Below are 230686 nucleotides of genomic sequence, written 5' to 3' on the forward strand. Positions count from 1 at the left end.
GTAGATGCTTATAATGGAAGAGTAAAAATTGAATCGACACCGGGTAATGGTGTTACACTAAAAATTATATTTCCGTTTGCAGGGTAAGCTTAGCTTACACCTGCACCCGGATTAATGATATTTTCAGGCTTTACAAAATGTAATTTGCCACTTGTATCTTCTGCCATTAAGATCATTCCATTACTCTCGATGCCTCTCATTTTACGAGGAGCCAAATTAGCAACAACCACTACTTGTTTGTTAATGATATCTTCTGGATTGAAATGTAATGCGATACCGCTGACAATCGTTCTTTTTTCAAAGCCAAGATCAACTTCCAGTTTCAACAACTTATCTGCTTTCTCAACTTTTTCTGCAGAAAGAATTGTTCCTACTTTCAAATCAATTTTTGCAAAATCATCAAATACAATTTCAGATTTCAGATTAGAGATTTCAGATTTGTTTTCTTCCATTTTCGGTGTTTCAGCTTTTACTAATCCTGCTTTTAATTTTTCAATTTGTGCGGTAATTTCTTCATCTTCTATCTTTCTGAATAATAATTGAGGTTCTCTCAAGCTATAGCCCACACTCAATAATTTTATCTTTCCTGCATTTTCCCAATCCAGCATTTTCTCTACCACTTTCATCATGCCTATCATTTTTTTAGCTGTATCCGGTAAAAATGGGTTAATGAAGATGGCAAGATTCGCTGTTAATTGCAAACACAAATGCAAACAATTATCTATCGATTTTTGAGCATCCGGATTTTGAGTTAATTGCTTTGCCACAATCCACGGCTCTTTTTCCTGCATATATTTATTGCCTGTTCTTGCAAGATCTATCACATCAAACAATGCATCTCTGAATTTATATTCTTCGAGATTATTTTGAATTTTTGTTTTTGAATGTTGAATAGCTTCAATTAGTGCTTTATCTTTTTCATCTACAATATCAGCATGTAACGGTGGGACTTTTCCGTTGCATAATTTGTGCATCAATACCCATGTACGATTTACAAAATTTCCGAAGATGCTTACCAGTTCACTATTATTTCTATCCTGAAAATCTTTCCAGGTAAAATCATTGTCTTTTGTTTCAGGAGCATTTGAACACAATACATAACGCAACACATCTTCACAGCTAGGAAAATCTTTGATATACTCATGCACCCACACAGCCCAGTTACGGCTAGTGGAAACCTTCTCTCCTTCGATATTTAAAAATTCATTGGCAGGCACATTATCCGGTAACACAAAACCACCATGCGCTTTCAGCATTGCCGGAAAAATAATGCAATGAAAAACGATATTATCTTTTCCGATAAAATGTACAAGTTTTGTATCTTCTTTACACCAGTAATCTGCCCACTGTTCTGTTAATTCTTTTGTTGCACTGATATAGCCGATAGGCGCATCAAACCAAACGTACAATACTTTTCCTTCTGCATCTGGTAACGGCACTTTAATTCCCCAATTGCTGTCTCTTGTCATGGCACGAGGCTGCAAACCACTATCCAACCAGCTTTTACATTGTCCGTATACGTTATTCTTCCACTCCTTATGCCCGTCGATGATCCATTCTTTTAACCAAGTCTCATAATTCTGCAAAGGAAAGTACCAGTGTTTGGTTTTCTTTTTTACTGGCACTGCATCACTTAATGCACTACGTGGATTGATCAATTGCTCAGGCGATAAAGAACTACCGCATTTTTCACACTGATCGCCATAAGCATTCGGGTTAGCACAAACAGGACATGTACCTGTAATATATCTATCAGCTAAAAATGTTTTAGTAGATTCATCATAATACTGCTCGGTTTCTTTTTCTTCAAACAAACCGGCATCGTACATTTTTTTGAAAAATGCTGATGCGGTTTCGTGATGAACGGGGTTTGATGTACGGGAATAGATATCGAAAGATATGCCCATTTGCTGCATACTTTCTTTGATCAACGCATGATATCTGTCTACTACTTGTTGTGGTGTAATGCCTTCTTTCATGGCACGGATGGTGATAGGCACACCATGCTCATCGCTGCCGCCTATAAATTTTACATCTTTCTTTTGAGAACGCAAATAACGTACATATATATCTGCCGGTAAATAACAGCCTGCAAGGTGCCCGATATGTACGGGGCCATTGGCATAGGGTAACGCCGCTGTAACCAAATATCTTGATGGATTATTCATTGGGTGCAAAATTACTTGAATTAAGCTCTTGTTACTTTTTTTTGCGGAAAAAAAGTAACCCCCGAAATAATCGGGGCAGGCAAAAAAGCCGCCCGAAATCGATTACGCCCCGATTTTGGGTTTGTACCCTGATTTGACTTTTGTGCTACTGTAGACTCAACTTCAGTAATTCTACATCAAGTTATAGTTCACACCTCTATTTTTACAAAAAAAAGCTGCCATAAAAATAGCAGCGATTTGTACTCTAACGTTCCGTTTACTTAGCTTATTGATCTAATTTGCACAATGAGGTTTTCAGGTCGATTGTAGATGTTTTTTCAAACTGTAATCCCGTTACTCCAGCCTCCCCCGTTACAACACTTATAATCGAATATACCGTTTCACCCGACTGGTTAATACCCATGCTGATTATTTTTACAGGTTCGCCAACAGGTATATTTGGGAATGACACTTTGTTTCCACTACAGTTACCCGTCATTATTGAATTGATCTTGTCAAAAACCAACACCGTGTAATAATTTATTGAAGTGTCGCCAAGATCTACATTATACTCAATCTTTTTTCTGCTATCAGCATAATATCTATCACAGTTGATCCATTTTAATTCGGTAATATCAACGTTATATTTATCACGAATATTTTGAACTGCATTACTCGTTTGGAGATTAAGATTGGTAAAAGTATTTGAACGCCTAAACTCCTGACGCAAAGTTTGTCTCGTTGCTGTTCCAACCAATTTGTATCTATCTGCTATGGTTTTATCCATCCAGACAGAATCACCAATACGTCTTGCAAAAGTTTCATCATAATATCTATCCGTCTGAGTGGTAAAGAAAGCCTCTCTGAAATTGGGTCTCAGCTTTACTTTATGGTAACCATATTTTGCTTTCACAATTCGTTTCAACTCTGATCTTGTCATTTTCAAACTATCTCCCAAAAGAAAATATCCGATCTCTCCTTTATTTTTTACTCTTACATGATATGGCTCATCAACAATGTTTAGCACTCTAACTTCGGTAACCCATTGGTTTCTGACAAAACTCTGGCCTCTTGGCAACCAATTGATAGATTGTTGTTTTTTATCGCCATTGAACAATTCCATATTGGTCATATTGATATGACTTGTATCGGGCATAAAAAGTGTTAACGGTTTATTGCCGGCAACCTTCACTTCTTTTCCGTTATGCGTTGCAGTTATATTGATCATGCCTCCGGTCTCTAACTGATTACCATTGCTGGTAGTACTAAGTTGATTCAGTATCATGTCAGATTTTTTGTAATACTCGATCAACCTCAATTCTATACTATCAGCACCGCCAAAGCTATTTGCAGGAATCAAGATCGATGTTCCTTCTGAGGCCGTAATAAGCGTATCTCTTTTATTATTAATAAAAAATTGCTGAGGGCTTTTTGATAGCTGACCAATAAATTGAGTAAGTAAAGTTGATTGATCCAATATTTTTTGAGGAGCAGTGATCTCATTTACGGAATCGATGAAAATATCTTCACCACCATTTCCAACATTTGTGTCATCATGTAAATTGGGTACCGGTGGCAAAACAAATAGTTTGGTATAAGCACCCAACATCGAATTGCCAGCAGTAAGCGTAACGGGTTTAACAGCAGAATCGGTTATAGATGGAGTGTCAACAGCATTGGCAGCATTCACATTATTTTCTACGTAATTAGTTTGTTTTGCTTTTTTAGTAACCGGAGCAAATTTTTGATAAGCTAAAAAACACAAAGTGATGATTGCAACCCCGGCAATTCCACCGCCTAATAATTTTCCTTTAGCATTTACTTTCATGCCGGAAGAAGGCGGCTGCAACATAGCCTGCATCTGTTGCCAATGCTCATCCATGTGGCTGAGATCGGGCAACTGCTGGCTATCCAGTTGTCTTAGCTTATTCTCAATATTGTTATTATCCTGCTGCATTTGTCTTTAGTTGGGGTTGGGATAGGTTTTCTAATTTTTGTTTCAATATTTTTTTTGCTTCACTTACATGCCACTTGCTGGTATTATCGCTGATGGATAATATCTCTCCAATTTGTTTATGTGTGAAACCATCGTACACAAACAAATTAAATACGGTTGAAGTAGTTGGTGGCAATTGAGCGATCATCTGCTGAATTTCTTTTGCCGAAACCCGATCAAAGGCTTCCGGCGACAACATCGGTTCTTCCTGGGAAACATAGGGTACGGATTCTTTGAAAATATTTTTCTTTTTACAAAAATCGATACTGCAATTGATCACAATTGTTTTGATCCATGCTAATAACTTTCCTTCATCAGTATATTTATGAATATTCTTAAACACCCTAAGCATGGCATCATTATATATAGTACCGGCTCCATCAGCATCGGGTGCATACCTGAAGCAAACCTTGATCATGTCGGGATAACAGAGCTTATATAACTCATGTTGGCTCTGCAAATTGTTGTTTTTGCATCCTTCAACCAATATGTCCAGATTATCACTCAAAAATCGTCTTTTAGTTAAAATTGGTTCCATCTGCTATATATAACTGTAGAGCGATGGAAAAGGGTTGGGTAATTTTAAAAATAAATATAACTATTTCATATGGGCTACTTCAGTAGAAAAATAATTATTTTCACTCAATCAAATTATTTGAATGAAACGTAAGTCATTTCTTGCATCTATAATCCCTTTTGGCGCCATATTAACCGATGTGGCCAAGGGAGAAGAAATGCTTGCTCCCGATAAGGTGAAGGCCATTCCTCCCTATTTACAGGAAGGGGATGTAATTGGTATTACATCTCCGGCAGGATATATTACTTTGGAAGATATACAACCGGCCGTTAAAAAATTAGAAGAATGGGGTTACAATGTAAAAGTTGGCAATACGATCGGTAAACGTGATTTCACATTTGGTGGCACAGATGAAGAACGGCTGACCGACCTGCAGGAAATGCTGGACGACCGTGACATTAAAGCAATTTTATGTGCAAGAGGCGGTTATGGGTTGGTAAGGATCATTGATACAATCAATTTTTCCGGTTTTAAAAGATCACCAAAATGGATCATTGGTTTCAGTGATGTAACAATATTACACAGTCATATCAACAGCAGTTTTAAAATTGCATCGATACATAGTAAGATGTGTAATAGTTTTCCTGAAGATTGGAGTAAGGCAGAGCAAACTCAAATAGATTCTATCAATTCTATTCAGGAATGCCTATCGGGAAAGACAATGCATTATCCTTTCACACCTAACTTAAAAAATAAAACGGGTATTGCCGAAGGGATTTTAGTTGGTGGAAATTTAAGAACCCTTGAAACCCTTGCCGGCACTAAGAGCAATCTCATCACAAAAAATAAAATATTATTTATAGAAGATACCGGTGAATATTTATACAGTATTGACAGAATGCTATGGAATTTAAAACGTACCGGTAAACTTTCTAATTTAGCAGGATTAATTATTGGTGGATTTAAAACAAAGAAAGATGATGAAGGAGAAGAGTTTGGAAAAACTTTGGAAGAGATTGTTTTGGAAAAAGTTGAAGAGTACAACTACCCTGTTGGATTTGATTTCCCTGTTGGACATCAAAAAAATAATATGGCTTTAAAATGTGGCGTGATGCATACATTATTAATTGACGCAATTGAATGCAACTTAACGGAGAAAAGATGATCAAAATTCCACCATACTTAAAGAAAGGCGACACTATTGGCATTACCTGCCCTGCCGGTTATATGGCAAAAGAAAAAGCACAAACCTGTATTGATACTTTACAAAGCTGGGGCTATCAGGTAATGGTAGGTAAAACATTAGGCAGTCAATCAAAAAATTATTTTTCGGGAGATGATGAACAACGCCGAAATGAATTACAAGCCATGCTGGATGACGATTCGATCAATGCCATTTTATGCGGACGAGGCGGTTATGGTGTAAGCAGGATCATTGATCAAATTGATCTTACAAAATTTAAAAAGAAACCAAAATGGATCATCGGTTACAGTGATATTACTGTTTTGCATTGTCATTTGAATCAAAAGTTAAAAATAGCATCCATGCATGCTCCAATGGCTGCAGCATTTAATGACGGGCCAAATGAGTTTATTCAATCCTTACAAAAAGCGATTACCGGTAAAAAAGGAAATTACAAATGCGCCGCACACGAGCTCAATAGAAAAGGTAAAGTAAGTGGTGAATTAGTTGGGGGTAATCTTGCTTTGCTGGTAAATATTATCGGAACGGCATCAGATATCAATACAAAAAATAAAATTCTATTTATTGAAGATATTGGCGAATACATTTATAGTGTTGACAGAATGATGTATCAATTAAAACGCAGCGGTAAATTAGATGATCTTGCAGGGCTGATCATCGGTGGGTTTACAGATATAAAAGATACCGAACGGCCATTCGGAAAAACTGTTTATGAAGCCATCAATGATATCGTGAAGAAGTATAATTATCCGATCTGTTTTGGCTTTCCAGTGGGGCATAGCAAAGAGAATTATGCATTGAAAGTTGGGGTTGATTACGAATTAACAATAAGCAATAAGCAGGTCAGGTTATCAGAGATCTAATAAACTATCAATTTTATTTTTAAACAAAGAAAAATTATTTAAGTTATGATGCGTTCCGTCTTCAATGGTTATAAATTCATCGGTCGGTTTTAAAACTGCTTTCAATTTTGCTGCATTCCGATAAGGTATAACTCCGTCATTAGTTCCATGAAAAATAGTAATGGGTTCACTCACTTCCTGCAAATATTCGTAAGTTGGTATTTTATACTTCGACATTCTTGTTGTTGGATAAACAGGTGCATAAGAACCAAACAAAGCCGGAATACTATAATAAGGTGTTTCTAAAATCAGGCGCTTGCATTTTTTCTGTGATGCTACATAAGCTGCAATACCTGTTCCTAAAGACTTTCCAAAGACAATGATACTATCACTTTTATATTTTGACGCAGCCATCTCATAGATAACGGCTGCCTGTTGATACATTTTTTTTTCTGTTCTATCTCCCACACTCTTTCCATAGCCCGGATAATCTTCCATCCATACTTCATAACCATGTTTGGTGAAATTGATGGCGAATTTTGCATAGCGATCAATATTATCTTTATTTCCATGAAAATAAACAACCACTCCTCTCCTAACCGAATCTTTCGGAAAAAATTTTACCATTGAGATCGTATCGGTTTTACTAAATGGAATTTTCACTTCTTCAAACGGCATATTAAATTGAAATTGATAATTACGATCCAATACTGTGGGATGAAACAAAAAATTCTCCTGCAGATAATATAAAGCGATGCCAATGACACAATAAATTATTGTGAGTACTTTCAACCATCTGAAAATTTTTGCCTTGGTCATACCTTTAGAATATCTCTTATAAAATTATGGTATTCGGGGAAAGTTGGAAGATCATTGTGTTTCCCTCCTTGTATTCGTATCAAGGTAATTTTTCTTGGGCTTAACTCTTGCAATCGTTCACTTTGACTGATCGGGATCAACCAATCTTTTGTGCCATGCAAAATATAAGTATGACAATTTACTCTTTTTATCCACTTATCTGTACGCAGATGATAACGCAAAATAAATTTCACCGGAAGTATGGGTAAAAAACGTTGTATGGTATTTTTAAAACTAAAATAGGGTGCATCCAATATCAAATAACGTGGTTTATTATCTGCTGCTATTTTGGCTGCAAAACCGCTGCCAAGGCTTCTTCCATAAACAATAATGTGATTTTCTGCAAAACGTTTTGTGAGTGATTCATATACAAACTGCATATCGTTCAGCATATCCTTCTCTGTACGCTTACCGGTACTTTTTCCGAAGCCACGATAATCAACCAACACTACATCGTATTTGTAACGATAAAAATCTCTTGCGTATTTTGCCCAACCTTTTATACTTCTGGTATTGCCATGAAAGTAAAGTATCAAACCGTGTGGCTGATCTACATAAAAATGCAGTCCGTTAATGCGTACACCGGGTTCAACATCAAAAAATAATTCCTCAAAAGGAGCATCATACTTGTATTGAAAATCCTGTTTTAATTTTTCAGGCTTGAAGATAAATTTGTCTTGCACAAAGTAAGCTATTACAGAAAGTAATACTATGCCTGCTAATATGTAAACAATGATTTGTAGCAAGTTCGTATATATTTAGTTTTTTAGCTTTTCGAAATATTTTCCGGTGAATAAGTAAGTAATAAACTTATTTGTTACTACTCCATTTTCAAGAACAACGGGGATTTTAAAAGTCCTTTTCTTTTTGTCGTAGTAAATTAATTTAACCGGACGTTCGGGCCTATTAGCGACAGAAAAGAAATCAAAAACAAAACCTACTGTATTTTGCAAACCAGTTGTTGTTTTGATGAGTTTTACCTTATCATTAAGTTTTTTCCCCTCAATCGAAAAAACTTTTATTTCATCGTACACTTCCCTGTTAGATAATATACTATGATTGATACCCAAATAATAGGTTTTCTTCCCCGCTTTCAATGTATGCAGTTCTGAATAAAAACCTGCCGGATCATCATTCTCATAAATCATTTCTTTAGCATATATTTTTTCACCATATCTGTACTGAAAAATAGTCGAGAAAAAATGCATTGTACCTCCTTCCCATGTATCCCATGAGTAAATTTTGAGCATACTATCCTCCGAATTGACAATAGTGAGACCTTCCTTTTCTAATTTTTCAAACTTGTATTTAAATGTAGAAGGGGACTCGGTAGTATATTTAAGTAAATCATTAGTAAATAGTGTATTGTATTTCCCTATGGAATCATACGAGTGAATACTATCAGAGTACTCATGATGATCTACCCAATAATTTATCTGTTTGAAATTAGCCAACAACTTCTCTTCAATAACCTCGGGCTTTTGTGCAAAAGTAAATACCGACTGAAGTAGGAATACAATACTAATACAACCTTTCATGTACAAAATTTATCAGTATGAAGCTACTTATTTTTTAAACTGCCAACAAATCGTTTCCTACTCTTCCTCGTCATCCATATATATACGGGTAAGTTTCATTTTGCTTACCGGCGCAACGATCAACGGGAATTTTTCTACCTGCACATTGCTTTGTATCAAACCAAAACCTTTTTCTTCGCTCAAAGAAATTTCTTTTATCCAGAAATATAATTTCATGATAATGCGTTCCATGAATGGTAATTCATTATCCTGCGATAAGAATTTTTCCATCACTATAAATTGGAAATCACCTACAACATTATTTCGCTGCTGACTTTCGTAACGACTCGTAACATTTACTTCTCTGTTAGCTACCAGATCTTCCACTACTTTTTTAAACATCAGGTTCAATCTTGGTGCTACTCTAAAACCTAATCTGAATTCAACACGAATGATATCATTCGGAATGATATGTTCTACATGATATTCGCAGGTATATGGATCGTCCAATGTATCCACATGCACAAACCAATAGATATCTGCTCGTTTCGGTTTACCGCTTAGTATGGAGTAAATAATTTTATGTTCAATTTCTTTTGGATAATTAGCACTGGTCAAATACACCAAATGTGTAGCATATTTCGGAACGGTTGTATCACTGCTCAATTCTTCCAGCTTAGAAATATATTCTTCCAAACGTACAAATTCAACATATCTGTTTTTGATCTTTCTTGCCCGATACCATATATACATTACTGCAAACAAAGCTCCACCAACTAGTAAAGCAATATATCCACCGTGTGGGAATTTATCCAAATTAGCAATTAAAAACCCTACTTCAATAGTTAAGAATACACCTAGGAAAGAATAAATCAATATTGCTGGTACTCTTCTAGATACCATATAGTTTGAAAACAAAATCGTAGTAGCTAGCATACACAATGTTATTGCCAATCCGTATGCTGCTCCCATTGCTCCGGATGTTTGGAAATAGATCACAATAAAACAACAACCGGAAAACAATAATGTATTGATACCGGGAATGTATAACTGCCCTTTTGCTTCACTTGGGTAATTGATTTTCATTTTAGGCCATAGATTTAACCGAATCGCTTCACTGATAAGCGTAAACGAGCCGCTGATCAAAGCTTGGCTGGCAATTATTGCCGCTGAAGTGGCAATAATTATTCCGGGAATTTGAAACCAATCCGGCATTACCCCATAAAAAGTTTTAGCATGAGAAATTTGCCCAGTATGATTTTTAAGTAACCATGCAGCTTGTCCCAGATAAGTAAGTATTAAACAAGATTTTACGAATATCCAGGAAATACGAATATTTCCTTTACCACAATGCCCTAAATCACTGTACAATGCCTCAGCACCTGTTGTACACAAAAAAACCGCTCCTAATAACCAAAAGCCTTTAGGATACTGACTCAATAATTTAACTGCATAATATGGATTGAACGCCTTAAAAACGTCCAAGCTATCTGTTATATGTGATATACCCAAGGCAGCCAGCATTAAAAACCATAAAAGCATAATTGGTCCAAAAAGTTTACCAATAGAAGCCGTGCCAAATTGCTGCATAAAAAACAAGACAACAAGTATTCCTAAAACTATATATATAATGGTGGACTGTTGGATATCAGCAAATGCTGGTCGAATTCTCAATCCCTCAATTGCTGATGCAACAGAAATTGGGGGTGTGATCATTCCATCCGCCAAAAGTGCCGCTCCACCAAGCATAGCAGGAATAACAAGCCACTTTTTTTGTCTTCGTACAAGCGTATATAGAGAGAAAATTCCGCCTTCACCTTTGTTATCAGCTTGTAATGTCAACATTACATATTTTAGAGTAGTCTGTAATGTTAGCGTCCAAATTATACAACTCAAAGAACCAACAATTAAAAGTTCATCAATTATTTTATCATGAATAATTTCGTCGAATACATACAGTGGAGATGTTCCTATATCGCCATAAATAATTCCTAAAGCAACAATTAAGCCGGCGGCTGTTACTTTGTTAACGTGTTTGCTCACTATGCGGTGTTTTTGATAAGATGGCTTTTTGTATCGATAAGTTGCATTGCTTTTACAGATACTGCATTAAGCCAATACAAATGTATATTGAAAAATAGAATGTGGGGAGATTTTTTTATTCAGTCTGATGGGAATCGGCAGACCCTTATAAAAAATGATGCAACTTCAAGTAAACTATTTACGTCTCAAAACTCAGAGACCCGGTCTGACGGTCCCCCGTCTGACCTCAAATTTAATAACCGCTAGAATTATATACATGAATTTTACTTCAGACAACTTATACCACATATACAATCAGGGCAATAACAGGCAACCAATATTTCTTAGGAATGAAGATTACTTACTCTTTTTACGGCTAACAAGAAAGTGCATTTTACCCAATTGTGAAATAATAGCTTATTGTCTTATGCCCAATCATTTTCATTTTCTAATTTATGTTGATGAGAGAGTGAATACATCAATTAAGCAAGGAGGCATTATAATTGATCCATTAACAAATGGAATAAGAAAATTGCTTAGTAGCTATGCAAGAATATTCAACAAACTGTATAACCGATCAGGTTCCTTATTCAGACAAAAAAGCAAATACAAATGCCTCTCTAAATGGGCTGTTGACATAAGTCAGACATTCAGTTTGCAGGATTACTACCGTAACTGCTTTTTCTACATACATCAAAATCCTTTGGAAGCTGCTTTGGTTAAAGATTTAGATGAATGGGACTATTCATCGTATAAAGATTATGCCGGATTAAGAAAGGGTACACTTTGCAACAAAGAGCTGGCTGTAAAATATTGCGGTTATGAATCGAATAGTTTTATCAGGTCATCAAATGAGTTAATTGAAGAAAATATTAAGAAAGAATTTCAAATGTGAATGCCTTATACTTGCGGTCAGACGGGGACCGTCAGACCGGGTTCCCAAAACAAAAAAAGCCCCTCACAATAAAGCAAGGGGCTATACAAACAAATACAAAATAGGAGAACAGATAAATATTTAATCGGGTTTTTTCCCGTCTAAGAATGTATTGATGGTGCTGATCTCAGCTTGATTGTTATCGTTGTTTTTTACGGTATAGTTGCTGTAAAAAGATTCTACGTCTGCAATGGAGTTATGCATTTCCATATTGCGGCGAAGGTAAGCCGGCACGGCCTCAAACTCATTATTCGGATCAGCTGCATTGATGTTGAAAGACAAATTACGCAGCTTCGCAATGCGTTCCATAGCCCGGCGCCTAAGCTCCTCTGTTTCGTCCTGCATTGCAGGCTCCTCAACATTGGACATCATGATGGGCTGAGTTTGTTGTACTAATGGCTGTTCCTCCGCCGCTTGATGGTCATTCTTAACCACCAGTTGCATTTCAATTACAGGTTCGTCTTCCTGTTGGTTGATCTGCAATGGGGCTGGTTGATCGATAGTTTTCTTGGATTCCTGTGTTGGTTGTTCTTCCACATAAATTCTGGAAGGCTTCACCAATCCACCTGTTGACGAAACAGGTGCGCTAGCATCTTCATTTATTTTTAATACAGTTGTTTCCTGTGTATTGACTACAGGTTTTTCGGTAGGAGTTGGTTCAGCCGGTATATCAAACTCAATTACAGGTGTTTGATCTGCGGCCGAAGATATTTCAAAAAACACCGGAGTTTCATCCATATTGTCCACAGGAGTTTTACTTAGTATTTCTACGTTCGGCGTTTCCGGATTTCTTTCTACCAATGTTGGCATGAAAATATCTTCTGCTGTTTTTTCTTCAACAATAGGTGCAATATTTTCTATAACTTTTTCTTCAACTGCTGTGTTCTCTACAACGGGTTCTGATTTTTCTTCTACAAATAATTTTGGTTGCACTGTTTCTTTTACAGGCATTGCCAATTGCATTACTATCTTATCATCTTTCGGCGCCTCTTCTTCCACCTTTGCTTTTGCAAATGGGTCTTTATGCTCAAACCCTGTAGCAATAAGAGTTATACCAATTTCACTTCCTAACGTATTATCGTACCCTAAACCTAAGATCACATCTGTATCTTCACCTGCTTGTCCCATTAAATGATTTTGAATTACTTCAACCTCGTCCATTGTAAACTCATGTTCACCTTCGGCAGAATTGATGTTGATCAATATCCATTTAGCTCCTCTGATATCGTTATCATTCAATAACGGAGAGTTCAATGCATTTTCAATTGCCAGTTGTGCTCTGTTTTCGCCTTCGGCAGATGCACTTCCTAAAATAGCAACACCACCATTGCTCATTACGGTACATACATCGGCAAAGTCAACATTGATCTGACCGGTACTATTAATTACATCTGTGATACATTTTGCAGCAGTTGCTAAAACATTATCTGCTTTTGCAAATGCTTCCTTCATTTTTAAATTGCCGAATTGATGACGCAGTTTGTCGTTGCTGATCACCAATAATGTATCAACACTTTCTTTCAATAAAGAAATACCTGCTTCTGCCTGAGCAATTCTTTTCTTTCCTTCGTATGCAAAAGGAGTAGTAACGATACCTACCGTTAGTATGCCAAGATCTTTACAAATTTTTGCAAGTATCGGGGCTCCACCGGTACCAGTACCACCACCCATACCTGCAGTGATGAAAGCCATTTTGGTATTCACTTCAAGTATGCGTTTTATTTCTTCTAAGCTTTCTTCAGTTGCCTGACGACCTATAGAAGGATTGGCACCTGCACCTAAACCTTGTGTAAGGTGCGGACCTAATTGAATTTTATTGGGCACTTTGCTTTGAGCAATGGCTTGTGCATCTGTATTACAGATGATGAAGTTTACGCCTTCGATGTTTTGCGAAAACATATGGTTTACAGCATTGCTTCCACCGCCGCCAACACCAATTACTTTGATGATGGACGATTGCTCTTTAGGCAGATCAAAATGTATCATGTGGTTAGAATTTATTGAGTTAGTAGTTAGTTAGGTTTAGTAATTATAATTGTGTATCGCCTTCTTCTTTGAACAGATCGATCAATCCTGATTTCATAGAATCCATCAATCCTTTCAAAGATTTACGTTGTTTTACTTTTATTTCTTTGATCGGTTCTGTTTGATTGTCCATTTCAACTTCAACAGTTTCAGTAGTAGCAGTTTGTTGTTTTTGCAAACCTGCAGGCACTTTTACTTCGATGAAATTTGGCTCTAATTGTCTGTTCTTGTTTTCGTAATCATTATATCCTTTCAATATTAAACCAATACAAGTACTGTACATTGGTTTTGCCAATTCATCAATATGGCCTCCTTGCAAATGTTCGTTTGGCAAACCGATACGTGCATTCAATCCCGTTACATATTCTGTTAACTGAATTAAGTGTTTCAATTGAGAACCACCACCGGTAAGGATTACACCGCCATTTAATAATTTAGTATCTAAACCAACTTGTTTTAAATGATAGGTTACAAAATCCATGATCTCACTCATACGAGCCTGAATGATGTTCGCTAAATTTTTAACGCTGATCTCTTTTGGTTGCATACCACGTAAACCCGGAATAGTAATAAATGCATTTGCTTTTGCTTCATCTGCTAAAGCACTACCAAACTGAACTTTCATTTGTTCTGCCTGAGTTTTTAAAACGCCTAAACCGTTTTTAATATCGTTGGTAATATTTTCACCACCGAATGGAATTACTGCAGTATGTTTTAAAATACCTTCATAGAAAACAGCAAGGTCTGTTGTACCACCACCGATATCAACGATCACCACGCCGGCTTCCATATCCTGATCGCACATTACGGCTGATGCTGATGCCAACGGTTGTAATACCAGATCTTTTGTGATCAATCCTGATTTTTCTACGCTGCGATTGATATTTCTGATCGCATTCTTATCTCCGGTGATGATATGAAAATTTGCTCCCACTTTTACACCACTGTAACCGATAGGGTTTGGAATGTTTTGGAAGTTATCAACGGTGAATTCCTGTGGAATAACATCAATGATCTTATCTCCTGCGGGAATGTATGTTCTGTATTGATCTGCAACAAGGCGATCGATCTCGTCCTGACGAATTTCATCTTCAACATTTTGGCGAACAATATCGCCACGAGTTTGTAAACTCTTGATATGATGACCTGCTATACCTACATATACTTCTCCAATTTCCAAATTAGGATTGGATGCATAGCAATTTTCCAAAGCTTGTTGAATGGCTTTGATGGTTTGGTCGATGTTCAACACCATGCCATGTTGTACACCATTGCTATTGGCTCTTCCGAAACCAAGTATTTCTAATTTGCCGTGTTCGTTTTTTCTACCGGCAATTGCTGCAATTTTAGTGGTCCCGATATCGAGCCCTACAATTACAGGGTTTTTGTTAACTGATTCATTGGCAACCGGAGTGCTGTTGTCAGTAGCTGTTTGTGGATTTTGTTCGTTGCTCATAATTGTATGTTTGTATTTTTTGTATGTATTGTTTTATATGTTAAGTTGTTATTTTAATAATCGTTTGCCGGTGTTGTACCAGTTTTTTTAGGAACCGCAGGTTTAACCTGCGGTTTACTAATTGGTTTTACTACGGGTTTAATTACTTTTTTATCGGTTGATTGTTTTACAATTGGTTTCGTTGTTGTTTGTTTTGTTGTTACTGTCGGAACACTCTTATCGGCTGTTGCTTTTTTAACCGGTGCCGATATTGTTGTTGCCGGTTTACCAACTACTGCTTTTAATGGCAATGGTTTTGATAAAGCCGCCGCAGGTGACACCGCATTATTTTCTGCAGCCGCAGCGGCTGCTTCTTCTGCTTCTTCACGTTCTCTCGACTGCAATATCAGATCATCATTAAATGCTCCAGGATCATTATCCGGCAACATCAACTGCATTGAATCAGCTGATTGTTTTTCTGCATTCGCAGCAATCAATTGCATCAATTGTAATGCTCTTGCCGAATCAGCTGCTATATCTTCTGCACCTTTTCTTTTTGCTACAACCTGATCTTTAAACTGCAGATTGATCTCACTGTAATAATCCCATCCTGCTTTTGTCATTGCATCTTTATAGAACAATTTCATTTTTGCCAGCTTCTCTTCTGCATTTGAAGCATCTCCAAATACGATCATTTGCTCTCCGATCTTCGGCACTAATAAAAAGGTACGCTGTACCGTTATATCTACCTGGTCGATCATCGACATAGCAAAAGAATCTTTTTGAATTGCCAGGCTTAAATTCAGTACATCTCTTAATAAGTTGCTATCAGCTTTTGATAATACCGCATTATCCGACGGAAAATTGGTGAATACCGGTAGCCTTGCTGAAAACTTTTCGCTCAATGGCAACATAGCAACAGAGTCATCAATATAAAAAGTTGAACCCGTTGTTGTAAATACTCTCGCCATTGGCTCTCTTTCTACAACATTTACCTGTAATACCTGATTATTATCAAAGAACAATTCGGCTGATTTTACCCAGATATTTTTTTTCAAATAACCTTCCATTGCTCTCAGGTTAAAGAAACTTACAGCTTTACCTTGGGGATCGCCTCCTACAAAAGTTGTGATCATGGTTCTGATATCTTTCTCATCTACAAAAGCATTATTACTTACTCCTTTTATGTAGATGTTTACCTGCGAACAATGTTTAGCATCTTTCTTCTGAATTGCTGCAACCAATAGTATAACAATGCCTATCCCTACAGAAACCCATAGTGTTAGCGTTAACCATTTTACTATTGCTTGTTTATTTATCATTTTACTTCAACCTCTAAAGCGGTTTTAGTGTTTTTAACTTTATTACTTCTTATTTTGTTCCAGTATTGCCTTTATTGGTTGAACCAACGTATCAATATCGCCTGCTCCTGCTGTTATAATCACATGCCCGTTATATCCTTCTTCTACATGAGCGTATTTTTCAAGAGAAAAATGTTTTATTAAATTCCCTTTGCTCATAACCGTTTTGTTCTCACTATGCATTCTTTCTAATATCATTTCGCTGCTCACACCTTCCATTGGTAATTCTCTGGCCGGATAGATCGGTAAAAGAATAACTTCGTCAGCCAGATCCAATACTTCTGCAAATCCATCAGCTTGGTCTTTTGTTCTGCTGTACAAATGCGGTTGAAAAACTACCGTACATTTTTTATCGCTGAACAAAGATTTGGCTCCTGTTATCAATGCCCTCAATTCTTCAGGATGATGAGCATAATCATCGATCATCACCTGCCCTTTTTCTTTTATGATATATTCGAACCTTCTTTTTATTCCTTTAAAATCTGCTACTGCCGCTCTTATTTTATCATCATCAATTTTTAAATGATGAGCTACCGCAATAGCAGCCGTAACATTTTCTATATTATGTCTGCCACCCATGTTCAACACTACACCATTCAATTGCCAGTCTTTCATTATTACATCAAACTGATAACTGCCATGATCCATTTTGATATTGGTAGAATAAACATCAGCTTCCGGGTCATCTACACCATACGTTAAATGAATTGTTCCTTTTAATTCAGCAGTTCTTTTTAAACCAAACCTGCTTAGCAACAACCCACCCGCTTTTATCTTACCCGAAAATTCAATAAATGCTTCTTCTACTTTTTCTGCAGTGCCATATATATCCAAATGATCGGGATCCATTGAACTGATGATCGCAACATCAGGACTTAATTTTAAAAAGCTTCTATCATATTCATCTGCTTCTACAACACATGTATTATTATCACTGCTCTCCGAAACAATCGGAGCAGGCCAGAAATTAGAATTATAATTCACCGCAATGCCACCCAGGAAAGCATTACAACCATAAGCACTATGTCTTAATATATGTGCTACCATTGTACTCGTAGTTGTTTTACCATGCGTACCGGCAATACATATATTAAAAGAACTGTTTGTAATAGCACCCAATACATCACTGCGTTTTACAACAGTGTAATTGTTTTGCTGATAGTAATTCAACTCTGTATGATCTTTAGGAACAGCAGGTGTATATATTACCAGTTTTGCAGTCTTGTCAATGAGCTCTATATTATCTTCGAAGTGAATCTTTATTCCTTCCGCAACTAATTGTTTTGTAAGTACTGTTTCTGTTTTATCGTAACCACTTACTAAAATGCCTTTGCTATTAAAGTATCTTGCCAAAGCACTCATTCCTATACCACCGATACCAAGGAAGTAAACACTTCTCACCCCCTCCGCCCCCTGAAGGGTGGACTGCAAAGACTCTATAATTTTATTCAACTCACTCATTTAATGAAACCGTTTCAACTTTTATTCTCTTAAGTCTCCCTTTAAGGAGATTTAGAAGGTATCCAATATTTCTTTTGCAATTATTTCATCTGCGTTTGTAATTGCCAATTTTTCTATATTATTTTTTAGTTCGTTTTGTTTCGATCCATCATTGATAAGATGGATGATTGTCGGTACTAGTTTTTCAGCCGCTTCATTATCTTTTATTATCAATGCTGCATTTTTGCTTACTAAATTTTGTGCATTCACCGTTTGATGATCTTCTGCTGCAAACGGAAATGGTACAAACACTACCGGCTTTTTCATAACACATAATTCTGTAACTGCCATTGCTCCACTTCTGCTAATCACTGCATCAGCGGCAGCATACGCATACTCCATCTGCGTAATAAAATCGTTTACCCAAATATTTTTTCTTCCTTCACCTCTCTGCTTTCCTTTTACTCCGTAAGGTTTTCCCGTTTGCCAGATTAGTTGCAGATCATTTTTTTCAAATGCTTCAATATCTTTATCCAAGGCTTCGTTGATACTTTTTGCACCAAGACTACCACCAACAGAAAGGATCGTTTTCTTTGCAGGATCCAGTCCAAAGAATTTTATTCCTTCTTCTCTTGTAACAGCACTTTGCGATATGGTCGCTCTCACAGGATTACCGGTTATTTGTATTTTCTGTGAAGGGAAAAACTTTTCCATTCCATCGGTTGCTACAAATATTTTTGTGGCTTTCCTACCCAACATCATATTGCTTTTCCCTGCAAATGAGTTACTCTCATGAATAAAAGTTTTTATTCCCTTTGATTGAGCCAATCTCAATACAGGAAAGCTCGAATAACCACCAACTCCAATAACCGCATCGGGCTTAAAAGTGTTGATGATCTTTTTCACCTGAAAAAAACTTTTGATCAGTTTAAATGGTAAGCCAATATTTTTAATCAAAGAACTTCTGTTGAAACCTGCTATATCTAATCCTTCTATTTTATACCCAGCCTGCGGCACTTTTTCCATTTCCATTTTACCTTTTGCACCTACAAACAAAATTTCTGTTTGTGGTTGCATTTTTTTTATTGCATTTGCAATTGCAATTGCAGGAAAAATATGTCCTCCTGTTCCGCCACCTGCTATGATGATTCTACCCCCTCCGCCCCCTAAAGGGGGAACCATAGCAGTATTTTCGCTTTTTGCATCACTCATTTATTCTACAGTTCAAATTTTTTTGCACAAATCTTCTCCATAATTAGTTCCCCCCTTTAGGGGGCGGAGGGGGTTTGATTTCCTTCTGATTGTTCTACGTTTCTTGCTACACTTAAAATAATTCCTATCGACAAACAGGTGAACAAAAAGCTACTTCCCCCCAAGCTTATTAATGGTAATGTAACCCCGGTATTTGGGAATGCTCCTACATTTACTCCCATGTTAGAAAAAGCCTGTATCGCTATAGTAAAACCTAACGCCAATGCAAGAAAAGCTCCAAAAGCATATGGACACTTTCGATACAAGCGAATACATCGATACAAAAACAAGAGATAAATGAAAATGATGAATAGGCCACCCATAATACCATACTCCTCTAATATTATTGCAAAAACAAAATCACTATAGCTATGTGGTAAAAAATTCCTTTGCTCACTACGCCCTGGACCTCTGCCAAACCAACCACCTTTTGCGATGGCAATTTTTGCCTGGTTGATCTGATACAATTTTTCATTGTCATCTTCTTTATTGCTATACATGAATGTTTGAATACGACCTATCCATGTAGGCACCCTGCCCGTAGCAAAAATTGCCGGAAGATCTTTTGTTTTATGCTCTTCTTTATCATAATATTTTGCGGCTACACTAATTAATATTATTACAGGTATTGCCGCCAGGCCTATCGTTATTAAAATATGTTTTGTATTCACTCGACCAATAAACATCAATAAAAAACTTGTACCTGCGACAAGAACAGCTGTTGATAAATTAGCCGGGGCAATCAACAAACAAATAATAGCAATTGGAACAATAATCTGTAAAAATCCTTTTTTAAAATCTTTTATAACATTTTGTTTCCTGCTCAACTGACGGCTCATATACATGAACAACGCAAGTTTTGCCAGATCAGACGTTTGAAATGTCATATTGATCACAGGTAACATAATCCATCTGCTTCCGCCATTTAGCTCCCTGCCAAATAACAATGTATACAGCAAAAGCGGAATAGATATTAAAAATAATATGAGTGCTATCCTTGAATAAATAGTATAATTTACTCTGTGAGCAAAGTAAATGATCAATACGCCTCCTATTATAAAAACAAACTGTTTGAACAAGAATCTTTCCGGGTAACTATCATGTTTATACGCCAATGAGCTTGTACTGCTGTATACCACTAATAAACTAACAAGCGTTAGAATTACTACTATTGCCCAAATAACACGATCTCCTTTGGTTTTGCTAACCAAATTTCCACCCATGTTACTGATGTTGGGAGTAAAGAATTGTCGTATGTTTATTTCTTCGGCCATGTACCCCAACCCCTAAAGGGGCTGTTAGATTTTTTATGTTTGTTAACTCTTATTGTTATTTATTTTATGCTTCGCTTTATTCTCCTACGTTTCCCCCTTTAGGGGGATAGGGGGTTTTATAAAGCTTTTACTGCTTGTTTGAACTGAGTTCCTCTATCTTCATAATTTTTGAAAAGGTCGAAACTTGCGCAAGCCGGGCTCAACAATACCACATCTCCTTTATTTGCAAAGTGAAATGCTGATTGAACTGCTTCTGTTGCAGTTGATGTATTTACGATAAGAGAAACTACGTCGCCAAAAGCTTCATGTATTTTTCTATTATCAATACCCATGCAAACAATTGCTTTTACTTTTTCTTTAACAAGATCTTTTATTAAAGAGTAGTCGTTTCCTTTATCAACACCACCTAATATCAGGATGGTTGGTTTATCCATACTTTCCAAAGCAAACCAGGTACTGTTTACATTGGTGGCTTTACTGTCATTGATAAATTCTACACCTTTAATGGTGACTACCGGTTCCATTCTGTGTTCAAGACTTTCGAAAGTTTGCAGGGCTTCCCTGATCTTTTCCTTTCTGATGTCTACCGCTGTTGCTGCTAAACTTGCTGCCATACTGTTGTATTGATTGTGTTTTCCTTTTAATGCAAAATCTGAGATGTTCATTTGCATTTCTTCTGTTTTCCATTTCATGTGCATTTGAGCATTGGTCAAATAGGCACCTTGTGGCGGTTGTTTACTCATGGTAATGGGATATAGTGTTGATTTAATGGGGTAGTTATTAATATTTGTTATAGTTATTTCGTCGTCTAAATTGTATATGAACACATCTCCGGGCTGCTGATTTTTTGTTATCCTGAATTTGCTATCGATATAATTTTGAATTTTGTATTCGTACCTGTCTAAATGATCTTCTGTTATGTTTGTAAGTATTGCTACGTCCGGTCTGAATGTTATAATATCATCTAATTGAAACGAGCTGATCTCTGCTATATACAATGGTTTAGGATCTTCCGCTACTTGTTTTGCAAACGAATAACCAATATTTCCTACCAAGGCACAATCAACATCTGCTAGTTTACACATGTGGTAAATAAGTGAAGTTGTTGTTGTTTTACCGTTACTTCCGGTAATTGCAATGATCTTGCTGTTACCTTTATAGCGATAAGCGAATTCTATTTCACTTATTACCGGTATTCCTTTTTCTCTGATCTTTTTTACCAGATCATTTTTTTCGGGAATGCCCGGGCTTTTCATTACTTCGTCAGCATTGAGGATATAGGATTGGGTGTGTTGTGCTTCTTCAAAATCAATTTCATGCAGTGCCAATTCGTTTTTGTAATGCTCAGCTATCTTCCCCCCGTCAGATACAAATACATCGTAGCCTTTTTGTTTGGCTAACAACGCCGTACCTACGCCGCTCTCTCCTGCCCCAAGAATTACGATCCGTTTTTTCATCACTTACAATGAAATAAATTTTGTTACACACATAAGTCTGACCAAATCAAACTTAAAAAAAATGGTTCTTCAACAGCATAGAATTTAATAGGTCGTAGTCCGCATAGGTTTTGGATACGTCTTTCATACATAGGATTTCAATAAAAATTGAAACTTTCGTTACTGTCCTCGGACAACAACGGGTTTTGGTTTCTCAAAAGCATTGACTCTTTTCTTCCTTTAGAGAAGAAAGGATTTTATCTTAGTTTTAGTGTTACAACTGCTAACACCACACATAATATTGTTACAATCCAAAAGCGGACTGCTATTTTACTTTCATGATATCCTAACTTCTGGTAGTGATGATGTAAAGGGCTCATCAGAAAAACCCTTCGCCCCTCACCATACTTTCGTTTAGTATATTTGAAATATGCCACTTGTATCATTACACTCAGATTTTCTACCAAAAACACAAGACAGAAAATCGGTATCAATAATTCTTTTCTTACAATAATTGCCAGTGCAGCGATGATACCACCTAAGGCAAGGCTACCTGTATCTCCCATGAAAACCTGTGCCGGATAAGCATTATACCATAGAAAGCCTATACAAGCTCCAACGAATGCAGCAATGAATATTGACAACTCTCCAAGGTTGGGTATATACATGATATTGAGATACTCTGCGAATTTTATGTTACCACTTACATAAGCAAACAAGCCCAAACAAATTCCAATGATCGCACTCGTACCTGTTGCCAACCCATCCAACCCATCTGTAATATTTGCACCGTTGCTTACTGCTGTTACAATAAAAATGACAATGATGATATACAGTATGTAAGTATAATCTTCCCAACTCTTCGGCAACAACTTTGCGTAATTGAACTCATGTGTTTTTACAAACGGAATTGTTGTGATCGGCGTTTTTACTTTTGCGAAAAAGTGCTCCTTACCATCGATCTTTACCACATGAATAGAATCTGACGCCAATTTTTCGCCTCGTTGTAAAACAGAATCTTTTGCAAAAGCCATACTTGGTATCTCTCTTTCTACTGCAACACTTTTATTAAAAAACAATGTTGCTCCAACAATTATCCCCAACATCACCTGACCGAAAATCTTAAACCTTCCTGCTAAACCATCTGCATCACTCTTTTTATATTCAACTCCTTTTTGTTTAGCAATTCTTTTCGCTCTTATTTTCAAGTAATCGTCTATAAAGCCAATTGTACCCAACCATACAGTACATAAGATCATCAGACGGATATATACTTTATCCAGATTAGCCAGCAATAAGGTTGGAATTAATATTGCTAACAATATGATAATGCCACCCATTGTTGGTGTGCCTACTTTCTGCTTTTCGCCTGCTAAACCAAGGTCACGTACACTTTCACCCAGTTGTTTTTTCTGTAAATACTTGATCAGTTTTTTACCATAAACCGTTGTTATGACCAGACTTAATATAACGGCAAGCAATACACGGAAAGTAATGAACTGAAACAGTCCACTTCCCGGGAATTTAAATCCCTCTTTTGCAAGCCAGTTAAATAAGTGATACAACATAGGTTTCTTAGTTAATTTGGAGATTTGGAGATTTGAGAATTTGGAAATTATCTTTTAAAAATGGGTCACCACATCTTGGCTCCACATCTTCAAATCTCCAAATCATCAAATTTTCAAATCATCTATCGCTCTAATAGTTCAAACATTTCATTCAAAACTTTCTTATCATCAAAATCGTACTTCACGCCTTTTATTTCCTGATAGGTTTCGTGACCTTTTCCGGCCACCAAAACGATATCCGCTTTTGAAGCAAGTGTAACAGCTGTTTTAATTGCCTCTTTTCTATCCATCACTGTAATCACTTTTTTTCTTGCAACCACATTCACACCTGCCTCCATTTCTTTTAATATTTCTAAAGGATCTTCACTCCGTGGATTATCAGAAGTAAAAATCACTTTATCACTGTATTCGCATGCAACCTCTGCCATGATCGGTCTTTTGGTTTTATCTCTATCACCACCGCAACCAACTACCGTGATTATACTTTCGTTTCCCTGACGCAGCTTTTTTATTGTTGCCAATACATTTAATAATGCATCCGGAGTATGAGCATAATCAACAATGCCGATTATCTTATCATTTTTACTCACTGCATAATCAAATCTTCCTTTTGCTGTGTCAAGGTTGCTGAGTAGTTTCAGCACTTCATCTCTATCCTGATCCAAACAAATGGCTGCGCCATATACAGCTAATAAATTGTATGCATTGAATTCACCTATCAAGCGGAAATAGACTTCTTGTTCATTTACCATCATATGCAAACCCGCCAAACTGCTATCTAAAATCTTTCCTTTAAAGTCAGCCAACGTTTTAAGACTGTAGAAATATTTTTTAGCAACTGTATTCTGCAACATCACCGCTCCCCTTTTATCGTCGGCATTGCTGATAGCAAATGCATTAGCGGGTAAGTGATCGAACCATGATTTTTTCACCCGGATGTATTCATCAAAAGTTTTATGATAATCCAGATGATCATGTGTGATATTACTGAACAATGCTCCGGCAAACTGTAATCCTGTAATTCTATGCTGATGAATAGCATGACTGCTGCATTCCATGAACACGTACTTACATCCGGCATCGGCCATTTCTTTCAGCAAAGCATTTACACTAATTGCATCCGGTGTTGTATGTGTTGATGAAATAACCTGATCACCTATTTGATTCTGTACTGTACTGATCAAGCCACATTTATATCCCAATCCGCTGAACAATTTCCATAACAGTGTAGCAATAGTTGTTTTACCATTTGTGCCGGTAACACCTACAAGCTTTAATTTCAATGAAGGTTCTTCATAAAAATTATGAGACATATAACCTGCTGCCATAGCACTATCTTCTACCACTACATAAGTAATATGCTCCTGCATATTTTCGGGTAATGCTTCACAGATGATTGCAATTGCACCATTATTTATAGCTGTTTCAATGAACTGATGCCCATCTGCCGTACTGCCTTTGATAGCAATAAAACAAGAGCCACTACTCACTTTTCTCGAATCTATTTGAAGATCTTTTATCTCAATATTGGTATCACCCTTTACCGATCGAATACTTACTTTATATAAGATATCTTTCAACATTAATTTAATACCAACAATACTTTTTGTCCTTTTGTAAACGGTGTTCCCGCTACCAGTGATTGATTGATCACTTTACCTCTACCCGTTGCCGCTACTTTTAACCCCATATTCTCGATCAGATAAACAGCATCTTTTAAACCCATACCTACAACATTTGGCATCAACCCTTTACCAGTGTTGTTTGCCGGATCAACCAAAGTGGCTGCATTATTTTTCATTCCTACCCCTCTCCAATAACCACCATTCATCGAATCAACATACGGTACACTCAGCGTTGAAAAAATACTTGACAACTCTGTTTTCAACCCATAATATTTATAAAGAGAACTGTCGACTGTTTTAGTAGATACATATTTTTTAGTGCTCAGGTATCTTCCATAAACCTTATCACTTACTTCTTTAAAAACTGTACCCGACACATCAGCCCCGTAGATCAATCTAGATTCATTACTGTTTTGTATCACTACAGCCATGGTATATTTCGGTTGATTCGCCGGGAAATACCCAATGAATGAAGCCTGATAGATCTTATTGCCTTTGTTATATCCTCGGTTATCCAATGCCGTTACTGCTGTTCCTGTTTTACCTGCAATTTTATAAGCACTGTCAAACAAAACCCTATGACCCGTTCCATGTGCACTATCCACCACCGCACCTAAACATTCTTTTACCTGTACCAGTGTTTCATCACTGCATATTTTACCCAACATTACGGGCTGGAAGGTTTTCACATCAACACCATATTCTCTCACCGCATTTACCAGATACGGTTTCATCATCTTACCATTATTGGCAACCGCATTGTATAACATCAACATATGCAGCGGTGTTACCAATTCTTCGTAACCATGCGCCATGAACGGAATAGTTGTATTTGCCCAGCTTCTGTTGGATGGCCTTTTAATTGTAGGCTTACCTGATGTTGCAGTGATATCAATACCTGTTAAAGTATCTAAATGAAACCTGTGTAGGTTATCGATGAACTTATTGGGTTGATTATGATAGAATTGATCTGCCAATTTCGCAAACGCCACATTGCTGCTTCGAAGAAATGCTTCTTTTACTGTAAGATCATGAGCCCCTAAATGCGAATCTTTGATCCTTAACCCGTAAAAATATTTTACACCACCTTCGCAATCAACAATCGTATTCATATCTACATACTTATCATCCAGCAAAGAGATCAATGTTGCCAATTTGAAAATAGAACCGGGCTCTGTTGCTTTACCAACACCATAGTTCAAGTCTTCAGTATAAGTACCATCTATTTGTTTTCCCAAATTTGCAATGGCTTTTATCTTACCCGTTGCAGTTTCCATAACGATTACTGTGCCATGCAACGAGTTATTGCCAACCATCATTTTCATCAAAGCATTTTCTGCTACGTCTTGTATATATGTATCAAGTGTTGTAATAATATCTTTTCCATTTTCCGCATCCACTTCAGCTCCTTCTACCGGCATATAAGCTCCGGCTATATAACGCATCAAACGCTGACCTGTATTGCCTCTCAGCAAACTATCGTAACTTTGTTCGAGCCCTACGTTTAGTTTTGCATTTTCTCTCGACAAACCGATTGTTCTATTCGCAAGCAATACATATGGATTAATTCTTTTGTCACGAGGATCGATAATGAAGCCGCTTTTATTCCTCCCTTGTCTTACCAACGGAAACTCTCTCAACTGAGCGTATTCAACAAATGAAATTTTCTTTTTCAATATGTAGTAGCGATCTTTATTTTTATATCCTAATTGCAATTCCTGTTTATATTCTTCAGCCGTTTTATCGTTGAATAAATTTGCCAACGACAAACTCAATGAATCAATATTGTCTTTAAATCTTTTTCCTTCTTTCTCTCTCAACCCATCAGCTCCAAAATCTATATACACATCAAAAATGGGAACCGAGGTACTCAACATATTTCCATCTTCACTATAAATTGTACCACGCTGACCTTCTAATGGCATATACTTCAAGTGAAGGCTATCTCCCATTCCTTTCCAAAACTTGCCTTCTACTCTTTGTATATAAAATGCCTTCCCTAACACCACAATGCCTAATAAAACAATTCCTAAAAAACAGAGATACACCCTCCACAATATGTCTTTTTTTATTTCCATGTATCTCTAAAAGAAATGGTGGTTATATTTTTTGTTACAAACATTTGTTCTTTGGTCATCTTCACAGGCGTCGCACTCTTGTACTTCACCTCTTTATTCATCTTCTACTTTGCTACTGCTGTCGTATCACCTCCCAGTAAGATCGGCGGAGCAGTGAGTTCTTTTAACCCCAATGGCTCAACTGCTTTTGCTAACTCACTTGCCTTGCTCCTGAATATCACTTCGCTCTTAATCGTTTTGTACTCATGCTCCAATTCGCTAATGTGCTTTTCTGTTGCACTTATCTTTCTCGAAAGCTTATCAGCATAATGACCATTATATATATATAGTACAGCTAAAACACCCAGAAATAAAAAGAACGGAATATTTCTTACAACCCATTTAGGACTTAAGATTGCCTTCCAGTCAAACTTTTGATTGGTTGGTTGTTCCTGTATTTGTTCTTGTTCTTCCACTATATTTTAAAATGTACTTGTATTATTTTTTCTCTACTACTCTCAACTTTGCACTCCTACTTCTTGAATTCCTTTTCATTTCTTCCGCTGTTGCCACAAGCGGTTTTTTGGTAATGATCGTAAAGGGGTTTTCAATTTTACCACCATATAACTCGTCTGCTTCGGTTTCTGAAAATGTACCGGATTTAAAAAACGTTTTAACAATCCTATCTTCCAACGAATGAAATGTAATGATCGCCAACCGTCCACCTGGATTTAATACTGAAGGAGTTTGTTGCAATAATTCTCTTAACGCACCAAATTCATCATTCACCTGAATACGCAACGCTTGAAATACCTGGGCAAAGTATTTTTGAGGATTACCTTTTACGGCTGCTTGAACAGCTTGCTTAAAATCGTTGATCGTTTTGATGGCACCAATGGCTCTTTGCTCTTTAATGATCTTTGCCAGCGTTTTGGAATTTGTTACTTCTCCATATTGCTCAAACATTTTATGCAGTTGCGATTCACTAAATGTTTTTAGTATATCCGCTGCAGTGAGTGTTTGCCGTTGATCCATCCGCATATCCATAGCAGCATCAAACCTAGTAGAGAAGCCTCTTTCAGCCTCATCGAACTGGTGACTGCTTACGCCAAGATCAGCCAAGATGCCATCTACTTTCATTACCTTATGCAAGCGTAAAAAGCGTTGCAGGTGGCGAAAGTTTTGCGGCACAAAAATCACTCGTTCATCATCCGGCAAATTCATCTTTGCATCATTATCCTGATCAAAAGCGAATAGTCTGCCGCTGCCATTCAATTGTTTCAGAATAGCTCTGCTATGGCCACCACCACCAAATGTGCAATCAACATAAACCCCATCGGGTTTAATATTCAAAGCTTCAACAGATTCATTTAGTAGTACAGGTATGTGATACGTGTTTTCCAATTACAATTAATAATTATTCATTATTAAAAGATTTGTTGTTCATCACTTCATTTGCCAGACTACTGAAAGAATCCCGTGAAAAGGTTTCAAAGAACTGTTTATACTTACTTTTATCCCAGATCTCAATTTTATCAACCGCCGAAGCCAACACCACATCTTTATCTAACCCTGCATACTCCATCAAAGTTTTTGGCAACAATAACCTTCCGGCAGAATCCAGCTCTACCTGTGTAGCGCCGTTCAAAAAATACCGTCTAAAATCTCTAACTTTAGGGTCGAAATCATTCAACTTACTGATGTTAGCAAAAATTGGCTCCCAACTTTTAATCGGATATAAACTCAAACATTGCTCTATGCCCCTGTTTATTACAAATAGATTGTTCCCCTCTTCCGGCAACTGCTTTTTAAAGCCGGCCGGTAAAAGGAATCTTCCTTTGGCATCCATCGTCACCTCGTATTCGCCAAGAAAACCAATCATTTACAGGAGTTTAGTGTTTTACTTACAAATATTGACACAAAATAACACTTTTTCCCACTTTATATGCATTTTTAGGTAATACATTTTTATCCACAAGGATTTTTGTGCCTTATAGTGAGTATAGGCATAGCTTTAAGGCCATTTCTAACGAATTGAATATGTGAGTTATATGTGAATTGATGTGGATAGCTTGTGGATAGAGGGAAGCTGAATAAAACAGATGAGGTTTAGGCGGAGGTTCTATTGAAACTATTTATAATGGTCATTTAGAGAATGGCACAACAGACTTTATCCCATTTGCGACAGATCCTGAGGGATGGGATTATAATGTTTCTATCCACTCAAATAGTTATGGAGAAATCTGATTAAATCCATTTGATGATGGAAGTCAAGAATATACTTTTGTCGCAACTTCTTTTGAAGAATTTATTAGTGAGTTAATAACTGAAGAAGAAGCAATAAAAAATGGATATTGATCGTATTTTCAGGCATTGAAAAACTATTTCACCAACGGAAAACTAACAGTAAACGTACTCCCCTTGCCCAATACACTCTCGGCTTTAATTGTTCCCTGATGTGCATCGATCATGGTTTTAATGTAACTCAAGCCAAGGCCAAAGCCTTTTACATTGTGGATATTACCGGTATGTGCCCGGTAGAATTTTTCGAAGATACGATGCAATGTTTCTTTACTCATACCAATACCGTTATCTTCTATCTTTAATTTGAAGTAGTTACCTGCATTTTGTGTACTCATCTTTATCTGAAGATTTTCATCTTTCGAGTACTTGATAGCGTTATCTAATAAATTACTTACAAGGTTTGTAAAATGTACTTCGTCTGCAAAAATAAGATCATCCTTTGCATCCAGCATTAAGTCCAGCTTTCCTTGCTTCTCTGCAATTTGCAATGCAATATTATTTAATGCTCCGGTGATCAGATCATGTGCAGACACTTTCTTTAAGTTGAGTTGAATTTCTTTTTTATCTAACAAGGCTGCCTGCAAAATTGTTTCAACCTGTTTATTCATGCGTTTGTTTTCTTCCTTGATGATGCCGGTAAAATAATTGGTACGTTCAGTATCATTGATCACTTTATCATTCTTTAAAGCATCTACAGCAAGAGAAATAGTTGCCAACGGTGTTTTAAATTCATGCGTCATATTATTGATGAAATCAGATTTGATCTCACTCAATTTTTTTTGTTTCAATAATGCTCTTACAGTTAGAAAGAATGCTGTAATAATAATAACGGTAAAAAGAACAGCACCAACGATCAACCATGTCATAGAACGCCATATGAAACTCTTAACATGTGGTACAATAATGATCAACAATTCCTGCGGAGATATACCTTCAGTTAAACTACCACCAGGCGACTCCAATGGAATAACCTGTTGCATATTATTGATCGAATCAGCGTTGGCTTTAAAAAAATTTTCTGACTGAACAGATTCGCCAATAATAGAATTGGAACTGATGGCAAATTCGAAAGGAATTTTTTGCAAATGTTGTCTGTCAAATGCTCTACGGATGATGGCTTTAATTTCATCCATTGTATAACGCTGCGTTATAGATGGCTTAAAAAACTCCAACTGAAATTTATCATTCGGGAAAAGATTGCCTTTATGCTGTACCAGATCTTCTGATGCTTGATAAGTGGCCATGCTTACATGATCTGTGAATTTTTTTTCCTCTGACTCCAAAGCCCCTTTGATCCATAATATTTGAAAAAAAATGATGCCGAGTAACGAAAACAGTATCAATACAGTAATTATGGGAAAAATTTTTCTCATTAGCGCAAAGGTAAATCACTAAGGTTTAATAAAGTGGCAGTTAATATACAAGATATAAATTTAACGAAGGTTTACAACATAGCATGAATAAAATTTATTTAAAAATATTTTAATTGAAGCAAATAATCAAGTACTTTAGGTACATGATTGAACCAGCAACCGGTACATTGTTGATTGCAGACCCTTTCCTGAAAGACCCCAATTTCATGCGTACAGTTGTGTTGATGTGTGAACACAATGAAGAAGGTAGTTTTGGTTTTGTTCTTAATAAACAATTCGATTATACACTGGATGAATTAATCACTTCTTTTGAAGGTTACCCCATACCCGTATATTGCGGCGGACCAGTAAATATGGATACGGTGCATTTCATACATCAGTACCCGGATCAAATTCCTGATTCACAGGAAATCATAAAAGGTGTTTACTGGGGTGGCGATTTTGAAGTACTTACCACACTTGTAAAAAACAATCAGATAGATTTTAGTAAGATTCGCTTCTTTATAGGTTACAGCGGTTGGGGAAAGGATCAATTAGATGGTGAGCTAAATGAAAAAAGCTGGTTAACCGTGGCTGCTACCCGAAAACTAATTTTTCACAACAACCCCGATGATATTTGGAAAGATAGCCTTAAACACCTCGGTGGTAATTATGAAATAATGGTCAACTTCCCAACAGACCCACAGTTAAATTAGCAACTTAAAACGCACAAACATTGCTCTTCTCAATACTAAAACTTCCTGCTGCTATTGCAATACACTTTTATTGTAAACATATTACGATCAATAAAAAGAAATTTTTAAATGAAGACGGCCCATTACTAATTGCTGCTAATCACCCCAACTCATTTTTAGACGCCATCATTCTTGCAACCATCTTTAAAAAGCCGGTATATTCATTAGCAAGAGGTGATGCATTCGCAAATAATTTTTATACCCGACTGTTGAATGCTATGAACATTCTTCCCGTTTATCGCATTAGTGAAGGAGCAGAAAACCTAGAGCACAATTACAAAACATTTGAAACTTGCAAGGAGATCTTTAAAAAAAATGGTGTTGTATTGATCTTCAGCGAAGGCAGATGCATCAATGAATGGCACTTACGACCATTAAAGAAAGGTACAGCCAGACTAACTTTCAGCAGTTGGGACAATGGCATTCCGTTAAAAATATTACCGTTGGGAATTAATTACAATTCATTTCAAAGATTTGGTAAAACAATAGAATTAAACTTTGGAGAGATCATTAGTACAGAGAATTTTAAATACTCTGCAGAATCATTTGGAAAAGATATTGTCAACTTTAATAGTAGACTTAATGAGCAATTATCAGAACTTGTACTAGAATTTGATATTAATGATACTGTTGGTATTGAAAAACATTTTGCCAGACCGGCTTCACTTACAAAAAAAATATTGCTTTGTTTACCTGCTGCAATTGGTTATTTATTCCATTTGCCATTGTATTTGCCTGTTAAAAGTTTTTCCGCTAAAGCCACAAAAAAAAATGACCACTACGATTCCGTAGTAGTCAGTCTTTTAATGATATTGTATCCGATCTATCTTTTAATTATTTCTATCGCCGTTTCCTTTTTTATTGGATGGTGGTCGTTATTGACCTTTTTGATATTTCCATTTACAGCGTGGGCCTATCTTCAATTAAAAAAATAATTTACACCACCTGCATTTTCTTTCTTTCTCCGATCTGCTGACGCCACATTGCATAATAGAGCCCTTTTTCTTCAACCAGACTTTCGTGTGTGCCCGTTTCAACTACATCTCCTCTTTCCAACACATAAATTCTATCGGCATGCATAATAGTGCTTAATCTATGTGCAATTAAAATAGTGATCTGTTCTTTTAGCGCAGAAATTTGTTTGATCGTATTGGTAATATCTTCTTCAGTTAAAGAATCTAAAGCAGAAGTAGCTTCGTCGAAAATTAGTAAATGCGGTTTACGAATTAACGCACGGGCAATAGACAACCTCTGCTTTTCTCCACCGGATAATTTAAATCCCCCTTCTCCGATCAATGTATCCAATCCTTTTTCAGCTCTTTCTAACAAACCATCGCAAGATGCTTTGGTCAATGCATCATACAGATCAGCATCAGTTGCATTTGGATTCACAAACATTAAATTCTCTCTTATTGTTCCGCTGAAAAGTTGTGTATCCTGCGTTACAAAACCTATTTGATTTCTAAGATCATTAAAGTCCATCGAATTCTCATCAATACCATTGTAAAGTATTTTCCCTTCCTGAGGACGATATAAACCTACCAGCAATTTCATTAATGTAGATTTACCGCTTCCGCTCGGACCAACAAATGCAATTGTCTCACCGATCTTAGCACTAAAACTAATATCATTGATCGCTTTTTGACTGGCTGTTTGATGTTTAAATCCCACGTTATTAAATGCTAATGTTTCTATACCACCCAAATGTTTAGGATTTTGCGGCGTTGCTTCCGGAGCTTTTTGCATCAGGTTATGATAATTGTTTAAAGATGCTTCAGCCTCTCTGTAGCTCAATAAAATATTACCGATTTCCTGCAACGGACCAAAAATAAAGAACGAAAATATTTGCATCGTTACCAGTTCATGTGGCTTCATTACATCTTTAAAAATTAACCACATTAATAAGAATAAAATAAACTGACGTAATGTATTAACGATGGTTCCTTGTAAAAAGCTGATACTACGAACACGTTTAACTTTTGTAAGTTCTAAACCTAAGATCTTATACGTATTGTTATTCAAACGTTTTACCTCTTGATCTGCAAGACCAAGGCTCTTTACCAACTCTATATTACGCAAACTTTCCGTAGTGCTGCCTGCCAGTGAAGTCGTTTTATTAACGATCTCCTTTTGTATGATCTTAATTTTTTTACTTAGAACATTGGTAACCCAGGTCAGTAATGTAACACCGATAATATAAGCAACAGGAACACTCCAGTGTATATTGATTGCAGCATACACAAAAACAAAACCAATACCTACAACGATCGCAAACAATGCATTCAAAAAATAGTTGATGAATTTTTCTGTGTCTGTACGTACCTTAGTAAGAATACTCAGTGTTTCGCCACTGCGTTGATCTTCAAATTCCTGATACGGAAGTCTGATTGCATGTTTCAATCCATCCGTAAAAATAGTTGCCCCGAATTTTTGAATGATCACATTCGCAAAATAGTCCTGAAAGTTCTTCGCAATTCTGCTTACCATAGCAGTACCCATAGATAGCAATAATATTTTCATTACCGCCCAGAAATAAAAATCCCAGGTATAAGCAGTTGCCGTTTTTTCATTCTCAACATACTTCTCAGCCAACTGTATGATTCTTCCAAAGAGAATAGGATCAATTAATGAAAAGATGATATTGATAGCAGCTAATACCAGTGTAAGCACTACCAGCCATTTGTATGGCTTTAAATATTGTAGTAAAAGTTTCATGCTGCAAAATTAGTGGAAATAATCCATTGGCAAATCAATGTCTAAACATTGAAAAAGAAGCGATTACAAATAAATTTACTGTTTATGGAATTTTTCAAGCGCCAGATCAAGGTGTTTTACAAAATCATCGGTTCCCTTTTTTTGGACATCGTCATAACCATAACCTTTATCTATGATCTTTGTTCCATCATGATACAGAAAAACATAATTCGGTTGAGATATGCCTCCGGTTAGTTTAATAGAGAGCTCTTTAAATTTATCACCCACGGTATTAAGCTGTGAACCTAATAAAGAAGAAAATCGTTTTTCACTATCAGGCAACTCCTGATTAAAATCTTCGAACAAAGAAGCTACAACAAACTTATTTTTCATTCTATCCATTACATCGGGCTTTGTCCATACCCGGTTTTCAAATTCTCGGCAATTAGGACAAACTATACCGGTAAAATCTATCATTAAAGGTTTGCCTTGTTCTTTAGCAGCTGCCATAGCCTCATCATAGTCGAAGAAAGTTTCGAGGCCGGCACTTGTAGCAGCTGCCGATTCATTCTTCTTCAGCTCATTCACATATTTTACAGGTTTGATCTTATATTTTGATTGACCTTTCACACCATTGATGGCATACTCTTCAGTTCCGTAAGGAGGCAACAAGCCACTAATGGGATTGAGTGGAGCCCCCCATAATCCGGGAACCAAATAAATGGTAATACCTAAAAATATTAGTGCAAAAATAAATCTCGGGATTGGTACAAATTTTTTGTCTGCGTTTTTAGCGGGTAAAATACTTCCCCCTTTTCTATTGAAAATCCCCAACAAGTAAAGCGTTAAAAAAGCGAATAGCCCAATCAGAATGAGTAAATAAATATTTCTTGTAAGTAAGAAAGTTCCTAGTTGTATATCAACGTTACTTAAAAATTTCAAAGCAAAAGCTAATTCTAAAATACCCAATGAAACTTTTAATCTTTTTTGCCATGCCCCCGGTTTGGATATTTCTTTTACTAATGAAGGAAAGAAAGCAAACACTGCAAATGGTAATGCTAGCCCAAAGCCAAAACCACTCATTCCTGCTATTGCTGCATATTTATTTGTTTTAGAAGCAACACCCAACAAATAAGCAACAAAATTACCGGTACAACTAAATGAAACAACCACCAATGTCAATGCCATGAAGAAAATACCTGAATAAGATTTGAAATTAGATTTACTGTCAACCTTATTTGCCCAGGAAGATGGAAGGTTTATTTCAAATGCGCCTAAAAAAGAAATAGCAAAAACAACAAAGAGCACAAATACAAAGAGGTTGAATTGCCAGCTTGTAGAAATATTGTTCCATACCGTTTGCGGTACAAACAGAACAGATAGAATCCCTACTAAAGCATAAATTGCAGTAATTGAAAAAGAATAAAATAAGGCATTTGTTTTCCCTTGGGCAGGACTTTCACTTCTTTTTAAGAATAAACTAACGGTAATGGGTACAAGTGCATAGACACAAGGTGTAAGAAAAGCAATAAGCCCTGCCAATATTCCTGCCAGTAACCATCCTGTTACAGTTTTGCTATCCGTTGAAACAGCTATTGCTTTTTCTTTAAAAACAAATTCCTTTGAGATAGGATAGGAAAAACTATTCAAGTCTTCTCCTGATAAAACGTAAGCAGTGATCTCTCCTTTTATTCTAAAGCTATCGCCTTTAGCTACATTAATAGCTTGCAACCAAATAGCAGAATCCATAAAGTATTCAATTGTTTGCTCGCCTAAAAGAACTGACTTTTCTTCGGTCGGTTTTGTAAGCAGGATTAAACCGCCGTACATTTTTTTTATTGAAGACGAATCAAAGCTAATCGAAGTCTTTACACCATCGAACCCTTGAATATCTTTTGTAGATAAGAGTTTGGCTCCTTTTGCAATTGTAGCACGAATGACCAGTTGGTGTTTCCCTGCAGAATCTGTTTTTTCAAGGAATTTAAACGCAACGGGTTTCTCTTGTGCAAACAAAAATGTAGTAAGAAAAGATAAAACAACCGTTAGCAGTTTACGCATTGCATTATTTTAAGGCAATATTAAAATTAGTTGTGGTTGGTGGTAAACATTTTGAATCGTTGCAGATCATATAATACACATCTCCGGAAACATTTGTATTAATTTTTCCTTTCAATGTTACTGTCTGTACAAAATCAACTTTAGTAGAATAATATTTTACATCAATGCCAAAATTTTCGTCGTGGCTCTTGATCATTTTACCAACTTCTTTGGGCTTGCCATTGTTTGCTACCAATGCATTTTTTGCAAAAGTAAACTTAGTCGGCTCGGGGCCGCCATCAGCCATATTCTGCGAATAGATATGCCAACCGGCAGGTAAATTGGCCGTCATGTGCAATTCATACTTTGTAGCGGATATCTTTTTTGCGGAAAATTTCCATTTTACCAAGTTGCCGGATTGAGCAATACCTGATAATGAGAGACTTAATAATATGATAGAAAAAAAAGATTTGAGCATTGATTCTATTGTTTTGATTGGAATTTAAAGTATTACAATTCATAAAATTAAGCAAAATACCTACATCATTGGGTTAAGCGGATCGAATTAAGGTTGGCTTAACAAAAATGCACTTACCCTGCCCAACCTTCCCTATCCAGGCTCCTGTACTGTATAGCCTCTGCCAGGTGTTCGGGCTTAATTTCGTCGCTGGCAGCAAGATCGGCTATTGTACGGCTTACCTTCAGAATTCTATCGTAGGCTCTTGCGCTCAAATTCAGTTTTTCCATTGCTGTTTTAAGTAGATTTTGACTCGGCGTATCTATCACACAAATTTCTTTCAGCATCTTACTGCTCATTTGTGCATTGGCATAAACGCCTTCATTGTCCTTATATCGTATTGCCTGAATTTCTCTTGCACCGATGACCCGTTCTCTGATCTTTACACTTTTCTCAAACTGTTGTGCAGACGACAATTCGCTGAAAGCTACGGGTGTTACTTCAACATGCAGATCAATTCTATCGAGTAACGGGCCGGATATTTTGTTGAGATATTTTTGTACTGCACCGGGAGGGCAAGTACATTCTTTTTCCGGATGATTAAAGAATCCGCAGGGGCAAGGATTCATGCTTGCCACCAACATAAAGCTTGCAGGAAAGTCCAATGCGACTTTTGCTCGGCTGATGGTCACTCTTCTTTCTTCCATCGGTTGACGCATTACTTCCAATACGGTTCTTTTAAACTCCGGTAATTCATCTAAAAACAAAACACCATTGTGTGCTAAAGAAATTTCACCAGGTTGCGGATTACCTCCACCTCCGACCAAGGCTACGTCACTGATGGTATGATGTGGTGAACGATATGGTCGTTTAGAAATTAATGTAGCATTTTCAGGAAGCTTACCTGCAACAGAATGTATCTTGGTTGTTTCCAATGCTTCTTGTAAAGAAAGCGGTGGCAAAATGGTCGGCAAACGCTTTGCCAACATGGTCTTTCCTGCACCGGGAGGGCCGATCAGGATTGCATTGTGACCGCCTGCCGCAGCAATCTCTAAAGCCCGTTTAATGTTTTCCTGACCTTTCACATCGCAAAAATCAATTTCAAAATCGCTTTGCGCTTGTGCAAATTCTTCTCTGGTATTAACTATAACAGGTTCTAAAGTATTTTCATCTTTAAAAAAATCGATCACTTCATTTAAATGAGTAACACCGTACACATTTAAATTATTCACCATCGCAGCTTCTCGTGCATTTTGCTGGGGAACGATCAGTCCTTTGAAATTTTCTTTTCTAGCCTGTATGGCAATGGGCAGCGCCCCCTTAATAGGTCTAACGGTACCGTCTAAACTAAGTTCTCCCATAATGACATAGTCGATCAACTTCTCTGCATTATCCAATTGTTCACTTGCTCCTAAAGTACCCAATGCAATCGGCAGATCGAACGCAGTACCGCTTTTACGAACATCGGCAGGGGCAAGATTTACAATGAGCCTTGTACGAGGCATAAAATAGCCGTTGTCTTTTATTGCACTCTCAACTCTCAGCATACTTTCTTTCACAGCACTATCCGGTAACCCGACAATAACCGCTTCGGATTTACCTTGATTATTAATACTAACTTCCACTGCAACTGTAATAGCATCTACACCAAATACAGCACTGCCATATGTTTTAACTAACATCCTTAAAAAATTAAAATAAACTATCGAGGAAGATCAAGGGGAAAGGTGATGTAAGATAAGGATTTTTAAAATGTGCTCTACAGTTTATCCAAGATATCCACTACGCCTTCTCTTTTTAAAATAAGATAACCAAGTCGGTCATTACTGATCCCCTCTTTCAAATGATAGCTAAAATTCAGTTGATTATCCGTGACTGATGTTTCAAAATAGTTGAAACTGATGTTGGGGTATTTTTTCAATCCTTCGCCGATCTCATATAAATGAGTTGACAGAATAAAAAGAGAGTTTTTGATCTTCAGCATTCCTTCGATAACTGTTAATGAACATTTCATAGCATCTTCAACATTCGTACCCTTAAACAATTCATCGATCAGTATTAACCATTTACGCTTATCCGTTATTTTATTAATGGTAGCTTTTATTCGTTGTACCTCGTTGTAAAAATAACTTTCTCCTTTTACAATATTATCTACAACATTGATATTGCTTAACATACCATCAAACAAACTTAATTGCATTTGTTGTGCAGGTACACCCATGCCAATATGTGCCAGAAAAACAGCTGAACCAACTGATTTTATAAAAGTACTTTTTCCGGCCATATTAGCTCCTGTCAAAAAAATAAAATTTGATTGCGGATTCAACTCTATACAATAATCAACGGGCTTTTCTAACAATAGATGGTATAGTCCCTTTGCTTTAACTACAGGCTCATCGCTATGCACAAATTCAGGGAATACAAGACCAAACTGCTTTACAGCCATGGCCATACCATACCATGCATCTAACTGGAAATAAGCATCCAGCAGATCAAACATATTTTGTTTGTAATTATAGCGAATAAAGTGTGCCAAATGCAATTGTTGGCCCAAGGTTAGTGAACTTACTTTCTCATGCTTTTCAATGATCCGAAATTGCTCTTTATCGATGATCTTTTTTACTCTGAGTAAGATATTCTTTAATGCAGCCGGTGTATTATCATTTAAAAAATGTGCAACTGTTAACTGAAGGCCTTTAATAAAATCAAAAGCATGTTGCGCCGAATATTTTACAAGGTGAAAATCAGGACCATGTAATAGTCTGTAACTATACGCTGAAAACGATGAAGGGTTGGCCGGTATTTGATCAATGGTGGTATGATAGAATTTCTGAATGACCATGATTGACCCATTACTGATCTGCGTTGGCCATATATCTGCTTTTGCCATGATACATCTCAATGTATCCTGTATGCTCACTATCTCCTCAATAGTTTTGAGCGGAGTAGTAAAATTTTCAAATAATTTTTCCCTGCCCGGAAGGGTTCTGCAAAAATCAAGTTTGTTGAAGATAGAAAGATCATCTCCTCCATCCATAATAGAAAGGTCGGTAAGCGTTACTTTATCTATCTCCATTAGTATTGAATATGTAAGATTGTATATTTAATATTAACTTATCGGTCGAACGATAGCCTTTTTCCCTTTAGTGATTCATTCCACATATCATTTCCATAAACTAAATGACCGTTTACAAAAGTTTTTTCTATAGTTGCCGGAAATGTAAAGCCTTCGAGAGGGCTCCAGCCGCATTTGTAGAGTATATTTTGTTTACTAACGGTATTGGCTGTATTCATATCCACCATAACCAGATCGGCAAAATAGCCTTCCTGTATGTAGCCTCTATCTTTTATCTGAAAGCAATCGGCCACAGCGTGACTCATTTTCTGCACTATTTTTTCAAGTGATATTTTTCCCTGTTTGTGGTAATGCAACATTAACGGTAAAGAATGCTGCACCAATGGAAGACCTGAATGTGCTTTTTCGTAAGGTGGTTCTTTTTCAGATAAAGCATGCGGAGCATGATCTGTTGCTATCACATCCAATCTGTCATCTAACAATGCTTCCCACAAAGCTGCTTTGTTGTTGGGAGCTTTAATTGCAGGATTACATTTTATCTTATACCCCAATGCCGCATAATCATCTGAAGTAAAATGCAAATGATGTACGCAAACCTCCGCCGTGATGCGTTTTTCTTTCAAAGGCAACATATTGCTGAAAAGCTGTAACTCTTTTTCGGTACTGATATGAAGAATATGTAAACGAGTATCGAATTTCTTCGCCAGTTGTATGGCCGATAAAGAAGATTCAAAACATGCTTCTGCGTCTCTAATCAATGGATGATCTGAAACACTGTAGTAGCCTTTTTCTTTTAGTATTCGGGCTGCATTGGCAGCTATAATTTTTTCATCCTCACAATGTGTTGCTATCAACACTTCACTTTCACTGAATATTTTTTCAAGTGTAGTATATCTGTCTACCAACATATTCCCAGTACTGGAGCCCATAAAAATCTTAATGCCGCAAATTTTATCTTTCAAACCATTTACTCTTAGCGCCTCATCAGCATTATCGTTTGACACACCCATGAAAAAAGAATAATTAGCCAGCGATGTATTGGCCGCAATGGTGTATTTATCTTCCAGCAAATCTATGGTTAAAGCATTGGGAACTGTATTGGGCATTTCCATAAAACTTGTAATACCGCCAGCTACAGCCGCTTTGCTTTCTGTATAAATAGTTGCTTTATGTGTAAGGCCTGGCTCTCTGAAATGCACCTGATCATCAATAACGCCGGGTAATAAAAATTTACCTTCCCCATTGATCTCGATCACATTTTCTTTTATGTTGATGAGCCGAGCAACTTTTTCTATTCTTTCATTGTCTATCAACACATCCAGGGTACTGATTTGCCCTTCATTTACAACCTGAATGTTCTTAAAAAGGTATTTTTGCATATCTTGAATAATAATATATCAGTTAAAACAAACTTATTAGGATGCAAATTATTAAAAGCTTAGCCAAACTTCTTGTTTTTATTTGTCCGTTTTTTGCTACGGCTCAATCAACTTATTTGCCCGAAGGAAATAAGATATATCATTTTATGGATAGAATGGAGATCAAAAATCAGGTAAATACCGAACTGAATTTCTCTACCATCAAACCATACAGCAGAAAAAGCATTGTAGAACAGGCGGCCTTTATCAATAATGGAAAAACACCAAAAAGTAAGGTAGACATATATAACCTGAACAGCATTTACATGAATAACAGCGAATGGTACACCGGCGACAAAGCATCATTCCTCAGCAAAACCCCGGTGCTGGATAATTTTTATAAAACCAAGGCCAATTTATATGAAGTAGATAATAAAAATTTCTATTTGTCGGTAAATCCTGTTATTGGTTTTCAATTTGGAAAAGAACAGAATAATGATGAAAAATTATTTGTAAGTACAAGAGGTGTAACCTTGAGAGGCTTGATCGGAAAAAAGATCGGCTTTTCCTCTACCATTACCGATAACCAGGAACGTGGTCCATCATTTTTTAAAGAAAAAGTAACAACACTAAGAGCTGTTCCCGGCAATGGTTTTTATAAACCCTTTAAAACTACCGGTTACGATTATTTTGATGGAAGAGGCTATTTTACAGTGAACGCAGCCAAATATGTGGACATACAATTTGGTTATGACAAGAATTTTATTGGTGATGGTTACCGTAGTTTGTTTTTGAGTGACTGGGGTAATAGTAATTTATTCCTGAAACTCAATACTAAAATATGGAAGCTGAACTATCAAAACCTTTTCATGGAATTGATGCCCCAATTCAAATCAATAACCGGCGATCAATTGCTTGATAGAAAATACGCTGCCATGCATCACCTAAGCGTTAACGTTAGCAAGTCTATTACGCTTGGATTATTTGAAGGCATTATTTTCGGCAGAAAGAACCATTTTGATTTTCAATACCTGAACCCGATCATTTTCCTTCGTCATATTGAAGGCACCATCGGCAGTCCCGACAATGCTCTTGCAGGATTCAATTTTAAAGCCAATGCCCTGAATCGTTTCCAATTTTACGGACAATTTTTATTGGATGAATTTAAGCTGAGTAAAATAAAAGAAGGTAAAGGCTGGTGGGCAAATAAATGGGGATTACAGTTAGGTGCTAAATATATTGATGCATTCGGTATTTCTAATTTAGATGTACAGATTGAAACCAATAGAGTAAGACCATATACCTACTCTCATACAGATTCAATTTCGAATTATACTCATTACAACCAGCCGCTGGCTCATCCTTTGGGAGCAAACTTTCAGGAGTTTATCGGTATTATAAAATATCAACCGGCACCCAAATGGTACATCACGGCCAGGGCTATCTACTATAATCAGGGGCTTGACAGTACCGGATACAATGCAGGTGTAAACATTTTCAGAAGTAACTCTGAAACAGACAGATACAATATTGATGAAGGCTATGATGTTGCCGGTGGCAAAAAAGTGAACTGCCTGAATGCTATTGCCCAGGTTAGTTATGAATTCAAAGAAAACCTGTTTTTCGACATTACATTTCAGTATAGAAAATATAAACTTGACAATTTATCTACCAACAATTCTGTAATAAGTGCAGGAGTAAGATTAAATATTTTTAAAAGAGAGTACGATTATTAGTCGGTTTTTTATTTAGTTTTGCTGTTGTAAACCTTCCTCTGCACTAACCCGTTATTAATTTTTAATAACCTTAGATGGCTGCTGTTAATTTAACAGCTTAAATTTTATTGAATAATCTTAACCGATTTTGATGAACCGTAAAACGATAATAACCCTTGTCGCTATTCTGTCTATTACCAATTCAGTAGCGCAGCAGAGAGAAAAACTTAAGCTTAACCTTGATGCCATCTGGAGTGGTTATTTTGATGAGCAAAAAAGGCAAGTGCATTTGTTTAACCAAAGTAGCAAATTTGCCTTCATCAAAGCTACCAAGGAAAACAATCAGGAAGTAATTCTATCACTTGATTTTGCTACCGGCAAATTAGTCGATACTGTTTTTTCAAATCAGATTAAACAGGCGGGCGACTCTACCCCTATTACTTTTACTTTCTTTCAGGATTATAAATTTTCACCCGACGATTCGAAAATTTTAATGCAAACACAAATAGATCCTTTGTTTGCACACTCCACCAAAGAGTTCAATTATGTGTGGGATATCAATAAAAAAATTCTGAAAACGGTTTGCGCAGATGGCAAACAGAGTTATGTAACATTCTCTCCCGATAGCAAACGTATTGCTTACATACGTGAAGGGAATTTATACATCAAAGATCTGGAAACAGATATTATACAACAGGTAACGTACGACGGATCTTTAAAAGGAAATATTTATGGTATGGCCGATGGTTTATACGAAAACAATTTTGGAGTAACACAAGCCTATCAGTGGAGCCCCGATGGAGAGAGCATTGCATTGCTTCGCTTCAATGAAAATTCTGTAAAGAGATTTCCAATATCAAGTTTTGAAAGAACCTATGCAGAAGTAGAGAAACAACCCTACCCGGTAGCAGGAGAAATGGTACCCGAAGTAACGGCATACATCTACAATATCAAGAATAAAATAATGCTTCCAATAGATGCAGGCGTTAATCCCAATCAATATTTATTTGGATTGAAATGGCGACCTGATGGTAAAAATGTTTTACTGCAAAGATTGAATCGAAATCAAACTAAATTGGATGTATTGATGGCAGACATCAAAACAGGTAATACCATTACTGTATTCAGCGAGACAAAACCCGATTATGTAAGTGTTGACCCAAATAATATGCATTTCATATCGAGCCGCAATTCATTTTTATGGTTGAGTGAAAGCAATGGGTACAAACATATTTACGAGGTCAATCTTGCAACTGCACAAAAAAATCAGGTAACACAAGGCAACTGGGAAGTGTTTGAAATTAAATCTGTGAACGAAGGAACAGGAGATATTTTTTATACTTCCAATGAATCGAACGTAAGTCAAAAACACTTGTACAAAATAAATGTGAATGGTACAGGCAGTAAGCGTTTAACCGAGGGCAACGGTTATCACAACGTTATGATCACCAGCAACAATCGTTTCTTCATGGATGAGTACAGCGATATAAATACCCCAACATCTTACCAGATGTACAATACAGAAGGGAAAGCATTGTATCAAAAACTGATCGAGAATAAAGAACTAAAGATCAGAATGAGTGAATATAAAATTCCGAGCGTTGGTTTCTTTAATTATACCAATGCTTCGAAAGAAGACATCAAAGGTTGGTTCATTAGTCCGAGTGATCCTCCAAAAACAAAACTACCGGTATTGATCTATGTTTACGGCGGTAATACCAAACAAGAAGTATTAGATCAATGGAGCGATAAGTTTACGTTAACCATGCGTCAGATCGCTAATGAAGGTTATCTGGTTGTATGTATTGACCCGAGAGGAACACCCGGCAGAGGCGAAGCTTTCAGAAAAGCTACTTTCAAAAAACCCGGAGATGTTGAGATAGAAGACCTGATTTCGTTAAAGAAATATTTAAAAACAAATTTCACAATTGATACATCTAACATTACTTTGATGGGCTGGAGTTATGGCGGTTATCTTGCTGCATTGGCCTCTACCAAATATGCAGGTAAATTCAATGCCTCAATTGCTATTGCTCCAATCACCAACTGGAGAAAATATGAAAACATATATACAGAAAGATTATTGACACAGCCGGGAGAAAATGCTGAAGGTTATAACCTTGCATCTCCTGTAAATTATGTAGCGAATTATCAAAAAGGATTATTGTTGATACATGGCACCGCAGATGACAATGTGCATTTTCAAAACAGTATGGAATTGAGTAAAGGGCTGATACAGGAACGTAAACAATTTGAACAACAGTTCTATCCTGATTATTTCCATAACATCAGCGATAATGCACCTAATAATGCAAGGATACATTTATTTACAAAAGTGATCGACTTTTTGAATAGCCAAAAGCCTGTTAAGAAAGGTAAATAATTTTATTCTACGGTTAAAGAGAAAGAGATCATTCTTGAATTGATCTTATCAATATTGCTGGAGTATTTCAACTGTTGGTTGCGACTATGCAAATTACTCAGTCCCCAACTTACTTTTAATTCCGGTGTTAAAACAAAATACGGGAAGTATAAATGAAAGCCCAGACCGGCTTCAACGCCGTAATCAAATTTTTTAAGTTTGATAATATCGTCTGCATTTTTTTTGCCTGCATTAGCTGCCAAATCTAGATCGGCTTTTACTCCTGCAATGGTGTATACTCTGAAATTATCAATACGATCGCTGCTGAATTGCAGTTGCACGGGTAAACTCAAAGAAATAGATTGTACTTTTTTTATGGTAACAGGTGTTTCACCTCCGGGCAGATCAGGATATTTTAAAGAATACTCAAATGCTTTTTCACTGAAAGTAAGATCAAGCGGAAATGTACGTATTGCAAAATGATCGCTAATATTCAGGTGTACCAACCAAGCTAAGTTGATACCTGTATTGTTGATACTCTCAACCACCATCACACTATCCTGATTTAAAAATTGTGGATGATGTGTAAAATTAAAATGCGATTTGTTCCATCCAAGGTTAATACCAAAATGCATTCTTTTCTGGTCGTAGTCGGGCATATTCAATTCTACTTCTGACTGACTGAATCCTTCAGAAGCAAACAATATAAATCCTACGAGTACATAAATTATTTTTCTCCGCAATAAATGCTGCATATTCCTAAACTCAATGGTTTGTAATAAGTATTTTGATATCCAAGGTTGTCTAAGATATTTGTAAAGTTTTTTCGCTCAGGGAATTTTTGAATTGATTCGTTTAAATATTTATAGGCTCCAACATTTTTACTGAACAGTCTACAAATTGCAGGTGTAACAACATTCATGTACAACCTATAAAAAGCACTAACACCAATAACTTTCGGTTTACTGAACTCCAACACCATTAACTTCCCTCCGGGTTTCAGAACTCTTCTTATCTCACTCAATCCCTTTTGCAGATCCTGAAAATTACGTACGCCAAAAGCCACCATTACCGCATCAAACGAATTATCTGGAAAGCTTATTGCTTCGCTATCGCCATTTAACAGCTCAATGGTATTTTGCAAATTTAATGCTGCAATTTTCTCCCTGCCTTTATTTAACATTCCGTTGCTGATATCTATTCCTACAATTTTTGCAGGCTTTAAAATATCAGATGCCATGATGGCAAGATCTGCTGTACCGGTGGCTACGTCTAATATTGTCTGTGGATTTTTTTCAGCCAGTTGTTTAAGTGCCTTTTTACGCCAACGAATATCGATACCGGCACTTAAAAAACGGTTTAAAAAATCGTACCTCCCTGCAATGTCGTCAAACATTTCAGCTACCTGCTCTTTTTTTGTAAGGTCAGATTCTTTAACTGGTACCACTGTGTCGTGTGCAAATTGAGTCATTGCATGCAAAGGTAGGGGTTGAATAATTAAGATGGAAGTTTTAAGACCATAGTTCATGGTCTATGGTCCATAGACTTACAAACACTAAACCTTGTTATCTTTGCAAACATGATCATCAAATCAGCCAAATACCTCATTAGTAGTCCGGATTTTGAGAAATGTCCCAAGCCGGATATGCCCGAATATGCATTTATCGGCCGTAGTAATGTGGGCAAATCTTCCCTGATCAATATGTTGTGTAATAATGAGAAGCTGGCTAAAACTTCTTCAGCACCGGGTAAAACACAAATGATCAATCATTTTATCATTAATCATGAATGGTATCTGGTTGATCTGCCGGGTTATGGTTTTGCAAAAGTGAGTTTAAGCAGCCGAAGAAGATGGGAGCAAATGATCGAAAATTATTTACGTAAGAGAGAAAACCTTACCATGGTTTTTGTGTTGATCGATGCAAGACATACACCTCAAAAAATAGATCTTGAATTCTTAAATCAGTTAGATAAATGGCAAGTGCCTTTTTCGCTTGTTTTTACGAAAGCCGATAAAGAAACCCAAGCCATTGTAGCCAAAAATGTAAAACTGTTTTTGAATACTATGAGAAAGACATGGCAGTTTTTACCTCGACATTTTGTTACTAGTGCAGCGAAGAAAATGGGAAAGGATAAGATACTTGCTTTGATTGGAGAGATGAATAGCGGAGAATAATAACTATACTCTGAAATCATTTTTCAAAAAGACGTAAATACCTTTTTTTTCCGATAGTTGTGTAATAAATTAACAATAAAAACGGCGGGACAAATAAAAAAATAGCGTACCAATATCCTGTTATCTTCTCAATGATTAGATAAATTATAAAAGCAATAATTGATATTGGCATAAGCCAGCTACTATTCTTATATCCCGAAATATAAAAGCTCTTCATTTCTTCATCTTTAATATCAAAAGCTACAACATTACTTGAAGCCCAATCAATTTTGGATATCATTTCATGACTACCTGATTCAATTTCAAACTCTTTATTTTGCCCGTTTGCAATTACTCCAAGTTCTTTTCCATCAAGGTATATACGATAATCCCTAAATCGATTGATTAATTCGTTAGACCTTTGAATTTTAATTTTTGCCATCCCTTTATGTTTCAAGAATCAAAATTAAAAATTACCACCAACTAAATTTGCAAGACATTACTTGAGAAGTTAATCCATATAGTGATGATATAGCTGACTCCAATACTCCGAAAGCTAATGCACCTCCAGGGCCAAAGGCACTTCCGCCCATGGCCCCACCAATCGCACCTGTAATATCTGCCCCACCTAAAGAGCCCCAACCTATACGGCATGGCTTGTTAACTCTGGAAAGCCCCGTAATCCATCGATCTCCATTGGCCTTCCAATATGACATAGATGAGCTAGCAACAATAACAGGTATCCCAACCGCAAATACCTCTTTGGAATCCGGTAATTGCAAAGCAGATTTTAGAAGTCCATCCAATGCCTTGGCGAAATCATAAGAATTAATTGTATTTGAAGCGTATTTCTGAACAGTAGATTGCAAACTTGTCAAAATTGATTTACCTTTTACAGAATAATTCTTTCCATTTAAAGACCAAGATATAGGGCTAGGCTTAAAAGATAAGTTTAGCACATACCCGCTATCAGATATCCCTTTTGATTGAAAAAAAGCTTTAGACTTTACTGCAATAATATTTTTCAAAGAGTTTGTATCCTGTAGATTGATATTATTTATCAATAGATAATTTAGCAATGTATCTTGATAATCATTATGAAGCTTTCCAACATACGCTAAAGCCTGTGAAAAGGTTTTTTTCCTGCAGACTATACTTTGCAAATTCACTTCCGCAAACTCTTAAACTTAAATCCCCTGATGGTTGACTTATTTGTGCTGAAATACAATTTGCTCTCAACAATATCAATGATATTAAAACCAATTTAACTAAACTTCTATTAAACATTCTTTGCATAAAATAAATTTTAAAAAATTAAAATAAAAAATAGGCCAGTATGATTAATAGATGAAGAAGAGTCTAAATCGGTTGCATTGTATTTAATATTTTTTAACAATCCACTATCGAGAAAGCCATAATAGAAAGAAGAAATTCGGAGTTACAATTAAAATATGAATATTTAGAGGAGTCAATCCTACTGTCTGTGATTTTTACACCACAAACTTAATGGCTCAAAAGGGTAATTTTAGTTCACCACTTTGTTGGCACAACTACTGCTGGCAAAGGCTTCCGGTTTGGCTTTAAAGGCAAAGCCCATACCCAGAATGTAGCCCATTGCTTCTCGTAATGCCTCATTGCTTTTGAACTGCGGATTAGTGTTGATGTCGGCATGCACTTCCATATCAACATCAAACTCCGTAAACAGATCACAAAGTTCATACGCAATTTCAATACTCTTGGCTACCTCTACCAGCATCCTTTCTTTGATGCTGTATTTCACCAATGTTTTTTCGTTGTGAATGAACATAAATCCACCGGCATGTTCTCTTAAGAAAACAATCACCGTTGCAAATTCTGTTTCTTTTCCTTTTACCTGGCTGTCGGTTCCAATACAAACCTTAAGGTGATGGCCTGCGTTGGCTTCTCTTTTGATGGCCTGTTCTACCGCATCTTTTATGGGTAGTTGAATGGGGTCGCCATTGAATTTTCTCCATATCATATAAAAAGGGGGTTTTCTAAAGTTACGGAAAAAAACAACACCCCCTAACCCCCTAAAGGGGGAATTTAGATACCAATTATTTAAAGAAGTTTTTAATTTTTGAAAAGAGGCAGCAAGTTATGAAATGCAAAATTCCCCCTTTAGGGGGTTAGGGGGTATAAAAAAAGGGCCAGCCCCTTACGCTGACCCCTTACTTACACATGAATCTACCTTACTATTGTTTAATAATCCGTTCTGTTAGTCTTTGATTATTGCTAATGATTTGAAGGACATATATTCCTTTAGATTGAGCATCCATATTTAATTTATTAAAGCCTTGCATTCCGTTTCCTCTTGCTATCACTCTTCCGTTAAGATCGTTCAGCACATATTGATAATTTGCACCGGCATTAATTGAAATGTTATTTGTTACCAATGTAGATACTGCGAACATTTTACCTGCATTGTCTGTGTTTTTCAACACCACAGTATTTGAATATACTGTTTCGTTGAAAGTAGAGGTTACTTTTAAGCGGTAGTAAATATCTCCTTTATCAAACGGAGTGTAAGCAAATGCTTTTGTTGAAGCTGATGAGAATGTATTTACGTTGCTGAAGTTGATACCGTCAGTTGATTTTTCTACAACTACTGATTTAATTGGTTCATCTGAAATAATGTTCCAGCTTAGATCATGTTTACCATTTACATCTTTTCTACCTGTCAATGCTACATCACGTATTGGCAATAAACCTGCTATACCTCTCATTTGATAAGAACCAAGGCTACCGTAGTTGCTTGTATTGGCATTACCATCTCCGCCTACTACCAGATAATAATCTCCTTGATTTAATACAGTATCGATCACCACTGCCATTGAAGTTGAAGGATCGTATGTACGGATCAATGTTTTTGAAGAGTTGTACAATTGTACTTTAATATCAAGGTTAGCACCGCTGTTATTTGCACCTACACTATATGGTTTAAAATCTACATGGAAATTTGCATTTTTATTAAAGTTGATCTGAAAGGCATCTTTATCTGTTTGTGTGGTAATGATACCATCAACACTAATATTTTTGCTATCTACGATCGCTGCCTTATTGGTAAGGTCGTTTGGAAAATCATCTTCTCTGTAACCAAAACCATTTTGACCAATGATGATAGAAAGATTATCCTGAACATAAGTACATCCATAAGGTGTAGGACCATTGTTCCATCCACTCATATTTCTGTAATAACTGTTTCCCATGATAGGAGCCCATGATGCTTCGCCTGTACCAACGCCATCGTTATAAACAGCAGATAAGTTACAAGATGCATCGTATTTAGATTGATGAGAAAGACCTACTGAGTGGCCACTTTCATGTGAACAACATTCTGCAACCATTTTTGCTGAGTTGCCAAGTAATGTACTGAACACAAATGAAGGTGTATCATCTCCCCAAGTAAATGAGCCAACATAACTAACACCACCAACATTGCCATACCAGGCACTTGTTGGAGTAACAATTACTCTCATTCTTTTTCCTAAAGGAGCTGCAAGATAAACGGCCTCGTCTGTAGTGATATTCATTTCAAACGGACGGTAATCTTCAGATACCCTGTTGAATATTTCTGTGATCTGTGCGTCAGATAAAGTAGCCGCAGTACAAGTGAATGCAATGCCACCATTCCAATATGGGCTGTTAACATATTCACCATCAAAATCAAGATATATCGTTGCAGGAGCTGCAGGATAGCTGCTTAATTTAGGTAAACTGTATCCGCTAAGCGAAATAAACAGCGCCAAGATCAACATAAGGGATGTAACTGGCTTTTTCATAAAATAGATTTTAAGGGCCCGGGTTTAACGGGTGTGTTTGGATATTGTTTGGTATTTCTATGGATATTGGATCTTACGACTGTACTTTATTAATGTGCACAATCCTGTAAAATGTCTTCTAGATTTATTTTTACTAACTGATAATTGTTAGCGTCAATTTTTTTAAGTTCAAAGGCATCCGAATTAGCCGGATTAATTATTCTGCCTGAGTAAACAATGTTTTTATTTTCATCAAGTCTTTTAGACAAGCCGAAAATTGCATTATTAAATTCAGGTAATTTGATTGTAAGTGTTTCCAGATTTTGAAACTTAACTACTTTATTTGCAACAACTCCTTTAGCTTTAAAACTGTTGTCGAAAGAAAGATCAGTAGATTGACCTTGTACAACAGCAAAATATTTGCTTAGTTCTGCAGCAGTGCATTTGATAGTACCGGGCAATTTACCGAACAAGGCCGGCTTTTTTGTTTGCAGGTTTTGTGAAAAACCGGCAACTGTCATAAGGGTGAACAATACCGCACAAAGGCTTTTAGTAAGTAAGTGTTTCATGATATTGGATTTTAAGTTTTTAATGGATATTGGATAAAAAATAAAAACTCGTTCATCAATATAAACGGCACTTATTCCATATTATTTCGTTAAAAATAAAAATGGTCAAAAGTACTCAGCGGTATGGGAAAACTACGATAAGGGAGGGGTATTAATACTGATGTGTACTCAGCAAAACCAGTGTACAAGCCTCTTGCGGCTTAATTCCATGCTCTTTTGCAAGGTCGTATAGCTCATCATTTTCGGTACCCGGATTGAAGACGATACGCTTGGGATGAAGCGAAATTATATAATTATAGTATTCTTTTTGAATCGCTGGGTTGATGTATAATGTAACCGTATCAATATCTTCAAACGGCTTTTTTTCTGTTTCTATCGTTACACCGGCAACAGTTCCTTTCCTTGCTCCTATTGCAACTACAGGATGTTGATTGGCCATAAGTCTACTGATCGCTAAAAAACTATAACGTTCCGGATTGGTAGAAGCTCCTATTACAAGTGTTTTTTTCTTTTCCATGATCAATCTAAAAATCTTGCTCTTACATCAGGCGTTGGTATCATACAGGATTCTCTTTCGCCAAACCACTTGTAACGGTTCTTAGCGATCCAGTTATACAAACCATCTCTGATAAATTTAGGTACAATTAAAAAAACTTTACACAATGGCCATAAACCACTTAGGTAACTGCATACTTTTATTGCGGCGGTTGATTGTGTGTAAGCAGTGTTGTTATCAATAAAAACAAACGAGTCCATTGTTGCTGTGGGTAGATCGTATTGCTTTAGTAATTGCTGACCTGCTGAACTTTGCAGGGGTGCAAATTTTATAATTCTTTTTTTATCACGCTTTATAGCAAAGTTTACAGCTCCATTGCAAAAGTTGCAAACACCATCGAATAGTATGATTGGTTGATTAGTCATTGTATTTATTTTAATTGATCCAACGGCCTTACCATTTTTACATGTAGTTCATTGTAACATATCCATGCATAAAAAACAGCCATGAATGGTGCAACAAATAACAACACATAAAATCCTCCAAGCGGTGCTGTAACCAACGCAACAAGCGTTATTAAATGATAAATAAAACGTACACCCCATTTTTCGGTGAACCATTTATTTACGACATGCATTATCATGCTGATAACCTGCCATCCTCCTACTACAAAATAACCTACCACGAATGTACCATCTCTTCTTATAAGACTTACAATCAAAAAACCAATGATCAATGCAATGCTGATATAGAGATCAGCTGTTTTAAACTTTTTCATTATTTGAAGATTTTAATGATGTTATTCAATACCCAGTTCTCATCTGCTTTTATCATTACATCAAGCATTTTATCTGCCTGATTACCAAATTTTCGAATGCCACTTACGGTGCTTACAAACTGCTTTACATCTTTATCCTTTTTATCCCCGTCGATGTTTTCCAATTGTGCCAACAATTTCATCATTGGATCCAACTCTCTTTTTTTTCTTTCTTTGATGATCTGCGTAGCCACTTTCCAAATATCTTTTTCGGCAGAAAAATATTCTTTTCTTTCTCCGGGAAGAATGACCCTGTCAACCAAACCCCAACTGATGAGGTCACGAATATTCATATTGACATTCCCCCTGCTGATGCCTAGTTCCGCCATCACATCATCTTGTGTAAGCGGATCGGCACTCACCATCAGCAATGCATGTATCTGCGCCATAGTACGATTGATACCCCAATGTGTACCAAAAGCGCCCCAGCTACTAATAAATTGTTGTTTTGCTTCGGAAAGTTTCATGCGGTTTTATTTACAGCATAAAGATAGTAAAGTTTTTGAATTTTCAATAATATTTGAAAATATTATTGTTTTACAAATGTAATGGGTTGTATTCTGTAGGCATTAACAAGTTTGCCGTCCTGCTTTGCAGGGATCCAAGGTGGGGAATATCGGATCACCCTTTTTGCTTCCTCATCTAACACATATTCTACGGACTTACGTAGATAAAGGTCTTTACAAATGCCGGCAGTATCTACCACGAAGGCAACTCTTACCGTACCTCCTTTTTTTGATTTTGAAGCCAGATCTGCATTTAAATTATTCATCAGGTATTTTCCCCAACCCTTAACGCCTGTCGTAAAATCAGCCTCTACTTCAACTTTTTTGAATGGACTTGTTTTTAATGTATCTTTTTTTACCGTATCCATATTAATGGATTTTACAAGAACACCTTCTACATATTTTTCTTCAAGGATAGCTTTTCCTGTATCATTATAATACCACCAGCTTTTTTCTTTTAAATTGTTTTTGTAATAACCACTTACGGATAACTGTCCGTTTGCTGCATATTCAAAATAATTTCCTTCCAATATTTTCAATGAATCATCGGCATAATTTCTTTCTTTCAACAATGGCGCAGCTTTTTTATAATCGAGCCGTTGAAAATGATCGGGGTACTTATATACGATCGAAAAAAAAGCTGCTTTCTTGGCTTTTTCTATAACTGCACCATTATCATCAAAATATACTACGTTGGTAATTTCTTGTGCGTTGATCACGGTAACGGATAAACAAAAAATAAGAAATACAATATTTATTTTCATCTCATAAATGTATAAAAAAAGCCCGATGAACGGGCTTGTATTAAAAATAGTTAATTGTTTATGCTAACATCGTTACCGGATTTTCCAAATACTTCTTCAGTGTTTGTAAGAAGGCAGCACCTACAGCACCGTCAACCACTCTGTGATCGCATGCCAATGTTACTTTCATAATATTACCCGGTACAACCTGGTTGTTTTTTACCACAGGCACTTGTTTAATAGCACCTACCGATAAGATACATGCATCCGGCGTATTAATGATCGATGTAAATTGATCGATACCAAACATACCCAAGTTAGATACGGTAAAAGTGTTACCACTCATATCCGTAGGCGTTAGTTTCTTAGATTTTGCTTTAGCAGAGAAATCTTTAACGTCAGCAGAGATCTGAGACATTGTTTTATTATCTGCAAAACGTACAACCGGTACCACAAGACCATCTTCAACAGCCATTGCAACGCCAATGTGTACATGGTGATTTACAACGATCTTATCGCCTCTCCATGATGCATTACACATCGGGTGTTTTTTAAGTGCAGTAGCACAAGCTTTCACCACCATATCATTGAATGATACTTTTGCCGGAGCAGCAACATCATTGATGCCTGCTCTTGCAGCAATAGCATTATCCATATCGATCTCAATAGTTAAGAAGATATGTAAAGCATTGAATTGACTCTCAGTTAAACGTCTAACGATCGTCTTCCTTATATTCGTAATTTCAATTTCGTCGAAGCTTTCTACGCCGGCAACATAACTTGAACTGCCTGCAGGGCTTGAAGCCGCAGCCGGGGTTGCAGCAGGTGCAGCAGATGGCACAAAACTGTCAATATCTTTTTTAGTGATACGGCCACCATCACCTGTACCACTCACCTGAGTAAGATCGATGCCTTTATCTGCAGCTAATTTTTTAGCAAGCGGAGAAGCGATCACTCTTCCGTTTGAAGCAGTGCTTGCAGCAGGAGCAGCAGTTGCCGCAGCTGCAGGTTGTGACGTGGTCTGTGGTCCGTTGTCTGTTGTTGCAGCAGGAGCAGCAGCGTTAGCACCGGATTTTTCAGCAGCAACAAAAGCGCTTACATCCGTACCCGGCTTACCAACTATAGCAATAATTCCATTAATGGGAGCAGCTTGTCCGGCTTCAACACCTATATATAATAATGTTCCTTCTTCGTAACCTACCACTTCCATAGTAGCTTTATCAGTTTCTACATCGGCTAATACATCATCACTTTTTACAGTATCTCCTACTTTCTTATTCCATGATACAATTTTCCCTTCGGTCATGGTATCGCTCAATAAAGGCATTCTGATAACTTTTGCGCCGGCAGGTAATTCAACTTTAGCAGCACTTGCCGCAGGAGCAGCAGCGGCAACTTCAGCTACGGCAGCAGCAGGACTTGCAACAGCCGCACCTCCTGTTTCTGCATCTAAAAGAGATTTAAAATCTTCTCCGGGCTTACCAACAATGGCAATGATACCATTTACCGGAGCTGCACTACCGGTTTCAACACCGATGTACAATAAAGTTCCTTCTTCGTAACCTACTACCTCCATGGTAGCTTTATCTGTTTCTACATCAGCAAGCACATCGTCGCTTTTAACAGAATCGCCTACTTTTTTGTTCCATGCTACTATTTTCCCTTCGGTCATAGTATCGCTTAAAAGGGGCATTCTTATTACTTTTGCCATAAATATATTAGTTAGCTTATCGTTTGTGTAATTCGAGGCTCGAAATTAATGCAAAAAAGGGAAAAGAAACAAGCTTAGTTCAATAATCTAACTGCAATCGTAGCCGGTCTTTTAATTCTTTTACCAACGGATACTCATCAACAATGCGTTGGTACTGCTCTTTAGTGTTTAACTGGCGTTCTGCAGGCTGTGTATTCTCTTTGTTTTCAACTACTTTAATACTGTACACTAACTGCTTATTATTAAAATGATTTTGCAGATGAGTGATCAGTTCTGCTCTTTCATTATCAATAAATTTTCTTGGCAGTTCGCCGTCGGCAACGATGTCGAAACTATAATCATCTACAATAGACAACTGTGCATTTCTGAAATTGGTGATGGCAGCCGGATTTTTTTTCTCTTTCAGCTTTTCAATAAATGCTTCCCAGCAGGTCGTTAATTCGTCAATGGTCAGTGGTTTTATGCCTCCATCACCTGCCTGAGCTTGTTTGCTGATCTGTTGTCTGAGTTTATTCAATGAAGCCAATGAAGGTGTGCCTCCGTTTGAAGCTGGTTGCTTATTTACAGTTGCAGCAGGCTTTACTTGTGGGGCCGGTTCCTGAATGATAAGTTTTGCTTCTGTTGCAGGTACTTTAGGCTTTGCAACTGCGGCAGGTTGCGGCTCTATGATCTTCGCTTTTGTAACCGGCAGTGCTCTGAATGCGATTGCTTTTGCTCCGTCAGTTATTTTTTTTTTACTCAGACCATCTTCATTGCCCACCAATTCGATTGCTTGCTGCAGATAACTGAGTTTTATGATGGTGAGTTCAACATGCAAACGTTTATTCTTTGCCTGCTTGTACTGAATGCCCGATTCGTTTAAAACATTCAACGCACTTACAATATATGCTGTTGAAACTTTTTGTGCAGCTTGCAAATATTTTTGCTTGAAATCTTCTGCAACTTCTAACAACATGGCTACTTTTGCATCTTTACTTACCAGCACATTTCTGAGGAACTCTGCAAAGCCTTCCAGCACTGTATCTCCTTCAAAACCTTTGCGGTTGATCTCATCATACATCAACAAAGCATCGCTTAAATTTTGATCTTGCAAATATTCCAATAATTTGAAATAATAATCTTCATCTAAAATATTCAGGTGCTCTAGCGTATTGGCATAAGTGAGTGCTCCGTTGGTAAAACTTACTATCTTATCTAAAATAGAAAGTGAATCTCTCATACAGCCTTCGCTCTTTTGAGCAATAACATGTAACGCAGTTTTTTCTGCTTTGATGGATTCTTTATCGCATATTTCCTGCAGATGTTCTACCGTATCATCGTTGGTAATTCTTTTAAAATCGAATATCTGACAACGGCTTAAAATGGTTGGAAGTATCTTATGTTTTTCTGTTGTTGCTAAAATGAAGATGGCATACGGTGGCGGCTCTTCCAATGTTTTTAAAAATGCATTGAATGCGGATGCACTGAGCATGTGAACCTCATCTACAATATATACTTTGTATTTTCCTGCTTGTGGCGCAAACCTTACCTGCTCTACTAAACTTCTGATATCATCTACAGAGTTGTTGCTTGCTGCATCGAGTTCATGTATGTTCAAAGATGTTCCTGCATCGAATGAAACGCAGCTGTTACAAGTGTTACAAGCTTCGCCGTCATTTGTCTGGTTTTCGCAGTTGATGGTTTTTGCTAATATTCTTGCACAGGTTGTTTTACCTACACCACGTGGACCACAAAATAAAAATGCATGTGCCAGTTGATTGTTCTTGATGGCATTTTTCAAGGTGGTGGTGATATGGCTCTGTCCCACAACTGTACTGAAGTTCTGCGGTCTGTATTTTCTGGCTGATACGATGAATTTGTCCATACTACCCTAACCCCTAAAGGGGCTTTTAAATGATTATGACTGAATACACTGCAAGTTAAGAAACAGTTTTGATTGTTTCCCCTTTAGGAGAAAGGGGGTATCAAAGAATAGGGTGTCGTTTAAATTCCTTGGTTCTGTCAAATAAATACCTATAAGTAGTGAGGATACGGCTACGGAAAGTTTCTCCAAGACTCTCGGCAATGTTGATCATTTTGGGGTTAAAGTCACCGATCCACTGCATTTCGTATTGGGTATAAGGACTTTTATCGGTCTGCATATATTTATATGCGGCTTCGCCGATGATATATGCATCAACACCTTTGCCCTGCCATTCGGGAACAATTCCAAATACAAGACCGGTAAATTTTTTATTGGGTTTGAAATTTTTTACCCAGAGAAATTTGAGTTTTTGAAGTAAGCCGAATTTGCCGTTCAGGTGTTTGAACCATTGATTCAGATCCGGCAGGTTCACAAACATGGCAATGGGTTCATTTTTATGATAAGCAAACCAGATAATGCCTTCATCCATCACAGGTTTCATTTGTTTGAATAAAATAACTACTTGTTCTTTGGCCATTTGTTTTAAGCCTCCATGCCCCGCCCATGCTTTATTATACACTGTCGTAAAATCTTCTGCATATTTTTCAAGATTGTTCTTACGAATATGATCAGATGAAAAATCTTTATCTCTAGTAAGAGCGGCATGACGATCATATATCTTTTTCATCAGCGGTTTACGGGGTTCTAATCCAAAACATATCTGATGAAAAAAAGGCTGAAAGCCATAATTCTCAAACAGCGTAACATAATACGGCGGGTTGTAATTCATACAGTACAAAGGCTCATCGAACCCTTTTGTTACCATACCCCACCAACGATCTCTTTCGCCAAAATTAATGGGACCATCCATTGCTTCCATACCATGTTGTATGAGCCAGTGTTTGGCATTATCCAATAAAAGATCAGCCGCATCCTGATTGTTGATGCATTCAAAAAATCCAATGCCACCAACAGGCACATCATCTCCTTTGTTCTTATATTTTTTGTTGATGAATGCGGCTATTCTGCCAATGAGGTTTCCTGCATCGTCTTTTAATATCCAACGCACAATTTCGCCGGTACGAAACGCTTTGTTCTTCTGTTTATCAAATACCTGGTTGATGTCTTTATCAAGAGGGCGAATCCATTTAGGATCGTTCTTATAGAGTTCTACAGCAACTTGCAGAAACTCCTTCGCTCCGTTTGTATCGTTTACCGAAATTAATTGCATTGAGCAAAATTAAGGATAATGGCAAAAACTATTTTTCTTATGTAATTGTCATTAACACTTTGGTTATTCCTTCCAAACAACATCTCCGGAACGGGACGTTGTGACAATTATAAAAGTAATAGTATTAGTTATAGGACGCTACGTCCTCGGCTCAGTTTAAGCTATGAGAGATACGAATGCTGGGAAGGAAAAAATTCCTGCTATTTCTTTTCGTTCGAAGAACGTATAGGTATACAAGCACCATTAACATGGTCGAGCTTAAAGTCGTACTTAATATTACTTTTTTCTCCGGGGAAAAATGCAGCCAATTGAGTTACAAAAAGCCACATCACCAACCTTGCTGTATGGTCTGTTTCTAAATTTAGCTTTCCGGTAAAAAAGAAGTCGTTGTCTTTTTTCTCTAATAAAGAATACGTGTTGTTAATATTGATATATATCTTCTCATCTTTGACCACCGCATAAACATCAGGAATAAAATAATCCATATTATCATCAGCTGAGTAACTCTTCTTTTCAACCTTTACCAATCGGCCCTTTTTAAATTTCGCATCAAAATCTGTATACTCGGGGAATTGATGTTTTAAAGAGAGAAAGGAAGTATAAACCCCATCTACAAGCGTATCATAACTATAAAGAGCAATGTCTTTCTTTTCAATGCTATCAATATTTATCACTTCACTTCGTGAAAAATATTGTCCATTCGAATTACCTGAATTTGTAAGATTTCTACTGATAAAATCAACGATTGCCTTATTAGCTCTCTTATAAGCCCTTTCAAGTCTTTTATATACATTTCCTCCAAACAATTCTATTTCTTTCAGTTTTACAATTGTATCAATATGATCTATTCGGCAATACCCTTTTTCTGTTACACTGTACAAATTGGCTCTAAACAAAAATGACCTGTTAAAATTTTCCATGTTAAGGCTGGTAAATTTAAATCTGCTTAGTTGGAGTAAAAGCTTTCCGGAATCGATTGGAGAAGCATTTAACGAGTCAAACAATTCTTTAAATTGAATACTTAATGGATTTGGAGTTTTGATAAAATATAATTTATCATCTGTTGTCAGTCCTTCATCTTTTGCAATATACCCAAGATCTTCTATACCCTCTTTCCTATTATCTAAAAAGTCAAAACTCTTGTACTTTCCGTTAACTACTTTTTCTGCAGGAATAGCTATTGAGAAAGTATCGGTCGTGAACAGTGAATCTGTTTGAGCAATTGCTCCGAAAAAAATAAAGAGTAAAATAACAAAACAGAACGATTTTATGTACATACGGATATTATTGAGCCGCTAATATAATTGATTTAATGGTTCTAACGTACACCTCTATACCATTTCCCCGGACGAATATATTTGATCCCTTTTCTCGTTTTAAATCTTACTAATATTTCTTTTCCATTTGCATCAATAACTTGAAAATGTAAATGAGGAAATGCAGTATAGCCCGTGTTACCTGAATAGCCGATATCCTGGCCCTGTTTAACGGAGTCTCCAACTTCTACCAGTGATCCATTTAATGATAAATGCCAGTACTGTGCTTCACTGCCATCCCCATGTTTAATAATGATGTGATTGCCTTCAGAAAGATATTCGTCTTTAAGTCCACCTTTATCACTATCTTCTTTTACTTCAATAACCACCCCGGCTCTGGCTGCACATACTTTACTGTATTTTCGCATTTTGAAATCATATGCTAACTCATTCTTATGACTCATTTTACTGTTGGCACCTTGTATAAAAAGAAACCTGCTTCCGCTTCTGTATGGAAGTGAATAAATAAAACTGGTGTCGGGTTTCAGGAGGCCACTCTTTAAATAACGGATCTCTTCATTCGTTAACTGACCAAATACGATCTGACTCAGAAAAAGACCACAAAAGAAAAGAATGAATTTCATATAAATATTTTATGGATAAAAATACCATTTCCCTTACAGTCTAACGTGCATGAATACGTTAAACTATTGTTTATGCTTTTTTACAAAAACATAATTCAACCAGAAAGATACTACCAATGGCACTAAGAGCTGATATAAAAAAAGAGCAACGCCAAACCAGGTTTCTATCTTTTGTCCACCCCGTAGCAATTAAAAACTGGTGTCTTCGCCTTGGTTTGTGGCACACGAAACAATAATATTTAAACTGGTTATTTTTAACAATGTATTTTTTTTGTGCTATAGATCTGCGGTTTCGTGTGCCAGGAGAGTACATACTACTTGGTACAAGATACTAAGGAGGAGTAAAATCCTCCTTATTTTATTTTTAGAATGGCTGAAATTTTTGTACATACAGATACTCTTTCAGATAAACAGAAAGAGGTATTCGATACCACATTAGCGTTAATAAATGGCTTAACCTATAAAGAGGCAGAAACAGTATTATTAGAGCTTTTATCTAAGATTAAGACTACTTCTTTGTTAACTGCTTGATAATGGGATGGTCTGTTATCATTTCTGCTATTCTTAACCTAATCATATCAGGTAGGTGGTCTATTTTGTTGATTAATTGGTGATTTAATAATTTTAACGTCTGATAACTCATATCATTAATTCTTGCGTTATAATACGCAATATAAGTTGACATATTTTCTGAATTGACATCTAAGCCTGTATCTGCCTTAAAGTCATTTTTTAGGTTCTTGAAATTGTTAAAAATTTCTACTGGTTTTTCCATTTTGTATTTTTTTTATGAGTTAATAAATAAGCCGTTTCTTACCCCAAGTAAGGACGGCTTTGTAAATTTAAGCCTTTCTCTTACATACACTAATTTAACGGTAACTATATACTTGTTAGACCAAAATACTTATAAACCCTTGCAATAATCATTAAAATTTCTTTTTTTGTGCTAACTAAAGAATGAAGGAAGAAGAATAAGGCTGTGAAGCCGGTTGCAAAAAATGCGTTTTCAATACTAGTCACTTCTGAATTTTATTGAAATATTTAGGCTTGTTTTTTAAGGTTAACTACTTGCATTACTGATTAAGGCTGAAAGAGGTTTTTAACGTATGGTTAGTGTCATATAATAGTCACAGTTTATGTATTATAGGTATTTTATGGACAAACTAATGTATCAATAAAACCTTCATTCTTTTCATAAACACCAATTATGAAATCTAAACCATTACTATGTGGGATTGATGTTTCCCAATTAACTTTAGATGTTTGTTATAATGATAAGTTTGACAAACTACACACGATTCAGGTAAAAAATAATACAAACGGGCATAATTCACTTATAAAAAAACTCGGTATAAAACGTACTTACGTTATTGAAAGTACTGGAATATACTCTTTGCAATTATGTGTAAAATTAAAAAAAGCAGGAGCAGATGTAAGAGTAGAAAATTCCCTTGTTATTAAGCGGTTTATACAAATGAATATGGAACGGCATAAGTCAGATAAAAGGGACGCAAAATGGATTTACATATATGGTAAGGAAAGGGAGGCGGCAGTATGGCATATGCCACAAAAAGAGCAGTTTTATTGTTCACAATTAATGAGTGGAATTGAGTTATGTACTCGTAATATCACAATAATTAATAACTCTATAAAAAGTTATGAAAAACATCCATTTATCAACAAAGATGTTAGGACAAGCCTTACTCAAATACTACACAAAACTGAAAAAGAACTAAAAAAACTTGATAAAAAATTGGAGATGCAGCTTGATAAATGGAACGGAGATTTAAAGAGAAATTTAGGCACTATCCCGAGTTTAGGTAAACGTGCAATTGCTTTCCTTATAATTTATACTGATGGATTTACTAAAATTACTAATGCCCGAAAATTGATAGCCCTTGCAGGAACTTCTCCAAGAGAATTTACAAGCGGAACTTCTGTATCAAGTCATAAGGGTATTTGTAAGATGGGTTATAGTAAATTGAGAAAAACGCTTTATATGTGTTCTTTAACTGCAATCAAATGTAATCAACCTTGTAAAGAACTATATGAAAGACTTAAAGCCGCAGGGAAACCATCTAAAGTAGCATTAATAGCAGTTTGCAACAAACTATTAAGACAGGCTTTTGCAATTGCAACTAAGGGAACTACTTTTCAGCCTTCTTAATAACAAAACAATAAAATAGAAGTAAGCATTAAAAATACTTTAGGATTAACGGCTAATAGGACGGAGAGGCAGATTGTCCCACGCTATATAAATGGCAAAAAATAGTTGTTAAAATATTAGGCGAACTTGGTACAAAGTGTTATCTTTATGGTCTAAATGAAAAGTTATGGAATTTAGCAACCTAAAACAGTTAATGCAGAAGTTCAAAGATGAAGAAACTTGCAGACAATACTTAATAGATAAGATGCACGGAGGGGTAATGAAATGCCCTAAATGTGCAGGGACAAAGTTGTATAATATTCAAGGAGGGAAAAGATACAAGTGTGCAAACAATCAATGCTATCATAAGTTTAGCGTAACGGTTGGTACGTTCTGCGAAAACACTAACATACCACTATCTACATGGTTTCCTGCTATCTATTTAATTGCTTCCCATAAGCAAGGAATAACAAGTGTACAACTTGCAAAAGATATGGGAATAACACAAAAGTCTGCATGGTTTATGTTACACCGTATTAGAATGGCATTGAAAGAAAATAACTCTCCGTTATTAGGTGGAATAGTTGAAGCAGATGAAAGTTTAGTAGGTGGGTCTGTAAGCAATAAGCACAATAAAAAAAGAGCTGAATGGGTTGCTAACGGTAAGGATAATGCAGAGGGAAAAGAAACAGTTTTTACAATGGTTGAAAGGAACGGCATGGTAGTAACAAAGCACGTTCAGGCAGCAACAAAAGAACAAATCAATCCATTGATAAAAGAAAGATTAAAACCCGATGCAGTATTAGTAACAGATACGTCCCACATCTATAAAAAATTAGGTAGTTTATATTCCCACTTTCAACTTAACCATAGAAACAACGAATATGTAAGAGATAGTTGGTACACCAATACAGTAGAAGGATATTTCAGTCAATTAAAAAGAACATTGTACGGCAACTACATTTGTGTATCTCCCAAACATCTACAAGCCTATTGCGATGAAGTAAGCCTACGTTACAACACAAGAGATTTGAAAGACCCTGAAAGATTTGATAAGGTATTAGGGAACTTAGCAGGTAGATTAAAATACACCGATTTAATTAGCAGGGAATGGCTAAAACAACCTAAGAAAGAAAAGGTAAGTAAAGAACCAAAAGTAAAAGGTTTAAAAAGAAACAGAAAACCTATTGTACAGATGTTGGAAGGTGTAATCATTAATGAGTTTGAATCTATCAAAGATGCAGCAGCAAAAACAGGCTATGCAATATCTTCTATCCATGCAGCAGCCACAGGGAAACAACCACGTTCCCACAATTATCAATGGGTATTTAAAAAAGAAGAATTAAATTTGAATAATGGCAAAGTCAACAAAGAAAGCACCACCGAAAAAAGCTACTCCCAAAAAAGTATCTAAGGCAAGACAGCCTAAAGAACGTGCATCTAAATACGATGAAAAACTACAAGTAAATGCTACATTTGATGAACTAATGGGAGAATTGTTTAAATCTAAAAATAACAGTTAAGTAACTAAACATCAGTACTTTTACTAAGTAAAATTCAATAATTTCAGTATTTTTACTATATAGTTTAACAAAAAATATATTTTGTTATAGTTTTTTTTAAACTAATATTGTGTTACAGTCGTTATTATACTATAAGTGAACTACGCATTATACGATATAAATAATTCAATCCCTCATAAATTTTGGACATTTATTTATTCAGTTATCTCTAAAGGAAGAGCTGTAACTAAATTTTTGTCACGGAGGAAATTAAAGAGTGGATTTGTAGAGAATATTAACCAACGCATATCAAGTTGTTATTTTGCTACCGAGGGAGTATTAAGCGAATTAAAACAAAGCGAAATAAAAAAGGATGATAATTTAATCCATTTTTATAAATCAACAGAAAAGGCTTTGAAGCATTTTACCTTTATTTATACCAACTTCGAAAAGATAGATTTTTTCAATAACTCCCATACTAAAGAATTATGCGAAAAAACTCTAACTAATTTCTATAAGATAGAAGCTCGATTAAGAGTGGAAGTATATTCCGATGCCGAATCTATCCCAGAAGATAAAGAATTAATAGAAATAGCTACTCATTTTTCAATGAGTTCATTATCTTAGTTCAATGGCATCATATAAACAAGCAGATTTAGTAGAATTAGACTTCCCAATTTCATTACCTGACGGCAACGATCTTTACCACCCAGTTTTAATTATATCATGTCATGCCGCAAATAGTCGGGAAAGTCATTATACTGGTATTATGATGACAGCATCCACATATAAAGATATGTTTTCATTTAATGTTTCAAATGATATGTTTGACGCACATCTCAACAAATCAAACTGTCAGTTGCGACTTCAGATAATTGTAACTTTTAAAGAGTCCCAAATAAAAAAACTTCTGAATAAAATGAAAAAAATTCATTTTAAGGCTGCCGTAGAGCAATTAAAAGATTATGTACTTTCAGTAGATTAACCACTTATTTTTTGGGACAAATTGTACATAGGCTCCTGTGCCACGAATCGAGGCGTGGAGAGTTGGGCTGATACCTCCAGAAAGCCTTTTGCAGTTAATTTATCTTTAAAAGGAATCAGTTGCTGATGAAGTTTGTGGAGCAAATTTATAGATTATCACTAAAAACCCCGTTTGTCAATACAAACGGGGAATAAATTTATCATACTAATTCTCGCTATTTAGTTGCAACGCTACTAACTGCCGAATTTGTTCTTTTATCATTAGCATCAATACGATTTTGCAATACTACCATTTGCTCCTGTAATTTATTGATGATAGCCACTTGCTCTTTTAGTGCTGCATTTTCCTCTTTCAAAATTTTCATTTCTGATTTCAACGAAGCATTTTCTTTTTGTTGCAGGCTGGATCTCTTTTCTAATCCTTGAAGCATGATCATCATAATACCATCCATATCTATGGTAGTAAGCACAGTATCACAACCTATTTTACCATACTTATCTCTACCGAATGAAGAAAATATTTCCTGCGCCATAGGGCCATAATGCCTGTTTGCAACATCAGCTTTATAATTCCATGAGCCAAGTCGTAACCCGGACAACTCCTTTAGGAAATACTCCTGATCTGCAGGAATATACCGTTCTTTTTTTGTAGAATCGGAAATTGATCCCCATGCTGTACCATTTGCAGTAAGTGTTACACCTAAAGTCATGGCAGAATTTGTAAGTAATCTATAACCACCGGCATAACGGGATGTAAATTGATTGTTGGCAGAGGATGTAGTGTAAGTAGAAAGTGAGGAGGATGTCCCAGACGCATCAGAGAGTACCAAAGACCCTGTATGTATTGCCCTTCCTCTATAGCCAATAGCTACCGAATAATCTTCTCTGGCATTTACCCGATACCCCAAGGCAACGGTTCCCTGCCCCATTGCAGAATCTGTGTAACCCATTGCTACCCCCGCAAATCCTCCTACTACATTACTTGCGCCTGCACTAAAGCCGGCTGTGCCGTCCACTTTTATTCCTGAACCAAAACCCACACCAACAGTGCTGCTCACAGTTACCTGATCTCCGTAAGCAAATGCTCCATACCCACTTGCTGTTACCTGGTTTCCTCCGGCAAATGTAAAGTCGTCCATATTAGCATCGTCCCAATTGGTTTGACCTATTGGAACCCGTCCGAAACGCAAAGCACCCCTGGCAGCAAACCACATAAAACGGGTACCTGGGCCGGTAGCAGGTATTTGATAAGCAGCACCCGTAGTATTACCTACATCCATTACAAAACCAGTTGCTAAAATATTACCGAATTGATCAAATTTAAATTCTCCTTGTTTAGGCGATCCGCTGGCAAAAAATGTTGTTTTTACGTTTACTCCTCCATTATCTTGCATCTGTATACCAATATTTGCGGCACCATTTTTAGAAATATAATTATCACCGGTAATAAGGTTAGTAGTAAGTGTATGATTTCCCAGATTATCACTGGAGCCGAGTAATGGTGTCCAAACACCACCAGTATAATGATATAAGCCCGGCGTATTATCTGTTTGATAAATAATTAATCCGGCAGCGGGGCTACTAATAAGATCTCTTGACTGCATAGTCATTCGAGGAAGTAGCAAACCTTTATTAGTACTGGTTATATCAAGTATAGCACTGGCATCGGGATTTTGTGTGCCAATACCTACACTACCGGTTGCATCAATGGTTAATTTGGGTGATGCCTGTATTGCTAAATGTAATTTTCCTGAAGTACCGAAGCCTGTACCAAAGTCAATATCTGCATCTGCTCCCGAGTAAGAGCCCCAATAACCACGGTAAATATCATTTTCAAGAATACCCATATACATACTATTCGGTCCGTTAAAGTAAGCCAGATTATTGTAGATGGTAGATTTTACTTCCAATGGTGCATTTGGACTGGTGGTACCAATGCCTACATTTTGTGCATTTCCAAAGGAAGTGATACAGATAGCTGCAAATAACAAAGATAATTTATTCATAACAGTTGTTTTAAAATTAGATAAGATGTTATCTAAGAGGAAGATATTGGATCTGCAACAAAAGAAACACTAATGTAAGTTTTTATTTTCGTTAGAGGCAGAAAAATGAATTAATGTGGTGATTTTGTAACTGCTTATATTGGAAAATCCTACAAAAACCATTCAGATTGTGTCGCTGGTTGGGAGACCAGGTGACGGCAATTCAAAATTTGCGGTGTTGGCTTACGAACGACTTTAGGTTGCTATCTACTCCATAATTAAAGATAAATAGTAGCCAAAATGTTGAGCGGAGCCCTTCGTTTCCTCAGGGTAAACTCTGCCACAGTCGTCAAATCAGGGATCAAAAGCCCATTACAAAAAAATCAGTATTGTATTTCAAAATCCCGATTTCAACCCTTACCTTTGCGGCCTGAAACGAGGCAGCTCAGGCTAAATCGTACATCTCAAATTAAAAATCGTAAATAGAATATGGCTAATACTGGTAAAATCAAGTCAATTATCGGTGCGGTTGTGGACGTTCAGTTCGACAGCGACAGCAAACTTCCCGAAATCTTAAACGCATTGGAATTAAAACGTGAAAACGGTGATACACTGGTGCTTGAAGTTCAACAACACTTAGGAGAAGATAGCGTACGTACCATTGCGATGGACGGTACTGAAGGTCTTGTTCGTGGTACTGTTGTTGTTGATACAGGTAAACCAATTGCAATGCCGATCGGTGAAGGCATCAAAGGTCGTTTGTTCAACGTAACCGGTGATGCTATTGACGGTTTACCACAAGTAAGCAAAGAAGGTGGTCGTCCTATTCATAATAAACCACCTTTATTTGAAGACCTGAGTACAGCTAACGAAATTCTTTTCACAGGTATTAAAGTAATCGATTTGATCGAACCTTATGCAAAAGGTGGTAAGATCGGGTTGTTCGGTGGTGCCGGTGTTGGTAAAACAGTATTGATCCAAGAGCTTATTAATAATATCGCAAAAGCTTACTCCGGTTTATCAGTGTTTGCAGGTGTGGGTGAAAGAACCCGTGAAGGAAATGACTTGATGAGAGAGATGATCGAAGCCGGCATTATGAACTATGGTGATGATTTCAAACATAGCATGGAAGAAGGCGGATGGGATTTGAGTAAAGTAAATGTAAAAGGATTAGAAGATAGTAAAGCAACATTTGTTTTCGGTCAGATGAACGAACCTCCAGGTGCTCGTGCTCGTGTGGCTTTGAGTGGTTTGACCATTGCTGAATATTTCCGTGATGGAGATGGTACTGGTCAAGGTAAGGATATCCTTTTCTTCGTAGATAATATCTTCCGTTTTACACAGGCAGGCTCTGAGGTATCGGCTTTGTTAGGTCGTATGCCATCTGCGGTGGGTTACCAACCAACGTTGGCAACAGAAATGGGATTGATGCAAGAGCGTATTACTTCCACTAAGAACGGTTCAATTACATCTGTACAGGCGGTTTACGTACCTGCGGATGATTTAACGGATCCGGCTCCTGCAACAACATTTGCTCACTTGGATGCTACTACGGTATTGTCTCGTAAGATTGCCGATTTGGGTATCTATCCTGCGGTTGATCCTTTGGATTCTACTTCACGTATCCTTACTCCTGCAATTGTTGGTGACGAACATTACAACACTGCAAACAGAGTAAAATTAATTTTACAACGTTATAAAGAATTACAAGATATCATCGCTATCCTTGGTTTGGATGAATTGAGTGATGATGATAAACTAACGGTAGCACGTGCCCGTAAAGTACAACGTTTCTTATCTCAACCATTCTTTGTAGCTGAACAGTTTACCGGTTTGAAAGGTGTATTGGTACCTATTGAAGATACGATCCGTGGCTTCAATGCTATCATGGATGGTGAAGTAGATGAGTATCCTGAAGCAGCTTTCAACCTTGTTGGTACTTTGGAAGATGCAATTGAAAAAGGTAAAAAATTAATGGCAGCAGCGCAAGCGTAGTTAATTAGCAGATTTGCAAATATGCAGATGTGCAAATGACTGGTCGTTAGTTTTTAATGATTATTGAAAGTGGTTTTAAAATTAAAAAATTGGCATATTTGCACATTTGCATATTTGCACATTCTTAAAAAGCAATGACTCTAGAAATATTAACTCCAGAACGTAAGATTTTCAGCGGCGATGTTTACGGTGTTCAATTGCCGGGCATCAGCGGTTCATTTGAGGTATTGGATAAACATGCTCCGATGGTGAGTGCTTTAAAAGCAGGCAGCCTTAAAATCTTGAATGATAAAACTGCTACTACTTCATACAAAATACAAAGTGGTTTTGTAGAAGTGCTGAATAATAAGACCACTGTGCTTATTGAAGGAGCAGAAGAGAATTAATTATTTATAGATAATAAAAAAGCCCATACAAAATGTATGGGCTTTTTTATTTGTAAAAATTACAAAATCAATTTGTAACTTGGTAGTCCTCGTTCACCAAAAAAAATATTTATATGTTATCTAAAAAAATACTCGAAGCGCTTAATAAACAAGTTTTAATGGAAGCACAGTCTTCACAAGCTTATTTAGGAATGGCTAGCTGGGCCGAGATTCAGCCCGGATTAGATGGTGTTGCCGCATTTTTTTTCAAACATAGTGACGAAGAACGTATGCATATGTTGAAACTGATACACTTCATCAACGAACGTGGTGGTTTTGCTGTTATCCCTGCTCTACAACAACCGGCTCTAACATTCGTTTCATTGAAGAAAGCTTTTGAAGAACTATTAAAGCATGAACTGGCAGTAAGTGAAAGCATCAACGATCTGGTAGATATTTCTTTACAGGAAAAAGACTATGCTACACATAATTTTCTTCAATGGTATGTAATGGAACAAATGGAAGAAGAAAAGTTAGCGATGGATTGCAATGCTAAATTAGAAATGATCGGCGATGATAGAAGTGGCTTGTATTTGTTCGATAGAGATATTATGAGTATGGGTGCCGGTGGTGGAAGAAAATAATCCAAACTGATGTGCTCCGATGTTTTAACTATCTTTGTGTTAGATGAAAAAAGCTCCCAATTATTTTTTAAGCATATTCAAAATGAAATGTCCTCGTTGCCGCCGTGGACCTATGTTTAAAGATGCTAACCCGTATAAAAAACTAAAGCTATCTCACATTTTTGATATGCCTGAAACTTGTCCAACCTGCAATCAAAAATATGATCTTGAAACAGGCTTTTGGTATGGAACCGGATATGTTAGTTATGCTTTGGCTGTGGCTGTATCTGTAACAACCTTTATAGCATCGTTGGTTTTGTTTGGAGTAAATTTTAACGACAATAGTATTTTTTGGTGGCTTACAGCAAATTGTATTTTACTTGTACTTATTCAACCTTGGCTAATGCGTTTAAGTAGAGTAATCTATTTATACTTTTTTGTAAAGTATGATGCAGATTATGAGCATCATAAACCGAAGGAGTTTGATCATCATCAATAAAATTACTCCTGCTGTCTGAAAATATCGGTAAAAATATTTTCCTTTGAAAGTTCTTCAATATCACTTAACTCAAGATCAATAGCACGGGTACTTTTATTTATTTCTATCAATGAAAGTGAAATAGATATAAATAGCAAAATGAGGCTTGTTGCAAAAATAAAATGTGCTGCTTCTATCCAGTTTCTGAAAATAGTATACATACACAACACACACAATAAAAAGCTGATCACACTCAACATCTGCATGTAACGGATCAAATTTAATCGGCTTCTTAAATTTTTTATTTGCCCTAAGATATTTCTTTCATTAGGTTTACCACTTACATATTCTTCATGGAGTTTTCTTACCCTACCGGCCACAGCCAAAAAACGATTGGTATATGCCAGCATCAACAAAGTAATTGCCGGAAAAAGTAAAGCTGGAGTATTAATTGAAATTTCTAACATGTTTTAAAGTTATTAAGAAAAACTTACAAGCTAACTGTTTGATGAGATGATTTATTTCTCTTAGCAACTTTTCTATCGTGCCATTTTTGTATTTTATAACTTAAAAAGGCACTACCTGCCCCTACTAATGCTCCGGCTAAAACATCGCTTGGATAATGTACTCCCTGATACATACGAGCCCAGCCAACGCTTACTGCATAAAGACAAGAAGGTGCTATTACATACCATTCCGGATAACGAAAACATAATGAGGCCGCAGTATTGAATGCCGCAGACGTATGACCCGATGGAAATGACATACCTCCACTCTCATCATCCCGTTTTATAATAAAAGAATATTCCTCAAAGGGCCTGTTTCTATCTAAAACCTTTTTTGTGCCTTGCGTAATAATGGCGGAGGTAAGATATCCACCAAACATATATAACGCATCTTTCTGTAGTTTTTTATCATGCCTTATCAAACCTATTGCTAAAGTTGTGACCGGCGTTCCAACACTCATTACTGTAACCGACGAAGCACAGAGTTCAAGATATTTATTCTTAAATGTAGTTTCCTTTTTATTGATTGTCTTTAATATATCAACATCCAGATTTTGAGCCTTTATATTAACTGAAAAAAAGAAAGGTCCAAAGATCATTAAGCCGATTCGTAAATTCATAAGAATATTTTTATGTTAGATGCACCATTATACTTTTTAGTTGGGTCAACGACCTGCGTTTAACGAAAAATTCAATGGTACATTTAATTTGATAGTGAAATTTCTACCCATATTAAAAACCCCTGTTCTTCCTGTACTCATATTTTCAGCAGCATATTTTAATCTGCTTAAATGATTTTGATAGGCTACATCTGTTATATTCGTAGCTATAAGATGTACACTAAAAAATGTATTCCCCTTTTTAGATACTATATCAGCCCCTAACCCTGCATTCAGTAACGTATATCCTGATGTTGCGGTTTCTGTATTATATGCTTTAAAAATGTTGTGTTGTTTAAACGTATTATCTATTTCAAATTTTACATATCCATTACTGATATGATTTCTTATTTTTTTAATATTCCCTCTAAATTCTGTTATTAATCTTGGAGCAGGAATAAACGGTAGAAATTTATTACCTTCTATTGACTGTTTCAATCTCCCTGTAACAAACGAGAATGTATTTTCAATATGCAGCCAATCCAAAGGATGAGGATGAAAATCAACAGTTGCTTCAATACCAGTTAAGGAGGCTTTAGTTTGTTCAAATTGAAATGCTGTCAGATCCTGCCCGTCCACATTAATGAGTGAATCAGTTCCACCCGTATTCTGTAGTTTTCTATATAGAATAAAATTACTGAAATTATTATAGAAGACAGACAAATCAAAAGACACATGTTCTGTATTGAAATCAAACCCAGCATCAATTTGCGTACTGACTTCGCTCTTTAAATCTGAATTACCATATTCATATCTGGTTGTTCCTTCATGTGCACCATTAGAAGCAAGTTCCGGAATGCTCGGTGCTCTGAAGCCTCTTGCAATATTCAATTTAACATTCAGGTTATGGCTTATTTGAGCAGCTATACCAAGGCTTCCTGAAAAATTAGCAAATGATCTTTTTATTGCAGGGCCTTTCACATCCAAACCATTCATCAGATCGCTTGTATGAATATTACGGGTATCATACCTTGCACCACCGCTCAATGTTATTTTTTTGATCGTTTTCCTAGTGTACACATATCCGCCAACATCAAACAGGTCGTAATCAGGAATCAGCTGTTCCAACCCTTTATTGGTATTTGTTTGATGCATTCCGTTAATACCAATAGAAGTTTTCCAACCTTTCATTTCTTGTAAATGAAGTTGTGCAGCATAAGTGATCGTTTTCAGATCAAAGAACAACTCTCTTTCATTCAAATCATCTACGTTGCCAAACTCTTTCCGCTGGTTATGCTGGTATCCAACGTTAATGGATAGACGTTGTTTTCCCAACTTAAAACTATTGTCTGTTGCAATTTTAAAATGCTGAATGTTTTGATAAGGCACCAAAGGAATCCGACTTTTAAAATCTGCTTCCGTTGCTCTCTCTTCCCCTCCACCTGCAACAGGCTTTATAAAATAGCCATCATTATCCCTGTCTCCTTCTATCAGGCCGGCCTTTAAGTTAAACTTACTCAACAACAAATGACTATAGCCCCAGTTTCCATTATAGCCAACATAACCGCCAAAATTTTTCTGAGAAAACTTTGAATTAAAAACGCTTCCGTCATATTTATTTTTATAATCTTCAGCACTTACTACAGAGGTATACACATTCCAGTTCAAGTTGTTTCTATTTCCTGCCAAACTAATATTGTTCGTTGTGGATCTGTTGTTGGTTTGATATCCGGAAAAGATATTTCCTTTTAAGGTATTGTTTGCAACCGGTACATTGGTGATGATATTGATAACTCCGGCAGTTGCATCACTACCGTAGATCAAAGATGCAGGGCCTTTAAGAATCTCTACTTTATTTACACTTGCTTCATCTATTTCAATACCATGCTCATCACCCCATTGCTGCCCTTCCTGCCTCACTCCATCATTGATCGTTAAAACCCTATTGTAACCAAGTCCACGAATAACAGGTTTTGAAATTGCCGGCCCTGTTGATAAAGTTGACACTCCCGGTTTTTTTGCCAATGCATCAATAATGTTTGTAGCATTGTTTTGCAATAATTCTTCTTTATTTAAAACAGCTACCTGAAAAGGCACTTTTTTTAATTGTGTTGCACCTGTGGTTCCGGTAACAATTACCGTATTACTTTCTACAACAGTATGACTTAAAACATATTCCTTTTTTGTTTCACCAATTATGTCAACATACTCCGAAATCGTGTTATATCCAACATGTGTTATTTCTATCAAATGTTTTCCCTCCGGTATATTATTTATAACAATCTCTCCATTAGCATTTGTAATGCCTCCAACTTTTACATCAGAAAAATATACAGACACCCCTTCAATAGGATTACCTGTCAACGCATCTTTGATCGTTGCAATAAAAGAGCCTTTTAAAATATTACCGGCCGATGCGGTAATAGTTAAAATCATACATAACGCTATTGCAGCAGCAACTTTAAATAATTTCATAAAATATCATAATTTGAAACAATGTTGCAAATATATAAATATTCAACAATGTTGCAAATATCTTTCTTAAAATAAAAAAACTCCACAGTAAAATGGAGTTTAACCAGTCGTTAAGTATCCTATTCAATATTTTCAATGATTCCGGCAATTCCTTGTCCACCACCAACACAGGCCGTAACAATTCCGTATTTCTTTTTCAATCGTTTCATGTCATTCAATAACTGTATAGTGAGTTTTGTACCGGTGCAACCAAGTGGATGCCCCAGTGCAATTGCTCCGCCATTTATATTTACAATATCAGTATTCAAATTTAATTCACGAATCACAGCTAATGCTTGCGATGCAAACGCCTCGTTCAATTCTATCAGATCTATATCTGCTAAATTCATTGCTGCTTGTTTTAAAACTTTTGGTACTGCTTCTATAGGCCCCACCCCCATGATACGTGGATGGACACCAGCACTTGCACAATTCACCAAACGACCGATCGGTTTTAACCCTAGTGTTTTTATCATTCTTTCACTCATTACTATAACAAAAGCTGCGCCATCACTTGTTTGCGAAGAATTTCCTGCAGTTATACTTCCTCCCATTGCAAAAGCAGGTTTTAATTTTGCTAACCCATCAATACTGGTATCTGCTCTTACGCCCTCATCTGTATCGACTGTAAAATTTCTTTTTTGTTTTTTCCCTTTTTCATCCAAATAAACTTCTTCTACATTAATCGGCATAATACCACTCTTGAAATATCCCTCCTTAATTGCATGGCCTGCTTTTGAATGGCTATTATAACTAAACAGATCCTGATCCTCCCTACTAACGTTGAATTCTTTTGCTACTGCTTCGGCAGTTAAGCCCATGCTTAAATAAAAATCAGGTTCATCTTTTGCAATAGAATAAGATGGCGAAGTTTTCCAACCCGCTGTTGGCACCATACTCATACTTTCCACTCCGCCTGCAATGATACATTCAGCCATACCCGTTCTGATCTTAGCTGTTGCCATTGCAATGCTTTCTAATCCGCTGGCACAATATCTGTTGATGGTAATTCCAGGAGCATGAATGCCTACTGCTTTCGCAGAGATCATTCTACCCACTTGTAAGCCTTGCTCTGCTTCAGGTACAGCATTACCAACGATCACATCATCTACCAATTTCACATCTAATTGCGGCACACTTGCCAACAAACCTTTTATTACATCAATGGCGAGATCATCAGGTCGTGTAAATCTGAAACCACCTTTCTTGCTTTTTGTTACAGCTGTTCTATAACCTGCTACTATGTATGCTTCTTGCATGGGAAAATAGTTCATTGTTAATGGTTCATAGTTGGCCGGTATTAGCAAAAAATAATTATTATCAACTATGAACCATTTGCTAATTACCAATAGTTGTTTATGCAACTTTCTATATCAAAGTTATAATTTCTACTTGAAAACAAAAAACTGAAAACTGTGACTTAATTTTGCGCCACCATGTACAATCTAATACGTTCTTTCTTATTCCTGTTTGACGCCGAAAAGGTGCATTATTTTTCGATGAACAGCTTGAAAGTTTTATGTAAAGTTCCTTTTATAAAAAAATGGATAGCCGCAAGCTACAGGCCGAAAAGAAGAGAACAATATTCAATATTCAATATTAAATTTTCCAATAAAGTAGGCCTAGGGGCCGGGTTTGATAAAAATGCAAAATACCTGAATGAACTGGAAGCATTAGGTTTTGGTTTTGTAGAGATTGGTACAGTTACGCCACTGCCACAGGATGGCAATCCTAAACCAAGATTATTCCGTTTACCGAAAGATAAAGCGATCATTAACAGAATGGGATTCAATAATGATGGAATGGATGTTGTGGCGGATAGATTGAAAAGTTGGAAAGATCGACCACAGACCGAAGACCACGGAAGACTGATCATTGGCGGAAATATTGGTAAAAATAAAATCACACCAAATGAAGATGCATGGCTTGATTATGAAAAGTGTTTTTTAACGCTATATAATTATGTAGATTATTTTGTGGTGAATGTTAGCAGTCCGAATACGCCGGGCTTAAGAGAATTACAAGATAAAGATTCACTAAGAAAAATCCTTACAAATCTCCAAAACCTAAACTTTAAACTCCTAAACCCTAAGCCCATTCTCTTAAAAATAGCTCCGGATCTTACTTTAACACAGATCGATGATGTAATTGATCTTGCAATGGAAATTAAATTAGATGGACTGGTAGCAACAAATACAACCATTAGTAGAGATGGGCTTAGTAGCGAATCAAACGATGTGAGTAAAGAAGCAGGCGGGTTAAGCGGAGCTCCATTAAAACAAAGAAGTACAGAAATCGTAAAATATATCTCCGATAAAACAAATGGCAAATTGCCTGTTATAGCCAGTGGCGGTATCCTCACCGGAACCGATGCCAAAGAAAAAATAGATGCAGGTGCCTCGTTAATACAAGTCTGGACGGGATTCATTTACCAAGGCCCTGCCATAGTAAAAAATATTTGCTCAAAAATTTAATTGAACACTTGCAACCCTATAGATAAAAATTTTATCTATTTAGTGCAAACATTTTGTAACACTAAATTAAATTTTTATGAGTGAAGAAATTAAAAATGAAAATGCTCCACAAGAAAAAGGATTTTTCGATAAAATGAAGGATACTTTTGAAGACCTGAAAGACAAAGCAGAAGAAGTTTACGAAAAAATAGAAGATAAGGTTGAAGATGCCTGGGATGCTACAAAAGAAAAAGCCGGCGAATTGAAAGAAAAGATCGCTGATAAGATAGATGATATTACAGGCGAAGTTGGCACGGAGGGAGCAGTAAAAAAATAATCTTCATATGCTGTTTAATACCATATGATGTATTCCGCTAAAACATCCGTAGTTGAATCAATTATTATCTCAAAAAACCAATTCATTGGCACATTATAGTGCAAATAAAGCTAATGTAGGCGTGTTTTGCAGAAGAATTTGAATTCCGTTGCTTTTTTAGGATATTTTTCGCTTGCAAGAAATATGTTAAAGTTCTGATTTTATTTGCAACAATTGGTTTGATTATTGCGTCTTATGAATAGACGATTAATTTTTAATCAAAATTTTATACGATGAGTGAGAGTATAAAATATGAAATTGTTTTAGAACAACTAAAACACAGATTAGAAGTATTAAAGGATAAAACTGAAGAAGCTTTAAAGAAAATGGGAGGCAATACCGGAGGAATATATTACAGAATTGAAGGTAAGATTCAAGGCTCCCAAAGTACAGCAAAACAAAAATCAGTCAGTCTAAAAGAAAAGATCAGTAATAAAATAGATGATCTAAAAAAAAGGGCGACCAAAAAATAGTCAGTGATATCCTCAAAAGCTTAAAGCGATAGGTAACCCTATCGCTTTTTTCTTAGAGTTGCTGACTACAATATATATTTGCATCAAATTATTATCTTCACAATGGAACATTTATTTACTTCCGAATCTATCATTAGTTTTTTTATCCTAGTAATTCTCGAAGTTGTTTTGGGTATTGACAATGTGATTTTTGTAAGCATCATCATAAACCGACTACCAAAAGAAAGCGAAAAAGCTGCCCGAAGAGTTTGGATGATAACCGGCATTATTGTTCGTTCATTATTATTGATGGCATTAGGCTGGTTATTGAAACAAAAAGACAATCCTGTTTTCACTATATCAGGCAAGGGGTTCGACCTTGCAAGCTTAGTAATGCTTGGTGGAGGTTTGTTTTTGATCTATAAAACAGTAAGAGAGATTCATCAAAAACTGGAAGGAGAACTTGAAGAACATGCCGGCAACAAACCAAAGATATCTTTCACACAAGCTGTAACACAGATCATTGCCATTGATATGGTGTTTTCATTTGATAGCATCATTACCGCCGGTGGTACAGCAGAGCATGTAGAGATCATGATAGCTGCCGTCGTTATTGCCATGATCATTATGTTTTTATTCAGTCCTAAGATCTCTTCATTTATACATAAACATCCATCTTTAAAAATGCTGGCACTTTCATTTCTGGTAATGATAGGTGTTAGTTTGGTTGTGGAAGGATGGGACAGCAAGCAAGCCCATGAGCTTCACTTGAAGAATTATATCTACTTTGCAATGGCATTTTCTTTTGCTGTAGAAATTCTTAATATGACAATAATGAAGCGGCAAAAAAAGCAAAGGGTTGTAGAATTGAACGAGCCTGTTTTGGAAGAAGAAAAATCAGAATAAGCAATTACCTGTTAACCAATAAAGTGGCAGCAACAATACCGGCTGTTTCGGTTCGTAATCTTGTATTACCTAAAGCAACTGGGATATATTTATTTTGCAAAGCAACGTCAATTTCGTCTTGTGTAAAATCTCCTTCCGGGCCGATACAAATTTGCTGGTTCATTAATTTCGGAATTTGAAGATGACTTAATTGTTGTTTATCATCTTCTATACAATGCGCTATAAATCTTTGCTGAGTTGAAGGCTGTTGAACGTACTGAACAAACTTTGTTGGTTCATGGAGTAATGGCAACCAAACTTGTTGTGATTGTAGCATGGCACTTACCAAGATCGTTTTCATTCTGTCAAAACGGAAATGTTGTTTTTCAGTTCGGGTACAAAGCAGAGGAACAATTGCTGTTACACCTATTTCTGTTGCTTTTTCTAAGAACCATTCAAACCGACTTGTATTTTTCACCAATGAAATAGCAATAGTAACTTTTCTTGGGGCCGGCGGTCTGTGGTCTGTCGTTAATACCCTGACGCTACAGGCTTTCTTATTATTGTCGACAATCTCTGCAGTAAATAAATTTCCTTTCCCATCAGTTAATTGCAACTGTTCTCCATTTTGCATACGCAAAACCTGTACAATATGTTTAGACGTTTCTTCATTCAGGGCAATCGAATTTTGACCTGCTATAATATTTTCAGAATAAAAAAAAGGTAAAGCCATAAATAAAAAGAAGAATGAAAAATCAAATTTAATTCTTCATTCTTCATAAAACAATTATCAATTATTTAGAAAGGACTTTCTTCATCAAAAGCGCCATCATTCATCCTACTGCCCTTTTGTATGTATAGTTTTGCTCCGGGATCACCTCCTTCATCAGGTCTTACCGGTCTAAAACCACCACCCGGACTACCGCCACCAAAATCACCGCCATCCTCTTCATCTTCAATAAATTTCTGAATGTGCAACAAGGCTTTTAGTTTAACTGTATCCAAACTACCATTACGATGTTTTGCGATCTTTACATACGTCTCACCTTTTGTGCTCTCTCCCATTGCATCCTGAGTAATTTCATAATATTCCGGACGGTAGAGAAACATTACCATATCGGCATCCTGTTCAATCGCACCTGATTCTCTCAGATCACTCAATTGTGGAATTTTTGCACCTTCTTTACGTTTTTCAACTTCCCTGCTCAACTGTGATAACGCAATGATCGGAACCTGTAGCTCTTTCGCCAATCCTTTCAAGTCTCTTGATATACGGCTGATCTCTTGTTCACGGTTACCGTTTCTGTTCTCTCCTGCTCCACTCATCAATTGCAAATAGTCGATAATGATGATGCCTACATTGTGTTTGTTTTTTAAACGACGACATTTCGCTCTCAATTCAAAAATATTCAAAGCAGCGGTATCATCAATAAATATAGGTGCATTACTTAAACGTTCAATTCCTTTTTTATAGAGTTGCTTCATTTCGTGTTCTTCCAATTGACCACGATTGATCTTCTCTAACCATATTTCACTTTCGGCACTTAAAATACGTGTAACCAATTGTCCGGCACTCATCTCAAGACTGAAAAAGCCTACCGCTGTAGGTTTTGTAGGATGTAAGGCAGCACTACGGGCAAGATTCAATGCAAAGGCTGTTTTACCTACTGAAGGTCGTGCCGCAAGAATAATAAGATCTGTAGGCTGCCAACCATAAGTCAATTTATCTAATTTAGGAAAACCACTTGGCACACCTGTGATATCTTCATCACGGTTACGCATATCTTCAATTTTCTGAATGGTTTTAACCAATACAGTATTGATATCATCGAAATTTTTACGAAGGTGATTGTTAGTGATCTCAAACAACTTACTTTCTGCATCATCCAACAGATCAAAAACATCCGTTGCATCTTCGTAAGCGTCGCCGATTATTTCTCCGCTGATCCTTATCAATTCTCTTTGAATGAATTTCTGTAGAATGATTCTTGAGTGAGCATCAATATTAGCAGATGAAACTACAGCATTGGTTAATTTGGAAACATAGTATGGACCACCAACCAGATCAAGTTCTTCCTTGATCTTTAATTCTTCAACAACTGTCAACAGATCTATCGGCAAACTCTTTTGAGCCAAAGAAGTAAATGCTCTGAAAATGCGCTGATGCGCCTCAGTATAAAAACATTCAGCTTTTAAAATTTCGATTACAGTATCAAAGGCACTTTTTTCTAGCATGATGGCTCCAAGTACAGCTTCTTCCAACTCCTTTGCCTGAGGCGGTACTTTGCCAAATACCATGTTTCCTAGATCGAGTGAGGGTTTTCTTCTTGTCTTTCTATCTTTGTTAAGGTTAGTAAAATCCATGTTCGGTGTAAGGTTATAAAGTTAAAAGTTAATGGTAGTAAGCCTCTGCAGTTCAACTGATTTCTTCGTTTAACGGGCAATGTTAGCATCGTTTAAAACCAAAAAAATGGTCATTTGAGTATTGCAGAAAGACTAAGATAAATTCAAAAAAGTTCAGGTTTATGCACATGCCTTTGTACCCAACTTTTTATAATGATTTTCCACTGTTCATTCACATGTAAAAGTAGGTTATCCACGGCTTATAAACATGGTAATTAACAAGCATTATTCAGGCAAATGGGCATTCGCATTCATTTATTAACAGTATAGCAACCAAATCTTTTTTTTTCTTCACTAAGCAAGCTTTTTTTTCACTTGTTTATGTGAAAATGAATTCATATTTGGCAACGAATTCGGGTAAATTTTACCGCTTGTATTGCAATAGTTATCTTTGCCGACACAAATAATAATATTACAGTAAATGACAATAAGTTACAACTGGCTAAGTGAATATCTTCCCGAAAAAGTTGACCCTGAAAAACTGAGCAAAATCTTAACTGCTATTGGTTTGGAAGTTGAGAGTATGGAAAAATACGAAGAGTTGAAAGGCGGCCTCGAAGGACTTGTAATTGGTGAAGTGCTGGAATGCGAAAAACATCCTGATGCTGATAAACTTAGTCTTACAAGAGTGGATATTGGTGCTGCTGAAAATCTGCAAATTGTATGTGGTGCTCCGAATGTAGCTGTGGGGCAGAAAGTAGTAGTGGCAACAATCGGCGCAACGATCTATCCTTCTACCGGAGAACCATTGACAATGAAGAAAGCAAAGATCAGAGGCGTTGAAAGCTTTGGGATGATCTGTGCAGAAGATGAGATAGGATTAAATGATAATCATGCAGGTATAATGGTATTGCCAGCCGATACAAAAGTTGGTACAGCTGCTGCAGATTATTTTAAGCCATACAACGATGTTATTTTTGAAATCGGTCTCACACCAAACAGAATGGACGCCATGAGCCATTTAGGTGTGGCAAGAGATGTTTGTGCGTATCTATGGCATCATAACAAAAAAGAAGTATCGGTAAAATCGCCATACAAAAATGGCATTAAAGCTGAGAATAAGACTTTACAAATTGCCGTAAACATTGAAAATGCAACTGCCTGCGAAAGATATGCCGGCATCAGCATTAAAAATGTTACCGTTGCAGAAAGCCCGAAGTGGCTACAACAAAAATTAAAAGCGATTGGGTTAAGACCTATCAATAATATAGTTGACATCACCAATTTCATATTGCATGAAACTGGACAACCTTTACATGCGTTTGATGCGGCTGCGATAAAAGGCAATACAATCATTGTAAAAAACCTGCCCGAAGGAACCCCTTTTATTACTTTGGATGAAAAAGAAAGAAAACTAAATGCAGAAGATCTGATGATCTGTAATGCAGAAGAACCAATGTGCATTGGCGGTGTGTATGGTGGTTTACACAGCGGCGTAACAAATACAACAACAAGTATTTTTTTAGAAAGCGCATGGTTCAATCCAATTTCAATTCGTAAAACATCGTTCAGACATGGATTGCGTACAGATGCAGCCACGAGATTTGAAAAAGGTGTTGACATTGGCAACACCGTAAATGTTTTAAAACGTGCTGCCCTGTTGATCAAAGAAATTGCCGGCGGAGAATTTGCAAGTGATATAATTGATGTTTATCCTAACCCGAAGCAAAAAACAGAGGTTGCTATTAAATATCACTACCTGAAAAAATTAAGTGGTAAAAATTATCATGGCGATACAGTTAAAAATATTTTAACCGGACTAGGGTTTGAAATTCTTAAAGAAGGTATTGACGATCTTCGTATATCCGTTCCGTTTAGTAAGCCCGATATCAGCATACCTGCAGACATTGTTGAAGAAATTATGCGTATTGATGGGCTTGATAATGTAGATATCCCATCTGTCATAAGTATCTCTCCTTCAGTTGAAACCCTTGCTCATGAAGCAACATACAAGGAAAAGACAGCTAACTACCTGATAGGACTTGGATTCAATGAGATATTTACAAATAGCATTACCAATGCTGCTTATTATACTGAGGAAGAATTACAGACAACCGTAAAAATGATCAACAGTTTGAGTGCAGAGTTGAATGTAATGCGACCAAGTATGATGGAAACCGGATTAGAAAGTGTTGCGTACAATTTGAACAGAAAAAACAGCGACCTCCAATTTTTTGAATTCGGAAAAACCTACAACATTGTTGGCGAAAACAAATATTCAGAAAAACAACACCTGAGCATTTACATTACCGGTAAAAAAACAATGGATAGCTGGAAAGGAAAAGGAGACAAAGCTGACATTTATTTTGCTAAAGCAGTTGCTGAAAAGATCATTCAATTACTCGGTTTGAAGATCGGCTCTTTAGAAACAGTAACGAATAAAAATCTTGACAACTGTCTTGAACTAAAGATCAAGAATGATGTTGTTGCAACCGTTGGTACTATTAACAAAAAAACAGCTGATCGTTTTGATATAAAACAACCTGTTTTATATGCAGACATTGAATGGGAAAGATTGATCACCTTAAGTAAAAAAGTAAAGATCGAATTTGCCGGCATTCCGAAGTTTCCTGCAGTACAAAGAGATCTAGCTATTGTGGTAAATAAATCTGTTAAGTATGATGATGTGCATAAAGCTACCAATGGTGCTAAAATAAGCAAATTGCAATCTGTTAATTTGTTTGATATTTTTGAAAGCGATAAATTAGGTGCCGACAGAAAATCACTTGCCATTAGCTTTACCTTTTTAGACGAAGAAAAAACTTTAACCGACAAGGAAATTGATGCAATGATGAGTAAAATAATTGTATCTTACGAAAAGGAACTAAATGCAGAAATAAGAAAATAGATTGACGCCAATAGAGGAAAATATCACCCGGATCAACAACAAGCTTCAGCAATTGCTGAAGAATTATGCCGCTCTCAAAAAAGAGAACGAGCAGTTGAACACAATGTTGTCCAACCATCGATCGCAGAAAGAAAACGATTTGGAAAAGATCACCCAATTAGAACAACAGGTAGCTATCTTAAAATCTGCTGCCGGGCAAATGTCAGAATCAGAAAAAAAAGCTTTCGAAAAAAACATCAACCAATATATTAAAGAAATAGACAAGTGCATTGGCTTGCTGAGCGAATAAAATTATGGCAGAATTAATTCCTGTAAATATTGTTATCGGCGACAGAACCTATCGCATTAAAACCAATCCGGAAGATGAGGAGATCATCAGGCGTACGCTAAAAACAATCAATGATAAGATCATTGAATTTAAAACACAGTTCTCAGGAAAAGATATGCAGGATTACATTGCAATGGTAATGATCTGGTATGCTACCCAGGCCACCACCGACACAAATAATCCTGCAATTGAAAAAGAGATATTAAGTGGGCTCCTTAAATTGGAAACGCAGATCGATTCTAATCTGTAATTACTTTTTCTTCTCCAACAATAACTTTTTCTCTGTAAATTCAGAAGCTGCATCCATCACCTGCAATAATTTACTCCAGTTACTTACCGGTTCATAATTACTGTTATAGGTACGTGATGCAGTTATTGTAACGATGTTACCTGATTGTTTTGCGGTAGATGTGAAAGAAGCAACATCATTTTCTGTTTTCTTATTGATCTCATCCAATCCCTTAACAGTATACCCCTCAGGTATCGTAATGTCAAATGTATAAGACAAAGTACGGGCGGCAGACATATATATATCTACAGTTCTTGTACGATCTTTCTCTTCTACTTTTGAGAAAGTACCCATTAATTTACCGGCATCTAAAATGTAATTGTTACCTGCTTTCTTAACAAAATTCTCCATAGTAAACTTCTGCTTGAATTCAAACACGGGTTTTTGTACAGCAAAGCCATTGTTCACAATTTGATAGCTGATCAACTCTTTTGGATACTGATCATATTGTGCGTTGATCTCATCTTTAAAATAATCTTTTTGATTTATTTTTTCTTTGTCAATAGCCGTTTGTAATTCGGCAGCTTTTGCTTTAGTTTTTTTATCATCGAGCAAATATTCTACTGCACTCATTTTACCAATCAATGCTGCAAAGCCATCATTTACTTCCTGTGCGGTTAACAATTTTTTTTGATCAGATTGCTTCATCTCTCCCGATTCGGTAACACTGCGATCAATAGTAAGCAATTGCATATTCTCTTTTCCAAATTCAACCTTAATGGTTTCAGCTATAACATTCTCTGTGCTTTTGCTAACGGGTAATTTGATCGGCAATTCCGTGTCAGAAAACTTTGGCTTTCTGTCTCTCCCTTCACGAGTGATCACCAATGCATTTTCTCCCTGATAAGCAGAAGGCAATTGACCTGTATTATGGAAGAAATCATTAAAAGCGATCCACTTGTATTTTCCTTCGTGATTGATCTTTACAAAGGTTTCAATATCACCCAATCCAAAAATTTCATTCAATCTTCCTGAAAAACGATTACAAACCAATACAATATCATTTTCAATATCATAATCTCTCAAGACCTCACTGAACGTAATGGCCATATCGTACCAATCCATATTGCCATTGTTCTTTTCGTTACTTACGTTCATGTTGGTCAACGATGGATATTTGGACCAATGATAATAGTTATACAAATAATTAATGATACTATCTGAGGGCAATTCCTTCATCGCTTTCTTCCCACCAAAATATTCTTCCATTGGTTTCTCAACGGAAAAATCAACCAAACGAAATCTGATCTTATCTGTATAATAATTTTTCAATTTTGTTTTATACAACTCTGTAAACGGACCTCTTTTTACATTACCCGGACTTGCAACAATACTTGCTCCAAGAAATCCATAGCGAATAACATGATAAGGGAACTGTCTTGCAAAACAAGACCACATCGGTGTTTTTGCTTTAGGTAGATTTTTTTCTGTGAACTCCAATACTATATCATTGTCATCATTTTCCGATTGCGCAATTGGTTTAGCGCCATTCATACTCATTACATCTGCACCGCATTTTTTATCGAGTGTGTACTTAACGTTATAGTATAATATCGGGTATTCACCACCGAGAGGAAAAACATTCGGGCCTCTTGTATCAGCTCCATTTTCGGTTACTTCTTCAATACGGATATAGTAATCTAAAATATCCCCAACCTGTAAATTAGGGATAGCCAATTTACCTTCTTTGTCTTTTGCTTCATTTTTAGTTAATACTTCTTCATCAGCATTTACAATAAATTGTTTGCCATCGGTTTTAATAACCTTAGCCCCTACATAGGTTTTATATGTTTCAACAATTTTTGTGATGAAGATCGAAGAGGTATTGTTCAGGTTTTTCTTATACTCCAGCGTTGAAAACTCATCTAATGCCGCTTTATCATTGATCTTTACCCTCTCTCTTAACGTAGTGTAATACTTTAACCTCGTGGCAAATCCGGGACCGAACAAACTGATCTTTAATTTTTTCTTCGATGAGTTGGTAACCTCCAGCATTTTTGCCAACACCACCGCACTTTCATTTTTATATTCGCTTGGTACCTCTATTACATCAAATGGTTTGCCACCACTGCTCCATATTTCTTCCTGCACTTCTGCAGCTCTTTCTTTATACTTTTTTTCGTCTTTTGCTCCACCTTGTGCCAAAAGAGTTGATACACAGATAAAACTTAAAATGATAGTTCCGGTTATTTGCTTCATGTGTTATAGGTTGCTTATTTTTTGATTAGTACGATCTGTTCTCCGTAAAAACTTTTCAATTTTTCTACATCTTTATTCCACTGCTCAAATTTGCTTTTCTTCAGCTTAATATTTTTAATTATGATATTCTTGGTGTATAATAATTTATTGTCCTTTTTGGTAAGCGTTGCAGTAAATTCATAATCATCATTTTTTACCGAAACATTCGTTGGCATTGAAGAAACGGTATAACCCGCCGGAATGGTTAATTGCACATCTAACACGGTGTTGGTTTTATAAGAGAACCAATAATCATTTGATCTTTCTTTAAGATCAAAAATAAAAGCGTTCAAATTCTTTCTGTAATCAATATCAACATACAATTCGTTGCCGAATGAAGTAATAGCATTAACGTGTTGTAAATTATATTTTACACTCAACGGTTTATCATAATTCGTTAGGTCTGAGGTAACAAAATCAGTGATCAAATAATCTTTGGATCCGTCGCTCAGGTATTTGGTAAATGCCTCAGAACTTTTTTCTTTTTTAATAGCATTCAATTGTGAGAAAATGCTTTCTTTTTCTTCTCCTTTCCATTCTCTTGATACTGTACCTTCGAGGTTATTACCATTGATCGACAAAACACATTTTTCAGCATCAAGATTTTGGTGGTAAGTAGTTGCAGGAACTTTAGAATAAATGTATTTGTCACCATCTTCGATCAGTATCTCTCTTCCCTGAATGCGCTCTGCATATTCATTGAAGCCAATGTAATTTTCTGTAGCATCTAAAAAATATGTCTTTCCCTGATAGATCAGTGCACAGATCATATGATTATCTACCGCCATCGATGGCGTTGCATATGTGTAAGCAATATGGTTTGTACCGATCCAACAAAGCCTTGCATCAAAGCCAAGTGCTTTTAATAATTCTTTGGTAAGATGTGCCATACCTTTACAATCGCCGTATTTTTTTCTTAAAACCTCATCAGCCTTTTCCGGTTTGAATCCTGCGATACCATCTTCAAAAGCCACATATCTGATATTATCATGCATCCAGTAAAATGCTTTTTTGACCTTTTCAAGGTCATCGGCAATTCCGCTGGTAATTTCAAGTGCTTTCGCTTTTATTACTGCTTCATTATTACCCGGACTTTTTGTTAGGGTACGATACCATGCATACTGATCATTCAACGTATTAAAATAATTGATCTTACCATCAGGTGTATCCGCATATTTACTCAACACCATTAAATGCGGCTCTGTATATGATATACCCGGGCTATGCCCTTCATTTTCTTTTGTAGGAACATTTTTAATGGTATAAGTAATTTCATCGGCATCTATTTTACTGTTGTAAACCGACGTCTTTGTTATATCATATCCTTCAAAATTCATTTCCTTTAGTTCTACTTTCATCCATTTTGGCACTGTGATCGTTACTATCTTTTTCTGAATATCATATTCTCCGCTGAAATAAATAGATGTGAAGTAACGTGGATCTGTAACTGTTTTCTCAAAATAGGTTTCACTGTTACTGCCTTTTTTCTCTAATGGCATATTGAAATAACAAATATGTGCATCGGAGTAAAAAATGTTCTCCACAGAATAATATTCATACCTCGGGGTAATGTATTTGGCTTTGCTACCATCTACATAGACCCTTACATCATCAATAGTAGATTTGTCATCATAAAACTCAACAATAGGAATTGAGGTACGAAAGTTCTGACACAAATAGGTAGTGGTTAATTGTTGTTTGATCTTAACCTCTTTATCCTTTTTGCTGTAGTCAAAAGTGTAGGTTTCGTAAGCAGACGAGATAACTACGTTGCTGTCTTTTTCAATTGCAAATGCTGGTAAAAAAAAGGCGATGCTCATCGCCAGGGTTGAAACAAGTTTGATCATAAATGATGTAAGGGTGGTAATTCCGATAAAAATAAGCGTATTTGCTAACCTGCAAAATTTTAAACTGTTATTTTTTACAATAAATATCAGATTCCTCTACAGGATATTTTTTTTCCAGATCGATATTATTGAAACTGTCCTTGCTTCCCCAGAAAAAATATTTTTCAAAAAAAGGAAGTAGTTTGTTTCCTTTTATTTTCTCCAGAAAATAGATCTCATGCTCCTTTTCCTTCATTCCCATATCGTACAAAAGCCGATCGTGCTCTTTAATACCCAAACTATTAAAATATTGTTTCATCCTGAAGTACTCACATACGTTGCCGCTTTCAAGTCTGCCGGCAAAATAAAACGGCATGAACCATCCTATCACATAACAACCGGCAGCAATCATTTTACCGATGACCCAAAATCTGACCTCATAATATTTTGAAACGGGTACTTCGTATTGTTTCATTATCTGCAATACTTCCGCCCTATGGTCCCATTCATCCAATTCAATTTGCCGGATAGCTGCTTTTTCTTCTTTGTTTTTAACGGAGCCTGCATGCCCCTGATACGCAAACGATGCCGCTCTTTCAGCTGAGTAAGCCCTTTGTAATAAATCGATTAGCTCGGGGTGGTTAAGTGTCATTTTATATTAATGTTTGCAAACTTACTCCAAACAAATTGCTTATCTTCGCCAACTAACTATTTTCCCCCATTTTTTATGGTTATAGTGAGAAAATTTAAGATTGTGAACCGTTTAAAAACAAAAAATCTCAATGGAACCGAATATAATTTCGATCATCGTAGGTGCAATTGCCCTAATCGTAGGGATTGTACTGGGTAAATTCATTTTTGCCAAAAACACCCAAAAACAAGTCGAGGAAGCTGAAAAGCAGTCACAGATTATCATCAGAGAAGCCGAATTAAGAGCCGAAAATCTTAAAAAAGAAAAAGAATTAGAGGCTAAAGAAAAGTTCGTACAAATGAAAGCCTCACATGATAAAGATGTGATGCAACGTAACCAGAAGCTTGTTGAAGGAGAGAATAGAATTAAACAAAAAGAACAAAGTCTAAATCAGAAAGAAGCGAACGTCGATAAGCAGGTAAAAGAAAACGAAGCCATAAAGGAAACCCTTAATAGGCAGATAGAAGTGGTGAATCTGAAGCGTACTGAGTTAGAAAAACACCAGGAAGAGCATATCCGTCGTCTGGAGAAAGTAGCTAATTTAAGTGCTGAAGATGCCCGTAACCAACTGATCGAAAGCCTTAGACAAGAAGCTCAGACCAAAGCGATCGGTATTCAACAGGAAATCATTGAAGAAGCCAAACAAAAGGCAGGTAAAGAGGCCCGTAAAATTGTTATTCAAACCATACAACGTACTGCAGCAGAACAGGCTATTGAAAACTCTATCACTGTTTTCAATCTTGAAAGTGATGAAATCAAAGGATCTATCATCGGTAGAGAAGGCCGTAATATCCGTGCCATTGAAGCTGCTACAGGTGTAGACCTCGTGGTAGATGACACTCCAGAGGCGATCGTTCTTTCTTCATTCGATCCTTTGCGTAGAGAAGTTGCCCGTTTATCCTTACAACGTTTAGTGGCCGATGGACGTATCCACCCAGCCCGTATTGAGGAGGTAGTGGAGAAAACAAAACGCCAACTGGACGATCAGGTAATGGAGATCGGTGAACGTACAGCAATGGAATTAGGTGTTCATGGACTTCATAAAGAATTGATCAGAATGGTTGGGCGTATGCGTTTCCGTTCTTCTTATGGTCAAAACTTATTGATGCACAGTCGTGAAACTGCTAATCTTTGTGCTATTATGGCCGCCGAATTAGGTATGAACCCTAAATTGGCTAAACGTGCCGGTCTATTACACGATATTGGTAAAGTGCCTGATGAAGAAACTGAATTAAGCCATGCATTATTGGGTGCTAAACTGGCTGAAAAATATGGTGAAAACCCGGCAGTAGTGAATGCCATCGGTGCTCACCATGATGAAATGGAAATGCAATACGTGATCTCTCCCATTATTCAGGCTTGCGATGCCATCAGTGGTGCAAGACCGGGTGCAAGACGTGAGATCATGCAGCAATACATTCAACGTATCAAAGACCTTGAAAGCATGGCTCAAGCCTATCAAGGGGTTGAAAAAGCATACGCAATTCAGGCAGGTAGAGAGTTAAGGGTAATAGTAGAAGCTGAAAAAGTAAGCGATGCAGATAGCGACAAATTAAGCTTTGAAATAGCTCAAAAAATACAGACCGAAATGACCTTCCCGGGCCAGATCAAGGTTACGGTTATTAGGGAGAAAAGAGCGGTGAATATTGCCAGATAGAAGCCTCAAGCTGCAAGCCACAAGGAACAAAGCCTGAGATTTAGATACATTTTAAAAAGCCACAAACCAATAATTTGTGGCTTTTTGTTTACTTGTCCCTTGTGGCTTGCAGCTTGAGGCTCGAATTTTAAAAAAAAACTAATAACTAAAAACCAATAACTAAAAAACTTTCCCTACCTTTGCCGTCCGTTAAAAATAAAGATCATGAACGCAGTAGCTTTTGTACACGAACAATTAACAGCAAAACCAGCACTTCCTAGCTTTAAAGCAGGTGATAATGTGACTGTTAACTATAAAATTGTTGAAGGAAATAAAGAACGTATCCAAAGTTTTAAAGGAGACGTTATCAAACGTCAGGGTACCGGCGCTACCGCTACTTTTACAGTGCGTAAAGTAAGCGATGGTGTAGGTGTTGAACGTTTGTTCCCTTTCTATTCTCCTAATATTGAGAGCATTGTGTTGAATAAAGTAGGTAAAGTACGTAGAGCTAAATTGTTCTACCTTCGTGAAAGAAGCGGTAAAAGTGCTCGTATTCAGGAAAAAAGAATGGCTGTTGCCCTTAAAAAATAATATAGTTTTAAAATTATATAAAAGCGTTCCGACAATATCGGAACGCTTTTTTCGTTTTGTTAAAAATAGCCCAAAACCAATACTGGCCTAACAAAAGGCATAAAAATTAAGCTATCTTTACCGCATTATTTTCCAATACCTCTGATAACATATTGATTAATTCGTTTTACCCTAAAAATTAAAACAAATATGAAAAAGGTATTGTTATTATCCCTCTTTGTTTCTGTTGTGCTTGTGTTCATGTCGTGTGCCAGAGGCATTACACCCTATGAAGCTGCTAACGGTAAGGCCAAATGTGGCAGATATGTACGTTAGTATTTCCCTTGATTATTAACAAGTAAAAAACCTGCAAAGACAATATTTAGATTATCTTTGCGGTATAAAATTCTTATCATGTTAAATACAATTTTTTTAATTGGAATGCCGGGTGGTTCTGAGTGGATATTCATTCTTATTGCGGTTATTTTATTGTTTGGAGGAAAGAAAATTCCTGAATTAATGAAAGGCATCGGTAAAGGTGTTCGTGAATTTAAAGATGCAAAAGACAATGTAAAAAGTGAATTTGAAGCCGGAATGAACGAAAAAGATAAAGACGAAGAGATCAAAAGGCTCAGAGAGCAATTGCAACAAAAGCAATAACCAATAATATTTCAGATTAATAACGGCTGTAGTGAAAGACATTTATTTTTGTCCTCCACTCCAGCCGATTTTATAAATACCAATCAAACTTTTCGATAATTGTCCAGTTCAATACAACAATACCATCAACAACTTTCTAACGGCACTACTACTTGTGTTGATACCGTAAACGTATTTCTAAAAAAGATAGAAGAGCAAAAAAAGCTGAACGCTTTTACACAGGTATTTGCCGAAGAGGCTTTGGCAAAAGCTGCAGCGTTGGATGAAAAAAGGAAGTCGGGTGCCACAATCAGAAAATTACATGGTGTTGTTATTGCCATCAAAGATGTGCTTTGTTATAAGGATCATGTGGTAACTGCTGCATCAAAAATTCTGGAAGGATACACGGCGGTTTATAATGCTACTGCAGTTCAAAGATTATTAGATGAAGAAGCTATCATCATTGGTACCTGTAATTGCGATGAGTTTGCAATGGGCAGTAGCAATGAGAACTCTGCCTACGGCAATGTATTAAATGCATTGGATGAAACGAAAGTACCGGGTGGCTCAAGCGGTGGTAGTGCAGTAGCAGTACAAGCTGGTATGTGTATGATCAGCTTGGGTACTGATACAGGCGGCTCGGTAAGACAACCGGCTGATTTTTGTGGCATTGTTGGAATAAAACCTACCTATGGTCGTATATCGAGATATGGATTGATCGCTTATGCTTCATCATTTGATCAGATAGGAATCTTTGGAAATAATATAGCAGACATTGCCATTGCTTTAGAAGTAATGAGCGGACCGGATGATTTTGACAGTACTGCATTGGATCATGGATCATGGACCATGGACTATACTCAACCAACCAAGAAATACAAAATCGCTTATTTGAAAGAAGCGCTATTTCATGAATCATTGGATACAGAAATTAAAAACAGCATCTTAACTCTCATAGAAAAATTGAAAGCAGACGGACATACTGTTGAAGCAGTTGAATTTGATCTGATCGATTATATTGTTCCGGCGTATTATGTTTTAACCACTGCCGAAGCAAGCAGCAACCTCAGTCGTTTTGATGGGGTGAGATACGGACATAGAACCAAAGAACCTATTACAGGCCTTGATGATTTTTATAAAAAAACAAGAACTGAAGGTTTCGGAAAAGAAGTACAGCATCGCATCATGCTGGGTACATTTGTTTTAAGTGCAGGTTATTACGATGCTTATTTCAGCAAGGCACAACAGGTAAGAAGATTATTGGTTGATAAAACAGTCGACATCTTCAAAAATTTTGATACCATCATCTTACCTACATCACCTGTTACAGCATTTACAATCGGTGAAAAGAAAGATGATCCCATTGCAATGTATTTAGCAGATATATATACGGTTTTTGCAAACCTTACAGGACTTCCGGGCATATCGGTTCCTTTGTTCAAACACAGTAATGGTATGCCTTTTGGCTTACAAGCATTAACAAATAAATTTGATGAGGCTACGCTTTTATCATTTTCTGAATTATTGATGCAACAATATAAACCTGTTTAGTATCTTACTAAGATGAAAATATTATTATCCATAGCAACTTTTTTATTGATGTTGAATTTTTCAGCAGTAGGTAAAATATTTTCGATGCCTGAGAAAAATATTCATCAACAAGATACCATTGTAGAAGATATTGTAAAGGAAGATGCAACAATAGATGAGATCATTAAATCGAGAGAGAGCGAAAAAGTTAAGAAAGAAAAAATAGCCTACATCAGCCAGGTTACGAAGTACGGATTTAAAAACCTTTTTTCTAACTATGGTTATAATGAATCGATGCCATATAATGCTCAGATCAATCCGAATGCAATTGCATTTACGAGAGATTATATGAAAGCTCATGGCAAATATCTTCGTCAAATGAAAGGATGGGGCCAACCCTATTTTAACTTGATAGAAGGCATTTTACAACAATACGGTTTACCTAAAGAACTTAAATACATTGCCGTAATTGAATCTAATTTAAGTACTGCCGCTACAAGCAGTGTTGGAGCCGGTGGCCCATGGCAGTTCATGCCCTATACTGCAAGAGAATATGGTTTGATAGTAACCAATTCATTTGATGAACGTAGGGATTATTATAAAAGTACACATGCTGCTTCTAAATACTTATTGACTCTTTACAAAGATTTTCATGATTGGTTATTGGTGATGGCTGCTTATAATGGAGGGCCGGGCAGAGTAAACAATGCCATCAAAAAAAGTGGCAGTAGAAATTTCTGGCAATTGCAATATCATTTACCTGAAGAATCAAGAACTTATGTAAAACGTTTTATTGCTACGCAGTATATCATGGAAGGCAGCAATACCATGAGTGCAGACAGCAACCTCACCATTTTTGATGAAGCGTTTACCCGTACTACCTATGGACCTAACGGTACAGGTAAATCGATTAACCCATACGATAAAAAACCTGCATTGACTGAAGAAGAATTAGTTGATGTTGAAGTGTTGAGTATTTCCGGCAAATACAATTCACTGGTGATCGCAAAAAATCTGTCGATGGATATAACATTGTTCAATCATTATAACCCCGGTTTTGATAATGCCATGTCAACCACAGGTAATTTTGATCTGCGTTTACCTCCGGAAAAAATGCAATTGTTTACTACAAACAAATATCAGATACTGAATGAATGTGTACAGGTATTGTATAACAGTACTACTGTTCCTACTCCTACAAAAACGCTTTATAAGAAGCCTTCGAAGAAGAAAAAAGCCTAATTTATTTCTTAGTCTGTCTCGATTTTTTTAAGATTGTAACTGCTAATGAATCCTATTTCAAAGAAAAAAAAACAAGAAAATACTTCTTTTTTTTGAAACTGTTTATTATGTTGCGGTACCTTAATACCTACGTCAGACTAGATTCTACCCTTCGGAAAAAATTTACTTCTTTTATTTTAATAGATCGTGGGAACACAAACAAAATAAATATTGATCATTTTTTGTTTGACTGAATATCCTACATCACCCTAAACTATCTTACAATGAGAAAAGGTATTGCGACACTGTGTTTAAACACATTGATTATTTTGATGACCCCCTCTGCACCAACACTTGCACAAAGCATAGGTATCGGTACTACTACTCCTGATCAAAGTGCGAAATTAGATATATATGCTAATAATAAAGGTTTGTTGATTCCACAGATTTCATTAACAAGTCTTACTGATGCCAGTACTATTATTACACCTGCCACCAGTTTATTGATCTTTAATACCAATACAACAATTGGAAGAGGTTTTTATTATAATAGTGGCACGCCTGGTTCTCCGACATGGACAAAATTTTTAACCGCACTTGGTATTTCGGCTAATTGGTCATTGGCAGGAAATGCAGGCACCAATACATCAACTAATTTTATCGGTACTACAGATAATGTGCCCTTAGTATTTAAAGTCTTTAATAAACGCTCGGGTTTTATTGACCCTAATAAAAGCAATATGTTTTTCGGACCGCTGTCAGGCACAAATAATACTACCGGTACAAATAATACAGGCTTGGGGACAGCCACCCTTTTTAAAAATACAACAGGCTCAAAAATGATGGCTATCGGAGACTCTGCATTATTTAATCAAGGAGTTAACGGAAATGGGTATTATGATAATGTAGCTGTTGGATACAAAGCTATGTACTCTAATACAAGTGGTTTTTCAAATGAGGCCGTTGGTAATTCTGCTTTATATAGCAATACCACGGGTTATTCAAATACAGCTAATGGTAATTATTCTTTATATTATAATACAACTGGTTTTGGGAATACTGCTTCCGGAAGAAATGCACTTATTTTTAATACGACAGGTGCAGTCAATAGCGCATTTGGTGCTTTTGCTCTTGCAGCAAATACAACGGGCTACGACAATACAGCTATAGGTGAGCAGGCTCTTGAAAAAAATACAACCGGGTATTTCAATACAGCTATAGGAAGAAATTCTCTTTGGCAAAATACTACTGGTCCAGGTAATACTGCAATCGGGTATCAAGTACTTCAATTTAATTCTACGGGAGGAAGCAATACTGGGATCGGATTTAACGTACTATTCGGCAATTCCACCGGAAATGGAAATACGGCAATTGGTTCGGGTGCCTCATTTAATGTAAATGGCAGCAGTAATACCTCCATCGGCACATCGGCATTATCAGGAACCATTAGCGGGCATAGTAATGTAGCTATTGGTACAAGGGCACTAAATTTTAACGTAACAGGATCAAGTATTGTAGCTATTGGTGATTCTTCATTATACAATTACGAGTCTATACATGTAAATGGTGATGGAGAATTTGAGAATGTAGCAGTTGGAAATAAGGCCATGTTTTCAAATTTAACCGGCCTTTCCAATACTGTTTTAGGCACTGAGGCATTAAAAAATAACTCAAGTGGCGATGCAAATACTGCCGTAGGTGCAGGCTCATTAATTGCGAATGTCAGCGGAGAAAAAAATACAGCCGTAGGATATGAATCGCTCGGTGCTTCTAACGGCAACAACAATACTGCTATTGGTGTAAGTGCGCTTGACAAAAATATCAGCGGCTCAAATAATACTGCTATTGGTGGTTTTACACTTTTTTCAACTACTACCGGTTCAAACAATTCTGCTTTAGGCAATAATGCCGGAGGACCAGTTTTAGGACCGGGTAATTTGAGTGGTGCTACCGCCATTGGCTACAATGCCACCTACAATGCCAATGATAAAATAGTGATCGGCACTTCATCAAATAATAACCTCACAGGAGGATATGGTGCATGGCAATCTTTTTCTGACGGTAGGTTTAAAGAAAATATACAGGAAAACGTACCAGGATTAAATTTCATTACTAAACTGAACCCTGTTACGTATAACCTGGATGCAAAAAAAATAGATGAGTTTCTTGGTATAACACAAAAAGTAGACAATGAGAAAAATGCAAAGAACAAAGCAACTTATTTAGCAAGATTAAAAACCGTATCCGATCAATTACAAACAGGTTTTATTGCACAGGAAGTAGAAGCAACTGCTAAAAGCATCGGCTATAACTTCGACGGTGTTCATCATCCCGAAACTGATGCAGATAATTATACCATCGGCTATTCAACTTTTGTTGTTCCGCTGGTTAAGGCAGTGCAGGAACAACAAAAGATCATTGAAGAACAACAACAGTTAATCGATGAAATAAAAAAAGAACTGGAACGAATGAAAAAGAAACAGCTTATTAAAAACCCCGGAACAATAAAATAAGTAATTCAATTTTTTAGCTTTTATAAAATCGTCTTTCAACTATATTAACTCAATAAGCAATTATGAGGACAATTATTAAATATAAGAAACAAGGTATATTGTTCATTTGTTTATTGATTTCAAGTCAGTATATCTTTTCGCAAATTGCCGGCATTGGTACCACTACACCGAACAGCAGTACCGCATTAGAAATAATTGCACCTAACCGTGGCTTACTTATTCCAAGAGTTAACCTTTTAGATTATACTGATGGGTCTACCATTTCCGCCCCGGCATCGAGTCTGCTGGTTTATAACACCAATGCAACATTCGGAGTGGGTTATTATTTTAACAGCAGCACTCCGGCATCTCCGGTATGGACTAAACTTTTAACAGTGGGTACTATCCCCGACTGGTCACTTACAGGAAATGCAGGTACAGATACCAGCATTCATTTTATCGGTACTACCGATGATCAGGCATTGGTGTTTAAAGTATCTGATGTACAGGCAGGCAAAATAGATCATAATAACAATAACGTTTTCTGGGGTATCCGTTCGGGTTATAATAATTTAACCGGCGCTCATAATATTGGTTTTGGCGCAGCAACCCTTTTTAACAATACACAAGGCTCCGGCATTATCGCCATCGGTGATTCTGCTTTATTAAATCAGGGAATAAACAATCTGGGTAAGTATGATAATATTGCACTTGGTTATAAAGCTTTATACAGCAATACCAGCGGGTATGATAATGTAGCAATAGGAAACTCTACACTGCTTTCAAACACTACCGGTTATTCGAATACAGCCAGTGGCGAATATGCCATGCTTTTAAATACCACTGGTTTTGAAAATACTGCATCGGGCAGAGATGCCATGCATGCAAATACTGAAGGTGCTTATAATAGTGCCTTCGGGAATGCAGCACTTTTTTCTAACACCACCGGCAATAGCAATACAGCGGCAGGAGATCATGCACTGTACATTAATACAACTACATCAAACATTACTGCAATTGGCGCTGAAGCGCTTTACAGTAATACGATTGGAAGCGATAATATAGCCGTTGGTTACCAGGCTATGCGAAAGAATACCACCGGTTCATTCAATTGTGCCATTGGAACAGGTGCACTGTATAATAATATTGCCGGTGATGGAAATGTTGCAGCAGGAGATTCTGCTTTATATTCTAATGTGGGATCGTATAATATTGCAGTAGGATCAAAGGCACTTTATTCCAACGGTTTCGGTATCCACAATATTGCTATAGGTACATATTCACTTTACAAAAACTTTTATGACAGCTACCTCATTGCCATTGGTGATTCTGCTTTATATAATCATACAGGTGATGTCAATACCAATACAATAAATATTGCCATTGGCTACCAAGCATTGTTTAGTAATACACTTGGCGGGGTAAATACTGCAATGGGTACTTACACATTAGGTGGTAATACAACAGGGTTTAATAATACCGCAATTGGAGCTTCCGCATTACATGGAGCCACAGGAGGTTCCAATACTGCGATAGGAAGGCAAGCATTGGAATTCATTCATGCCGGGTCAGTAAACACCGCTGCTGGCACGGAAGCTCTCAAGTTTGCGAGCGCCGGTGGTTATAATACAGCAATGGGTATTCGTGCTCTTTATGGCAATGGAGGTTCTGGCTCATATAATACCGGTTTAGGAGCATATACATCACCATCTTTTTTAGGATCGGGTCTTTTAACTGGGCTAACTGCTATTGGATATAATGCAGCACCAGCTCTCGATTATCGAATTGTATTTGGCACTGCATCCAACAATAATCTTACCGGTGGGTATGGAGCATGGCAAAATTTTTCCGACGGAAGATTTAAGAAGAATGTAAAAACTAATGTACCGGGCCTTGCATTTATAACCAAACTGCGTCCGGTAACTTATTACTTGAATGCAAAAAAAATAGATCAATTTCTTGGCATAAAACAAAGAATGGATAGCTGCAAAAATGCTATTGAAAAAACAAGATATTTTGAAAGATTAAAAATTGTTTCATCACAATTGCAAACAGGGTTTATTGCACAGGAAGTAGAAGCTGCTGCAAAAAGCATTGGTTATAACTTTGATGGCGTACATCATCCGAAAAGCGACGCTGATCATTACACTATTGGTTATTCGACCTTTGTAGTGCCTTTAGTTAAAGCAGTGCAAGAACAACAAGCAATGCTAAAAGAACATCAAAAGAGTCTGCAAGAAATTAAAGCAACATTGGAAGAAATAAAAAAAGAACGCCAATAACTAAACTAGCAGAATGCCATCCAAGTAACTGCTAAATAAAAAGTGGGAAAAAACTACTCCAACACCTTCACAATCGCCTCAACCTTCAACAAACATTCTTCATATTCTTTCTCAGCATCGCTGTAGTAAGTGATAGCACTACCAACCTGGAAAGAAAGGTATTGTGCAGTAGCATTGTATAGAATGCTGCGGATGACAACATTAAAATCAAAATCGCCGTTAGGTTTGATGTAACCTACAGCTCCGGAGAAAAGGCCACGTTTTGTTTTTTCGAACTCCTCAATAAGCTGCATTACTTTTTTCTTTGGGGCACCGGTCATACTGCCCATAGGGAAAGTAGCTTTGATGATGTCGATCCAGTTGGTATCGGGTGTTACTTCACCGCTTACCGTACTGATCATTTGGTGCACCTGCGGAAAACTGTAGATGCCAAAAAGCTCTTCTACTTTTACAGAATCTTCAATGCATATTTTGCTAAGGTCGTTACGCACCAAGTCAACTACCATCACATTCTCAGATTTTTCTTTACTACTGTTGATGAGGTATTGTTTGTTGGCTTCATCTGCTTCTGCATCTTTCAAGTCTCTTTTTGCAGTGCCTTTAATGGGTTGAGAAATTATTTTATTGCCGCTACGTTTTAAATACCTTTCGGGACTGGCGCAGATGCAAAATTTATCATCCAATTTATACAAAGCAGAAAAAGGATTGGGCGAAAAATCTACCAGGTGATGATAGACCGACAAAGGATCGATGGCAATATTGTCTGCATAAAACTCCTGACAGAAATTGAGTTCGTAACAATCGCCTCGTAAAATATGTTGGCGTATCGTATTTACAGAATCTAAATATTCCGGTCGCCTGAAACGACTATTGATATCAGTTGGTTTTACAGGCAGCGCATTGATGATCGGTGAAGTGCTTTTTATGGCGTCGATGATCGCTTCAGCCGTGCCTTCTTCATACAAAACAGTTACTTCTTTATTGTTTAATTGCAGAATGATCTCGGGTACAAAAAAACAAGCATCTGGAAATTTAATGCCGTCGAAATTTTCGGAGCTGAGCTGTTCTACTTCGTTCTTAATATCGTAACCAATATGGCCAAAGAGCCAATCGTTTTGATTGCTGTAAAAATTAGTGAGTTGTACAAAGGCATTGCCTGTATTAAGTTCTATCTTTTCTTTACAGCCTACGGCAAGTAAACACTCAAAAGCAGGTTTATCAAAATTGTACTGTTGATTATCGAGTAAACAAAAAATGTTGAACCGGTTTGCCCAGTTCAACATTTGTATTTTGAATTCGGTGAAGTTTGTTATGGGGAATGATGTTCTTTTCTTCATTACACTAATTAAAAGAATTTCACTAATTACACTAATTAAGCACTTTTGTTATAGAATCAATTCGTGTAATTCGTGTTTTAAATTCGTGTAATAAAAAATTAGAAATCATCATCATCATCAAAGCCGCCGCCAAGGTCATCGTCAAAGCCTAAACCAAGATCATCATCTATCTTGAAATCATCTTCATCTTCGTCTTTCCCTTTTTTACCCGGAGCTTTTTTGTTTTTTGATTTAGGTACATCAAATTCTTCGAAGTCGGGATCCCAATCATCATCATCATCGGTTTTTTCCCAATCATCTTTTTCGTCTATATCATCGTCGTCATCTTCATCTTCATCTTTCTTAGACTTAGATGCTTTACCTTTTTTTACAGGCTTCTCATCAAAGTCATCATCATCCAAATCATCATCATCGTCATCATTCTTAGATTTAGATGCTTTGGATGCTGTTACTTTTTTATCATCTGCAGCTTTTGCAACAGGGGTCTTTTTTACCTTATCAGATTTGATTGCCATATGTTAACCGATTAGTACTGTAAAATTTCTTATAGATTTTTAATTAGCCAAAAAAAAAGGCAACTTTTTTAATATTATTTTTTTCTTACGCTTCAATTATCTGGTCACGTCCGGGACCATTACTTATGTATTTTACCGGTACCTGTAAAAACTCATTGATATAAGTAATATATTCCTTCATTTTTTGTGGTAACGCCGAAAAATTATCAACTGCACTGATATTTGTTAACCAACCACCAAAGCTTTTATACACCGGTTCAATATTCACATTGTTCATCTGAAACGGAACCTGATCTTTTTGTTCGCCGTTTACTTTATAGCTGTTACATACCTGCAGATCTGCAATATTGTCCAAAATGTCGGTTTTGGTCATGATGATTTGTGTAACACCATTGATCATACAGGCAAATTGTAACGCAACAAGATCTATCCATCCGCAACGACGTGGTCTTCCCGTAGTGCTACCGAATTCGTTACCCGTTTTACGCAACAATTCTCCCATATCATCATGTAACTCTGTTGGGAACGGACCACTACCTACTCTTGTACAATACGCTTTAGTGATACCAAAAACTTCTTTGATATGTTGTGGTGCAATACCCAATCCTGTACAAACACCTGCTGAAATAGTGTTGCTGCTGGTTACAAACGGGAATGTACCAAAATCAACGTCCAACATACTTCCTTGTGCCCCTTCAGCTAATATTCTTTTACCTTCTTTAATTTTTTGGTTGATGAAATATTCACCACTAACAATTTTAAAGCCACGTAAAAATTCTATTGCTTCGAAGAAATCGTTTTCCCATTGCGTAATGTCTTCATCAAATCCGTAATTGTCCAGCATTTGCTGATGCTTTGCTTTCAGCTTGTCGTATTCAACTTTAAAATTATTATTGATATCGCCAACTCTTAAACCATTACGGCCTGTTTTGTCCATATAAGTTGGGCCAATACCTTTTAAGGTAGATCCGATCTTATCATTGCCTTTTGAAATTTCACTTGCTTTATCCAATGCTCTGTGCGTTGGAATGATCAGGTGTGTACGTTCGCTGATGTACAAATTCTTTTTATAATCAACTCCCATTGCAGCAACTGTTTCACATTCTTTTTTGAATGTTACTACATCTAATACCACGCCATTACCGATAAGGTTGATTTTATCCGGATGAAAAATACCGCTTGGTATTTGGTGCAGTACAACTTTTTTATCATTTACGTATAAAGTGTGTCCTGCGTTTGGTCCGCCCTGGAAACGGGCAATCACATCATAATTAGGAGCAAAATAATCTACAATTTTTCCTTTTCCTTCATCGCCCCACTGGAGCCCGAGAATTACATCTACCATTTTTTTATTTAGTTAGTGCTTTTTAAAAGTGAAAAGTCAAAAGTGAAAAATCAAAAGGAGAACTCGTTGGTTTTTGAATTTTGATTTTTTAATTTTTACTTGTTTTCAAATACGGGCAAAAATAAATTGAAAAAAAGCAATTACCTAAAATGATATTGAGTTGTGTGGAATTATTTTTTGTTAGCGTATTTATGTTACTTTTTGGGGAGGATGGAATAAAATAAAAGCAGTTTTGCTGTGGGATTTTTAAAAAATCTTTAGCAAAACTGCGGCGGGTAATTAAATAAATATTTTTTATGCCACTTTGAGCATACTCATTTTGCTTGTGTTGAACTTACGTTGAGCATATTCAAGTGTTACATCAAACACTTTTACTTTTTGAGATGGTAGTTCGTACATGGCATCAGTTAGGATACTTTCGCAGATACTACGTAAACCACGAGCCCCTAATTTGTATTCCAATGCTTTTTCAACCATAAAGTCATATACTTCAGGTTCGAACTTCAATTCAATGCCTTCTATATCAAATAAACGGGTAAACTGTTTTATCAATGCATTCTTTGGCTCGGTTAAGATGCTGCGTAATGTAGGTGCATCTAACGGATTCAAATAAGTGATCACAGGTAAACGACCCAATAACTCAGGTATTAAACCAAAGGCTTTCATATCCTGTGCATTTACAAATTGTAAAATATTTTCTTCCTGATATTGCTGTGCAGCTTTATTTACATTAAACCCGATAGCATGAGTATTTACTCTACGTGCAATCAATTTATCAATACCTGCAAATGCACCACCGCAGATGAATAGAATATTTTGTGTGTTAACTTTTACAAGTTTTTGTTCAGGGTGTTTGCGGCCTCCTTGTGGTGGCACCAATACTTCTGTACCTTCCAGTAATTTCAACAGGCCTTGTTGTACACCTTCTCCGCTTACATCTCTTGTAATAGACGGGTTATCGCTCTTACGACCGATCTTATCTATTTCATCAATAAATACAATTCCTTTTTCTGCTGCGGCTACATCATAATTACATGCTTGTAACAAACGACTCAACATACTTTCAACATCTTCTCCTACATAACCTGCTTCGGTAAATACCGTTGCATCAACAATAGCAAAAGGTACATTCAACATACGGGCAATTGATTTTGCCAGTAAGGTTTTACCTGTTCCTGTTTCACCAACCATAATGATGTTACTTTTTTCTATTTCAACATCATTCTCTACTTTTTGATTTAATCTCTTGTAGTGATTATAAACGGCTACTGCCAATATTTTTTTTGCATCATCCTGACCGATCACATAATCATCGAGGAATTGTTTGATCTCCTGAGGTTTTCTTACGGTTAATTTATTGGTGCTGCCGGAAACATTTTTCGAATCGGGATAAACCATCAATTCCTGACCAATGATCTCCTGAGCATGTTCAACGCAATTTTCACAGATATGCCCTTCCTGACCTGCAATTAATATCTTTACTTCATCCCGGCTACGGCCGCAGAAAGAACAATGTAATGTTTGATTTTTTGCCATTTTAACGAATTATTGCTCGATAGTAACACCAAAGCAGAGTACAAATATACTAAATCATATATAGAACGCTATTTTCAAGACAATATTATCAATGAAAATGTTGCTTTTATATTTGCAGGAGAAATTGCTAAATGCTTCATTATTATTACAATTCGACCAAATTTTTAAAAAATATTTTTTGAGTGATAAATATTCGGGAACATATTGCCTTCCATCTTAGCAATAGCGACAATAAAGAGCGATTGATCGAGCAACTCAGCAATGACCATTTTGCAGGACTAAAAGGCGAACTATATTCCGAAATTGCCCTTATTCATTTTATTGATGAGGAAATAAAGCATGAACATTTTGAAGTGATTGATGGGCCTAAAAAAAGTTTGCAACAATACTCGGATGGTGAGAAGAAAAAAGCATTGTTATCCTACATCGTTTCTAAAGCTCCCGATTACATTATTGTAGATAATATTTTCGATAATCTTGATGCAAGGTCGCAAATAGAAATTGCTACTACACTTACAGGTTTAAGCCAGGATGCCGTTATCATTCAATTTGCAAATAGAAAGAATGACATCCTGCCATTTATAAAAAATATTTATTGCATTAAAGGCAATGAAATGATTCCGGAAGAAATAAATAATACAATTGCTATTACACCCTACTTTGTAAATGAAATCCCTCCTCCATATAATTCATTAAAGATCGAACAAGATCCGTTGATCAAATTCAGCAATGTAACTATCAAATACGAGAACCGGACAGTTGTAAAAAATATCAACTGGGAAATAAAAAGTGGAGAGTTCTGGCAATTAACAGGACCTAACGGTTCCGGGAAAACGACATTGCTTACATTGATTACAGGAGATAATACCAAGGCATACGGACAAGACCTGATCTTATTTGGCATGAAAAAAGGTAGCGGTGAAAGTGTTTGGGATATTAAAGAAAAAATCGGCTACCTCACTTCCACCTTATCTCAACAATTTTCAAGATTAGACTCGATTGAAAAAATGATCATTGGCGGTTTCTTTGATTCTGTTGGCCTGTATATCATTCCTACCGACAGGCAAATTGATCTGGCAAGGCAATGGCTGAAACTGATCGGCTTATATGAGCAAAGAAAAAAATCTTTTATATCATTTTCACTCGGACATCAAAGATTGATATTGATTGTAAGAGCAATGGTAAAACATCCGCCGCTACTCATTTTAGACGAACCAACTGTTGGGTTAGACGATCATGATGCCGCATTATTTATTGCATTGGTCAATAAAATTGCAGAAGAAAGTACAACAGCAATTTTATATGTATCGCATAGAAAAGAAACGGGATTAACACCCCAATTTATTTATGAGTTGATGCCGGATGAAAACGGTTCTATCGGAATAAAAAAGAGATTTAGTTTGTTCAACTAAATCTCTTTTTATTTTAAAACATGATCTATTTAAAAATCTCCATCTATGGCAGTTATTTTACCATGCTGCACATCACCATCAATCGGTGCCGATGAGGAGCCTATCAATATCTGCCTTGCAGAATTAATAAATACTGCCCTGCCAAAATCATAACCGGTATTGCCGTCTATATCAATATATTTTTGTTTGAGTGTCCAAACCGCCCCATTTCGATAATAATAATTTGCAACACCAAAAGGGGTGGTAATACTACCACCTGCCAGGCCTTTGCTATGGCCGGTTAGCAGATAAGGCACACTGCCATCATATACAACAGAAACCGATTCGCCTCCGTTATTGTAGTTGCTGGGGTTAATGGTGGCAGAGGACACCCATAAATTAGCAGTAGTATCAAAGCTATAAATATGTACCTGACTAAATGAAGAACCGCCGGGGCTACCGCCGGGAATAAATGTTTCTCCGGGTTGGCCAATGGCTAATACCTGTCTTGTACCCGATTTTGCATGACTAAGCGAATAACCGAATCTTCCGCCGTCTTCCGTCCCTAAAAGACTTTGATGTAAAGTCCAGATATTAGTTGTGACATTACGTTTATAGATGTACACTTTACCTCTTTTTGAAGTTGCTGCTCCTGCTGCATTAGCAAACGGAGCACCTACAAAAAGCCAGGCATTTTCATCATTGTCCATTGTAACATCAACAGCATGTCCAAAATTTTCTATAGAAATACTAGCACCATCAATTAACCTTGTTTCATACGCATAAGCTCCGGCCGATGGTTTGAACCATGTATGCACAGCTCCATACCCCCCATCGTCATTAGATGCTCCGCCAACCACAATTGCTCCTGCACTTGATGTGGCAAGTGCCACACTTTTTCCTAGCAGATCATTATTCTCAAGTACAGTTGGAGCAGGTAATATCGAAAAAGTTGGAGGGTTATTGGTTGTGTTAACAGCATAAACCGCACCTCTATCTACACCCCCCATATCTCTGTATGGAGCACCAACTGCAAAATCATATCCCGACGCAGCAACACTAGTACCAAAACCGTCACCTGCCAATGGAGCCACGGCCGCAGAAATTCCTGCTTTGTTCCATACAAGCCGGTTGGTATTTTCAAGAAAAAAAGCAGTGTACACTGCACCTGCTTTAACCGCAGCACCATGCTCAGCACCAGGAGCCCCAACTATAAAATAGTTGTTACCCGATGCAATGCTTACTCCCAGAGAATCATTTGCATCAACCGTTGTAGGATAATTATCCTTTGGACTCAAGTATTGAATAGCAGCTTCACTTTTTTCTCCGACAGGCAGCCACTCTGTGCCATTGTAATAGTAGAACTTATTTAAATAATATACTAGTAAACCTGTTGCAGGATTCAAAGGCAAACTGGATACCCTTGGTATCAAGACTCCTTTGTTAGTACTAGTTACATCCAGTATAGCACTGGCATGCGGTGTAGTAGTTCCGATACCTACATTTTGTGCTTGGGTAATAAAGAAGCTAATTGAAAAAATAAGCAGGTAGAAAATATACTTCATTGTATTTTTTTTATGAAGATAAAAAAAATACAATATTTGTAGCAATCATTAACGAGTGAAACGATCAAAAGAAAACAACACACTTCAAAACTGCTTATAAATTGAACCCAAATGAAAATGCTTCAATGTGCACACTAAAAGAATGATCTACTCTCCTCTTTGTATAAGTCTCTCATTAAATCTATGTAAATATTCTCTTTTAATTGCTGTAAGGTTTATATATGGATCAATCTCTCCCGGTGGTGCTATAGCATTTTTATACCCTTCTTGAATATCTTGTTCAGATTCAAACAGATCTATCATTTCATTGCTTATACTGATCTTGAAATTTTCTTTTTCGCCAAGAAGAAAAACCTCAAAAGATTTGCTGAGTGCACTTGCTGCAACACCCAATAATGGTGTCGGCTTGTAAGCTCTTATAAAAAAAGGATGCGGCCCTAAACAGTCCAATTTCCAGTATTTCTTTTCAAGTCCAAAATTATTGTCACTTACATATACGAACTCTCCATCGCAAAACCCCCAAACACTTTCGTCATCAATCGTTTGGCCTGAAGGCAATTTATAATCTACTCTGAGCACTCCAGCCTTTTGTCTTTTCTTAGAGTCACTTTTTTTTACCACTTTAAAATCTATTATTATAGAAGGAGCATTATTAAAAAATTCTGTGCGGTTTTTATAGAACCCTTTCTTAAGTGTTTTTGCTTTATAAATTTTTACTGTACTATCACTTTTAGAAATTACAGAATCTTGCATTTCTACTTGCTGAGAATAGGAAATATTGAAAAAAGTTTGCGAAAATAATATTAGAAATATGTGCTTCATAAAAACTCATTTATAAAATAGATGCCATCTTTTTAAGATGGCATCTATTTTATTTTTAGAGATAAAAGAATTAAAGCTTATCTAACACTCCATCAACAATTCCAAAAGCAACACTCTCTTGTGCATCCATCCAAAAATCACGGTCACTGTTTTTTACAATAGTTTCGTAAGATTGGTTACAATTCTTTGCAAGAATTTCGTTGAGTTGTTTTTTTGTCTTTAAAATTTGATCGGCCATAATTTCAAGATCGGCACTAACACCTTGTCCGCCGCCGCTTGGTTGATGGATCATTACTTCGCCACTAGGAAAAATAAAACGTCGACCTTTTGTACCACCACTTAATAAGATGCTGCCCATGCTTGCTGCCATACCCATACATACTGTGCTTACAGGGCTACTGATCATTTGCATGGTATCGTACACCACCAATCCACTGGTTACTACACCACCCGGGCTGTTGATATAAAAAGTGATTTCTTTTCCAGGGTCGATCGCTTCAAGATATAACAAACGGGCAGTAAGGTCTTTGCAAGATTTATCATCTACAACACCCCATAAAAATATTTTACGTTGTTCAATAAATTTTTTGTCGAACTGCCAGCCACTCATCATTTTCTCCATTGGGTTCTCTCCTTCTTTAGGAGTATCTTCTTCTTCGTTGAAACGTATGTTTTTGTTGTATGTGTTCATTGGTTATTTGTTTAGAATGTTTAGGAAATTTAGGGCTTAGAAGTTTAATAACATCGTACATCCCAAATCGTACATCGTAAATATTTAATCTTTCTTTGCTTTACGAGGATTGATAGTCAAAACTTCATCTACCAAACCATAGTCTTTTGCTTCGGTTGATGTAAGCCAATAATCTCTTTTACAGTCTTCAGCAACTTTATCAACCGGCTGACCGGTGTGATTAGCAATTACCTCGTACAATTCATTCTTTAATTTTTTTATTTCTGCAACTGTGATTTCAATATCAGAAGCTTGTCCTCCTGCACCACCACTTGGCTGATGCAACATGATACGACTATGTTTTAATGCTGTACGTTTCCCTTTTGCACCTGCACACATCAATACGGCTGCCATACTTGCTGCCATACCTGTACAAATGGTAGACACATCGGGTGTTACAAACTGCATCGTATCATACATACCCAAACCAGCATATACACTACCTCCAGGGCTATTGATGTACATCTGAATATCTTTGGTACGATCGGTACTTTCTAAAAATAAAAATTGTGCGGTGATGATGTTGGCTACTTCATCAGTTACAGGGTAACCCATAAAAATGATACGATCCATCATCAATCGACTGTACACATCCATTACTGCAACGTTCATCGGACGTTCTTCAATAATGTTTGGGGTTAGATTGGTTACGTTGTGTTTGATATAACTATCTAATGTGTTGCTGCTGATATTGCGGTGCTTTACAGCGTATTTTTCAAATTCTTTTCCAAAATTCATTTGTATATGGTTTAGAGTAACAAATATAGTTGATTGATTAAACCAAATATTGTGCTGGAAAAAAAATATGTCTTTTTGTCCGTAATGTTCTTTTTTGCTTGTCCAAAAAAGAACCAAAAAAAGACCCCGACAAACGATTACGGCCCGTTTGTCGGTAACAGCTCTGTGCATCTTTAGTACTACTGTGGTTTCAGCATTTAATCTTTATTGTACGTTCAATTCGAAAGAGCTTCATGAAAATAAAAATTTACACAACTTGAAAAATTCTGTTCATTCTATATTTCTGTGAATTCTGATTCTGACAAATAAAAAAGCCGAAACAAATGTGCTTCGGCTTTAATTATGGTGGAGTTATCTATTAATGATGATGATTGTGTTGCATTGCATTCAACTCTTCCGGTGTTACAGTTTTTTCTGCCGGTTTTACCTGATCTTGTGCCCAGTTAAATAGTTTATCAGTAACTAATCTTCTATAGCTGGCATCAACTTGTTTTTCGTCTTTCAGCATTTGATCAACATAACTATCTAACCAACTCGTATCATCGCCTAAATTCATGGTGCCGAAATAACGCATTACTTCAGTTTTCATATAAGCTTTCAAATCTTCAGCACTTACTTCCAATTTGTTGTCTTGTATAATTTTATCGCTGATCAAAGTCCATTTTAATTGGTTACTGAAAACAGGAAATTCCTTTTCTGCTTCTTCTGCTGTTTTGCGTTGTTCTGCATTACCGTTTTGCAACCAACGTTTTAAGAATCCTTCAGGAAATTCAATCTTCGTTTCATCTAATAAGAAATGATAGATCTGGTCGTGTAATTGGTTACGGCTTTGTCCGTCCCAATATTGCTCGATCTCTTCTTTTAATTTTTTTCTGAACTCTTCTTCTGTTGCAATTGATGCTCCGGGAAATACTTCATTAAAGAATTCTTCGTTCAATTCTCTTTTTTCTACTAAACCGATCTTAGCAATAGATAGCTTGAAATACTTGCTTGCAGCGTCTTTATCGTCTTTTGCAAAACCAAGATCCTGCAACATCATTTCTAATTTATCTGCGTCGAAAGCTTTAGATAATTGGATAACAACTGTATCATCTTTCTTTTTTCCTTTGAATTGTTTTTGAGCTGCAGCAGTTAAATATTTTAAGATAACCGAGTTTTCTTTTGATACACCACCTTCAACTGCATTGCCATCTTTATCGCTTTCAGTGAACAGAACGTTCAATACGTTCTCATCATTATCGATCGTTTCAGGCTCAGTCATTTTACCACCTTTGATCTGCATACGGGTAACTTCTTCCTGCACCTGTTCGTCAGTAGCCTTTACTTTATGTAAAGTCAATTTTGCCTTACCAAGATTAGCAATTTCAAAAGAAGGTTTCAAACCAATTTCAAAACCGAATTCATATTCATCGGGGTTATTGAAATCCATTTTACGGATATCAGCATCTAACGCCAATGGTTGAGCGAAAATTTCAGGTTTTTCTTTGTCAAGATAAGTGTACAATTCTTTTTCAACGGTTCTTAAAACTTCGTCGGTATAAATAGCCGGACCGTACATTTTTTTAACCATTCCGGTTGGAACCATTCCTTTTCTAAACCCCGGAATATTTGCAGTTTTGCTGTATTCTTTTATTTTTTTCTCGAATGTAGGTAAGTAATCTTCCTTGCTAACTTTTACTACGATCTTGTCGTTTAGTAAGCCAATGTTCTCTCTTGCAACTGTTGCCATGATTTGTGTGATGCCCCCATCCCCTAAAGGGGAGTTGAGAACCTTTTAAATTGATGAATAATACTTTTAATAAAATACCCCCTCATATCGAGAGGGTATTTTTTGTCCGGATGATAGGGGTCGAACCTACATGGATTGCTCCGCCAGATCCTAAGTCTGGTGCGTCTGCCAATTTCGCCACATCCGGTTTTGGGAGTGCAAAAGTAGGGAATTTTGGTAAAAGTGGAAAGAGTTTTGTTTTCTTTTTGAAGTAGCCTTAAGCTGCAAGCCGCAAGGTATAAGTCTGCTATTTTCGGGGTGTCCCTTTGTAACTTGTGGCTTGAAGCTTGCACCTTAACGTTTGTTCTTTCCCATTTTTCAAGTAAATTCGTACCTATTACAATGGAAACAACAACAGCCATACCCAAGTACACTTTAAACGAGGAAGAAGAAAAAAAAGAGATTCTCCGGCATTACCGTGGTTTATTGAAAGAATTGAAGCCTAAACTCAAAACAGGTGACAAAGAATTATTACGTACAGCCTTTGAAATGGCTGCCGAAGCACACAAAACCATGCGTCGTAAAAGTGGAGAGCCTTATATTTTGCACCCTCTCGCTGTTGCAAGAATATGTGTGGAAGAGATCGGCCTTGGGGTAAGAAGTACCATTTGCGCCCTTTTGCATGATACTGTGGAAGATACAGATATTACATTGGATGATGTGAAACGTGAGTTTGGCGACGAAATTGCCAAAATTGTTGATGGATTAACCAAGATCAGTTCGGTAATGGATGCCAATACCAGTCAACAAGCAGAAAATTTTAAAAAGATCTTACTCACACTGACAGATGACCCTCGTGTAATACTTATTAAACTTGCAGACCGGCTTCATAATATGCGAACGATGGACAGTATGAAGCGGGAGAAGCAACTGAAGGTATCCAGCGAAACAGTATATGTATATGCTCCGCTTGCCCATCGTATGGGTTTATATGCCATTAAAACGGAATTGGAAGATCTTTCCATGAAATACCTGGAGCAGGAGCATTATAAAATGATTGCTCAGAAATTACAGGAAACAAAAAGAGAACGTACTAGATATATCAATGATTTCATCAGACCGATAAAAGATAAGCTTGAAAAGAGCGATATCAATTTTGAAATTTTTGGCCGACCAAAAAGCATTCACTCTATCTGGAATAAGATGAAAAAGAAGGGTGTGAGTTTTGAAGAAGTGTATGATCTTTTCGCTATCAGAATTATTGTGGATGCTCCGCCGGAAAAGGAAAAAGAAGATTGCTGGAAAGTGTATAGTATGATTACGGATGAATATAACCCATCGCCTGAAAGATTGAGAGATTGGTTGAGCAATCCAAAGAGCAACGGTTACGAAGCGCTGCATACAACTGTAATGGGACCGCAGGGCAAGTGGGTTGAAATTCAGATCAGAACAAAACGTACCAATGAAATTGCAGAAAAAGGTTTAGCTGCTCACTGGAAATATAAAGAAGGTACGAACGATGAAAGTCGCTTTGACAAATGGTTTGGGCAAATAAGAGAAGTATTGAGTAACAACGATGCTAATTCACTCGACTTCTTACAAGATTTTAAGACTTCCTTTTTAGCCGAAGAAATTTATGTGTACACACCAAAAGGGGATGTAAAAATGTTGCCCGTTGGTGCTACTGCATTAGATTTTGCTTTTGGGGTACACAGTGCCGTTGGGAGTAAAACGATCGGTGCTAAGGTGAATCATAAGCTTGTGCCGTTGGGACACAAACTACGCAGTGGAGATCAGATAGAAATTATTACCAGTGCCAAACAAAAACCCAACCAGGAATGGTTGAATTTTGTTGTAACAAGTAAGGCCAAGCAAAAAATAAAAGATACGCTTAAAGAAGAAAAAAGAAAAGTTGCGGAAGATGGCAAATACATCTTACAAAAAAAATTAGATGCCATTGGTGGTATGGCTACGCAACACAATATGGAAGAACTGGCTTCTTTCTATAAAGTAAATTCTTCGCTTGATCTGCTGTATGATATTGCCACTAAGAAAATTGATCTTAAAGAATTAAAAGATTTTACCGCATCGGGTGACAGATTGTTTTTTCCAAAGCCTGTGAAACCGGAAATTGATGAAAAACATGACCATGATTTTGACACAAAACCATTCGATAAAAAGGATGCGGAACTGATCATCTTCGGAGAAAGCAGCGATAAGATCATGTACACGCTGGCTAATTGTTGTAAGCCAATACCGGGTGATGATGTGTTTGGCTTTGTTACCACAGGTGAAGGGTTGAAAATTCACAGAACCAATTGTCCGAATGCGGCAAGACTCATGGCCAACCACGGACATAGAGTTATAAAAACCAAGTGGGCTAAAAATAAAGAGATATCTTTCCTTACAGGTTTAAAAATTGTTGGAGTAGATGATGTGGGTGTGATTCATAAAATAACCAACCTCATCAGCGGCGAAATGAAATTCAATATTTCGGCTATGTCTATTGAAGCGAAAGAAGGTATTTTTATGGGTAACCTGAAAATATTTGTTCATGATAAAGAAGAGTTGGACGAACTATGCAATCGTTTATTAGCTTTACATGGCATTGAAAAAGTAGAACGTTACGACACTGAAGACACAGAAGCTGCAGTTAAAAATAAAAATCATTAAAAAAATTATACCATGCAAGAATTAATTACAAAAATTACAGAGAATACAGGCATTACTCCTGAACAAGCTGCTAAAGCAGTTGAGACCATTAAAGATTTTGTAAAAGAAAAATTTCCGATGATGGCCGGTGCAGTTGACAATTTATTTGGATCGGCGGATAGCTAAAACCCTCTCAACACTTCCCTGCTAATAACAATTTTTTGTATTTCGCTGGTGCCTTCTCCGATGGTACACAGTTTACTATCTCTATAAAATTTTTCAACAGGGAAGTCTTTGGTATAACCATACCCACCGAAAATTTGTACTGCATCATTGCTGACTCTTACTGCTACTTCACTGGCATAATATTTTGCCATGGCAGCTTCCTTGGTCATTTGTTTACCACGTATCTTCAAATCGCAGGCCTGATTAATTAATAATTCGGCAGCTTCAATTTCTGTTGCCATATCTGCCAGCTTAAAACTTATTCCCTGAAAATTTGAAATGGGTTGATCAAATTGATAACGTTCTTTTGAATACTGTAATGCTGCTTCATAAGCACCTTTTGAAATACCAAGTGCAAGTGCTGCAATAGATATTCTACCACCATCCAATACCTTCATAGCCTGATGAAAACCATCTCCTACTGCTCCCATTCTACAAGTATCAGGTATGCGACAATTATCAAAGATCATTTCAGCCGTTTCGCTGGCCCTCATTCCCAATTTATTTTCTTTCTTACCTGCATTAAAACCGGGTGTACCACGGTCAACAATAAACGCAGTTGAATTTTCTTTTGTACGTGGCTCTCCGGTTCTGCAAATAACAACCGCCACATCTCCGCTTTTTCCATGAGTGATCCAACATTTAGTGCCATTCAATATCCAGTGATCTCCATCTTTTACAGCAGTTGTTTTCATGTTGCCTGCGTCGCTACCGGTGTTAGGTTCTGTTAAACCCCATGCACCAATGAATTCTGCAGAAGCTAATTTGGGTAGATATTTTTGCTTTTGCTCTTCGCTTGCAAAGTGTAAAATATGCCCGGTGCATAATGAATTGTGTGCAGCTAATGACAAACCAATTGAACCACAAACTTTTGCTATTTCCTGTATCACCACATTGTATTCAAAATAACTGAGACCAGAGCCACCATACTGTTCAGGTACCAATACGCCCATCAAACCCAACTTCCCCATTTCTTTAAAAATGTGTACGGGAAATTCCTGTGACTCATCCCATTCCATTACATGCGGTCTTATATATTGATTGGCAAAGTCTTTGGCAGTTTGTGCCACTTGCAGGGTAATTTCATCAGGGGCAAAATTCATATCGTTCAGTTATATCAGCAATTTAATTAATTGTCAGATAAAAAACGACTTTATTAAAAACTTCGTCTGTAATGGTCATTATTTTTTTTATGTCGTTTACAGAAGCATAATTACCATGTTGTAACCGGTAGTTAACAATTGCATTAGCAGTAGCATAACGTAGGTAGGGATGAGCCTTCATTTCATCCAGCGTAGCTGTATTGATATTTATTTTTTTGATGACAGGATTATTCAATACTAATCGTGGTTTTATTTTTTGAAAAGTAGAATCCGGCAAACCAAATGTTTCAGCTACCTGCTCTATTTTATAAAACCCTCCGAGTTTATCTCTGAATGTTACAATACGCTGTGCCAATTTTCCTCCAATACCCGGCAAAGCAATCCATGCAGTTGTATCTGATGCATTAATGTCTACAATTGATGGCGTATATTTTGGATAAGTCTTTGGCTCATACTCTTTTTTCTCATAATTATTTTGAGCAAAGCTGTTTTGAATTTGTATGTAGGGGGTTAATCTTTGAATTTCATCTTCATGCAAACCCCAAATCTTACTAATATCTTCGGGTTTATAAAATTTACCGCCTTTAGAAGTAAAGTTTTTGATGGTAGCAATTGTTTTATCTCTAAGTCCCAAACGTTTCCAACCTGCTTCATCCAACGTATTCGGATCAAAATAAAAAAGGTCTCCTTTTGTTTGACCAGCATAATAATTTCTTTCCGATGGTTGATAGAAATTTTGATAATTGTTCTCATCAAAATCACGATTGGTAAAACTTTTACCACTATCCAAACTCTTAATTTGCAACGCCGCTATTTCATTTGCAAATGCAGTGCTGTTTTGCTGTTTGTCTTTAATAAATAACGGAAAAAGCAATGGAAGAAAAACAAAGAATAATATCAGGATAAGTAAAGTGATAATACCTGCCCGTTCTTTTTTTGTGAAATTAAAATAGTCTGAAATGAATTGTTTCATTGTAAAGTAATTGAGTCATTACTTTACAGTCGAAATCAATCGAAAAAAAGTTGCAAACCATCATAAGCAAGTTCCATGCCTGATGGCAGATCTTTATTAATATCTTCATACAATCCAAGCTGATGGCTGATATGTGTAAAATAGCCCTTAGGTACTTTTAATTCCTTAACTAAGGCAATAGCTTCATCAATAGTATAGTGAGATAAGTGTTCTTTGTGTCGTAATGCATTTACTACCATTGCTTCGCTGCCTTTAATTTTTTCCTTTTCGCTTTCATCAATTTTATTGGCATCTGTGATATAAGTAAACTTACCTATACGAAAAGCCATAACCGGCATTTTATAATGCCACACCATGACTGGTATCACAGGAATATCTCCAATCATAAATGGCGTTTCATCGATGGTATTCAAGTTGATCTCAGGAATGCCGGGATATTTCTTATCTGCAAAAGCATAGGCAAACTCTCTTTTCAAGGCCTCTTCCGTTAAAGCATTTGCAAAGACTTCCATTGCTTTACCACTAAAATAACTAAAGGCTTTTACATCATCCAAACCGGCAACATGATCCTTATGCGGATGTGTAAATAAGACAGCATCTAACTTTTTAACCCTTTCTCTTAACATCTGCGTACGAAAGTCGGGTGTGGTATCAATTACAAAACTTGTGGCGCTGCTTTCAACCAAAATACTGCTGCGTAAACGCTGATCTTTGGAATTTGATGAAGCACAAACAATACAGTCACATGCAATCATCGGTACTCCGGTGCTGGTGCCGGTACCTAAGAATGTTATTTTAATTGGAGGACAATTCATAATAATGAGAAATGCAAAAGTAAGAAATAAGAAATGAGAAAGTTAAGGACTTCAAAAACTGAAGACTCCCTTACTTTCTCATTTCTTATTTTATGTTTCTAATTTCTTATTTATGTGCTTCCGCACTCATCACTTCGTCATACATTTTCTGACTTTCATGTGTAAGTGCATCAAAGTTGATCTCTAATTGTGGCATCAGATCTATAAGTGTATTAATTCTTCCCTCGGTTTGAAAAAACTTATTCAGTACAATTACTTTCTTTGCCTGCAAAATGCAATATCCGCTCTGAAAATTTCCTCTTTCATAACGAATTACATAACCGGCTTCTTCCGCAATTCTTTCTATCTTATCTAAATTGTTTTGTGTGTATTTCATATTTACCTCCATTCGCCACCAAACCCCTAAAATGGTTTTTCAGCTTCATTTATACATGCAACTTCTACTATATTCAGATTAATAAAAAAAAAGATTCTCCACAAATTGTGGATTAAAATAGTCCAAGAAATGTGCCGATTCCGCTAGGAGCCGCTAATAAGAAGTTATTTATTTGTCATTCTTACAATAGGAACGATCATTTCTTCCAAACTTACGCCACCATGCTGAAAGGTATTCTTGTAGTAGTTGACAAAGTGGTTGTAATTATTAGGGTAACAAAGAAACATATCACTCTTGCCGAAAATATAAGATGAATTCACATTGGGTACAGGTAAGCCCCCTTCTCTGGGATCTCTGAAAACCAGTACATCTCGGGCTTCATAATTCAAATTACGGCCATGCTTATAACGCAGATTGGCTGTTGTCTGTTTATCGCCGATTACTTTAGTGGGTGTTTTTACCCTTACGCTTCCATGATCTGTACCAACGATCAAGGTAATTTTTTTATCTGCAATTTTTTTCAATGCCTGATGTAGCGGACTATGTTCGAACCAACTCTGCGTAATGCTTCTATAACTTGTTTCATCGCCTGCCAATTCTTTGAGCACTTCCATTTCTGTACGAGCATGACTAAGCATATCTACAAAATTGTAAACGATGATATTAATGTCATTCTGCAAAAAGTTATGCATATTGTCCACCAACTTTTGCCCATCATGATTGTTGGTGATCTTTGTATAAGAATATTTCAGATCAGCTTTTCCTAAACGCTTTAATTGTGCCTTAAAAAATTCTTCTTCAAATAAATTCTTTCCCCCTTCCTCATCATCGTTTTTCCATTGTACCGGAAATTGCTTTTCAATATCGATAGGCAACAAACCGGCAAAAATGGCATTACGGGCATATTGAGTAGCTGTAGGTAATATAGAATAGAAAGTTTCTTCTTCATGTATCCTGAAACTTTCTGCAAATATTGGCTGAATGGTTTTCCATTGATCAAAACGCAAATTATCGATCAGTACAAAAAACAATGGTGTACCTTTTTCAAGATGTGGCAAAACTTTATACTTTAATAAAGTATGACTCATGATCGGAGCATCATTGCCTTTGGGGTTTACCCATCCCACATAATTTTTAGAAATAAATTTAAAAAACTCTGTATTGGCCTCAGATTTTTGTGTTTGAAAAACTTCCTGCATTTCGGGGCTATCGCTTTTTTTCATCTCCAGTTCCCAGTAAACTAATTTTTTATAAATATCCATCCATTGATTGTAATCAGGGTTATCACTCAATGCCATGAATAAACTTCTGAATTCTTGTTGGTAAGCAGAAGTTGTTTTTTCAGCCACCAATCTTTTATTATCGATCAATTTTTTTAAACTCAACCAAACCTGATTTGGGTTTACAGGTTTAATTAAATAATCGCTTATTTGAGAGCCGATCGCCTCATCCATTAAATTCTCCGCCTCATTTTTTGTAATTAAAACAACCGGCAAATTATTGTTCGCTTCTTTTATCTGTTGCAGCGTCTGCAAGCCGGTGATTCCCGGCATGGTTTCATCGAGCAACACCACATCAACGATATTTTCTTTTACAAATTCAACCGCATCAAAACCATTTGATTTTGTTGCTACCTCATATCCCTTACTTTCTAAAAACATAATTTGAGAAGTCAGGCTGTCGATCTCATCATCTACCCATAGAATTTTGATATTGCTCATAGTGTGTTTTATTATTTTGTGAACCGGCTGTGGTATTTCATGGCAACATCGTTGTGTCACTCACTTGTACTGAAAATCTTTACTCAGCAATTTAAATCCGGTAGTGTAAAATTATTCTATACGCAGTAATAAGTATTAGAAGAAATAGTGTGTAGCAAATATAATGGTTTCATCATTCAGAATTGTAGCTTTGTAGCAATCGTAAAAAAAGTTTTAACAAAATACTATTAACTTACAGAATGCCTTTCAGAAAAATAATCAACGATCCGGTTTATGGCTTTATTACCATTGACGATGAACTGATCTTCAAAATAATTGCTCATCCTTATTATCAGCGGCTTCGTCGTGTACATCAAATGGCCATGGCTCATTTGGTTTATCCCGGGGCAGTACATACAAGATTGCACCACTCCTTAGGAGCTTATCATTTAATGGGCAATGCCTTGTATGAATTAAAAAGTAAAGGGGTTGATATCACAAAGGAAGAAGAGCAAGGTGCAAAAATTGCCATCTTACTACACGATATAGGCCACGGACCATTCAGTCATGCGTTGGAGAATGTTTTGATAGAAGGCATGCATCACGAAGCTATTTCTTTACTGTTGATGAAAGAATTGAATAAACAATTCAATGGTAAGTTAGAATTAGCCATTAAGATTTTCACCAATAAATATCCAAAGAAATATTTGTACCAACTCATCAGCGGACAATTAGATGTTGACAGAATGGATTACCTCACCCGTGATAGTTTTTTCAGCGGTGTAAGCGAAGGCACTATTGGTTATGATAGAATTTTAAAAATGCTTGTTGTACACAAAGGCACACTTATGGTTGAAGAAAAAGGCATTTACTCTATTGAAAAATTTTTGGTATCCCGCCGATTGATGTATTGGCAGGTTTATCTGCATAAAACTGTGCTCTGTGCCGAGCAAATGTTGCAAAGAATTATTAAAAGGGCTAAGTACATTAAAGCAACTTCATCTACCTTATTAAATAAATTTGTTACCCAATCGGTTGACAAAGTAACATTGGAAGAGTTTTGTAATATTGATGATAATGATGTGCTTACAGCCATTAAAGAATGGAGCCATCATCCGGATAAAATCTTATCACTTTTATGCAAAGGAATCATTAACAGAGACCTTTTAAAAGTAAAGTATTTTGCCAAGCCTGTAAGTAAAAGTCTGCTAAAAGAAAAAACCGAAGCAGCAATCAGCCAATTACAACTGTCTGAGGAAGAAGCAAATTGGTTGGTATTTACAGGAGAAGCTGCAAGCAGCACCTATAATTTTGAGGATGAACATATTTACATATTATTTAAAGATGGTAATGTAAAAGATATTTCAGAAGTTGATAATGCGCTTATCAACCAAAACCTCAGGGGCAAGATGAAAAAATATTACATTTGCTACACAAGATAGTCGCAAGCTATAAGCCACAAAGGACGAGTCTACAAGCTATATGCTTTTCCCTTGAAACTTTTAGCTTGTAGCTTAAAAATTAATTATGCAATTCACTGCAGCACAAATAGCCATGATCATTGGCGGAAAAGTAGAAGGCGATGCAAATGCATCTGTTGCTTCATTTGGTAAAATTGAGGAAGCTCAAGAAGGTCAGCTTGCTTTTTTAGCCAACCCGAAATATGAAGAATATCTTTACAGTACAAAAGCTACAGTAATTATAGTAAGTGAAAATCAGGAATTAAAACAAAACATAACTGCTACGCTTATACGAGTGCCGGATGCTTATAGCGCATTTGCGATATTACTCGATAAATATCAACAATTAAAAACACAACAATTGGTTGGTATTCAGCAACCTGCTTATATCGACGCTACTTCAAAAATTGGTGAAGAAGTATTTATTGGTGCATTTGCATACATCGGTGAAAAAGCTATTGTAGGTAAAGCCTCAAAAATCTTTCCAAATGTTTATATAGGCAACGATGTGGTAATTGGAGAAAACTCTATCATTCATCCCGGTGTAAAAATTTATCATGATTGTGTTATTGGAAACAATGTAACCATACATGCAGGTACTATTATAGGTGGCGATGGTTTTGGGTTTGCTCCTCAGGCCGATGGTAGTTTTAAAAAAGTACCACAGATCGGGAATGTGATCATTGAAGATAATGTTGAGATCGGATCTAATACAACCATTGACAGAGCAACGATTGGAAGTACCATCATAAGATCGGGTGCTAAACTGGATAATCTTTTGCAAATTGCCCATAATGTTGAAGTAGGCAGTAACTCTGTGATTGCAGCACAAAGCGGCATCAGCGGCAGTACTAAAATTGGTAAAAATGTAATGATCGGTGGGCAGGTTGGTATTGTTGGTCATTTGCAAATAGCCGATGGTAGCAAAATAAATGCACAAAGTGGCGTAAGTAAATCTATTAAAACTCCCAATACTGCTGTAACCGGCTCCCCGGCATACGATTATACAGCAGCACTCCGCAGTCAGGCGGTAGCAAGAAAATTACCAGATCTGGAAAAAAGAATAAAAGAACTTGAGTTGATGATAAAAGAGTTGATGGTAAAGAATGATTAGCTACAAGCTGCAAGCCACAAGGGATAAAGTTCCAGCTTGTTGGTTTATTCCGATAAACAAGTACTTACCAACTATTATACACGAATAAAAAAGAGAGAAACATAAAATCAGCTGACTTGTCGCTTGCGGCTTGAGGCTTGGGGCTTGTTCCGCAGGCTTACAAAAAAATAAATACCTTTGTCCCTCTTTTATAAAAACAAGTAGCATGGACGCAAATTTCAATCCCGATAAACAACATACATTGGCTTCGGCTATCAGCATTTCAGGCACAGGGCTTCATACCGGTATCAATGTCGATATGACGCTTAAACCGGCCAATGTTGGCTTTGGTTATCAGTTTCAAAGAATCGATCTTCCGGGTATGCCAATCATTAAAGCCGATTGTGATCTTGTAACAGATACATCAAGAGGTACTACATTGGAAGTGAATGAGGTAAAAGTGAGCACGGTTGAACATATCCTTGCCGCATTGGTTGGTATGGGAGTTGATAATTGTTTGATTGAGTTAAATGGCCCTGAAGTGCCGATCATTGATGGCAGCAGCAATCCATTTGTTGAGATAATTGATGAAGCCGGCGTAATAGAACAGGACGCAGCTAAAATATGGTACACTATTGATACTAATTTTTCTTATTACGATGAAACCAAAAGAGTTGAGATCACAGCTTTACCTTCAACAGATTTTAAAGTAACCACTTTGATAGATTTCAATTCTCCTGTATTAGGCACACAACACGCCGGTTTAAAAACAATCAGAGAATTTAAATCAGAGATCGCTCCTTGTCGTACTTTTTGTTTTTTACATGAACTGGAATTATTGCTGGAACATAACCTCATCAAAGGCGGCGACATCAACAATGCTATTGTGGTAGTTGACAAACCTGTTACTGATGAAGAAATGAGTCGCTTAGCAAAAGCTTTTGGTAGAGATAAAGTAGAGGTAAAAAGTGAAGGTTATTTAAATAATTTGGAATTGCGTTTCCCGAACGAACCGGCTCGTCATAAATTGCTGGATGTGATCGGTGACTTAGCTCTGATAGGCTACCCTATTAAAGCACATATCATCGCCAACAGACCAGGACATTCAAGCAATGTTGCTTTTGCAAAGCAGATAAAACAATACATAAAAAAGAACAAGCATACCAAAGATGTTCCTATTTATGATCCCAATCAACCTGCAATTTATAACCTGCAGCAAATAGAACAAACACTACCACATCGTTACCCATTTTTATTGGTAGACAAAATAATTGAACTCACCGAAAAGCAGATTGTGGGTATCAAAAACGTGACCTTCAATGAATTCTTCTTTCAAGGACACTTTCCCGGAAACCCTGTAATGCCGGGTGTTTTGCAAATTGAAGCATTGGCACAAACAGGTGGTATTCTATGTATTAACGCAATGCCTGAAGGAAAATATGATACCTATTTCATCAAGATAGACAACTGTAAATTCAAACAAAAAGTTGTTCCCGGAGATACCATGCTACTTAAAATGGAATTACTTGAACCCATCCGCAGAGGTATTTGTATCATGAGAGGTAGTGTGTATGTAGGTAATAAGCTTTGCACAGAAGCTGATTTAACCGCACAATTGGTAAAAAGAGTATGATTTTAGTCATGTAATAACGATTATGACATTTACATGATAAAACTTTTTTACACCTGAGGGAACTTTGCAGCAGTAATGCTACAAACACCAAAACTATATTGTTTTCTGATCACTTTTTGTTTTACATCACCCCTGTTTGCACAAAAAAAAATTTCAGACACTGCCGTATTAGGAGAAGTTGTTGTTACGGCTACCCGTACAGAAAAAAGCATCGGTGATATTCCTGTTCCAATTCAGGTTATCTCTAAAAAATTCATAAAGCAAACAGGCGCTCAAAAGCTGATCGATATTTTACAACAACAAACCGGACTTGTTATTTCTGATAATCCGCTCGGCCAGGCACTACAGGGGTACCCTAATCCGTTAGGTACAGGCATACAAATGCAAGGACTTGATCCGGGATACACTTTAATATTATTAGACGGCGAACCGTTGACCGGTAGAAATGCAGGCATCTTAAACTTAGGAAGAATAGCTGTTGGCAATATTCAACAAATTGAGATCATCAAAGGGCCTGCCACGAGTTTGTATGGCAGTGATGCTTTGGCCGGTGTGATCAATATCATCTCAGAAAAAATAAAAGAAACAAAAACAGCGTTGCAAATACATCATGCAACTAACAACACTTGGGGGCTTACTGCCGACCAAACAATCAAAACAAAAAAAGCGGGGATTCAGCTTTTTGCAAATAGGTACAGTAGCAGTGGCTACGATCTTGATAAGAACATCTATGGAAAAACCTCAGACCCTTATCATAATTACACCTTTGCCGCAAAAGCATTTTTTGATATCAATAGCAATAACCAGATCATAAGTTCTGCAAGAGTATTTACACAAAAACAATTCAACAATTACCTCATCTATGTAAATGCGTCTCCCGATACTGTAAAGGGTAATACCACCGAACTTGATTGGAGTTTCAATAACCAATGGACACATACGTTCAATAAAAAAACAAAACTCTTTACTCGCTTTTTTAGCAATGGATATAAAAATGAAGCGAATGTATATATGCAAAAAACAAATTCACTGTTTGATCGGTACTTTCTTAATCAGTTTTTATACAAACCTGAAATACAGATAGAGATCGGCGACAAACAAAATCAAAAATTCATTGCGGGTGTGGGTTGCAATTTCGAAACAGTTCAGTCAAGCAGATACACTTCTACAAAACATCTTACCACATCATATCTTTTTGCTCAGAAAGAATGGTTATTAAAAAACATATTGAATATCACAGCAGGAGCCAGATACACCAAGAATAATTTATTCGATGCACAGATCAATCCTAAATTATCTTTTGCATATAAACCAACACACAAATTAAAATTGATCCTATCAGTTGGCACAGGATATAAAACGCCTGACTTCAGACAACAGTTCTTGTATTTCAACAATGCATTAATAGGATATACATTATTGGGAGCGCAGGAATTAGCAAGCGGTTTAAAGCAGCTTAAACAAAACGGCGAAATTGCACAAGATGTTGACATCACTCCTTATTTATGGAAAAAAAGTTTATCTCCTGAAAAATCGATCGGAACTAACATTGGGGCTACTTATAATTTAAACAATACCACAATTTTTGTTGCCAATATTTTTAGAAATGATATCACTCATTTGATAGAAAGATACAATCTGCCCTTTGTAAAAACCAACGGCCAGTCTATTTTCTGTTACCAAAATATCAGCAAAGTTTTTACGCAGGGATTAGATATAAACATCCAGCACAATATCAACGAAACATGGACATTCAACGCAGGCTACCAATACCTGGATGCAAAAGATAAAGACGCTGTTAAGAATATTAAAAACAGAAAAGTTATACAACGAGATCCTGTTACTTATATCAGCACTTATACAACCATGAGTCAATACGGTGGGTTATTCAATCGTAGTAAACACTCTGCAAATATTCAGGTGATCTATACCGATAAAAAAACAAACATATCAGGTAGTATCAGAGCAACTTACCGTGGCCGATTCGGTTATGCCGATATCAACGGTTCACAAATACTCGATGATGACAGAGAATATGTAAAAGGTTATACAATGCTTAATCTAAGTATTAATAAAACATTTGTCAAAGGATTTGAGTTACAGATTGGCAGCGATAATATTTTAAACCATACAGACAGGGTTAAAATGCCCAATCTTTTCGGACGTACATATTTTGTTAACTGCAACATCAATCTAAAACAACTACTAAAAAATAAAACACAATTAAAATGAAAAAAACAACAACCCTTTTTGTAAGCATGATCTGTGCAGCGACAATTATATCATTGGCTTCATGCAAAAAAGATGCAACTACTCCCGGCGCTTCAGAAAGCACTACATCATTAACCGTAAGCTTTTCTAATGCTGCTCCTTATACATTTTTCAGTTTAAAGAACGGGTCTGTAATTCCGAATATTGATAGCTCAACAAACAAATGGGATTTTGGCTTACGTCGTACCTCATTTATATTCAATAGCCATGCATTTGGTTTGGGGAATGCAGGCGTAATTGTTGCTGATGGTATATATGCAGATATTACCGAGGCTCCAACAACAGGTTATGCATACGACACCACTACATCCAAACTAGCCGTTCCAAGTTATAAATTATGGGCCGATTACAATCCTGCTACTTATTCATTCGTACCAAAAGCCGGTAAAACCTTTATTATTCGTACAGCAGAAGGTATGTATGCAAAAATGGAGTTATTGCAAACTATATATGAGCCATTTGTAGGACCGGTTCCGAGTTTGATCACTTACAAACTTCGTTATACAATACAAGCCAATGGATCAACAAAATTCTAAGCAAAACACAACTAAACGTAAAAGCCCACTGTTAAACAGTGGGCTTTTTTAATTTCAAAGGAATTGAAACCTAATAAACTTTACAAGCATTTTCCGTAGATATTCATGTGGGTTTTTAATAGGTATAAGACGTTGGATTTTAAAACGAAACTGTACAAAGTTTTTAATTCAGAGTTATAAAAAATGACGGGAGCAAGACTACCCCCGTCTTTACCTTAATAAAACCCTAAACTAGCAAAATCTTATTCTCTCTCCTCAAGCCAATCTATAATGAGTTTATAATACCATTTTAAAGAACCATTCTAACCTCTAATTAATAAGCCAATACTATGCCAAAACAATATTCTGTGGAAAACTTGGGGAAGATAAATTGTGAGTCCGCAATTCAATTGCAATTTCCGGGAAACAACCAAGGCTTTTGATTATCATAAACAAGCCTATTTCACTACCTTTGCAGCCATTTTAAACGGTCAAACCAAAGGTTAGACTAGATGCCCGGAATAATATATGAGTACCAAATACAAAGAATATCAGCAACTTAGCTTACCTACCATAGGAGAAGAGATTCTAAAAAAATGGAATGATGCCAATGCATTTCAAAAAAGCGTTGACCTGAGAGAGGGCAAAACACCATTTGTTTTCTATGAAGGTCCGCCAAGTGCCAATGGTATGCCCGGTATTCACCATGTTATTTCCAGAACACTAAAAGACCTGGTTTGCCGATACAAAACCATGCAGGGTTTTCAGGTAAAACGTAAAGGTGGATGGGACACCCATGGTTTGCCGGTGGAATTAGGTGTTGAAAAGTTGTTGGGCATTACTAAAGAAGATATCGGTAAAAAAATATCGGTAGAAGAATACAATGCTACTTGTCGTAGGGAAGTATTGAAATTTAAAGACAAGTGGGATGATATTACTAAAAAGATGGGTTACTGGGTTGATCTGAACAACCCGTATGTAACTTTTGAAAATAATTACGTTGAAACACTATGGTGGTGTTTATCTGAATTATATAAGAAAGGTTATTTATATGAAAGTGTAAGTATCCAACCCTACTCTCCTGCTGCCGGCACGGGTTTATCATCTCATGAGTTAAATCAGCCTGGTACATATAAAGATGTGAAGGATACGAGTGCAACGGTGATGTTCAAGGCGATCAGGAATGAAAAGAGTGAGTTTTTATTTAAAGCAATCGAGAACATGGGTGAGATTGACTTCACACAGATGTTAGACCTCAAACAGATGCTCGACGCCAGACCCCAGACTTCCGACACCTTTTTCTTAGCATGGACGACAACACCATGGACACTTCCTTCTAATCTTGGCTTAACGGTTGGCTCGAACATCGATTATGTTCTTGTAGAAACTTACAATCCATACCTGAACGTTCCGGTCAATGTTATTCTTGCCAAACAATTATTGAACAAATACTTTGATTTAACTGGTATCGATATCAATTCCATAAAAACCGGATTTAAATTAGTTAGCCACTCAGACACGAAGAAAATATCAGCGTGGAAAATATTGGCTGAATTTAAAGGATCACAAATTGAAGGCTGCGAATACGAACAACTCCTTCCTTACGAAGCCAACTCACCCAAAGTAATTGAAGAAATCACACCTGGTGCAAAACCGTTCAGAGTATTAGTAGATTCATTTGTTACTACAGAAGATGGTACCGGTATTGTGCACACTGCTCCTGCTTTTGGCGCAGATGATTTTAAAGTTGGAAAGAAAAACAACCTGGGCATTTTAACCCTTGTTGACAGAGAAGGAAAATTCGTGGACGATGTTGGAGAATTCAGCGGTCGTTATGTAAAAAATTACAAAGACGAAAAAGAATATGTTGATGTAAATGTAGACATAGCCGTAAAATTAAAACTAGAGAACAGAGCTTTTAAAGTAGAAAAATACGAGCATAACTATCCTCATTGCTGGCGTACAGATAAGCCGATCATTTATTATCCGTTAGATGCATGGTTCATTAAAACCACTGCAGCAAAAGATAAAATGGTGGAGCTCAATAAAACCATCAATTGGAAACCTGCGGCAACAGGCACCGGTCGCTTTGGCAACTGGTTAGAGAATATGGTTGATTGGAACCTGAGCCGTAGCCGTTATTGGGGAACTCCTCTACCGATCTGGCGTACGGAAGATGGTAGTGAAGAAAAATGTATCGGTTCGATAGCAGAATTAAACGAAGAAATTAAAAAGGCAGCAGAGGCATTAGGCGGTGAAACGAATAAGCATTACTTACATGAAGGCATACTCGATCTGCATAAACCATATGTAGATGACATTACATTGGTATCAACCGACGGCAAGCCGATGAAACGTGTACCAGACTTGGTAGACGTTTGGTTCGATAGTGGAGCTATGCCTTATGCCCAATGGCATTTTCCTTTTGAAAATAAAGAAACATTTAAACAAAATTTTCCGGCAGATTTTATTGCCGAAGGTGTGGATCAAACACGTGGATGGTTTTATACACTGCATGTATTAGGTGTTTTGTTATTTGATTCTGTTGCATACAAAGCTGTAGTGAGTAATGGTTTGGTGTTGGATAAGAGTGGTAACAAAATGAGCAAACGCTTAGGCAATGTTGTTGACCCGTTTGAAACCATCAATAGTTATGGTGCTGATGCAACAAGATGGTATCTTATCACCAATGCATCTCCATGGGATAGTTTGAAATTTGATACAGAAGGTATCAAAGAGGTACAAAGAAAATTCTTCGGAACACTTTATAATACGTACCAGTTTTTTGCATTGTATGCAAATGTTGATGGCTTTACTTTTAAAGAAAATTATATCCCTGTAAAAGACAGACCGGAGATAGATCAATGGATCTTATCCTGTTTAAATTCATTAATAAAAAATACACAACAAAGTTTTGATGATTACGAACCAACCCAAGCAGGTCGTGCTATTGAAGAGTTTGTAGATTCTTTATTGAGTAACTGGTATGTTCGTTTATGCCGTCGTCGTTTCTGGAAAGGTGAATACGAACACGATAAAATTTGTGCTTATCAAACCCTATATGAATGTTTGGAAACTTTATGCAAATTGATGGCACCGATCGCTCCATTCTTTGCAGATTGGTTGTTCAGTAATTTAAATGATGTATCGAAAAGATTTACAAATGAATCGGTGCATCATACAGACTTTCCAAAAGCTAATGATGCGGTCATTGATTCCAATCTTGAAAAAAGAATGTTGCTAGCTCAAGATGCTTCGTCTTTAATATTATCGCTTCGTAAAAATAAAAAAGTAAATATTAAAGTTCGGCAGCCGCTCCAAAAAGTTTTTATCCCTGCCTTGGATAATGAAATGGCTGCAAGAATAAAACAAGTGGAAGAGATCATCAAAGCAGAAACCAATATCAAAGAAGTTGAAGTTTTGTCCGTCGATAATGATTTTATTAGAAAAAAAACAAAAGCGAATTTTAAAACCCTTGGAAAAAAACTTGGTGCCAAGATGAAATGGGCTGCGGATGAAATTGCAAAATTCGACAACGCTACTATCGATAAAATACAGGAAGGCCCTTATCTGCTGAATCCCAATTATGAAGCCGAAGGCGTTGAACCAATTTATATCGGCAGCGAAGATCTGGAAATAACTACGGATGAAATTCCGGGATATGAAGTAGCGAATAAAGGAAGTTTAACCGTAGCTTTGGACATAACCATCACCCCTGCCCTAAAAAGCGAAGGAGATGCCAGAGAGTTTGTAAACAAGGTTCAAAACATCCGTAAAGACAGTGGTTTTGAACTAACAGATAAAATAAATGTGGAAGTATTGGAAAATCAAGGGCTGCAAGCTTCTTTAATTGAATTTAAAGATTATATTTGCGGCGAAATTTTGGCAGATTCGCTTGTCTTTTTGCCCTCTTTAAAGGGCGGCACAGAAGTTGAGGTGAACGAAGCCATATTAAAAGTCAACGTTTATAAAAAAGGAGAGTAGTATGGCAACAAAAAAGAAAGTGGCTAAACCTGCTGCTAAAAAACCAGCTAAACCCATTAAAAAAGCTGTGCCTGTAAAAAAAGTAGCCCCTAAAAAGGCCGCTGCAAAGCCTGCCCCTAAAAAGGTCGCTAAGCCTGCTCCAAAATCCTCAAAACCTGCGGCAAAAAAGGTTGTAGTTGCTAAAAAAGCAGCTCCTGCAAAAAAAGTCGCTAAACCTGCTCCCAAAAAAGCAGAAGTTAAAAAAAGCCCTGCCAAAGCTATTATTAAGCCGGCAGCAAAACCTATGACAAAAAACATTGAAACAAAAAAAGCAGTAGAAGTTAAGTCTGCTCCGGTAAAACCATCGGTTCCGGTAAAAGCAAAAGACATTAAAGTCCCTGCTCCAAAACCAGTAGTCATTCCAAAAATCTCAACTAAAACCGTGCGTAAGTATCAACCTGATTTTACTAAGTCTGTATTAGACAAAACCCCAACCGATCCGGGAGCTCCATCTCAACGTTACAGCGATGGCGAATTAGCCGAATTCAAAGAACTGATTCAACGCAAGTTAGAAGCAGCTAAAAAAGAATTGGCTTATTTACATGGCCTTATTACCCGTAAGGATGAAATGGGTGGTGACGATACAGACAATCGTTACATGACAATGGAAGACGGAAGTCTGAGCATGGAAAGAGAACAATTAAGTCAGATGGCAAGCCGCCAGATCACTTTTATTGATCATCTTGAAAAAGCTTTAATGCGTATCGAGAACAAAACCTATGGTATTTGCAGGGTAACCGGCAAATTAATAGACAAAGCCCGTTTACGTGCTGTACCCCATGCTACACTTAGCATTGAAGCTAAGATGGGAGCGGTGAAATAATTAAAACTTAATAATTAAAAATGGAGAATTACTTCGGTGGTTCTCCATTTTCTATTTACGCAATTAAATGCCCCAAACAGTTTAACTTTACAAGCACAACTATAATACAATGCAAGCAGAAACCAAACGTCAGAAACAAGTGGCCGGATTGATCAACGAAGAATTGAATGATATTTTTCGTCGTATGGGTTTAAACATGATGGATGGCGGTATGATATCCATCGCTTCCGTAAAAATCACTCCTGATCTTTTTGAAGCAAAAGTTTACCTGAGCATGTTTCAAATAAAAGATACGCAGGCCACTCTTCATACCATAGAAGAAAAAAACAAAGAGATCCGTAAGGAGTTAGGCACCAGGGTTCGACATCAATTACGTAGTGTTCCTATGCTCAAATTTTTTATTGACGATACACTGGATTATGTTTTTAAAATGGAAGAGTTGTTTGATAAAATAAAGAAAGACGAAAATAATAAATAGACCATGGTCCATGGATCATGGACTATCTAGAGATGTACCTACGTTTTGCCTGGAGATATTTTAAAGCAAAAAAAAGTGCCAATGCCATCAATATTATTGCATGGGTTACAGTTGGTGTAATTGCCTTTGCTACAGCCTGTCAAATTTTAGTATTAAGTGTTTTTAATGGTTTTGAAGATCTTGTAAAATCTTTGTACGCATCTTTTTATACCGATCTGAAAGTTGTTCCTTCTAAAGGAAAAACTTTTACCATCACTCCTGAACAATTAACCTCCGTAAAAAAACAACAGGGCATTGAAGCCGTTTCACTAATAGCTGAAGAAAAAGCACTTTTAAAAAATGATGATGGTCAAACCGCTGTTTATTTAAAAGGAGTTGACAATAATTTTTTAAAAGTAAGTGGTGTACCCGGAAAAATCGTTCAAGGGAAATTTAATATAGGTACTATAGACGATCCCGGACTTATTGTTGGCTATGGCGTACAAAATGCGGCTTTCATAAATACGGAAGGCGCTTTCCCTGCATCTAAACCGGTGGTAATTCTGGCAAAAAAAGGAAATGCTGCTTTCTCCGATCCGTTGCAAGCGCTTAGTGAGGGTGTTACAACAGCCACTGGTGTATTTGCTATCCAACAAGACTTCGATTCTAAATATGCCATTACTAACATCGATTTTGTAAAACAGCAAATGGCTTTTGAGAAAGATGAGTACAGTGCACTTGAGATCAAATCTCTGAATGGTGTCAACCCAAAACTTATTCAACAAAATCTGTCAAAACTGCTGGGAGCTAACTATAAGGTTCAAACGAAATATGAACAGAATACAAGTCTTTATACAACTTTACGATTAGAAAAATGGTTCATTTATGCGCTGCTTACTTTGATACTGCTGATAGCTGCTTTTAATATGCTGAGTGCATTGACCATGCTGGTTTTAGAAAAACAAAAAGACATTAATATCTTACAAAGTATGGGTGCCGATAAAAAAATGATCTATAAGATCTTTCTCAGCGAAGGATTATTATTGGGTATCATTGGAGCTGCTACTGGAATTGTATTAGCTGTGATCATTTGCGCTTTGCAGATGAAATATAAATTAATCTCCTTGCAGGGCAGTTCTTTTCTAATAGATTATTTCCCGGTGAAACTACAGATAACGGATTTTGCCCTAGTAACGCTCACTGTTTTATTCATTACCTTCTTAGCATCCTTTTTACCTGCACGTAAAGCAGCCAATCAGGCAATCGAACTCAGATAAAAAAGGGCCTTCACAAAGTGAAAGCCCTTTCATAAAAATCGTATTGATCTTAGAAATCTCTATTTTAATAATCACCTAATGTTTCAGGCAGTTGAGCCAATGCCTTGGCCAATTGTTCATCATTCGGTGCAATTCCATGCCATTCGTGACTACCTTCCATAAAATCTATACCATGTCCCATGCCTGTTTTCATCAAAATAACGATCGGTTTACCTTTCCCCGTCAATGTTTTGGCTTTTTCTAGAGTAGCTACTACTTCATCCACATCATTTCCTTTTTCAAGATGTACTACTTCCCAGCCAAAAGCTTCAAATTTAGCTGCCAAGTTACCAAGCGCCATCACCTTATCGGTTGGGCCATCAATTTGCTGACCATTCCAATCCACCGTAGCAATTAAATTATCTACTTTATGATGAGCAGCAAACATTGCAGCTTCCCAATTCTGACCTTCATCCAGTTCTCCATCACCATGCAATGAAAAAACCAAATTTGTGTCGTTATTCAGTTTTTTCGCCAAAGCTGCTCCGGCTGCTACACTTAAACCCTGTCCTAATGAACCACTAGCCATACGTACTCCCGGTAAGTGCTCATGTGTAGTAGGATGCCCCTGCAAACGACTGTTGATCTTTCTGAAAGTGCTTAATTCCTGAGTTGGGAAATAGCCGCTACGAGCCAATACACTGTAGAATACCGGTGAAATGTGCCCATTACTTAAGAAAAAAACATCTTCACCTACTCCATCCATGTTAAAAGATGGATTATGTTTCATTACTTTAAAGTATAAAGCAGTTAAAAAATCTGTACACCCCAATGATCCACCCGGGTGTCCGCTTTGAACCGCATGTACCATTCTTACTATATCGCGGCGAATCTGGGTAGCTGTATCTTGTAATTTGCTCATTTTTCTTTTATTGTGGGTGCAAACCTACTTTAAATAGCCGCATTAACCAAAGTAAAAACTACATTTTTTGGCAAATAAAGGGCGATTCTCAACATTCTCCTCATTTTCAAGAATAAGTGGTGATATCTGGCGGTTTTCTAAAAAATTCGAGTTTAAAATTTTTTTTCCCCATCAATTTTTGCTAAGTTGTGGCTCCAAAACTAACTGTACAAATACCCCTTTCGCAACACGGAAGCTGTATTTGAATTTTTGATTACGTTTACAATACCCTTTGGCATGGATCATATTTTGCTTAGTGCTGCATTGGCTTTTTTGATTACATTTTTTGCAATCCCGATAATCATTCAGGTTGCCCGAGATAAAAAACTTTTTGATGAGCCAGATGAAAGAAAGGTACACAAGGTCGTTATCCCGACTTTAGGTGGCTTGGGTATTTTTGCCGGATTTATATTAGCTACTTTAATCGGTGTTCCATCTGCCAGCGGCAGAGAGCTCCAGTTTTTTGCAGCAGCCGCTATTGTTATTTTTTTCCTTGGTATTAAAGATGATATCCTTGTATTATCAGCAGCAAAAAAGTTTCTCGGACAGGTAATTGCCTGTGGCATTATTATTTGGTTCGGCAGATTACAGATAAACGATATGCATGGTCTATTTGGAATCAATGAAATTCCTCAAACTGCCAGCCTTGCACTTACATTTTTTACTGCTTTAGTAATTACCAATTCGTTTAACCTAATAGACGGGGTAGATGGTTTGGCAGGAAGCCTGGGACTTTTAACAACACTCGTTTTCGGAACATATTTCTTTTATGTCGGTCAAGGCATGTACGCTGTTATGGCATTTGCATTATCCGGAAGTTTGATCGCTTTCTTGATTTATAATTTCTCTCCTGCAAAAATATTCATGGGTGATACCGGTTCACTGCTGATCGGATTAGTGAATTCGGTGTTGGTGATCAAATTTATTAATGTTGCCGGCAATCCTGCTACAACACTTCACTTCGAAGCTGCTCCTGCAATAGGGTTTGCAATTTTGATTGTGCCTTTGTTTGATACACTTCGTGTTTTTGGGCTACGTATTTTGGACAGACGCTCTCCTTTTAGTCCGGATAGAACACATGTACACCACTTCTTATTGGATCTTGGCTTGAATCACAAAAAAATAACTTTTGTTTGCCTAAGTGTAAATATTGGTTTTATAGCAATGGCATTTTTATTGAGAGATCTAGGTACTACTATTGTATTAAGCATTGTACTGGCAACAGCTGTAGCAATTATCGGGCTGATCTATTACATTCGCAGAAAGCATCTCTCCGGTGCTAATCAGAAAATAAAAAGAGAAGAAGCTGTTTTAAAACCACGTAAGATCTTTACGCTTGCTTCGGAAGCTGTAGAAGCAGACTAGCTTTATGTACGATGTTGGATGTACGATTTTCGATTTTTCAAACTTTGAAAAGAAAATGAAAATTGTAACACCATTAAGTATAATAAAATCGTAAATCCCAAATCGTACATCGCACATTTATTATACCTCTCTTCAGAAATTTCCTCCCTCATTGCATCATTCTTTTCTTTAGCTTTGCAACTAAGTAATTTTAATTGTATGTCAGAAGAATTAGATTTAATAAAGATGGATGCCGAATCAACCATGAGAAAGGCAATCAATCACTTAGAGGCTGAACTGGTAAAAATTCGTGCCGGAAAAGCCAACCCCAACATGCTTGATGGAATTGTAGCAGAATATTATGGCTCACCTACTCCTTTGGCTCAGATTGCCAATATATCTGTATTAGATGCCCGTACCATTTCGGTACAACCTTGGGAAAAAAATATGCTTCAACCAATCGAGAGAGCGATCATCGCAGCAAACATTGGCATCAATCCTCAAAACGATGGAAATTTTATACGTCTTTATTTACCACCGTTAACCGAAGAGAGAAGAAAAGAGCTGGTAAAAAAATGTAACGGTGAAGGTGAGAATGCAAAAGTTTCTATCAGGAATATTCGCAGAGATGCAATTGAGCAAGTAAAAAAACTTCAAAAAGACGGACTAAGTGAAGATGCTGCAAAAGATGCAGAGGCAGAAATACAGGAACTTACCAATAAATTTATCAGCTTGGTTGAAAAACACCTCGAAGCGAAGGATAAAGAGATCATGGCGGTGTAAACAATTATGAATGATGAATGATAAGTTATGAATGTCTTTAATTTATCATTCATCATTCATAACTCATAATTTTCAATATGCCTTTTAAGTTTGATGAAACAACATTAATCCTTCTCACCACTCCTTTATACATTATTGTTATAGGAGCTGAAATGTTGTTTAGCCATCTCCATGTAAAAAAATATTATAGTCTCAAAGGGGTAATTCAAAACATTTATTTGTCTTTGATCAATGCCGGAATAGACCTTCTTTTCAGGGCTGTATATCTCTTCATCATTCTTCAATGGTTTTATACCCATGCTATCTATTCGTTTAAACCATTCGGTTGGATATACTGGTTAGTACTGTTTATTTTAGAAGATCTGGCATTTTATATTGAGCACAGGGTAGATCATTACTGTCGGGTTTTTTGGGCAGTACATGTTACCCATCATTCATCCGAAGAATTCAATTTAACTACCGGTTTCCGGTCATCGGTATTTCAACCATTGTATCGTTTCGTGTATTTTATACCGTTAGCATTGCTTGGTTTCAACCCCGTAGATATTGTTTTCATGTATTCGATTACACAGATATACGGAATACTGGTGCATACACAAGCAATCAAAAAAATGCCGAAATGGTTTGAGATACTTTTTGTAAGCCCAAGTCATCACAGAGTTCATCATGCCAGCAACATATTGTATCTTGACAAGAACATGGGCATGTGCCTGATCATTTGGGATAAAATGTTTGGCACTTTTCAGGAAGAAATTCCTGAAGAACCGGTAAAATACGGATTAACAAAATCATTAGACAATCCCTATCACCCATTGAAAATAATTTTCCATGAATGGCAAAGTATTGGAAAAGACCTGCAAAAGAAAACATCCTTCTTTACAAAATTGAAATATCTTTTTATGCCACCGGGCTGGAGCCATGATGGAAGCAGTAAAACTGCGAAGGAGCTGAGAGAAGAACTAAAAGCTTAATTTTTTTTTCTGTTGGTAATATACACACCAATCAACATGACCAATAAACATCCAACCTGCTTTAGTCCGAATTTTTCGCCTGCAATTATTCCCCAAAAAATTGCAACGAAGGGCATACCATATGTGACCATACTAGCAAAAATACCACCGGCTCTTTTTACCAATACATAGAACAAAGCTGTTGCAATAGCAGTTCCAACAACACCCAATATTATTCCTGCTCCTGATGAAATTAGTAGATCATGATTACTAAGCGGTAAAGAAAAATAACCGGTACAAGCCAGTACGATCAAGGCTACGATACCATTTGAAGCCAATGCTATTGATGCAATTCTCAATGAGCCAATTTCATGTAACTTTTTACCAACAAGGTTCACATTATAACCATACAATACTGTTGCCAATACTACAAACAATGCAAAACCTATTTGCTTGTATTGCTGTTGTAAACTTTTATCATCGCTCAGCATTAATAAAACACTTCCCAAAAAAGCAATGCAGATACCAATTACTTTATCGGTGGTGGTTTTTGTATTAAAGAACATTACCCCGGTGATCATTACAAATATTGGTGTAAGTGAATTCAGCATCCCGGTTAAAGCACTACCTATGCCTTCTTCGGCCAAACAAAATAATAATGCAGGAATAAGGTTGCCGATCGTACCACTTATGCAAACGAGGAACAATTTATTACGAGGAACATCTTTTATATATTTAATAGCAAGTGGTAGAAAGAATAGCCCTCCCGATGCTATACGCAATGCAGATACCTGAAATGAATTAAGCGTTTGTAATCCGATCTTCATCAGAATGAAACTGCTGCCCCATACAAAGGACAGAAAAATAAATATCAGCCAGTTAAGAAGGTTTTTACTCACACAAAAAGATTAGTCAGCAAAGATGCATTTTATCTTCAAAATAATTTTCCTTTTGTGCCGGAGAATTAATTATTTAATTCAAGTAAAAAACATATTTTTATTAACTTTATTTAAAACCAAAACATACTAATATGGGACTAGTAAAAGAATTTAAAGAGTTTGTTACAAAGGGCAATGTAGTTGACCTTGCTGTAGCTGTTGTTATCGGCGGGGCCTTCGGTGCCATTGTATCATCACTTGTTGACGATGTTATCACTCCGTTGTTGCTTAATCCAGCTTTGAAAGCTGCCAATGCAGAAAATATTGCCCAACTTTCGTGGGGTGCTGTCAAATATGGAAATTTTCTTGCGGCAATAATTAAATTTCTCGTAATCGCTTTCGTGCTTTTCATTATTGTTAAAGCTATAAACGCAACAAAGAAAAAAGAAGAAGCTGCACCACCTGCCGGCCCTTCATCTACCGATGCATTATTAATGGAAATCAGAGATGCTTTAAAGAAATAAAATATATAATTACTTTTGCAGCGGTCTTGCTTTTAGCAAGACCGTTTTTTTATAACAATTATTAAGATGAAGAAAAATTATTTACTAGCGCTAAGCCTCTTAACGGCAACAATTGCCAATGCACAAACAAGTACCGATCAAGCAAAAAAAATTGCTGAAGACGGTGTTGCTAATCTTACCAAAACAAAAGCTGATCTAAAAGATGGCTGGACCAAAGGTGGCACCATTAATATTGCAATAAATGAATCGGGCAGAAATGATTACTGGATAAAGGGTGGAGAAAAATTTGCTTTAGGCATAAAAGGAATTCTTGATTATAATTTCGATAAAAAGAAAGGAAAAACAAATTGGTTGAACTCTTTTCGAGCAAGATACGGCGTTACAAGGGCTACTTCTACGGGCTCTAAATTCTTAAAAAATGACGATTACCTGAACTTCAGTTCTATTTACGCCTCATCATTCAGTAAACAATGGAGCTATGCCGGCTTCTTTAGTTTAGAAAGTCAGTTTGAACAATACCTGATGACACCCGGCTACATTAAATTAGGACCGGGTGTTTTATATAAGCCCAGCGAAGCATTCAACTTATTGATCTCGCCTGCAATGGTGAACCTTACAACGAAATTTGCATCCTCCTTTAAAAATATTAATGCATTTGGAGTTGACTCAGGCAAAACCACCGACCTCGGTGTGGGTTTCTTTACACAGGCTAAATACAATAAAGACATTGCAAAAGGTATTAACTATAAATCGGTAGCAACCGTTTATTCGAACTACTTAAATAAACCGGGCAATCTTGTGTTGGACTGGTCTAATTTATTTACCCTCACCGTAAACAAATACATTGGCACTACAGTAAGTTTTAATGCCCGTTATAACGATTTTGAGGTGGGTCGTTTTCAAACCCAACACAGTATCGGCGTGGGTTTAAGCTATAAACTATAGGCTAATTTCAGGTTATAGAGGGATTTATACACATTGGTGTTATTTCGAGGTTTTTGAGCCTGAATTTTATTAACTAATTGATACATTTGCCCCCAACCTGTTGGGGGCTTTTACATTAAAAATTTACATGTGGCGAATACAACTTCTTATCAAATAAAACTCGATCAATTTGAAGGTCCTTTCGATCTGTTACTTTTCTTCATAGAAAGAGATGAATTGGATATTTATAATATTCCTATTACCAAGATCACCAACGACTTTTTGGATTTTATTCATCAAACAGAAAAATTGAATATTGAACTGAGCAGTGAGTTCATTTTATTCATCAGTACTTTGATGCGTATCAAAGCTAAAATGCTGATACCACGTAAAGAACTGGATGAGCAAGGAAATGAGATAGATCCAAGACAAGAACTGATCAACAAAATTCTTGAATATAAGAAATTTAAAGAGGCTTCTGCAAGAATGGCTGAAATGGAAGCTGAAAGAATGCTGATGATCAAAAGAGGTAATCTGCAAAAAGAACTGGCACAGATCGGCGAAGAAGCAGGCGAAGGAACAGAAATACAAACTGTTACTTTATTTAAATTGATGAAGGCTTTTGAAAAGGTCATTCAAAAATTACATGAAAGAAATAATAAACCTGTGCATACAGTGGTGCAATACAATTACACCATGGAAGCCAGTAGGGAATTTATGCTAGATACTTGCAGAAAAGAAAAGACCGTAACTTTTGAAAAGATATTTGATATCTGCGAAGACAGGATACACGCTATCTTCTTGTTCCTTTCTTTGCTGGAACTGGTACAAATGAAATATATGACATTGGCTGTAGGGGAAGGCAGAAATAATTTTATCATTGAATGGAATGATGCTCGTGAGGAAGACATTGTTGGACTCTTACCAGGCGAAGAATCACTGAATTAAAATATGATCCTCCTTCGGGAGGATTTTTTTTGCTATTTTGGCAGTCTGATTCAATGGCATTAAATTTGATGTTTAAACATTGAATTTTAAATTTACAATTATGAAAGCAACAATATTTAAAGCAAGCGACAGAGGCTCTGCTGATTATGGATGGTTAAAGCCCAACTATTATTTTAGTTTTAGTCAGTATCACAATCCTGAAAAAGTACACTTTGGTTTATTAAGGGTATTGAATGATGATTTCATTGCAGGTGGCGGTGTATTTCATACGCATCCGCACGACAATATGGAAATTGTTACAATACCGTTCACAGGTGCTATTCAGCATAAAGACAGTACTGGCGGACAAGGTGTGATCAAAGCAGGTGATGTGCAAATAATGAGCGCCGGTAGCGGTATACAACATAGTGAGGCCAATGCTTCTGCCACAGACCCTGTTACATTGTTTCAAATTTGGGTATATCCAAAAGTTGAAAATATTAAACCTAGATACGATCAAAGAACATTTGACGCTAATGACAGACAAAATAAATGGCAGGTTGTTGTTAGTCCGAATGAAGCAGATAATGCATTATGGATCAACCAGGATGCCCGTTTTGCATTAACCAACTTAACTGCTGGGAAACAAATAGAATATACAAACGCATTTAAAGGAAATGGTGTGTTTCTGGTAGTGATCAATGGCGGTGTAACTGTTGGTGATGTACAATTAGGCAAAAGAGATGCTGTTGGTATAGAAGCGGATAGTTTTACTATTACTGCAAGTGAAGATGCAGAGTTATTGGCTATTGAAGTACCGATGGATTTTCAATCGTAAGTATTATAAAAGGGTTGACAGTTGTGCCAACCCTTTTATTGATAGATATACAGTAATATTGGGTCGGTACTTTTATTGATATATTGACTTAAGGTTTGTAAGAAATTCGGTGCTACTGTAGGGCAACCCCAGCTTTCACATATAGGAACCGGAGCGGTTTCTTCATTTGGAATACAGGAATGTGAATGCAACACTACAAAGCGATTGAATGCATTGCTGTTTGTTTTATCCAGTCCGTAAAGTTTATAAGCCAATCCGAATTTACCATCATACGGTTTACCGATTTTATACTTTCCAAGTGAACTGCACAAACTACCGGGTTCATTTGAAAATTTGATCTCATCTGTATTATCTTTTCCGCTACCATGTGCAACCAATCCGGCTAATTCAATTGTATCATTATCAAGATCATAAACAAAAAATCTTTTTTTGCCGGATTCGATCTTCATGTCTATCATAAAACAATACTGCTCATTGTAATGATTTGCCTTTGCATAAGCAGCAATATTTTCTGCTTTACTTTTTAATCTTGCAAGTATTGGTTTATCGATCTCATTTTTTTTGATTACAAATGCGCCTTTATCTGCATGTTTACTGAACTTTGGTTTATACCAAAAAAAATATGCCACCGCAGAAATGCTGATGATAAGCAAGAGAAATGTTGCTGTAAGTTTAAGGAAAAATTTCATTGAAGGATTTTAACAGGTTTGATATAACAAAACCTATTTTCCATACAATTTTAGCAGAGATAATTTGCAAGAAAAAGTTAATTGAGAAATCTTAACAATTTGAATAATAATCTGATTGAGGAGTTATTGCAGAACTTTTACGCCAACCATTGACCTTAACGCATCGGCAATATGATTGGCATCCATACCAATCTCATCGTATAACTGTTTAGGAGTGCCGTGTTCAACCAATCTGTCGGGTATACCCATGATCTTTACATCAGCTTTATAGCCGTGTTCGCTCATGAATTCTAAAACAGCTGAGCCGAAGCCACCAACGACAGTACCATCTTCAATGGTAATAATTTTATTGTATTGACTGAACACTTCGTGTAACAGTTCTTCATCTAAAGGTTTGGCAAAACGCATATCATAATGAGCCGGGGTAATGCCGTCATTCTTTACATCACGTATTGCAGCAGCAGCGAAGTTTCCGGGATGGCCGAAAGAGAGAATAGCAATTTCTTTACCATCTTTTATTTTTCGTCCTTTACCTATTTGTATTACTTCGAAAGGATATTTTTCAGCCATATTATCAGGCTGGCAATCAGCTATAACTCCTTCCCCACGTGGATAACGAATAACGATCGGATGTTTTGTACTTGCTAACTGTGCTGTGTACATGAGGTTACGCAATTCCTTTTCGTTCATCGGTGCACTAACGATCATGTTGGGAATACAACGCATATAAGCTATATCATAACAGCCATGATGTGTAGGGCCATCTTCTCCAACAAGCCCTGCCCTATCTAAACAAAATATTACAGGAAGGTTTTGTATGGCTACATCATGCACCACCATATCATAGGCTCTTTGCATGAACGAAGAATAAATATTACAGAACACTTTCATGCCCTGTGTTGCTAAACCGGCACTTAATGTAACGGCATGTTGTTCGCAAATACCAACATCAAATGCCCTGTGTGGCATTTTCGCCATCATATATTTTAATGAAGAACCACTTGGCATAGCCGGTGTAATGCCCATCACTTTTTCGTTCGACTCTGCCAACTCAATCATGGTTCGTCCAAACACATCCTGATACTTTTGCGGTTGAGGCAGATCGAATGTTTTCTTCTGTATCTCGCCGGTAACTTTATCAAACAAACCGGGGGCGTGCCATTTTGTTTGATCTTTTTCTGCAAGTGAATATCCTTTACCCTTTACCGTTACTATGTGTAAAATTTTCGGACCGGGTATTTTTTTAAGATCTTGTAATGTATCAACAAGTTTACTGATATTATGCCCGTCAATAGGACCGAAATAACGCAGTTTCAACGCTTCAAATAAATTCGCATGACCGTTGACCATCCCTTTCAATCCATCGGTAAGTTTTTGTCCCATCGCACGGGTAAACTGTTTACCAACAGGTAATTTGCCGAGCAAATTCCACACATCATCTTTTACTTTATTATAAGTAGGCGAAGTGGTGATATCCGTCAAATATTCTTTGAGTGCCCCAACATTGGGGTCGATACCAATGCCATTATCATTCAACACGATCAGCATATCGGCATCAGCAACACCGGCATGGTTCATTGCTTCAAACGCAATACCTGCTGTCATAGAACCATCGCCGATCACTGCCACACTTTTCCTGTCCTCTCCTTTTAATTTGGAAGCTATAGCCATACCCAAAGCTGCACTGATAGAAGTAGAAGAATGTCCTACACCAAATGTATCGTACACACTTTCGCTGCGTTTTGGAAAACCGCTGAGTCCCTGGTATTTTCTGTTAGTATAAAAATTATCTCTACGGCCTGTGAGTATTTTATGACCATATGCCTGATGGCCCACATCCCATACCAATTGATCGTATGGCGTGTTGTAGATATAATGCAATGCAACTGTTAATTCAACCACACCTAAAGATGCAGCAAAATGCCCACCGTGCACACTCACTACATCAATGATGTACTGACGCAGTTCATCGCACACTTTATGCAAATCCTCTCTACTGATCTTTTTAAGATCGTCAGGTGAGTTAATTTTACTAAGAAGTTCGCCGGGCTTACTGTTCATGCAATTATTTAACCGGTCAAAGGTACTATTTTTCGACACCAACGCCACGGTTTAAACATTTTTTAACTATAAAAGGTTCAGAAGGAAGTATTTTTAGTATAACAAGTCAACCTAAACTATATGGCAATTCTTCTTTTGATTCCTCTTGCACTGTTAATTTCATCTGCAATTATGCTGATTATTGGTGGCATTCAATTCTTTAGCTCTTCTGAAGAGAAAAAAAGAAAGGGTAAAAAAAATTTGCTTATTGGGCTGATCTTATTGACCGTACTGATTGCGATCGTCATCTATATTAGCAGTATTGATTTTGGCAGGTAGTTCTTTTTGTTAACCGCCGTCAGGGTTTTCAACCGCTGACGGGGTTGGCCAGAGACTATATCACCACATTCACCATTTTATTCTTTACGTAAATGATCTTTTTGGGAGATTTACCTTCCAGCCATTTTTGTACCACTTCGTTGGCCAAAACAATTTTTTCTGCATCTTCCTGAGTGATATCCAAAGCCATATCAATAGTAGTACGCATTTTACCATTGATAGATACAGGATATTCTTTAGAAGATTCTATTAAATATTTCTCTTCAACAGCAGGATATTCAGCATCTAAGATCGTAGTTGTATTTCCAACAGCATGCCATAATTCTTCTGCAATATGCGGAGCATAAGGCGCAAGAATGATCAAGACTTTTTCTAGAATTTCTTTCTTATTACATTTCAATTCTCCCAATTCATTTACACAAACCATGAATGCACTTACGGCTGTATTGTAACTGAAGTTGGCAGTATCTCCATCTATCTTCTTAATAGTTTTATGCAACACTTTTAATTCAGCATCGGTAGCTTTTTCATCTGTCCATACTTTGCCTTTGATATCATCAAAGAACAAACGCCATAGTTTACGTAAAAAACGGTGAACACCTTCAATGCCCTTGGTATCCCATGGTTTGCTTTGCTCTACCGGGCCAAGGAACATTTCGTACATGCGAAAAGTATCAGCTCCAAACTTATTACACAACTCATCAGGATTAACAGTGTTGTATTTCGATTTGGACATTTTTTCTACTTCTGCTCCGCAGATGTATGCATCCCCATGTTCTACAATAAACTTGGCATCGGCAAATTCTCCATTTTTCCATTTTTTGAATTCTTCTTCATTTAATTCAACACCATCAACAATATTTACATCAACGTGTAATTGTGTATATTGAATGTTAGAATAAGTAAATTCATGGTTTCCAGGGTATTTTTCCTTTAGTATATTTATTAACTGTAATTGAACGTCATTAATAACATTTGTTAGCCCAACATTAATTTCATCTATGATAGGCTTTGATAAAAAAACAATAGGTAGATTATCAAGTTTTAAATTAATATCAGACCCCGTCCCTAATCTATTCCAAGAAACTCTATACACAAACCTACTACTCCCTTGTATCATCCCTTGATTCACCAATTTCTTAAACGGTTCATCAAAGCTGATATAACCCAGGTCGAATAACACTTTCGTCCACATACGGCTATACAATAAATGTCCTACCGCATGTTCTGTACCACCTACATATACATCCACCTGATTCCAGTAATCACTTGCTTTTTTATCGCAAAAAACTTCAGCATTATTCGGATCCATGTAACGTAAAAAATACCAACTACTGCCTGCATAACCAGGCATGGTAGAAGTTTCCCTTCTTCCTTCGGGTGTGTTCACCCAATCTTCCAAATTACCGAGAGGACCTTCACCCTCTCTACCCGGACCATATTTATCTACATGGGGTAATTCCAATGGCAGGTCTTTTTCTTCCAATGCAATAGCAGTTTCATCTTGCCAAACAATTGGAAATGGTTCTCCCCAATAACGCTGGCGACTAAAGCCTGCATCTCTCATTTTATAGTTGATCTTCTTAATCCCAATTCCCATCTCTTCTATCTTACTAACGGCAACGCTTATCGCATCTTTCATCAACAAGCCATTTAAGAAACCACTGTTTTGTAAAGTTGCTTCTTTGGTAGGGTTGGCTTCTTCTCCATTAAAAAATTCTCCGATGATATTAGTGATCGGAATATTAAAATGTTTTGCAAATTTAAAATCTCTTTCATCGCCGCAAGGCACCGCCATGATAGCACCTGTACCATAACCGGCCAATACATACTCACTGATGTAAATAGGAATTTCTTTTCCATCGAATGGATTGATGGCATATGCCCCGGTAAAACAACCTGTGATCTTTTTCTCCGCCATTCTATCTACGTCACTTCTACTTTTTACATAAGCAACATATTCATCAACAGCAGTTGCTTGTTCAGCAGATTTTATTTCATTTACCAGATCATGCTCCGGCGCTACTACCATAAAATCTACTCCGAATATTGTATCAGGCCTTGTGGTATATACACGTAAGTTTTTATCAGTTCCTTTAATAGCGAAATCCATTTCCGCACCTTCACTTCTGCCGATCCAGTTGCGTTGCATTTCTTTCATGCTTTCGCTGAAATCTACTGTTTCCAGGCCTTCCAGTAATCTATCGGCATAAGCCGTAATACGCAAATACCATTGACGCATTTTCTTTTTCACTACAGGGTGTCCACCACGTTCACTCACACCATTCACTACTTCATCATTTGCCAACACTGTTCCCAACGCCTCACACCAATTCACTTCACCATATTTACTGAATGCCAAACGGCGGTTCATTAAAATATCTTCCTGCTCTTTTTTGCTAAATGCTTTCCATTGCTCTGCAGTGAAGTCGACGGACAATGGACCATAGACCATGGACTTAGACCCTTCCGTTTCAAAAACTTTCACTAACTCAGCAATAGGTTTCGCTTTGTTTTCTTTTATATCAAAATAACTATTGAATAATTCTAAGAATATTTTTTGTGTCCACTTATAATAATTCGGATTGCTTGTTTGGATCTCTCTATCCCAATCATAACAAAAACCAATCTTATCTAACTGACTTTTAAATGTTGCAATATTTTTCTTGGTTGTTTCTGCCGGATGCTGACCTGTTTCCAATGCATATTGTTCTGCCGGCAAGCCAAAACTATCAAATCCCATTGGATGCAATACATTAAAGCCTTTTAGCCTTTTATAACGAGCATAAATATCCGAAGCAATATATCCTAATGGGTGGCCTACATGCAAACCGGCACCGCTTGGGTAAGGAAACATATCAAGCACATAATATTTTGGCTTGGTAGAATTATTGTCTACTTTATAGACATTTTTGTCTTTCCATTCTTTTTGCCATTTTTCTTCGATCTCGTTAAACTTATATTCCATTTTGTATTTACTATTGTCTATTGAATATTTAATATTTTGAACCAGATGGTAGCTTCTTACTTCAGATAAAGAGTAATTTTAACAGTCCCTTATTGCTCATCTATCAATCAATAAAAATATATTTGCAAAGGAGCCATTTTTACAGGTGGCAAAAGTACATTAAAGCAGGTAAAAACCATTATTTTTGCCCGTTGCCAAAGAGCACTATAAATTGAATTCCTAACCCAAAACCGGTATTATTATGTCTCAATTCGGAAAAGCAAGCAGCAAAAAAGGTCAACCCACTTATGCCTATGCCATTATTGGTGTAGCATTGGTATTATTTTTATTTGGTCTGCTGGGTTGGTTCTTCCTGAATGTTCGTAAATCGGGTGATTACTTTAAAGAAAGGATTCAGGTGCAGGCATTTCTTAATCCGGAGGCTGGTGCTAAAAGAATTGACAGTTTGACCAATTATATCAAATCGTTCCCATACGCAAGAGATGTTCGTCATATTACAAAAGAAATGGCGGCAGAAATATGGAATAAAGACAATGACAGCAGCTGGAAAAAAATGCTGGATTATAACCCTCTGCCACCAAGTGTAGATTTTTATGTGCAGGCGAATTATGTACAAAAAGACAGTCTGACAGCTATATCGGATAACCTGCAAACGGTTTTTCCGGGTATTATCAAAGAATTCAAATTTCCTACGGAAACAGTACAAAAAGTAAGTACTTACGTAAAAACAGTAGCAGCTATATTCCTGATTGCAGCTATCATATTGACCATACTGGTTGTATTCTCTATTGATAACACCATCAGGCTGGCCATGTACAGCAACCGGTTTTTAATTAAAACCATGCAAATGGTGGGTGCAACAAGAGGCTTTATAACCAGGCCCATCAATATAAGAGCCATTATTAATGGCCTGATTGCATCGATCATAGCCATTGTTGCCATTTGGGGCACTATTCTATTAATTGAAAATTTTGCTGAAGACCTGAAACAATTACATGACAATAAAAACCTATTCTTATTATTCGGGTTGATCATTGTTCTGGGCATTACAATTTCGTTGGGAAGCACACACCGTGCGGTATTGAAATACCTTAAAATGAAGTTGGATGATCTGTATTAATTGATTTACTTTGTAACAATTTTTCAAATATGAGTACAATAAAAAAACAACAGCCGGCTACTTCTACTCCCGATCTTTTCGGTAAAGAAAATTATTTATATATGCTTGCCGGATTAATAGTATTGGCAATTGGTTTTTTTTTAATGGCCGGCGGCAAAAGTCAGGATCCTACTAAATTCAATGATGCAGAAATATACAGTGCAACAAGAATTACCATTGCTCCGGTACTAATCATTGTTGGCTTTTTGATAGAGATCGTTGCTATCATGAAAAAACCGAAGAACAATTAAAAAATAAAAAATAATAATTAAAAATTTGCGGAGTATTATGCTTCGCAATTTTTATTTTGTTCAACACATACTTATGAGTACGATTGAATCCATCATCATTGCTATAGTAGAAGGGCTAACCGAATTCCTACCTATATCGTCTACCGGCCACATGATCATTACCGAAAAATTATTGGGTATTACAGAAACCGAATTCATCAAAGTATTTACGGTTGCAATACAGTTAGGGGCAATACTGGCAGTAGTTGTTCTATACTGGAAAAAGTTTTTCAATTTCAAACAATGGCAGTTTTATGTAAAACTTGCTGCAGCTGTTATTCCAGCTTTGGTTTTTGGTTTTATTTTTTCAAAGAAGATCGATGCCTTGTTAGATAGTGCTCTTACTGTAGCTATTACACTGTTACTTGGAGGAGTTATTTTATTATTCATTGATAAGCTGTTTAAACATCCAACCATCGAATCTGAAGAAAAAATATCATTACCCAAGGCTGTTGCAATAGGTTTTTGGCAATGTATTGCAATGGTGCCGGGAGTGAGTCGTAGTGCGGCCTCTATCATTGGTGGTATGCAACAAAATTTAACTCGTAGTGCTGCAGCAGAATTCTCATTCTTTTTAGCTGTACCAACAATGTTGGCAGCTACAACTTATAAGTTGTACAAATATTATAAAGATTTTGGCGGCTTTACATCGGTAGAAATAAAACAATTGGCAATTGGTAATGTAGCAGCATTTATTGTTGCTATTTTAGCAATTAAATTCTTTATTGGTTTTGTAAAGAAGTACGGATTTAAAGTTTGGGGAGTATATAGAATCATTGTAGGTGTTGTTTTGTTGTTATTGATCTGGAAAGGAGTGATAAGTTGATTGTTGTCTTCCCAAAAAAACTTTTGAAATTGTTATTAAATTTCTTACATTCGGTTTAGCAAAAATAATTCAGCTTTTTTCCGACTCCCATACATTCCTTTTTTTGCATTTTTCATAAACCTTATTTTATCACAAGTATATCAGCAATGATATTACATTATTATACCAATAGACGTATTGGTTTAATCGTGATCATTTTTGCATAAACTTCGAGATATACCTATGTCTGATATGTTTGGGATAAGTTAAAGGGTAGTTTTATGAAAAATTCTAGACAATTCGTTCAACTATCGTTGTTTATTGCTGACGGACTATTCTGAAACAGCGTCTAATTCTGAAAGTAGGAACTATTAAATAAATTTAATAAAATGAAATTGAGTTCCAAAATATGTATCGTTATACTTGTAAGTGTAATGATAACAACAATAATTTATTCATGTAATAAAAATGACAATTTTCAAAATTTAAACAGTCAAACTACCGGAAAAGAATTCACAAAATACGGCTTAGAAGGGATTTCATTTTCAAGCGCATTGGATAGTGCAGGAAAATGGCACAATGATTACCAAGAATTAATATTAACTGAAATCTTAAACACAAAAACATCATTTCTTGATACTACTACATTTAAAAATTTAGTACTGCAAAAATCAAAATCTTTTTTTGACGAAAAAGGAATGAAATTTACCAATCAAGTTTCAGCACTAAAGCTTGGGAAAGCCACTAACCTTACTTTTCAATATGATAAAAAGAATTTGTCAGAGGGGGCTAACAGTATTTTAAACGATTTTCAAAATGCTATTAGGAAATTTACTACCTATGATATAAAATTTCAAAACAAACTAATTACCTTGAAACAACGTGCCTTAAAATTGAATGTTCATACTGAAATTTTTGAGGTAGGAGTTCCTATATCCATAGCTATATATTCTTATAAATATTGGAATGAAAATGGTAACAAATGGGTAACCCTACTTAATCCAATTCAAGTAAACCCTAAAATAAAGAGTAGACCAGTAGAAAATAGTTCAATCGCCGCCAACACTGTAGCGAAACCTATAGAAGCAGATATAGATGTGGATAGGGTAAAAAAACCTTGCGGCATATCTATATGGAAACTTGGAGGGGCTGATGCAATAGGTGCTGTTGAAGGAGCTATGGGAGGTAGTGCATTAGGACTAGGCGGAGCTCTTGCCGGAGGAATTCTTACTTCAGCTGTTGCCTCCTTAGGCAATCTTTCAAATCAGGTAATATCCTGTAATGTATCTTGGTGGCCATTCTAATCATAGTTTTAAATTAAGGCAAATGAATATATTTCAAAATTTTATTAAAAAAAGATACCGCTGGTTTATGATTTCTCTCATTGCTATCATTTTATATATGATACTATTGGACAAAATTAAAATCAAAGAAAATGCAATAAACTTTATTCTATTTTTTATTTTAATTCCTGTAGTTGTTTCAGGTATAGCTATAGTCATTGAAAAAAGAGTCAATAATCGCCGAAAAAAATAATCTTAATAATATAACCTGTGGATCAAATAATATGAAGCCACAGGTTATTAATTTCTTACATATTGAGCTACTAAAACGCAATGCAGGTCTAAGCATTTGTGAAACAATTTGCCTTTTTAATTAATTAAGAATTTATCTGTACTTTCATTTCTTAATTATTACAAATGCAAACTGCTTCCAAGAAAGTAATTAACGGGTGGGCAATGTATGACTGGGCAAATTCAGTGTACAATCTTGTTATTACTACTACCTTTTTCCCTGCATATTATGCCGCTGTTACAGGACTTCACAATTTTCCTGACGGCATCACTTTCTTAGGCAGACGATTTGTAAACACTGAATTAAAAGATTATGTATTAGCATTTGGGTTTTTAGTAATCGCCTTGCTGTCGCCTATCTTATCTTCTATTGCAGATTATAAAGGCAATAAGAAAAATTTCATGCGATTCTTTTGTTACATGGGTGCGGTGAGCTGCTCGTTACTTTTTTTCTTCGATAAAAACCATGTTACACTCGGGCTGATGTGCTTTATGTTCGCCGGCATTGGGTTCTATGGCAGCCAGGTATTTTACAACTCTTATTTACCCGAAATAGCTGCAGAAAAAGATATGGATCGTGTAAGTGCTAAAGGCTATACCATGGGGTATATCGGTAGCGTGTTAATGCAGATGGTTGGCTTTGCACTGGTTATGACAATGGAAGATAAAGGTCTGGCATTGACCATAACTTTTTTATTGGTTGGAATATGGTGGGTGAGTTTTGCTCAAATTACTTTTAACAGACTTCCAATAAGTTCGGCAAGTGAAAGAAAGGCAAAAAAACATGTGCTTGTAAACGGCTTCCATGAATTGAAGTTGGTTTTACATCAAGTAAAACAAATGCCTGTATTGAAAAGATTTTTATCCGCTTTTTTCTTTTACAGCATGGGAGTGCAAACGGTTATGCTGGTTGCCATTGATTTTGGCATTAAAGAATTGAAATTGCCCGATGATAAACTGATCATTACGGCTGTAATTATTCAATTGGTTGCTATTGTTGGAGCAATGGTGATGTCGAAACTCTCTGAAAAATACGGCAACATCAATGTGCTATTGTTTACTGTTCTATTATGGATTGGTATTTGTATTACCGGATATTTTATAACCAGCGAACTGCATTTTTATATCATTGCATCTCTTGTTGGATTAGTGATGGGGGGCATTCAATCACTTAGTCGTTCTACCTATTCTAAGTTAATGCCCGAAACAAAAGACACCGCTTCGTTCTTCAGCTTTTACGACGTAACCGAAAAAATTGCAATAGTAGTCGGCCTTTTTACTTTCGGTTTAATAGAAGGGATCAGCAGTATTCGTCAATCAATCTTATCATTGGTTGTATTTTTTGTGCTTGGTTTTATTATGTTGTTATTAACTGCTCGTAAGCAAAAAGCAGTGAAAGAATTCTAAATTTTCTTTATGTCTAAAAAAATATTACAGGCTCTTTTCGCCCTGTTTATTTCTCAATCAACCACGGCGCAACAAAACAACACTTTTCTTTGGCGAATCAACAATCCTTTAAACGAAAATCACTCTTATCTTTTCGGTACCATACATCTACCCCAAAAAAGATTCATGATGCAGAGTGATTCGCTATACCAGGCAATCAAGTACTGTGATCTTTTTTACAATGAGGTCGATTACAAAGGAATGTTTAAAGAGATGCGAAAGGCTGATAGTTTTTTGTTGGCGAAAAAGAATTATTTAGATTCGGCAAAAAAAACACCTGCCTGGAAAAAGCTGATAGGCAATATCAATAAAGCTTACAATGCAAATATCGATCCCGATCATTATGAACAACTGAATAAATTTCAGGAAAAAATATTAGCAGATTATATAAAGTCTGACCCCGGAGTTAAAGCATTGGATATGGCACTTGCTGATTATGCTACAGCCATAGGTAAACCTACAAAAGGACTGGAAACATTTGTGCTACAAATAGACATGATCTACAAGATCATTGACGCTAGATTAACAGATACCACATTGTTATTTAATGACGACATTGCGCTTGCTGCCAATATGAAACAGTTTTATGAAAAGCAGCTATTTGATTCACTGACATATCTGATTGAAGGTTTGAATAACACTTATAAAAAAATATTATTCGATGATAGAAATATAAGCATGGCTGATTCAATCCAACAGATATCGGAAAACAACAGTGCTTTTTTTGCCGTAGGTTGTGGCCATTTATTGGGAAAAACGGGTATAATTAATTTATTAAAAGCAAAAGGACTTACACTTACTCCGGTATTCTCAGATAACAAGTTTTCTGTAATTTTATTGCAAAGTATTATTGATGCAGCACAGGAGAAAACGGTGAAAGAAGAATTGATATCAAAGGCTCCGATAGAGTATTTGCAGCCAGAAGAAATATCTGCAGATGCAAAAATGGAAGAGTTGCCTCCGCCGCCACCTCCGCCCCCGCTTTTATTACCCCAAAAAACAACTAAGGTTAAACAATATTGATCATGAAACTCTACTCCATCAACGCAGGATATTTTAAATTAGATGGTGGCGCCATGTTTGGTGTGGTTCCAAAAAAAATTTGGAACAAGTTAGCTCCTGCTGATGAAAACAATATGTGCAGTTGGGCGCTACGTTGTTTATTGATTGAAAATAATGACAGATTAATATTGGTTGATACAGGCATGGGTGATAAGCAAGATGCAAAATTTTTCGGGTATTATTATTTGCATGGAGATGATACACTTGATAAATCATTGGCACAACATGGTTTCACAAGAGAAGATATTACCGATGTAATACTGACTCATTTACACTTCGACCATTGCGGCGGATGCATCATCAGAGATGGAGAAAAATTAATTCCGGCTTTCAAAAATGCTTTATTCTGGAGCAATGAAAGGCACTGGAAATGGGCAACACATCCAAATGAAAGAGAAAAGGCAAGTTTTTTAAAAGAAAATATTTTACCGATAGAGGAAAGTGGACGGCTGAAATTTATACCCTTGGCAACGGACGACGAACAATGGACAACAGATGAACGACTACCTCAACTTTCATTTTTTATTGCAAACGGACATACAGATGCTATGATGTTGCCCATGATCAATTACAAGGGCAAAACAATTGTATATATGGCAGACCTGTTGCCATCTATTGCACATATGCCGCTACCTTATGTTATGGGTTACGATATGTTTCCGATGAAAACACTGGAAGAAAAAAAGAGATTTTTATCTGAAGCTCTAGAAAAAAATTACATTCTATTTTTTGAACACGACCCTGTAAATGAATGCTGCACTTTACAAATGACCGAAAGAGGCATTCGTCCGAAAGACATATTTAAACTAACTGATCTTTAAAGCCCTTTTACACTTATCAACGACGTTAAAGGATAACGAAGGTTCTTATACTTCAACATATCTATTTTAACAGAACCAACTGAGATCGGACTTTCAATTCTCAACAACAAACGATTAGGGTCATCACTTACCCAGGCTGTCATTTTTTCTCCACCACTAAACATGGTTCCTTTTATCAGTAAAGGTTTAAACTTGATTGCTTTAAATTTTCCGTATTGTGTTTTGATCTTTACCTTTCCCATATACTTTATATAAAGATGATTGACCTCATCATCTATAAACATATCAAAAGGAATTTTATCACCAACTTTATATTTATCAAAATTGATGTTACGGGCATAATAGATGGAACTCATTACATCCTGAATACAATCGGGTGTTTTGAAAACTCCATTCGTAGTAACAGCTGTGCCGGCACTATGATTAAAAGTTACGTTGTTATAGATCTTATGCCCTCCTTCATTTACATTTCTGATAAATTTTAAAGGCAACATGGTTGCTGTATCAATGTATGTTTCGTATCTGTCTCTTACTTTAAAAAAATTATCGAAAAAGGGATACGACTTACCATCTCCTATACAATGATAAACGGGTTTACCGTTGAATTTTTCAAGTGCAGTTGTAAAAGTTGCTTCGCCTGCTCCAATGTATGCACCCATCGCATTATAAAAAACTTTGAGTGTAACACTTTCCCCTGCCTGAAATGCAGTATTCTTTATACCACAAAACTCACCTCCGGTTTGATGAGGTGTGAAAGCAGACAAACTTATGATCAAGAAAAAGGCTTTAATTGTTCTGTTCATTTTTCTCCTTTACAATTTTAATACTAAAAATTAATAAACTTCCTATAATGGCAGGTATCACTAAATTGATCAGCCAAATACCCAATGCCGCTGCCCCAACACCTAATTCGTTATTCGTATAAAACTTCAATATCTCCCAACTGGCTTTTGCTCTAACCGGCAATTCAATAAAACCTAACGTAGGTGCTACGGCCATTACAAGATAAAAAACCGTCATCAACCAAAAACATAACCAACCTTGAATACCGACATGCATTACCTGTAATAATAGAACGTATTGCAAAACAAAGACCAAAAACCGCAAAAATGACAAAAACAAAACATGCAAGAGTTCTTTGCTGTCAAATTCGTCTAATACACTAATATGTTTAACAACTCTTTGTAATGCCGGTACTTTCTCCATCATCCTCACCAACCATCCTAGTCTTAAATAGAATAGCAACAGAAAAACAGTAAACGCCACACTTAAATAAATAAGTACGTTACTCCAAAAGTCAGGTAAAACGTTTAAAGCGTTGCTATTGCTTTGTGAAAAAAATCTTAAAAAGATCAAACCGAAGCAACCCATGATCATTGTTACGAGCAGTTGACTAATGCTTCCCACAATGGTCAAAGATATCGCCTTAAGCCTATGCTCATTTTCAACATACAGTATTCTACCACCGTACTCACCCACACGATTAGGCGTTAGCATAGTTACGCTGCAACCTGACAAAACAGATTTAAATGCTTTAAGAAAAGAAAATTTTTGAATATTACCGATCAAAAGCTGCCATTTTCTCGATTCGATTCCCCAGTTCACAAACATTAATCCAATCACTACCCAAAACTTCCAGTTCAACCAGCTGTCTTTAATTTCATTCCACCGATTTTCCAGATCGGGTTGATTGACGATCTGCCTGTATAAACTCCACGACAGTATGATAAATAACAACGGCCCTAAAAAATAGTTGATAAATATTTTGATGTATCGGTTCAAATTGATTTGACTAATTTTATACTACAAGTATAGTTTAAAAAATTCGGCTATTCATTAATCTCAAAACAAAATTTCTCTTGCAAAAGGCGTCGAAAATTATTTTAGGTATAGATCCGGGAACGGTGGTAATGGGTTATGGATTGATCTCCATCAATGGCAGCACAATAAAACTACTTGAAATGGATGTTTTGAAACCGGGAAAGGTTGATGATCCGTATAAGAAATTACAATTAATATATAACACTGTTAGCGGCCTTATTATCAAATATAAACCTCATGTATTTGCCATTGAAGCACCCTTTTTTGGTAAGAATGTACAAAGTATGTTGAAACTTGGAAGAGCTCAGGGTGTTGCAATTGCAGCGGCTATGCGGCATGGTTTAGATGTGACGGAATATTCCCCTAAAAAAATCAAACAATCAATAACCGGCAATGGCAATGCAAATAAAGAACAGGTTTTAAAAATGCTGCAGCGGTTATTAAATTTTAAAGAAGATCCGAAATACTTAGACGCATCTGATGCACTGGCCGTAGCGGTTTGTCATTATTTTCAGGAAAACGCTTTGCTTGGTGGTCAAACAAGCAAAGCAAAGGGATGGGAAGACTTTTTGAAAAAGAATCCGGATAGGATAAAAGTAGTAACTAAATTAAAATAAAGCTGTTGTTGATGTTAACTTCCGATTAACATTGCCAACCTTCATTTATGCAAAAACTTTGCAGAGAATCTCATTATGACAATTCGCTCTAAAACACTTCGGTTAGTATTATTAATAAGCACCATACTCGTTGCCGTTATCATTGCTGTACAATTATTCTGGCTACAAAAAGTATATAAATATGAAGAAAAGCAATTCAATATCAATGTAACCAAAAGTATCAGAGGTGTATATAAGGATATGGAGCTGGTAAATGATGTATCCGATACCCGTCAAACGATCATTGAAAATCCACATCCGGATGTGTATCTATTCAGGGTAGATTGTGTTCCCAGCTTAGATACTTTATGGTTGAGTATGAAGTCGGAGTTTACAGATTTTGATGTTTATACCGATTGTAAAATGGGGGTTTATCATACATCCACCCACTCGTATGTCTTAGAAAAATACATTGATCTTCCGGACGCAAATCAATCGAAAGACAACGATAGCCCTTTACCTATCTATAAAAAAGAATACGATTATATTCTTTTATTCTTCCCCCACAGAGATCAATACATTATTAAACAAATGTTCTTTTGGATTGTGTCCAGCGGTATATTATTACTTGTGCTAATTGGTTTTGGTGTGAGTATTTTTTACTTGTACCGTCAAAAATTCTTGAATGAAACGCAAAAAGATTTCGTCAATAATTTTACGCATGAGTTTAAAACACCTTTAGCAGTGATGAAAATTGCTGCCGAAGTTTTAAAGCAACCGGATATTTATACCAAACCGGAGCGACTAAAAACATATGCAAATATTATTAATGACCAAACGGCACATTTACAGTCGCAAGTTCAACGTTTATTAGAAATTGCTTATAACGACCGAAGTCAGTTACCATTGCAAAAAGAAAAGATCAATATCAGCGAAATTATAAATCAGGCCATCAACGACTTACAGCCGTTGGCAGAGCAAAAAAATGCTACTATAACTACAACATTTTCAGCTCCTGAGTGTTTTATTAGTGCAGATAAATCCTATTTGCTGCTAACTTTCGTAAATCTTATAGAAAACGGTCTTAAATTTTCTCAACAACCTGTTATACAGATAAAAACTGCTGTAGAAGATGGATTTGCCCTGGTAACGGTAACCGATAACGGCATTGGCATCAAAGAAGAAAACAAGAAGAAAATATTTGATCGTTTTTACAGGGTACTTGATGGAGAACTGCACACAACAAAAGGATTTGGTCTTGGCTTGAATTTTGTTAAGAAAGTTGTGGATGCACATAATGGAAAGATTATTGTGAACAGTGAGCCGGGAAAAGGTAGTAGCTTTATAGTGAAAATTCCGCTGACATAAATTTTATAACCATGAGCAAAGGAAAAGTACTTTTAGCAGAAGATGACTTGGCATTGAGCTTTGTAATAAAAGACAATTTGCAGGATGCAGGTTATGATGTTACGCATTGTCCGGATGGTGAAGTTGCGTGGCAACAATTTCAAAAAAGAGCATTTGATATTTGTTTACTGGATATTAATATGCCTGTAAGAGATGGTTTTTCGCTTACGAAAAAAATAAGACAGCAAAGTGACGTGGTTCCAATACTTTTTATCACAGCAAAAAGTATGGAAAGTGATAAGATAACAGGCTTTAAAGCCGGTGCAGACGATTACATCACCAAACCATTCAGCATGCAGGAATTGCTGATGCGAATGGATGTATTTCTCAGGAGATCTAAAAAACTTTCTTCAGATACACAATTGGAATATAATCTCGGAAAATTAAAATTTGTTACCACCGAATTAAAAATTTATGCCCCCGATGAAATTGTATCACTCACACAAAAGGAGGCCGACCTACTTAAGTTTTTTGCTCAGCACACCAACAAAATTTTAAAAAGAGAAGAAGTGTTGTTGAATGTATGGGGTAAAGACGATTATTTTTTAGGAAGAAGCATGGATGTATTCATTACCAAACTTCGCAAGCACCTTAAAGCAGATCCGTCTGTGGTTTTAGAAACCATACATGGCGTTGGGTTTAGACTAAATGTGCCTTAATAGCATTTTGTATCTCCTTCAATTCTTCTGCGGATAATTTCAATTTATCATTTGTAAAGTTCAGATCATCGGCTGAATTGATGGGCATTAAATGTAAATGAGCATGTGGCACTTCCAGCCCTACTACACTGATGCCACAGCGGTTACAGTCAAATGCTTTTTCAATAGCATGGGCAATTGGTTTTGCAAATACCAGCATCTTACTTAAATAATCATCCGAGAGATCAAAAAATTTATCTGTTTCAACTTTCGGCACAACCAATACATGACCCTGCACCAAAGGAAAAATATCTAAGAAAGCAAAGAAGTTTTCATCTTCTGCAATTTTATAGGAAGGGATTTCACCGGCTATTATTTTTGAAAAGATGGTCATTTCGTTTTTTTATAAAAATACTAATAAAAAAAATCCCATCCGTTGCTACAGATGGGATTATTAAAAAAAAATTAGCAGTTAAATTGTAATATCCTCAATTTTAAATTTCAATTGTCCCGCCGGCACCTGCACTTCTGCAACTTCTCCAATTGTTTTACCCAATAAACCTTTTCCTATCGGAGAAGTAACAGATATTTTACCCAATTTCAAATCCGCTTCTTTTTCAGATACGATCTGATAGGTAACTTGTTTTTTAGTACCAAGGTTAGTAACCGTTACTTTAGTAAGAATTGAAACTTTACTTGTATCGATATTCGTTTCATCTAAAATACGTGCGGTAGCAATTACACCTTCCAGGTATTTAATTTTTGCTTCCAACATACCTTGTGCTTCTTTTGCTGCATCGTATTCAGCATTCTCTTTCAGATCACCTTTTTCTCTGGCTTCCGCAATAGCTTTACTTGCAGCTGGTCTCTCCACTCCTTTCATGTGTTGCAATTCTTCCTTCATTTTTTCGAAGGTGTCTTTCTTTACATAATTAGTATCACTCATAAAAAAACCTTTTGAGGTAAATAGAAAAAAAATACAACGCCTCAGGAATGCCCAAGGCGTTGTATATAATGCAAATATAAACATTTTTTTAAATTCCCAATTTCTCAAGAATAACAGCACTCATCTTATAAAATGCTTCATGGCTATAACCCGCTATATGCGGCGTTACTATTACATCTTTATGATTTGTTAAAAAAAGTAGCTCTTCTTTTTGTATGGTTGTAAGATCATCAATCTTCTCATTTTCAAGCACATCCAATGCAACACCGGATAATTTACCCTGCTTGATGGCATTGATCAGTGCTGCTGTATCGGTTACTTTACCACGGCAGGCATTAATGAAGTATGGTTTTTTTTGCAAAGCGTTAAAGAAAGACTCATTAGCCATATGAAAAGTTTCATCGGTTAGCGGTACATGTAAACTAATAAAATCTGCGTACTTCGTTATTTGCTCTAAGTTTGCCTCTTTAATATACCCATCTGCAAAATCAAATTTATATTTATCGTATGCAAGTACAGTAACATTAAAAGGTGCCAACAATTTTGCTAAAGAACTACCGGTATTTCCGTAACCGATAATGCCAAAAGTTTTTCCGGTTATCTCGGCACCTCTATTAGCATCACGTTTCCATTCAAAGTTTTTTACTTCATTAAAACTTCTGGATATATGATTGGTAAGATTTAATACCAAACCCAACACATGTTCAGCAACCGCATTTCTATTTCCTTCGGGGCTACTCACACATAGAATATTTTTTGATGTTGCATATTCAGTATCTATCAATTCCATACCACTGCCCAGCCTGCCGATCCATTTCAATGTCGGTGCATTATCTAAAATATTTTTATCTATTATTAACCTTGTTGTTACAATCAACCCTTCAACATCGTTGATCAACATAAACAGCTCTTCATAACTGATAGATGGAAGATATAAAACTTTATAACCTTTCTGTTGCAACGTATCAATAAGGTACTGATGCGCCTTTGCTGTAATAATTACTTTCGGATTACTATTTGTCATATCTACTTAGCGGCGATCATACTGATTTCTAAATTGGCATTTTTGGGCAAGGCTTTAACTGCATATGTTTCTCTTGCAGGAAAATTTCCTGTAAAATACCTTGCGTAAATTTCATTCACTGTTGCAAACAAAGCCATGTCGCTCAGCAAAATGGTAGTTTTAACTACATGGCTAAAATCCATTTCGGCAGCAGCTAAAACATTCTTTAAATTTTGCATTACCTGATGCGTTTCTTCAGATATGTCTTTATTTGCTAACTCGGTTGTACCCGGTATCAAAGCAACCTGGCCAGATAAAAACAAAAACCCTCCTGCTTTAACTGCTTGATTATATGGACCTATTGGTTCGGGTGCCCCATTGGTATTTATTATTTCCTTATTCATTTTATTTTAATTGAAATACAAATATATCTTTTTACAACAACGTATTTTTGTGAAAATATACATTTCATTTATGGCCTATATTTTAAGTATTGACACTGCAATGCAATCAGCCTCGGTTAGTCTGTCAAAAAATGGTGTTTTGTTGCATGAGCTAAACAATCGTGACGCAAAAGATCATGGAAGTTTTTTGCAACCTGCTATTTTAAAAGTTGTGGAAATTGCAGGAATTACTTTGCAACAGATTGATGCTGTGGCTGTAACAGAAGGCCCCGGCTCCTATACCGGATTAAGGGTGGGTATGGCAGCAGCAAAAGGGTTATGTTTTGCTTTAAATAAACCACTTATTACAATCAATACTTTAGAGGCATTAGCAGCGACAGCTTTAGGCGAGGTTAACGTTGACGCATCAACGATAATTTGTCCGATGATTGATGCCAGACGAATGGAAGTATATACCGCTTTATATAAAAACGATCTCACTAACTTGTTAGAACCCCACGCTTTAGTGTTAAATACAGGCTCATTCGAAAAATATTTTTCAACATACAAAATTCTATTTGTTGGTTCGGGTGCAAGCAAATGGAGCAACATTTGTGAAAGTGCCCGTGCTGTTGATTTTCAGAATATTGAAATCAAAGCAGAAATTCTGAATAATTTATCATACAAAAAATACAATTCTAACAATTTTGCAGATATCGCATATGCAGAGCCTTTCTACTTAAAAGAGTTTTTTAGCGAAACTCCTAAGTAATTTTACTATGTAGCTGAAAGTAATTTTACTATATGCACAAAAAAAATATTATCTGTGCAATAAAAAGTCTTTCAACTATTAAATCATGTAATATATTTGCCTAACCTTTTCCTGTAACCAATATCTTCCTTACGGAAGTGTTTAAAAACACCCTTACATGATTGCGAACAAAATCGACTACTACAATGTTAAGAAGGCAGCTTTAACATTGAGAGCATTGAACCACAAATTGCGTCAGCAATTAATTAAATTGATTGACGAGGAACAAAAACTTACCGTTACTGAAATCTATGTGCGTCTGCGATTAGAACAGTCTGTTGCATCACAGCACTTGGCTATCTTACGTAAGGCCGGCATAGTATCTACACAAAGAGACGGTAAATTTATCCATTACATTATCAATCACAAACGTATTGAAGAGATTAACAAATTTGTGAATGAATTAGTAGCTTAATGCTTTAACAAAAAAGAAAAAAGCGTCCCGATAGTAATTGGGACGCTTTTGTTTTTTTACCTTTGTATAATAAAAAAAATAGGTATGTATATACAACAACTTTACACAGGGTGTATCAGTGAGGCGGCATATTATATTGAAAGTGAAGGAGAAGCTGCTATCATAGATCCGCTTAGAGACACAGAACAATACATACAATTAGCTAAAGAGAGAAAAGCTAAGATCAAATATATTTTCGAAACGCATTTTCATGCGGATTTTGTAAGTGGTCATCTTGATCTTCATAAAAAAACCGGCGCCCCTATTATTTACGGTCCAAAAACTGAAACAAATCTTCCTGTGCATATTGCATCAGATGGAGAAATTTTTCAATTAGGAAAAATTTCTTTTGAAGTATTGCATACTCCGGGTCATACAATTGAAAGTTGTTGTTATTTATTAAAAAATGAATCAAACAAACCACATGCAATTTTTACAGGCGATACTTTATTTGTGGGAGATGTAGGCAGACCCGACCTAAGTAGCGGAGATCTTAGTAAAGAAGAACTTGCTTCTATAATGTATGATACTATACAAAATAAAATACTTCCATTAGCAGATGATATATTGGTATACCCGGCACATGGTGCAGGTAGTAGTTGCGGTAAAAATTTAGGGCCTGAAAGCTTTAGTACAATTGCAGAAGAAAAGCAAAATAATTATGCGCTGCAAAAACAATCAAAAGAAGATTTTATAAAAAAGGTAACCGAAGATCTGGAAGAAGCACCTAAATATTTTTCGATCAATGCACAGATCAACAAAGATGGTTATGACAGTTTGGAAAAGCTGAAAAAAAATGCACTGGTTCCTTTAAACATCAAAACTTTCAAAGATAAAATTGATCAGGATGCAATGATCCTCGATACTAGACCCGGCAATATTTTTACAGCAGGATTTGTTCCTGGTAGTATTTTCATTGGTTTAGAAGGGAGGTTTGCAGAATGGGCCGGCAGCATCTTGCCATTCAACAAATCCATTATTCTTGTTACTGAAATAGGCAAAGAAGAAGAGACTGTTGTAAGATTGGCAAGAGTAGGATTTGATAAGATTGAAGGATATCTTGATGGTAGTTTTGAAGCTTGGCAAAATGCGGGAGAGCCTATTGATATGATCATCGATATTGAAGTGGATGAATTAGCGATGGATATCAAACATGATAAAAATTTACAAGTAGTAGACGTAAGAAGAGAAACTGAATTTGCAGAAGGCCATGTTAAGGATGCTATCAATTTACCATTGAGCGATATGACTGATGTAATGACCCTGGCTGCATTTGAGGAAGATCAAAATCTTTATTTATACTGTGGTAGTGGTTACAGAAGCATCATAGCAAGCTCATTATTCAAAAAGCAAGGCATTCATAATATCAGAACTGTGATTGGGGGATGGAATGCGATCAAAGAAGAGAAAAAAATAAAGACACTAAAAGATGTAAGCGCCTTGAACTAACCTTCAATACGATTTTTTCCTATGTCTGCGGCCATTGCCCTTCTCCATCTCCGATGGCTCCATAAATAATTTTCGGGTTGGCGGGAAATGATATTCTCCAGGAAATTTCTGTATAGAATTGTTAGTTGCTGCGGTGTATACTCTTTTGTATTTTCTACTACCTGCTCTGCTTCAAAACTATAATAACCTCTTTTTGTTTTTTTAAAATTTACAAAGATGATAGTGGTATTATTTTTTGCTGCTGCTTTATGTGGACCTATGATAAATGGTGCCGGCTTGCCGAAGAAATCTACCCAATAAGCATTGGTCATTTTCCCTGCATTCTGATCTGCTAATAAATACATTGAATGCTGATGCTGCATCAATTCATGCATTTGTCTTTTAAATTTTCCTGTTGGAACCAATATCGTTTTATACTTTGAGCGGATCTTTAAAAACAATTTATCAAACATTTGATTTTCTATCTGACTATAAACGCCGATCAAAGGAATAGTTAAATATTTGCCCAATGCAAGGTTTGCATATTCCCAATTAAACATATGTGCTCCCAGCAATTGAATATTGTGACCTTTTGCAGCTGCTTCATTGATCAATGTAAAATTGTGAGCACATCTTTTATCAAAAGTTGTGTCACTCATTGATAAAGTCTTAATCGTTTCAACAAAAGTATCAGTAAAATTTCGATAAAATTTTTTTGCAATTGCTACACGCTCTTCTTCATTTTTATTCGGAAATGCGATCAATAGATTTTCAAGAATAACCTTACGCCTATATCGAAACACATCTCGTAGCAGAAAGGCAACAAAACTGCTAATCCCGTACAACACAAAAAAAGGCAGCAGGGAAAATAAGTAAAGAAAAAAATAAACGATATAATACATCAGCTGTTATACTTGATAATTGAACAAGGATCTATAAAACAATGTTCTGAATTTTTTCACTCTTGAAAGGATAATCAGTATTATAATGCAGCCCTCTGCTTTCTTGACGGAATTCAGCACACTTTACGATCAGATAAGCCACCGTGATCATATTCCGTAATTCACAAAGCTGTGGTGATACTGCAGTTTTTTCATACAATGCCTCAGTTTCTTCATGCAATAGATCGAGTCGACGGTTTGCTCTTTTCAAACGTTCATTATTGCGAACGATACCAACGTAGTCACTCATCAGCAATTTCATTTCTTTTAAACTCTGCGTAATGAGGATCATTTCTTTAGGGGCATTTGTACCGTCCGCTTTCCAGTCCGGCACGGCATTTTCTCCGCCCGAATGCGAAAGTGAAAGGTGATTAATTTCTTTCACCGCATCTTTATATGCTCTGTGTGCAAATACCATTGCTTCCAGCAAACTATTACTTGCTAAACGATTAGCACCATGCAGCCCTGTACTGGCACATTCGCCTGCTGCATACAAATTTTTGATCGATGTTCGTCCGTGTTCATCTGTTTTAATTCCGCCGCAACTGTAATGTGCAGCAGGGGAAACAGGGATCATATCTTTTGTAATGTCGATACCAATACTCAAACACTTTTTATAAATATTAGGAAAATGCTCTGTGAATTTTTCTTTAGAAAAATGTCTGCAATCTAAATATACATGTTCAGTACCATTGATCTTCATTTCATTATCGATAGCTCTTGCCACAATATCTCTTGGAGCCAGATCTTTACGTTCATCGTATTTCTCCATAAATGCCTCTCCTGCATGGTTGCGTAAAATGCCTCCATCGCCACGTACAGCTTCTGTGATCAAAAAATTTTGTCCACGTACACCCGGTTCATACAATGCCGTAGGGTGAAACTGAATGAACTCCATATTTTCAATTCGTCCTTTTGCCCTGTAAACCATCGCCACACCATCTCCTGTTGCAATTGACGGATTAGTAGTTGTACGGTACACCTGACCGTTACCTCCTGTTGCCAGTAACGTAATATCGGCTACGATCTTTTCAATTTTATTGGTAGATAGGTTCAATACATACACACCGTAACATTCAATATCCAATGTAGATTTGGTAATTAAGTATCCCAAGTGATGCTGTGTAATTATGTCAAGCACAAAGCAATGGCTTATTAGTTCTATGTTTGATCGCTTTGCAATAGCAGTAAGCAAAGCTCTTTCCATTTCCTTACCAGTTACATCTTTATGATGCAAAATTCTAAATTCACTATGTCCACCTTCCTTCCCTAATTTAAAATCCCCGTCTGGTTCTTTATCAAATCTTGCTCCCCATTCTATGATCTCTTTGATTCTGTCAACGCCTTCTCTCACTACTATCTCAACTACTTCCTTGTTACACAACCCATCTCCTGCTATTAGCGTATCTTCAATATGCTTTTCAAAACTATCATTGTCGGAATCCATCACACCGGCTATACCTCCCTGAGCATACTTCGTATTTGTTTCGTCGCTTTGTGCTTTGGTAAGAATGGTCACTTTTTTATCCGGGCAATCCTCTGCTACTTTCAAAGCATAGGTAAGCCCTGCAATGCCACTTCCAATTACTAAAAAGTCTGTCTTCATATTTTTTTGTTATCAGGCTTCTATCCAAACTCCACTCTCCTTCAATAAATTAATCAACTCATCAACAGCAATTGCGCTATCAATATTTCTCTTTACAACTTCTTTACCTCTGTATAATGTTATTTTCCCAACTCCACTACCTACATAGCCAAAATCGGCATCAGCCATTTCCCCGGGGCCATTTACAATACAACCCATGATCGCAATTTTCAAACCTTTTAAGTGATTGGTAACGGCTCGGATCTTTGCTGTAGTTTCCTGCAATTCAAATAATGTTCTTCCGCAACTCGGACAACTAATATATTCTGTTTTAGAAATTCTTGTCCGTACCGCTTGTAAAATAGAGAAAGATGTATTGTTAATGAATTGATGATTATTCTTTGTTTCAAGATAAGTTCTGCCTGAAACTTTTTGATTCGTCAATTTTGATGGGTCATTGATAAGCCAGATCCCATCTCCCATTCCATCTAAAAATAAAGCTCCGCTTTGCGAAGAAAAATGGATCAACTGTTCATCTATTGTTGTATGATGGCTTTCTACTGATATGATTACCGGGCATTTAATCACTTCTTTCATCAACCGAATAATAAAACTTCTTACAGACTGCATATGATTTTCAGCAGAAGAATAAATACACAAAACAACCGATGAGTCATTTTTAATTTTTTGCACAAATGCATCTGAAACTTTTATCGCATCTACAGCAATAAAATTCATTATTGCCTTTTCATTATCGGCCATATATTCATCGGACTGAAAAAGCGGGAAATATTTTTCTTTATCGGCTACATTCACCCAAACTTTATGATCACAAATAACTTTTAAAGTACCCGGTAAGGCAAAGTCAACTAATTTGTTTGCTGTGTAAATATAATCTGCAGCTGCATCACCAATATTCCATTTATCAGTTATTTCATTGTACGTATAACCAATAGCCTGCAGATCTGTGTGAACAATTGATTGGGCCTGCATGAAATCAGCAACTACTACAGGAACATGTTTTCCTCCAATATTGGAAATAGAAAATGTTTCTCTTTTTTTATATTCAAAAGGAGAATAAGGTAACGTACCATTGAATACTAAACTATGATCCATGGTCGATGGTGCATAGGCGGTGTATTCCTTTACCAGATCCAAACAAACAGGTATTTCAAACTCAGGATCTTCTGTTAATGAAACTCTTATTGTATCTCCTATTCCATCATCCAACAAAGTACCAATACCAATAGCACTTTTGATTCTTCCATCTTCACCATCTCCGGCTTCAGTTACACCTAAATGCAACGGATAACATTCACCAAATTCTTCCATCATATGATTAATGAGTAAGCGATAAGCCTGCACCATCACCAATGGGTTGCTGCTTTTCATACTCAAAATAATATTGTGATAATCCTCTCCACGTGCAATACGTAAAAATTCCATCGCACTCTCTACCATGCCAATGGCTGTATCTCCATAACGGCTCATGATCCTGTCACTCAACGACCCATGATTGGTTCCGATACGCATGGCCGTTCCATGTTCTTTACAGATCTTCACCAATGGTGTAAAACGTTCTTTTATTCGTTCTATTTCTTCCACATATTCTGCATCGGTATATTCGATCTGCTCAAATTTTTTCTTATCAACATAGTTGCCTGGATTTACTCTCACCTTTTCTACAATAGCCGCAGCAATTTCTGCCGCATTAGGTGTAAAATGAATATCTGCAACTAACGGTGTAGAATAACCTCTTTTACGAATTTCATTTTTTATATTCAATAGGTTTTCTGCCTCCTTCTTTGATGGTGCTGTAATACGTACCAACTCTGCTCCGGCTTCAATACAACGAATGGCCTGTTCAACCGTAGCAAGGGTATCCATTGTATCTGTAGTGGTCATTGTTTGAACACGTACAGGATGACCATTACCCAATAGCAAATTTCCAATCTTAACCTCTCTCGTTTTAAGACGCTTGTATTCCGTTAATGATTCACAATAGAATTGCATAAATATTTATTCAGTACAAGGAATTATTTTTTTCCTTCAAAAAAGCCGTATTGTTTTAATATCGATTTTAAAATATTGATCCTAATGGTTTTGATATCAGCATTTGCATCTGCCGTTTTCACCAATAATGTAAAAAAGTAAGGATGTTTATTCTCTTCGATCCAACCGGTTACCCAACCAATGCCGTTGTTCTTTTCATCAAAACCCCAGCCAGTTTTATAACTTAATGTATATAAAGTGTTTTCTTCTTGCTTCATAACGTCACGAACAATTTGCTGTGTGCGTTTTTGAAAAGGCAATTGATCGAAGTATAAACGTTTAACCATACCCAATTGTTCATCGGGTGATATCTTCAATGTGTTATCAAGCCAAAAACTATCGATTGTTGAATTAATAGTTTTTGTTCCGTAATTCAAAGTATCAAGCCAGTGTTGCATTGTATCTTTTCCAATCTTTCTGGCAATTTCCTGATAATATGGCACACAACTGACTTTAAATGCTTCAACCATATTCATATCCTTATTCCAATCATCATTCCAGCGTTTTACGCCATCCCATTTAATAACCATTTTTTCATCAGCAATAACGCCTGTTTCCAAACCTATCAAGGAATTCACTATTTTAAAAGTTGATGCAGGCAAGAAACGTGTAGTATCTAATTGCATATTGTACACCGTTACCTTACCGCTACTGTTACTAAGCATAGTAAAACAGCCTTCTACCTTATTTTGATCGAAATATTTTTTTAAGCTGTTATCTATCTCTGCCCTGTTTCCTGAACAAGATGCAATTAGAAATACGGAATAAGAAATAAGGGATAAGAAAGTAAGTCGTTTCATTTCGGAAATATTAAGGCTTCTTTGAGTTTATATGATTTGCCGTTGCATCTAATGTTTCGTAAAATTCTGTTCCGTATTTTCGGATGATAGCATCTTTTAAAAAAACGTAAACAGGCACTTTTAATTTTTTACCCAAGCTACATCCTCCACTACAAAGATCTTCTCTGGGTTCGTAGTTTACGTATTCGGTTTTTTTATTTTTACTTTGTTTGATCCTGATGGGATAAAGATGACAACTGATCGGTTTTTTCCAATTTACTTTACCATCGTTATAAGCTTGTTCAATTCCGCATTTTACAATACCCTTTTCGTCGGTTATTCCATACACACAAATACTTCCATTGATGGTAGGTGTTACCCAACCAAACTCTTTGTCATACACATATTTACCCTGTCTTGCCAGTTCATTTTTGGCTTCCTCAGTCAAATATGGGAACACTGCATCAAACACTTCATCTATTTTTGCCAGTTCATCTTTATGAAGTGGTGCGCCGGCATCACCATCTACACAGCATCCGCCTTTACATTTACTCAAATCGCAGACGAATTGTTCTTCTACAACTTCATCGCTGATCAATATATTATCTATTGCAATCATTAATGCAAAGTTAAAACATTCAAAGTTTACATGGTTATAACATTGAATAAACCTGTTTAACAATTTTGTAACGTTGTTTTTTGTGAAATTCATTCTGTCTTTACCTCATTACCTACAAACCAGCCTTTATGCCCAACAGCCGCCAATTGACTCTTCAAAATAGCATCCGCTATTTTTTTGCCGCCATTTTCTGGATCCCTGTTGTTTTTTTTAGTTTATTACTGGTTCGAAATACCTTACCCTATTTTTCTTTCAATCAACAGTTTTCATTTATTGAAGAAAGGGCTGTTCTTTTTCTTAAGCCTGCGTATAAAGCAAGTTTCTATATCCACATTTTTGCAGGCATGTTCTGTATTATTGCAGCACTGACACAATTCTCATCATACATTCTGAAAAAACGTAAGGCTATACACATTTGGATGGGGAAGATCTATGTTGTAGTAGTAATAGTTTTAGGTGCTCCAACAGGTTTGTACATGAGCTTTTTTGCAAAAGGCAGTTTTTGGGAAAGAGCATTATTCATGTTTATGGCGCTGTATTGGTTATATACCACTATCAAAGGTTTACAAAGTATCAAACAAAAAAATATACTTGCTCATAAAAATTGGATGATAAGAAGTTACAGTATGGCTATGACCGCAGTTACTTTCAGGGTTTACCATATTATTTTCTATTACTACGGAGCAGATCATTTGTTCAATTATGAAATATCTCTTTGGATAAGTGTATTAGGTAACATGCTAATTGCTGAATATTTCATTTTCAGAAAAAGTAAAAAATATTTGAACACATTTAACCATCTTAAAATAATACGATCATGAAAGCAATCATTTATGCAGGCATAGGCCTGTTCGCTGTTGCATCTGTATATGGCGTAGCAGATTATTATCAAAGTAAAAAGCAAGGCTTATTCTTAAATCTATATAAAGAACCTGTAAACCCCATTGCAGAAGAAGATGAAAGAACGATCAATGCAGATGACTATTCAAGAGGAGAAATATCTGAACCATCACTTGCAAAAAAATTAGTTGTAACCACAAATAGCAAAACTGCAGCTAATACAAAAGCAGTGAAAAAAAAGAAAGCAATAAAAACATCAAAGGCTATTAAGAAAAGAAATATATCTTTTGATAAATTTTCAAGAGCTAAATTACCCGTAGAAAGAGACATGAATATAGACACCCTGTCTGCAACAGAAACCGCCTTGTTTGATTTTTAGTTTGAACGCCATTTAAAAGTATTGATCAAATGTTCAAGATCTTTTTGTAAAAAGTCCTGAACCGGCCTTAAGGAATCAACATTGGGTGTTACTTCAAAATAAAGTGCCCCACGTATAAAATTCTTGGTAGTATCACTTAAGAAGAATTGTTTTGCCGTTGCTGCATTTCCCCCAACTTTAAAAAACACGCCATGCACACCATTGGCAGTATGTATGGCGCTGTCACGTATAGAAGTAGCAATCACATCATTTTTATTAGTAAGGTTAAATGCATCGTTTACCATTCTGTCGAACTTGTTAATACCCATGGAATCCTTGTACATTCCTTTGCTGTCTTTGATCTTATAAGGTGCGGCACCACCTACTATTTTATAACTTAAAAAAACCCGTCCATTGAACTGAGGAAAATCAATATTAACCCAATACGGGTTTTCCGGACTTGCATCAAAATAAGTGCTGTCTCTTACAATATTTGCATAAGTTGGATATTCAAAAGTGTAAGGGAATCCTTCTTTATCAAATTTTTGATAGCTGCGTTGTGGTAGAGTGATATTGAAGTAACCTCTCTTTTTTGAAACGTACGGAGAATTACAAGAGGAAAGCAGTAGGCAAAAAACGAAAAATGAAAAATGAAAAATGAAAAATTTAGTGAGCATTTTTTTGTGGTGTAAAATCATGACTGGTTTTCGTATATAGAATAATAAAAATTATTTTTCATTTCTTGGCCTGATGGTGATCTGTATTTTATCGATCCTGTTCTTGTTAATTTCCAACGGTATAAAAATAAAATCTCCACTAATTACCTCTTCGTTTATTTGAGGAAACTCTCCGGCTATTTCAAGCACCAACCCGGCAAGGGAATCACTATCGCCTTTAACCACATCAAATGTATCCATCGGTAAATTCATGGCTTTACAAACATCGTTGGTCATTGTCTTTCCTTCAAAGATATAATTGAACTCATCAATTTTTTTGTTCACACTTTCCTCATCATCAAACTCATCTTTAATATCACCGATGATCTCTTCCATGATGTCTTCCAATGTAACTATACCGGATGTCCCGCCAAATTCATCTACCACAACCGCAAAGTGTATGCGTTTGTTTCTGAATTCCTGTAAGAGATCCTCAATAAGTTTGTGCTCATGTACAAAAAAAGGATGACGCATAAGACTATGCCAATCGTAGTTTTCAGGCTTCGATGCATTTACAAAAGGCAACAGGTCTTTTGTATGTAAAACACCCAATATTTCATCCAGATTATTTTTATATACAGGCAAACGGGAGTAATGCAATTCTTCAACTCTTGCAATCACATCTTCAAAACTGCTACTGTGTTCAATGCCACTAACGTCAAGACGTGTACGCATAATTTGTTTTACAGTAGTGTCGCCAAATTTTCTAATCCCTTTCAGAATTTGTTTTTCTTCTATAGTAGCTTCATGTTCCGGCAATAGATCTATTGCATAATCAAGATGGCTGTTATCCAACATAGAAGAATTTGTTGAAGTGAATTTCTTTTCAATATTGTCACTATAGCCAACCATTTTTTTACTCAGTCGATAAAATAGGCTGTTGAATATCTCTATGATCAAAGAGGCAGTTGATGCAAACCACACTTTATGATGTGTTGCCCATACCTTAGGCAATACTTCACCAAACAAAATAATGAGTGAAGTAACAGCCAGTACTTTTATCAAAAAAGCTACCCAGAGGCCAAGATGAAAAGGCGCCAGCCAGCTATCCAACAAAATATTTGAGATAAGAATGATACCGATGTTCACAAAGCTATTGGCAATTAGCATGGATGCCAGCAATGTTTTGGGTTGATCGAGCAAAGTGACGATACGCTTAAACGAAGGCTGTTGCTTTGTTTTAAGCATATTGATGTCTTTATATGTCAATGAAAAAAAAGCTACTTCTGAACCGGCTATCAAAAACGAAATGATGAATAAAATAAATGCCAGAAAAATAAGCACTACACTTGCGGCAGGCGTTATTGCTAAAAATGTAAAAGGCTGTGTAAAATTAATGACCGAATGGTAATCCAAAACTATAGATGTTAGTGAGCAATATTAGTTGATTTTAAAATGGTAATCTTTCCGGAGCGTCGTCGGCCGGAGGTAAATCTCCACCAAGACCTTCAATTCCTTCATGACCCGGAATAGAGCCGTCTGTTCGTTTATCTAACATAATTAAATTATCTCCAACTACTTCGGTAGCAAATTTCTTATTCCCGTCTTTATCTTCCCAACTCCGTGTTTTCAAACGCCCCTCTATATAAACCAAACTACCTTTATGTAAATATTTCTGAGCCAGTTCTGCCAATCCTCGCCACAAAACTACTGTATGCCATTCTGTTTGCGAAACTAATTTTCCGCTTCTGTCTTTGTAAGTTTCGGTGGTGGCCAACGAAAATTTAGCCACACCAATATTACCTTCCAAAAACTGCATATCAGGGTCTTTACCCAAGTTGCCAATCAACATTACTCTATTTACACCTCTCATAGTGTTTAATTTTATATTGTCTGATTATGCTATATCACGAATTTAAAGATACGTTTTTATCTTCTAAAAATAAAGTGATAAATTTCGGGAATGGTAGTTTGCTCATTTCTTTTATTGTTATAGCTTTAAAGCCTTTGGCTGAAAAGGGTTTCGGCATATCTATCTGTATAAAACGCCCTTTGATTATTTGATGAGTAAGCAGTTGTTTATATTCATCTGAAATATATTTAATACGAGCACCACTGAATGATTCTTCCTTAAAAATATCTAATACCTTGATTCCTTTCATTGTCAATTCCTCTTTCATTTCAATCGGGAAAAATTCATACAGGTTCTCCCAAATGTCATTTCCACCTCTTTTTTGCACATACACCAGATCGTTGTGTTTGATGACCAAATAATATAACCAACGTGTTTTTTTAGTAATTGATTTTTCTTTTACGGGTAATTTATCAACCCAGCCTTTTGAAAAAGCAAGGCAAGTTTTATTCAGTGGGCAGTCTGAACAATTTGGCGATTGCGGTTTGCAGACCGTAGCACCAAAGTCCATCAGAGCCTGATTATACAGGCCGGGTTTTTCCTTATCCAACAACTCTTCTGCTAATAATGTGAATTGCTTTTTCCCTTCAGTACTATCAATAGCTGTATCAATATTGAAATATCTTGACAAAACCCTGAAAACGTTGCCATCAACCACTGCGTAGGGCAGATTGAATGCAAAGGAAGCAATGGCTGCAGCGGTATATGGTCCAATACCTTTTAATGAAAGTATATCTTCATATTTATCCGGAAATTTTCCATTCAATTCTTTTGCAATAAATTTTGCAGTTGCTATTAAGTTTTTGCAGCGTGTATAATAGCCAAGTCCTTCCCACAATTTGAAAACCTTTGTTTCCGGAGCTACTGCAAGTTTTTCTACTGTCGGGAAAGTTTTTATAAATCGATTATAATACTCCAAGCCCTGATCCACCCTGGTTTGTTGCAAAATGATCTCACTTAACCATATTTTGTAAGGATCTTTCTCTCCTTTCCATGGCATAGCCCTTCTGTTAAATTTATCATTCCACATTAAAAGTTGTACAGTGAAAAATTGTTTGTTTTTTATAATAAAGGTCATTGAGGTTTAAACATTAATTTGATAATAGTACTGATCTTCATAGTTAAAATAACCCAAGCCATGTAAAAATCCGTGTAATATGCTTCTCAATCAAATCTTTTTTAAATAAAAAATCATATTTGAAATTACATAAATAATTGATAATCAAATAATTAAATGTTTTTAAATTGTGGATTTTTAAAAAAAAGCTTCTTATACCCTGATTATCAATGTTTAGTGTTGCATTTTTCATTTATTTGTTTTACTTTTCGTGTATCAATACACATAAAAACTTTAAGCCATGAGAAAAGCAGACCTTATCAATCAAATTTCAGATAAAACCGGCATCCCGAAAGTGGATGTATTAGTTAGTCTTGAAACCATGTTTAAAGAGATAAAACAGTCTCTTATAAATGGTGAAAATATTTATATCCGTGGTTTTGGTAGTTTTATTACCAAAAAAAGAGCCGCAAAAATTGGCAGAAATATCAAAAAAAACATCGCAGTAGAGATTCCTGAGCATTATATCCCTGCCTTTAAACCTGCTAAAGAATTTGTGCAGGAAGTAAAAAACAAGAAGTTTGACGAAAATGTGAAGTTCGACGATTAAAAATTTACCTGAAGTGGTTATTTAGTTTTTTTATAACCCTATTTTATAGACCTTTGCACTTCAATTCTTGAAGTGAAAAAACAACAAATTATACTTGCTGCAGGCGGTTTGTGCCTTTTAACGCTTTTACTTTTTTTTGGCAGGACCGTTGCAAAAAAAGAACCTAGTACGGCTGAACATATCGCTCATGCCGATCCAAAGTTTTCTGTCTCCGCCCTTATCAAGGCTTCTAAACAGTCATTAGCACCCTATCGTGTTGATTATCTGAACTTATTAGAAAAAAAATCGATCGAAAGCAACTCAACTGATGATAAAATCAAGTCTTTAGAAACCTTAGCTGTGTTTTGGGAAGATTCTGTCCATAACCACGACCTGCATCTTTTTTACACTTCGGAAGCAGCAAAGTTGGTAAATTCTGAAAAAAACCTCACCTTTGCAGCCCGTCTGATTTTAGCAAACCTGCGTAACGAGCAAGATATAGCTAAAAGAGGCTGGAAAGCAGAACAGGCAATAGAGTTATTTGATAAGGCAATAGAACTAAATCCAACCAATGATAGTTTAAAAATTGGTAAAGGAAGTTGTTATGTGTTTGGTAAAGGTATGGCCGGCAATGCTGAAGAAACAATGAAAGGAATTCAGTTGTTATTAGGCGTGGTGAGAAAAGACAGTACCAATATGCAGGCACAATTAGTTCTTGGAATCGGAGGCGTAATATCTACGCAATTCGATAAAGCAATTGTTCGTTTACAAACGGTTGTAAATAACCAACCAAATAATTTGGAAGCGATATCATGGTTAGCAGATGCATATGCAGGTAAAGGCGATAAGCAGAATGCAATAAAATGGTATCAAAGAAGTAAAGAAATGGTGAATGATCCTGAATATAGTAAAGAGGTAGATGAAAGGATCAAAGAAATAAAGTAGAATCAATTAAACTGATTATAAAAAATTATTTTTCATTAAAAAAAGACTAAGGTATGCCTTGTGGTAAAAAAAGAAAACGTCATAAAATTGCTACACACAAGCGTAAAAAGCGTTTAAGAAAGAACCGTCATAAAAAGAAATAATTAGTTTCTTTTTATAGCAGGTGTCCCGATTCTCCCATCGGGACACACATTTATCAGCATACATGATTGTTTGCCATTTTTTGGTAGGCGTATTTATTATGCTGTATGTTATCCTTCCATGATGTTTAAGTCTGCTTAAAAGTTTACGCATTGACAAAGGAATTGATCATAAATGCTGCACCACAGGGCGTGGAAATTGCCTTGATGGAAGACAAAAAATTAGTGGAGTTGCACAACGAAAAAGCTGATGCCAACTTCGCCGTGGGAGACCTATATCTTGGAAAAGTTAAAAAGCTGATCCCTGGCCTGAATGCCGCCTTCATAGATGTTGGTTTTGAAAAAGATGCTTTTCTACACTACACAGATCTAAGCCCATACGTAAGGTCGATATTAAAATTCACCAACATTGCCATTAATGATAAAACAGAAGGTGGTTTTGATTTTGGTAAATTCTCTGTTGAACCCGAAATTGTAAAAACAGGTAAGATTGCTGAAGTACTAAGTGGCAAGCCTAATATTTTAGTTCAGATATTAAAAGAACCGATCGCAGCTAAAGGTCCACGCCTTAGTTGTGAATTATCACTTCCGGGAAGATTTGTAGTTATTACTCCATTCAATGACATCATTGCGGTTTCCCGTAAAATACACAGTGCAGAAGAAAGAAAAAGATTACACAAAATTATTGAAGCCATTAAGCCTAAAAATTTCGGTGTAATTGTTCGTACAGCTGCCGAGGGTAAAAACACAGCGGAGCTACATGATGATCTGTTATCACTTGTAAATACATGGAAAACGATTCAAGTGAATTTGCAAAATGCAACACCACCGGCAAAGATCTTAAGTGAACAAGCGAAAGCAACCAGTATGCTTCGTGATTTGTTGAACGAAGATTTTAACCGCATTGTGGTGAATGACAAAAATATCTACACCGATACAAAAAATTATATTCAACGTATTGCTCCGGAAAAAGCAGATATTGTTGCATACTATAATAATGGCTCTCCAATTTTCGACAGTTTTGGTGTTACCAAACAAGTGAAATCATCTTTTGGTAAAACAGTAAATCTGCCAAGCGGGGCTTATTTGATTATTGAACATACAGAAGCCTTACACGTAATTGATGTAAACAGCGGATACAAAAGTGTAAGCAATAATCAGGAGCAAAATGCTTTAGAAACAAATCTTGAAGCTGCTGAAGAAATTGCAAGACAATTGAGACTTAGAGATCTTGGTGGTATCATTGTTATTGATTTCATTGATATGAAATTAATGGACAATCGCAAGCGATTGGCTGATGCAATGGAAGAGTTCATGCGTACCGACAGAGCGAAACATGCGGTATTACCGATCAGCAAATTTGGTTTGATGCAGGTTACACGTCAACGCATGAAGCCTGAAATGAATATCAACACAAGTGAAGTTTGTCCAAGTTGTAATGGTACAGGAAAAATTTCTTCGACACTTGTTTTGGAAGATGAGATAGAAAAAAATCTAAGTTATTTGGTAATGCAAAAGCACACCGGATTAACTATTGAAGTACATCCAATCTTATTTGCATATTTAACCAAAGGGTTTATCAGTAAACGTCGTAAATGGAGTTGGAAATACAAACAAAAAATAAAGTTAGTTGCCAATTCAAATTATCATCTTACAGAGTTTCATTTTTTTGATGATAAATATGATGAGATAAAACTATAACATTTTTGCCGCGAAGGCGATATAAGGTATAAAAGTAAAAGCCGACAATTTATTTTGTCGGCTTTTACTTTTATACAAACTCCTATTTCTTTCCGATAAAAAATTAATCTCTGCTCCTGCTGTTGTAAACCATAATATAATAGGCCAACATAGCAATAGATGAAAGTGCTGCAACCACATAAGTTAAGGCAGCCCATTTTAATGCATCTTTAGCTTTTGCATCTTCGTCGCTGGTAGTAATATTGGCAGTGTTCAACCAGTTTAGTGCTCTCGCCGATGCATCAAATTCTACCGGTAATGTTACTACCGTAAACAAAGTAGAAACTGCAAACAAAACTATACCGATTAGAAGTATGGTCTGATTTCCTCCTCCCAATCCCATAAAACCAATACCTGCCAAAATTACCCATTGAGATAAATTTGTACTGATCTGCGTTACGGGCACTAATTTACTTCTTAGTTGCAGCATTGAATAAGCTGTTGCATGTTGCACCGCATGACCACATTCGTGAGCTGCAACAGCTGCCGCTGCAACATTTCTTCCTTCAAATACATCCGGACTAAGATTGACCGTTTTTTTTGTTGGATCGTAGTGATCGGATAAAAAGCCCGGAACAGAAACTACTTCAACATCATAAATACCATTATCCTTCAACATTTTTTGTGCTACTTCCTTTCCACTCAAACGAGATGATGTAGGCACCGCTGAATATTGTTTGAATTTACTTTTCAATCTGAATTGAACCAGCATTCCTAAAATCATAAACACAAAAGAGATAACCATTATTCCCATTGTCATAATTGTAGATTTATTTTATAATAAAATTACAAACAATACGCCAAATTAAAAGTCTGTCAAAAAGGCAATAAAAAAGCCTTCCATTTTCAAGAAGGCTTTAAATATTTGTATAAAAACTAATTAAGCTACTGCTTCTGCTTTAGCTTTTCCATTTACCGGAATAGAAACTGGCGCAGTCTTTACAGTTTTGATAATACGTGCAGCTACTTTATAAGGATCTGCAGCACTATTTGGACGACGATCTTCTAACCAGCCTTTCCAACCTCTTTCAACAGCACCAATTGGAATTCTGATAGAAGCACCTCTGTCTGATATACCGTATTTAAATTCATCGATAGCAGCTGTTTCGTGTTTACCTGTCAAACGTAAATGATTGTCCGGTCCGTAAACAGCGATATGTTCTTTAACAAAAGGTCTGAAAGATTCGCAAATTTGTTCAAACACTTCACGGCTTCCGCTAGTTCTCAAAGCAGTATTAGAGAAGTTAGCATGCATACCACTACCATTCCAATCAAGTGCGCCTAATGGCTTACATTCCCAGTTGATTGAGATACCATATTTTTCACCGATTCTTTCTAATAAATAACGAGCCACCCATATCTGATCACCAGCTTCTTTTGCACCTTTAGCAAATATTTGAAATTCCCATTGGCCTGCAGCTACTTCTGCATTGATACCTTCCACATTCAATCCGGCTTCCAAACAAACATCTAAATGTTCTTCAACCATATCACGGCCGTATGCATTTGCTGCACCTACTGAACAGTAGTAAGGACCTTGCGGACGAGGGAAACCACCTTCAGGGAAACCAACCGGTCTGTGTGTTTCAGGGTTCCATAAGAAATATTCCTGTTCAAAACCAAACCAGAAATCATTATCATCATCATCGATCAATGCTCTACCATTACTTACATGTGGAGTACCATCGGAATTCAATACTTCACACATCACTAAATAAGCATTTTTACGTTGAGGATCTTTACAAATGAATACTGGTTTTAATAAACAATCTGATGAACCACCTGGCGCCTGTTCTGTAGAAGAACCGTCAAAAGACCACATTGAGCAGTCTTCTAATTTGCCCGAAAAGTCATTTTCAATTTTTGTTTTGCTACGTAAACTTTGGATTGGTTGATAACCGTCCAACCAGATGTACTCCAATTTTGAGGATGCCATAGTGATTATTTTAAGTTAAAAAATGTTTCGTTTTCGCTTTATCAAAGTCTTTAAAAAGGCATTACCCTCCACCGGGAAGGTTTCCGGCAATACCTTTACGTTTTAAAGCTCGACGCTGCGAAAATAATAAACTTTATTAAATAATCTTTAAAAAAACATGATTTTTCTTCGTCATCGATGCAAAAAATGACCAATAATCGCAAAAAATAACAAATATTTTAACGAATTAGTTGAATTTTATAAATAATAATCAATATTTATACATATTAAATATTAATACATATGAAAAAGACGACAATTTAATGAGCAATAAAAAGCCCCGACCTAATGGTCGGGGCTTTTTATTAAAGAGGTTTAAACTCTTAATTATTTGTACTGAGCAGCAAGCCCGCTCGCCAACTCTGTCATTTTTTTCAAACTCTCATCATTCAATACACCTTTTTTAAACTCAGCTAAAATTTCAGGGTGTTTGTTAGACATTTCCAATAAGAAATGATCTTCGAAAGCCTTTACATTTTTAACCGCAACCTCTTTCAACAAACCTTGAGTACCCAGGTAAATGATAGCAACTTGTTTTTCTACGCTGAATGGCGTGTACTGTGGTTGTTTCAAAATTTCCACGTTACGGGCACCTTTATCAATTACGTTTTTAGTAGCAGCATCCAAATCACCACCAAATTTAGAGAAGGCTTCCAACTCACGGTAAAGAGCCTGATCTAACTTTAAAGTACCAGCTACTTTTTTCATTGATTTGATCTGAGCATTACCACCCACACGGCTAACCGAGATACCTACGTTGATAGCAGGACGGATACCGGCGTTGAACAAGTTACCTTCCAAGAAGATCTGTCCGTCGGTAATAGAGATCACGTTTGTAGGAATGTATGCAGATACGTCACCTGCTTGTGTTTCAATAACAGGCAAGGCTGTTAATGAACCACCGCCTTTTACTAAATGCTTGATAGATGCAGGAAGATCGTTCATTTGAGCAGCAATATCATCTTTAGCGATAACTTTTGCAGCTCTTTCCAATAAACGACTATGCAAATAGAATACATCACCAGGATAAGCCTCACGGCCCGGCGGACGACGTAATAGAAGAGATACCTCACGGTAAGCCACAGCCTGTTTAGAAAGATCATCATAGATGATCAAAGCAGGACGACCGGTATCTCGGAAGAATTCGCCAATTGCAGCACCTGCAAACGGAGCATAGAACTGTAATGGAGCAGGATCAGATGCAGAAGCAGCAACAATGGTAGTATAAGCCATTGCGCCATTTTCTTCCAAAGTCTTCATGATACCTGCAATGGTAGAAGCTTTTTGTCCGATTGCTACATATATACAATAAACAGGTTTCCCTGCATCGTAAAATTCTTTTTGGTTGATGATGGTATCAACACAGATGGCAGTTTTACCTGTTTGACGGTCTCCAATTACCAACTCACGTTGACCACGACCGATTGGAATCATCGCATCAATCGCTTTAATACCGGTTTGTAATGGTTCTTTAACCGGCTCACGATAAATTACCCCCGGTGCTTTACGCTCCAATGGCATTTCGTATGTTTCGCCAACGATCGGACCTTTACCATCGATAGGTTCACCCAAAGTATTGATAACCCGTCCACACATACCATCGCCTACTTTAATAGATGCAATTTTGTTGGTACGCTTTACTTTATCGCCTTCTTTAATTTCGCTACTATCACCCATTAATACCACACCCACATTATCTTCCTCAAGGTTCAATGCAATAGCTTTTACACCATTTTCAAACTCTACAAGCTCACCACTACTAACATTGTTCAAACCATATACACGGGCAATACCATCACCCACCTGTAATACGGTTCCTACTTCTTCCAAACTAGCACCTGCGTTGAAGTTGCTAAGTTGTTGGCGGAGGATCGCTGAAATTTCATCCGGTTTAATTTCTACCATAACTGTTTATTTTAAAAAGTTGTTTTTATCTGATCTTATGGATGTATTGATTATCCATAAATTGTTTTTTAATGTCTTTAAGATCTCTTTGAATGCTAGCATCAACTAAGTTGCCTTCCATTTCTAAAACAAAGCCACCGATCAATTCTTCTTGTACAGCTGTTTCTAATTCTACATTTTTTAATGATGTAGAAGATTTTACTTTATCAAGAATAGAATTTTTCAATTCATCACTCATTGCAACGGCAGTAGTAATTTTTACCTGATGGATGTCACGAATTTTATTGAACTGTTCAACAAATGCGCTGACTATCTCGGGTAAATTAATTTCCCTTCCTTTACGAACCAGTAAAGAAATAAATGCTGCTGTCAATTTGCTAACCTGTGTACTTAGAACAGAATCGATTATTTTACCTTTTACATTTGGTTTAATAACCGGGCTCTGTAATACACCTACAAAATCAGGATTACTTTTACAAATACGTTGTATCAGTTTTATATCTGCACAAATAGCATCTAATTGATTTTGCTCTGTAGCTAAATCAATCAAACTTTTTGCGTACCTGCCTGCTAAACGTGGATTATTCATACCCCTATCCCCTAAAGGGGGATTAATTTAATTATTGTTAATAATTGTAGCCTTACCATACTCCCCTTTAGGGGATGGGGGCTTAATTTAATTTCGCTTCTTCAGCTAATTGTTTAATGTAACTTTCTTGCTCTGCTTTATTGCTTAATTCTTTACGCAATACTTTTTCACTTACTTCTATCACTAAATTTCCTACCTGATTTTTAATTTCAGTCAATGCTGCCATTTTTTGATGGTTGATTGAAGCCTGTGCATCAGCAATGATTTTAGCTGCTGCCGCTTTTGCTTCTTCTTTAGCATCATTGATCATTTTGTCTTTCGTTTCTTTCGCCTCTTTCAACAAAGCTGCTCTTTCTTCACGTGCTTTAACCAATAAAGCTTCGTTATCATTTTTCAACTGAGCCATTTCAAGCTTTACTTTTTCGGCAGTGGCCAAAGAAGTTGCAATACCTTCTTCTCTTTCATTCAACCCTTTTATAATAGCCGGCCATGCAAATTTTTTCAAAAGAAAAAATACAACTAAGAAAGCTACAAGCGTCCAAACTAATAAACCTAAATCAGGTGATAATAATTGCATATATAAAAAATTAAAAACTAAAAATTAAAACTAAAATACTGCATCCTCCGTCCTGTACTTCGGATGCAGTAAAGACTTGTGGTTGGTCTTACAATACCATTGCAAGGAACCCTACGATGATCGCAAATAGTGCAGCACCTTCTACAAGAGCGGCAGTAAGGATCATGTTACCACGAATGTCATTAGAGGCTTCCGGTTGACGTGCAATTGCTTCAACAGCACCTTTACCGATAGAACCGATACCAATACCAGCACCGATTGCAGCTAAGCCAGCGCCAACAGCACCACCTGCAGCAGCAAGAGGAGCAGTAGCTAAAAACACAGTTAATAAACTCATACTTCTGTTTTATGTTGATTAAAAAATAAACTATTAATGATGTGCAGCCGCACCCTCTTCGCCATGATGTTCTCCTTCAAAAGCCTGGCCAATGAATACCGCCGTTAACATTGTGAAAATGAACGCTTGTAAAAATGCTACCAACACTTCGATGAAATAAATAAATATTGTAAAAGCAAGCGATACCGGAGATACTCCCCAGCCGGCTCCGCCATTTATCTTTTCTGCAAAAATGAAGATCATCGAGATCAAACAAATAATGATAATGTGACCTGCCACCATGTTTGCAAACAACCTTATGATCAATGCAAATGGTTTAATGAATACACTTAAAAATTCTACAGGAACCAGAATGAATTTTACTCCAAGAGGTACACCCGGAGGATTGAATATATGCCCCCAGTAATGACCGTTTGAACTTGCCATTATTACAACAAATGATATTACCCCTAAAATAGCAGTGAAAGCAATATTTCCTGTAACATTCGCCGTTCCTGGTATTAAACCAATTACGTTATTAATAAGAATGAAAAAGAACACTGTTAATAGATAAGGCAAATATTTATTGACTTTATGACCAAGATTTGGCTTAGCGACTTCGTCTCTTACAAACGCTACTAAAACCTCTACTAAGTTTTGCTTGCCTTTTGGTGCAGAAGTTACACCTTGTCCTTTACCGTAAGCTTTTGCAACGCTGATCATTAACCAACAAAGAAGCGTTAATGCAAGTAGCATTTGAACAACGTTACGTGTTAAAGAGAAATCGTACACAACAACAGAAGGATCTACTGAAATCACCTTCCCGTCTTCATTTAACTTATATCCTTCCACTTCATTTTCGCCATGATGACCAAATTTTGAAGCATTAAAAGTAGTAAGGCCTTTTTGTGGAGAGTATAAAATTACAGGAAGCGGAATTGATATTGCATGATGTTCACCATCACTTCCTTTATAAGATAAGAAGTGAAATTCATGAGCATCCATGATATGACCAAATATTACTTTTTTGGCATTAAACCCTTCTTCTTTTGCTTCGTGATGTGCTTCTGCAGTTTTATGCTCTTCGTGCTGTGCTTTAACATTAGCCGAAAAAAGCACTAAAAACGTACTTAAAACCGCTACCAGTAATGATTTGATGCTCTTTGCCGACATATATTCCCTGAAATTTGCCGCAAAGATAGGGGTTTAATGGATAATTTTTTAAAGGATAATTGACAATTTGGAGAGTTTTTTAAGGCTATTTTTCAATTTTTGACGCTGTTTGTTGTTTTTTTGTCATTTTCAGAGTGTGACCGGTAAAACTATAGCACTGTTTCCCTTTTCTCATACTGCATATGATAGAGTTTACTGTAAAAACCTTCTGAGGCCAGCAATGCTTCGTGGGAGCCACTTTCCTTGATCTCTCCTTTGTCGAGCACAATTATTTTATTGGCTTTTCGGATAGTACTTAAACGATGTGCAATAACAATAGAGGTTCTACCGGCAATAAGGGTATCAATAGCGTGTTGGATCAATTGTTCACTTTCCGTATCAACAGACGAAGTAGCTTCATCCAAAATAAGTATGGACGGATTATACAGCAAAGCTCTTACAAAAGAAAGCAATTGCCGCTGCCCCAGTGAAAGGGTAGCTCCTCTTTCCATTACATTATAATTATATCCTCCGGGTAGTTTTAAAATAAAATCGTGGATGCCGATCAGTTTCGCTGCTTCAATAACCTGCTCTTTGGTTATATCGGGATTTCTTAGTGTTACATTATCGTAAACAGAGCCGCTGAATAAAAACACATCCTGCAAAACAACGGCTATTTTACTCCGCAGATAATACAGATCAATCGCTTCTATATTATTTCCATCGATATTAATCTCTCCACTATTTATTTTATATAGACGATTGAGTAAACTAATGATCGATGTTTTGCCACTACCTGTGTTACCTACAATTGCAAGTGTTTCGCCTGCTTTGATATCGAAAGAAATATTTTTTAATACATAGTTATTGTCGATATAAGCAAATGAAACATTCTTAAATGAAACACTTCCATTGATCACCGGCTTTACGTTTACTCCTTCGTTGATAGTACTATCAGGATTATCCAAAACTTTAAATACCCTCTCGCCTGCTATCATTCCCATTTGCAATACATTGAACTTATCGGCCAATACTCTTAAGGGACGAAACAATAAATTCAAACAAAGAATGAACGCCGTAATGGTTCCGGCAGCATCAGGGTGTTGATCACCAGCTGCTCTCCACACCAACAAACCCAACGATATTGCCAACACCAATTCTACTACCGGAAAGAAAACAGAATACGCCATGATAGACTTTACATTGGCATTACGGTGCTCCTTATTGATCTCGTCAAATTTCCTAAACTCTCTTTTCTCTGCGGCAAAAGCCTGTACAATTGCCATTCCTGTAATGTGTTCCTGTACAAATGCATTTAAATTAGCTACTGCATTACGTACACGGGTAAATGATTTATTAACTGCTTCTTTAAAAATAAAAGTTGCAAAGATCAATATAGGAAATGGAGCCAAACAGATCAATGTCAGTTTCCAATCTACGATGAACATATAGATCAATACAGAGATGATCGACAGCAGATCAGCAATGATCGGTATTAATCCATCACTGAAAATATCATTGATAGATTCAATATCATTGATCGTCCTTGTAGTGAGTGTGCCAATAGGAGTTTTATCAAACTGAGATAAATTCAGATGCAGCACTTTATTATACGTAGCATTACGCATATCATTTACAACACTCTGACCCAGGGATGCAGTAAAAAAAGTAAAAACAAACCTGGCGACGGATTCAATCAACAGTAATCCAAACTGTATCAGCGTAATACCAATAATGACCTGCATTGCTCCATGTAAAAAAGCTATGTTAGCATTGGGATGTAAGCCTTTGTTGATAGTGAGTTGTATTAGCCATGGCCGTATGGGAGATAGTACTGCTAATAGGATAGCAAGAAAAACAGAGAAATAAAACTTGCGTTTATAAGGAGCAGCAAATGTGAACACACGCCGAAGCAGTGAAAAATTGAAAACCCTTTTTTTCTTTGTCTGCTCACTCATGCTACAAAGATACAGTGTGGTTACTAAATAATTAATGGACAATGATTTGTCAAAAATGTTATTTGCATTAACAAAATACTACGTTGATTTTAAGATTTTGTTGAGCCTGTAAAGTTTTGTTGGCACGATATTTTCAATATTTGAATAAAATATACGATTATGAAAACTTTAAAGCATTTTATCCCGCTTTTAGCGGCAGCTATGACTATTGTCGGAGTTTCATCCTGCACAAAAGACAATGAAGAAACCACAAGATTTTCTGTACGTATGACCGACAACCCATACAATGCAACTGCAGTAAATGTTGAGATCAAAGAGGTAAAGGCGAATTATACAAATGACTCTACCAAATGGGTAAGTTTCATGACACATGCCGGTGTATATAATTTATTAGAACTTCAAAATGGTGTGGACACATTATTGGCAGAAGCAGTAATACCAACCGGCACAATAAAAGAAATTCGTTTTGTGTTAGGTACAGATAACAGTATTGTTATTGGTGGTGTAACCTACCCACTGACAATTCCGAGTGGTTCGGAATCTGGATTAAAAATTAAATTGAATAAAAAACTGAATGCTTCCATAGATAGTGTTCTGATTGATTTTGATGCAGGTTTATCAATACACTTGGAAGGTACAGGTGATTACAAATTAAAACCGGTATTAAAAGTTAAACCGTAGGTTTCTTGGTTATAGTGTGATTTTCAAAAGAGAAGGGCTCCGTTTAAAGCGGAGCCCTTCTCTTTTGAATTATTTTATCGGATGATCATTTATTCTCCATCCATTTTTTTGTTGTAAGCTTTGATAAAAATTGCGCCTAAATTTTTATATGGCGGGATATAATCTTCCCAACTTTCTCTTACTTCCGCACTTGGATCTTTTGAGAATAGTTTCGTTAAATCAGTCCACATATCTTTCCACATTAAAGTTTTACCAGATACAAATGTTGTGTTTAAATAATTCAATATCGGACGATTAATATCTCCCTTGCCTATTTCTTTTGTAGAAACTATGTGTGCATCAGGACAAAGGGACAGTATCTTATTCAGATTTTTAAACCCGCCGCAGGAACCCAGGATAATGATCTTTGCATCACCGGGCATACGCTTTATAGTACCAGGCAACCAGTAACTATGCCCTCGGTGAATTACCACGGATGGATAAATTTCATTTTTACTAAGATAATTATTCAAATGCACCTGGGCAGAATCATCCAGATTTGCATCGCTATCCAAAGGCCTATTAGCGTATATCCATACACGTTTGCCTTTAAGAGATTTTATTTCTACCCATTCTGCATTTTGAGTAACTTTCCACTCTTTTGGAGAAAAGCTGTTAATAAACCCATTATAGTTTCCTTTACCATCATCATCTCCATAGAAAAAAACTTGTTGCACAATTCTACCGGTATCATCTGATAAATACTTTGAATCAACAGAATACACCGGCGGAATACCGATTTCTTTTGTAAGATCGATACCATTAACAGGATCTAAAGAAAGAAAGATCGTTTTAAGTAACCCGTAAATAATTTTTCCACGATTATTATCTTCTTCTATACTTTGCTGTTCATTCTCTTTTACATCATCCAAAATCGTTTTCAACAAAGCTTTATCATTGATGCTACTGTAACTGTCGGCAACATCCACTGCATCTTCCAGATTATTTCCATTATCCAGCTTAGCAACAAATGCCTTCATTAGCGTAGATGAGCTTTGCTTAGGCATCAATTTTAAAAATGTATCTAACTGATTAAAGTTTGCTGCCATTTTTATGAACTTCTTGAAATAATCCATATTCACACTAAGCAGCAGATCATCTGTTCTCGGTTTTGGACCGAGCTTTTGTAATAATCTTGAAAAGCTATGTTTGTAACTTGATGTATAAATATCATTCTCTCCCATGACCATCATGAAATAAATATCTTGTGGTGTTAAAGGATTAATGGCCTTCATTCTTACATTCAGATTACTTTGATCGTGCAATTCGTTGATCGGTGTAATGAAATGTTGTATGGCTTTTCGTTGCAATACATCTCTTAAGCCGTTTGTACCAAACATAGCAATAGGCGTATCCAGTGCTACCAATCTTGAATAATAACGTATCTCTGTTTTTACCAGCAATTGATAATACCCCACGCTATCGTAGCCAACCACACCATCACCAACAAATTTCCTGATATCTTCTATGGTTTGTTTACCACTTAAGATATCATCTAAAAAAGGAAAATAAAATAATGCATTGGGGGTTTGGCTCAATTTTGCAACAGCCATAACCAATGGATCTGTATTACGATGAATCAATTTACCAACCTGCGATTTTGTTGCCTGTGCAAATGAATATAACTGAACAGGATCTTTCTTACAAGCTACAACAATGAGACTATCAGCAAAAGAAGTATTCACATATGGGCCAATATCTGTGAGAATCTTATCGGGATTCTGATCAACATATTTTAAAAACAAAATCTCCTTAGCTCTTGCGTAACCTGCGTTCTTTTTGAAGATAGATGTAATGATATTTCCTACTTCCCAGGAAGTTTCTTCAATTATAGGAGCTATGCTTTGGCTGTCGATATCTGCTTTTAATGCCTTATCAAATACATTGATCAATTCAGGTGTTGAAGCAGCATTGAGTACTTTAGCCTTCCATGCATTCCTAAACCCTTTTACAACATCTTCTACATAATTAAGGTTTCGGATCTTTTCGTTATTCCCAATAATCTTTGAGGAATTCTCTACAAAACATTGCAGCGCATCTATTTTTCTGAAAATAACATCAGTTACCTGCAAATTAATTTCTTCATTTTTTGACGCTCGGATCTGACCGTCAGGTTTACCATCGGCCTTATCGCATTTTTTTTGCTCTTCATTTATCCGGTCGTGAAAACGAAGTCGTTGAAAAGGGACGGTACAAGTATCAGTCGATGCAAACGAGCTGAAAGCTGAAAACAGTAAAACAAAATACAGTATAAGTCGCTTCATAAATAAATTTCTAATGCAAAGATGCCAAAAATTATACCAAGGGTAAATATGACAAATTCACGGGCTCAATTTAGTTATTTATGCCGTTATAGCGGGTTAACAATTTGATAATACATAAATAGCCTTTAATTAAAGGTATAGACTACTTTTGTATAGCAAAGAGCGTATGAATATTGTTAAAAAAATTTTAATTGCTGATGATGAGCCGGATATTCTGGAGATCATTCAGTTCAATTTACAAACCGAGGGTTACGAAGTTATTACTGCAAAAAATGGCAATGAAGCTATTGACCAAGCTAAAAAACACTTACCCGACCTGATTATTTTAGATGTTATGATGCCGGGTAAAAACGGCATTGAAGTTTGTAATATCTTACGTTTACAACCAAGTTTTAAGGAAACACTCATCATCTTCCTATCCGCATTAAGTGACGAGGCAACAGAAGTAAAAGGTTTAGAAACGGGTGCTGATGATTACCTTACTAAACCTATCAGTCCAAAGATCTTACTTACCAAAGTAAATGCTCTTTTCAGAAGATTGAATAAGGAAGACAGCAGTTTGTTACAAGTAGGCGACCTAAAAATTGATAGAGAAAAATATATTATCAATTATCTGGGACAAGAGATCATACTGGCCAGAAAAGAATTTGAACTACTGGCACTTTTAGCTTCCAAACCAGGAAAGGTTTTTTTAAGAAATGAAATTCTTAGTCAAGTATGGGGTACCGAAGTAATTGTTGGCGACAGAACCATTGATGTTCACATAAGAAAGATCCGCCAAAAATTAAACCTCGATTGCATTACTACTGTAAAAGGCGTTGGGTATAAGTTTGAGCTTTAGTTCATAGTTTTTAGTTCATAGTTCTTAGCCAAAGCAAAAACCTAATAAATAGTTATTACTTTAGCAACGAAATATAGTTTAACTAAAAACCAGGAACTAAGAACTGACCAATGTTTTCAGGAAAAAATTTCTCCCCTCAACAATTATCTGCCCTTACGGCAATTGCTCTGGCTATTCCAATAGCATTGGGTATTTATTTTTTCTACCCTGTTTGGTGGGTTGCACTCACTTCATTAGCAGTTATTTTTTTGAGTAGTTATGGGCTGATACTTTTCATGGTACAAAAGTTTGTTTACAGGAAGATAAAACTCATTTACAAACTCATTTATCAAACTAAAGCCAGTAAAAGAGAAGAATTTTATTACAAGAGTATCTTACCGCAAAAGAGTATTGATGATGTAAGAGAAGATGTGGAAGAATGGGCCATACAACGCAAAGAGGAAATTGAGTTGTTGAAAAAGAATGAAGCCTACAGAAAAGAATTTTTACAAAACCTCAGCCACGAATTTAAAACTCCCATTTTTGCCATTCAGGGATACGTTGATATTTTATTAAACGGTGCTTTAGATAACGCTGAAGTGAATAAAAAATTTTTAACAAATGCATCCCGTAATGTTGACAGATTGGTTAACCTGGTTGATGATCTTGATGAAATATCAAAACTGGAGATGGGCCAGTTAAAATTAAGCAAAAGCAATTTCGTTATTCAGGATCTCATAAAAGATGTATTTGAATCTTTGTCTATTAAAGCAGAACAAAAGCAACTCAGACTTGTCATAAAAAAAGGTTGTGAATTTCCATTATCTGTTTTTGCAGATAAAGAAAAAATACGACAAGTACTCATTAACCTAATCGATAACGCTATAAAATACGGCAAACAAAATGGTGAGATTGAAGCGAGTGCTTATAAAATAGATGGAAAACAAATGCTGATAGAGATCAGCGATGATGGCGAAGGTATCGGCGAAGAACATCTTGACAGAATATTTGAACGCTTTTACAGGACCGATCTTGCAAGAAGCAGGAAGGTTGGTGGTAGTGGGCTTGGGCTTGCTATATGTAAACATATCATCGAGGCTCATAACCAAACCATTCATGTAAGAAGCACTATAGATGTTGGAACTACTTTTGGGTTTACCTTAGAAAACAAAAAGGATTAAACTCATTATTTTCTCACACTTTCCAGTAGCTGTTTAGCTTCGGGCTTTAATGAACTTGCTCTTATTTTTCCATCCTGTATAAATGAGAATTGCATACAGTTTACATCATTCATTCTAAAATCGATATCCTGTATAACCTGATTCATTTTAAAGAAGTGCAGTGAACCATCATAACCACATTTATTGACTTCATTCATTGCATCAGCCCCAACCATTACGGCCAATTGTTCAATAATTTTCTTGTCGGAAATAATTTTAACAGCAACAACATTATCCATCTTCCCATCTCCTGTGTAATATTTAATTGCCACACTATCGGAACCGGATATATACTCCGTGATCTTTTTGTTTCTGTTATCGCATGCTGAAAGAAAAAATGAAAAGAGTACAATCAGTAATAATAAATGCTTCATCTTACAATTTTTCTTAAAGGTACAAAATGAAACCACCCGATAAGACTATCGGGTGGTACAAGCATGAGAAAAATTTGCTATTGCTTAAGGAACTTGTTTTATGATTACGATTGCTGCATTAAAATTTAGTCCATCCTTTCCACCATGTATCACCTATTGCACAAGCACCTTTATATGTTACAGATGTAAATCCTGTAGCCAATTTCGAATTCAGGAAGCTTGCACCTGTTACTGCAACAGAGCTTACAGTTGGGTTAAAATCAGGCGTTGCATAATTGAACGGGGCTGTAATTCCTGCATCTGCATTGTTGGTTAAAATACTATTACCAAAAGCGGTAGTATTGTACCAGTCTGTAATAGTCGCCGAGGTATTTACAGTTAAGGGAACATTAGCATTACCTGTAATGCTGTATAAAACAGGTGTAGGGCATCCTGCAATAATATTATTTTGTACCATTAGAGAACCCGGAATATTATTGTCTGTTGGAACTCCTTTAGTTGCATCTATGTACAAACCTTTAGGGTAACCGAGTATTACAGAATTAAAAAGCGACATGCTTGAATTTCTTCTGATCTGTGCACCCCATACAAATCTTGAATGACCTGTGTTTGCTAAAGTTTCTTTAGGGCCCATTACTGTCATGTTACTGAAAACAGGAGCAGTTTGTGGCAATAAAGAACTACCTGCTGCATCATTATCACTTTCAAAAGCTTCGCTGTTAGAAACGTCTGCAACAGCTGAATCTCTTAAAGAAATTCCAAATTGTACTTTACCGTTATATCCGTTATCAGTATCAAAATCATCATCCAATGGTCTGATAGAAATAAGGTGTTTACAATTTACCGTACCGCCAAACCATTCAAAAGAATCATCGGCAGAGTAAGCAACTTCAACAAAATCAACTACAGTTTGATTACCAACACCACCAAATGTTAAACCATTGATCTCTTTATCCGGTAAGAATGCATAGCCTGCATATTCAATACGAACATACCTTAAGATACCACTGTTATCTGCCGGATTTTGTCCTTGTGTTGAAGGAGTGCCATACAAACCTAAACCATCACTATTATTGATACCTCCTTCAATTTCACCAACACCTTGTACTCCGTTAAATGATGCATTTGTAGGAGCATTTCCGAGAATTACTAACCCTGCCCAATCTCCACGTTGAGGTGTAGGGGCTTCAGATGTAAATACAATTGGCTTATCTGCCGTACCATCTGCAATGATCTTGCAACTACGTGTAATAATCAACCCGCCATTTTTTCCAAACTCCCCTACGATCTTTGTACCCGGTTCAATAGTAAGAATTGCTCCATTAGTAACGTATACCAATCCACGAAGCTTATAGGTATTACCTGCTTTTAAAGTACGATTGGCTGTTATTCTTCCTTCCAATATTGTATTTTCAGGTGTTTCTGTTATAATCGATGGAGTTCCATCTACTTCAATTTTTCTACAGCTTGTATTTACCAAAGAAGTAAGTAGCGCAGCTGCAATTAGAATTTTTTTCATGATTTATGATTCTGGTTTAAAAATTTATTTTATGTTTTATAGAATTAAAAATTATAGCCGAATGAAACACCAATGCTTGTTCCCAATTTTTTCTTAATGGCAAAGGGTGTTTTATCTCCATCGTACTTTTTTAAATTGTTGGGATCGTGATAGTAGATCGCTACATTGTTTAAAATATCAGCCACATTTAATTTCACTTCTCCTTTTTGTTTTAATACTTTTTTTGCTAACTGAAAATCAAGCACCGGACGTGGATTTTCCCAGATCGGGGGCTGTCCCGAACCACCTACGTAAGATATTCTTCTACCGATCTGATTAAATAATAAGGTTGTATTGATGCCGTATTTTGCAATATCATATTGAACCGAAGCATTTAGCAAATAAGGACTTTGTCCTTGCATTGGTCTGTCGGTAGCAGAATTATGATCGATCACTCTATTATAGATATAAGAGAAATTTCCTTGCACCGTAAAGTTTTTTAAAGACGGATTGAAGTCCAATTTTTTTCTGAATTCAAACTCTGCCCCAAAGCTGTTAGCCTTATCTGCGTTGATAAAATTATAAGTACTTGCACCACCGGATTGTGGATTAAAAACGGACTCTATCGGGCTTCTGAAATATTTGTAGAAGACACCAATTGTGAAGAGCTCGCCACCTCTTGGATATAGTTCATAACGAAGGTCGATATTGCTTACTTTGGTTCTTACCAATTTCGTATATCCTGCAACGGTAGCCCCAAGATCAAAATCGTAGAATTGGAATGTGCTCAACTCCCTGAATTCCGGACGAATAACAGTTTGCGACCCTGCAAAACGGAAATTAGTTTTGTCATTGATCTTATAAGTAACATTTAAGCCGGGTAAAAAATCGGTCACTTTACTGTACACATGACGTGGATCTGCTTTTCTCATGCTACCTATAACCTGATCGAAATCCTCAATACGCAAACCCCACACGGTTCTTATTTTTTCTGTAATCTGATTGTCGAATTGCAAGAAGCCTGCATTTAAAATTGAGTTGGCAACATATCTGTATCGGTCTCCCGACAATTCATTAAAAGCAAATTTATTATCAGTGCCGTTACCAAAGTTTTCCGGAGCAAACACTTTATCAGCAGTCATTATAGTTAGTGCCCTGTTATCTGAAGGCAGATAAATAGAGAACGGTCTTGAATCAAACAATCTGTCTTTTATCTGCAGGAAATAACCGGCTTTAATAGTTTGTGATAAATTTTTAATCTTGAAATTTTTAGCAATATCAGTTCCGGCTGTATAGATATAATCATTTAAGAAGCCATAGTATCTGCTGCCGAATTTTTGTGATGTAGGAGATGCTCCGATCTGTAAGAGATAAGCAGAATTGTTATCGTTAGCATCTTCCTGATTATATTGAATACGTCTTTGATCAGGAATATATTGATCCAAGATATTGAAACTGCCATACCAATGAAATTTGGTATTGTACTTTTTAAAATTATGATCACCGGCCAATTGCGTATTAAAGAAAGTATTTGCTTTAAATGCAAGCTCTGTTGCTTTAATGTTTTCTCCTCTTGAATCATAATCTCTACCCGTTCTTAATGTTGTGTAATTAGTTGTATTTACATTCAACATATTTTTAAAAGTGATCTTGTGATTACTACCCAATTGAAGTGTAATATTTCCCAATGCACCTGCTAACACATCTTGACTATATTTTTTGTTGAAGTAATCAAAACTTAAGTTCGGAGTATTGTTTTCGAATGTATTTATCTGATTAGCGAAATCAGTTCTTTTATTTGATTTACTATAGTTTGCTGCAAGTATCACAGCCACTTTGTTGTTGCTTCCGAATTTTTTTGCAAACCCTCCATTGATCAAAAAACTTGCGTTTAACTGAGTGCCAGTACTTTTATCTGTCGACCAAATATTTTCAAATTGCTTACCCCAGGTAATTTTTTCTTCATTATTCAATTGAGCAAAATTTGCTTTTGTAGGAATGTTTGCAGGCAAGGATCTTGCTCCATTATCAAAACCTAAAAAATCTGTATTGCTTCCTTTGTAACTATAAAAATCTTTTCCGACAGTTTGAGTGTTGAACCCTGTACCTACTTGAATGTTAAAGAAATTTTTCGATGGAACATCTTTTGTATTTACCTGTATCAAACCTCCTGCCCATTCTCCCGGCAATTCAGGTATAAATGCTTTATTGATTATAATGTTATCGATCATTGCAGATGGAAGGATGTCAAAACTGAATGTTTTTCTATCCGGTTCCGTACTACTCAGCAATATACCATTCAACATCGATTGATTATAACGATCTGCCAAACCACGAATGACTAAATATCTACCTTCCTGCACCGATGCCCCCGGAACTCTTTTCAAAACTTCACCTGTATTTTTATCCGGACTTCTTTTGATCGTTTCGGCACTAATTACCTGTGCTACAACAGTCGTATTTTTTTGATAAGAAATCAGCGCACCTGCTGTTTCTTTACGAGATGAGGATGATTGCACTACTACTTCGTTCCCTACTTTTGAAGTAGCCTCTAAAACAATTTCAATATTTGTTACTTGATTAGCGACAACCTCTACATCTGCTATCTCTTTAGTACGATAGCCGATAGAAGATAATTTGATCATATATTTTTTTCCTGCTTCCAAAGTGATAACAAAGCCTCCATCTACATTTGTAGCAACTATAGTTTTGTCGCCTATTGAAACCGAAACCCCGGATATTTTATTGCCGGATTTAGCATCTGTTACTTTTCCTTCAAGCTTCCCCTTTTGTGCTGCCAGATTAAGCGATGTGGCAATCAGAATAATAATCAATGATAAAAATCTCATGCAGTAATAATTTAGTGCAAAGAGAATATTTGTATGTTATGACAAGATGAATGGAAGGTTACGGCTATGTTATGCTAATGTTACGCTAATGTTACCAAGTCAAATAACAAAACACTTTATATTTGCTCATTGAAATTGATTAATACCATATTTACATTCTATGTTTTATTGTTACCCTTATTGCCGTGCAGCGATATAGTAGCATGCTATAACAGCCAATTGACTGAAATTTGCCGGACAACTGAGCAAGATCATCAGCACAACAGAGAACATTGTACTCCATTTTGCAGTTGTTCATGTTGTGGAAGCATTTATGCTACAGCTTTGTATTCAGCAAAAAACATTTCGACAAAACTCTGTGTAGACAAAAGAAAATGGAACGCTTATAGCAACGCTAATCTGCCTTCTAAATTTTACGATAGCATTTGGCAACCTCCCAAGGTAGTTTAAGTAACTACGGCATTTTTGTATTTCTATAAAATACAAAACCATATTATTTAATCCTACAAATTTTATCAATGCAAATAATAATAATAATAATGCTATTGGCATTACTCTTTGTAAATAATACCAATGCACAAAACCCTACTCGTGCCATATTCGCAGACAGTTCAGAAAAAAAGGATATGAATGAGATTGTTGTACAAAGTACAAGAACTAGTCGTACAATAAAAAATACCCCTACAAGAATAGAGACAATTGATGGAGAAGAACTGGATGAAAAAAACAACATGAGACCTTCGAATGTTTCTATGTTATTACATGAAAGCACTGGACTACAGGTACAACAAACATCTGCCACTAGTGGTAATGCAAGTATTCGCATGCAGGGCCTGGATGGGAAATACACGCAACTATTAAAAGACGGCTATCCGAATTTTGGGAATTTCGCAAGTGGTTTAAGTATTTTAGAAATTCCACCACTTGATCTTAAACAAGTAGAAATAATCAAAGGACCAGCATCAACTTTATACGGAGGTGGTGCAATTGCCGGAATAGTAAATTTTATTAGCAAAATGCCAAAGGAAAAACTTGAGGGAGATTTTATTTTAAATCAATCAAACGTTGGTCAGACGAATATCGGGGCATACATTTCCAAAAAGAATAAAAAGATCGGTTATTCCATTTTAGGTGCCGCTAATTTTCAAAAAGCCTATGATGTAGATAAGGATGATTTTTCTGAACTTCCTAAGAGCAACAGTTTTACCATTAACCCTAGATTTTTTTATTATATCAATCCATCAACTACAATGATGCTGGGCAACAGTTTTACAACAAGCACAAATACAGGTGGAGATATGGAAGTGATCAACAATAAAGTCACATCCGAACATACCTACTTTGAAAAAAATAAGACTTTAAGAAATACTACAATCTTTGAACTTGAAAAAAAGTTTACAAACAAGAATAGCATAAAATTAAAACAAAGTCTGAGTTTTTTTGACAGACATATAACTATCCCTGATTATAATTTTTCCGGCTTAAACACCAATAGTTATACAGATGTTTCATACATTTTCTCGAGGAGAAAACACATGTTCATCAGTGGTGCCAATATCATTTTTGATAAATTTAAACAGGAAAATATAAACACTCATAATGCTCAATCATTTACAGTAGGCGTCTATTTTCAAGACACATGGGATGTTGCCGATAAAATAACAATTGAAAGTGGCATGAGGATAGACAACATTACTTACCAAAGTATCATTTTTAAAAACAATCAAACATTTGCATTACCACGATTATCAGCGTTGTTTAAACTTAGTAATAAGTTGAGTTCGAGAATATCCGGAGGACTAGGCTATAAAGCTCCAACTGTTTTTACAGAACAAACAGAAAGTATGCAGTATAGGGGCATTACAGCGTTAAGTAATGTTACTGCTGAGAAAAGTATTGGTGCAACTGTTGATGTGAATTATAAAACAAACATTTCAGCCGATCTGGATTTTAGTGTCAATCAATTGTTCTTTTATACACAGATCAACAATCCGTTAATATTGGAATCAGATATTATTGTCAACGACTTTTTCGTAAATGCATCAAAACCTATTAACAGTAAGGGTTTTGAAACCAATCTGAAATTCATTTACAAAGAAGACCTAAAGCTATTTGTTGGCTACACATTCATTGATGCAAGAGCAAATTATTTAACAACAAATCAATTTTTGCCCTTGTTACCAAAAAACAAATTGAACCTTACTATGATGTATGAAAAGGAAGATAACTTTAAATTGGGCATAGAGGGTTATTATACAGACAAGCAGTATTTATACAATGGCAATCGAACCCCATCTTTCTGGGAATTTGGTTTTATGGCTCAAAAAACTTTCCGAAAGGTTTCAGCCTTTATAAATTTTGAAAATTTTACCGACCAAAGACAAAGCAAATATAAAACGGTAGTGAATCTTCCTCATGATAACCCAAGCTTTGATGCAATTTGGAATCACACAGAGGGATTTATTGTGAATGGAGGATTAAAACTTAAGCTATAATTTCATTGTCCGCTAGGCATTTATACATTTTGCTTTGCGGACCTTTTAAAACCTGAATTGCAGCCTGCAAGTGAATACATTGTCTTTTACATCTGACGTAAATCCATGTAGCGCTGTTTTTTCATTCCACACTCTATCATAGTATAAAATAAGTTTTGCATTATCTGTTAGATAATTAATATAGCCAAAACCCAACGTAGTATACTTAATATTAGCAGCCGTAAAATTTGTACCTATAGCTCCTATCTCGTTTTTTTCTACTTTACTATTCGGATCATACCAATCATATTTTACAAGCAACTGATGTTGTGCAGAAAAAATATTTTGTAAAAAATAAAAGTAAGCTCCGTTAAAGTTTCTTACATGAAAACCATCAATACCCGAAAGCAAAGCAGTTGGAGTTTCAGAGTTATTCAATGTACCGGTTTGTTTACCTACAATGAACTCGGCCCTTAATTCGGAAATAAGTCCTCGTTTGTTTTTATATTTAAGTTGCAAGTCTGCTCCGAAATATTGTCTTGCAGATACAGTACCAATATTGGTTACAGCAGAATCAGTTACCACTTTTTTTATTCCGGCTACAGTTTCAGTTGTATTAATGTATTTCGTATTGTTCTGCAGCCCTCCTGATAAAAAAGAAGTTCCTGCAGAAAACATAACTGCCTTAGAAAGATGAACAGGTTTTAAAGAAATCCTTGAGATGATATCTTTTGTATTATCAAATTCACCGGTTGCATTGATTCCTTGTCCGTTGAAAACTCCAATATCTATCTTCAAATTTTTCAGGGCATGCTTTTTTCGTCTTACATCAAAACTTACCATTGCTCCAAGATCTCTTTCACTCTTCATCAGTATTTGATTCATTCTTCCTCTTTCTGGACTTTCTCTATCACTGCTGCTCAAATTCGTTTCAAAACCAAATGGGCGGGCAAACATCCCTGTGGTAAAAGAAAACAGTTTAAGATTGTTTTCAAATACTCTTCCCCAAATATCTCTTACAGTAAATGTTCTTTCGTTGGCATCGAACTGAAAAACGATCTGTACACCAGGGCGGCTTCCATTCTCAAAGTGAGCATAATCTATCCTGATACGACTACGCCTTAACATAAACCTGTTACTTACCTGAGCAGCAAAATCGCCTCCGGCAAAACTCTTTTCGCCTTTTGAAGAAGCTACTTGAAACTGAGGCTGAATGTAGCCTCCTATACGCAGGTGGTCGAATTTTTTATAGATAGCAAGCATACCCTTCCCTTTTTCGGTCGTGGTATCGATCATATCCATAAGAAACTGGGCATTACAATAGCTACAAACCACTGTAAACAGTAGCAAAAAGGAGATTTTTTTACTCACAATAGCAAATTTTCGGCAAAGGAATAATAAATTCACATTACTTCAATGTTAACTAATTATTATCAATTTTAAAGTGCTTTGTTGCAAAGCCAATAAAGCTACTTTTGCTCAAAATTTACAAAACATGGCAGGATTAAATTCTATCTTAAAGATCTTTTTACCAAAGGACAGAGTATTTTTTCAACTATTTGAAAGTGTAGCAGAAGAACTGGTGAAAATGGGTGAAAAATTAAAAGAGGTGGTGAATGAACCGGACTTCGATAAAAGAGCACAACTGATTCAGGAAATTGAAGATATGGAGCATGTAAATGATGACTATACGCATCAGATATTTACTGAATTGGGTAAAAACTTTATCACTCCTTTCGATAGAGAAGATGTGCATTATCTGGCATCTGCCCTTGATGATATTGCAGACTTCATGTATGCATCTGCCAAAAAAATTAATTTCTATCGAGTAAATCCGAATGACATTGGTATTCAAAAATTAGCAGATCTTATTGCTACAGGTTGTGTGCATGTTCATAAAGCAGTGGTAGAATTGCGAAATATGAAAAACATGCGTCAAATAACAGATGCATTGGTTGCGATTAATAGCATAGAAAACCAAGGCGATGATATTTTCGATATGAGTATTGAAAGACTGTTTGCTACAGAGCCCGATGCAAAAGAAGTGATCAAGAAAAGAGAGATCTATCAGGTAATGGAAATTGTAACCGATAAATGTGAAGATGCTGCGAATGTAATTGAGAGCATCATTGTTAAATACGCTTAATCAATTTGAACATTTGAAAATTTGAAGATGTAACGATGATAAAACATTTTCAAATCTTCAAATCTCCAAATCTCCAAATCTTCAAATTAAAGAAATGACCTTAGTAGTAGTAATAATCATTCTTGCCTTAATTTTTGATTACATTAACGGATTTCACGATGCTGCCAACTCAATAGCAACGGTAGTTTCAACAAAAGTACTTACTCCTTTTCAAGCTGTATTATGGGCAGCCATCTTTAACTGTGTAGCCTATTTTATTTTTCAGGATCATGCAGTGGCAAATACGATCAGCAAAACGGTACACAAAGAATTCATTACACTACCGGTAATTTTATCGGGATTAATAGCTGCTATATTCTGGAATTTACTTACCTGGTGGTATGGAATTCCTTCATCCTCTTCACACACCCTTATTGGAGGATTAGCAGGCGCTGCAATCGCACACGCAATCGCAATGAAAGGCATCGGAGTAAACTGGGGAACAATCATTGAATCGGATACAATTATCAAAACAATTTTGTTCATTTTCTTAGCACCGCTTATTGGAATGTTCATCTCCATATTCATAACCATTGTAACCATCATGAGAAATGTATGGTTACGGATAGGGATAATTGCACTAACAACGTTCCTTACTTTTCTTTTGTTTGATAATTTTGAGAGCAGCAAAATAAATGAGACTTCCCTAAAATTCTTAAAAATCGACAAATACAAAACAGAAATAAAAGATACAAAAGAAAAGCTGGCATTAAACCCAACCGATTCTTCATTGATCAAAACACTGGCTACCGCTGAGGATAAATTAAATAAAGCCAATGCAAACTTTGAAAAACTTCAGCCACTATTAAATGATTACGATAAAATAGGGGCAACAGCAATTGCTAAAGAAGCGTACAATAAAGGTTTACTTAAAGATATTGAAGCTAGTCGTTTAAAAGACGATGTACGCAATGCTAACGGTTTTTTAATTCTTGAAGCAAGAGCCGTTGATTCTAAAGAAGCAACTGAAGCATATAAAAAAGCCAAAGAGCTTACTGAAAAATATAAAGGTCCATTAGCATTGTACTGTAACAAAACCATTTCTTTAGACAGTACAATGATTGCCCTCAACAATATCTATCCGATAGAGGGTTATAATAAACAAAAAGTGCAATCTAAAATCTCAAACTTCAATATTGAAAATGCACTTAAAAAAGATATTGAAAAGTCAGACAACAGAGTTATTGCCTGGGGTATCGTATTCACGTCGATATTATTTTGTTTGATCTATTTATATGTAGAAAAATACAGAACGCCAACTGCCTATAAAGTGGCAAACATGTTCAAAAAATTACAACTGTTCAGTTCCGCTGCTTTCAGTATTGGTCATGGAGGTAATGATGCACAAAAAGTAATGGGAATCATTGGTGTAGCATTGATCAGCAGCGGACAAATTCAAAACTTTTCGGACCTCCCATCGTGGGTACCAATTTCATGCTATCTGGCCATTGGTTTAGGAACTATGAGTGGAGGATGGAAAATTGTAAAAACGATGGGTACCAAGATAACCAAAGTAACTCCGCTCGAAGGGGTGGCTGCAGAAACAGCTGGTGCATTTACCTTGTTTTTTACGGGCCAGATGGGCATCCCGGTTTCTACCACTCATACCATTACCGGCTCTATTATGGGTGTAGGGGCTACAAAAAGATTGAGTGCAGTACGCTGGGGCGTAACCATCAATCTTTTATGGGCATGGATTTTAACCATTCCTGTTAGCGGTTTACTGGCGGCATTGGTATACTACATTGTTTCTCTTTTTTAATGCTGAAACTATTTAGCGCCTTATCGGCTTTTTTACTTTCTTTGTAGGATGAATAAGATTTTAGTAACCGGAGGCTGTGGTTATATAGGCTCACACACAATTGTAGATTTGATACAAAGTGGTTTTGATGTTATTTCTATTGATAATAACTCAAGAAGCAATGTTGATATTCTCAACGGTATTGAAGCCATCACCGGTAAAAAGGTTACCAACTATTCCATTGATCTTTGTAACTATGAAGACACAAAAAATGTTTTCAGAGAAAACAGAGATATTGTTGGCATCATACATTTTGCAGCGTATAAAGCTGTTGGCGAATCTGTGAGTAATCCATTAATGTACTTTGAAAATAATCTCGGATCGCTGATCAATATTTTAAAATGCGCCGAAGAATTCAATGTTTCTAATTTTGTATTTTCTTCATCTTGCACCGTGTACGGTAATCCCGATGAGATTCCTGTAACGGAAACATCTCCTCAAAAACCGGGTGAGTCACCTTATGGCATTACCAAACAAATGGGAGAACAGATCATTTTAGAAACGATCAAAACCAATAATATTCAAAGTATTCTTTTAAGATATTTTAATCCTGTAGGTGCACATCCTTCCATTTTGATCGGCGAAATTCCCTTTGGAAAACCCGCAAATCTGGTACCGGCCATTACGCAAACTGCTATCGGCAAACTACCCTCGATGCTGGTGCATGGCAGCGATTACCCGACAAGAGATGGTAGTTGCCTCAGAGATTATATTCATATATGTGATATTGCACATGCTCATACCTTGGCACTCAATTATTTGATAGAAAGAAAGAATAAAGTAAATCCGGAAATATTTAATCTTGGTACAGGAGATGGCTATACGGTACTTGAAGTGATTGCCGCTTTTGAAAAAGTAAGCGGCACTAAACTCAACTATACTTTAGGACCCAGAAGGCCCGGAGACGTTATTGCCATTTATGCCAATAACGATAAAGCTAAAACTGAATTAGGCTGGATTCCGCAATATAACCTAGAAAATATGATGGATACCGCTTGGCAGTGGGAATTAAAGCTAAAAAATACGGCAATTTAAAAACAAGCAAGTATCTTGCAGCCCATTTCATAATTATACAGATATTAATATGCTAAACGAAATAGTTGTAACAGGAAATAAGGATACCCGTAGTGGCTTTGGAGATGGTATTGTAGAAGCAGCGAAGAAAAATGAAAATGTCATTGCATTGACCGCAGATCTTTTGGGTTCGATGAAATTGAACACTTTTATTAAAGAATTTCCTGAAAGATTCATACAATGTGGTATTGCAGAAGCGAATATGATCGGTGTTGCTGCAGGGTTAACCATCGGTGGTAAAATTCCTTTTACAACAACATTTGCAAATTTCAGTACAGGCCGTGTGTATGATCAAATACGCCAGTCAGTTGCATATAGCGGTAAAAATGTAAAAATTTGTGCCAGCCATGCCGGTTTAACTTTGGGAGAAGACGGTGCTACTCACCAGATACTGGAAGATATTGGATTGATGAAAATGTTGCCGGGGATGACAGTGATTGTTCCGGCAGATTACAATCAAACAAAAGCAGCCACTAAAGCAATAGCTGAGTATAACGGTCCGGTGTACCTGCGTTTTGGCCGACCGGTTTGGCCGATCTTTACAAAAGAAGAAGATTTTGTAATTGGCAAAGCACAAAAATTATCAGATGGCAAAGATGTTACCATTTTTGCCTGTGGTCACCTGGTTTGGAAAGCTGTTGAAGCAGGAAGAATTTTAGAAGAAAAAGGTATCAGCGTGGAAGTAATCAATATTCACACCATTAAACCATTGGATGAAGCAGCCGTATTAGCGTCTATCAAAAAAACAAAATGTGCAGTAACCTGCGAAGAACATAATATTATTGGCGGATTAGGAGATAGTATTGCACAAGTTGCATCTAAACATCTTCCAATACCTATTGAATATATTGGCACAAAAGATACTTTCGGTGAAAGTGGTAAACCTGCTGAGTTATTAACGAAATATGGTTTGGATGCACCGAATATTGTTGATGCTGCATTAAAAGTATTGTCAAGAAAAAATACTGAGATCGTAGGAAATTAATCCTTTCTAATAAATTTTGAAAAAACCAATCGTACGATTGGTTTTTTCTTTTTACTACTTAATTCAATTTTACTAACTGCATGTGATCGATCATTGCCTGATTAACATCTCCGTTCATATTTCCATTAGCAGATCGAAAGGCAAGCGTAATAGTATGTTTACCTTTTTTCATTTTCACTTTTACAGAATTACTGTACCCCCAGTTACTCCACTCCTCATTTCCTCTTTGAGGAAAAACAACAGTACCTACAAATTTTTTATCTAACTCAAGAGTTCGGATAGCACATTTATTATCCGTATTGACAGGGCCGTTACCATTTGCATAACGAAAGTTGATCGCATACTCACCATCTTCAGCAATAGCTACAGGAATATTAATAACCTTGTTAACCGTTTTACTGATCTCTACAAACCCCTTCCCGGTAGCACCCTTATAGTTTAATGTAGATGGTATAGCATACATAGCTATATCATACTCACCAATATTAGCACAATCTTTTAAAATAAACGGTTCACTTGCAAAAGAAGCTCTATTTAAAGCATCTATTGCCAGTACCTGATACTCGGCACAGGTTTCAGTAATAATGAACTTCGTTTCACGAGTAAGTTCCAGCGGCGACCCATTTTTAAAAATAAGATATTTTTTTGCCCGGTGTATTGACTGCCACTGCATTGTATCATTCTGAACGTTAACAATAGGTGTGGCAAGTGTGGTATAATTTGCTACTTTGTTTATCTTATTATCTGTAATCGCATTATCAGTCAACATAATTTTTACTATATGCTTACCTTTAAGCATAGACGAAATTTGAGCAACTGCCATTTTTTTGCCATCGACAATAAATGATCTTATTTTATTGCCGTGCCCTTCCATTGAAATATCTAAAACCGCATTTTGATATTTAAAATTATTCAATGATCTTTTTCCTTCTAAAGCCTTGGGAACAAAAGGATGAAACACTAATTTGTCAGCCTGAAATTCTATTCCAAAAATGATCTTATGTATCAAACTGATATTGCCCGACAAACTCCACAACATATTACTTGAGTTAATAACCGTTCCGGCAAAATCCCCATTGTCTGCAACAAAATTTTCTTTATTAGTTACAAATAATGCGGCCGGCCTGTATATAGCCGCTATCGATTCCATCACAGATGTTTCATTGCCAACTTTTGCAGAAGCTAAGCCCCAATAAGATTGCACAAAAGGCCAGACTGCATTATTATGATAGGCAGCAATCCCTGGTATTTGTGGATAAATGCATGGAATACCATAATCAGTTACAGGTGTGCTCTCTATAATTCTTTTTTGAGTTGGCTCATCCGCAATTCCAAATAACACACAAAGTGCTTCTCCTAATGCTTCTGATCTTGGGGAAACGATCTTGTTGTTTCTTCCATATAAATATTGAGCATAGTAGCCTTTATCCTTCAACCATAAATATTTATTGATACCTGTTTTAATTTTTGCTGCATTCGCTTTGTATTTTAAAACATCTGATTGTTTGTTTAAAATTTTACCTATTTCTGCTAACACTATATTTGCCTGGTAGTGTACCGCATTGGTTCCTAAATTTTCTGATTCGAAAATATCTGCCGGTTGCATCCATTTAGGATAAGTTTGTTCACGCCAGTCTAAAAAAGAAGATTCACCACGAACCAAGCCGGTACTTGCATCGTACGCATTACTCATATCATCATCAACTGAATTCTTAATTATTTCATAAGCTTGTTGCAGCCAATCTTTATCACCTGTTGCTTTGTATATTTCCCATGCGGCAGTGGCCCAAATCATTCGGTCGGTAGAGCATGGATAAGCACCACCGGTACCGGTATCCTGTATAATTCTCTTTTTCTTATTTACTTTTCTTAGCAAACTTTTTTTAGCAACTTCCGGTTGCAAATATGCCATTGATAAAATAATACTGTAGCTGATGTCTCTCGTCCAAACCCCCGCCCATTCTTTACCTGTCCGAAAAGTACTATCGGGCTCTACTGCTTTTATCATTTCTTCAATCGACATATTATAAATTGCGTCAGCAATAGCATGAGGTGATTTGTATTGAGGAAAGGCACTGATATCTTTCGACATCAACCATTGCGAAGCTGTTTCTTTTTCTTTCTTTAGAGGATTCAGGGTGATCGTTGTTTCATAGATACCGTCTCCATCATCATCTTTCAATGTCAATTCAGGTTTGTTATGCAGATTATCAAAATCCCACATCATTGGTGCTGCTCCTCCTGCCAGATACAAACCCTTAAAATCTTCTTTGAAAATTTTATCACCATTGAGTGTTGTGTAATACCCCTGTGTATTCAAATCTTTTAAAACGCTATTCATATCCAAGCGAATAGTAAGTTTTGTGTTGGGTTCCATAAATGTATTTGTCTCGCCGGTGTTATCTTTTAATTGCTCTCCAAATTTTATAATGGGAGTTTCGGTAACACCTTTCAATACATTAAAATTATGGTTGATGGCAAATTTCAATTCATTGTCTTTACCATTAATACTAAACTTGAATTCAATTTTTGTGCTCTGATATTCATTTAACGGACTTTGATAGTTGGATGTGATCTCGTTAGCCGATATTGCCTTTGCTTTATACTTGTTTTGAACAACACTATCGGCATAGAGCGTATATTCCTTTGTTTGCCACAATACATTTGTGTTCTTCTGTGCCATTAGCGAATTTGTTAGCAGTAATACTGTAGTAAATAAAGTGCAAGCTGATTTCATCGTGTATGTTTTGTTCATCAAAATCTTATGTGAATTTACACTATTAAATTACTTGCCGGGTAAGATCAGAAAAAAACCGGCTTGGTATTAAACCTTGGGCAATTATATCTATCTTACTAAAGGTTTATTAATTTTATGCTGCTCAAACGCTTATGGCTGATAGACATTTAGAAGACAAAGAACTTTTGTTCCAGTTCAACCAAGCCGAAACCAAAGAAAGAGGCTTTACCGGTATCATCAAAAAATACCAGGAGAAATTGTATTGGCATATCCGCCGTATGGTGGTAGAGCATGAGGATGCGAATGATGTGCTGCAGAACATGTTCATAAAAGTATGGAAAGGATTAGAGAATTTTAGAGAGGATAGTCAATTATACACTTGGTTATATCGTATCGCCACCAATGAAAGTTTGACTTTTATTGAACAAAAAAAGAAAAGAACCTCGGTTTCATTGAGTGATGTAGAAAACGGGTTAAGTAATAGTTTGAAGGCCGATAAGAATTTTGACAGCAATAAAATTGAATGGAAGCTTCAATTGGCCATGCAACAATTGCCTGAAAAGCAAAGGGTTGTATTTAACCTGCGTTATTATGATGAAATGCCTTACGAAGAAATGAGTCGTGTATTGGAAACAAGTGAAGGTGCATTAAAGGCAAGTTATCATCATGCAGTTAAAAAAATAGAGGATTTTATATTAAATAATTAAACTTTTTGTTAAAAAACAGGTCTTACAGCCGGATGGAAACAAGAACCGACATATTGAATGAATTGAAAGCAATTAGCCCTACATTGGCAGCAATGGAGAAGGTGAATGTTTTTGAAGTGCCGCAAAGATATTTCGATCAGTTGAGCGAATCTGTTTTAGCTTCTTTGAATAAAGAGTTAGGCGATGTTCCGGAAAAGTATTTTGATCATTTAGCTGATAATATTCTTGCTAAAATAAAATTACAGGAAGCAGCGGAAACAGATTTATCGCCGGCGTTACAAAGCATTCGTGGCATTAATGTTTTTGAAGTACCGCAAGGTTATTTTGAAAACCTATCAACCGAGATCGTTGATAAAACAGTTACAATACAACCTGCCAAAGTAATTTCATTCGGCAGCCGTATAGTTAAGTATGCAGTTGCTGCAGCATTAACAGGGGTGGTAGCATTAGGCGTTTACAAATACACCAATAACAATCCAACCCAACCAAATGATATTGTTTCTGTTGCAAAACTTGATGCATCTATTGAAAAAGGGAAAGACATGAATGATAAACAATTCAATGAAACATTGGAAAATTTATCGGCAGATGATATTGCAAAATATTTAGAAACCAACTTTAATGAAAAAGAGATAGAGAGTTTAGCATCTAATATAGAAGAAAATAGTTTGCCAAGTCAGGATGATTATTTTACCGATGAAAAAACACTTGAAAATTATTTAGAAGAACTTGATGCAGTACAAACTAGTAACTAAGAAAAATACATCATGAAAAAAATTTACTTTATACTAACATTTATTTTATTTACAGGGATTGTAAACGCTCAAGATGATCCTGCTGTTGATTCAAAAAAGCAACAGGATATAGAAGCGCTAAAAGTAGCTTTTATTAGCAAGGAACTGGACCTAACCCCTGATGAAGCTCAAAAATTCTGGCCTATTTATAATCAATACTCCAAAGAATATCACAAAGCTGTAAAAGACAATCATGATGTTTTAGATAGAGATGAAAAAGTGTTGAATATCAGAAAGAAATACAAGGATCAGTTTGTAAAATTGCTCGGCCTAGACAGAACCAATAAGATGTATAGTGCAGAAGGCAGGTTTCACAAACTACTAATCAAGGCAATGAAAAAGAGAAATGAATTTCGAGAAAAGAAAGGAAAAGGGAATCGTCCTATGTTAAGAAAAGGGGATTAACGAACAATAATAAAAAAGCACAGTTAAGCTGTGCTTTTTTATTACAATAGAATCAATCTCTATATATTAAATGAATACCTCTATATTTGGTTTCGGATACAAATTTTTTGAATGAACAATGCATCTCTTTTTCTAACGTTGTTATTTTCACTTTGTGGTTTTACTGTTTTAACTGCACAGGACAGTGCTCAATCCTGCAAGGTAGTTGATCAAAAACTTGTGGGTAGCTATAAAGGAGAGTGCAAAAAAGGATTTGCACATGGCAATGGCGAAGCGATCGGCATTGATCGTTATAAAGGAGAATTTAAATTCGGATTTCCGGAAGGAAAAGGGCTTTACTACTATGGTGATAGCATTTATCATTCTGGAATGTTTCAAGAGGGTATTAAAGAAGGAAAAGGTGAAATGCATTATTTACGCTCCGGGATGCCCGACAGTATAGTAAAAGGCTATTGGAGTGGAGATATATACAGAGGCAAGAGATACATTACATATACTTTTGACGGGATTGCAAAATTTGACAGATATGAAATTACGCCATCCGACAGAAGTGGTAATTCAGTGACAATCTATCTTTCATCTACTACCGGTTCTCCAAATGGCATTGGTAAAGCCGGATTTGGAGGTGGTCCTAACGGATATGTATTAAGGATCAGAGATGTGGTTGCATTGGATGGAAGTTTCATCAGAAAAACAGGAGAAATGAATGGCACAAATAAATACTTTATTAGCTATGAGCTGAATAAATTCCCAGTCACATTACTTTGTACACTTTCCAACAACCAGTCTTTTAAATTAGAGTTTTACAGGTCTGCTAATTGGACTGTGAATCTCTATACAAACAAATAGCTGTTCTGTTACTTTTTGAATACGGGTGTTTTAATATCATGATAAAATAAAAAACTCCAGCCTTCCTCCTGCCCTTGCTGCCACCATTGCTGACGAAGCTCCATACATTTTCTTCCATCATAATCGTATTTAGCAATAAATTTATTTTTCATTTGTTGTAACTGCGGTGCTACATCTCCACCAAAGAAAACAATTTCGTTATCTTCTTTTATCCAAAAAACCCCATGGCATTTTGAGTGACCACCCGTTACTTTAAAATCTATATATCCGTCTATTGTTTCTTCATCTTCCATTAAATGCACTTTATCAGAAGCTTCTAACAATTTTATTTTATCAACTACATAAGTGGGCTCTCCTTTTTCTAACGCTTCTTTCAACTCGTTTTTGTTTGCATAATAAGTAGCGTTGGGGAAACTAAAAAAGTATTGATTCAATTGTTCATCTTTTATGGTCATTCCACTAATATGATCTTTATGCAGATGGCTCAATAAAACTTTGGTTACCTCTAAAGCTCCTATCCCATGATCCATCAGGTTCTTATGTATCTGTAAAACACCATCCTGTGTAAATCCTAATCCTGCATCAATTACAATAATATCTTTTGAGGTAACTACACAAAACGGCTGTACTTCTACCAATAAACTACCGACCGGTCTTTTTTGCAGGTCATCTTTTTCTTTATTGAACGGGATGAATTGCTTGGTTCTATCTACGGTGAATGCACCTTCGCTGAGGGGAATAATTTTCATTGGTGCAAATTTCGGGAATTATCCCATCAAAAAATCTCTCCACCAATAACCCGAATTTTTAATTGTGCGGAGTTGTGTTCGAAAGTCAACATGCACAATACCAAACCTGGCTTTATATCCTTCTGCCCATTCAAAATTATCCATCAATGTCCAGGCAAAATATCCTTTAACAGGAACACCTTCATCAATCGCCACTTTCATGGCATGAATGTATTGCTGATAATACCCTATTCTTTCATTATCAGCAACCACCCCACCAATTAATTTATCTTTAAAGTACGCTCCGTTTTCTGCTACAATAATATCCCCGGTTGGATTATATGATGAGAATCGCTTGATCATTCTGCAAAAACTTTCGGGATCTATTTCCCAACCCATATCAGTATGAGCAAGCCTTCTTTTACGAGCGTTTATTTCAGATGCCTGAACAAAGGGTACTATCGAATTATGTTTTACGGTTAGAGAGAAATAGTTTTGCATTCCAATAAAGTCAAAATCAAAACTGAATTTCTTTTTATTTTTCCAGGCCTTTGTGTGAAAGTGTATCTTCTCCATTAAAGAAAAATAATCTTCGGGTAAACCCAATCCCAAAGCAGGTTCTATGAATAATCGATTTAGTAATACATCCATTCTATTGGCTGCGTCAATATCTTTTTGATTTTGCGAAAATGGTTTTACTTCACTGCATGAAAAAGTTGTTCCAATATAAGCATTCGTTACAAAATGCCTGAGCAACCTTCCTCCCTCTGCCTGAGCAAGCATTGCATTATGTATTGCAGGTAAAAAGTTATCTAAGCCCATTTTACCCGGCGCATGTTTGCCTAGCATGTAACCCAGTGAAGTGAAACCCATCGGTTCATTGAGCACTATCCAATGTTTCACTTTACTTCCATATTCTTTTGCACAAAAACTTACATATTGCTTAAACCACTGAATGAATAATACGGATGTCCAGCCGCCTTCTTTTTCAAGAGATTGCGGAAGATCCCAGTGGTAAAGCGTTACAAAAGGAATAAGATCAAGCTTTAAGCATTCATCAATAATTTTATGATAGAACTCAACGCCTTCTTTATTTATTTTACCAATGCCTTCGGGGAAAATTCTACTCCAGGAAATAGAGAAACGAAAGACTTTAAAACCAAGCGCTTTTACTAATAGCAAATCATCTTTATATCGATAATAAAAATCGCAAGCCTGACGGGGCGTATCGCCATTTTTTATTTTACCTCTACGGTTTGAAAAAACATCCCAAATGGAAAGACCTCTTCCGTCAATATTATAAGCTCCCTCAATTTGGGCTGCAGCGGTTGCTACGCCCCATAGAAATTCTTTTTCAAAAGAATTGGCGTTTAACTGATTTAGGTTTTTAGTCAAGTAACAAACGGCTTAATGATGGGTGAATATCTAAGCATGTTGACAAATGCCAGCCTTTTTCCTGTTTTATTTCACAAGCAGTTCGAATCACTTTTGAAACGATCGACTCTGTACAGTAAGCCAGTGATAATTTTTTCTGTTCACTACTCATCCATGATCGAACATTATTTGTAAAGTCGATGTCTATTTCCTCCAAAACAGGTACATCAAAATTCTTCAATGCTGAGGCATTACACAGTTGTTCATACTGTCCTTTGATTGGCAATACCATCAATTTTTTTCCCATGTACAGTGCTTCTGCCGGCGTTTCAAAACCTGCGCCGGTGATAATACCAGAAGCATGTATCATACTTTGATTGAATCCATTATTATCAATAGGCATAAAGGTTATATTCTTATTTTCTTCTTTTTTTGAAACCCGTTTACTAAACACTTCGAATTTTAGATCATGCAAAGCTTTTAGTTTTTTAATAAGTTGTAAGTCGCTGTAGTGAGGAAGATACACTGTGATATGACCATTATCAGTTGTTTCAGCATTCAATATTATTTTCTTTATGATCGGAGGTAAAATAAAATCATCATATTGTTCAAAATGTAAGCCAATATATTTTTTTGCTGTTGCATACTTTTTCAGAATGAACTCTCCTGCAAGATCCATTTTTTTCGGACGAGGCACTTTACTGCTCATAAAACTTGCTTGATGACCAAAATTAATTGAGGCTATATTTTTCATTTTACAAGCCAATGAAGTAATACTCTCAAAATCATTGATAACAATATCATATTTTTCAACTGGTAAGTCTCTTGCTTCTCTGTATGATCTAACAGGGGAAAAATTTTTGATCATTTTAAAATAATCCAATCCGCCTTTGTTAGAATAGAAAAGACTAATTCCCTTGCTTTGGTATTTTACCGGCAATGCCGTAGCCGTTTTTAGACTACTGTTACTGCCGCTTAAGAACACATCTACCTCACCATACTGTTGTAAGTATGGCAATAGTTCTATTGCCCTTGCTATGTGGCCATTACCTGTTGCCTGAACTGCGTAAAATATTTTCATTATTGAACAAATAAGGAATTAAAAAATAGAGAAACCTCGTCGGTCATTACATTCAATTCAGGAAGCTTGTTGTCTTTGGTTATGATACGGGTATGCATTTGTGAAAACTTTTTTTCATCATATTGATAAATGTTCCATTCATCATTTACAAATTCGAGTGCAGTTAAATTTTCGACCCAATCACCACTATTCAAATAAACAACACTTCCTTCTTTGCCGGTAATAACTCTTTTTTGAGGTTGATGAATGTGGCCACATGCTACATAATCATATCCCTTATTAATGGCCAATTCTGCGGCGGTTTGTTCAAAATCTCCGATCCACGAAACTGCTTTTTTTACACTGTTTTTCACTTTCTTACTAAAACTCATTTTTTCTCTTCCAAATAATTTCAATGTTGCATTAATAAATCGATTAAGTAATATGAGCATATCGTAACCATGCCCGCCAAGTTTTGCTAATATTTTTGCACTGCCTCTTGTTGTTGCATCAAACACATCTCCATGAAAGAACCAGGTTGTTTTACCGTTCATTTCAATTACAAACTTATCTGTGAGAAGAAAATTACCCATTTGCAGATCGCTGTATCTGCGTAACATTTCATCGTGATTGCCGGTGATATATACGATTCTTGTGCCTTTGCTCAACATGCTCATTATTTCTTTAATAACCTGCATGTGGCTAACGGGGAAATATCTTTTACTGAATTGCCAGCCATCAATAATATCACCATTTAGAATTAAAATTTGCGGAGAGATACTCTTAAGATAATCTACTACTTCTTCGGCATGACATCCATAAGTACCTAAATGTATATCGCTTAATACTGCAATATCAACAATGCGTTTTTCCATTGTAAAATATGGTTTTACAAAAGAACACAATGCATATTAACACAGCATTAGGGAATGATTAAGAAATTGTGATGTGGTAGATAGAATTATCTTAACACCATTTGCCTGTCGGCATCCAATTTTACTAAAATAAAAATGAGAATGGTAAAAGTAAGTAAAGAAGAGCCGCCGTAGCTTAACAACGGTAAGGTGATACCAATCACCGGTGCAAGACCAACGGTTACACATATATTTACAGCTACGTGAAAGAAAATTATTCCGGCTACACAATAAGCGTACACACGACTAAATGTACTTCGTTGCCGCTCAGCAATGGTTACTATTCGAAGCAATAGCCCCATATAAAGTAACATTAATAAAGTGCTGCCCCAGAAGCCAAAGTTTTCTCCTACGGATGTAAAAATAAAGTCGGTATGTTGCTCGGGTACAAAGTCTCCTTGTGTTTGTGTGCCTTTTAAAAATCCTTTTCCTAAAAATCCTCCTGAGCCTATTGCTATCTTCGATTGTTTTACATTATAGTTTTGTTGATCACTCTTTTTTTGTTTTGCTTTTTCATCTTCAGAATTGAGTGCTGCGGTTTTACCATCGCTAAAAGGATTATCAACGCCAACCATACTGAAAATTCTATCTGCCTGATATTTCTTAAACACATGTTTAAAAACAAAAGGCACTGCTACACCAACAAACAGAGAACAAAATCCCCAGACAACTGCTACCATTAATAATATCTTACTGTTACGTCTGATACGCCTGCGGTTTGCATAACAAAACAAAAGTGCGGCAGCGGCAAAAGCAATCAATAATGTTTTGGTTGGGAATAAGAGTGAAACAATTAACAAGATGGCCATTGCAAATCCTGCGATCAAATATCCCGGAGGCAACCCTTCTCGATACATTGGAATAAGCAGAGAGAAATAAACCAATGCCAGCCCGGTTTCTCCCTGAGCAATAGATAATAATGCCGGTGTAAAAGATAATGCTGCACCGATCATTTGCGATCGGGGTTTACTAAAATCTGTTTCTTGCATTGACAGATATTTTGCAAGCACCAGTGACGTAAAAACCTTACAAAGTTCTACGGGTTGTAAATTCATGAAACCTAATGGTATCCAGCTTTTCGAACCTTTGATCTCTTTCCCTACTACAAAAGTTGCCAGTATTAGCAGTATTCCAACTAGATAAGAAAGATTAGCTGTAGCAGTAAAAAATTTACTATCGGTTAATAGAATAAAAGTTGCCAATATTATGCAAGCTCCAAAATAAAATAATTGTTTGCTGTAATTTTTTTTGAATCCTAAAAAGCTTTGTATCACTCCATCTCCTGATCTGTACTCAACTGAAAATATGCACAGTAATCCTATACAAACCAATGCTGCATACAGCCAGATTATTGGCCAATCTATTCCTTTTCCTATTGCAGGGTTGCGTTGATTCACTTTATTATTTTAATACTTTGATCCTAATGCATACAATTGCATTTAGTTACTTACAGTGTCTTTTTCCTCTTGTTGTTTCTTTTTCTTATCCGGTAAAATTGCTTGTGGCTTTATTTTATTATCGCCGCTATCTTTTACCGGTTTTTTATTTGTCAGATCTTTATTGTTTTTTAGATCAGCCAATGCATCTTCCTCGTCATCCTGATCTACTCCCATGGTATCTTTCATGATCTGGATATACCCTTTTGCCAAAAGATAAGCAGAATCTTTTGAATGCATTAGAGAATCTTGCCGACGCATTTCAATATAAATTCTTTTCGGAATTAAATTTAAATTAGATAGCTGATCAATTCTTGCTAGCCTTGCTTTATCGGTAATTGAATCTTTCAAATATTTTTCGATCATCAACCCAACTATCGGTGCCGCATAAGTGCCTCCAAAGCGGCCGCTATTTTCCACCACACACATGATGGCTATTTTGGGATTTTCTCTTGGTGCAAATCCACAGAAGAATGCATGGTTCGGTTGTTTTACCCCACGATAATAGTTTTCCACTGTACCCGTTTTACCGCAAACAACAACATCTTTTACTTTTGCAGCAACACCAGTACCATTGTCAACCACACCCTGCATACCATCAAACACTGCTTCAAAAACACTATCGGGAATTGCTGTGGTGTTATGCTTTTCTTTAAATTTTGTAAGCATCCCGAATTGATCTCCGCCTTCAATCGAATCTACCAAATGAGGAATTTTATACCAGCCCTTGTTAGCTATGTACGCCATTTCATTGGCCACCTGTATTGGCGTAACATCTACCTCTCCCTGGCCGATACTTACAGAACGAAAACTGCAATAGTTCCATTTCCCGGCTCCGTGCACTTTATCGTAATAAGCCGGCGTAGGAATATTGCCTCTTTTTTCTGAAGGCACATCAACACCTAATTTATGACCCAGTCCGAATTCATACATATATCTGTCCCATGCAGCCAAACTACTATCGAGGTTAGGATATTTCGGATTATTAATTACCCGTTGCATTACGGTAGCAAAGTATGTATTATCTGAAATTCTTATCGCATTACGCAGATCAAAAGTTCCGTAATCTAAACAACGCATTGGCTTTCCACTACCACAACCATAAAAGGCTCCACCGCAAGACACTCTAAAATCTGTTGTGATCACTCCTTCATGCAAGCCGATCAAAGCCTGTAGTGTTTTAAAAGTTGAACCCGGAGAGTAAGTTGCGCCAACAGTTCTGTTCAATAATGGCAAAGCCGGATTGAGTAATAATTCCGCAATGTGTTTTTTTCTTTCTGCACCGGTCAATAATCTTGGTTTAAAAGTAGGACTGCTTACCATACACAAAATGCCTCCTGTTTTAGGATCGATTGCTACAATGGAGCCTAATTTATTTTCCATTAATTTTTCTCCCAACTCTTGCAATTCAATATCTAAAGAAGTATAAACATTTTGTCCGGCTACAGCAGTTGTATCGTAGCGGCCATTTTCCAGCCTTTCGGTCAATCGATTTTTATTATCTCGTTTCCAATATTGAATACCACGTTGCCCCATCAATACTTTTTCGTAGGTGCGTTCCATTCCGGTCTTTCCGGCATAGTCTCCTATCTGATACCCATCATCGGGATGCGACTTTAAAAAATTAGTATCTACTTCTGACAAATAGCCCAGCACATTACCAGCCGCATCGTATGGGTAACTTCTTACCGAACGTTCCTGCAAATAAAAACCCGGAGTAAACTTATACATGGCCTCATTCAGTTTGGCCATTTTTTCGTCGGTCAATAATCCGTCGAAAATAGATGGACGACTGCGACCATTTTTGATGATCACTTCTACTATTCGCTTGTTGAATTGAGCCGTGTCTAAACCCAAAATATTACACAATGCAGCAGTATCTATGCCTTTTAGTTTATTGGGGATGATCATCAGATCGTAGATGGTAGTATTTTGTAAGATCGCTTTACCATTCCTGTCGAACACAATACCCCTATCGGGATAAATCACTTTTCTGAATTTTCCCTGATCATCAGCCAGTATCTTATATTTTGAAGTGATAACCTGTAATGTAAACAGACGTGCAATGATGATGATAAACATTGCAACAAAGATCAACCGTATGATATTTTTTCTTGATTGATTAAACGCTGGCACTTGACTTTTAATTTACAATTTGAGATATACGATTTACGCTTTTATTAAATCTGATAATGCAATCATTTCTTATTTACACCGTATTTGTTCTGAACTGTTGCTTTCTGCTGAATAATAATTCCGTAATTATGATCAGTAATAAACTTATTGCCGTTGATGTAAGCGTTTTGATTATAAAATACCAGACATTACCGATCTGCCATGCTTCCAGCATAAACAACCAGCCATGATGAATGAGGGTTAACATACCAGCATAGATCATATATGGCAGAAATCCCCCCATACTTTTTACCGAAGGTTCTTCGTAATTGGCATCTGCTCCTTCCTGGGGAATAAGTATATTAATAAAGAAGGGACGAAAATAAGCAATCAATACACAGGCTGAAGCATGGAAGCCGGGATTGTGTCGGAAACTATCCAATGTAAATCCCAGTACAAATGCCAATATCATTTGCCAGCCACGAGATAATTTGAATGGCATCCAGATGATGAAAAGCATATATATATATGGAGTCACCATCTGATGTAGATGGATCTTATCCAACACATATACCTGAAATAATATCAGCAAAATAAACCGAACAATATTTTTTACCAGTGTACTCATTCGCTTTTTTGTGAACTATTAGTTTTGCTTTTTTACTTTATCTAGCAGTTTTTGCATTTCCTCTTTCTGCAAATTATCTATTGCATATACATACTGCAAATTGTAAAAGTCTGCCGCTGTTCTGAAATCGATAATATAATTGTTTGTGCTTTTATCGGGCACTACTGAATTTACAAATCCTATAATGAGACCTCCAGGGAATCCCGTGCTGTAACCGCTTGTAATGATAGTATCTCCCTTTGCAACTTTTGCACTTTTAGGAATACCAACCAACGAAATGATATTTGGCGTTTTTCCATCCCAGTTCAATGTTCCTATTTGTCCTCCTTTTAATAGCTTACCGCTGATATGACTGTCTTTGTGCAACAAACTCATTACAACAGAAAAGTTTTCACTTACATCTGTTACAATTCCAACAACACCATTACTGGCATCTACAACCCCCATATCTTTTTTTACTTGTTGATTAGCACCTCTGCTCAATTCAATATAATTTTCCTGAGTGGTAACAGTGTTGGCAACAACTTTTGCCATTTTATATAACCACTTTCTACGTGTACCCAATGTATCGAAAGGGATTGAATCAGTAACAACTTTATTGATAGTATCTGGTGCTTCAAAATTTTGTTTTAGTAAATTTCTCAAGCGTTCGTTATCAGCCCAAAGCCGATCATTTTCTTTTTTCAATCCGAAATATGAAGTGATCTTACTGTGCTCAGTATTTATCTTGCCCGTAATTTCTGTCATGTATGATGTAGTAACCGCATTTTGGTATTGATTGTAATGAGCAATGAGATACAAACAGAATACCTGCAGTAACAGGAAGAAAATAAAATTTGAATACCTGCGGATGAAGAGAAATATATTACGCACTTGGAGGAAGTTTGTAGTTTTTAGTTCTTTGTTTATAGTTCAAAAGCTTCATGCTTTTTGTAAAAAAGAATACTTCAATGCTTAGCTCGTCAACTAAAAACTATAAACTAAGAACTAAATATAAAAGCATCAAGTTATTGGCACACCATTACCTCATCACAAACGGATACCTGTCATAATTTTTCAAAGCAATACCCGTACCTCTTACCACACTTTTAAGTGGATCGTCAGCAACATGTACCGGTAATTTTATCTTAGCCGCAATTCTTTTATCAAGCCCACGTAACAAAGCACCGCCACCTGTTAAATAAAGACCTCTGCGATAAATATCTGCTGCTAATTCCGGAGGAGTAGTTTCCAAAGCTTTTAAAATTGCTTCTTCAATTTTGAAAACACTTTTATCTAAAGCTTCTGCAACTTCTTGATAGCTCACCATTACTTGTTTTGGAATACCCGTTACAAGGTCACGACCGTTTACAGGAATATCATCAGGAGGATTATCAAGATCTTTCATTGCTGCACCTACCTGAATTTTAATTTGTTCGGCAGTTCGTTCGCCGATCAATAAACTATGGTAACGACGTAAGGCTTCCATAATATCCGCAGTGAATTCGTCGCCGGCAATACGGATACTTTGATCACAAACAATACCTGCCAATGCAATTACGGTAATACCTGTTGTACCACCGCCGATATCGATGATCATATTACCAACCGGTTCTTCAACATCTATACCAATACCCAAGGCTGCCGCCATTGGTTCATGAATTAAGTAAACCTCTTTTGCTCCGGCTTGTTCAGCACTATCTCTTACAGCACGTTTTTCAACTTCGGTAATTGAAGAAGGTATGCAGATCATCATTCTCCAACTTGGCGCAAACAGCGGTTTTTTAGGGTAGATCATTTTGATCATTTCCCTGATCATCAATTCGGCCGCATTAAAATCCGCAATTACACCATCTTTCAACGGGCGGACGGTTCGGATGCTTTCATGGGTTTTTTCATGCATCATCAATGCTTTTTTACCCACCGCCAAAATATTTTTAGGATTATTTCTGTCTAATGCTACAATCGAAGGTTCGTTTACCACCACTTCATCGTTAAAAATGATCAGGGTATTTGCAGTTCCCAGATCCATCGCTATCTCTTGTGTGAAAAAATTAAAAAGGCCCATATATTTTTAAAAAAATAAGATTTTATTCAATGTGAGCAAAGGTGGTGGAAATTATTTGAATTAACAATGGCAAACCCTTTATTTTTAAACATTTGGGGCAAATTTGTGAATTAGTCAGAAACAGGATTTTTAAGGGTAAAATTCTATTAAAAGGGTTCAGGTCGCAAAAGCGTCCTGGTCCAAAGCAAACCAATCCTATTTAAACTCAAAACCAATGTCGTCTCTAAAATAAATATCATCGAAATAAATCTGTTCCAGCATATAAACCGACTGTTCGGCAGCATCAATAATTGTATCCCCAAAAGAGGTTACGGCCAATACTCTTCCTCCATTTGTAACCACATCTTTTCCTTCATTTTTCGTTCCTGAATGAAAGATCATTGTTCCTTCAAAGCTTGTATCGTCCAAACCTTTAATGATCTTACCCGTTTCGTAAGTTCCGGGGTAACCTCCGCTTACTGCAACAACTGTTGCGGCAGCATCTTTACTTATTTTAATTTTCAATTCGTTCACTTTTTGCAAAGCAACGGCTGAAAAAATTTCTACCAGGTCTGTTTCTACTCTTGGTAAGATGCACTCCGTTTCCGGATCACCAAGGCGACAATTGTATTCAATCACAAACGGATCGTCGCCTACTTTTATAATTCCGATAAAAACGATTCCTTTATAATCTAAATTTTCATTTTTCAACCCGGTAATAGTTGGCTCTACAATACGGGTAATTATTTTATTCAGAAACACATCATCAGCAAATGGTACAGGGCTTACAGCTCCCATTCCGCCTGTGTTTAATCCACTATCGCCTACGCCTATACGCTTATAATCTTTTGCTTCAGGAAGTAATACATAATTGACCCCGTCTGTTACTGCAAACACACTCATTTCGATACCCGACAAAAACTCTTCTACCACAACTCTTTTACTTGCATCGCCAAATTTAGATTGTCGGATCATCAACTCAAATTCAGCCAATGCCTCAATCGGATTATTGCAGATCAACACCCCCTTGCCTGCAGCCAAACCGTCGGCTTTTAAAACTATCGGCAACGCATGATTGCGAATATACTCTACACCTTCTTCGTAATTAGTATGATCAAACTCTCTGTAAGCGGCTGTTGGAATTTTATTTCGATCCATGAAAGCTTTTGCAAAAGCTTTACTGCCTTCTAATTGAGCGGCTTCTTGTGAAGGGCCAATTACATGGATATTTGATGTTTTGGGATTGCTTTTAAAAAAATCATATATCCCTTTTACCAAGGGCTCTTCAGGGCCAACTATGATCATATCAACCTTATTAGACAAACAAAAAGTTGCTAATCTCTCAAAATCGGTTGTTTTAATATCTACATTTTCTGCTGTGGTGGCGGTGCCGGCATTACCCGGAGCCACATATAATTTTTTACACAGCTTGCTTTGTTTCACTTTCCATGCCAGTGCATGCTCTCTTCCTCCGTTACCAATGATGAGAATATTCATTTAATTAGTCAAGTTTTTTTTATCAGGATATGTTTCAGGCGCAAAAATAAACATGGTTGCATAGGAAACCATAATAATTTTATAAACGGTCGGATTTATTTTTTGCCACTTATGGACTATATCTTTAAAATTTACCATATTAAAAAGAAATTCGCTACTTTGAGTGATAAATTTCTTAACTAATACAAATATTTTATGGCGCCGAATACAACTGATGTATTAACAGATATCGAAGAAAAGAAAGGAAAATTTCCTAAAGCCGTACCGTATATTATAGGAAACGAAGCGGCAGAGAGGTTTAGTTATTACGGGATGAGGGCTATACTCAGCACATTCTTAGTTGCACAGTTCTTCAACGCAACAAAAGATCCCGCCCTTACCGCTGCCGCAGAAGCCAGAAGCAATGAGCTGGTTCACTATTTTGTAGCGCTTGCTTATTTTATGCCTTTGGTTGGCGGTATCTTGGCAGACTCTTTTTTCGGTAAATACAAAGTGATATTTTATGTTTCTATACTTTATACGATCGGGCATTTGATATTATCTCTTGCAACAAATAATCTTAGTTTATTTACGGTGGGTTTAATTGTGATCGCTATCAGTGCCGGTGGTATTAAATCTTCCGTATCAGCAAATGTTGGAGATCAGTTTGATAAAAGCAACAAACATTTAATGAGTAAGGTTTATGGTTGGTTTTATTTCAGCATCAATGCCGGATCGGTTTTCAGTACAATTTTAATTCCTTACCTGTATAAAGAATATGGCGCAGATATCGCCTTTGGTGTTCCGGGCATACTGATGGCTATAGCCACCTTTACCTTTTGGTTGGGAAGAAAAAAATATGTTCGTGTGCCACCATCAGGTTTAAAAAAGGAAAATTTCTTTTTCATTGTAATTGAATATTTCAAACAACTTTTCAGCAACAGAAACGGAAAAACTGTATGGCAAGCCGTTGCACAAAAATATTCTGCAAAATCTGCTGATGGAGTAAAAGCAGTATTCAGAGTTTTAGCAGTGTTTGCATTTATTCCTATTTTCTGGGCTATGTGGGATATGTGTTTGGCAGAATGGGTAATACAGGCAGAAAAAATGGATTTAACCGTATTTGGACATAAATACATAGCCGAACAGATCCAAACTGTTAATCCGATCTTTGTATTGAGTTGTATTCCACTGTTCACTTATTTTGTTTATCCTTTTTTCGATAGGGTCGGACTAAAAACAACCCCTTTAAGAAGAATTGGTGCCGGCTTAATTCTTACTGCATTGTCTTTTGTGATCATTGCACTTATTCAGGAAAAAATTGATGCTGGCGGACATCCTTCTATCTGGTGGCAAATATTAGCATACTTTGTTTTAAGTGTGGGTGAGATATTGGTTTCTATTACAGGGTTAGAATACGCTTACACACAAGCACCAAAATCAATGAAAAGCACCATGAATGCTATCTGGTTGTTGACCGTAAGCGTTGGTAATCTGTTTGTTGCTGCAATGAACGGAAACATTGCAAGTGGCGGTTATTTTTCAAAATTCACCGGGGCCAGTTATTACTGGTTGTATGTTGGTATATTAAGTGGGTTTATTATAGTGTATCTGCTCGTTTCTTCCAGATTAAAAGAAAAGAGTTATATCGTTGGAGAAGATGAAGACGCTGCCTTATTAGCAGAATCTAAAGAGCCTTGAAAGGCTTAAAATCTCTAAAATAAAAAATAGCGGCTAAAAATTAGCCGCTATTTTTATCTAACTACTTTAAATAAATTTCAGATGATCGTACTGTTTACCCAAGATGGTTTTATCATCTGCTCCTAACCACTTGTTCAACACAGTAGCATACACATTTTTAAAATCAACTTTGTGTTTCAGGTCTCCATCGCTTAGATCAGAAAGGTCGGGCATTTCATTGAGTATCCCTTTTTCTTTTAACCCGCCGCTTATGAAAAACATATTATTTGCTGTACCATGATCGGTTCCACCACTTGCATTCTGCGAAACCCTTCTTCCAAATTCGCTGAACGTCATCATCAACACATCACTAAAGCGATTGTTCTTTTTCAGATCGTTTGTAAATGCTTTTAATGCATCATTCAATTCAGTGAACAATCTTTTCTGTTTATCATTTTGATTCACATGCGTATCAAAACTTCCTAACGAAACATAATAGACTTTTGTGTTAATATCCGAAAAAATTAAAGAGGCAATTGTTTTCAAATTTTTTCCAAGTTCAGTGTTAGGATACGTTTCTCCGGTTGGATGCAATTTGCTTTGCTGAAAAATGTAATCGGCACTGCTCAATGTTTCACTCATTGTTTTGTAGAGATAATCAACTGTTGCTTCCTCATGATGATGAGCAGCATTGATATCTTTAAAGAATTTTTCATTGCTACTGCTGTATAATCTGCGTGGGTCTTTTACAGCAAGTCCTTTATTATTTTCTCCTTTCAGGGCAAGACTTAAAACATCATCTACTTCCAAAGCCTGGGTAGGCTTATCACAACCATTACACTGAGCATCTAAATAACGGCCAAGCCATCCTGTATTGATGTATTCATTACTGTTACTTGCACTGTGCCAGATATCCATGCTTCTAAAATGAGATCTATCGGGATTCGGATAGCCAACATTATTAAGGATGCCTACATTACCTCCATCAAACAAATCCTTAATCGATGATAATGCAGGATTTAACCCAACCTCATCGGTTAGTTGCAATGCATCTGCTTTTGCAATACCAAGCTTCGGACGTTCTTTATAATAAATATCATTTCTTATGGGGATGATCGTATTCAATCCATCATTACCTCCGCTGAACTGAATGACAACCACAACTTTATTCCCTGGCGGAACCATCATCGGTTGCTGAAATGCTGACAAGAATTTTGGCATCATCAGCGAAGCGGTTGCTAATGAACCAAGTTGTATGAATTCTCTGCGTTTAATGACCATGATATTAAATTTATTACAGACTATTATTGGGGTTATGTACGATGTTTGATATACGATTTACGATGTCATTAAATTTAAAGATGCGACTATTTTCACTTGCACCTCAAAGCTTGAAAAATCGCAAATCGTACATCGTAATTCGTAAATTCATTCTAGCACAGTTGATACTCCGGCGTGCTCATCAAATTAATGATGGAACTCTTCACGTAATTCTCCCTGCTTTCTTTATTCAGGTATTTCTCTAACACATCATTATTGATCCTGCTCTTTGTTTGTAAAACCGTATCGCTGATCTTTTTAAGTAATTCTTCTTTTGAAACTTTCTCGAATATCTTCACAACCATTACCCAGTCAACAATTGCCGACCCGCCTTTGGATGCATATTCTTTATTTTGCTTTTTAATTATCTTCTCTTCCATCATTTGTCCCATCATTGTATCATCATCGCCTTTAGGTTTGATATTGATGGTTTCATTGGCAGTAATGATCTGCGGTATGCGTAGACGTAACATCAAAGTACTGCTGTCTATCCAGGTTTTACCTCCCGGCCAACCAGCAACATTCGGCGGATAAAACAACACTTGCCCTAATGCTCTTTGAAACAATAATTGTGCGGCATCATTTTGAAATTGCAACGGCAACAAACGCCTTAACCCAACTAATAATTCTATCGGCGACTTGATTTTTGTTCCGATATTTTTTCCATCGTAAAACCAATCGCTTGTAAAAATATCTTCCATCAATTTTTTGATATCGTATCCATTTGTATAGAACCTTTTAGACAACCAATCTACTTTTGCATCATCCACGGCATCGTTCACAAAATATTTGTATATCTTTTTTGTAATGTAGGTGGCTGTTTGTTTTTGTTCAAGTAAGATATTGATCACATCATCTCCATTAAAATTTCCTGTTTTGCCTAGAATGGTTTTAACTCCTTTATCATGTTGCTTTTCACGAAAAATAAAATTTCCTTTTACATCAAAACTCCATCCTGTAAAGGCTCTTGCAGCTTCTTTGATATCTGTTTCGGTATAATTGCCCCTACCCATTGTAAATAATTCCATTACTTCACGGGCAAAATTTTCATTGGGATGTTGTTTTTTATTTTGCTGATTGTTTAGGAACTGAAGCATAGAAGGACTCTTACTTACCTGCCTTAAAAGTTCTCCGAAATTCCCTAACGCATTTGCACGGATGATATGTAGCAGATCCTGCTGATTAAAAATATGTATCACTCTACAGGCAAAATGTCCATGCCAGAACAAACTCATTTTTTCTCTGAATTGAGCTTCACTATTGATCATCTCCCCCATCCAGGTAACATTCAGCAATTTCAAATCGTCTTTTGATTGATCTTGCAATGCCTTGCGTTGATCTTTAGTAAGCTTATTTGTATCTCCCCCCATCAGGATCATATCATTCAGATAATCATCGTATGCTTTAGATGCAATATTTAGTTTTACCGGCTCTTTTTTAGACGTCGATAACAACAACTCCCACAATTTTTTTTGAGACATTGTATCCAGATCGGAAGCCATTTCGGCCATGGGACCAAATGCTGCCCGCCACAATAAGTGCTGATTTTTTAAACGATTGGAAATGGCCATGCAATAAATTTATTACTCAATTTAGGAAATCAAGTGTAAGACTCAATTATTATGCAAGAGTTTAATTACCGGCAGAAAATGTCTGATACTACAGTATTACGCTACTACGACATAATTACCAACAGCTCCTCTCTACCTAATTTCCATTGAGGTAGTTCTAAAAAATGAAAAAGTGCCGAAAAAATTAATTGTTATTGTTTTGCATTTGCCTGAACATAAGCCAGTGTATTTGCCTTTTCAATGTCAGTCAATTTTGCTTTAGGAGCCATCCAACCCATGATACCTACCCATCTTACAGCAGTAAAATCTGTTGTTACCGGTAACGCATGGCATCTGCCACACTTAGCTTCATAAACTGTTTTACCTGCTGCGATATCTATTGCTACGGGTGCAGATGGAGCTTCTTTATTTTCAACTTGTGCAGGAGATTTTTCTTCTGTTGTAGAAGGCGTTGCTTTTTTACTGCAACTGTAAACAGCTATTGCCAATATGGATAAGACGATCAACTTTTTCATTGAATAATTTTTAGATATTGAAAATACAATTTCTTACTTATAAAAAGTAAGATTTAGTAAATATCAGACAATTTGTTCAGCCCCAAAATACTTTTGCAATACTTTAGGAATTTGAATGCCGGTATCTGTTTGATTGTTTTCCAATAAACATGCCACAATACGTGGTAGTGCCAGAGAAGAGCCATTCAATGAATGCAAAAGCTGCGTTTTGCCGGTTGCATCTTTAAACCTGATCTTCATTCTGTTTGTTTGATAGGTTTCGAAATTGCTCACACTGCTACACTCCAACCATTTTTGTTGTGCCGCACTATATACTTCAAAGTCGTAAGTAAGTGCAGATGTGAAACTCATATCGCCGCCGCATAAACGAAGAATTCTATAAGGCAATTCCAAAGCCTGCAATAACTTTTCTACGTGGGCTACCATTTCTTCAAGTACTTCATAGCTTTTATCGGGATGTACCAGTTGTACTACTTCTACTTTATCAAATTGATGAACTCTATTCAATCCACGAACATCGCTACCAAAGCTACCTGCCTCTCTTCTAAAGCATGGTGTATAAGCGGTCATCTTGATCGGCAAATCAGTTTCTTTTACAATTTCATCTCTGTAAATATTAGTAACCGGTACCTCTGCCGTCGGTATCAAATAGAAACCATCTGCGGTTACATGATACATTTGTCCTTCTTTATCGGGCAACTGACCTGTACCATAAGCCGTTGCCTCATTTACCATATGTGGAGGTAAATATTCGGTATAACCGGCATCAATATTATAATCCAGAAAATACTGGATCAAGGCTCTTTGCAATTTTGCTCCTTTACCTTTATATAATGGGAAACCGCTACCGGTTAATTTTGCACCGGTTTCAAAATCTACCAGATCATATTTTTTAATAAGATCCCAATGAGGTACTGCTCCTGCGTATAACTGTGGCTTTGCTCCTTCCTCTTTGATATTCACATTTTCTTCGGGTGTTTTTCCCTTTGGTACAGATGTGTGAGGAAGATTAGGCAGTTTCAATATTTCATCGTTCAATTCCTTTTCGGCAGTAGTTAACGCATCATTCAATTCTTGAATGGTATCTTTTTGAGCAGCTACTTCCTGCTTTTTTTGTTCTGCCGCTACTTTATCGCCTTTTCCCATCAACATCCCGATCTCTTTACTGGCAGCATTTAAAGATGCCTGTATGGCTTCGCTTTCTGCTTTTAGCTTACGAACCTGTGCATCTAATTCCACTACTTTATCTACCAACGATAGATCGCCAAAGTTCTTAACAATCAACCTTTCTTTAACTACATCTACGTTCTGGCGTATAAAACTGATCTGTAACATGCTCTGATAAAATTTTGGCAAAGGTAAGGAAGTGTGCTACAAGCTGCAAGGGGTCAATCTTTTTTTGAGGGATTGTTCTATATGAAAAGGCAGCTCCCTTATAGCTAGCCGCTTTCATTTATATTTGCAGGATGCAACACCTACAGGAAGATTTACAGATACGCTGGTTAAAGCTTAGGATCAAACTAAAAGAGAATTTTGGGATCAAACCTGATATGGATGGAGTTTTGTTCTTGATAGGTGTACAGGAACTGGGTGCCGGCAAACAAACGTTTACTAAAGAGCAAAAGCAAGACCTGATGCATATTGCGGTATGCACCTTACTTGCTCAAAGCGGATATTACATAAATGAGGGAAGAGATGAAGACGGATGGCCTCATTTTAGACAACTTAAGCCTTTACCTACTTTTAATATGATAGAACAGGAGAATTTTTTAAAAGACCATGCGTTGCTCTATTTTGCGGAGCAGGGAATCATTTAATTTTTTGTAAACCGGATTGTTGCAATCGGCGCCAAAGTGGTATTACCATTGGCTAAAACTGTTGCCATAGAAGGGGTAAGCAATTGAATATTTTGCTGTGGCACTGTTGCAGGATTTGAATAACCAAACACATCTCCATCCTCTGTCCCGGCATCATACACAAACATATTTACGACCGTATCAGCAATCCATGCATTATTTTTTCGCAGATCAAGATCATGTATACCCATAAACCAATCCGGTGAAGGAGCGATCATTGATGCAAGACTAACACGAGTGTAGTCTGTATTAACATTCAATGCAGTTTGTGCCGACCCCGTTGCGCCTGGAGGTTCAAGCATCACAAATTTATAAAAGGCTTTTTGTTTGCTTACAATTTCATCTAGTTCTGTGAAAATTGTATTGATTGCTCCAACTTCGGCCACAGCTTCTAAACCCGGCGAAGCTTTTGTACCCGGTTGCCACATGATGGTATCAGCATTATGAACCATGCCGGCAATCAGTGTTACATGGGCATTTGAAGGCACAGTAAATTCAGGTGTTTTCCAATTGAGTTGTATGGCTACGTTGTAGGAGGCTTCACTGTATGAAGATGACTGAACCATTTCCTTCTTACAGGAGAAAAGCAACAAGGAGGCCGAAAGAATAAAAAAGTAGTTAATTGATTTCATATTTTTGAATGCGTATTTCATTCTTGTTACATTTGCCTTGCAAAAAATTTGGTTAAGCATTTAAAATACGTTTAAAATGATCAAAAGGTTTTATGGATTTGCAATTTTATTATTTGCTTTAATAGTTTCAACCGGAAACATTAGCTACGGACAAACTACAAAAAAGGTTGTAAAAAAAACAGCTCCTGTAAAAAGAGGGGCAACAAAAAAGGTAACAGTAAAGAAAGTGGTACCCGGCATTAGAGTAAAGATAACTACTGATTCGGGAATTATTATAGTACGATTATATGACAGCACTCCTTTGCACAGAGATAATTTTGTAAAACTTGTAAAGGAAGGTTTTTATGACAGTACGCTATTTCACAGAGTTATTAAAGAATTCATGATACAGGGTGGTGATCCGTTGAGCAAAAATGCACAGCCTGGTCAGCCATTGGGTATGGGTGGCAGCGATATGATGAGAATCCCTGCTGAGTTCAAACCTTATCTTATTCACAAAAGAGGTGCGTTGGCAGCAGCAAGAGATGAGAACCCGGAAAAAGCCAGTAGTGCCTGTCAGTTTTATCTTGTACAGGGCAAGAAATACAACGATGTCGATCTTACTAATATAGAAAATTATATCGGTGCTAAATATACTCCTGCTCAGAGGAAGATATACAAAACAGTTGGTGGTGTTCCATTTCTCGATAGAAATTATACTGTTTTCGGTGAAGTAGAAAGTGGCTTGAAAGTAATAGACAAAATTGTTGCAGCGGCAA

Annotated in this window: 206 protein-coding genes and 1 tRNA gene (2 of these 207 cut by a window edge); 88 read left to right on the top strand and 119 right to left on the bottom strand. The window is 36.5% G+C overall.

The genetic code is table 11. The annotated features are described in order from the left end of the window. On the top strand, positions 1-87 hold the final stretch of the coding sequence (locus ACQ33O_RS00975; RefSeq protein WP_430993673.1) for a PAS domain S-box protein. Its footprint begins 1764 nt before the window's first position; only the last 87 of its 1851 coding nucleotides appear in the window; the start codon falls outside the window, past its left edge; it ends in the stop codon at positions 85-87. 2 nt (positions 88-89) lie between these two features. Here ACQ33O_RS00975 and metG read toward each other — a convergent pair whose 3' ends face one another. The 3 genes from metG to ACQ33O_RS00990 all read right to left on the bottom strand — a co-directional run bounded on the left by metG (position 90) and on the right by ACQ33O_RS00990 (position 4681). Then, a complete protein-coding gene (gene metG, locus ACQ33O_RS00980; RefSeq protein WP_430993674.1) occupies positions 90-2168 on the bottom strand; it encodes a methionine--tRNA ligase in 2079 nt (692 codons plus the stop codon). Positions 2169-2433: 265 nt separating this feature from the next. Next, a complete protein-coding gene (locus ACQ33O_RS00985; RefSeq protein WP_430993675.1) occupies positions 2434-4104 on the bottom strand; it encodes a hypothetical protein in 1671 nt (556 codons plus the stop codon). Further along, entirely contained in the window at positions 4091-4681 is a 591-nt protein-coding gene (locus tag ACQ33O_RS00990) for an RNA polymerase sigma factor (protein ID WP_430993676.1), read from the bottom strand. Before ACQ33O_RS00990 ends, ACQ33O_RS00985 begins: the two co-directional genes overlap by 14 nt. A 121-nt stretch (positions 4682-4802) precedes the next feature. Between ACQ33O_RS00990 and ACQ33O_RS00995 the strand changes: the two genes are divergently transcribed. Next, positions 4803-5825: a S66 peptidase family protein gene (locus ACQ33O_RS00995; protein ID WP_430993677.1), complete on the top strand. Its 1023-nt coding sequence runs from the start codon at positions 4803-4805 to the stop codon at positions 5823-5825. Next, positions 5822-6727, top strand: a complete 906-nt coding sequence (locus ACQ33O_RS01000) for a S66 peptidase family protein (protein WP_430993678.1) — start codon at positions 5822-5824, stop codon at positions 6725-6727. The genes ACQ33O_RS00995 and ACQ33O_RS01000 overlap by 4 nt, the downstream gene beginning before the upstream one ends. Here the strand turns inward: ACQ33O_RS01000 and ACQ33O_RS01005 are convergent. From ACQ33O_RS01005 to ACQ33O_RS01020, 4 genes are all read right to left on the bottom strand, one after another. Next, positions 6716-7525, bottom strand: a complete 810-nt coding sequence (locus ACQ33O_RS01005; protein ID WP_430993679.1) for an alpha/beta hydrolase — start codon at positions 7523-7525, stop codon at positions 6716-6718. The genes ACQ33O_RS01000 and ACQ33O_RS01005 overlap by 12 nt on opposite strands. Further along, positions 7522-8247 (bottom strand): alpha/beta hydrolase, encoded by a 726-nt coding sequence (locus ACQ33O_RS01010; protein ID WP_430993680.1) that lies wholly within the window; start codon positions 8245-8247, stop codon positions 7522-7524. The genes ACQ33O_RS01005 and ACQ33O_RS01010 overlap by 4 nt, the downstream gene beginning before the upstream one ends. 75 nt (positions 8248-8322) lie before the next feature. Then, the gene (locus tag ACQ33O_RS01015) at positions 8323-9102 is read right to left on the bottom strand and encodes a hypothetical protein (protein WP_430993681.1); all 780 of its coding nucleotides are present in this window, start codon (positions 9100-9102) and stop codon (positions 8323-8325) included. A 57-nt stretch (positions 9103-9159) separates the two neighbouring features. After that, complete coding sequence (locus tag ACQ33O_RS01020) at positions 9160-11124, bottom strand: KUP/HAK/KT family potassium transporter (protein WP_430993682.1); 1965 nt, start codon at positions 11122-11124, stop codon at positions 9160-9162. A gap of 406 nt (positions 11125-11530) precedes the next feature. Between ACQ33O_RS01020 and ACQ33O_RS01025 the strand changes: the two genes are divergently transcribed. Continuing rightward, positions 11531-11998, top strand: coding sequence for a transposase (locus ACQ33O_RS01025; RefSeq protein WP_430993683.1), 468 nt, complete (start codon positions 11531-11533; stop codon positions 11996-11998). Positions 11999-12118: 120 nt separating this feature from the next. Here ACQ33O_RS01025 and ftsZ read toward each other — a convergent pair whose 3' ends face one another. The 14 genes from ftsZ to ACQ33O_RS01095 form a co-directional block, all read right to left on the bottom strand. Continuing rightward, complete coding sequence (gene ftsZ, locus ACQ33O_RS01030) at positions 12119-14023, bottom strand: cell division protein FtsZ (RefSeq protein WP_430993684.1); 1905 nt, start codon at positions 14021-14023, stop codon at positions 12119-12121. Positions 14024-14066: 43 nt separating this feature from the next. Beyond that, complete coding sequence (ftsA, locus tag ACQ33O_RS01035) at positions 14067-15518, bottom strand: cell division protein FtsA (protein ID WP_430993685.1); 1452 nt, start codon at positions 15516-15518, stop codon at positions 14067-14069. Positions 15519-15571: 53 nt separating this feature from the next. Beyond that, positions 15572-16819: a cell division protein FtsQ/DivIB gene (locus tag ACQ33O_RS01040; RefSeq protein ID WP_430993686.1), complete on the bottom strand. Its 1248-nt coding sequence runs from the start codon at positions 16817-16819 to the stop codon at positions 15572-15574. A gap of 42 nt (positions 16820-16861) precedes the next feature. Beyond that, the gene (gene murC / locus ACQ33O_RS01045; protein WP_430993687.1) at positions 16862-18319 is read right to left on the bottom strand and encodes a UDP-N-acetylmuramate--L-alanine ligase; all 1458 of its coding nucleotides are present in this window, start codon (positions 18317-18319) and stop codon (positions 16862-16864) included. Positions 18320-18370: 51 nt separating this feature from the next. After that, on the bottom strand, positions 18371-19510 hold the full coding sequence (gene murG / locus ACQ33O_RS01050; RefSeq protein WP_430993688.1) for an undecaprenyldiphospho-muramoylpentapeptide beta-N-acetylglucosaminyltransferase: 1140 nt from the start codon (positions 19508-19510) through the stop codon (positions 18371-18373). Between the two features lie 56 nt (positions 19511-19566). Further along, positions 19567-20772, bottom strand: a complete 1206-nt coding sequence (locus ACQ33O_RS01055; RefSeq protein WP_430993689.1) for an FtsW/RodA/SpoVE family cell cycle protein — start codon at positions 20770-20772, stop codon at positions 19567-19569. 167 nt (positions 20773-20939) lie between these two features. Next, positions 20940-22280: a UDP-N-acetylmuramoyl-L-alanine--D-glutamate ligase gene (gene murD / locus ACQ33O_RS01060; protein ID WP_430993690.1), complete on the bottom strand. Its 1341-nt coding sequence runs from the start codon at positions 22278-22280 to the stop codon at positions 20940-20942. 236 nt (positions 22281-22516) lie between these two features. Then, on the bottom strand, positions 22517-23827 hold the full coding sequence (gene mraY / locus ACQ33O_RS01065; RefSeq protein WP_430993691.1) for a phospho-N-acetylmuramoyl-pentapeptide-transferase: 1311 nt from the start codon (positions 23825-23827) through the stop codon (positions 22517-22519). Between the two features lie 122 nt (positions 23828-23949). Further along, positions 23950-25410 carry a UDP-N-acetylmuramoyl-L-alanyl-D-glutamate--2,6-diaminopimelate ligase gene (locus ACQ33O_RS01070; RefSeq protein WP_430993692.1) on the bottom strand — a complete coding sequence of 487 codons (1461 nt, stop codon included), beginning with the start codon at positions 25408-25410 and terminating at the stop codon, positions 23950-23952. After that, entirely contained in the window at positions 25410-27530 is a 2121-nt protein-coding gene (locus ACQ33O_RS01075; protein ID WP_430993693.1) for a penicillin-binding protein, read from the bottom strand. The genes ACQ33O_RS01070 and ACQ33O_RS01075 overlap by 1 nt, the downstream gene beginning before the upstream one ends. Before the next feature lie 104 nt (positions 27531-27634). After that, a complete protein-coding gene (locus ACQ33O_RS01080) occupies positions 27635-27985 on the bottom strand; it encodes an FtsL-like putative cell division protein (protein WP_430993694.1) in 351 nt (116 codons plus the stop codon). 22 nt (positions 27986-28007) lie between these two features. Continuing rightward, positions 28008-28913, bottom strand: a complete 906-nt coding sequence (rsmH, locus tag ACQ33O_RS01085) for a 16S rRNA (cytosine(1402)-N(4))-methyltransferase RsmH (RefSeq protein WP_430993695.1) — start codon at positions 28911-28913, stop codon at positions 28008-28010. Between the two features lie 13 nt (positions 28914-28926). Further along, positions 28927-29391, bottom strand: a complete 465-nt coding sequence (gene mraZ, locus ACQ33O_RS01090) for a division/cell wall cluster transcriptional repressor MraZ (RefSeq protein ID WP_430993696.1) — start codon at positions 29389-29391, stop codon at positions 28927-28929. Positions 29392-29890: 499 nt separating this feature from the next. Beyond that, positions 29891-31186, bottom strand: coding sequence for a sensor histidine kinase (locus ACQ33O_RS01095; RefSeq protein ID WP_430993697.1), 1296 nt, complete (start codon positions 31184-31186; stop codon positions 29891-29893). A gap of 143 nt (positions 31187-31329) precedes the next feature. Here ACQ33O_RS01095 and ACQ33O_RS01100 point away from each other — a divergent pair, with 143 nt between their 5' ends. Together ACQ33O_RS01100 and ACQ33O_RS01105 are read left to right on the top strand one after the other, a co-directional pair. Further along, the gene (locus ACQ33O_RS01100) at positions 31330-31881 is read left to right on the top strand and encodes a YqgE/AlgH family protein (RefSeq protein WP_430993698.1); all 552 of its coding nucleotides are present in this window, start codon (positions 31330-31332) and stop codon (positions 31879-31881) included. 20 nt (positions 31882-31901) lie between these two features. After that, entirely contained in the window at positions 31902-32855 is a 954-nt protein-coding gene (locus ACQ33O_RS01105) for a 1-acyl-sn-glycerol-3-phosphate acyltransferase (RefSeq protein ID WP_430993699.1), read from the top strand. A gap of 1 nt (position 32856) precedes the next feature. Here ACQ33O_RS01105 and ACQ33O_RS01110 read toward each other — a convergent pair whose 3' ends face one another. From ACQ33O_RS01110 to ACQ33O_RS01135, 6 genes are all read right to left on the bottom strand, one after another. Beyond that, the gene (locus ACQ33O_RS01110) at positions 32857-34635 is read right to left on the bottom strand and encodes an ABC transporter ATP-binding protein (RefSeq protein WP_430993700.1); all 1779 of its coding nucleotides are present in this window, start codon (positions 34633-34635) and stop codon (positions 32857-32859) included. A gap of 75 nt (positions 34636-34710) precedes the next feature. Further along, positions 34711-36672, bottom strand: a complete 1962-nt coding sequence (locus ACQ33O_RS01115) for a thioredoxin family protein (protein WP_430993701.1) — start codon at positions 36670-36672, stop codon at positions 34711-34713. A gap of 4 nt (positions 36673-36676) precedes the next feature. Next, positions 36677-37129 carry a protein-disulfide reductase DsbD domain-containing protein gene (locus tag ACQ33O_RS01120; protein ID WP_430993702.1) on the bottom strand — a complete coding sequence of 151 codons (453 nt, stop codon included), beginning with the start codon at positions 37127-37129 and terminating at the stop codon, positions 36677-36679. A gap of 113 nt (positions 37130-37242) precedes the next feature. Further along, complete coding sequence (locus ACQ33O_RS01125; RefSeq protein ID WP_430993703.1) at positions 37243-38790, bottom strand: YifB family Mg chelatase-like AAA ATPase; 1548 nt, start codon at positions 38788-38790, stop codon at positions 37243-37245. Between the two features lie 77 nt (positions 38791-38867). Further along, positions 38868-40184: a MutS-related protein gene (locus ACQ33O_RS01130; RefSeq protein WP_430993704.1), complete on the bottom strand. Its 1317-nt coding sequence runs from the start codon at positions 40182-40184 to the stop codon at positions 38868-38870. 38 nt (positions 40185-40222) lie between these two features. After that, positions 40223-41563 carry a dihydroorotase gene (locus ACQ33O_RS01135; RefSeq protein WP_430993705.1) on the bottom strand — a complete coding sequence of 447 codons (1341 nt, stop codon included), beginning with the start codon at positions 41561-41563 and terminating at the stop codon, positions 40223-40225. Positions 41564-41604: 41 nt separating this feature from the next. On the opposite strand from ACQ33O_RS01135, the gene ACQ33O_RS01140 reads away from it, so the two are divergent. Together ACQ33O_RS01140 and ACQ33O_RS01145 are read left to right on the top strand one after the other, a co-directional pair. Next, on the top strand, positions 41605-43278 hold the full coding sequence (locus tag ACQ33O_RS01140; RefSeq protein ID WP_430993706.1) for a hypothetical protein: 1674 nt from the start codon (positions 41605-41607) through the stop codon (positions 43276-43278). Positions 43279-43408: 130 nt separating this feature from the next. Continuing rightward, positions 43409-45640, top strand: coding sequence for a DPP IV N-terminal domain-containing protein (locus ACQ33O_RS01145; RefSeq protein WP_430993707.1), 2232 nt, complete (start codon positions 43409-43411; stop codon positions 45638-45640). A 2-nt stretch (positions 45641-45642) separates the two neighbouring features. Here ACQ33O_RS01145 and ACQ33O_RS01150 read toward each other — a convergent pair whose 3' ends face one another. Next, the gene (locus tag ACQ33O_RS01150; RefSeq protein WP_430993708.1) at positions 45643-46374 is read right to left on the bottom strand and encodes an outer membrane beta-barrel protein; all 732 of its coding nucleotides are present in this window, start codon (positions 46372-46374) and stop codon (positions 45643-45645) included. Continuing rightward, on the bottom strand, positions 46347-47090 hold the full coding sequence (gene ubiE, locus ACQ33O_RS01155; RefSeq protein WP_430993709.1) for a bifunctional demethylmenaquinone methyltransferase/2-methoxy-6-polyprenyl-1,4-benzoquinol methylase UbiE: 744 nt from the start codon (positions 47088-47090) through the stop codon (positions 46347-46349). Before ubiE ends, ACQ33O_RS01150 begins: the two co-directional genes overlap by 28 nt. Positions 47091-47198: 108 nt before the next feature. Here ubiE and yihA point away from each other — a divergent pair, with 108 nt between their 5' ends. Beyond that, entirely contained in the window at positions 47199-47795 is a 597-nt protein-coding gene (yihA, locus tag ACQ33O_RS01160; protein WP_430993710.1) for a ribosome biogenesis GTP-binding protein YihA/YsxC, read from the top strand. Positions 47796-47811: 16 nt separating this feature from the next. Here the strand turns inward: yihA and ACQ33O_RS01165 are convergent, their stop codons facing one another. The 16 genes from ACQ33O_RS01165 to ACQ33O_RS01240 form a co-directional block, all read right to left on the bottom strand. After that, on the bottom strand, positions 47812-48216 hold the full coding sequence (locus ACQ33O_RS01165; protein WP_430993711.1) for a hypothetical protein: 405 nt from the start codon (positions 48214-48216) through the stop codon (positions 47812-47814). Between the two features lie 31 nt (positions 48217-48247). Next, positions 48248-48943 carry a hypothetical protein gene (locus tag ACQ33O_RS01170; protein WP_430993712.1) on the bottom strand — a complete coding sequence of 232 codons (696 nt, stop codon included), beginning with the start codon at positions 48941-48943 and terminating at the stop codon, positions 48248-48250. Between the two features lie 356 nt (positions 48944-49299). Beyond that, positions 49300-49773 (bottom strand): ribonuclease H-like YkuK family protein, encoded by a 474-nt coding sequence (locus ACQ33O_RS01175; RefSeq protein ID WP_430993713.1) that lies wholly within the window; start codon positions 49771-49773, stop codon positions 49300-49302. 214 nt (positions 49774-49987) lie between these two features. Further along, entirely contained in the window at positions 49988-51574 is a 1587-nt protein-coding gene (locus ACQ33O_RS01180; RefSeq protein ID WP_430993714.1) for a T9SS type A sorting domain-containing protein, read from the bottom strand. Between the two features lie 89 nt (positions 51575-51663). Beyond that, positions 51664-52122, bottom strand: coding sequence for a hypothetical protein (locus ACQ33O_RS01185; protein ID WP_430993715.1), 459 nt, complete (start codon positions 52120-52122; stop codon positions 51664-51666). 151 nt (positions 52123-52273) lie between these two features. Continuing rightward, positions 52274-52639 (bottom strand): CoA-binding protein, encoded by a 366-nt coding sequence (locus ACQ33O_RS01190; RefSeq protein ID WP_430993716.1) that lies wholly within the window; start codon positions 52637-52639, stop codon positions 52274-52276. Between the two features lie 2 nt (positions 52640-52641). Continuing rightward, positions 52642-53043, bottom strand: a complete 402-nt coding sequence (locus ACQ33O_RS01195) for a thiol-disulfide oxidoreductase DCC family protein (RefSeq protein WP_430993717.1) — start codon at positions 53041-53043, stop codon at positions 52642-52644. 5 nt (positions 53044-53048) lie between these two features. Beyond that, complete coding sequence (locus ACQ33O_RS01200; RefSeq protein ID WP_430993718.1) at positions 53049-53396, bottom strand: hypothetical protein; 348 nt, start codon at positions 53394-53396, stop codon at positions 53049-53051. Then, positions 53396-53902: a GbsR/MarR family transcriptional regulator gene (locus ACQ33O_RS01205; RefSeq protein WP_430993719.1), complete on the bottom strand. Its 507-nt coding sequence runs from the start codon at positions 53900-53902 to the stop codon at positions 53396-53398. The genes ACQ33O_RS01200 and ACQ33O_RS01205 overlap by 1 nt, the downstream gene beginning before the upstream one ends. Before the next feature lie 62 nt (positions 53903-53964). Next, entirely contained in the window at positions 53965-54705 is a 741-nt protein-coding gene (locus ACQ33O_RS01210; protein ID WP_430993720.1) for an energy transducer TonB, read from the bottom strand. Positions 54706-54763: 58 nt separating this feature from the next. Beyond that, positions 54764-56395, bottom strand: coding sequence for a 2-oxo acid dehydrogenase subunit E2 (locus ACQ33O_RS01215; protein ID WP_430993721.1), 1632 nt, complete (start codon positions 56393-56395; stop codon positions 54764-54766). 79 nt (positions 56396-56474) lie between these two features. Then, positions 56475-58259 carry a DNA polymerase III subunit gamma/tau gene (gene dnaX, locus ACQ33O_RS01220; RefSeq protein ID WP_430993722.1) on the bottom strand — a complete coding sequence of 595 codons (1785 nt, stop codon included), beginning with the start codon at positions 58257-58259 and terminating at the stop codon, positions 56475-56477. A gap of 100 nt (positions 58260-58359) precedes the next feature. Beyond that, a complete protein-coding gene (locus ACQ33O_RS01225) occupies positions 58360-59529 on the bottom strand; it encodes a hypothetical protein (protein ID WP_430993723.1) in 1170 nt (389 codons plus the stop codon). 200 nt (positions 59530-59729) lie between these two features. Continuing rightward, positions 59730-60806: a hypothetical protein gene (locus ACQ33O_RS01230; RefSeq protein WP_430993724.1), complete on the bottom strand. Its 1077-nt coding sequence runs from the start codon at positions 60804-60806 to the stop codon at positions 59730-59732. Between the two features lie 41 nt (positions 60807-60847). Continuing rightward, on the bottom strand, positions 60848-61429 hold the full coding sequence (locus ACQ33O_RS01235) for a M23 family metallopeptidase (protein WP_430993725.1): 582 nt from the start codon (positions 61427-61429) through the stop codon (positions 60848-60850). Between the two features lie 508 nt (positions 61430-61937). Then, positions 61938-62204: a hypothetical protein gene (locus ACQ33O_RS01240; protein ID WP_430993726.1), complete on the bottom strand. Its 267-nt coding sequence runs from the start codon at positions 62202-62204 to the stop codon at positions 61938-61940. A gap of 432 nt (positions 62205-62636) precedes the next feature. Here ACQ33O_RS01240 and ACQ33O_RS01245 point away from each other — a divergent pair, with 432 nt between their 5' ends. The 5 genes from ACQ33O_RS01245 (at position 62637) to ACQ33O_RS01265 (ending at position 66062) form a co-directional block, all read left to right on the top strand. Then, a complete protein-coding gene (locus tag ACQ33O_RS01245) occupies positions 62637-63596 on the top strand; it encodes an IS110 family transposase (RefSeq protein ID WP_430993727.1) in 960 nt (319 codons plus the stop codon). Positions 63597-63789: 193 nt separating this feature from the next. Further along, complete coding sequence (locus tag ACQ33O_RS01250; RefSeq protein ID WP_430993728.1) at positions 63790-64989, top strand: IS1595 family transposase; 1200 nt, start codon at positions 63790-63792, stop codon at positions 64987-64989. Further along, positions 64931-65098 (top strand): hypothetical protein, encoded by a 168-nt coding sequence (locus tag ACQ33O_RS01255; protein ID WP_430993729.1) that lies wholly within the window; start codon positions 64931-64933, stop codon positions 65096-65098. Before ACQ33O_RS01250 ends, ACQ33O_RS01255 begins: the two co-directional genes overlap by 59 nt. 135 nt (positions 65099-65233) lie before the next feature. Beyond that, a complete protein-coding gene (locus tag ACQ33O_RS01260; protein WP_430993730.1) occupies positions 65234-65704 on the top strand; it encodes a hypothetical protein in 471 nt (156 codons plus the stop codon). Positions 65705-65708: 4 nt separating this feature from the next. Next, the gene (locus tag ACQ33O_RS01265; protein ID WP_430993731.1) at positions 65709-66062 is read left to right on the top strand and encodes a type II toxin-antitoxin system PemK/MazF family toxin; all 354 of its coding nucleotides are present in this window, start codon (positions 65709-65711) and stop codon (positions 66060-66062) included. A gap of 214 nt (positions 66063-66276) precedes the next feature. Here ACQ33O_RS01265 and ACQ33O_RS01270 read toward each other — a convergent pair whose 3' ends face one another. Beyond that, a complete protein-coding gene (locus ACQ33O_RS01270) occupies positions 66277-68067 on the bottom strand; it encodes a tail fiber domain-containing protein (protein WP_430993732.1) in 1791 nt (596 codons plus the stop codon). Positions 68068-68535: 468 nt separating this feature from the next. Here ACQ33O_RS01270 and atpD point away from each other — a divergent pair, with 468 nt between their 5' ends. The 4 genes from atpD (at position 68536) to ACQ33O_RS01290 (ending at position 71528) form a co-directional block, all read left to right on the top strand. Continuing rightward, positions 68536-70041, top strand: coding sequence for a F0F1 ATP synthase subunit beta (atpD, locus tag ACQ33O_RS01275; RefSeq protein ID WP_430993733.1), 1506 nt, complete (start codon positions 68536-68538; stop codon positions 70039-70041). A 134-nt stretch (positions 70042-70175) separates the two neighbouring features. After that, a complete protein-coding gene (gene atpC / locus ACQ33O_RS01280; RefSeq protein ID WP_430993734.1) occupies positions 70176-70427 on the top strand; it encodes an ATP synthase F1 subunit epsilon in 252 nt (83 codons plus the stop codon). 113 nt (positions 70428-70540) lie between these two features. Then, complete coding sequence (locus tag ACQ33O_RS01285; protein ID WP_430993735.1) at positions 70541-71050, top strand: ferritin; 510 nt, start codon at positions 70541-70543, stop codon at positions 71048-71050. A gap of 43 nt (positions 71051-71093) precedes the next feature. After that, the gene (locus ACQ33O_RS01290) at positions 71094-71528 is read left to right on the top strand and encodes a DUF983 domain-containing protein (RefSeq protein WP_430993736.1); all 435 of its coding nucleotides are present in this window, start codon (positions 71094-71096) and stop codon (positions 71526-71528) included. 2 nt (positions 71529-71530) lie between these two features. Here ACQ33O_RS01290 and ACQ33O_RS01295 read toward each other — a convergent pair whose 3' ends face one another. The 4 genes from ACQ33O_RS01295 to ACQ33O_RS01310 all read right to left on the bottom strand — a co-directional run bounded on the left by ACQ33O_RS01295 (position 71531) and on the right by ACQ33O_RS01310 (position 76400). Continuing rightward, a complete protein-coding gene (locus tag ACQ33O_RS01295; RefSeq protein WP_430993737.1) occupies positions 71531-71974 on the bottom strand; it encodes a DUF2721 domain-containing protein in 444 nt (147 codons plus the stop codon). 23 nt (positions 71975-71997) lie between these two features. Next, positions 71998-72633 carry a phosphatase PAP2 family protein gene (locus ACQ33O_RS01300; RefSeq protein ID WP_430993738.1) on the bottom strand — a complete coding sequence of 212 codons (636 nt, stop codon included), beginning with the start codon at positions 72631-72633 and terminating at the stop codon, positions 71998-72000. A gap of 45 nt (positions 72634-72678) precedes the next feature. Further along, on the bottom strand, positions 72679-75087 hold the full coding sequence (locus ACQ33O_RS01305) for a TonB-dependent receptor (RefSeq protein ID WP_430993739.1): 2409 nt from the start codon (positions 75085-75087) through the stop codon (positions 72679-72681). Positions 75088-75206: 119 nt separating this feature from the next. Continuing rightward, positions 75207-76400: a thiolase family protein gene (locus tag ACQ33O_RS01310; RefSeq protein ID WP_430993740.1), complete on the bottom strand. Its 1194-nt coding sequence runs from the start codon at positions 76398-76400 to the stop codon at positions 75207-75209. A 162-nt stretch (positions 76401-76562) separates the two neighbouring features. Between ACQ33O_RS01310 and ACQ33O_RS01315 the strand changes: the two genes are divergently transcribed. The 4 genes from ACQ33O_RS01315 (at position 76563) to ACQ33O_RS01330 (ending at position 79313) form a co-directional block, all read left to right on the top strand. After that, on the top strand, positions 76563-77600 hold the full coding sequence (locus tag ACQ33O_RS01315) for a quinone-dependent dihydroorotate dehydrogenase (protein WP_430993741.1): 1038 nt from the start codon (positions 76563-76565) through the stop codon (positions 77598-77600). A 76-nt stretch (positions 77601-77676) separates the two neighbouring features. Further along, positions 77677-77916 carry a hypothetical protein gene (locus ACQ33O_RS01320; protein ID WP_430993742.1) on the top strand — a complete coding sequence of 80 codons (240 nt, stop codon included), beginning with the start codon at positions 77677-77679 and terminating at the stop codon, positions 77914-77916. A gap of 272 nt (positions 77917-78188) precedes the next feature. Next, positions 78189-78428 carry a hypothetical protein gene (locus tag ACQ33O_RS01325; protein ID WP_430993743.1) on the top strand — a complete coding sequence of 80 codons (240 nt, stop codon included), beginning with the start codon at positions 78189-78191 and terminating at the stop codon, positions 78426-78428. 102 nt (positions 78429-78530) lie between these two features. Then, a complete protein-coding gene (locus tag ACQ33O_RS01330; RefSeq protein ID WP_430993744.1) occupies positions 78531-79313 on the top strand; it encodes a TerC family protein in 783 nt (260 codons plus the stop codon). 4 nt (positions 79314-79317) lie between these two features. Here the strand turns inward: ACQ33O_RS01330 and ACQ33O_RS01335 are convergent, their stop codons facing one another. Both ACQ33O_RS01335 and dnaB read right to left on the bottom strand, forming a co-directional pair. Continuing rightward, positions 79318-80025 (bottom strand): RsmE family RNA methyltransferase, encoded by a 708-nt coding sequence (locus tag ACQ33O_RS01335; RefSeq protein WP_430993745.1) that lies wholly within the window; start codon positions 80023-80025, stop codon positions 79318-79320. Positions 80026-80090: 65 nt separating this feature from the next. Then, positions 80091-81656 carry a replicative DNA helicase gene (gene dnaB / locus ACQ33O_RS01340; RefSeq protein WP_430993746.1) on the bottom strand — a complete coding sequence of 522 codons (1566 nt, stop codon included), beginning with the start codon at positions 81654-81656 and terminating at the stop codon, positions 80091-80093. Positions 81657-82116: 460 nt separating this feature from the next. On the opposite strand from dnaB, the gene pheT reads away from it, so the two are divergent. The 3 genes from pheT to ACQ33O_RS01355 are packed head-to-tail and all read left to right on the top strand — an operon-like array spanning position 82117 to position 85121. Further along, on the top strand, positions 82117-84543 hold the full coding sequence (gene pheT, locus ACQ33O_RS01345) for a phenylalanine--tRNA ligase subunit beta (protein WP_430993747.1): 2427 nt from the start codon (positions 82117-82119) through the stop codon (positions 84541-84543). Between the two features lie 52 nt (positions 84544-84595). Beyond that, the gene (locus ACQ33O_RS01350; RefSeq protein WP_430993748.1) at positions 84596-84832 is read left to right on the top strand and encodes a hypothetical protein; all 237 of its coding nucleotides are present in this window, start codon (positions 84596-84598) and stop codon (positions 84830-84832) included. 4 nt (positions 84833-84836) lie between these two features. Then, entirely contained in the window at positions 84837-85121 is a 285-nt protein-coding gene (locus ACQ33O_RS01355) for a cell division protein ZapA (protein WP_430993749.1), read from the top strand. Here ACQ33O_RS01355 and ACQ33O_RS01360 read toward each other — a convergent pair whose 3' ends face one another. The 3 genes from ACQ33O_RS01360 to ACQ33O_RS01370 all read right to left on the bottom strand — a co-directional run bounded on the left by ACQ33O_RS01360 (position 85122) and on the right by ACQ33O_RS01370 (position 89876). Further along, a complete protein-coding gene (locus ACQ33O_RS01360; RefSeq protein WP_430993750.1) occupies positions 85122-87359 on the bottom strand; it encodes a hypothetical protein in 2238 nt (745 codons plus the stop codon). 14 nt (positions 87360-87373) lie between these two features. After that, entirely contained in the window at positions 87374-89218 is a 1845-nt protein-coding gene (locus ACQ33O_RS01365) for a transglutaminase-like domain-containing protein (protein ID WP_430993751.1), read from the bottom strand. 94 nt (positions 89219-89312) lie between these two features. Then, positions 89313-89876, bottom strand: coding sequence for a ferritin-like domain-containing protein (locus ACQ33O_RS01370; RefSeq protein ID WP_430993752.1), 564 nt, complete (start codon positions 89874-89876; stop codon positions 89313-89315). Between the two features lie 130 nt (positions 89877-90006). Between ACQ33O_RS01370 and rny the strand changes: the two genes are divergently transcribed. The 8 genes from rny (at position 90007) to ACQ33O_RS01410 (ending at position 100285) form a co-directional block, all read left to right on the top strand. Next, positions 90007-91572, top strand: coding sequence for a ribonuclease Y (gene rny / locus ACQ33O_RS01375; protein WP_430993753.1), 1566 nt, complete (start codon positions 90007-90009; stop codon positions 91570-91572). Positions 91573-91776: 204 nt separating this feature from the next. After that, on the top strand, positions 91777-92142 hold the full coding sequence (gene rplS / locus ACQ33O_RS01380) for a 50S ribosomal protein L19 (RefSeq protein ID WP_430993754.1): 366 nt from the start codon (positions 91777-91779) through the stop codon (positions 92140-92142). Between the two features lie 189 nt (positions 92143-92331). After that, positions 92332-92457, top strand: a complete 126-nt coding sequence (locus tag ACQ33O_RS01385; RefSeq protein ID WP_430993755.1) for a hypothetical protein — start codon at positions 92332-92334, stop codon at positions 92455-92457. A gap of 78 nt (positions 92458-92535) precedes the next feature. Then, positions 92536-92781 (top strand): Sec-independent protein translocase subunit TatA/TatB, encoded by a 246-nt coding sequence (locus ACQ33O_RS01390; RefSeq protein WP_430993756.1) that lies wholly within the window; start codon positions 92536-92538, stop codon positions 92779-92781. A 99-nt stretch (positions 92782-92880) separates the two neighbouring features. Further along, complete coding sequence (gatA, locus tag ACQ33O_RS01395) at positions 92881-94311, top strand: Asp-tRNA(Asn)/Glu-tRNA(Gln) amidotransferase subunit GatA (RefSeq protein ID WP_430993757.1); 1431 nt, start codon at positions 92881-92883, stop codon at positions 94309-94311. 12 nt (positions 94312-94323) lie between these two features. Further along, entirely contained in the window at positions 94324-95532 is a 1209-nt protein-coding gene (locus ACQ33O_RS01400) for a lytic transglycosylase domain-containing protein (RefSeq protein ID WP_430993758.1), read from the top strand. Positions 95533-95795: 263 nt separating this feature from the next. Further along, a complete protein-coding gene (locus ACQ33O_RS01405; RefSeq protein ID WP_430993759.1) occupies positions 95796-98024 on the top strand; it encodes a tail fiber domain-containing protein in 2229 nt (742 codons plus the stop codon). A 62-nt stretch (positions 98025-98086) separates the two neighbouring features. Next, on the top strand, positions 98087-100285 hold the full coding sequence (locus tag ACQ33O_RS01410) for a tail fiber domain-containing protein (protein ID WP_430993760.1): 2199 nt from the start codon (positions 98087-98089) through the stop codon (positions 100283-100285). 53 nt (positions 100286-100338) lie between these two features. Here the strand turns inward: ACQ33O_RS01410 and ACQ33O_RS01415 are convergent, their stop codons facing one another. From ACQ33O_RS01415 to clpX, 4 genes are all read right to left on the bottom strand, one after another. Beyond that, positions 100339-101622 carry an anthranilate synthase component I family protein gene (locus ACQ33O_RS01415; RefSeq protein WP_430993761.1) on the bottom strand — a complete coding sequence of 428 codons (1284 nt, stop codon included), beginning with the start codon at positions 101620-101622 and terminating at the stop codon, positions 100339-100341. A gap of 98 nt (positions 101623-101720) precedes the next feature. Then, the gene (locus ACQ33O_RS01420) at positions 101721-102137 is read right to left on the bottom strand and encodes a hypothetical protein (protein ID WP_430993762.1); all 417 of its coding nucleotides are present in this window, start codon (positions 102135-102137) and stop codon (positions 101721-101723) included. Between the two features lie 85 nt (positions 102138-102222). Continuing rightward, on the bottom strand, positions 102223-103482 hold the full coding sequence (locus ACQ33O_RS01425) for an adenylosuccinate synthase (RefSeq protein WP_430993763.1): 1260 nt from the start codon (positions 103480-103482) through the stop codon (positions 102223-102225). Positions 103483-103776: 294 nt separating this feature from the next. Further along, on the bottom strand, positions 103777-105018 hold the full coding sequence (clpX, locus tag ACQ33O_RS01430) for an ATP-dependent Clp protease ATP-binding subunit ClpX (protein WP_430993764.1): 1242 nt from the start codon (positions 105016-105018) through the stop codon (positions 103777-103779). 182 nt (positions 105019-105200) lie between these two features. Between clpX and ACQ33O_RS01435 the strand changes: the two genes are divergently transcribed. Further along, the gene (locus ACQ33O_RS01435; RefSeq protein ID WP_430993765.1) at positions 105201-106430 is read left to right on the top strand and encodes an ATP-binding cassette domain-containing protein; all 1230 of its coding nucleotides are present in this window, start codon (positions 105201-105203) and stop codon (positions 106428-106430) included. 29 nt (positions 106431-106459) lie between these two features. Here ACQ33O_RS01435 and ACQ33O_RS01440 read toward each other — a convergent pair whose 3' ends face one another. The 6 genes from ACQ33O_RS01440 to ACQ33O_RS01465 all read right to left on the bottom strand — a co-directional run bounded on the left by ACQ33O_RS01440 (position 106460) and on the right by ACQ33O_RS01465 (position 112180). Continuing rightward, the gene (locus tag ACQ33O_RS01440; protein WP_430993766.1) at positions 106460-107974 is read right to left on the bottom strand and encodes an FG-GAP repeat protein; all 1515 of its coding nucleotides are present in this window, start codon (positions 107972-107974) and stop codon (positions 106460-106462) included. A gap of 147 nt (positions 107975-108121) precedes the next feature. Next, positions 108122-108796 carry a hypothetical protein gene (locus tag ACQ33O_RS01445; RefSeq protein ID WP_430993767.1) on the bottom strand — a complete coding sequence of 225 codons (675 nt, stop codon included), beginning with the start codon at positions 108794-108796 and terminating at the stop codon, positions 108122-108124. Positions 108797-108866: 70 nt separating this feature from the next. Continuing rightward, positions 108867-109487, bottom strand: coding sequence for a ClpP family protease (locus ACQ33O_RS01450; RefSeq protein ID WP_430993768.1), 621 nt, complete (start codon positions 109485-109487; stop codon positions 108867-108869). Between the two features lie 84 nt (positions 109488-109571). Continuing rightward, complete coding sequence (locus ACQ33O_RS01455) at positions 109572-110264, bottom strand: ClpP family protease (protein ID WP_430993769.1); 693 nt, start codon at positions 110262-110264, stop codon at positions 109572-109574. 358 nt (positions 110265-110622) lie between these two features. Next, positions 110623-111993 (bottom strand): trigger factor, encoded by a 1371-nt coding sequence (gene tig / locus ACQ33O_RS01460; RefSeq protein ID WP_430993770.1) that lies wholly within the window; start codon positions 111991-111993, stop codon positions 110623-110625. Between the two features lie 105 nt (positions 111994-112098). Continuing rightward, a tRNA-Leu gene (locus tag ACQ33O_RS01465) sits at positions 112099-112180 on the bottom strand. Positions 112181-112374: 194 nt separating this feature from the next. Here ACQ33O_RS01465 and ACQ33O_RS01470 point away from each other — a divergent pair. After that, complete coding sequence (locus ACQ33O_RS01470; protein WP_430993771.1) at positions 112375-114645, top strand: RelA/SpoT family protein; 2271 nt, start codon at positions 112375-112377, stop codon at positions 114643-114645. A gap of 12 nt (positions 114646-114657) precedes the next feature. Next, positions 114658-114810, top strand: coding sequence for a hypothetical protein (locus ACQ33O_RS01475; protein ID WP_430993772.1), 153 nt, complete (start codon positions 114658-114660; stop codon positions 114808-114810). Here ACQ33O_RS01475 and ACQ33O_RS01480 read toward each other — a convergent pair. The 5 genes from ACQ33O_RS01480 to ACQ33O_RS01500 form a co-directional block, all read right to left on the bottom strand. After that, positions 114807-115952, bottom strand: a complete 1146-nt coding sequence (locus ACQ33O_RS01480) for an acyl-CoA dehydrogenase family protein (protein ID WP_430993773.1) — start codon at positions 115950-115952, stop codon at positions 114807-114809. The genes ACQ33O_RS01475 and ACQ33O_RS01480 overlap by 4 nt on opposite strands. Positions 115953-115974: 22 nt before the next feature. Next, on the bottom strand, positions 115975-116925 hold the full coding sequence (locus tag ACQ33O_RS01485; protein WP_430993774.1) for a helix-hairpin-helix domain-containing protein: 951 nt from the start codon (positions 116923-116925) through the stop codon (positions 115975-115977). A gap of 35 nt (positions 116926-116960) precedes the next feature. Beyond that, positions 116961-117740, bottom strand: a complete 780-nt coding sequence (locus ACQ33O_RS01490; protein ID WP_430993775.1) for an MBL fold metallo-hydrolase — start codon at positions 117738-117740, stop codon at positions 116961-116963. A 106-nt stretch (positions 117741-117846) separates the two neighbouring features. Further along, complete coding sequence (locus ACQ33O_RS01495; protein ID WP_430993776.1) at positions 117847-118116, bottom strand: hypothetical protein; 270 nt, start codon at positions 118114-118116, stop codon at positions 117847-117849. Between the two features lie 164 nt (positions 118117-118280). Continuing rightward, on the bottom strand, positions 118281-119837 hold the full coding sequence (locus ACQ33O_RS01500; RefSeq protein WP_430993777.1) for a response regulator: 1557 nt from the start codon (positions 119835-119837) through the stop codon (positions 118281-118283). A 239-nt stretch (positions 119838-120076) separates the two neighbouring features. Between ACQ33O_RS01500 and ACQ33O_RS01505 the strand changes: the two genes are divergently transcribed. From ACQ33O_RS01505 to ACQ33O_RS01545, 9 genes are all read left to right on the top strand, one after another. Continuing rightward, on the top strand, positions 120077-121258 hold the full coding sequence (locus tag ACQ33O_RS01505) for an HD domain-containing protein (RefSeq protein ID WP_430993778.1): 1182 nt from the start codon (positions 120077-120079) through the stop codon (positions 121256-121258). Between the two features lie 85 nt (positions 121259-121343). Next, the gene (gene lpxD / locus ACQ33O_RS01510; protein WP_430993779.1) at positions 121344-122390 is read left to right on the top strand and encodes a UDP-3-O-(3-hydroxymyristoyl)glucosamine N-acyltransferase; all 1047 of its coding nucleotides are present in this window, start codon (positions 121344-121346) and stop codon (positions 122388-122390) included. Between the two features lie 205 nt (positions 122391-122595). Beyond that, the gene (locus ACQ33O_RS01515) at positions 122596-124002 is read left to right on the top strand and encodes a bifunctional UDP-3-O-[3-hydroxymyristoyl] N-acetylglucosamine deacetylase/3-hydroxyacyl-ACP dehydratase (RefSeq protein ID WP_430993780.1); all 1407 of its coding nucleotides are present in this window, start codon (positions 122596-122598) and stop codon (positions 124000-124002) included. A 75-nt stretch (positions 124003-124077) separates the two neighbouring features. Continuing rightward, positions 124078-126234, top strand: coding sequence for a TonB-dependent receptor plug domain-containing protein (locus ACQ33O_RS01520; RefSeq protein ID WP_430993781.1), 2157 nt, complete (start codon positions 124078-124080; stop codon positions 126232-126234). Continuing rightward, positions 126231-126809, top strand: a complete 579-nt coding sequence (locus ACQ33O_RS01525; RefSeq protein ID WP_430993782.1) for an HmuY family protein — start codon at positions 126231-126233, stop codon at positions 126807-126809. Before ACQ33O_RS01520 ends, ACQ33O_RS01525 begins: the two co-directional genes overlap by 4 nt. Positions 126810-127316: 507 nt before the next feature. Next, complete coding sequence (gene ileS, locus ACQ33O_RS01530; protein WP_430993783.1) at positions 127317-130772, top strand: isoleucine--tRNA ligase; 3456 nt, start codon at positions 127317-127319, stop codon at positions 130770-130772. A gap of 1 nt (position 130773) precedes the next feature. Beyond that, positions 130774-131634, top strand: a complete 861-nt coding sequence (locus ACQ33O_RS01535) for a TraR/DksA family transcriptional regulator (RefSeq protein WP_430993784.1) — start codon at positions 130774-130776, stop codon at positions 131632-131634. Between the two features lie 109 nt (positions 131635-131743). Next, positions 131744-132112 carry a 30S ribosome-binding factor RbfA gene (gene rbfA, locus ACQ33O_RS01540; protein WP_430993785.1) on the top strand — a complete coding sequence of 123 codons (369 nt, stop codon included), beginning with the start codon at positions 131744-131746 and terminating at the stop codon, positions 132110-132112. Positions 132113-132129: 17 nt separating this feature from the next. Further along, on the top strand, positions 132130-133368 hold the full coding sequence (locus ACQ33O_RS01545) for an FtsX-like permease family protein (protein ID WP_430993786.1): 1239 nt from the start codon (positions 132130-132132) through the stop codon (positions 133366-133368). Between the two features lie 64 nt (positions 133369-133432). Here ACQ33O_RS01545 and ACQ33O_RS01550 read toward each other — a convergent pair whose 3' ends face one another. Beyond that, positions 133433-134269 carry a transketolase gene (locus ACQ33O_RS01550; RefSeq protein ID WP_430993787.1) on the bottom strand — a complete coding sequence of 279 codons (837 nt, stop codon included), beginning with the start codon at positions 134267-134269 and terminating at the stop codon, positions 133433-133435. Positions 134270-134545: 276 nt separating this feature from the next. Between ACQ33O_RS01550 and ACQ33O_RS01555 the strand changes: the two genes are divergently transcribed. The 3 genes from ACQ33O_RS01555 to ACQ33O_RS01565 all read left to right on the top strand — a co-directional run bounded on the left by ACQ33O_RS01555 (position 134546) and on the right by ACQ33O_RS01565 (position 137406). Beyond that, a complete protein-coding gene (locus ACQ33O_RS01555) occupies positions 134546-135673 on the top strand; it encodes a glycosyltransferase family 4 protein (protein WP_430993788.1) in 1128 nt (375 codons plus the stop codon). A gap of 198 nt (positions 135674-135871) precedes the next feature. Next, on the top strand, positions 135872-136435 hold the full coding sequence (frr, locus tag ACQ33O_RS01560) for a ribosome recycling factor (RefSeq protein ID WP_430993789.1): 564 nt from the start codon (positions 135872-135874) through the stop codon (positions 136433-136435). A gap of 77 nt (positions 136436-136512) precedes the next feature. Further along, complete coding sequence (locus tag ACQ33O_RS01565) at positions 136513-137406, top strand: sterol desaturase family protein (protein WP_430993790.1); 894 nt, start codon at positions 136513-136515, stop codon at positions 137404-137406. Here the strand turns inward: ACQ33O_RS01565 and ACQ33O_RS01570 are convergent. Continuing rightward, entirely contained in the window at positions 137403-138284 is an 882-nt protein-coding gene (locus tag ACQ33O_RS01570) for a DMT family transporter (protein WP_430993791.1), read from the bottom strand. The genes ACQ33O_RS01565 and ACQ33O_RS01570 overlap by 4 nt on opposite strands. A 131-nt stretch (positions 138285-138415) precedes the next feature. Between ACQ33O_RS01570 and mscL the strand changes: the two genes are divergently transcribed. The 4 genes from mscL to ACQ33O_RS01590 all read left to right on the top strand — a co-directional run bounded on the left by mscL (position 138416) and on the right by ACQ33O_RS01590 (position 141476). Next, entirely contained in the window at positions 138416-138787 is a 372-nt protein-coding gene (gene mscL, locus ACQ33O_RS01575) for a large conductance mechanosensitive channel protein MscL (protein ID WP_430993792.1), read from the top strand. Positions 138788-138853: 66 nt separating this feature from the next. Further along, positions 138854-139732 (top strand): DUF3078 domain-containing protein, encoded by an 879-nt coding sequence (locus ACQ33O_RS01580; protein WP_430993793.1) that lies wholly within the window; start codon positions 138854-138856, stop codon positions 139730-139732. A gap of 129 nt (positions 139733-139861) precedes the next feature. Next, a complete protein-coding gene (locus ACQ33O_RS01585) occupies positions 139862-140659 on the top strand; it encodes a segregation and condensation protein A (RefSeq protein WP_430993794.1) in 798 nt (265 codons plus the stop codon). A gap of 100 nt (positions 140660-140759) precedes the next feature. Next, the gene (locus ACQ33O_RS01590) at positions 140760-141476 is read left to right on the top strand and encodes a pirin family protein (protein ID WP_430993795.1); all 717 of its coding nucleotides are present in this window, start codon (positions 140760-140762) and stop codon (positions 141474-141476) included. 35 nt (positions 141477-141511) lie between these two features. On the opposite strand, the gene ACQ33O_RS01595 is transcribed toward ACQ33O_RS01590, so the two are convergent. Both ACQ33O_RS01595 and dxs read right to left on the bottom strand, forming a co-directional pair. After that, on the bottom strand, positions 141512-142165 hold the full coding sequence (locus ACQ33O_RS01595) for a murein L,D-transpeptidase catalytic domain-containing protein (RefSeq protein ID WP_430993796.1): 654 nt from the start codon (positions 142163-142165) through the stop codon (positions 141512-141514). A gap of 123 nt (positions 142166-142288) precedes the next feature. Beyond that, a complete protein-coding gene (gene dxs, locus ACQ33O_RS01600) occupies positions 142289-144226 on the bottom strand; it encodes a 1-deoxy-D-xylulose-5-phosphate synthase (RefSeq protein WP_430993797.1) in 1938 nt (645 codons plus the stop codon). 120 nt (positions 144227-144346) lie between these two features. Here dxs and ACQ33O_RS01605 point away from each other — a divergent pair, with 120 nt between their 5' ends. Next, entirely contained in the window at positions 144347-144544 is a 198-nt protein-coding gene (locus ACQ33O_RS01605; protein ID WP_430993798.1) for a hypothetical protein, read from the top strand. Positions 144545-144599: 55 nt separating this feature from the next. On the opposite strand, the gene ACQ33O_RS01610 is transcribed toward ACQ33O_RS01605, so the two are convergent. After that, positions 144600-147512 (bottom strand): class I tRNA ligase family protein, encoded by a 2913-nt coding sequence (locus ACQ33O_RS01610; protein ID WP_430993799.1) that lies wholly within the window; start codon positions 147510-147512, stop codon positions 144600-144602. Between the two features lie 241 nt (positions 147513-147753). Between ACQ33O_RS01610 and ACQ33O_RS01615 the strand changes: the two genes are divergently transcribed. The 8 genes from ACQ33O_RS01615 to ACQ33O_RS01650 all read left to right on the top strand — a co-directional run bounded on the left by ACQ33O_RS01615 (position 147754) and on the right by ACQ33O_RS01650 (position 154669). Continuing rightward, on the top strand, positions 147754-148632 hold the full coding sequence (locus ACQ33O_RS01615) for a cell division protein FtsX (protein ID WP_430993800.1): 879 nt from the start codon (positions 147754-147756) through the stop codon (positions 148630-148632). Positions 148633-148661: 29 nt separating this feature from the next. Further along, positions 148662-148922 (top strand): DUF3098 domain-containing protein, encoded by a 261-nt coding sequence (locus ACQ33O_RS01620; RefSeq protein ID WP_430993801.1) that lies wholly within the window; start codon positions 148662-148664, stop codon positions 148920-148922. Positions 148923-148995: 73 nt separating this feature from the next. Next, on the top strand, positions 148996-149787 hold the full coding sequence (locus ACQ33O_RS01625) for an undecaprenyl-diphosphate phosphatase (RefSeq protein WP_430993802.1): 792 nt from the start codon (positions 148996-148998) through the stop codon (positions 149785-149787). A 368-nt stretch (positions 149788-150155) separates the two neighbouring features. Further along, complete coding sequence (locus tag ACQ33O_RS01630) at positions 150156-151070, top strand: hypothetical protein (protein WP_430993803.1); 915 nt, start codon at positions 150156-150158, stop codon at positions 151068-151070. A 22-nt stretch (positions 151071-151092) separates the two neighbouring features. Next, positions 151093-151302, top strand: coding sequence for a hypothetical protein (locus ACQ33O_RS01635; RefSeq protein WP_430993804.1), 210 nt, complete (start codon positions 151093-151095; stop codon positions 151300-151302). Between the two features lie 164 nt (positions 151303-151466). Then, positions 151467-152747, top strand: coding sequence for an MFS transporter (locus ACQ33O_RS01640; RefSeq protein WP_430993805.1), 1281 nt, complete (start codon positions 151467-151469; stop codon positions 152745-152747). A 9-nt stretch (positions 152748-152756) separates the two neighbouring features. Further along, positions 152757-153809 carry a TraB/GumN family protein gene (locus ACQ33O_RS01645; protein ID WP_430993806.1) on the top strand — a complete coding sequence of 351 codons (1053 nt, stop codon included), beginning with the start codon at positions 152757-152759 and terminating at the stop codon, positions 153807-153809. A gap of 2 nt (positions 153810-153811) precedes the next feature. After that, positions 153812-154669 (top strand): MBL fold metallo-hydrolase, encoded by an 858-nt coding sequence (locus ACQ33O_RS01650; RefSeq protein ID WP_430993807.1) that lies wholly within the window; start codon positions 153812-153814, stop codon positions 154667-154669. Here the strand turns inward: ACQ33O_RS01650 and ACQ33O_RS01655 are convergent. Next, the gene (locus ACQ33O_RS01655; protein ID WP_430993808.1) at positions 154666-155472 is read right to left on the bottom strand and encodes a DUF3108 domain-containing protein; all 807 of its coding nucleotides are present in this window, start codon (positions 155470-155472) and stop codon (positions 154666-154668) included. The two genes, ACQ33O_RS01650 and ACQ33O_RS01655, sit on opposite strands and share 4 nt — an antisense overlap. Then, positions 155456-156451 (bottom strand): lysylphosphatidylglycerol synthase domain-containing protein, encoded by a 996-nt coding sequence (locus ACQ33O_RS01660; protein WP_430993809.1) that lies wholly within the window; start codon positions 156449-156451, stop codon positions 155456-155458. Before ACQ33O_RS01660 ends, ACQ33O_RS01655 begins: the two co-directional genes overlap by 17 nt. Positions 156452-156528: 77 nt before the next feature. On the opposite strand from ACQ33O_RS01660, the gene ruvC reads away from it, so the two are divergent. From ruvC to ACQ33O_RS01675, 3 genes are all read left to right on the top strand, one after another. Then, a complete protein-coding gene (gene ruvC / locus ACQ33O_RS01665; protein WP_430993810.1) occupies positions 156529-157107 on the top strand; it encodes a crossover junction endodeoxyribonuclease RuvC in 579 nt (192 codons plus the stop codon). 75 nt (positions 157108-157182) lie between these two features. Then, positions 157183-158454 carry a sensor histidine kinase gene (locus ACQ33O_RS01670; RefSeq protein ID WP_430993811.1) on the top strand — a complete coding sequence of 424 codons (1272 nt, stop codon included), beginning with the start codon at positions 157183-157185 and terminating at the stop codon, positions 158452-158454. 11 nt (positions 158455-158465) lie between these two features. Beyond that, positions 158466-159152, top strand: a complete 687-nt coding sequence (locus tag ACQ33O_RS01675) for a response regulator transcription factor (RefSeq protein ID WP_430993812.1) — start codon at positions 158466-158468, stop codon at positions 159150-159152. Here ACQ33O_RS01675 and ACQ33O_RS01680 read toward each other — a convergent pair. The 4 genes from ACQ33O_RS01680 to ACQ33O_RS01695 form a co-directional block, all read right to left on the bottom strand. Further along, complete coding sequence (locus ACQ33O_RS01680; RefSeq protein WP_430993813.1) at positions 159133-159525, bottom strand: HIT family protein; 393 nt, start codon at positions 159523-159525, stop codon at positions 159133-159135. The genes ACQ33O_RS01675 and ACQ33O_RS01680 overlap by 20 nt on opposite strands. A gap of 78 nt (positions 159526-159603) precedes the next feature. Continuing rightward, positions 159604-160077 carry a transcription elongation factor GreA gene (gene greA / locus ACQ33O_RS01685; protein ID WP_430993814.1) on the bottom strand — a complete coding sequence of 158 codons (474 nt, stop codon included), beginning with the start codon at positions 160075-160077 and terminating at the stop codon, positions 159604-159606. 88 nt (positions 160078-160165) lie between these two features. After that, positions 160166-161101 carry an NAD(P)-dependent oxidoreductase gene (locus ACQ33O_RS01690; RefSeq protein ID WP_430993815.1) on the bottom strand — a complete coding sequence of 312 codons (936 nt, stop codon included), beginning with the start codon at positions 161099-161101 and terminating at the stop codon, positions 160166-160168. Between the two features lie 2 nt (positions 161102-161103). After that, positions 161104-161484, bottom strand: coding sequence for a RidA family protein (locus ACQ33O_RS01695; protein ID WP_430993816.1), 381 nt, complete (start codon positions 161482-161484; stop codon positions 161104-161106). Positions 161485-161554: 70 nt separating this feature from the next. On the opposite strand from ACQ33O_RS01695, the gene tsaB reads away from it, so the two are divergent. The 3 genes from tsaB (at position 161555) to ACQ33O_RS01710 (ending at position 164177) form a co-directional block, all read left to right on the top strand. After that, a complete protein-coding gene (gene tsaB / locus ACQ33O_RS01700; RefSeq protein ID WP_430993817.1) occupies positions 161555-162235 on the top strand; it encodes a tRNA (adenosine(37)-N6)-threonylcarbamoyltransferase complex dimerization subunit type 1 TsaB in 681 nt (226 codons plus the stop codon). Between the two features lie 157 nt (positions 162236-162392). Next, positions 162393-162689 carry an ArsR/SmtB family transcription factor gene (locus ACQ33O_RS01705; protein ID WP_430993818.1) on the top strand — a complete coding sequence of 99 codons (297 nt, stop codon included), beginning with the start codon at positions 162393-162395 and terminating at the stop codon, positions 162687-162689. Positions 162690-162773: 84 nt separating this feature from the next. Then, positions 162774-164177, top strand: a complete 1404-nt coding sequence (locus tag ACQ33O_RS01710; protein WP_430993819.1) for an MBL fold metallo-hydrolase — start codon at positions 162774-162776, stop codon at positions 164175-164177. On the opposite strand, the gene ACQ33O_RS01715 is transcribed toward ACQ33O_RS01710, so the two are convergent. Genes ACQ33O_RS01715 through ACQ33O_RS01735 form a run of 5 tightly spaced genes read right to left on the bottom strand, consistent with a single transcriptional unit; the run spans position 164174 to position 170132 of the window. After that, positions 164174-165058: a lysophospholipid acyltransferase family protein gene (locus ACQ33O_RS01715; RefSeq protein ID WP_430993820.1), complete on the bottom strand. Its 885-nt coding sequence runs from the start codon at positions 165056-165058 to the stop codon at positions 164174-164176. The genes ACQ33O_RS01710 and ACQ33O_RS01715 overlap by 4 nt on opposite strands. 31 nt (positions 165059-165089) lie before the next feature. Next, the gene (gene nadB / locus ACQ33O_RS01720) at positions 165090-166703 is read right to left on the bottom strand and encodes an L-aspartate oxidase (protein WP_430993821.1); all 1614 of its coding nucleotides are present in this window, start codon (positions 166701-166703) and stop codon (positions 165090-165092) included. A 12-nt stretch (positions 166704-166715) separates the two neighbouring features. Then, positions 166716-168695 carry a (E)-4-hydroxy-3-methylbut-2-enyl-diphosphate synthase gene (gene ispG, locus ACQ33O_RS01725; protein ID WP_430993822.1) on the bottom strand — a complete coding sequence of 660 codons (1980 nt, stop codon included), beginning with the start codon at positions 168693-168695 and terminating at the stop codon, positions 166716-166718. A 23-nt stretch (positions 168696-168718) separates the two neighbouring features. After that, positions 168719-169534, bottom strand: coding sequence for a class D beta-lactamase (gene blaOXA / locus ACQ33O_RS01730; protein WP_430993823.1), 816 nt, complete (start codon positions 169532-169534; stop codon positions 168719-168721). Positions 169535-169544: 10 nt separating this feature from the next. Next, complete coding sequence (locus ACQ33O_RS01735) at positions 169545-170132, bottom strand: DUF3109 family protein (protein WP_430993824.1); 588 nt, start codon at positions 170130-170132, stop codon at positions 169545-169547. Positions 170133-170260: 128 nt separating this feature from the next. On the opposite strand from ACQ33O_RS01735, the gene ACQ33O_RS01740 reads away from it, so the two are divergent. Both ACQ33O_RS01740 and ACQ33O_RS01745 read left to right on the top strand, forming a co-directional pair. Continuing rightward, complete coding sequence (locus tag ACQ33O_RS01740; protein WP_430993825.1) at positions 170261-170953, top strand: DUF2306 domain-containing protein; 693 nt, start codon at positions 170261-170263, stop codon at positions 170951-170953. After that, positions 170950-171351, top strand: a complete 402-nt coding sequence (locus ACQ33O_RS01745; protein ID WP_430993826.1) for a hypothetical protein — start codon at positions 170950-170952, stop codon at positions 171349-171351. Before ACQ33O_RS01740 ends, ACQ33O_RS01745 begins: the two co-directional genes overlap by 4 nt. Here the strand turns inward: ACQ33O_RS01745 and ACQ33O_RS01750 are convergent. From ACQ33O_RS01750 to mutY, 4 genes are read right to left on the bottom strand one after another with little or no spacing between them, the layout of a single operon-like run. Next, positions 171348-172007 (bottom strand): hypothetical protein, encoded by a 660-nt coding sequence (locus tag ACQ33O_RS01750; protein ID WP_430993827.1) that lies wholly within the window; start codon positions 172005-172007, stop codon positions 171348-171350. The two genes, ACQ33O_RS01745 and ACQ33O_RS01750, sit on opposite strands and share 4 nt — an antisense overlap. 51 nt (positions 172008-172058) lie before the next feature. Then, positions 172059-173402, bottom strand: coding sequence for a gliding motility-associated protein GldE (gldE, locus tag ACQ33O_RS01755; RefSeq protein WP_430993828.1), 1344 nt, complete (start codon positions 173400-173402; stop codon positions 172059-172061). 34 nt (positions 173403-173436) lie between these two features. Next, positions 173437-173859, bottom strand: coding sequence for a single-stranded DNA-binding protein (locus ACQ33O_RS01760; RefSeq protein WP_430993829.1), 423 nt, complete (start codon positions 173857-173859; stop codon positions 173437-173439). 34 nt (positions 173860-173893) lie between these two features. Next, positions 173894-174976 (bottom strand): A/G-specific adenine glycosylase, encoded by a 1083-nt coding sequence (gene mutY, locus ACQ33O_RS01765; RefSeq protein WP_430993830.1) that lies wholly within the window; start codon positions 174974-174976, stop codon positions 173894-173896. Positions 174977-175256: 280 nt separating this feature from the next. On the opposite strand from mutY, the gene ACQ33O_RS01770 reads away from it, so the two are divergent. The 3 genes from ACQ33O_RS01770 to ACQ33O_RS01780 all read left to right on the top strand — a co-directional run bounded on the left by ACQ33O_RS01770 (position 175257) and on the right by ACQ33O_RS01780 (position 178330). Then, complete coding sequence (locus ACQ33O_RS01770; protein WP_430993831.1) at positions 175257-175565, top strand: HU family DNA-binding protein; 309 nt, start codon at positions 175257-175259, stop codon at positions 175563-175565. 72 nt (positions 175566-175637) lie between these two features. Then, complete coding sequence (locus ACQ33O_RS01775; protein ID WP_430993832.1) at positions 175638-176489, top strand: tetratricopeptide repeat protein; 852 nt, start codon at positions 175638-175640, stop codon at positions 176487-176489. A 293-nt stretch (positions 176490-176782) separates the two neighbouring features. Continuing rightward, a complete protein-coding gene (locus ACQ33O_RS01780; protein ID WP_430993833.1) occupies positions 176783-178330 on the top strand; it encodes an Rne/Rng family ribonuclease in 1548 nt (515 codons plus the stop codon). A 103-nt stretch (positions 178331-178433) separates the two neighbouring features. Here ACQ33O_RS01780 and ACQ33O_RS01785 read toward each other — a convergent pair whose 3' ends face one another. From ACQ33O_RS01785 to ACQ33O_RS01820, 8 genes are all read right to left on the bottom strand, one after another. Next, entirely contained in the window at positions 178434-179129 is a 696-nt protein-coding gene (locus ACQ33O_RS01785) for a zinc metallopeptidase (protein ID WP_430993834.1), read from the bottom strand. A gap of 120 nt (positions 179130-179249) precedes the next feature. Then, complete coding sequence (locus ACQ33O_RS01790) at positions 179250-180305, bottom strand: glutamine synthetase beta-grasp domain-containing protein (RefSeq protein WP_430993835.1); 1056 nt, start codon at positions 180303-180305, stop codon at positions 179250-179252. A gap of 366 nt (positions 180306-180671) precedes the next feature. Beyond that, positions 180672-182249: a F0F1 ATP synthase subunit alpha gene (gene atpA, locus ACQ33O_RS01795; RefSeq protein WP_430993836.1), complete on the bottom strand. Its 1578-nt coding sequence runs from the start codon at positions 182247-182249 to the stop codon at positions 180672-180674. Between the two features lie 25 nt (positions 182250-182274). Continuing rightward, positions 182275-182838, bottom strand: a complete 564-nt coding sequence (gene atpH / locus ACQ33O_RS01800) for an ATP synthase F1 subunit delta (protein ID WP_430993837.1) — start codon at positions 182836-182838, stop codon at positions 182275-182277. An 82-nt stretch (positions 182839-182920) separates the two neighbouring features. Beyond that, positions 182921-183415 (bottom strand): F0F1 ATP synthase subunit B, encoded by a 495-nt coding sequence (atpF, locus tag ACQ33O_RS01805; RefSeq protein WP_430993838.1) that lies wholly within the window; start codon positions 183413-183415, stop codon positions 182921-182923. A gap of 88 nt (positions 183416-183503) precedes the next feature. Then, positions 183504-183752: an ATP synthase F0 subunit C gene (atpE, locus tag ACQ33O_RS01810; RefSeq protein WP_430993839.1), complete on the bottom strand. Its 249-nt coding sequence runs from the start codon at positions 183750-183752 to the stop codon at positions 183504-183506. Positions 183753-183785: 33 nt separating this feature from the next. Continuing rightward, positions 183786-184904: a F0F1 ATP synthase subunit A gene (gene atpB / locus ACQ33O_RS01815; protein WP_430993840.1), complete on the bottom strand. Its 1119-nt coding sequence runs from the start codon at positions 184902-184904 to the stop codon at positions 183786-183788. A 149-nt stretch (positions 184905-185053) separates the two neighbouring features. Then, on the bottom strand, positions 185054-186841 hold the full coding sequence (locus ACQ33O_RS01820) for an ABC transporter ATP-binding protein (protein ID WP_430993841.1): 1788 nt from the start codon (positions 186839-186841) through the stop codon (positions 185054-185056). A 159-nt stretch (positions 186842-187000) separates the two neighbouring features. On the opposite strand from ACQ33O_RS01820, the gene ACQ33O_RS01825 reads away from it, so the two are divergent. Then, a complete protein-coding gene (locus tag ACQ33O_RS01825) occupies positions 187001-187522 on the top strand; it encodes a DUF4382 domain-containing protein (protein ID WP_430993842.1) in 522 nt (173 codons plus the stop codon). An 89-nt stretch (positions 187523-187611) separates the two neighbouring features. On the opposite strand, the gene ACQ33O_RS01830 is transcribed toward ACQ33O_RS01825, so the two are convergent. After that, complete coding sequence (locus ACQ33O_RS01830; protein WP_430993843.1) at positions 187612-189825, bottom strand: hypothetical protein; 2214 nt, start codon at positions 189823-189825, stop codon at positions 187612-187614. 166 nt (positions 189826-189991) lie between these two features. On the opposite strand from ACQ33O_RS01830, the gene ACQ33O_RS01835 reads away from it, so the two are divergent. Further along, positions 189992-190666: a response regulator gene (locus ACQ33O_RS01835; protein WP_430993844.1), complete on the top strand. Its 675-nt coding sequence runs from the start codon at positions 189992-189994 to the stop codon at positions 190664-190666. Positions 190667-190776: 110 nt separating this feature from the next. Further along, positions 190777-191826: a sensor histidine kinase gene (locus ACQ33O_RS01840; RefSeq protein ID WP_430993845.1), complete on the top strand. Its 1050-nt coding sequence runs from the start codon at positions 190777-190779 to the stop codon at positions 191824-191826. A 5-nt stretch (positions 191827-191831) separates the two neighbouring features. On the opposite strand, the gene ACQ33O_RS01845 is transcribed toward ACQ33O_RS01840, so the two are convergent. From ACQ33O_RS01845 to ACQ33O_RS01855, 3 genes are all read right to left on the bottom strand, one after another. Beyond that, entirely contained in the window at positions 191832-192239 is a 408-nt protein-coding gene (locus ACQ33O_RS01845) for a hypothetical protein (RefSeq protein WP_430993846.1), read from the bottom strand. Positions 192240-192357: 118 nt separating this feature from the next. After that, positions 192358-193758 carry a hypothetical protein gene (locus ACQ33O_RS01850; RefSeq protein WP_430993847.1) on the bottom strand — a complete coding sequence of 467 codons (1401 nt, stop codon included), beginning with the start codon at positions 193756-193758 and terminating at the stop codon, positions 192358-192360. A gap of 44 nt (positions 193759-193802) precedes the next feature. Next, complete coding sequence (locus ACQ33O_RS01855) at positions 193803-196586, bottom strand: TonB-dependent receptor domain-containing protein (protein WP_430993848.1); 2784 nt, start codon at positions 196584-196586, stop codon at positions 193803-193805. Between the two features lie 135 nt (positions 196587-196721). Here ACQ33O_RS01855 and ACQ33O_RS01860 point away from each other — a divergent pair, with 135 nt between their 5' ends. Further along, complete coding sequence (locus tag ACQ33O_RS01860) at positions 196722-197036, top strand: DUF6660 family protein (protein WP_430996149.1); 315 nt, start codon at positions 196722-196724, stop codon at positions 197034-197036. A 68-nt stretch (positions 197037-197104) separates the two neighbouring features. Then, on the top strand, positions 197105-199081 hold the full coding sequence (locus tag ACQ33O_RS01865) for a TonB-dependent receptor plug domain-containing protein (protein ID WP_430993849.1): 1977 nt from the start codon (positions 197105-197107) through the stop codon (positions 199079-199081). A 45-nt stretch (positions 199082-199126) separates the two neighbouring features. Here the strand turns inward: ACQ33O_RS01865 and ACQ33O_RS01870 are convergent, their stop codons facing one another. Continuing rightward, a complete protein-coding gene (locus ACQ33O_RS01870; RefSeq protein WP_430993850.1) occupies positions 199127-200431 on the bottom strand; it encodes a porin in 1305 nt (434 codons plus the stop codon). A 124-nt stretch (positions 200432-200555) separates the two neighbouring features. Here ACQ33O_RS01870 and ACQ33O_RS01875 point away from each other — a divergent pair, with 124 nt between their 5' ends. The 4 genes from ACQ33O_RS01875 to ACQ33O_RS01890 all read left to right on the top strand — a co-directional run bounded on the left by ACQ33O_RS01875 (position 200556) and on the right by ACQ33O_RS01890 (position 205105). Next, entirely contained in the window at positions 200556-201206 is a 651-nt protein-coding gene (locus ACQ33O_RS01875) for a DUF47 domain-containing protein (RefSeq protein WP_430993851.1), read from the top strand. Positions 201207-201300: 94 nt separating this feature from the next. Then, a complete protein-coding gene (locus tag ACQ33O_RS01880) occupies positions 201301-203007 on the top strand; it encodes an inorganic phosphate transporter (RefSeq protein WP_430993852.1) in 1707 nt (568 codons plus the stop codon). A 48-nt stretch (positions 203008-203055) separates the two neighbouring features. After that, the gene (gene galE / locus ACQ33O_RS01885) at positions 203056-204081 is read left to right on the top strand and encodes a UDP-glucose 4-epimerase GalE (protein WP_430993853.1); all 1026 of its coding nucleotides are present in this window, start codon (positions 203056-203058) and stop codon (positions 204079-204081) included. 49 nt (positions 204082-204130) lie between these two features. Next, a complete protein-coding gene (locus tag ACQ33O_RS01890) occupies positions 204131-205105 on the top strand; it encodes a transketolase family protein (RefSeq protein ID WP_430993854.1) in 975 nt (324 codons plus the stop codon). Between the two features lie 58 nt (positions 205106-205163). Here the strand turns inward: ACQ33O_RS01890 and ACQ33O_RS01895 are convergent, their stop codons facing one another. Then, positions 205164-207788 (bottom strand): MGH1-like glycoside hydrolase domain-containing protein, encoded by a 2625-nt coding sequence (locus tag ACQ33O_RS01895; protein WP_430993855.1) that lies wholly within the window; start codon positions 207786-207788, stop codon positions 205164-205166. Positions 207789-207994: 206 nt separating this feature from the next. On the opposite strand from ACQ33O_RS01895, the gene ACQ33O_RS01900 reads away from it, so the two are divergent. From ACQ33O_RS01900 to ACQ33O_RS01915, 4 genes are all read left to right on the top strand, one after another. Further along, on the top strand, positions 207995-208549 hold the full coding sequence (locus ACQ33O_RS01900) for an RNA polymerase sigma factor (protein ID WP_430993856.1): 555 nt from the start codon (positions 207995-207997) through the stop codon (positions 208547-208549). Between the two features lie 32 nt (positions 208550-208581). Then, on the top strand, positions 208582-209304 hold the full coding sequence (locus ACQ33O_RS01905) for a hypothetical protein (protein WP_430993857.1): 723 nt from the start codon (positions 208582-208584) through the stop codon (positions 209302-209304). A 12-nt stretch (positions 209305-209316) separates the two neighbouring features. Next, positions 209317-209748 (top strand): hypothetical protein, encoded by a 432-nt coding sequence (locus ACQ33O_RS01910; RefSeq protein WP_430993858.1) that lies wholly within the window; start codon positions 209317-209319, stop codon positions 209746-209748. A 111-nt stretch (positions 209749-209859) separates the two neighbouring features. Next, positions 209860-210597: a hypothetical protein gene (locus ACQ33O_RS01915; RefSeq protein WP_430993859.1), complete on the top strand. Its 738-nt coding sequence runs from the start codon at positions 209860-209862 to the stop codon at positions 210595-210597. A gap of 8 nt (positions 210598-210605) precedes the next feature. Here the strand turns inward: ACQ33O_RS01915 and ACQ33O_RS01920 are convergent, their stop codons facing one another. The 10 genes from ACQ33O_RS01920 to purD all read right to left on the bottom strand — a co-directional run bounded on the left by ACQ33O_RS01920 (position 210606) and on the right by purD (position 222375). Then, positions 210606-211346, bottom strand: a complete 741-nt coding sequence (locus ACQ33O_RS01920) for an MBL fold metallo-hydrolase (protein ID WP_430993860.1) — start codon at positions 211344-211346, stop codon at positions 210606-210608. Between the two features lie 18 nt (positions 211347-211364). Next, positions 211365-212720: a GH1 family beta-glucosidase gene (locus ACQ33O_RS01925; protein ID WP_430993861.1), complete on the bottom strand. Its 1356-nt coding sequence runs from the start codon at positions 212718-212720 to the stop codon at positions 211365-211367. Beyond that, on the bottom strand, positions 212713-213780 hold the full coding sequence (locus tag ACQ33O_RS01930; protein ID WP_430993862.1) for a glycosyltransferase family protein: 1068 nt from the start codon (positions 213778-213780) through the stop codon (positions 212713-212715). Before ACQ33O_RS01930 ends, ACQ33O_RS01925 begins: the two co-directional genes overlap by 8 nt. After that, on the bottom strand, positions 213780-214634 hold the full coding sequence (locus ACQ33O_RS01935) for a UDP-2,3-diacylglucosamine diphosphatase (RefSeq protein ID WP_430993863.1): 855 nt from the start codon (positions 214632-214634) through the stop codon (positions 213780-213782). The genes ACQ33O_RS01930 and ACQ33O_RS01935 overlap by 1 nt, the downstream gene beginning before the upstream one ends. Positions 214635-214720: 86 nt before the next feature. Further along, complete coding sequence (gene rodA, locus ACQ33O_RS01940; protein WP_430993864.1) at positions 214721-216070, bottom strand: rod shape-determining protein RodA; 1350 nt, start codon at positions 216068-216070, stop codon at positions 214721-214723. Between the two features lie 42 nt (positions 216071-216112). Then, on the bottom strand, positions 216113-218245 hold the full coding sequence (locus ACQ33O_RS01945) for a peptidoglycan D,D-transpeptidase FtsI family protein (RefSeq protein ID WP_430993865.1): 2133 nt from the start codon (positions 218243-218245) through the stop codon (positions 216113-216115). A 73-nt stretch (positions 218246-218318) separates the two neighbouring features. Beyond that, complete coding sequence (locus tag ACQ33O_RS01950) at positions 218319-218852, bottom strand: rod shape-determining protein MreD (protein WP_430993866.1); 534 nt, start codon at positions 218850-218852, stop codon at positions 218319-218321. 18 nt (positions 218853-218870) lie between these two features. Next, positions 218871-219725: a rod shape-determining protein MreC gene (gene mreC / locus ACQ33O_RS01955; protein WP_430993867.1), complete on the bottom strand. Its 855-nt coding sequence runs from the start codon at positions 219723-219725 to the stop codon at positions 218871-218873. 148 nt (positions 219726-219873) lie between these two features. Continuing rightward, the gene (locus tag ACQ33O_RS01960; protein ID WP_229761442.1) at positions 219874-220899 is read right to left on the bottom strand and encodes a rod shape-determining protein; all 1026 of its coding nucleotides are present in this window, start codon (positions 220897-220899) and stop codon (positions 219874-219876) included. Positions 220900-221094: 195 nt separating this feature from the next. Next, positions 221095-222375: a phosphoribosylamine--glycine ligase gene (gene purD / locus ACQ33O_RS01965; protein ID WP_430993868.1), complete on the bottom strand. Its 1281-nt coding sequence runs from the start codon at positions 222373-222375 to the stop codon at positions 221095-221097. A 195-nt stretch (positions 222376-222570) separates the two neighbouring features. Between purD and ACQ33O_RS01970 the strand changes: the two genes are divergently transcribed. Further along, positions 222571-224055 carry a POT family MFS transporter gene (locus ACQ33O_RS01970; protein ID WP_430993869.1) on the top strand — a complete coding sequence of 495 codons (1485 nt, stop codon included), beginning with the start codon at positions 222571-222573 and terminating at the stop codon, positions 224053-224055. Between the two features lie 66 nt (positions 224056-224121). Here the strand turns inward: ACQ33O_RS01970 and ACQ33O_RS01975 are convergent, their stop codons facing one another. From ACQ33O_RS01975 to serS, 4 genes are all read right to left on the bottom strand, one after another. Further along, complete coding sequence (locus tag ACQ33O_RS01975; RefSeq protein WP_430993870.1) at positions 224122-225315, bottom strand: DUF1501 domain-containing protein; 1194 nt, start codon at positions 225313-225315, stop codon at positions 224122-224124. A 152-nt stretch (positions 225316-225467) separates the two neighbouring features. Continuing rightward, on the bottom strand, positions 225468-226925 hold the full coding sequence (locus ACQ33O_RS01980; RefSeq protein ID WP_430993871.1) for a DUF1800 domain-containing protein: 1458 nt from the start codon (positions 226923-226925) through the stop codon (positions 225468-225470). Positions 226926-227116: 191 nt separating this feature from the next. Beyond that, positions 227117-227440, bottom strand: a complete 324-nt coding sequence (locus ACQ33O_RS01985; protein WP_430993872.1) for a hypothetical protein — start codon at positions 227438-227440, stop codon at positions 227117-227119. A 63-nt stretch (positions 227441-227503) separates the two neighbouring features. Further along, entirely contained in the window at positions 227504-228775 is a 1272-nt protein-coding gene (serS, locus tag ACQ33O_RS01990) for a serine--tRNA ligase (RefSeq protein ID WP_430993873.1), read from the bottom strand. A gap of 131 nt (positions 228776-228906) precedes the next feature. Between serS and ACQ33O_RS01995 the strand changes: the two genes are divergently transcribed. Beyond that, a complete protein-coding gene (locus ACQ33O_RS01995) occupies positions 228907-229257 on the top strand; it encodes a hypothetical protein (protein ID WP_430993874.1) in 351 nt (116 codons plus the stop codon). On the opposite strand, the gene ACQ33O_RS02000 is transcribed toward ACQ33O_RS01995, so the two are convergent. Then, positions 229254-229928: a spondin domain-containing protein gene (locus tag ACQ33O_RS02000; protein ID WP_430993875.1), complete on the bottom strand. Its 675-nt coding sequence runs from the start codon at positions 229926-229928 to the stop codon at positions 229254-229256. The two genes, ACQ33O_RS01995 and ACQ33O_RS02000, sit on opposite strands and share 4 nt — an antisense overlap. A gap of 76 nt (positions 229929-230004) precedes the next feature. On the opposite strand from ACQ33O_RS02000, the gene ACQ33O_RS02005 reads away from it, so the two are divergent. Next, a protein-coding gene (locus tag ACQ33O_RS02005) for a peptidylprolyl isomerase (RefSeq protein ID WP_430993876.1) crosses the window boundary here: on the top strand, positions 230005-230686 show its 5' portion. It continues 65 nt past the right edge of the window; 682 of the gene's 747 nt are visible here — the first part of the coding sequence; the start codon lies at positions 230005-230007; its stop codon lies beyond the right edge, outside the window.

This window comes from Ferruginibacter sp. SUN002 (assembly GCF_050611725.1).
GTDB lineage: Bacteria > Bacteroidota > Bacteroidia > Chitinophagales > Chitinophagaceae > Ferruginibacter.

Excerpts from the sequence above, each read along its gene's own strand:
- metG (WP_430993674.1), bottom strand. The coding sequence starts at position 2,168 with ATGAATAATCCATCAAGATATTTGGTTACAGCGGCGTTACCCTATGCC.
- ACQ33O_RS00985 (WP_430993675.1), bottom strand. The coding sequence starts at position 4,104 with ATGCAGCAGGATAATAACAATATTGAGAATAAGCTAAGACAACTGGAT.
- ACQ33O_RS00990 (WP_430993676.1), bottom strand. The coding sequence starts at position 4,681 with ATGGAACCAATTTTAACTAAAAGACGATTTTTGAGTGATAATCTGGAC.
- ACQ33O_RS00995 (WP_430993677.1), top strand. The coding sequence starts at position 4,803 with ATGAAACGTAAGTCATTTCTTGCATCTATAATCCCTTTTGGCGCCATA.
- ACQ33O_RS01000 (WP_430993678.1), top strand. The coding sequence starts at position 5,822 with ATGATCAAAATTCCACCATACTTAAAGAAAGGCGACACTATTGGCATT.
- ACQ33O_RS01005 (WP_430993679.1), bottom strand. The coding sequence starts at position 7,525 with ATGACCAAGGCAAAAATTTTCAGATGGTTGAAAGTACTCACAATAATT.
- ACQ33O_RS01015 (WP_430993681.1), bottom strand. The coding sequence starts at position 9,102 with ATGAAAGGTTGTATTAGTATTGTATTCCTACTTCAGTCGGTATTTACT.
- ACQ33O_RS01025 (WP_430993683.1), top strand. The coding sequence starts at position 11,531 with ATGCCCAATCATTTTCATTTTCTAATTTATGTTGATGAGAGAGTGAAT.
- ftsZ (WP_430993684.1), bottom strand. The coding sequence starts at position 14,023 with ATGATACATTTTGATCTGCCTAAAGAGCAATCGTCCATCATCAAAGTA.
- ftsA (WP_430993685.1), bottom strand. The coding sequence starts at position 15,518 with ATGAGCAACGAACAAAATCCACAAACAGCTACTGACAACAGCACTCCG.
- ACQ33O_RS01040 (WP_430993686.1), bottom strand. The coding sequence starts at position 16,819 with ATGATAAATAAACAAGCAATAGTAAAATGGTTAACGCTAACACTATGG.
- murC (WP_430993687.1), bottom strand. The coding sequence starts at position 18,319 with ATGAGTGAGTTGAATAAAATTATAGAGTCTTTGCAGTCCACCCTTCAG.
- murG (WP_430993688.1), bottom strand. The coding sequence starts at position 19,510 with ATGAGTGATGCAAAAAGCGAAAATACTGCTATGGTTCCCCCTTTAGGG.
- ACQ33O_RS01055 (WP_430993689.1), bottom strand. The coding sequence starts at position 20,772 with ATGGGTGGAAATTTGGTTAGCAAAACCAAAGGAGATCGTGTTATTTGG.
- murD (WP_430993690.1), bottom strand. The coding sequence starts at position 22,280 with ATGAAAAAACGGATCGTAATTCTTGGGGCAGGAGAGAGCGGCGTAGGT.
- mraY (WP_430993691.1), bottom strand. The coding sequence starts at position 23,827 with ATGTTGTATCACTTATTTAACTGGCTTGCAAAAGAGGGATTTAAATTC.
- ACQ33O_RS01070 (WP_430993692.1), bottom strand. The coding sequence starts at position 25,410 with ATGTTGAAAGATATCTTATATAAAGTAAGTATTCGATCGGTAAAGGGT.
- ACQ33O_RS01075 (WP_430993693.1), bottom strand. The coding sequence starts at position 27,530 with ATGGAAATAAAAAAAGACATATTGTGGAGGGTGTATCTCTGTTTTTTA.
- mraZ (WP_430993696.1), bottom strand. The coding sequence starts at position 29,391 with ATGATTGGTTTTCTTGGCGAATACGAGGTGACGATGGATGCCAAAGGA.
- ACQ33O_RS01095 (WP_430993697.1), bottom strand. The coding sequence starts at position 31,186 with ATGAGAAAAATTTTTCCCATAATTACTGTATTGATACTGTTTTCGTTA.
- ACQ33O_RS01100 (WP_430993698.1), top strand. The coding sequence starts at position 31,330 with ATGATTGAACCAGCAACCGGTACATTGTTGATTGCAGACCCTTTCCTG.
- ACQ33O_RS01110 (WP_430993700.1), bottom strand. The coding sequence starts at position 34,635 with ATGAAACTTTTACTACAATATTTAAAGCCATACAAATGGCTGGTAGTG.
- ACQ33O_RS01115 (WP_430993701.1), bottom strand. The coding sequence starts at position 36,672 with ATGCGTAAACTGCTAACGGTTGTTTTATCTTTTCTTACTACATTTTTG.
- ACQ33O_RS01120 (WP_430993702.1), bottom strand. The coding sequence starts at position 37,129 with ATGCTCAAATCTTTTTTTTCTATCATATTATTAAGTCTCTCATTATCA.
- ACQ33O_RS01125 (WP_430993703.1), bottom strand. The coding sequence starts at position 38,790 with ATGTTAGTTAAAACATATGGCAGTGCTGTATTTGGTGTAGATGCTATT.
- ACQ33O_RS01130 (WP_430993704.1), bottom strand. The coding sequence starts at position 40,184 with ATGGAGATAGATAAAGTAACGCTTACCGACCTTTCTATTATGGATGGA.
- ACQ33O_RS01135 (WP_430993705.1), bottom strand. The coding sequence starts at position 41,563 with ATGCAAAAATACCTTTTTAAGAACATTCAGGTTGTAAATGAAGGGCAA.
- ACQ33O_RS01140 (WP_430993706.1), top strand. The coding sequence starts at position 41,605 with ATGCAAATTATTAAAAGCTTAGCCAAACTTCTTGTTTTTATTTGTCCG.
- ACQ33O_RS01145 (WP_430993707.1), top strand. The coding sequence starts at position 43,409 with ATGAACCGTAAAACGATAATAACCCTTGTCGCTATTCTGTCTATTACC.
- ACQ33O_RS01150 (WP_430993708.1), bottom strand. The coding sequence starts at position 46,374 with ATGCAGCATTTATTGCGGAGAAAAATAATTTATGTACTCGTAGGATTT.
- ubiE (WP_430993709.1), bottom strand. The coding sequence starts at position 47,090 with ATGACTCAATTTGCACACGACACAGTGGTACCAGTTAAAGAATCTGAC.
- yihA (WP_430993710.1), top strand. The coding sequence starts at position 47,199 with ATGATCATCAAATCAGCCAAATACCTCATTAGTAGTCCGGATTTTGAG.
- ACQ33O_RS01165 (WP_430993711.1), bottom strand. The coding sequence starts at position 48,216 with ATGGCAAAAATTAAAATTCAAAGGTCTAACGAATTAATCAATCGATTT.
- ACQ33O_RS01175 (WP_430993713.1), bottom strand. The coding sequence starts at position 49,773 with ATGATATGGAGAAAATTCAATGGCGACCCCATTCAACTACCCATAAAA.
- ACQ33O_RS01180 (WP_430993714.1), bottom strand. The coding sequence starts at position 51,574 with ATGAAAAAGCCAGTTACATCCCTTATGTTGATCTTGGCGCTGTTTATT.
- ACQ33O_RS01185 (WP_430993715.1), bottom strand. The coding sequence starts at position 52,122 with ATGAAACACTTACTTACTAAAAGCCTTTGTGCGGTATTGTTCACCCTT.
- ACQ33O_RS01190 (WP_430993716.1), bottom strand. The coding sequence starts at position 52,639 with ATGGAAAAGAAAAAAACACTTGTAATAGGAGCTTCTACCAATCCGGAA.
- ACQ33O_RS01195 (WP_430993717.1), bottom strand. The coding sequence starts at position 53,043 with ATGACTAATCAACCAATCATACTATTCGATGGTGTTTGCAACTTTTGC.
- ACQ33O_RS01200 (WP_430993718.1), bottom strand. The coding sequence starts at position 53,396 with ATGAAAAAGTTTAAAACAGCTGATCTCTATATCAGCATTGCATTGATC.
- ACQ33O_RS01205 (WP_430993719.1), bottom strand. The coding sequence starts at position 53,902 with ATGAAACTTTCCGAAGCAAAACAACAATTTATTAGTAGCTGGGGCGCT.
- ACQ33O_RS01210 (WP_430993720.1), bottom strand. The coding sequence starts at position 54,705 with ATGAAAATAAATATTGTATTTCTTATTTTTTGTTTATCCGTTACCGTG.
- ACQ33O_RS01215 (WP_430993721.1), bottom strand. The coding sequence starts at position 56,395 with ATGGCAAAAGTAATAAGAATGCCCCTTTTAAGCGATACTATGACCGAA.
- dnaX (WP_430993722.1), bottom strand. The coding sequence starts at position 58,259 with ATGGACAAATTCATCGTATCAGCCAGAAAATACAGACCGCAGAACTTC.
- ACQ33O_RS01225 (WP_430993723.1), bottom strand. The coding sequence starts at position 59,529 with ATGCAATTAATTTCGGTAAACGATACAAACGGAGCGAAGGAGTTTCTG.
- ACQ33O_RS01230 (WP_430993724.1), bottom strand. The coding sequence starts at position 60,806 with ATGTACATAAAATCGTTCTGTTTTGTTATTTTACTCTTTATTTTTTTC.
- ACQ33O_RS01235 (WP_430993725.1), bottom strand. The coding sequence starts at position 61,429 with ATGAAATTCATTCTTTTCTTTTGTGGTCTTTTTCTGAGTCAGATCGTA.
- ACQ33O_RS01240 (WP_430993726.1), bottom strand. The coding sequence starts at position 62,204 with ATGGAAAAACCAGTAGAAATTTTTAACAATTTCAAGAACCTAAAAAAT.
- ACQ33O_RS01245 (WP_430993727.1), top strand. The coding sequence starts at position 62,637 with ATGAAATCTAAACCATTACTATGTGGGATTGATGTTTCCCAATTAACT.
- ACQ33O_RS01250 (WP_430993728.1), top strand. The coding sequence starts at position 63,790 with ATGCAGAAGTTCAAAGATGAAGAAACTTGCAGACAATACTTAATAGAT.
- ACQ33O_RS01255 (WP_430993729.1), top strand. The coding sequence starts at position 64,931 with ATGGCAAAGTCAACAAAGAAAGCACCACCGAAAAAAGCTACTCCCAAA.
- ACQ33O_RS01265 (WP_430993731.1), top strand. The coding sequence starts at position 65,709 with ATGGCATCATATAAACAAGCAGATTTAGTAGAATTAGACTTCCCAATT.
- ACQ33O_RS01270 (WP_430993732.1), bottom strand. The coding sequence starts at position 68,067 with ATGAATAAATTATCTTTGTTATTTGCAGCTATCTGTATCACTTCCTTT.
- atpD (WP_430993733.1), top strand. The coding sequence starts at position 68,536 with ATGGCTAATACTGGTAAAATCAAGTCAATTATCGGTGCGGTTGTGGAC.
- atpC (WP_430993734.1), top strand. The coding sequence starts at position 70,176 with ATGACTCTAGAAATATTAACTCCAGAACGTAAGATTTTCAGCGGCGAT.
- ACQ33O_RS01285 (WP_430993735.1), top strand. The coding sequence starts at position 70,541 with ATGTTATCTAAAAAAATACTCGAAGCGCTTAATAAACAAGTTTTAATG.
- ACQ33O_RS01290 (WP_430993736.1), top strand. The coding sequence starts at position 71,094 with ATGAAAAAAGCTCCCAATTATTTTTTAAGCATATTCAAAATGAAATGT.
- ACQ33O_RS01295 (WP_430993737.1), bottom strand. The coding sequence starts at position 71,974 with ATGTTAGAAATTTCAATTAATACTCCAGCTTTACTTTTTCCGGCAATT.
- ACQ33O_RS01300 (WP_430993738.1), bottom strand. The coding sequence starts at position 72,633 with ATGAATTTACGAATCGGCTTAATGATCTTTGGACCTTTCTTTTTTTCA.
- ACQ33O_RS01305 (WP_430993739.1), bottom strand. The coding sequence starts at position 75,087 with ATGAAATTATTTAAAGTTGCTGCTGCAATAGCGTTATGTATGATTTTA.
- ACQ33O_RS01310 (WP_430993740.1), bottom strand. The coding sequence starts at position 76,400 with ATGAACTATTTTCCCATGCAAGAAGCATACATAGTAGCAGGTTATAGA.
- ACQ33O_RS01315 (WP_430993741.1), top strand. The coding sequence starts at position 76,563 with ATGTACAATCTAATACGTTCTTTCTTATTCCTGTTTGACGCCGAAAAG.
- ACQ33O_RS01320 (WP_430993742.1), top strand. The coding sequence starts at position 77,677 with ATGAGTGAAGAAATTAAAAATGAAAATGCTCCACAAGAAAAAGGATTT.
- ACQ33O_RS01325 (WP_430993743.1), top strand. The coding sequence starts at position 78,189 with ATGAGTGAGAGTATAAAATATGAAATTGTTTTAGAACAACTAAAACAC.
- ACQ33O_RS01330 (WP_430993744.1), top strand. The coding sequence starts at position 78,531 with ATGGAACATTTATTTACTTCCGAATCTATCATTAGTTTTTTTATCCTA.
- ACQ33O_RS01335 (WP_430993745.1), bottom strand. The coding sequence starts at position 80,025 with ATGGCTTTACCTTTTTTTTATTCTGAAAATATTATAGCAGGTCAAAAT.
- dnaB (WP_430993746.1), bottom strand. The coding sequence starts at position 81,656 with ATGGATTTTACTAACCTTAACAAAGATAGAAAGACAAGAAGAAAACCC.
- pheT (WP_430993747.1), top strand. The coding sequence starts at position 82,117 with ATGACAATAAGTTACAACTGGCTAAGTGAATATCTTCCCGAAAAAGTT.
- ACQ33O_RS01355 (WP_430993749.1), top strand. The coding sequence starts at position 84,837 with ATGGCAGAATTAATTCCTGTAAATATTGTTATCGGCGACAGAACCTAT.
- ACQ33O_RS01360 (WP_430993750.1), bottom strand. The coding sequence starts at position 87,359 with ATGAAGCAAATAACCGGAACTATCATTTTAAGTTTTATCTGTGTATCA.
- ACQ33O_RS01365 (WP_430993751.1), bottom strand. The coding sequence starts at position 89,218 with ATGAGCATCGCCTTTTTTTTACCAGCATTTGCAATTGAAAAAGACAGC.
- ACQ33O_RS01370 (WP_430993752.1), bottom strand. The coding sequence starts at position 89,876 with ATGACACTTAACCACCCCGAGCTAATCGATTTATTACAAAGGGCTTAC.
- rny (WP_430993753.1), top strand. The coding sequence starts at position 90,007 with ATGGAACCGAATATAATTTCGATCATCGTAGGTGCAATTGCCCTAATC.
- rplS (WP_430993754.1), top strand. The coding sequence starts at position 91,777 with ATGAACGCAGTAGCTTTTGTACACGAACAATTAACAGCAAAACCAGCA.
- ACQ33O_RS01385 (WP_430993755.1), top strand. The coding sequence starts at position 92,332 with ATGAAAAAGGTATTGTTATTATCCCTCTTTGTTTCTGTTGTGCTTGTG.
- ACQ33O_RS01390 (WP_430993756.1), top strand. The coding sequence starts at position 92,536 with ATGTTAAATACAATTTTTTTAATTGGAATGCCGGGTGGTTCTGAGTGG.
- ACQ33O_RS01400 (WP_430993758.1), top strand. The coding sequence starts at position 94,324 with ATGAAAATATTATTATCCATAGCAACTTTTTTATTGATGTTGAATTTT.
- ACQ33O_RS01405 (WP_430993759.1), top strand. The coding sequence starts at position 95,796 with ATGAGAAAAGGTATTGCGACACTGTGTTTAAACACATTGATTATTTTG.
- ACQ33O_RS01410 (WP_430993760.1), top strand. The coding sequence starts at position 98,087 with ATGAGGACAATTATTAAATATAAGAAACAAGGTATATTGTTCATTTGT.
- ACQ33O_RS01415 (WP_430993761.1), bottom strand. The coding sequence starts at position 101,622 with ATGAAGAAAAGAACATCATTCCCCATAACAAACTTCACCGAATTCAAA.
- ACQ33O_RS01420 (WP_430993762.1), bottom strand. The coding sequence starts at position 102,137 with ATGGCAATCAAATCTGATAAGGTAAAAAAGACCCCTGTTGCAAAAGCT.
- ACQ33O_RS01425 (WP_430993763.1), bottom strand. The coding sequence starts at position 103,482 with ATGGTAGATGTAATTCTCGGGCTCCAGTGGGGCGATGAAGGAAAAGGA.
- clpX (WP_430993764.1), bottom strand. The coding sequence starts at position 105,018 with ATGGCAAAAAATCAAACATTACATTGTTCTTTCTGCGGCCGTAGCCGG.
- ACQ33O_RS01440 (WP_430993766.1), bottom strand. The coding sequence starts at position 107,974 with ATGAAGTATATTTTCTACCTGCTTATTTTTTCAATTAGCTTCTTTATT.
- ACQ33O_RS01445 (WP_430993767.1), bottom strand. The coding sequence starts at position 108,796 with ATGAAGCACATATTTCTAATATTATTTTCGCAAACTTTTTTCAATATT.
- ACQ33O_RS01450 (WP_430993768.1), bottom strand. The coding sequence starts at position 109,487 with ATGAACACATACAACAAAAACATACGTTTCAACGAAGAAGAAGATACT.
- ACQ33O_RS01455 (WP_430993769.1), bottom strand. The coding sequence starts at position 110,264 with ATGAATTTTGGAAAAGAATTTGAAAAATACGCTGTAAAGCACCGCAAT.
- tig (WP_430993770.1), bottom strand. The coding sequence starts at position 111,993 with ATGGCAACAGTTGCAAGAGAGAACATTGGCTTACTAAACGACAAGATC.
- ACQ33O_RS01470 (WP_430993771.1), top strand. The coding sequence starts at position 112,375 with ATGGAAACAACAACAGCCATACCCAAGTACACTTTAAACGAGGAAGAA.
- ACQ33O_RS01475 (WP_430993772.1), top strand. The coding sequence starts at position 114,658 with ATGCAAGAATTAATTACAAAAATTACAGAGAATACAGGCATTACTCCT.
- ACQ33O_RS01480 (WP_430993773.1), bottom strand. The coding sequence starts at position 115,952 with ATGAATTTTGCCCCTGATGAAATTACCCTGCAAGTGGCACAAACTGCC.
- ACQ33O_RS01485 (WP_430993774.1), bottom strand. The coding sequence starts at position 116,925 with ATGAAACAATTCATTTCAGACTATTTTAATTTCACAAAAAAAGAACGG.
- ACQ33O_RS01490 (WP_430993775.1), bottom strand. The coding sequence starts at position 117,740 with ATGAATTGTCCTCCAATTAAAATAACATTCTTAGGTACCGGCACCAGC.
- ACQ33O_RS01495 (WP_430993776.1), bottom strand. The coding sequence starts at position 118,116 with ATGAAATACACACAAAACAATTTAGATAAGATAGAAAGAATTGCGGAA.
- ACQ33O_RS01500 (WP_430993777.1), bottom strand. The coding sequence starts at position 119,837 with ATGAGCAATATCAAAATTCTATGGGTAGATGATGAGATCGACAGCCTG.
- ACQ33O_RS01505 (WP_430993778.1), top strand. The coding sequence starts at position 120,077 with ATGCCTTTCAGAAAAATAATCAACGATCCGGTTTATGGCTTTATTACC.
- lpxD (WP_430993779.1), top strand. The coding sequence starts at position 121,344 with ATGCAATTCACTGCAGCACAAATAGCCATGATCATTGGCGGAAAAGTA.
- ACQ33O_RS01515 (WP_430993780.1), top strand. The coding sequence starts at position 122,596 with ATGGACGCAAATTTCAATCCCGATAAACAACATACATTGGCTTCGGCT.
- ACQ33O_RS01520 (WP_430993781.1), top strand. The coding sequence starts at position 124,078 with ATGCTACAAACACCAAAACTATATTGTTTTCTGATCACTTTTTGTTTT.
- ACQ33O_RS01525 (WP_430993782.1), top strand. The coding sequence starts at position 126,231 with ATGAAAAAAACAACAACCCTTTTTGTAAGCATGATCTGTGCAGCGACA.
- ileS (WP_430993783.1), top strand. The coding sequence starts at position 127,317 with ATGAGTACCAAATACAAAGAATATCAGCAACTTAGCTTACCTACCATA.
- ACQ33O_RS01535 (WP_430993784.1), top strand. The coding sequence starts at position 130,774 with ATGGCAACAAAAAAGAAAGTGGCTAAACCTGCTGCTAAAAAACCAGCT.
- rbfA (WP_430993785.1), top strand. The coding sequence starts at position 131,744 with ATGCAAGCAGAAACCAAACGTCAGAAACAAGTGGCCGGATTGATCAAC.
- ACQ33O_RS01545 (WP_430993786.1), top strand. The coding sequence starts at position 132,130 with ATGGACTATCTAGAGATGTACCTACGTTTTGCCTGGAGATATTTTAAA.
- ACQ33O_RS01550 (WP_430993787.1), bottom strand. The coding sequence starts at position 134,269 with ATGAGCAAATTACAAGATACAGCTACCCAGATTCGCCGCGATATAGTA.
- ACQ33O_RS01555 (WP_430993788.1), top strand. The coding sequence starts at position 134,546 with ATGGATCATATTTTGCTTAGTGCTGCATTGGCTTTTTTGATTACATTT.
- frr (WP_430993789.1), top strand. The coding sequence starts at position 135,872 with ATGTCAGAAGAATTAGATTTAATAAAGATGGATGCCGAATCAACCATG.
- ACQ33O_RS01565 (WP_430993790.1), top strand. The coding sequence starts at position 136,513 with ATGCCTTTTAAGTTTGATGAAACAACATTAATCCTTCTCACCACTCCT.
- mscL (WP_430993792.1), top strand. The coding sequence starts at position 138,416 with ATGGGACTAGTAAAAGAATTTAAAGAGTTTGTTACAAAGGGCAATGTA.
- ACQ33O_RS01580 (WP_430993793.1), top strand. The coding sequence starts at position 138,854 with ATGAAGAAAAATTATTTACTAGCGCTAAGCCTCTTAACGGCAACAATT.
- ACQ33O_RS01590 (WP_430993795.1), top strand. The coding sequence starts at position 140,760 with ATGAAAGCAACAATATTTAAAGCAAGCGACAGAGGCTCTGCTGATTAT.
- ACQ33O_RS01595 (WP_430993796.1), bottom strand. The coding sequence starts at position 142,165 with ATGAAATTTTTCCTTAAACTTACAGCAACATTTCTCTTGCTTATCATC.
- dxs (WP_430993797.1), bottom strand. The coding sequence starts at position 144,226 with ATGAACAGTAAGCCCGGCGAACTTCTTAGTAAAATTAACTCACCTGAC.
- ACQ33O_RS01605 (WP_430993798.1), top strand. The coding sequence starts at position 144,347 with ATGGCAATTCTTCTTTTGATTCCTCTTGCACTGTTAATTTCATCTGCA.
- ACQ33O_RS01610 (WP_430993799.1), bottom strand. The coding sequence starts at position 147,512 with ATGGAATATAAGTTTAACGAGATCGAAGAAAAATGGCAAAAAGAATGG.
- ACQ33O_RS01615 (WP_430993800.1), top strand. The coding sequence starts at position 147,754 with ATGTCTCAATTCGGAAAAGCAAGCAGCAAAAAAGGTCAACCCACTTAT.
- ACQ33O_RS01620 (WP_430993801.1), top strand. The coding sequence starts at position 148,662 with ATGAGTACAATAAAAAAACAACAGCCGGCTACTTCTACTCCCGATCTT.
- ACQ33O_RS01625 (WP_430993802.1), top strand. The coding sequence starts at position 148,996 with ATGAGTACGATTGAATCCATCATCATTGCTATAGTAGAAGGGCTAACC.
- ACQ33O_RS01630 (WP_430993803.1), top strand. The coding sequence starts at position 150,156 with ATGAAATTGAGTTCCAAAATATGTATCGTTATACTTGTAAGTGTAATG.
- ACQ33O_RS01635 (WP_430993804.1), top strand. The coding sequence starts at position 151,093 with ATGAATATATTTCAAAATTTTATTAAAAAAAGATACCGCTGGTTTATG.
- ACQ33O_RS01640 (WP_430993805.1), top strand. The coding sequence starts at position 151,467 with ATGCAAACTGCTTCCAAGAAAGTAATTAACGGGTGGGCAATGTATGAC.
- ACQ33O_RS01645 (WP_430993806.1), top strand. The coding sequence starts at position 152,757 with ATGTCTAAAAAAATATTACAGGCTCTTTTCGCCCTGTTTATTTCTCAA.
- ACQ33O_RS01650 (WP_430993807.1), top strand. The coding sequence starts at position 153,812 with ATGAAACTCTACTCCATCAACGCAGGATATTTTAAATTAGATGGTGGC.
- ACQ33O_RS01655 (WP_430993808.1), bottom strand. The coding sequence starts at position 155,472 with ATGAACAGAACAATTAAAGCCTTTTTCTTGATCATAAGTTTGTCTGCT.
- ACQ33O_RS01670 (WP_430993811.1), top strand. The coding sequence starts at position 157,183 with ATGACAATTCGCTCTAAAACACTTCGGTTAGTATTATTAATAAGCACC.
- ACQ33O_RS01675 (WP_430993812.1), top strand. The coding sequence starts at position 158,466 with ATGAGCAAAGGAAAAGTACTTTTAGCAGAAGATGACTTGGCATTGAGC.
- ACQ33O_RS01680 (WP_430993813.1), bottom strand. The coding sequence starts at position 159,525 with ATGACCATCTTTTCAAAAATAATAGCCGGTGAAATCCCTTCCTATAAA.
- greA (WP_430993814.1), bottom strand. The coding sequence starts at position 160,077 with ATGAGTGATACTAATTATGTAAAGAAAGACACCTTCGAAAAAATGAAG.
- ACQ33O_RS01690 (WP_430993815.1), bottom strand. The coding sequence starts at position 161,101 with ATGACAAATAGTAATCCGAAAGTAATTATTACAGCAAAGGCGCATCAG.
- ACQ33O_RS01695 (WP_430993816.1), bottom strand. The coding sequence starts at position 161,484 with ATGAATAAGGAAATAATAAATACCAATGGGGCACCCGAACCAATAGGT.
- tsaB (WP_430993817.1), top strand. The coding sequence starts at position 161,555 with ATGGCCTATATTTTAAGTATTGACACTGCAATGCAATCAGCCTCGGTT.
- ACQ33O_RS01705 (WP_430993818.1), top strand. The coding sequence starts at position 162,393 with ATGATTGCGAACAAAATCGACTACTACAATGTTAAGAAGGCAGCTTTA.
- ACQ33O_RS01710 (WP_430993819.1), top strand. The coding sequence starts at position 162,774 with ATGTATATACAACAACTTTACACAGGGTGTATCAGTGAGGCGGCATAT.
- ACQ33O_RS01715 (WP_430993820.1), bottom strand. The coding sequence starts at position 165,058 with ATGTATTATATCGTTTATTTTTTTCTTTACTTATTTTCCCTGCTGCCT.
- nadB (WP_430993821.1), bottom strand. The coding sequence starts at position 166,703 with ATGAAGACAGACTTTTTAGTAATTGGAAGTGGCATTGCAGGGCTTACC.
- ispG (WP_430993822.1), bottom strand. The coding sequence starts at position 168,695 with ATGCAATTCTATTGTGAATCATTAACGGAATACAAGCGTCTTAAAACG.
- blaOXA (WP_430993823.1), bottom strand. The coding sequence starts at position 169,534 with ATGAAACGACTTACTTTCTTATCCCTTATTTCTTATTCCGTATTTCTA.
- ACQ33O_RS01735 (WP_430993824.1), bottom strand. The coding sequence starts at position 170,132 with ATGATTGCAATAGATAATATATTGATCAGCGATGAAGTTGTAGAAGAA.
- ACQ33O_RS01740 (WP_430993825.1), top strand. The coding sequence starts at position 170,261 with ATGCCCAACAGCCGCCAATTGACTCTTCAAAATAGCATCCGCTATTTT.
- ACQ33O_RS01745 (WP_430993826.1), top strand. The coding sequence starts at position 170,950 with ATGAAAGCAATCATTTATGCAGGCATAGGCCTGTTCGCTGTTGCATCT.
- ACQ33O_RS01750 (WP_430993827.1), bottom strand. The coding sequence starts at position 172,007 with ATGCTCACTAAATTTTTCATTTTTCATTTTTCATTTTTCGTTTTTTGC.
- ACQ33O_RS01760 (WP_430993829.1), bottom strand. The coding sequence starts at position 173,859 with ATGAGAGGTGTAAATAGAGTAATGTTGATTGGCAACTTGGGTAAAGAC.
- mutY (WP_430993830.1), bottom strand. The coding sequence starts at position 174,976 with ATGACCTTTATTATAAAAAACAAACAATTTTTCACTGTACAACTTTTA.
- ACQ33O_RS01770 (WP_430993831.1), top strand. The coding sequence starts at position 175,257 with ATGAGAAAAGCAGACCTTATCAATCAAATTTCAGATAAAACCGGCATC.
- ACQ33O_RS01785 (WP_430993834.1), bottom strand. The coding sequence starts at position 179,129 with ATGACAATGGGAATAATGGTTATCTCTTTTGTGTTTATGATTTTAGGA.
- ACQ33O_RS01790 (WP_430993835.1), bottom strand. The coding sequence starts at position 180,305 with ATGGCATCCTCAAAATTGGAGTACATCTGGTTGGACGGTTATCAACCA.
- atpA (WP_430993836.1), bottom strand. The coding sequence starts at position 182,249 with ATGGTAGAAATTAAACCGGATGAAATTTCAGCGATCCTCCGCCAACAA.
- atpH (WP_430993837.1), bottom strand. The coding sequence starts at position 182,838 with ATGAATAATCCACGTTTAGCAGGCAGGTACGCAAAAAGTTTGATTGAT.
- atpF (WP_430993838.1), bottom strand. The coding sequence starts at position 183,415 with ATGCAATTATTATCACCTGATTTAGGTTTATTAGTTTGGACGCTTGTA.
- atpE (WP_430993839.1), bottom strand. The coding sequence starts at position 183,752 with ATGAGTTTATTAACTGTGTTTTTAGCTACTGCTCCTCTTGCTGCTGCA.
- atpB (WP_430993840.1), bottom strand. The coding sequence starts at position 184,904 with ATGTCGGCAAAGAGCATCAAATCATTACTGGTAGCGGTTTTAAGTACG.
- ACQ33O_RS01820 (WP_430993841.1), bottom strand. The coding sequence starts at position 186,841 with ATGAGTGAGCAGACAAAGAAAAAAAGGGTTTTCAATTTTTCACTGCTT.
- ACQ33O_RS01825 (WP_430993842.1), top strand. The coding sequence starts at position 187,001 with ATGAAAACTTTAAAGCATTTTATCCCGCTTTTAGCGGCAGCTATGACT.
- ACQ33O_RS01830 (WP_430993843.1), bottom strand. The coding sequence starts at position 189,825 with ATGAAGCGACTTATACTGTATTTTGTTTTACTGTTTTCAGCTTTCAGC.
- ACQ33O_RS01835 (WP_430993844.1), top strand. The coding sequence starts at position 189,992 with ATGAATATTGTTAAAAAAATTTTAATTGCTGATGATGAGCCGGATATT.
- ACQ33O_RS01840 (WP_430993845.1), top strand. The coding sequence starts at position 190,777 with ATGTTTTCAGGAAAAAATTTCTCCCCTCAACAATTATCTGCCCTTACG.
- ACQ33O_RS01845 (WP_430993846.1), bottom strand. The coding sequence starts at position 192,239 with ATGAAGCATTTATTATTACTGATTGTACTCTTTTCATTTTTTCTTTCA.
- ACQ33O_RS01850 (WP_430993847.1), bottom strand. The coding sequence starts at position 193,758 with ATGAAAAAAATTCTAATTGCAGCTGCGCTACTTACTTCTTTGGTAAAT.
- ACQ33O_RS01855 (WP_430993848.1), bottom strand. The coding sequence starts at position 196,586 with ATGAGATTTTTATCATTGATTATTATTCTGATTGCCACATCGCTTAAT.
- ACQ33O_RS01865 (WP_430993849.1), top strand. The coding sequence starts at position 197,105 with ATGCAAATAATAATAATAATAATGCTATTGGCATTACTCTTTGTAAAT.
- ACQ33O_RS01875 (WP_430993851.1), top strand. The coding sequence starts at position 200,556 with ATGGCAGGATTAAATTCTATCTTAAAGATCTTTTTACCAAAGGACAGA.
- ACQ33O_RS01880 (WP_430993852.1), top strand. The coding sequence starts at position 201,301 with ATGACCTTAGTAGTAGTAATAATCATTCTTGCCTTAATTTTTGATTAC.
- galE (WP_430993853.1), top strand. The coding sequence starts at position 203,056 with ATGAATAAGATTTTAGTAACCGGAGGCTGTGGTTATATAGGCTCACAC.
- ACQ33O_RS01890 (WP_430993854.1), top strand. The coding sequence starts at position 204,131 with ATGCTAAACGAAATAGTTGTAACAGGAAATAAGGATACCCGTAGTGGC.
- ACQ33O_RS01895 (WP_430993855.1), bottom strand. The coding sequence starts at position 207,788 with ATGGCACAGAAGAACACAAATGTATTGTGGCAAACAAAGGAATATACG.
- ACQ33O_RS01900 (WP_430993856.1), top strand. The coding sequence starts at position 207,995 with ATGGCTGATAGACATTTAGAAGACAAAGAACTTTTGTTCCAGTTCAAC.
- ACQ33O_RS01905 (WP_430993857.1), top strand. The coding sequence starts at position 208,582 with ATGGAAACAAGAACCGACATATTGAATGAATTGAAAGCAATTAGCCCT.
- ACQ33O_RS01910 (WP_430993858.1), top strand. The coding sequence starts at position 209,317 with ATGAAAAAAATTTACTTTATACTAACATTTATTTTATTTACAGGGATT.
- ACQ33O_RS01915 (WP_430993859.1), top strand. The coding sequence starts at position 209,860 with ATGAACAATGCATCTCTTTTTCTAACGTTGTTATTTTCACTTTGTGGT.
- ACQ33O_RS01920 (WP_430993860.1), bottom strand. The coding sequence starts at position 211,346 with ATGAAAATTATTCCCCTCAGCGAAGGTGCATTCACCGTAGATAGAACC.
- ACQ33O_RS01930 (WP_430993862.1), bottom strand. The coding sequence starts at position 213,780 with ATGAAAATATTTTACGCAGTTCAGGCAACAGGTAATGGCCACATAGCA.
- ACQ33O_RS01935 (WP_430993863.1), bottom strand. The coding sequence starts at position 214,634 with ATGGAAAAACGCATTGTTGATATTGCAGTATTAAGCGATATACATTTA.
- ACQ33O_RS01950 (WP_430993866.1), bottom strand. The coding sequence starts at position 218,852 with ATGAGTACACTGGTAAAAAATATTGTTCGGTTTATTTTGCTGATATTA.
- ACQ33O_RS01960 (WP_229761442.1), bottom strand. The coding sequence starts at position 220,899 with ATGGGCCTTTTTAATTTTTTCACACAAGAGATAGCGATGGATCTGGGA.
- purD (WP_430993868.1), bottom strand. The coding sequence starts at position 222,375 with ATGAATATTCTCATCATTGGTAACGGAGGAAGAGAGCATGCACTGGCA.
- ACQ33O_RS01970 (WP_430993869.1), top strand. The coding sequence starts at position 222,571 with ATGGCGCCGAATACAACTGATGTATTAACAGATATCGAAGAAAAGAAA.
- ACQ33O_RS01975 (WP_430993870.1), bottom strand. The coding sequence starts at position 225,315 with ATGGTCATTAAACGCAGAGAATTCATACAACTTGGTTCATTAGCAACC.
- ACQ33O_RS01980 (WP_430993871.1), bottom strand. The coding sequence starts at position 226,925 with ATGGCCATTTCCAATCGTTTAAAAAATCAGCACTTATTGTGGCGGGCA.
- ACQ33O_RS01985 (WP_430993872.1), bottom strand. The coding sequence starts at position 227,440 with ATGAAAAAGTTGATCGTCTTATCCATATTGGCAATAGCTGTTTACAGT.
- serS (WP_430993873.1), bottom strand. The coding sequence starts at position 228,775 with ATGTTACAGATCAGTTTTATACGCCAGAACGTAGATGTAGTTAAAGAA.
- ACQ33O_RS01995 (WP_430993874.1), top strand. The coding sequence starts at position 228,907 with ATGCAACACCTACAGGAAGATTTACAGATACGCTGGTTAAAGCTTAGG.
- ACQ33O_RS02000 (WP_430993875.1), bottom strand. The coding sequence starts at position 229,928 with ATGAAATCAATTAACTACTTTTTTATTCTTTCGGCCTCCTTGTTGCTT.